This window comes from Rhodococcus sp. OS5 (genome assembly GCF_056837585.1).
On sequence record NZ_JBWWRK010000002.1, the window covers coordinates 1 to 230,686 of the forward strand.

Here is a 230,686-nt window from a genome sequence, read left to right on the forward strand (position 1 = left end):
GTGCAGCACAACGGTTCCTGTCGGTATTCAGCGCGATCTCGCCACACTTTCGGCCCGGCCGACACAAGCTCACCGCGAGCGATTACCGTTCCGAAATGACCGACCGATTCGCCGCCTGGTGGTCTCAGCGCACCGCGCTCACGGACACGGATACCGACCTGCTCTCGGCGTTGGCCGAAGCGTTCACTCGCGCTGCCGGTGGAGATTCGCTACGACGAATACGGGCGAAGACCAGCTGCTGCTCGCGGCCACCCTCGTATTGCTCGGTTCCGCGGTGGCGCCAGCCTCGTCTGCAGACGAGGCCGACGTCACGCCACCGCCGACGTCACATCGCCGACGCCGGGCGCAGAACCGTCGCCAGCGCGAATGAGAGTGAAGGAGCGCTACCACTGGGCACTGCAGTTGGCGGGGCCGGTTCTGTCGCACCGCTCGATCGAGCATCGAATAAGGAAGGTGCTCGTGCGAGGTTTCGTCCTGGACACGTGGAGGGTGTTCGAGGATTTTCTGATGACCACCACCGCTGCTGCGATCGCCCGCCACGGGCACACCGTCACGATCGAACCTGACCTGACCTGACCTGGTAGGACAGCGACGACAAACCTGTGGCGGGCATCGACGCCAAGTACAAAACATCCGCCGCCGGCACGAGCGGACCGAACACGACATGTACCAACTGACCGCGTACAGCACAGCACTCGGACTCCGCGAAGGTCATCTGATCTACGCGAAATGCGACGCAACTTCTCATGCGGTCGACATCGTCGGTGCCGACATCACCATCTACTGCCACGCCCTCGACCTGACCGCGCCACCGGACGTGTTGCAGGCCTCGATCGACATGCTCGTCGAGGCTATGAGGACCCGGCACGGCGATGAATTCTCGATGGTCGGAGTCGGAGACTCGTAGTCGTTGCAGTTCGATGACGGCACCGAACGGACCCCGTAGACCGTATCTGGTTCGCGGACCCCTATGTATGGGAGCACACCGTAGCTGCGCTCGATATCGCCCGTATCTCTGCGATTTCGCCGTGTCGAAGGCTGACGGACTGAGAGGGCCACGATCGTGCCGCGAGTCCTGCCATACTCGATCCGATCATTCGGCGTGGGTCCGTAGAGCCGCACCGAATGATCAGGGCTTTATGTGATTCGGTTTCGGATCATGCTTTGATGTCGCGCAGCCACTGCACTACGGTGCGGGGTGTGATCCCGAGGAGCTTTTGGGCCGAACGTTGCTCGTCGATCACTTCGTCGGGCATCGTCCAACGCGCGTGATAGGAATCGATTACGGGACGGCCCGCGTCGGCGCCGAACAGCGGAATGATCTGCCTACCGTAGCTCTCAGGCTCCTGCCCCTCGAAGGTGACAGGGGTATCCAGGTAGTGCGCGAAGCCCTGGGCGAGGCTCTGACCGCGCAGTGCAGGAAGGGCGCCTGCAGTGACGATGCCTGTCACCGAGTGGTCCGTTAGCAGGCGGACCGCGATGTCGGCCATGTCCAGGTGCGAGATCCATGACACCGCGTAGTCGTCCCGTATCGGGTACCGCAGGATCCCTTCCTCACGGGCGGGTCCGAGCGTGACGGGAAGTAGGAGGTTCTCCAGGAAGATCTTTGGTGTGATGACCGCGTACGAAACTCCGGAGGTTTTCAGCGCTTCCTGAAGGGTGCCGTGCGCTGTGAGCGTGCCATCCGGCATCGTGGTGGGGTAGCCGCTGGTGGAGAACACCACCCGTCCAGGTCGGGCTTGGGTGACTGCTTCTGCGATTACCCGGGCGAACGTGGCCTGCTGATCAGGGCTTCCCAGTGGAAGATGCACGAACACGCTTTGCGCGCCGGTGTACGCGGCGACGAGGGATGCTGCTGAGGTGTTGTCGATGGGAATCGCGGGCCCTGACACCTTGGAGATGTCGCGGACGGCGGCGATGGCATCGTGGCCAGCGGACCGAAGAGCAGACAAAACGGGAGAACCTTGAGCGCCCGTGGCGCCGTGCACAATCTGTGTCATAGCACCCATTAGTGCATGCGATGCATCGGTTACGTCAACTGCACCGATGACCACCTGCGGTTAAGCGTACTTACCGCTCGAGGAGTATCAGCGTGGGAGCGACAAGGCTTGTGGTTTACGCGGCGCGTTGGCCTACTGCCTGCTTAGTGGTGGCGTCGTGAAGTTTCCGTTCGATGATTCGGTCTCTGCCTGCGGAGTTGCGTTGGTAGATGATGCGATCGGCGCTGGTGGGATGCGATGAAAGGTTATCCATGAGGTGTCTGGGTTCATGTGACTCGGACTGGCGCAATGAGTTAGATACCTTCAAACCATTGCATTGTTGAGGTCCTTGCGTTTGCCCGATGACGATGGACGGCGACGGTATAGCCGCAGCGCGCGCTGCATACGCCCGCCTCCAGTCACGACTGGTGCCGACGTACACATGAGTGCAGTTTGTACGGGAGCACACGCCGAGTCGCTGACCATTGGTCTCGCCTGGCATGACCCCCGTCAAGTGACCCGCATGATGTGTGCCCCCAATAGTGCACCAGTGTCATGAGAGCTGAGGGTACGGTTGGATGTCTGCCCAGAGCTTCTCATACTCGATCGGGCTGATGTTGCCGAGATAGCTGTGGCGCCGTTCAGCATTGTGAAAATTGTCGATATGATCGGCCATGGCTGCCGTCAACTCCAGCGTGGTCGACCACTTCTTCGTGTTCAGCAATTCCGTCTGCAACCGCCCCCAGAATGCCTCCATGACAGCATTATCGAAGCAATCGCCGACCGTCCCGAAGGACTCGAGCAACCCCCACCTCCGCAGATTCTCACCAAACCCCCACGACGTGAACTGGGGACCGTGATCGGCATGCAAGATCGTTGCCTCCCAACGGATCCGTTCCTGCGCGGCCATGTTCACCGCATTGTTGACCAGTGCCGTATCAGCAGTCGTGGAAAAGGAACGACCCACGATCATCTTGCTGAAACAGTCCAAAATGGCACAGCAGTAAACCTTCCCGTCACGAGCGGGATGCTCTGTAATATCGGTGAACCACAATTCGTTCGGCCGGCTTGCGGTGAATCCGCGATTGACTCGGTCAGAGAGGGTTTCGACGCCCAGCAGGTTCGGTTTCCGTTTGCCCGGACGAGGTAACCCAGCGATACCGAGTTCGGTCATGATCGCCGACACCAGCTTGTGATTGACGTTCATTTCGTACGTATCGAGGAGTTCGGCCCGGATACGTCGCTTCCCGTAGGTTCCGCGTGATCGTTGATGGATTTTTTCGATCGTGTCGGCCACGATGATGCGCCGTACTCGCTGATTGGAGACCGGTCGGCGGCGGTGCGCATGAAATGTTGATCTACTCAAACCCGTTATGCGACATGCTGATCTACCGGAATGTCCTCGTGTGATCAGTCCTTCGACGATCGCGATCTTCCTTTTGGGGGCACCACCGACTGATCGTCGAACAATGCGCACGCATCGCGAGTCAAGGCGAGTTCGGCTTCGAGTGCAGCGATGCGGGCGCGGGCAGATGCGAGCTCGTCGGACTCGATACTCGGTACACCGCCGCGCACTCCCGCATCGATCAGGGCTTGGTCTTTCCACCGGAACAACGCCGCCGGCGATATGCCGGTTTCCGCAGCAATATCGGCGACTGCGTCACCGCTTCGAAGACGGTGCGAGATCTGTCGACGGACTGAGTTGGGATACGACTTGGGCACTGTGACCTCCTGTGGATCACTCTGCCTCATCTCTCGTATAGATGGTTCACTTTGAGGGGCACGGATCATGCGGGCCACTTGACGGGGGTCATGCCACTACATCTTGCGGTCACTGATCCACTCGGGTCAGCTCCGGGAATCAATCAATGCACTCTAAAACTGGATGAGCCATGAATATTTCAGTTGCTGAGTTTGTTCTCGACTATCAGCAAGGTACACGGTTTCGATCCGATGTTCGTAACCCTGTGGGCCGTATTGCATGGATTGAATCCGACACTGCCCGCCGTTCTTGATACTTCCCAGACCTCGCCACTGGGAGACTCGACAGAGAACTCACAATCGGTCACCGCGTAGTTCGTGAGGTTGTTCTTGTGAATATGCCATTGGTCACTCGCCCCAGGTATCCACGTTGCGAGCATTACCCGAAAGGTATGATCCTCGCCGACGATCTTGTAGATGTCAGGGGAGACCTGGTGTGCCATGGAAAGGCTCGCGACGCTAGCATCGTGAGGTCTTTGTGTTCGCTGCGAATCTGATTCCATTAGTTAGATCCCTCGGTGGGATGCCCACAGAAAATTTCTTCTTTCATATTTTCTCATCCATTCTTTGGTTCGGCAATTCATCATTCTGACCATCAAAGTTGTGGCATTGCGCAACAGGCTGTGACGGCTTGAAGTCTGCAGAAACATGATGAACCGACCTCTATATCAGCGTTTGCGACAGCGATCGCCTTCTGCAGTTCAATCGCTTTAGCTTCCTCGACCCGATCCAGACGGGTAAGACATTCATAGAGGCCGTGCAGGCTCCACATGTTGTTCACTCTTGCTCTTCTGCGAGGTAACACGTCAGGCGCCAGGCCGAGGTCCGCGCGGTAGACCTCGGCGGCTTCGGCGACATGGCCCTGCTCTAGTAGTAGGGCTCCGTAGGCATGACGCACCGGTTGAATCAATGCTGGTGGATCTGCATATGGAAGGCTATCCTCAAGTGCGATCGCCCTTCTGAATTCGGACCATGCTGTCGCGTAGTTCTCCAAACGGTACTCGAGTTCAGCATTAAGCATTGCATCAGCTACTTCCAAGGCTTGCACATGGCGAACGGGCAGGCTAGCGAGGCGAGACGCCGGTACTTTCTGCTTCGCAATCCGAAATTCTTGTTGGGCGCTTGCAGCGTCATCGGTGCGACCCAGCGCAGCCAGAGCGATTCCCTTTGCATAGAGAATTGTAGCCACCGTGCAAGAATAGAGTTCGCGATCCTCTGGAATGTCTAGTTCGAGGATTTCTTCCCATCGGCCAAATCGAATGAGAACGTGCGGTCGCAGTGCGATGTAACTCTCAGCCCAATCCGCCATGTTCGGCACCGAAATGCGGAGGACTTCCTCTGGAAGAGCCGCCTCTAAACGCTCAACAGCCTCCATGGCATCTGCTGAACGGCCGAGCATCATCGCCCCGTACGCCATCGTATGCAAGTTGTGCGCCCGGTACCCGTGGTACATCGGGGAGCGCGCGGCGTCGGTGTCTGCGAAGTATCGATCATCAACGTCAGCAGCTTGTCGGTTCGAATCAATTACGCGGCGCCAATCGCCACAGGCATGATCGATATGGGTCGCCATATGCACTGTGTGTGAGGCGTCCGGGGCCATGCCCCTTAATCGATCCGCAGACGGTTGCGCCAGTTCAGGAAAGGGCGACATCTCCATCAGATGCACATACAGGTGCGGTAGCGCCGGATTCTTCAGTCCCTGGGGTGTTTTCATCACGTTCTCAAGAATCTGCCGTGCCTCGATTGCGCCGTAGCCGATTACCTCTCCTGTCTCAACATTCCATAGTGCACGAGGTGAAACACACATCAGGGCATCGACGTACAACGTAGCCACATCAATGTCCTGATCACCGTGTCGTTCATAGACGGTCCGCATTGCTTCGGCGTATGCCATGTTCAGGCTCGCGAAGTTAACTGTTTCTAGGTTGTCCGTGGGTCGCGGGAATCGCTCACGGATGGCATTGATTAAGTCAAGTTCACACTTTGAAGTTTTGTGCGCTAGGTGATCGACTGTCTCGAAAACGGAATGTACTTCGCGGATTACTCGTCTGGCTTGTTCAGCGTCCATCAGTTGCCATGAGGAGTTGTAGTTGGGTCCAGATGCATACACCATTCCCCAGTACGCCATCACGCATTCGGGGTCATGTTGGGTAGCTATCTCGAAGCACCGAACCGCTTCCTCGAAGTTGAAACAGTACGCCCACCTCAAGCCTATATCGAACCAGCGCTGCGCTTCAGGCGACGATGTAACGATCTGGCGGCGGTAGTCTCCCAGGTCGTAGGCCAGTCCCGAAGTGTCATCTGGGACGGACGCGACGGTTGCCGCATGTTCGTTCACTGTTTCTCCTGTCTCGTGAATGAGCGCATTTGTCTGGATCGTCGTTCGCCTCGTGGCCAAAGTGGAAGAAAAGGGCAATTTGTAGCGGTCACTCTGGGACCTACAGCATGACCTAAGGTGAACCACTTTGGAACTGGATCCTTCAATATGGCCATATATCAAAACAGCATCGCATGGTGGATTTGGGCAGTGTTTGTTACCCCGTTCCTTCGGCGATCCCCGAGTAGTCCTCAGCACTTGCTCGTCCGCAAACTGTGCAACACCGCATTGTTGATGCCGACTGAAGTGGACGGGCTGGCCCATTGCGGCAGGATGGGAATTGCGAAACAGACCATAAAGCGCAAGAAGTCAACAATTCTGTTATTGGAACCGCGCGGGGTCTGATGCCGCTTCTTTCTTGCCAAGGATTCAGATCATGCCCAAGCGTTACCCGCTCGAGGCTCATGCCCCGGTTGATAGCCTGCGTCGCGAGTGTGTACCGCAGCTGATGAAGGTGGACGTGAGCTGGCCGAGGACGGCATTCCCGTCACGGTGACGTGCCGGGTGCTCGAGATCGCTCGCCAGCCCTACTATCGGTGGCTGGCTGACCCGGTGACCGATGCCGACCTCGCGGAGGCCTACCGGGCGAACGCTCTGTTCAGGGCCCATAAGGACGACCCGGAGTTCGGCTACCGGTTCCTGTTCTACGAGGCTCGCGACGCTGGCCAGGTGATGTCCGAGCGCACTGCGTGGCGGATCTGCTCAAGCAACGGCTGGTGGAGTGTGTTCGGCAAGAAACGCGGAAAAGCCAAGCGCCCGGGGCCTGCGGTCCACGACGACCACGTCCAACGCAGCTTCACCGCCGATGCTGCGAATCAGCTTTGGCTGGGCGACATCACAGAGCATTGGACGAGCGAAGGCAAGCTCTACATGTGCGCGTTCAAAGACGTATTCTCCAACCGGATCGTTGGCTACTCCATCAGCGATCGGATGAAGTCCCGGCTCGCGGTCGATGCGCTCGACAACGCCGTCGCCCGCCGAAATGACGTCGCCGGCTGCGTGGTCCACACCGACAGAGGATCGCAATTTCAATCAAAAAAATTCGTCCACGCTCTGGGCCGCCATCACATGGTCGGCTCGATGGGCCGCGTCGCTGCGGCAGGCGACAACGCCGCCATGGAGAGCTTCTTCTCTCTACTTCAAAAGAACGTCCTGGACCGCCGCCCCTGGCGCACCCGCGACGATCTCAGGATCGCGATCGTCACTTGGATCGAAAGGACCTACCACCGCCGACGCCGCCAAGTCGGACTCGGCCGATTGACCCCCATAGAATGCGAGACCATCATGACCACACCAGCCACTCAGGCTGCGTGACTCAACCTGTCACCTGATCGTGCAGCAGACCCAGCTGAGAACTCGCATCAACTCACCAGGCAGCGAGAACGGGCTATGAAACGGTTCACATCGCCTGGGCATGCGCAACGATTCCTGTCCACCTTCTCGGGCATCTCACCGCATTTCCGGCCCAAACGGCATAGACTCTCGGCGCCCGAATGGCGTACCGAGATGGCCGGCCGCTTCACTGTCTGGCAAGAAGTCACCTAGACCGACGCCGCCGCCTGAAAGTGAACGGCAGGGCGGTGTCCTGTAACAGACTGTCCCAAACTAGCTGCGCTGCTGAACTTTTCGATTAACGTGACAGTGCCAACGGGAAAGCTTTGAAGATCTCGCCGCGAACGTCTGATATTTCAGGTCGAGCTATCTCTGTCTTGCCGGGGTTGTACCCAGCCGCACAGTTCGCTTTACCGAATGGTGTTTGGGTCGAATTGGCGCAATTGAGGGCGGGTCGTCACGATGTGCGCGGTGACTTTGTCACACAAACATTCGTAGACGTAGGGTACGTCACCGGGAAAACGCACGAAGTCACCCACACCGAGGATCACCGGATCGGTGACTGGGCCGATTCGCAACCGGCCCGTGATGATGTACACGTGATGGAGGGTACCTGGCGGCTCGCCAGCGCCAGGCCCTGAGAACGCGACCCCCTTGGTGAGCCGCAATAGATTACTCCGAACGTAACCAGATCCGTAGACTTCGTCGAAAAGCCGTTCTGCCCGGCCCTCCGCTGTGGTCCACACATCCTCGTCGCGACGCTGGACGAAGACAGGCGACCCCCACTCGGTGAGTAGGCGCCTCGCCGGCATACCAAGTGCCGCGCCCAGCAGCGCGAGCGTTTCTACGGTGGGGTTGCCCACACCTTGCTCCATCTTCGATAGTGTCTGCTTTGAGAGGCCGGCGCGGCGGGCGAGTTCGGCGAGCGTCAGGCCACGCTCTTGCCGATAGCGACGCACATTCCGAGCCACGAGTTGATTGCTGTCGGACATCCTCACCGTCACTTATAAGTTGCTGTTGTCCATCTTGACGGACAAGGTCCGCTTCCGCAATTCTTATTGTCACGTAAAAGGTTCACTTAGTCCACTAAAATAGTCGTTCATTGCGCGATTATGTGGACACGATCCAGCAAGGTGTCGAAATGACGATGAGCGCTGCAGCAGGGCGTGACAATCGGGCCGCCATCGACAAAGCCGTCAGCCTCCTGACATGCTTCGGCGAAGAGGGTCCCACCGGTGTGGGGGTCAGCGAACTCGCACGTCGCGCAGAATTAAGCAAATCGACAGCCCACCGAGTGCTGGCCATGCTGGAACGTAACCAGATGATAGAACGAGTGGGCACCAATTATCGGCTCAGCACCCGGCTACACGAACTCGGTCGGACAGTATACGCCCCTGGCCAGGAGGAACTGCGGGATCTGCTGATTCCGTTTCTAGTCGATCTGTACGCTGCGACGCAGAAGACCGTCCATCTGGCCGGCCTGTACGGTACAGATGTGGTGTACCTGGCCAAGCTGTATGGACACCGTCAACTCTCCACTCCTGCGCGTATCGGGCACCGCATTCCTGCGCACTGCACCGCAGTCGGCAAGGCGATGCTCGCGCACGACCCAGATGCGACCGACGCAGCAATGGCCCGAGCACTGCGCCGGTACACCAACGACACCATCACTGAACCGATAGCCCTAGCTACCGAACTCGCAACGATCAGGCGAATAGGAATAGCAGTGGAAAACGGCGAGGTCCACCGTGGACTCAGTTGCGTGGCCGTCCCCATCATCGACTCGTCGGGACGTCCGGTCGCGGCACTGTCAGTATCCGGGCCCACCGGCCGCCTCGACGTACGGTCTCACGCTGCAACGCTACGCCGGGTAGCCAGTGATGCAGCGCAGGTCCTGCCAGGTGGACACAGGCGGCTGAGACCCGCACTCCACTTCCACGCTGTCGCCGGCTGATTCCGTCGTCATGTGTTGTCTCAGGTTCCTGGCACGTGGTCAAGATCCAAGTCAACCGCAGTGACCCATTCCGGCTCCTCCACAAGCAGACTCAACTCGGCGTCTGCGATGTCGACATCGACGACGTAGCGGAATCCGGCCGTCTCCGCGGCCGCGATCTCGGCAAGAGCACTCATGGTTCCGTGGCCGGATCCACTGTGGTCAACCACAAACACAACTTTGCGGCACTGGGGATCCGCCTCCCTCACCACGGGAACCATCGCTTGGAGCACCGCGGTGAGATCCTCGGAGCTGGTCACGTCAGCTACCCGGACTTCGACGTCATGGGTAGCGACAGGATAAGCCAGGCGAATCCGTCCCATTGCGCACCGCGCCAGCTCGATCGTCGCTACGGGTTCACCGTCGCGGTGCAAGCAGATCCTCCCTCCGGTGGCGGACCATGACAGTAACTCCGCTGACCAAGGCTGGGAGAAGCACGGACGCTCGAACGACGCGGTCATTGTTACCCCTCTTTCAGGATCGAGCGGATCGTCACCTTCTCGAGCTTGCCAGAGGCATTGCGGGGCACTCTGTCGATGATCTGCAGACGCTGTGGAAGCTTGTACCGGGCCAGCTGGGGGGCGGCGAAGTCGCGCACATCGTCGAGGGTGATCGCAGTGTCGCTGTCGAGTGAGACGACGGCGACGACGATCTCGCCCCATTTCTCGTCCGGGACACCGACGACAGCTACGTCGTCGATACCGGGCATGGCAACCAGGACGCGTTCGACCTCTGCGGGGTAGACGTTCTCACCACCGCTGATGACCATGTCTTTGAGGCGATCGACGATGAACAAGTAGCCCTCGTCGTCAAGATAGCCGATATCACCGGAGTGGAACCAGCCTTCATGGTCGAACGCAGCTTCCGTCGCGTCCGGATTCTCCCAGTACCCAGGGGTGACATTGGGTCCGCGCACGACGATTTCCCCAATGACGCCCGCGTCGACAGGCGTATTAGAGACCGTATCAACCACTCGAACCTGGGTGTACGGCATGGAGATCCCTGCCGAACCGAGCTTGTCGAGTGTGCGCTCGGCAGGGAGATGTGTGGCAAACGGAGCGGTCTCGGTCAGTCCCCATGCCTGCTGCAGCCTGATCCCGTGTTCTGCGTACTCGCGGATCAAGGACGGCGGTACCGGCGCAGCCGCAACGACTACCGACCGCAATTGTGACAGGTCCGTGTCGAACACTCCCGGGACGCGGCGCAGCGCCGCCAGCATGGCAGGCACCACGAAGGTCGAATTCACCCGGTACTGCACCAGATCCGCGAGGAACTCGGTCGGGTCGAATGTCCGCCGAAGGACCACCGTTCCGCCCCGCACGATGGTCCGGATGACGAAGCTGTTCAGTGCACCGATGTGGAACAGCGGTGCACTCGCGTAGGTGATATCCCCCCGTCGGGCGTCTAGACGGGTGTCGACGTTTACCGAGTTCCACCAGATGTTTCCGTAGGTCAGGACGACTCCCTTGGGTGTACCGGTGGTGCCAGAGGTAAACATCAAGAGGGCTGGGTCATCGAATCGTCCGCCGGCGATCTGGTCGCTCTGCGTCGCCTCTGCGAGCAGCGATGACCACGGTTCCCATCCGTGGGTGGCCTCCCCGATAATCGGCACAGCAGGGTCGTCGTCGACGAGCAGGAACCGTTTGGCTGGCACGCTATCGCGGATGGTGTCGACCACCGCTCTGTGCCCAGGTTCCGCGATCAGGGCGACGGCACCGCTGCGTTCGAGTACTGTCTGCAACTCGGGTCCGGCGAGACGGAAGTTCACCGGCACGAATATCGCGCCGATCCGAAAGGCGGCGAACAGGGCGGTCAGGAAGGCGGGGCTGTTCAGGCCCACGTACGCGACTCGGTCGCCTGACCCGACACCACCTTCAATGAGTACTGCAGTGAGCCGACAGACTTTGTCCTCCAAGTCGGCATAGGTCAGGTCCGCGCCCGGATACCGCAGGGCGACGCCGGCACGATTCCAGGCGGCGTTGCGCTGCAAGGCTGTTGCGGGGTTCACGTCAACAGTGAATCCCGAGTTGGCGGGATGTCCGAATGTCATGTCAGGCCTTTCGCTCTCAGAGATGGTCGCCGCCCGCGTCGGAGCTGAATCCACGCACACCCATACCACCGTCAATCGAGATTGCTTCGCCAGTAATCGGTCCGCTCTGCTGACGTGAGGCGAGGAGAACGTACGGTCCGGTGAAGTCCATCGGGTCGGTGCTCGAGTCGTGCAGCGGAATCGGGGGGGGCGGGCTGTCCGGGCCGCGTCTGGCGAACGACGCCGAGATGGACCGCTCGTTCATTGACAGCGACTCAGGTCCGCGCAGATCAGTGTTCATGCCGCCGCAGGCGACACCGTTGACCCGTACCTTCGGCGCGAGTTCGTACGCGAGTTCGCGCATCAGCCCGAGGCACGCGTGCTTGCTGGCTGTGTACACCGGTCCGCCGCCGTTGACGTAGAACGAGGCGTTGGACAGGGTCATCACGATGCTGCCGCGAGTCTTGACCAATTCCCGCCACGCCGCTTCCGCGGCGAGGAAGTAGCCTTTGACGTTAACTGCGAACACCTCGTCAAAGGTCGCGGCGATCTCCGACCCGGACAGCCTGGTGAGCTGGCGCTGGTAGTCCCACACCCCGGCGTTTGCGACGAGTGTGTCGAGTTTGCCGAAGCGAACGACGCTCTCTGCGACCGCGGCATGCAGCTGATCCGAGTCGCGGACGTCCGCCACGACAGCGTGCATACGTGTCGGGTCCTCCGATTCGGTGACGACCTTCTCAAGTTGCTCGAGGCTTCGACCGAGGATAGTGACGGACGCTCCCTCCGCGAGGTAGCGGTGGGCCACCGCGCGGCCGATCCCGGTTCCACCGCCGGTGATCAACGCAGAGTAACCATCCAGCCAGCCGCTCATCTAAGATCTCCCAAGAAGTTCGTTACCAGACGCTCGAACTCTGCGGCGCGTTCGAGCTGGACCCAGTGCCCGCACTTGCCGAATACGTGCATTTGGACGTTCGGGATCTGTTTGAGCATGATCTGGGCGCCCTCGAGAGTGATGGTGCGGTCGTCGCGGCCCCACAGCAACAGCGTCGGGGCCTTGATCTTGTTTAGGTCCTTCCACAGGGCGTCCATGCCGTGTCGCTGGGCGAAGGCGGCGTTGTAGAGGTGGTAGAACGCGATGTGGCTCTCGTCGAGGGAGGCCTCGTACCGTGCCCGAACGACGTCCTCACCGAATTGCTTGTGGTCGAAGACCATCGTCCGGATGAACGCAGCCATCTTCTTCTCGCTCGGTCCGCCACCGTTGAAGTACTTGAACATCTCCTTCTGTCCCTCGGTGGGGGTTGGGCCAGAGGGCAACCAGCCACCGCCGGGCGCCATCAGCACGAGGCCGGTGACGCGGTCGCGCTGAGTCTGAGCCATGGCGATGGCGGCAGCGCCACCGAGGCTGTTGCCGAGCAGGTGGAACGACTCGATCCCAAGGGCGTCGAGGGATTGGAAGAGGGCATCGACAGTGACCTGGGTGATGGACCGCTCGTCGAGGTCGGCCTTGGTGGGCCGATAGCTGTTACCGAATCCGGGTTGGTCAGGTAGCAGGATCCGGAAACGCTTCGACAGCGCGGCCAGGTTCTGGTGGTAGTTACTCATACCGGAGGCACCAGGGCCTCCTCCGTGAAGCATCACGAGGACGGGTCCGTCGCCTGATACCTCGGATACGGCGATCTCTCCGAGAGTGGTCTGCACCTTGTGGTGGAGAAGTTCGATGTCGGTGGTGGTCGCGGAAGTCACTGGAAATCCCATCGGTGTGGATCGAGCCGGTCCGGCTCTCGGTATCAGAAGAAAGTGGAGATGTTCTTCGCCTGCAGGATGTTCTGGTCGAGCAGGATGGTTCGTCGCGCGACTTTCAGTCCCGTGTCGGTGCGGCGCAGCACGTCGGTGCGACCGCCAGCAAAGATGTTCTCTTCGCGCTCGAGCCGGTTGCGGTACATGAGGAATGCCGACCGAACAACTAGATCATCGGCGGTGAACTCGGCGTGTTCAGTAGGGGTGACGTGCCGGGCAACGACATTGGTGACGAGATGACGCGTCCGTGACGGTGGGTCCTCCGCCCATGCCATTCCGGAGTCGAAGCGGCGGATGCGCCAGGCGAGACTGTCCTTGGTCTCGTCGTAGAACGCGGCCTCGCCGCGCGCCGCTATCGACAAGGCCTGCTGGCGACGTAGCCGGTTGGTGCGGGTGGGCATCCAGTAGTCGAGGTCATCGGCCAGCAGGTCTAGCCAGTCGGTAAACCGTCCGTCGTCGAGGAGTTCGGCCTCCTCGTAGTAGAACTGTTCGACCTCGAAATGGGTGTCGCGGTCCGCACGGCGACCGGCTAGTGGCTCGGTGGGCGGTGTTGATTCGGTGGTGGTACTCACGGTGTTCGATTCCTTCTACTGGGCACTGCTGCCGATAGTCGGTCAGCTCAGCCGCGCAACAACTTTCGGAGGTCGGTGGCGGTGTCGGCGAGACTTTGCGGGGCGATCACGAGGCCGCGGTCAATCATCCGTCGTGCCGCGCGGACGGCGTTCGAGTCGTCGACGGCGACGGCCCCCACGACAACGCCCTCGCGCAGTCCGAACACAGAGAAGGCGTCCGCACCGAGTTCGCCCCGGAGGACGGTGGTGTCGGCGTCGGCGATGTAGCCAACACCCTCCACATGGCGGTGGTGACGGTCGGTCCAGAACCAGGGAGCCATCGAGTCCGGCGCGGCGGCGGCGAGGATTGTCGCCGCCGCCCGGCTACCGTCGCGTTTGGCTGCATCCCAGTGCTCGGCGCGCGACGCGAGGACGCCGTCTCGGCGGATCCGGGTGGGATCACCGACGGCAAGCACAGCAGAGTTCGAGGTCACCTGCCGCGGGTCGACCACGATGCCACGGTTGACCTCAAGGCCGGCCGCCTGTGCGAGAAGAGTCTCCGGCATCATGCCGACGCCGAGAAGCACCACGTCGAAGGAGCGAGGTTCGGTCTCGCCAGTCAGGACGGCGTCGACGCCCGAACCTGTGTCGGCGAAGGACTCGATTCCAGCGGTAAGTGTAGTGATGCCGCGGCCGGCGTGCAGGCCATGGAGCCACTCCGCGACCTCGTGGCCGACCGCAGCAGCGATCGGCACGGCAACTGGGTCGACGAGGGTCACGTCGCATCCGAGATCCACGGCTGTGGATGCCACCTCGGAACCGATAAGGCCCGCCCCGACGACCAGAACACGCGCGTCCGGTACCAGGGCAGCACCGAGCCGGTCGGCGTCCTCACTGGTGCGCAGCACGAACACTCGGGGGCTGTCGACGCCTCGGATCGGGGGACGGGCGGCCTGCCCGCCGGTGGCGAGGACGACCCGATCTGCATTCAGCAGTGTGCCGTCGGCCAGCTCGACCCCTCCCTCGGATGGACGTAACGCTACGACCGCAGTATTGGTGCGTAAATCGATCGTGTTGTCGTCGTACCACTGCGCCGGTTGCAGGGAGATCTGCTTCAGATCCTTCACACCGGCCAGGAAGTCCTTGGACAGCGGGGGCCGATCGTACGGGAAGTCGCCCGCGTCCACGAGGGTCAGCTCACCGACGTAGCCTCCGGCACGGAGAGCGCCGACGGTACTGACGCCGGCGATACCACCCCCGACGACCACAATCCGGGTGACGCCGGTCGACATCATGGGGCCTCGTTCGGGAACAGGAAAATCTCGCCGTCCCGCACCTCGACCCGGTGCGGGCACGCGTCCTTGGTGGCCGGAAGCCCGTCCACCGCCCCGGTCTTGAGGCAGAACTTGCTCGAGTGCAGGGGGCACTCGACGTGCCCGTCCTCGACCCACCCCTCGGCGAGGGAGGCGTCGGCGTGGGTGCAGGTGTCGTCGAGCGCCCATACGCTGCCGTCGTCGTCTCGGAGTAACGCGATATGGTCGGCGGTCCCGGTGACGGACTTGTCGATGGCGACGCCCTCGCCCTCGGGGATGTCGTCGAGCGTTGCGACGCGGATTCCCATGGTCATCGTGCCTCCTCGTGCCAGGCGGGGGTATTCATCAGGTCGCGCCAGCGGGCGTAAAATGCGCGACCGGCGGCGTCGCTGTAGAGCTCGCTGGTCATGCCGGGGTGCCGACCGTCCTCCCGCTCCGATCCCATGCCCATCTGGTAGTTCAGCGCGACACCGTTGGTGATGAAGCCATGGGAGATGGCCTGCACCTCGCTCCAGTTCTCTCCGTCGTCCTGCTCGAAGATGCCGCTGGGTCCGAACGTACGAAGGTTGTACAGGCGCTGGGCTTCGCGCACCTCTTCCGGCATGGACCTATCGACAATGGTCCAGGCCCAGACCTCCATCTGGTTCGGCCCCTTCGGGTGCCAGATGCGGATGGAGCCGTTGACCGGCAGATAGGAAAAGTTCGGGAACACCGTCGCGTGGCCGGTGGTGAGCGGGCCCTCCACTCGGGCATCACCGAGCCGCTCCCTCAATGCGTCGTAGTCCATCCAATCGTGCACCGTGCGGGCGTCGAAGCGGTTCTTCGGGTGCACCGGGAACCCGGCGCCGTGCCCGTTCGGGTCGACGTACTGCCGGCCGGTGCGGTGCACGATTTCGTCCTTGGGGGTCTTGCCTGTCGGGGACAACACCATCAGAGCCGACGCGTGGCTCATGTTGACGTGGTACCAGTCGGTGGCGAACTGCTCCGCCGACAGTTTCCAGTTCCCCTCGAGAACCCACTTGTGCACGCCGCCCACGACGACCGTGCCCTCTTCGTCGTGGTCGAGCATGGCGTCCATGTACCACGCCATGTCGCCCAACGATTCCCGCAAGGGAACTGGTTCAGGATTCCAGGTTCCGAAGATCAGCCCGCAGTAGGTCTCGATGTGCGGGACCTCAACCAGTCCCCAGTCCTTCGCATCGAACGACTCAGGGTAGCCCTCCTTGTTGGGAACGCTGATCAACTTGCCCTCAAGGTCGTAGGCCCATCCGTGGTAAGTGCAGGTGAAGTTCCGGGTGACACCGAAATCGGCTCGGCACACCCGCGCGCCGCGGTGCCGGCACGAGTTCAAGTACGCGCGGATCTTGCGACTCTTGTCCATGGTGACTATGACGGGGTCCTCACCCATGTAGGTGGTGAAGAAGTCGCCGGGCTTGTGGAACTGGTCGGTGTGGGCGAGGAACAGCCAACTCGGCGCGAAGATGCGTCGCATCTCCTGTCGATAGAGATGCTCGTCGGTGAAGATCACGCGGTCGAGCAGCCCGCCCTCGGCGTCGACGAGGCCAGAGACGTCGATGTTCCGGGTCATCGTCGCCGGACGATGCAGTGCCCCGCGGGGAGCAGCGGTCGCGGCACCGCGAGGCAGTTCGCAGGCACCGCCGCATGCGCTGGCTTCAGTCGCGGGCCGGATGGTGGAAGTCATGTCCACCACACAACCCCGTCCGATCACAGGTTTCCAGGGATCGTTGCCTACAACGGAACAGTTGCCGAGGGCGTTCCGCAGGTCGGCACACGCACTCGATGGTTCGGCACGCCGTGGGTCAGCATCGTGGTCATGCTCGCTGCAATCGCTGTCTCCCAGAGCCCCACCGACCCCCTATCCGGTCTCGTCGTCGCAGACGTCCCGAAGCCCGAACCGAAGCCCGGTTGGTCCGTTGTCCACGTGGTCGCGTCCTCGCTGAACATGCACGACCTGTGGACTCTGCGTGGAGTCGGTCACCCGCCCGAGCGGCTACCGATCATCCTCGGCTGCGATGCGGCTGGTTACGACGAGGACGGCAATCCCGTAATCGTCTATCCGGTAATCGCCGACGCCGACGCCGGTATGGGCGACGAAACCCTCGACCCGAACCGGGCGCTGCTGTCCGAACAACACAACGGCGCCTTCGCCGAGTACATCACCGTCCCCACCCGCAACCTCGTCCCGAAGCCGGACTGGCTTTCTTTCGACGAGGCCGCCTGCCTGCCCGTCGCCTGGACCACCGCCTACCGAATGCTATTCACCCAGGCCAAGATCACCGCCGGAGACCGAGTGTTGGTTCAGGGCGCAGGGGGTGGTGTCGCCTCGGCTGCGATCAAACTGGCCGCCGCGGCCGGTGCAGTCGTCTATGCCACCAGCCGCCGCGAGGACAAGCGCGCCGAAGCCCTCTCCTGGGGTGCACGTGCCGCAGTCGGGACTGGTGAACGGCTACCTGAACGCGTCGACGTCGTCATCGAGACCGTCGGTGAGGCCACCTGGGCGCACTCGATGAAGTGTCTGCGTCCAGGTGGCACCATCGTTGTCGCCGGCGCCACCAGCGGCGCCAACCCACCGGCCGACCTCAATCGGATTTTCTATCAACAGCAGCGCATTCTCGGCTCCACCGGCTGCACCCGCAGTGAACTCGTCGCGATGCTCAAGATGATGGACGCCACCGCCCTGCGCCCAATTATCGACCGCGCTCTGCCGCTGTCCGAAATTCACAAGGGTTTCCAGCTCATGATCGATGAAAACCTGACTGGCAAGCTCGTCATCCACCCGAACCCTGTGCAGCAGTGAGGAATACAGCAATGACCGCAGCACTCGTGGGCCTCTCCCACTCTCCATTGATCGGCAAGAACGACCCAGCACCCGAGGTCTTGGCCCGTGTCGATGCCGCGGTCGAAGATGCCCGCGCATTCGTTCGCGACTTCGATCCCGAACTTGTCGTCTTGTACGCACCGGACCACTACAACGGCTTCTTTTACAAGGAGATGCCCCCGTTCTGCCTCGCTACCGAGGCCCGCGCAATCGGTGACTTCGGCTCCCAAGCCGGTCTGCTCTCCGTCGACGCCCCCGCAGCGAAGGCAATCGCCCAGGCCGTGCTTGACCGCGGCATCGACTTGACCGTCTCCGCCCGGATGGTCGTCGACCACGGCTTCGTGCAACCACTCGAGATACTCTTCGGCGGCATCGACCGCGTCCCGGTGGTGCCGATCTTCGTCAACGGTGTCGCCACTCCCCTCGGTCCGTTAAGCCGCATCCGCGCACTCGGCACCGCCGTCGGCGAAGCAGCAGCAACTCTGGACAAACGAGTGCTGTTTCTCGCGTCCGGTGGCCTTTCCCACGACCCGCCCGTCCCCACCCTCGACGGCGCACCGCCCCGGGTTGCGGACGCCCTCATCGAAGGCAACCCGCCCACCCCCGAGCAACGGGCCAAGGGCGAGGAGCGAGTGATCCAGTCAGGACGCGACTACGCCGCCGGGACGGCCACGATGATCCCGATCAACCCCACCTGGGACAACCTTGTACTCAATACCTTCGAAAGCGGCCCCCTCACCGACATCGACAACTGGACCGTCGACTGGATGGGCGCCGAAGGCGGAGGATCGTCTCACGAGGTCCGAACCTGGATCGCGGCCTACGCCTCCCTCGCCGCCACCGGCACATACACGATGAATTCCCGCTTCTACGAACCGATTCCCGAGTGGATCGCTGGATTCTCCGTCACCACCGCAAGCCTAATGTGACAATTAGGTTTGTATGAGGCACGGACGTTAGTTACGCGATGCCGGGCGATAAGCGGCGGGCGGTCTTCCTCCGCGTGCCGAATGCGGACGGTGGTAATTGTAGTGAACATTCCAGACTTCGATGCCCTGTCGGCGCGGGTTCATCCAGTGGCACTACAGACTCACGGAGCCAGTGGTGACGGTGGGCAGTCGCGGTCTGCGCTCGTAATGCTTGCGCCGCCTTCGGCGACTCGCTCACAGCAGATATCTCGACCGTTGCTACAGGAAAGCTGGGAGGGCCATAAGAGGAATCGAGTGAAACCCACATCGACGACACCTAGTTCTGCGCGCGGGTGCAGAAGTTCTTCGGAATAGAGACGCCTGCGAGGCGCCGGTGCACGATCAACGACACATTAGGCGTTCCGGCAGGGGTGATGTTCCGCACGGGGAGGAACACCTACTGCAGATGGGTTGCTACGTGCGACACAATGAAGTTACTACTCCCAGAGGCTCAACGTCGCGTACGGGCGACTTTTGGTTTCCAGCAGCAGCATTCAAGTAATCTGCACCGATTGACTATTCGAATCTATGCACTTGTACGGATTCCTCAATTGAGGTTAGAAGGTGAAAGTTCAGTGACACGAATTACCATTGGGTCAGCCAGTCAATGGTCCGATGCGATCGCCTCGGAGATAGTGCCTCTTGGTGTGCTCGAGACGTCCACATCGTTCACGGCCTCGATTGACCGCCGCGACCTTGCCGCTGACGTTCGAATCACGCGTGTCTCGTCAGGGGCCAATTCCATCGCACGATCGTCACGCCACATCACCTCATCCGACGACGGATTCGCAATCTTTCATCTGAATATCCGTGGGGCGGGGAAGGTCTCGCAGCACGGGCGCGACTGCGAAATACACGGTCTGAGCTCGACACTCTATACCACCGATCTGCCTTCTCGTTTTCTTTTCTCCGCAGATTACGAGTGCCTACTGGTGCAGTTACCCCGAGAGCTTCTTCCCATCAGCGGGACGGAACTTCAAGGTTTTTCAGTACGTCCCATTGTCGGTGAGCCCCTGCTTCGGATCCTTCTGAGCGTCGTTGACGAATCCCATCATGAGCTCCCACACATGGGCTGTACCCATCGGCGTGTCCTGTCTTCGACTGTCCTGGACCTCATCACCTCACTGCTCGTTGCGGACCGCGCTCAAGAAGACAAAATGCCTGATGCTCTTCTTCTTGAAATGCGTCACTGTGTTGAACGCAATCTTGACGATCCCGAGTTCAATCTTTCCGCGCTTGCGAAAAATTTCCATGTCTCCACACGGATGGTGCATAAGATCTTTGCGCAGTCCGGCGAAACTCCAGGACATTCGATCTTGGCGGCCCGATTATCGAAAGCTAAGCAGATTTTGCGTCAAACGAGTTTGCCGATTCAGGCAATAGCTGCGCAGTGTGGATTCAGAGAATATTCAACATTCACGCGCGCATTCAGGCGTGATTCAGGTATGTCTCCGAGTGAATGGCGCGCGGATCAGCGGACGGTTTCCCATTTACACAATCGTCTACACAATAGTGAATCCCTCTGACTTTGCCTTAATCGCATGGATGTCCGCCAGAGGGATTCGTCACCTATGCTATTTGATCAGAATACTGCTTCCACCGAGGCTAAGGTCTCCTCGGCGGTCGGGGCCTCAGTGTCGATGTAGGTTTCGTTCGACTCCCCACACTGATTAACAGCGCGTCGCTTCGTTACATCGATCGTGAAGCTGTAAACGTCGGGGCGACTGTAGTGGCCTGCCGGATCAGTAAGATAGTTTGCCAGTTCGATGATGCCCATCTCAAGATCGGCGTATACGATACCCTCCATTTCCGACGACAGCGGTTCAGTCAGGCGACTGCCGTCCGGCCCGAAGATGCAGGCACCCCCGCCGCCATTGAACTCCGGAAACCGCACGCCGTACCGATTGAACGCGGCCCTGCCGTGATCGGTAAGCGTCTGCGTCGCCATCAGAACAAAGGCACCTGCTTCAAGAGCATAGGTACGGTTGGCGGATTGGATGACGTCCGACGTCATAGTGTTGCCGCCGAAAAGGTCCAACTGCGGCCAGGATGCGATGTGAATCTGCTCCCCTGCACCGATCATCGCCATCTTGTTGAAAGGCTGCAGGTGCTCCCAGCACATCAATGCGCCAACCTTCCCAACTGCAGTATCGACCACCTGGAGATCGCTGCCGTCGCCCTGGCCGAAGAGCGTCCGTTCGCGATGGGTGGGCTTGAGTTTGCGTCGCGCGATTTGGAGCTCTCCGGTGTTGGAGATGAGGGCCTGCGCCATGTAAGTGGAGCGTCCCCCGCGTTCCGAGAAGCCAACTCCGACAATGATGTTGTTGTCTGCGGCAGCCTTGCGCAACCTGCTCATTTCCGGACCGTCAACAGCGATGGAACTCGCGCGGTACTCCGCGACGAACGGCATTTCCTCGTCGATGCTGGTGTACATCAGGAAAGCCGGATAGCCCGGTATCCAGGTTTCAGGGAATGCGATGATCTCAGCGCCCTGTGCCGCTGCCTCTTCGATTAGGGTGACCGTCTTGTCGACAGTAGCCGCTGCATCGAACCAAATTGGCTCTGCCTGAACAGCGGCGGCGCGAACCACATCTTTCATTTTGAGCTCCTCATTACTGGTATTTGTGGTGGTTTCACGATGCTAGAAGCCCTTTAGCTGGGGGTCTGTGCATTTCGTGCACATCTTCAGTGCATTTCCCGCTTGATTCTCAGCACACGCCCAATGGAGCAATCGGCCGCGCCAATCGCTCGGTCAGCGACCTGACGTTGCAACAGCGCGGCGAGGTATTCCTCGTGGGACCAGTTCTCGTCCCGCGCCTGGGCGGCGAGGTCTTCCCAGGTCGCTCCGATGGTCGGGGTTTTCAGTACGCGGGTGAGGTAGGCGATCATCGACGGCAACCCATCGGATGGCCCTGCCGGCTTGGTTGGGGTTGTGGTCTTCGAATTGGTGGAGGTAGCCACTTACGTTCTCGCTTTCGCTGTGGGAGTGGAGAAATCGACCCCGAACAGGGCGTCGTAGTCAGGCAGGGCACGCAAGGCGACTCGGTGCCCGTCGAGATGGTGACGGTCGGCGTCACGGCGGCGTCGCTGGTCGGCGGTGAACTGTTGCCGCAACTGTGCGGCCGCCTGGACGTGTGCCGGATCGGTGACCACGGCATGTTTCGCCCAGGACCGCCGGTGGGACGCGACGACCTGTCCCTCACAGGTGACCACCACCTCGTTCGGTGATGCAGCGACGTCGACGAACCTGCCGATCACTCGCGGGTCGACGGAGTAGTCGACCGCGTCCATCCTGACGTAATAGTCACGGGCCAAACGGATTCGGTGGTGCAGTCCGACCGGCGGGTTCACGGGTGGCAGCGGAAGCATCGCCGAATAGTCTGTGTCGAGCAGATCGATCGGGCGTCCCCCGGTCGAGCGAACCGTCCGAGAGTTCGCACGTTCGAGCCAGTCGCCGAGCTGGTCGTTGAAGTCGTCGGGTGATGCGAACCGGCGGCCAGGCAGAAACGAGGTCTCGAGGTAACCGTTGTGCCGTTCTACCATGCCCTTGTACTCGGGGTCCCGCGGTGGAGCGAGTTTGATCTGCGTGGCCAGCGTTCCCGCGAATGCCACCGCCGCAGTGGTCACCTTTCCGGTACCACCGATCGCCGACTCCCTATCCCACAGCAGTGTTTTGGTCACTCGACCGACCTGTGAGATGGAGGTCCACATGCCCGAGAGGATGTCTCCGCCCTGCCTCGACGGAATCATCGATGCGGTCGTGAACCGCGAGAACGCCAACGTCATCACCAACACAGGCAGGATTCGTTCCTGCCCGGCTGCGACCGGGATTCTCGTCTCCGGGAACCAGAGATCGCATTGGGTGAGTTGACCCGGCTCGTAGGTGATTCGGTCGGCGGGATCGATTCCCTGGTACTCCGGCCGGATCTGTCGCACCCGATCCTTGAGTGTGGTCAGCGAGTGTTCCCAGCCGATCCGTTCGGCGATCACCGTCGCCGGCATCCGCGGATACTCGGACAGCAATTGCCGGATCTATAGCTCGACTCCATCGGCGAGTGAGCCGCGTTCCCGACTCGGCGGGCCCTGCGCACGTAGCGCGGTGCACACGGTGTTCCGGGCGAAACGACGAATTCAGGGCATTGTTTCTCCGAGGATTCGCTCGATTTCTCGTATCGATTCTCCGCGGCGGTGGAGATCCCAGATCAGGTTCGCTTGCTCCACTGTGAATCCCGATGCCTTGCTGCCCATCCACGCCTCCACGGTCACGCATCATCTCACCAGTAGTGATGCGTTGACGTGTTGAGACCAAGCCCGATTCCGCGAGCGCACGCTCACACACACCAGCTTTCCGTACAGTTTTCGACATCTGGTCGGTGCAGGAGAATCCTGCTAGCTTCCACGCCGGACCGGCAAGGATGGGATCCGCGCAGGATATCGGGCTCTTCCGGATCTGGAGTGCATGAGATTGATCTGACTGTGATCGAGTGAGGCACAAGATGTAGAGGGCCCTGTGCTGCGAGGATGAAGGTTCTCTACGCCTTCCTCGACCACCACAGGACCCATATTGCAGACTACCGACCTTGTCGCCGATACCATCTGCCGAACCGTCGAACTCGGTGTCACCATTACCGGCGCCGCCATCGGCGAAAAATTCACTCACATCGACTGTCGGCCTGTCACCGAAGATCCGACGTGCCCGAAGTGCCAGCAACCCGGGCGGCTGCGTGACCACGTCACCCGTGTCCTCACCGACTTGCCGATCGTCGGTCATCCCACCCGCCTGCACCTGCGACTGTCGCGGTTCACCTGCAACGATCCCGGCTGTGACGTGTCGGTGTTTCGCCAGCGCATCGACCGGGTTGCGGCGCCGAAGGCTGCCATCACCCGGCGGACCACCAGGTGGATCCTGCACTGCCTCGCGGTCGACAAGATGTCGGTCTCGGCGGTGGCCAAGGCGTTGGGTGTGGGTTGGGACGTGGTCAATGCCCTGGCCGTCTCCGCTGTGAAGCATCTTGTCCACGAGCAGTCCGGGCATCTCGACGGGGTGCGGATCCTCGGAGTGGACGAGCACAAATGGAAACACGTTCGCGGACAAGGTGACCCGAGTTTCGTCACCGTGATCGTCGACCTCACCCCGGTCATCGACGGCACCGGTCCCGCCCGGTTGCTCGACATGGTCGCAGGTCGTTCCAGTGCCGCGCTGAGCACCTGGCTCGGTGCACGCGATCAGGCATTTCGAGACCGGGTGAAGATCGTCTCGATGGATGGGTTCTCCGGCTACCACTCGGCAGCGAAGGACGTATTGCCGCAGGCACGGACGGTGATGGACCCATTTCATGTCGTGCACTTGGCTGCCGAGAAGCTCACCGTGTGCCGTCAACGCGTCCAACAGGAGACCCTCGGCCACCGCGGTCGGTCCGGTGACCCGCTCTACGGCATCAAGCGAGTTCTGCTGACCCGCAAGAAGTTGCGCACCGACACGCAGAACGAGCGGCTCGCAGCTGCGTTCGCGGACGAGAACCACATCGATGTCGAGGTCACCGAACACATCTACCAGGACCTGGTCGCTGCCTACGCCACCTCGGATAAGCAAGCCGGGAAACTCGCCATGTTCAAGACATTGAAACGCATCAAATCCGGTGTCCCGAAGGAACTTGCAGAGCTGGCTCAGCTCGGTCGCAGCCTCTGGAAACACAGGAAGGAGATCCTGGCCTCTTTCGACACCGGCGCATCCAACGGTCCTGTCGAGGCGATCAACGGACGCCTCGAACACCTCCGCGGTATCGCGTTAGGTTTCCGCAACCTCGACCACTACATCTTGCGGTCACTGATCCACTCCGGCCAACTCAGGGAACGAATCAACGCACTCTAAAACCGGAAGGGCCGGATATCGATTGCAGGGCAGGGAATTTCGGATTCGCTTCCACGATCTCGGCCGCAGCGCGATCAAAGGACCGGCGCCCTCGTATTTCGCCCCCCCAACGACGCCGTTCCCACAAACCCCTTCACCTCATAGCCCTCGGTGAACGTAAATAGAGCCGGGACCGTGAAACCACGATCGGTCAAAACGTCCTCCACCTCCGAACCGTCGACAGAGACAGATTTCCCTTCGTCACTGCCACAGGCGCCCGATCCGAGCGCCACTGCTACCGCAGCGACAATGCCTGAATCGCACCGAGTTCAGCGGAGGCTCGACTATCTGGTTCCAGCCTCAGCGAGGACCGGTACCTCACGGTAGTCGACCGCCGGGTGGTTCGACCAGTAGGCGGCCTCATACTCGACAGGTGGGACGTGGTCGATCTCGCCATGCAAGCGGCGGTGACTGAACCAGTCGATGTACTCCGCGACTGCCAACTCGACATCTCCCACACCCCGCCAACCCCCACGCGGGCGAATCACAGGATTGCGAATGCACTCGGCCTTGAACAACGAGTTCAACGCCTCCGCCATCGCATTGTCATACGAATCACTCTTGGAGCCAACAGAAGCACTCGCTGGCAGGGCGCATCCGCACAGAGCTGACGACCGAGGCCCGATTCAGGCCCATTTCGGCTCAGTCGGCGGAGAGGAAGGCAGTAACCGCGCCGCGAAATGCGTTGGGCGCCGCCCCGAAGGCGGTGGAACGCCCTTTCCGCGGCGGGGAACCACGGCGACGATCGATGGCGCTCGAAGGCTGCCTGCAGGACTGCTTCGTGCAGTGGCCCGAATCGTGCCAGTGTGTTGGCCAGCACGAGGTGGTCGACACGATCGGGATGCGACGCCGCGTAGGAGGCCGCGACGATCCCACCGTACGAGTGGCCGAGCACGTCGCAGCGCTCGACGCCCAGATCTGCCCGCACCGCATCGAGATCGGCGACATAGTCCTCGATCGTGTAACCCCGCCCAGTGGTGGCCGGCGACGAAACGCCTGCACCTCGGGGGTCGAGCAACACCAACGTGGCGTCCTGATCGAGTCCTGCCAGATCTCCGAAATAGGTGTTGTCAAGTTGTTTTGGGGTGCAGCTGTTTTCGCGCGCAGCAGGCCATCACGCGGAGCGGTGTTCAGGCAGCAGAGGTCAGCTCAGTGACCTGATCCCACACCTGGAATCGAGCGGCAATTTCGGTGCGATGATCGGTGGCAGTCATCCGGTGCCTCGACGGGCGGAAGTGCGTGGAGATACGACTGAACGAGGCCAGAAACCTCTGGGCTGAGCCGACGGACCTGAACCCTTTCATAGCGCGTTCTCGTTGCCGGGTCGGTTGATGGGAGTTCTCGCACCGATTATTCAAATATTTGTTTTGTCGGTGCTCAGTTGTCGACATCATCTGCCGGTCCGCAACCCGATACGAAGTGAGCTTGTCGGTGATCAGCGCCCGCGGACGACGACCTTGTTTCTTCAGAATTTTCTTGAAGAACCTGGTTGCGGCCTTACCGTCCCGCTTACCTTGGATCAAAATGTCGAGGACATTACCGTGCTGATCCACCGCCCGCCACAAATATTTTCGGACTCCGCGGATTTTGACGAAGACTTCGTCGAGGTGCCACTTGTTGCCAGGTCGGGGTGCTCTCTGCCGCAGCCGGCGAGCGTACTCAGGCCCGAACCTCGCACACCAGGTGCGGATCGTCTCGTACGACACCACTATTCCACGGGCGGCCGTGAGTAACTCGATTTCGCGGAACGAGAGGGTGAATCGGTGGTAGAGCCACACGCAGTGGGAGATGATCTCCCGTGGGAATCGGTAGCCCTTGTACGTCGACGACACCACCGCATCATCCCAGATCAGGTAACCTCAACAACGTGACAGTGCCGTCAGGCGACCACCCGACGAAGCGAATGCCGTAGCGGACGGATTTCTTTCATCCATCGTATGGACTACAGCATTGTGAACGACTAGATCCACATGGTCCATGACCGACCTCCTTTGGTTGAACGTAACTTCACTAATTCACACGCGCTGCGCCTCGCGTTCATCCTGCGTCATCGGCACCCGCGTCCTGCTGTCTTCGGTGGCGCACGACGGAACGCCGAGCCGGACTTGGCGAGAACCGCCCGGATCGCGACGGTTATTCTCCTTGAGGGTTGCCGGCGTCGATGACGGTGTGGATGACGAAGGCAACATCGCCCGCCGAATCTGTCACCGGCACGTTCTCCGGATGCCAGTACCGTTCTTCGAACGCATCACCGTCGTGGGCGGGCGGCGCATCGTAGCGCTGACGGGGAAGCTTCTCCGAAGCACCGGTGGCGAACGCCCGCTCAAGGGAGGCACGCATGACCGCTGAACCGTCCGCATTTGGATCGTCCGGATTATCCGGAAAAGTCTCGAACACATCCTGACCGACCACCTCGTCCCGCGAACGGTGAATCGCGTCGAGCAGTCGTTCGGTCACGGCAACGATCCGCCAGTCGCGCGCAACCACATACCCGATGATCGGCATCTTCTCGAACAGGGATCGGTAGTCGAGGTCGCTCTCAAGTTTTTCATGCATCTGGGTGAAACTCCTCAGGTTCTGGGCGAACGCAGCTTCGCTTCGCCATTTGTTCGATATCGCGGCAAGAACGCCGTGAAACGTCAGACAGAAATCGACTCGCCCGGCGACAGCGCGAAGAACCGATCCCCCACGCCCTTCGAATCCGCGACAGCTTTGGTGCTCCTCGTGGTCTGGGTGAAGTGCTCCCACGAGTCCGCGTGGATGGGAACAATGACCGCCGCCCCGAGCACCGCGGCCACCTCGGACGTGGTGTCCTCAGAAAGCGCGATGAAGTCGCTACCGAAGAGTTCGAACTTTGGTCCGCCCGCGTTCAGAATCGCCAGCCCAATGTCCGGGAATCGGGCCGCGATAGTCCGTACAACCTCGAGAGAAGAATTGTCGCCGGAGAAGTACACAGTCCGCTCACCCGGACAGGTCAGCACGAAACCGAGAACCGGTCCCAACATCTCCCACACCCCGTCGGGCCCGTGGTGCGCCGGGACCGCCGTCACGGTGACGGTACGCGAATCCGGGGTGGGGACTTCCCGCGATTCCCACTCCTGGAGCACCTCAGTGTTCGGGACCGCGGTCGCCACAATGTCCGGCCCGAATACCTTCGGGACACCCGCAGCGAACTCACGTCCCGCCTGGTCGAGATTGTCCCAGTGCTCGTGAGACGCCAGCACGATGTCCACCGTTCCGAGATCCTCCGGAGTGAGCGCGGGAGGAGCGGTCTTCACGAGTGTGATGCCCTCGACTCCGTGCCGCTCGGGGCCGTACGTCGAGGGCTGATCGAATGTCGGGTCGGTAACGACGCGCAGGCCCGCGTAGTCGATTACCGCGGTCGGTCCGCCCACCAGGGTCACAGCAATGGATGAAGAAGACAGTTGTTCCATGCCTTCATCGCAACGCACCTGCCACGGCATCGAATAGTCCGAGATTCGAACCAATCACGATCCGTCGACGAAACCATCCACAACCGACGGGTCCGCAGCTGTCGACAGGTTGATGCGCCCACACCAGTCAGCGCGACACATTGCTCGTGGACCTACAGCATTTGGGGTCGAAAGCTAAATCGGTGGTTTACCGTCCCCTTTTAATCGACCGTTCGTCCTTCTTGACGAACCTTCGTGCAGAATCGCATGATGTCACTTATAGCGATCGATTCGTCCACTCCAGATGACTTTCGCGGCGCGGATCCGGCGGGCAATCAGCATCCGAGGTGACAAGATGACGACGGTCGTTGATGGGACCCAGACACCCATCGTCGGCTACGTGGTAGCCACCCAGTGGCGACTAGTGGCCGCCATCGACCTTCTCCTTGACGAGATCCACAGCTCCCGTGACTCGATCATCGGGCAAGACGTGTTCGCGGTCTTCCCTGACAACCCCGACGATCCGAACACAAATGGAACACAGGTGCTCCGGGCATCGCTCGAATATGCAGTGGCGACCGGACACAGCGAGAAACTCCTGCGGCAACGCTACGATGCGCCGCTCGCCGAAGAAGGCGGGCAGTTCCAGAAACGCTACTGGCTTCCCGAGAACGTGCCCGTGCAGGACAACGACGGAAACGTCATCTACGTCATCCATACCGTCTATCCCCGCCGGCAACTAGCCGTTCCGGATTTACGAACGTTCGTATCGCGACCACTGCCGGTACCGCCGCCAAGACGGGCTGAAGCAGCAGACCCGTGACCGTCAATGCATGCCGAAACCGAGCACATCAGTAGCAGTTTCGTCGTGACACCTGTGTAAGCACCGAACGATGCGCGGCGGTGCTGCCCGGGCAACGGCGACGTTGTGGAGGTATAATCTGGAGTCAACCCCGAGGTCAGATCGTATCGGAGGCTCGATGAGTTCTACAGTTTCCGTGCCCGCGGCGCGGTCCTCTGCGAGCCCACCGATTGATGCGGATCGCTACTCGGTTTCGATCGCCATGAGGCTGGTCGGGGACCGGTGGTCGTTGCTGCTCGTGCGGGAGCTGGCGATCGGCAACAATCGCTTCAGCGAGATTCAGTCAGCCCTGCCCGATCTCTCCCGTAGCCTCCTGGCTACCCGATTGCGGTATCTTGAGCGGATCGGCCTCATCACACGCGAGCCCGTCCCCGGAGACGGACGGTCGCCTCACCAGTACGCGCTTACTGAGGCCGGATGGGGCCTAAAGCCCGTTTTGGCGACCCTCGGCCAATGGTCACAGGACTGGTTCTCGCCGGCGCAGACCGATGATCGCGACGACGTGCACCTTCTGCTCTCCCACGTCCAAGAGAGCGTCGAGCGGTCGGTTCTCCCGGACGGCCGTATCAGCATCCGATTCCTCCTCGAGAACGGTGAGGACGCCGTCGGATGGATGCAGGTCGACCAACTCGGCTCACGCTGGTCCGTTGGGTACTCGGACACGAAATTCGACCTCACGGTGAAGGCCTCGACGGGGGTGCTGAGCGATCTGTGGTGGCGGCGGCGCAGATGCGCTGATGCGCTCACCTGTCATGACATCATGTTCGACGGCCCGACTGCCTATGCGCAGGCGTTCAGCACGTGGTTCCCCCATCGTCCCGTCGGCCCCGTGGCCGACAACGCCAGCAACCCTCCAGGAAAGATCTGAGATAAGTCTCCCACCTCCGTCATCTACGAAGGACTTCGTGCGGATCTCCCGCTTCTGGAAACTCCGCTTGCCGACTGCACCGCACCCCCGACAGATCACGGGCCGAGACTTGAAACGATCCGGGCCGTACAGCTCGTGAAACAGAGCCCGAGACCTTCGAGGGGCGCAGGATCACGTGATACCTGGCTCCGATAGATGCGTCGAAACCGTAGATCCGAGTGTCCCGATGGATCGGGTTGGCCGGTTCGCTCCACCGTTGTTTCGCCTCCGTGGCTTATGTCAGTTTTGCGGCTGGCCGACACCACAAGGACCGGCCGACCTGGCTTGAAAGGAGCATGGCGTCGCCCCTACTGGGATATGCCGATGGGATTGCACCCACTTCAGTTGACACGTTCAGTTCCGCGTCAGCAACGTCCATACCCACAACAACTAGTTCGGTTCGCACGGCCTACGGCGTTTCACCAAGGCTGGGGTTTAAAGTGACATCAACTGTCGGAGCCGGCGCGGATGCCGCCCTGTCAAAGTGAAACTCGCATCTGTTACCCCCGGTCGCCAGTGTTAACGAACGACGAGTAGCGACAGGCCGATCGGAGGAATCGATGGCGCCCAACCAGTTCCTGTCCATGGAGCACATCACACGTGTGAGTTGCGGTGCACCTTCCTTTTCGAAGAAGTTATGGAATCCGCACTGAGAAATGATTAGTGTGTAGTTCTCCCCTGGGCGTTCATCTTCGAATGTGAACCATCCTCCGAAGACTGCTTTGAAGAAGGGGACCGCTGAGTTCTTTCGCAACGCGCTCACTGGATCTGAAACGAATGCGAGCCAGATCTTGGTCGCACCATACATTTGGGCACCATAAGTGCTAGAGTAAGCTCGCCGAACAGATTCGAGAGCCTCGTCCTCTAAAATCCCATTACGCCTCAGTTCCTGGTAAGAAGCAAGGACAAGCGCCGCAAGGGTGAGGGTGAAAAATCCTTTGGAGTCAGGAATTTCTCGCAAATGGGCTCGGTAATATCCGCGCGCTTCGATTTTCACCCGGTCCATGGTTTGTTCCGTTGCTGGCGACGTTAGCAATCGAGCTTCCAGTCGAAAATATTTCAAGTACCTTCTGCGCCATAGAATCTCAGTAACTCTGCCGGTCAAACGCGCAAATAGAGGCATTCTCGAACTTTTCATCATCCAACTCCTTAGGCTCATTGTCATGTCAATGTTTAAAGTAAATTTTGTCGATGAAAATTTTCTGACGAGGGAATTTCAGCTCAGTTAACAAGAACATGATTCTGCTTCGGCGGTTGCCTCAACTCGATTGCGCTATAACTGCCGATAGTGAATTCAACAAAAATATAGGATAGCGCCCCTTCCGTCCAGACGTCGTGCCCCGACGGAAGCTTGTCGCAGCAGACCGCCACCGCCGGGCCTTCGTGGCTCTTGCACGCCATCACGAAAAGGGTGCCAGCCACAGAAACACGTAACCATCCTGGGTGATCGCATAGCCGTTGGCCATGCGATCAGTGATGACCATTGACATCCCCGCGTGACCGTCGTCCAGCTCGATTCCAAGCGTCTACGACGCCTCATCGACGGCGGACATCTCGCGCGACCCGGTTCTTGACTATTGCCGCGTTTCTTCCTGCACGAACATGGTTATCCCGCCGGTTGCGAAGTTTCGCACGTCCTTGCCCGCTGCCCTCATTTCCGGGGACGCCAGACCGGCCTGCAGCGACGCCTCATCGGCGAAGTACAGGTTGGCAACCGCATAGTAAGGCGGCTCCGCCCCGTCGAGTGAGCTCGCCTTACCCCACGTGAAGTCGGTCAGACCTGGCACGGCCTTGGCCAACGGAACGTGTGTGGACGTGTAGTAGGCGTCGAACGCGGCGGGGTCTTCGGGCTTGCCGTAACAGACGGCAACGCGGAAGCTCATTGCTCGTCGTCCGGCTTCGCGACGAGGGTGAGCACGTCGTACGTGGCGACGGGATCACCCTCTTGATTGACGACCGCTGCGTCCCAACGCACTTCACCGTAGTTGGCGCTCTGACGCGGGGTGATCAACTTGGCCGTTAGCGTCACCGTCAGCGAATCCTCGGCCTTGACCGGTGTCAGGAAGCGCAGGTTGTCGACACCGAAGTTGGCGAGAACGGGGCCCGGCGCGGGATCGACGAATAATCCTGCTGCGAGTGAGACGACGAGGTAGCCGTGGGCGACGATGCCGCCGAACAGCGGATTGGCTGCTGCCGCTTCGGGATCGGTGTGAGCGTAGAACGTGTCGCCGGTGAACTCTGCGAAGTGGTCGATGTCCGCGCGGGTCACCTGACGGGGTCCGCCGACGATGGTGTCACCGAGCTTGAGCTCGCCGAGGTTCTTCCGGAACGGATGCACGTCTCCGGTGGTCTGAGCAGAACCCGTCACCCACTTGTTTCCGACGGCGGTGAGTACGTCGGGTGTTCCCTGAATTGCGGTGCGCTGCATGTGGTGCAGCACGCCGCGCATACCGCCGAGCTCCTCGCCGCCACCTGCGCGCCCAGGCCCGCCGTGGACGAGAACAGGGAGGGGTGAACCGTGCCCGGTCGACTCCTTCGCGTCCTCGTTGTTGAGCACGAGGATGCGGCCGTGGTATGGCGCTGAGCCCAGGACGATCTCGCGGGCGATCGCGGAATCTGCGGTGACGAGCGAGGCGACCAACGAGCCTTTGCCGCGGGCGACGAGGTCGAGCAGGTCTGCGGTGTCGTCGTAGCCGATAACCGTGGAGACCGGTCCGAATGCCTCGATCTCGTGCGGCTCGGGAGCTGTCTTGCCCCCTGCCTTGAGCAGCACAGGTGCCATGAACGCGCCTGGTCGCGAGTCGACGTTCTCCGGATCGCCGTACACGACGGTTGCGGACTTGGTCAGGCCGCGAATGGATTTCAGGACCTCATCGCGCTGGTCGATGCTGGCGAGCGCACCCATCGTGACGCCTTCGTCGCGGGGATCGCCGACGACGACCTTGTCTAGCCGCGTCTTCAACGCGTCGATGACGGGCTCGACCATCGCCTGCGGTACGAGGACACGACGGATGGCTGTGCACTTCTGGCCGGCCTTGACCGTCATCTCGGCGAAGACACTCTTGACGAACAGGTCGAACTCGGGGTCGTCCTGCGCAACGTCGGAAGCGAGGATCGACGCGTTGAGCGAGTCGGCCTCGGCGGTGAAGTGCACGCCGTCTCCGACGACGTGCGCGTGGCTGCGCAACGACGCGGCGGTGTCGGCCGATCCGGTGAAGGCAACCGAGTCCTGACCGCCGAGGTGGTCGATGATGCCGCGGGCGCTTCCGCACAGGAGCTGCACGGAACCTTCGGGAAGCAGGCCGCTCTCGATGATGCGGCGGAACACCAGCTCGGTGAGGTAGGCCGTTTGGCTTGCCGGCTTGACGATGGTCGGGACGCCGGCGATGAAGGCAGGCGCGAGCTTTTCGAGGAAACCCCACACCGGGAAGTTGAAGGCGTTGATCTGCACGGCGACGCCGCGGCGCGAGGTGTAGATGTGTTGGCCGAGGAACGTGCCTTTCTTGCCGAGCTGCTCCACTGCGCCGTCGAGGTAGACGGTGTCGTTGGGGAGTTCGCGTCGGGCCTTGCTCGCATAGCTCAGGATGGTGCCGAAGCCGCCGTCGATGTCGACGCCGGAGTCACGCTTGGTGGCGCCGGTATGAACACCGAGCTCGTAGAACTCTTCCTTGCCTGCCATCAGTGTCAGTCCAAGCTGCTTGAGCAGCGCGGCGCGTTCGTGGAACGTCAGCGCAGCCAGCGCGGGGCCGCCGACGTTGCGGGCATAGTGGATCATTGCGGCGACGTCGAGTCCAGTCGAGGAGATTCTGGCGACCTCGCTGCCGTCGATCGCACTGAGCAACGGAGTTCCCTCCTCACTCGCCGCAAACCATTGTCCTTGGGCGTAGCTTTCCAGCAGTCTGCTCACAGCATCTCCATATCACCGTACGTTCGGTTGGTAAATACCATGGCGTGGAACATGCCCGATTGTCAAGGACAGTCAGCTGGGTTGGCGTCTCAGACCGTCAAACGTCAGAGCCATCACGGCGTCGGCGAGCGCGTCGGCAGAGCCACCGGTGCGGGGCTTGTACCACTCGATAAGCGAGTTGACGGTGCCGAACAACAGACGCGAGACGAGCGCGGGGTCGATATCGTCTCGCAGGTCCCCCTCATCCACAGCAGCGACGACGAGCGCCGAGACGAAGGCATCGAACTCGCGGCGCCGCGCGAGGGCACTCCGCTCGACCTCGGTGTTGCCGCGAACCCGAAGCAACAGGGTGACGTACGGCAACTCGGCGACGAGGATTTCCACACTTCGTCGGGTGAGGTATTCCAATCGGTCTATGTAGCGCCCCTCGGCTGCCTGCCTCTCGACAGTGACCGCAAACAAGGCGTTCAACGCCCGCGCGAGCGCAAGCTCGAGCAGTTCGGACTTGCCGGACACGTGATGGTAAATCGACGACTTGGTAATGCCGAGCCGCTTTGCGAGAACCTCCATCGACGTGCCGTCGTACCCCTTGTCATTGAAGACCTTGACCGCGACGGCCAACAGTGAATCGAGGTCGTACCCCGGGCGTCCCGGGAGTCCTGTTCTGCGCGGAACACGTGCGGTTGTCATGACGACATCTTCTCAGGTGCACTCCGATTCCACAGCACCGTATCGATCAGCCCTTGCGCATCGACCGAATATTCGGTTATTAATTAACGTATCAAACCCGGCGGAGGAGCAAGCAGTGGGCGAAGTTTTCTTGGTAGCAGGCGCACGAACCCCCCAGGGGCGATACGGCGGCGCGCTGTCGAGCGTGCGGCCCGACAATCTCGCCGGAATCGTCGTCGCGGAAGCTGCCCGACGCGCCGGCATCCCGGCGGATCAGATCGACGAAGTCATTCTCGGTGCCGCCAACCAGGCCGGCGAAGACAATCGCGACGTGGCACGGATGGCGGTTCTCCTCGCAGGCCTGCCCGATTCCGTCCCCGGATACACCGTCAACAGACTCTGCGCGAGCGGCCTCACCGCCGTGGCCAACGCGGCGTCGACCATCCGTAGCGGCGAAGCCGACATCATCATCGCGGGCGGTGTCGAGTCGATGACACGTGCGCCATGGGTTCTGTCCAAACCCGGCACCGCGTGGGCCAAGCCCGGTGAAATCTTCGACACCTCGCTCGGCTGGCGATTCACCAACCCGACGTTCACTGCCCACGATGCCGCGGTCCCAGCCGGCTCCGGACCGGACGTACGCAAGATCACGCTGTCCATGGGCGAAACGGCCGAAGAGGTTGCGCTCAGCGAGGGCATTACGCGCGAGGAAAGCGACGCTTTCGCGCTGCGCAGCCAGGAGCGCGCCATCGCTGCCATCGACGCAGGCCGCTTCGCCGACGAAATAGTGTCGGTACCGACCGGAGACGGGGAGGCCACCGAGGACGAAACTCCACGCCGTGGATCCACACTCGAGAAGCTGGGCAAACTGAAGTCCGTCTTCAAGAAGGACGGCATCGTCACCGCCGGCTCGGCATCGCCTTTCACCGACGGTGCTGCCGCGCTCGTCGTGGCGAGCGAACAGGCAGTGAAGAAATACGGTCTCGAGGTCCGCGGACGCATTGTCACCAGTGCGAGCGCCGGCATCGCCCCCAACATCATGGGCCTCGGGCCCGTCCCGTCGACGCAGAAAGCGCTCGCCCGTGCCGGGTGGAGCATCGACGACCTCGGGGCCGTCGAACTCAACGAAGCATTCGCCGCGCAGTCACTTGGCGTCATCCGTCAGTTGAAGCTCGACGACTCCATCGTCAACGCCGACGGCGGTGCCATCGCCCTCGGACACCCTCTCGGCGCCTCGGGCGCACGAATACTGCTCACACTCCTCGGGCGTATGGAACGCGAAAAAGCACAACGCGGCCTGGCAACCCTGTGTGTCGGCGTCGGGCAGGGTGTTTCGATGCTGATCGAGGCGCCGTGAACACGCTCGTCGTAGAGGAACTCGCGGATCGCGTCGTCGTGACGCTGGCCCGTACGAAGCAGCGCAACGCTATCAACGCGGAGATGATCTCCGAACTGCACGAGGTGTGCGCACTCGTCGAACACAATCCCAAGCTTCTCCTCCTCGCCGGTCAGGGCGATCACTTCGCCGGCGGCGCTGACATCAACGAGCTTCGGGCACGGACGCGCGAGGACGCCCTGCGCGGGATCAATCGGAACCTGTTCGACCGTATCGCCGCGCTCCCCTTACCGACCGTCGCGGCAGTCTGCGGCTATGCCCTCGGCGGAGGTGCAGAACTGTCCTACGCCTGCGACATTCGAATCGCTTCCCCCACCGCCCTTTTCGGAAACCCTGAGCCGGGACTAGGGATCATGGCAGCCGCGGGAGCGAGTTACCGCCTTCCCACCCTCGTCGGCGCATCCGTCGCCAAGCAAGTCCTGCTCGGTGGCCGCACGCTCGACGCGGATGCCGCGCTGCGGTCCGGTCTGGTGGCAGAGATCGCCGAAGACCCACTAGCTGCTGCGCACGCATTGCTCGACCGTGTCGCCAAGCAGGCGCCCCTGGCGTTGACGCTGACCAAGAAGATCCTCGACGCCCCGGGCTCGCACCCGTGGGCCGACGACATTGCCCAAGCTGTCCTGTTCGAGACCGAAGACAAACAACGCCGCATGACGGCATTTCTGGAGAAGAAGAAATGACAGTTCCACAGAAGGTCGGTGTCGTCGGCGGAGGACGGATGGGCGCGGGCATCGCACAGGTGTTCGCGGCACTGGGTTCGACGATCGTCATCGCCGAATCCTCCGATCAGAAGGCCGCACTGGGACGAGTCGAGACCGGTCTCGCTCGCGCGCACGAACGCGGGAAGCTCACTGTCGACCCAGCAGAAATTCTCTCGCGAGTCACCACCGTCGCCGGACCGGCCGACCTGCCGCCCGATCTGGACCTCGTTGTCGAGGCCGTTCCGGAGATCCCGACGCTCAAGGTCGAGGTGCTCTCACTGATCGACAAGACGGTTTCTGCGGAGACGATCATCGCGTCGAATACGAGTTCCATATCGATCACCGAACTCGGGGTCGCACTCCACGACCCGGCCCGGTTCATCGGAATGCACTTCTTCAACCCGGTTCCGGCGTCGACGCTGGTGGAAATCGTCCGAGCGCCGACGACGTCAGACGATGTCGTCGAGCGAGTGCGTGTATGGGTATCACTGCTCGGCAAAACCGAGATACTCGTCAATGACTCCCCCGGATTCGCCACCAGTCGCCTCGGCGTCTGCCTTGGACTCGAAGCCATCCGTATGCTCGAGGAAGGCGTCGCCGACGCCGAATCGATCGACCGTGCAATGGAACTCGGATACAAGCACCCGATGGGCCCGCTACGGAGCACCGATCTCGTCGGACTCGACGTCCGGCTGGCCATCGCGGAGCATTTGGCGTCGACGCTCGGTGAGCGGTTCACCCCGCCACAGCTCCTTCGCGACAAGGTCGCACGCGGTGAGCTCGGGCGCAAGTCAGGCAGAGGGTTCCACGAATGGGAGAGCAAATGACAGTACGACTGGATGTATCGGACACGCTCGCGACCATCACGCTGGCTCGGCCCGAAGCGCATAATGCTCTCGACACGGCGACCAAAGTCGCCTTTCAGGAGGCGATCGACGCCGCGGCTGGAGATTCGGCCGTGCGTGCAGTGCTCATCACCGCCGAGGGTAAGAACTTCTGCGTCGGGCAGGATCTCAGCGAGCACGTTACTGCGCTCGAGACCGACCCGGCGGCGGCCATGGACACAGTCGGAATCCACTACAACCCGCTGATTCGATCGCTGCAGAATCTCTCAGTACCGGTGGTGGTGGCTCTACCTGGCGCATGTGTCGGCGCGGGACTCGGGATCGCCTTGGCCGGCGATGTCCGCGTCGCCGGGACGAAGTCGTCTTTCGCAACTGCATTCACGGGCATCGGCCTTGCCAGCGACTCCGGCTTGAGCTATTCGCTGGTGGAATCGCTCGGGTCCAGTCGTGCTTGCGCACTCATGCTGCTGGGCGACAAAATCACGGCCTCGCAGGCACTGGACTGGGGTCTGGTACACCGAGTCGTCGCCGACGAGGAGGTCCTCGCGACCGCGTCGGGTATCGCCCGCGAGTTGGCTGCAGGCCCCACTGAGGCGTACCGACAGGTGAAGTCACTGGTCCAGGCCTCGGCATCCGGGTTGTCGGAGGCTTTGGATCGCGAACTCGTTGCGCAAAGACACCTGGGACAGACCGCGGACCATCAAGCTGCTGTCGACGCATTTCTGGGCAAGACGAAGCCTGTTTTCATCGGCGCCTAAGTGCGGGCCGAATGCCGTGGACCGCTTCATCGGCACCACTGGCGTCCTGCCCTCTTGTGCTTCGAGTCACTCTCACGCATACTATTAACTACCGATCATTCGGTAATGAAAGTAGGACTAATGACCACGTCAGAAACCCTAGATCGGCAGTTACAGGAAACCTTCGACGAGACCATTGCCCACGAGCTGCGTGTCGAACCTCGCGACTGGATGCCGGAGGGCTACCGCAAGTCGCTCATCCGCCAGATCGCGCAACACGCACACTCCGAGATCATCGGCATGCAACCGGAGGGCAACTGGCTCACCCGTGCGCCGTCGCTGCGCCGCAAGGCCATTCTGATGGCCAAGGTTCAGGACGAGGCCGGCCACGGCCTGTATCTGTACTCCGCCGCCGAGACGCTCGGAGCCGACCGCGCAGACCTGACGGTCAAGCTCATCGAAGGTCAACAGAAGTACTCTTCGATCTTCAACTATCCGACCCTGACGTACGCGGACGTCGGCACCATCGGCTGGCTCGTCGACGGGGCGGCGATCTGCAATCAGGTTCCCCTGTGCCGAAGCTCCTTCGGACCGTACGCGCGCGCGATGATTCGCGTGTGCAAGGAAGAATCCTTCCACCAGCGTCAGGGCTACGAGCTGCTCGCGACAATGATGCGCGGCACCGACGAGCAGCGCCGGATGGTCCAGGAGTCGGTGAACCGCTGGTGGTGGCCGGCACTGATGATGTTCGGCCCGCCCGACGACGAATCTCCCAACACCGAGCAGTCGATGAAGTGGGGCATCAAACGCCACACCAACGACGAATTGCGTCAGCGCTTCGTCGACATGTCCATCCCCCAGGCGCAGGCACTGGGCGTCACGTTTCCGGACCCCGACCTGAGATGGAACGACGAGCGCAAGTCGCACGACTTCGGTGAACCTGACTGGTCCGAATTCATGCAGGTGATCAAGGGCAACGGCAGCTCGAACATCGAGCGCATCGCGAACCGTCGAGCGGCACACGAAAACGGCGCGTGGGTGCGCGAGGCAGCAACCGCTTTCGCTGAGAGGAACGCAGCATCATGACAGAACTTACGGCCGAAGGCGGTCACGGCGCCGTTCCTATCGAGAATGTGCCCGTAGAGCCGAAAAGTGAACCTGTCAAGGCTGATTGGCCCCTGTACGAGGTCTTTCTACGCGGCAAGCGTGGACTCAATCATGTCCATGTCGGTTCGCTGCACGCTGCCGATGACCACATGGCACTGCGGCATGCACGCGACGTCTACACACGTCGAAACGAAGGCGTCAGTATCTGGGTGGTTCAGTCCAATTCAATCGTCGCGTCGTCGCCGTCGGAGAAAGATCCGTTCTTCGCGCCGAGTGGCGACAAGGTGTACCGCCACCCGACGTTCTACGAGATCCCCGACAACGTCCCCCACATGTAGCACCATCTCTTCAAAGAGGACACTCATGACTGATCACGACAACGCCTACGAGGGTCTCGTAGACGAGGACACACACGGGCAGTGGGCGTTCGGGACGAGTTTCGACGACCCGCTGGCCGGCGTCGACACCACCGTTCCCGGTGATGTCGACCTACAGGCGCTTGCTACGTACTGCCTCATGCTCGGTGACGACGCGCTGATCAGTTCCCAGCGTCTCGCCGAATGGAGCACGCGCGCACCGGAACTCGAAGAAGAGGTGGCGTTGGCCAATGTCGGCCTCGACCTTCTCGGGCAGGCACGATTGCTTCTCGCTCGCGCAGCAGCTGCGGACTCGGCGGTGGTGCCGTTCATTTCGGACACCACCCCCGTTCCGGACGAGGATGCGTTGGCGTTCTTCCGGGATGACTCAGAGTTCAAATGTGTTCGACTGACCGAATTGGAAAACGGTGATTTCGCGAAGTCTCAAGTCCGACTGCTGATCTTCGCGACATGGCGTTTGGCCGTGTTCACCCGGCTCCGCACCTCACGCGACCCCGTCCTTGCAGCTGTCGCCGACAAGGGTGTCAAAGAACTCACCTACCACCGTGATTACGCGGCACGGTGGGTCGTGACGCTCGGCTGCGGTACGGACGAATCGAAACGCCGCGTCCGCGCCGCACTCGCTCATCTCTGGCCGTACGTCTCGGAGCTCTTCGTCCCCACCGACGAGGAGATCGCGCTTGCGCGGGTCGGCGTCGCCGTCGACCCGCGCGATGTGCGTGAGGAATTTGATTCCGTGCTCGCGCAGGTCTTTCACGCCGCGGAACTGCAAGCGCCCGAAGGCAAAGCGGTCGGCACCGTCGGTGGCTGCGGTGGCAGGCGCGGAATCCACACCGAAGCATTCGGCCCGCTGATCGCACAAATGCAGGTCGTGGCACGCGCGCATCCGGAGGGAGTCTGGTGACCACAGTCGAAAGGACTTCAGTCGAAGGAACTGCCCGAGAAATCGCTGCGTCCGTCATGGACCCCGAAATGCCGCTGCTCACCCTCGACGACCTCGGCGTCCTGCGCGACGTCGAAGTACGCGCCGACGGGAGCGTCCTTGTCACCATCACCCCGACGTACTCGGGATGCCCCGCGATGGCGACGATGCGCGACGATATCGAGTACAAGCTTCGCGACAACGGCTACACCGCCATCGAAATCATCACGAGCTTGACACCTGCCTGGAGCTCCGATTGGATCTCCGAAGAAGGTCGACGCAAGCTGCGCGACACTGGATACTCCGTGCCCGGACCGGCACCAGCTCGCACGTCGGGTCCGGTACCACTGACCCTCACCGTCAAGCCTCGGCAGCTCGCCTGCCCGCAGTGCGGTTCGATGAGCACTCGGCTTACCTCCGAGTTCGGCGCGACACTGTGCAAAGCCCAATATCGGTGCGACGACTGCCTCGAGCCCTTCGACCACGTGAAGGAAATCTGATGACCGTCACCGACGAGCCCGTCGTCACCCCCAATCGTAAGAAGGCCTTTCACACGCTGACCGTCGCCAATGTCGAATCCCTGTGTGACGACGCAGTCGCCGTCACGTTCGATGTGCCCGACGACTTGCGCGACGAGTTCGACTTCCGCCCGGGCCAATCCCTGATGCTCTCCCGCACGGTCGACGGCGTCGAGCATCGTCGTTCCTACTCCATCTGCGCGCCTGCCGGTGCACGCCCTCGCGTAGGTGTCCGCGAAGTCACCGAGGGCCTCTTCTCGTCGTGGCTCGTCCACGATGTCAAAGCGGGTGACCGGATCGACGTCCAAGGTCCGACCGGCACATTTCACGCCGATCCCGCTGCCGCCGGTCGACATGTCCTCATCGCGGCCGGCTCCGGCATCACGCCAATGCTGTCGATCGCTGCGTCCGTTCTCGCCAACCCCGACTCCGAAGTGGTTCTGCTGTACGGCAATCGGCGCACGCGCTCGGTGATGTTTGCCGAGGAAATCGCAGATCTCAAGGACCAGTACGGTAGCCGGTTCGAAGTCATTCATGTTCTGTCGAGAGAGCCTCGTGAGGTCGAACTATTCAGCGGCAGGCTCGACGCCGAGCGACTTCGCGACATTTTCGACTCCGTAGTCCCGACCCCTGACATCGACCACTTCTGGCTGTGCGGCCCCTTCGGTATGGTGAACGACGCCCAAGACGTACTCACCGAACTCGGCGTGGCGAAAAGCAGCGTCCACCACGAACTTTTCTACGTCGACGACGTTCCACCACCCCAGGAACGACACCGCGAACCCGGCGTCACCGGCCCCAGCAGCGAGGTCACCATCGTCCTCGACGGCCGAAGCGTCACCGGCACACTCCCCCAGGACGAGTCGATTCTCGACTCTGCAGAGCAGTTGCGTTCCGATCTGCCCTTCGCCTGCAAGGGCGGCGTGTGCGGCACCTGCCGCGCCAAGGTCACTAGCGGCGATGTCGACATGCGCCGGAACTACGCACTCGAAGACAACGAAGTCGCAGCCGGCTTCGTCCTCACCTGCCAGACATTCCCCCTCAGCGACACCGTGACCGTCGACTTCGACGCCTGAACTTCACGCACTCAAAACCTCGGAGATCATCATGACCAGCGTCCTACCCAGCCCGACCGACACACCCGACATCGAGAACGCGAGCCGCGACCGCATCTCGACGCTTCAGCTCGAGCGGTTGCAATGGTCTCTGAAGCACGCCTACGACAACGTCCCGCACTATCGACGCGCGTTCGACGACGCGGGAGTGCACCCCACCGATCTGAAAGACCTGTCGGACCTGGCGAAGTTCCCGTTCACGGCCAAGAACGATCTGCGCGATAACTACCCGTTCGGAATGTTCGCAGTTCCGCAGGACCAGGTGTCCCGTATCCATGCATCGTCCGGCACCACCGGACGTCCGACGGTTGTCGGTTACACCGCCAACGACCTCAACAACTGGGCAGATCTCATCGCCCGCAGTCTGCGTGCCGGCGGGGTCAAGCCGTCGGACAAAGTACACGTCGCGTACGGGTACGGACTGTTCACCGGCGGACTCGGAGCTCACTACGGCGCAGAACGCCTCGGCTGCACGGTGATTCCGATGTCCGGCGGCATGACCGACCGCCAGATCCAGCTCATCGAAGACTTCGAGCCCGACGCGATCATGGTGACGCCGTCGTACATGCTCACGATCGTCGACGCGATGATCAAAAAGGGCATCGACCCGGCAAAGACTTCACTGAAGACCGGCGTTTTCGGTGCTGAGCCGTGGACCGAGGAGATGCGCAAGGAGATCGAAAAAACCCTAAGTATGGACGCTGTCGACATCTATGGCCTCTCCGAGGTCATGGGACCCGGTGTCGCGATGGAATGTGTCGAAACCAAAGACGGACTCCATATCTGGGAGGATCATTTCTACCCGGAGGTCATCGACCCGGTCACCGGCAAAGTTCTGCCCGACGGCGAGGAGGGTGAATTGGTGTTCACCTCCCTGTCCAAGGAAGCCATGCCGATCATCCGCTACCGCACCCGCGACCTGACACGTTTGCTGCCGGGCACCGCCCGCACGATGCGCCGCATGCAGAAAGTCACCGGCCGTACCGACGACATGATCATCCTCCGCGGAGTCAATCTCTTTCCCACCCAGATCGAAGAACTCATCCTCACCGTCCCCGCCCTGGCACCGCAGTTCCAATGTGTACTCGAAAAGTCAGGTCGGATGGACTCGATGACGGTGCTCGTCGAGGCCCGCCCCGACGCCGGAGTCGACACACATCTGGTTGCGGAATCAGCGCTCAAGAAGCTTGTCAAGGATCGCATCGGTGTCACCGTCACCGTCACCGTCCTCCCGCCGGCCGCCCTCGAACGCTCCATCGGCAAAGCCCGCCGACTGATCGACAACCGGCCACAAGTCTGAGGTGACAAAGGTGGCGACGGAGGACTTCGAGCACTGGCGGGAATCCGTGTCGACGGCATTCGTGCCGCTCGACGCCGTGTCCAGCGGTACCACGAGCTTTCAGGGGCGCGTTGCGTCCGCGACCCTCAGGTCCTTGCAACTAAGCGAAGTCGCTGGATGTCAGGTCGACGTCCGGCGCACCCGCGCCACCATTAGACGCAGCGATCCTGGCCTCATGAAGGTAGGAATGCAGCTCAACGGACACGGTGTAATCACACAGAACGAGCGCCAAGCAACGCTGGCGCCCGGCGATTTCGCGATTTACGATACCAGCGAACCGTACGACCTGAGCTTCGACGGCAACTTCTCCATGTTCGTCCTGATGTTTCCCCGGGAAAGGTTGCGCATCGGCGCACGCGAATTGACGTCAGTCACCGCACGCAGGATCCAGGGCAACCATGGTGTCGGCGCCCTGGTGTCGCCCTTCCTGGCCGGGCTTCGCCAGAATCTCGCCGACGACGTGTTCCCGGAGACGCCGATGCTCGAAGACGCGATTCTCGATCTTCTCGGCGCAGCCCTGGACGAGGAAGCTCCGCGGACGGCTCCAGGATCGGTGTTGTTGATCGAGGCCAAGTCCGTCATCGAAGCTCATCTGGCCGATCCGTCTCTGTCCACAGCAGCAGTCGCCGCACGCCTGCACGTCTCGACTCGCCATCTGCAGAAGCTCTTCGAGGCAGACGGCCACACAGTGGCCGGGTGGATTCGCTCACGCCGGCTCGAACGGTGTCGTCGCGACCTGGCAGATCCTCGACTGCGCGCAGACAGCATCGGCTCGATCTGCGCTCGACACGGACTCCTGGATCCCTCGTCGTTCTCCAAGCTCTTCCGCGAAGCGTACGGATTGTTACCCCGCGATTTCCGCGCTCTGTGACAGCCGGGTCACCAGGCCAACGGCAGCATCCCAACCATCATCGCGCCTGTTCCCGCCATCGATCGTGCATCGTGAAATTGTCTGCGGCGATGAAGATCTACGGTGAGTGCACACCAGCCGACCAGCACAGTGGCGATCGCCAGCCGCGGGTCCGATGAGCTCTGGTGGTTGTGGGCGGGCGCAGAGCCTATGGCGCCGACCGGAGTCGAGGGCACCGACGCCATCAGGAAAAGCACGCCCATAGCGGTGAGATCCAACGCGCATGGCAGTGCAACACGCCGGTCCACCCTCTCTCCCGTGACTATCCACGCCGTCGCGACGAGAACCATGCCCGACGCCAGGAGCATCATGGGACTCATACCGGCCACGAGCATTGCGACCATCACCACGACCATGACCAGATGCGCCCACCGGATTCGGCCGGTAGGCGCACCTTCTCCGAGCAACCCTGCTCCGGCGCCGATGGCACCGATCAACATCAGGGCGTTCATAACCGTCATCGCCTCATACCTCTTGGTGGACCGCACTTAACTGCGGCGCAGGTAGCGGTCGGCACAGTTTTCTTCGGGTTCCGTGTCTCCTCGCCGTAGATCGCAGTCGCCTCGAAACCGATGAACGACGCGATTGCGAACATGAGCGCGATCGCGGGCGAGCCGGAGAAGAACGACGATGGTGTGAACGATACGACGTCGATCCCCGCGGCTCCGCCGTGCACGAGCACTGCGGCGAACAGCACCAGGATGATCCCGATCTCGAGCACCAGCAGAACCGCGAGCACTTTGGCGCCGAGGTCCATACAGCGATACCCGAGCGCCGACACGATGGCGACGAGCCCGAGCGCCCAGACCCACCAGGTGATGTCCGCGCCTCCGCACTTGATCACCAGGTCGTGGATAGTCGAAGCCGCCGTTCCGTAGATCGCCGCCTGAATAGCGGTGTAGGTCAACAAAGCCAAGGCTGCGGCACTCAGAACCATGTGCCTACCGAGACCCTTCTGCACATAAGCAGAGAACGCGCCGGTGTCGACCATGTGGCCACTCATGGCCGCGTACCCCACACTGAAGACGAGCAAGGACCACTGCGGCGACGATGTAGGCCATCGGCGCCCCGGCCCCGTTGCCGGCCGCGATCATCACCGGCAGCCCGCCACCGATGGCCGTCAGCGGTGCGGCCGCGGCGATCACCAGGAAGACGATGCCCGCAACACCGATGGAACCGGGTAACGCACCGGCCTGCTGTGCGTTCGTGTCGGAGCGTCGGTCACGAATCGTCACCGGCATCGTGGCACGTGGTGGCACAGTGGGCCGACGCCGACTTGGGAACGTCGAGAGTCGGATTCCGGTCGAAGAACCCCGAGGGCTTGAGTGTGAATCCGGTGTAGTCCACGGGCATGATCGGCCAGTCCTCCGGACGCGGGAAATGTGTCAGACCGAACGTGTGCCACACCACGATGTCGTCGTTCTCGACGTTGCGATCCGCCGCCGCATACATCGGCAGTCCCGCTCCCCCCAGATGCTGATTGACGAAATCGCCTGCAGCGTAACGCTCGTCGGGATGATACTGGGTGACCCACAGGTGCTTCGTCGCGAAGGCTGCGCGCCGGGCGATAGGCGACTGATCATCCGCCAGCAACAGCGGTTGTCCTTCTGGATGCAGCGAGTATCCAACGGGGCGCCCGAGCTTGTTCAGTGAGCCCGGGTTGCTGATGTGCCATGTCCGACCGACTGATCCGTCGGCAACCCGCTGAGCGTCGGACTCACGAGTGAGAGGCGTACGGCGTCGCGTGAAGGCGTTGCCGTGCGGGTTCTCGGGGCCCATCTGTATCCGCTGGGTGTCGATCTCCTCGACCGAGTTCGCGATTCCGTCGATCATCATGTCGAGTCGGGCGCTGAAGAGGTGCTGGTGAAATGGTGCGCCGAGTCCTGGTGCGATCTCGGTCGCGTACGGGTAGTCACCGCCGGGATGTCCCGAGGTGAACACGATTCCTGTTGCCTTGACTTCGAATTCGATGGTGCCGTCGAGGTAGAGGTACCAGAAGAATCCGTAGTCGTAGTTTCCGATGGTGGTGAAGAAGGAGATGACCAGCCGTCGTTGGCGTCGTGTCTCCTGAGATCCGCTCCAGATGTCGGTGTGCTTCCACAGAACTCCGAAGTCTTCCTCGTGCATGCACACCGCGTTGGACAACGTTTTCGGGTTGCCCAGCTCGTCGGCGATGACGGCGTCGAAGTAGGTGATGTCCCCGACGCAATCGCAACCGAGTTCGAGGGAGTTGGCGTAGCGCCCGACGAGGTACTCCCCGGTGTCGAAGTAGTTCTGCCACGACCTGACCGGAGACGGGTCTCCGTACGGAACCACCATCTCGGCAATGGAGGCGCGGTGAACGATAGGCCGAGTAGTGCCGTGGTCCTCGAACCCGATCTGGTGTAGTACCAAGCCTTCTCGGGCGTCGAAACCGACGCGCAACGACCACTTCTCCCAGTTGACGAGGTTTCCGTCGACGGTGAAGCTGGGGCCCTCGGGTTGGGTGATCTCGATGGGCTTCTGGGTGGTGCGCATCGGACCGGTGACGGAGGGGTCGTCGAAGTTGCCCGACTGGTCGGGCACCGGCACTGTGCCGAAGTCGTGCACTGCGTGGACGGTCTTGTTCATGACATCGACGAACGCGAGGAGACCGTCGATGGGGTGAGCCCAGGCGCTGTCGGCAGGGTGATCCTGCCGGAAAGCGAGACCACGGAGAATGCGACGGCCAGCCTCGTCGGGGTAATCGAAGGTACCGGCCGACAGTGGCGCGACCCGCACCTGAGCAACGTCGAGCCCTCGTCGATCGAGAGCAGCAAGCCACTGTGGATCGGTGGACAAAACCGTTTCGACGAGCTCGAATTCCTCGTCGAGAACCGGCATCTGACCGTCCTGCTCGGCATCGAGCGTCACCGACGACAGCACTGCACGGTTAGAGACGGAGACGATGACGTCACGCGCGTTCGGAGACGACGCGTCGTGCAGCAACACTCGGAATCGTCGGTCGATCACCGGGTTGGCTGTATACAGGGCGTCTTTGGGCGGCTCCTCCAGTCCGGTGTAGACGAACCTGGTATCCGACGTGATCAGGCCGGCCTCTGCCAGGATTTGTCGAACGTCGTCGACTTCGCCCGTTGTGGCGAGTGAGAGCGGGTGATCGATGTGAGTGGGGGAAAGAGAAGGCATGGTCGTCCTCGGGGTTCTTCTACCGATGTCGAATAACGTGGATGGTCGAGCACCGTCCGTCTACGACGACGAACTGGTTACTTATTGAATCGAAAACCATTGGGGTACATAGTGATTACGGCACAGAGCGATCAGCTGCGCAAGCGGTCGATGAAATCGTCAACCATGCCGATCTGACGAGCGGGAGACGTCTGTTCCGGCGTGAGGACGCCGAGAACCTGCATTCCCATCATCATGTTCAGCAGCTGTTCGACGGTTAGTGCGACATCGACGTCACCGATCTCGTCGAGTTCGCGAGCATCATCGAGATGCATAGCCAACGAAAGCCGCCACTGATCGAGAGTACGGCGATTAGCGTCCTCGAGATGCTGGTCGTACATCGCGCGTTGCCACAGCGATACCGCGATACGCGCTTCGAGTACCGTCTCGGCAGTCATCGGCATGACCTCCAGACAGAATATCCGCAGAGCGGCCAAACCCCGCCCCTCTCCGACGACCGACGCGACGCGCTGGTTGGTAGCCTCGAACACCAACTCGAACGCGGCCCGCACGATCTCGTCCTTGCCCGAGAAATAGTGGCTCAGAGCGCCGTTCGTGTATCCGGCTGCCGCCGCTATGTCGCGCATATTCGCTGCGTCGATTCCCTTCGACGCGATCAATCTCCATGTTGCGGCAGCAATCGCGCGGCGGCGTTCGTCGTGATCGACCAGCTTCGGCATGAGTGAAACATATCGCGTCTCCCTCAGGTCGAGCCGATCGATCAGAGGTATGCCACGAGCGCTGCAGCATCATCGACGGCCGCTTTCTGGTGTGGCTGCAATTCCTTGCCGCCGAATCCGCCGACAACCACGTAATACGGGTCTTCGCTCGGCTCGACGCCGGCCAGTGCTTCGACGCAGGCTAGCGCACAGAATGGCACGTAGAGCGGGCTGTAACCGCCCTCCTGAACGATCACGACTCTGCCGCCGCTTACCTCGTCCGCCACCGCCATCACACGTTCGGTCATCGCGCGGAATCCCCGCGACGTAACGAGCATGCGGGCAAGGGGATCCATGGCGTTCGGATCCATTCCCGACGCGATGACAATCAGGTCCGGCGCGAATGCGCGTAATGCCGGCACCACTACGTTGTCGATGGCGTAAAGATAGCCGTCGTCCCCGGTTCCTGGGGGTAGTGGAGTGTTGATGTTGTACCCGAAGCCGGCACCCTCGCCACGCTCCGTGATGAATCCGGAATTGGGCGGGAAACACCGATCCTGGTGAACCGACACGGTCAGCACCGATGGATCCGCCGCAAAGATAGCTTGTGCACCATTACCGTGATGCACGTCCCAATCGATGATCGCAATCTTGTCCACGCCCAGCACTTCTCGTGCGTGCGCCACGGCAACGGCACCGTTGTTGAACATGCAGAATCCCATGCCTGTCCCCGATGGGGCGTGATGCCCGCAGGGGTGCACCAGGGCGTATCCGTTGTCGACCTTGCCGGCCACAACGGCTTCCACCATCTCGATGACGCCCCCGGCCGCGAGCGTCGCGATCTCGTAGCCACCCTTACCGAAGGGTGAGATGCCGTCACCGGCGTCGCCGCCCTTGGGAAGAGTGCTTTCGTGCCGGATTCTGTCCACGTGCTCGCGGGTGTGCACGCGAAGTAGCTCGGCTTCCGTGGCGTGACGAGGCGTAAGTCGCTCGAGGCTGTCCACGAGACCGGACACCACGATGAGTTCATGGATACGTCGCTTGGTGTCGGAATGGGCGACGTGATGTGAGATCGGCTGCAGACCGACACCCGAATCTGCGGGAAAGAGCCCGCCGCTACCGGTATCGCCCCATCCGTACAACTCGTGCCAAATGTATCCCGTGGTCATCGTTACCCCTTGGATCGTTGTTTCTACATTCGTTGAATAAAGAATCCGCGTGTCGAATTACCGTTCGTCTGTCCGCCCGTGACGATTGTGTGAACGATCCATCCGTACGCGCCCCAGACAACATTCGTCGGGCGCACACAGTGAGGAGATCACAGGACGATCGTGACCACCTTTTCCTCGGTGTTGGCCTCGATACCTGCCCACCCGAGTTCACGGCCGGTTCCGCTGGACTTCATGCCACCCCACGGGAGCGCGGGATCGATTGCAGCCCATCCGTTGACCCATACCGCGCCGGACTTGACGCGGGCGGCGATTCGGTGCGCGTAGGAGACGTCACGGGTCCAGATGCTCGCAGCAAGGCCGTAGGCGGTCCCGTTCGCGATGGCGATGGCTTCGTCCGTCGTGTCGAACGGGATGACCGTTCCGACCGGTCCGAAGATCTCCTCCTGGGCGATTTTCATGTCGTTGTTCGCGTCGGCGAAGATGGTCGGCTCGACGAAGAACCCATCCCCGTCGGGCCGCCCGCCACCGGCAGCTACGCGTGCGCCTCCATCGCGGCCCGCCTGAATGTAGGCGAGCACCGAGTCGCGCTGCTTGGCGTTCACCAGAGCGCCCATGGTGGTGTTCGGATCGAACGGGTCACCGAGGACCTGTGCCGCGGCCGCTGCCGAGAGGCCGTCGACGACCTTCGAGTACAAGGACCGGTGAACGAGCACTCGCGTTCCTGCCGCGCAAACCTCCCCCTGGTTGAAGAACAGCCCCATAGCTGTGCCGTTGATCGCGGCGTCGAGATCGGCATCTTCCATGATGATCTGCGGAGACTTTCCACCGAGCTCGAGAGTCGTTCGCTTGAAGGTGTCCGCTGCTCGCTTCGCGATGATCCGTCCGACTCGCGGGCTACCGGTGAAGCTGATCTTGTCGACGCCAGGGTGGCCCACGAGCGCATCTCCGGTGACCTCGCCGAGTCCAGGCACCACGTTGACGACACCTGCGGGAACTCCGGCTTCGTCGATCAAACGCGCCAGATGCAGAATCGACAGCGGTGCATCCTCCGGCGGCTTGACGACGAGCGTGTTACCGGCCGCCAGGGCGGGAGCCAATTTCCACCCGGCAATCATCAGCGGCGTGTTCCACGGCACGATCGCGCCGATGACTCCGACCGGCTCTCGGACGGTGTACGAGTGAGTCGGTTGTCCGAAGTAACCGGCAGTCGCAATGGTCGCGCCGTGAATCTTGTCGGCCCATCCCGCGAAGTGGCGGAACGTCGCCACTGCATTGGGGATGTCAAGCATCGCCGGCTGACCGACCGGCTTCCCCACATCGTGAGCTTCGAGGCGGGCCAACAGGTCGCCGTCACGCTCGATGAGGTCGGCGATTCGATTGAGGAATCTGCCACGAACAGCGCCGGGGGTGCTTCCCCACTCGCCGTCCAGCTGTGCGCGGGCGGCACGCACAGCGGCATCGATGTCGTCCGCAGTGCCGGACGCGATGTCGACCAACGGTTTTCCGGTCGACGGATTCAGGTCGACGAATGTACCTCCGTCCGACGCATCCTGCCATCGGCCGGCGATGAACAGACGGGTGGCAGTGCCCTCTGGGAGGGCGGAATCTAGACGTTCGTTCACAGCGGTCATCGTGATACTCCTAGAATGAGATCGGATGCGCGCTCGCCGATCATGATCGACGGCGCATTGGTGTTCCCGGTGGGAACGGTGGGCATAATGGAAGCGTCGGCGACCCGAAGACCCTCGACTGCTCGAACTCGGAGGTCCGGTCCGACGACGGCATGGTCGTCAGTACCCATACGGCACGTACCGACTTGGTGGTGATAGGTACCGGCGGTCTGACGGACGAACTCCCGCAGGTGATCTCGCGTCGTGGCCGCGGGTCCCGGAGCGATCTCGGCCTTACGCCACGAGGCGAAAGCATCAGACGATCCAATCTCACGGCACATCTCGACGGCGTCGACCATGGCCTCGAGATCGTACGGATCCGCGAGAATATTCGGATCTGCGAGCGGCGGTGTGGTCGGATCGGAAGACGCCAACCGCAGCGTCCCGCGCGACTTCGGCGCTACCAGTCCAGGTGCGATGGTGTATCCGTTCTCGGGGACCGGGTACCCGTCCGCGGGATACGGAATGTGCATGAATAAAGGTTGCAGGTCGGGAGCAGCACCGGTCCAGCCGTTGCTGCGTGCGAACAGTTGAGCCTCAAGAAGGTTGTTCGTTCCGGCAACGAGTGGGTCGAGTGATTCGTAGATGTTGCTCAACAGAAGGTGATCGTGCAGGTTTTCACCAACACCAGGCAGATCCACCAGTGCATCCACTCCCACCGATCGGAGGTGATCAGCAGGTCCGATTCCACTGAGCAGCAACGCCTTCGGTGAACCGAGTGCGCCGCCACTGAGGATGATCTCGGCATCGGCGTAGGCGCGTGCGGGAGCGCCGGAACCCACCGAGTACTCGACGCCGACGGCGCGGGATCCGTCGAGAACAATGCGGTGAACGAGAGCGCAGGTGGTGACCGTCAGCTTCGGGTGGTTCAAGACCGGTCCGACGAAGCCCTTCCATGCACTGACCCGTTCGCCCTTCGAGGTGGTGGTGTGGTTGTAGCCGGCCCCGATCATCTCCTCGGCATTGAAATCGTCGATGCGCTTGTGCCCTTTCTCCACTGCGGCGTCGACGAACGCGGCGGACAGTGGATGGGGAACTCCCATCAGCGAGACGGGTAGTGGTCCGTCGCCGCCGTGGTACTCGTTCTGTCCGAGTTCGTGCGACTCCGAGCGCTTGAACAGCGGGAGCACGTTGGTCCACGCCCAACCAGCATCACCGGTGCCACGTGCCCAGTCGTCGTAGTCGGCAGCATGGCCGCGCACGTAGATCATTCCGTTGAGCGAGCTGCTGCCGCCGAGGACCTTGCCTCGCGGCCAAAAGATTCGCCGGTTGTTCGCATGCCTCTGCGGCGTGGTGAACAGTCCCCAGTCCTGTGCACCACCGAGAAGGCTCGGCCACCCCTGCGGGGAATGGATGGCCGGATCGGTGTCCACCGGACCAGCCTCGAGGACGTGCACGCTGTGTCCCGCATCGAGGAGGCGCCGCACCACGACACTTCCGCTTGACCCTGCACCGACGACGACATAATCCGCGGAGGTTCTCCCATATGACATGAAGCCTCTTACTCGGTAGGTGTGATTGCTAACACAACCATGTCAAGCGGAGGGATGCGCGGTCTAGGTCATGGGCGCACGATCGTGCGGCAATTGCGCACGACTTGCGAGACCGCCGATGGAGTGCGACGAATCGCTCGCTCCGGGCGGTCCAGCACTCAGGCCCGGACTCGCCTCGCGCCCAAAGGGGCCGTTCCACGAGGCGACGACACGTCGAGCACGGAGAAATTGCGTCGACGACTAGAAGGAGCGCCGTTGTGACGTTTCCTGCCTCATCGGTAATCGGCGCGTTCCCTGGGCACCAGTAGAGTTCTCGGAGTAACACCACCCGCACGGCGGCATATGGAGCGTCGCATCGCTGCCGCGGGAGCCTTTTCGTGCGGACCGCTGGTGAAAGCTCTCGCCAAGGAGACTCACATCACCGTCAAGCCGTCTGCCTCGGGGCTTTCCGGGAGCATCGCGAACAGGTTGACCACGACGACTCCGTCACGGGAACGACCGACCTCGTCGAGCAGTCCATAGGCGACAGCGACGATCTTCCATCTACACATTGGGAATGCACTAGTTGGTTCCCCGGCGCCTAGCGGCCGGGTGACGGCGTGCTCGGCCACTGAATCGCGATCACGCCCAGACCAGGTTCGAACTCCACATCGATAGTCCAACAAAGGGTTTGAAGAGCCACCAACGTCACTACGGTGAGGCGTCCCGTAAAATGACCGCGCGTACACTCAGGAACCAGATCCTTACAACCCTACGACGGGACCGGAGCGACCCGCCATGGAATGTCTTGCCGGTGAAACATTCTGACTCTTTACACGCCGAGCGTCTATCTGTAGATTTTGCAGGACATCGCGTTCAACGCTCGTAGAACCAAGAGTTCATCGTGCAAGGCCATCACTGTCTGCCACCTCGGCGATCCCGACTTGGTCGCGTCGCCACGTCGTCCCCACCACTACAGGACAGCCCGTCTCGCCGGGCGGCTCAACATTGCCGCCGTTCGCGTCGAGTTAAGTGCCACGCCGTCGACCAGAAGACCGTGCATCCACCCCGCCGCGAAGCTCACGGTGATCGAGGATCGTCACCGAGCGAGCACGCCATGTCCGCCGACACACGTCGAACATTCCGAATTTCGGCCGGCTATGGACATCGATCCGAAATGCTCCAAACCTCCCGATCTACGACGAGTTTCTCAGCGCATGCCTCTGCCGAGCGGGCAGTGGCCCCGATGACAACCCGTGCATGCCACCCATACCTGCTCTACGACAGAAAGGCACAACCATGACGAACGTAGATCTTGTCGTTCACAATGCCGTTGTCCACACCATGGACGAGACAGCTTCTTCTGCTTCAGCATTCGCGTCGTACCAAGGAAAGGTGGTCGCGGTTGGAAATGATCGAGACATGCTCGCTCTCGCAGCCGAGACCACACGTGTCGTCGATGCGTACGGACGGACCGTGGTGCCAGGAATGGTCGACACACACACGCACCACAATATGGCCGGTGAGAACTTTCTGTTCAAGTTGAATGTCGGCGCCACCGATTCGATCGACGAGATCTGTCGAGCAGTCAGCGAATGGATAACGTCCAAGGAATTGTCAGCAGGCGACTGGGTGACCGGCGGAGGATGGGGTGCCACCCTCTTGAACGAGCTGATGAAGCCTGAATCTCTGGCAAAGCTCGATGCCGCCGCACCACGGAACCCTGTGCTGCTCCGAGACGACTCACACCATCAGAAATGGGCCAACTCGAAGGCCTTGGAAAGAGCTGGAATCACGGCGGACACTCCAGACCCCGAGGGCGGAACCATCCACCGGGACAAGGCCGGCGCAGCAACCGGGGTTCTCTTGGAGTCGGCCGGAGGAGAAGTCGACAAGATCAGGATCGCAGATTCGCCGCTGAGTGGGTCGGAGTACGCGGCGCGCTGCTCGAAGATCGCGATCGAGATGCTGCACGCGGTAGGAATCACAGCCTTTCAAGACGCATCGTCTACCAAGGAAGTTCTCGAGGGACTCAAACAGCTGGATGACGCGGGTGAGCTCCAGGCATGGGTAGTTACCTCCATGCCCGCCCACGACGCATTCTTCGGCTTCGAACTGGTCGGCGAACCCCTGATGGCACTGGGTGAGCAGTACCGAACCGAGCATCACCGGCCGGACTACACGAAGATCTGGCTCGACGGGGTCCCGATGAATCAATCGACAGCATTGCTCGATCCGTATCTACCGAGCGAAGAGTTCGGCTGTGATCACCGCGGGCAGACGAACATGACCTTCGACGAATTCGAACATTGGCTTCGCTACATCGGAGCTCAGGGGCTCGGCGTCAAGGTCCATGCAACCGGTGACGGTGCAGTTCGTATGGTTCTCGATTCCGTGGAAAAAGTGCGTGCAGACGGAATCGATGTGAAAGTTCAGGCCGCCCACGTCACATTCATCGATCCCCAGGACGTTCCTCGGTTCGCCGAATTGAACGTCGTGGCAGAAATCTCGCCCGCACTCTGGAACCCTGGCATTCTGACCGAAGCGATCCGTGCTGTCGTACCGTCGTCGCTTGTCGACCAGAACATGTACCCGAATCGTGATCTAGTGGATTCCGGCGCTCATGTTGCCATCGGGACGGATTGGCCAGTACCTCCGACACCCGACCCGTGGGGCCCGATCTACAGCCTGGTCACTCGTAAAGATCCCACCGGTAGTTTCTCCGGCCAGCTCAATATCGCTCAGGCACTGACAGTGTCGGAAGCGCTGCATCTCTACACATCAGCTTCGGCGCACGCCGCCGGACTCGGCGACGTCGCGGGTCGGATCGCGCCGGGTATGTCGACCGATTTCGTCGTACTGAACAAAGATCCGTTCGAAATCGATGTCGAAGAACTCAAGAATGTTCATCCCCTCGAAACGTGGTTTGCCGGTAACCGAGTCTATTCACGTGAAGAATCGCATCTCCCGACATCGTGACCGTGTCGACCGGTTGAGGCAGCAATCCCTCGACCGGTCTCACCACAGAGGCAGTGGGGTTTCCCGTGCACAAGTAGCGCAGTACGTCGGCTGTTGTTCCAATGCATCAACAAACGCCGACCCCAAGGCATTGTTCAAGACGAGTTAAAACAGGACGCAACCATGATCCGTAGGGCAATGGAAGAAGGCACTTGCGTCACCAGCGGTGCGATCACGATACGCACAGTGAGGGTGGACGATGCATCGATCTCCCGTGTGACATTCGGTGTGGGTGCTTGTTGGTCCGAGGACATCGGGAGAGCAACGGGGGCCGTGCTGTGCCCGCGCCCGCATTTGGCGCTCATCACGCACGGCCGACTCAGGGTTCGTATGTACGACGGCAAAGAAGATTCATTCAGTGTCGGGGACGTGATGCAGCTTCCCCCCGGCCATGACGTGTGGACAGAAGGCGAGGAGCCTTGCGTTTTCGTCGAATTCGCTATCCAAGGTGAAACCACAGCCTGAGGTCGGCGTCTCGGGCACCGGGGTCACCCAATCCCGATATGAAGTGGTGCCCGAAATTGTTGGGCTCTGAGCACCAGCCCAAGGATATGGTACTGAGCCCCGCATGACGAATACTGTCATTCGCAAGTGAACGATAGGCAAAATCGCTATAAGCCACATAGCGCCAAAGACTCTCAAAGACAACGCCTTACGCATCAAGGACTGAGTAAGGAGAACACAAGGAAGCAATATCATCCACCGTTCTGCTTACGAGACGATCTATCAAGCGATCTACGTCCATGCCCGAGATGAACTCACACGTGCACTCGGAAAGCAACTGCGCCGCGGCCGAATTGCTCGCAAGACACATAAGCAGCCCGATGCCCGCCGGCCGTGGTTCGTAGACCCGATGAACGCCATATCATCATCAACGTCGCTATCACACTGATCGTGTGGAACGCGGCACGAGAAGTGTTGCTGTGCCTTGCCGAACTCGAAGAGCACACGGACGATCGATCGAATTTTTCGAGCGAGTAGGCGATCAAGAAGTGGTATGCCGACAGCGCGATACTGAACTCGATGCTTCTCGTGTTCTTCGCCGGCGCGATAGTCGCGACGATCTCGATCGGCCGGCCTGGCCGGGTCCCGCGGTGATTCTCGTGTGCGCAGTGTTGATGCGCCCACGCCCGCGAACTGCCAGATTGGTCAAGCGCCGGTGGAGCACGTACCGCATAGCGCGATGAGAGTAGGCGGGCACTGAAACTGATCAGAGGGCTTTCAGTGCCCGCCGCTCCTTGGGCAAGGGTCCGGCCCGGAGTCAGACCAACAGGAGCCGTTACAGACGGCGACAAGCCAATGCGCCATCCGTCCGATGCTGCTTGCCTGCAACGACTACGAGCCGTGTCCGGCCACTGAGAATTCATCGCCGTGCCGAGCCCTCATAGTCTCGACGAGCGTCGATTGAGGCTAGCAACTCGGCCGGTGGTGCGGTCAGGTCGAAGGCGTGGCAGTAGATAACGATGTCGACCACCTCAGAAGCGACATCGCCTTTCGCATCGAGCTATGCGAGTACTTCAACTGCGTTCCATGGCGGCTCACATCTCGCCAGCTCGACATGTACTTCGCCGTGCTCTCACCTCGCGGCGCCGCACCGGGTCGGGGTGTTGTTGTCCTATCACCCGCATCATCAACGCTCCGGGGCTCTGCTGTGCGCCGCCGACCGCGATGTACACCGACGACCCGAAGCTCGCGATCCGCGAAGCCCCTGGCCTCAACGTCGCCATCGACAAGGGACGATCGGTGGCCATCCCCGACCATCTCAGCCCGCCGCGCGCCTACGGGGCTGCCAAGCTCGGCGGACAGATCACCCTCGACGGCATCCGCGCCGCGCAACGATTCGACGCGCTCGGCCTCGGCGCGAGCCCCGTCGGGATGGCTGGCTACTCCGGCGGCGGAATGGCGACGGCAATGGCCGCGGCGATCGCCCCGACCTACGCTCCGGAACTCGACCTCGCGGGCAGCGCCTACGGCGGCGCTCCCATGAACATCGACAAAATGGCCAAGGCCCTGGGCCAGCAAAAACACCCGGCATTCGGACTGGCTATGGCCGCCGCGCTCGGCCTCGAACGTGAATACCCAGACCGTATGCCGATCACGAGTCAGCTCAATAGTGCCGGACAGCAGCTGCGTGATCAGATCGCCAATGCCGCCGCCAACGAGACCATGTTGTGTGTTGTTCTCCATCATCGCCGACTTGTTCCGAGATCATGAGATGTCGGGTTGGGTCAAGGCGATCTGGTTGTTCTTCCTGTTCGTCATTCCCTTCCTGTCGGCGATGATTTACGTCATCGTCAGGAACGACGGAATGACCCGGCGCTCGTTCGAGGCCGCTCGCGGGCATACGCAGGCTCAGAACGCCTACATTCGGAATGTCGCCGGAAAGTCTGCTACCCAACAGATCACGGACGCCAAGACACTCCTCGACTCCGGCGCGATCAGTGAAGAAGAATTCCAAGCGATCAAGGCGAAGGCGCTGGCGTAGTTTTCACGTCGTCGTTCATGCCAGGGCCGCTATTGTCAGGCCCGGTGTCGTCAGGCCCGATGTCCTGTGCGGCAGCGCGGGCAGGACGAACCAGCACTTCCAGTGCGACGAGTGCGACCAAGGCAATGACGACGATCCAACCCACGACCAATCCTGTGGGGTAGCGCCAGAAAAGCAGCAACAGTGCGGCGATGCCGATGATTGTGCAGCGCAGCGGAACACGAAGCTGATTGGCCCATCGCTCGATCTGATTCGGCGTACGGCCGCTTGCAGAATAACGGACGAAGTCCAACGCCTGCCCATAGCCGCGGCGAACCGCGATCGCCGACGACGACCCGCCCACGAGGTACGCGCCGAGCCCCGCCACTATCCCGAGGACCGCAACCGCGCGCAGACTCGTCCGCAGTGGCACCAGAACAGTGTCGATGACCGCCGTCGCAGCATCAGGCGACAAGATATCGGAGGGGACACTGTCGAGGTAGATTGCACGCCCGACGAGAATTCCGATGGCCAGGACTAGCATTCCCAACGCAATCGACAGGCCGACCAGGGACAGTGCACGGAGCCTGCGACCCCGCGGGGCAACGGCGACAGCGGCCGCAGCACACGCAATTCCCAGCCACGGCAACACCACCGATACTTTGTCGAGGGCTGCGACAGCTCGTTGCGCCTTCACCAGTTCTGGGGACTGGAAGAGCACGAATTCCTTGTCCACGGAGGGGATTTTGTCCGCGAACGCGAAGCCGCGCTCGGTCAGCGCAGCCTTGACCCTGTCGATGATCGTGCTCAGCGAAATGCTCACGGTTCCGCTCTGATCGACTTCAACGGCATTGGGACCGTAATTCCCGGTCATCACCGCGACAAGAGCGGTGTGCGCCGATCGGTTCGCCTGAATCCAAAGGTCTTCGAACTGCTGTGATTGCACGAGGGTGCCTACCGTGTCGTGGACGAAGCCCTTCGCCTGGCCGGCGATCACCGGCGCCAACCCCACCACGGCCCGATCCAGGCGAGGAGCGTTCGCGGCGAGATTCGAAACGTCCGTCAGCGCGGTCAGGGCGTCGGCGGTGAGCCCTTCGACGTCGACGCGAGTGAAAATCTCGTCCGTGATCTGATTCGTGATCTCCGCCTGCACGGCCGGATTCTCACCCAGCGGCGCTACCGTACTGACGTAGCGGTCCGTGTCGAAGATCTGACTTCGGACGAAGCGGGTGGTTACCGACAAGACTGCGAGTAGTGCGACCAGCACCAGCAGGATCGTCACCGCAGCCCACCGCAGCCCGTGTCGAGGTGGACGGGAGACCTGCTCGACGGTCGTTTCGCGGGCGATGGGAGTCTGCTCGCGAAGTGTCGCTACTTCTTCGCGCAACCGCACCAGTTCGGCGCGTTCGTCCTTGCCGAGCGGATCGGCGCTTGCTGGATCGGTGCTTGCGTCGTTGTCCATCGGTTTCCTCTCTAGATGGAAAACACGCGTGACCCAGTAGAAGCGGACACGGTGTTGCGGCTCAGATGATCTCAGGGTTCCAGGTCATGACTGCCCAGATCACGAACACGTTGAGCGCAATGATCGTCATCGCCCACCACGGGTAATACGGCAGCCACAAGAAATTGACAATAATCGATACAGCGCACACCACCACGGCACCTACCCGCGCCCATATCGACCCCGTGAACAACATGACGCCGACCGCCGCGACCATCACACCGAGCACGAGGTGGATCCATCCCCACACCGTGAGATCGAACTGGTAGGTGTACTCAGGGCCAACGACGAACACGCCGCCCTTGGCTATCGCGGAGATACCCTGCAACAATTCGAGCAGCCCGACCGTGACGAGAAGGACCGCCCCCGCCCAACGTCGCAGCCTTCGCCAGACCCTGCTTGACCAGTATGTCCTCGGACATAACCGCCCCTCGTGGTGTCACAGACGAATCTGACAGGCACACGCATTCGCGCCGGTCAGGCGCATGGTGTTCGAGTACCCGCCGATCCGCGCACCAACCGGTCCGCCCGAACTGTGTTCCGCGTTGCCCGCTCACCATCACCGACGATCAACCAATCCCGGACATTCTGCGCTCGTGTGATCGAGGGTTTCGACACCCACCCGATCGGCTATGACATCGCTGCGGGACATCGTTGAACAGAGGCAACATTGCCGCGCACGGCCCACCCACCGGCTGCTTGGGTTTCAGTGGTCGTTGCAACATTGAACACCCCTCGATAGAGATGTTGGTGCTGCGGCTACAACTTCGACATTCGCGGCGTTGCTCGCGCGATCCAGCGGGGTAGCCGCAGCGCCCACCGACCTGATACATCGAAATAGGTTGGCAGAGCAGCCAATTAGCCACGACTTTTGCGATCGACCCCTTCAGTGGCCTCAGAATTCGCCCGCCCGGCCATGCATCGGAGCCGTTCATGAATGCAGCGTCGACTTGGCACGTACATGCAATCGCCACAAGGGTGCGTCACACCGGGCTGGCGAACCAGCCGATGCGATTTTCGGCGAAGGACAAACCGAACCCATACATGGGCAACAATACTCAACGGCCCGAAAAGCCCCACCTGTAGACAAACCTCAAAACGTTTGCAGAGAGAACCTTCCGACTGCTGCGACCGGGAATGATCAGTCGTCTTCTGAACTCACGCGTGGGAACGCCGTCGCCAGGCCCTCCAGAAGAATTGCCAGACCCCGCTCGAGTTCGTCTCGCCCGTCGTAGTGAGCCATGATCGTAGCCATCGATCGCAGTCTGGGGAACTCGGCAAGCGGAAGCCGATGCAGGCCGAGTCGCAGGAGATCGTCGGTCTCCTCCGGATTTTCGACTATTTCCTGAAGCTCGTTGAGAATGTGCCCATTGAGGAACCCGAACACCGCCCGGTAGATGTGCAATGCGTCTTCAGAGGTGAAACCGGCGCGTATCAGCAGTTCGAGTATCGCCTCGAGGTAGCGCAGCGTTCCCGGGGGACGCAATCCGAGCGGCGTCGACAACGGCCGAGTGACCAGCAAAGGAACCGCGTTAGGGTGCTCGAGTGCGAGTCGGCGATACCCGTAGGCAACCGCGTGCAGTTGCCCTCTCCAGTCGCGATCGGACGGATCGACGGCCAGTTGTTCGAGCACGGTCTCTACGACCCCGTCCAACAGCGCCGCCTTGTTTGCCGCATATCTGTAGAGGGTCATCGGATTTCTGTCGAGCGCTTTCCCCAGCCGCCGCATGGAAAGGCCTTCCACACCTTCGCCGTCGATGATCGCCAACGCCGCCGACAGAACCACGGCACGATTGATCGGCGTTTCACGACCTGCAACTGGAAACGGTTCCACTCTGACGTGCTTCGAGGGGCTTTCGATCATCCCTGGAAGATACACCGTATGCCTACTGATTGACAGAACGGGGCAATTGGTTTATCTTTCAAATACGTCTTGCGTGTACAACGTATACACACATCGTATAGCCGGAATGTCCGGCTTTACGTGGGCGCTCATCGATACGTCCCTGGCGCCGAAGCCGGCGCGGATCGTACGGACTCACTTTCGTCGCATGAGTCCCTTCTTCAAAGGATCGAAGATGAACAGAACATGACAGCACCCACCGCAACACGACGCTCGCGGTTCTTTCAATTTTCCGGCATTGCAACGATTTCCGTATTCTCAGTCGGCATTCTCGTCCTGCCGGCCGGCACTGCGGGCGCCGAAGCGACTGCCGTCGGACTCGGTACCGCTGAGCCCTTTGCAGTCCTTGCCGGAGCAGGAATCACCAACACTGGGCCGACGACGCTCGGCGGCGACATCGGCACATATCCGACGCCTACCATCACCGGTGTATCGGATCTGACGATTACCGGCACCAACCATGGCGGCGACGCGGTATCGCAGGGAGCGAAGCCCGATGTGTTGACTGCGTACAACACTCTCGCCGGTCAGGGACCCACACAACCGACCGGAGCCGACTTGACCGGTCGGACACTGGTTTCGGGTGTCTACAACTCCGGTTCGTCGATCGCACTGTCGGGAACCGTCACCCTCGACGCGCAAGGTGACCCCGATGCAGTCTTCGTCTTCCAAGCGGGATCAACGCTGATCACATCGTCTTCGAGCACCGTCGCACTGATCAACGGAACGCAGGCATGCAATGTTTTCTGGCAGGTTGGAAGTTCCGCCACCCTGGGCACCAACTCCGTCTTCCGAGGAAACCTGTTGGCGCTGACAGACATTACTGCCACAACCGAGGCAACCGTCGAGGGTCGACTGTTGGCGATCAATGGCGCGGTCACTCTAGATACGAACACCGTTACGATCCCGACCTGTGCGCCTCCTGTCACGACCACGACTCCGACCACTACGACGACTACAGTCCCGCCTGACACCGCGATAACTACCACCACGACTGTGGTCCCGCCGGTGGTGACTACAACCACGACGGTCGTCCCGCCGGAGGTGACTACAACCACGACGGTCGTCCCGCCGGAGGTGACTACAACCACGACTGGTACACCGGTGGAAGCGACGACCACCACACCAGGGCCGAACGGCACGACTACAACCACTGCGGGCGTACCGCCGATCATCACGACCAGCCGAAACATTCCGTCCATACCCGAGATTCCTGGTCTCCCACCACTGCCGGGAATACCTCCCACCGTTCCCGGGACGGTAACCGTCCCGTCTCGGGTGCCGACGACGTCAGCTTCTCGAACGGGTACCCCGACCACTCAACCGGTAGGCCCGGAATCCCCGAATGTTCGAGCCCCTCAGGTGCAGCAGGTACCACGAGGGTCGGTCGACACCGGTGACGGAAGCACACAATCCCAACGCGACGGACAGTCCAGTGGAGGGTGGATCGCCCTGCTCGTCGGCTTCTTCAGCGTCGTGGCTATGTCGGCCCTCGTCATCCGTCGGACAAGTCGATAGATGAAAGACGAAAACTCCGTGATGGCTCCGCGAACTCGCCGAGCCATCACGGCTCTCGCCCTTACTGTTTCAGTACTCGTAACGGTGGTCGGATGCGCCGGTGGACAATCCGACAGCGGAAATTCACAACCACACTCGTCGCCTCGACAAGACACCACATCCGCGCCACGCGCCACTGACTCTGCACTGCCCGAAAGGGCGCCGGTAACTGCTGAACACCGCCCCGCGCGCCTCGAAATCCCGTCCATCGGCGTCGACACCGACATCATCGATCTCGGACTCGATACCGATGGAGCACTCGAGGTCCCACCGGATGGGAAGGACGCAGGGTGGTACACCGGCGCTCCCGCACCCGGTGAGGTCGGACCGGCAATCATCGCCGGCCACGTCGACTGGCAAGGCACCGACGGGGTCTTCTTCGATCTGCGGAATCTCGAAACAGGAGCCGACATCATCGTCACCCGCGAAGACGGAAGTCGCGCAGTGTTCACCGCTACCAGTGTCGAACACTTCCCCAAAGAGGACTTTCCCACCGACGTCGTATACGGCGACATCGACCACCCCGGACTCCGGATCATCACGTGCGGTGGATCCTTCGACGAAACCGCACGCAGTTACAACGACAACATCATCGCATTCGCCGACCTGGCCTAACCGCCTGAGACGCCGCAGCACACCACTTCGAAAGTCCGCACGAACCGTTGGAGAGCAATGACCGTATCGAGGCCGCAAACTACCTCGAACACTACGGATCGCTCCGTGCGCGAAGACGAGACGGCAGCTTTGCCAAAGCCCGGCCCGAAGACAGTTGGAACAGTGATCATCTCGTGTCCAATTTGTTCCTGTACCAATTACAACGACACAGTGACCATCACGCGAATCCGCGTCTGCGCTACCAATCTCTGCGCAGCGCTCCAACCGCTCCGCAACTCCCTGCCGGATACGCGGTGATGATCGTCTGCGCTGCCGTACCACCACTGTGGCGGCGGATCATGGCTCACCGTGTCCTCCGCTACTACAACGGCAACGTCGAGCTCATTCACACCAAGGCCATCAGATGAATAGCACTGCCCGAAATGACGATCGCAACGACGGGCGCTACACAGCCATCGGACCGGCCCAGCACACCAGAACCGAGTACCAGCCGGCGCATACTCGACTCATGCGAGCTGCACCGAGCCTGGACGTCGTCGCCGCCGCGGAGTACCTTTTGACCCAGCCCGACGCATACCTCTATCGCCGCCGATACCTCGATCTGATCACCCAGACCCCCGGGCCCGACGGCACACCGATCACCGACTACGCCGCAGCTGAACGCTACCTACTTGTCACCGCTGCAGCCAAACTTCGGTCGAACACCGGCGCTCGAAGTACCTGAACAATCGCGCGGAAAACTCGCACCACCCACCAGTTAGCGTGAACGGGCCATGAAGTTCTTCCGTTCACCCGTTGCGGCACAACGGTTCCTGGCGGTGTTCAGAGTGATCTCGCCGCACCGCCGGCCCGGCCGATACAAGCTCGCCGCGAGCGATTACCGCTCCAAAATGACCGACCGATTCGCCATGTGAAACGACGTCGCCGGCGGACCCGCCGCTGTATCCCGCAGTCTTCGCCGCAATGATCGACCAAATCGTCTATTACGCAGTTGTTTTCACATTGAAAGCGGCGAGTTACCTACTCAGAAACACCGGGATCGACACGTCGCCGTCCGTGAGAGCAGACAACGCGGCACGATGAAAACATCGCAGACAACGCGGCACGAAGAATACATCGCAGACAACGGGCCTAGGCGCGAGGGAGCGCCGCAACCACTGTTGTTCTCGTGGGTGCCTGGGTCCGGTTTCATCGAGGTCGGTATCCGTCCCGGCGCGAGGTCGGTATTCGTCCAGGCTTTCAGAGATGCAGCATCAGTGGCATGGTCACGGTAGCGAGGAGCGTTTGGATCCCTGTGATCGACGCCATGAGCCGTGTATCGCCACCCAACCTGCTCGCCAGGATGTAGGCAGAGGGAGCGGTTGGGACAGCGCTGATCAGGAGCACGCTGGTCAACAGGACGCCATGGATTCCTGTGGCGGCAGCCAGGGAACCGACGAACAGTGGCAGAGCCACCAGCCTGAGAGTCGACGAGAGTCCGACATCGGCCACATCCCGAAGGCTCAAGCGCAGTGTCAGTCCCGCCCCCACCGCGAGAGTCCCCGTTACCAGAGCGGGCGAGGACAAGAGGCCGAATATCGCACCGGCGAAGGCGGGAAGCGAGACACCGGTCACGCTCAGGACGAGGCCGATCAGGCAAGCCAAGATGAGCGGGTTGGTTGCAAGCTCTCGGGCGACACTGCCGACCGTGACAGTCTTTTCGGAGGCGCCGTAGAATACCAAGACGGTAATGCACAGTACGTTCACGGTGGGCACCACGATGGCCGAACAGAGCGCGAAGGTCGCGATCCCCTCTGCGCCATGGAGGGCGGAGGCGACGACCAGGCCGATGTACGTGTTGATACGAATGCTGCCCTGCACCACCGATGTCAAGCGCGGGCCGTCCGTCTTCAGCATGCGCCGGAGCGCGACCAGCATTACTGCCGTGAGGACGAGCGGCGCTACCAGGGCCAAGAGCATCGCCCCCACCGGCATCGTCCGCACCTCGGTGACGGCAATCGAACTGATGAACAGCGCTGGAGTAAAGACGTGGTAGTTCAGCCATTCCATGCTGCGCCAGAAACTCGGGTCCGTGACGAATCTTCTTCGGAGGACAGTGCCCAGAGCGAGCGTGATGACGATGGGCACGATGGCGGAGGTCACGAGATGCACCCGGCTACGATGCTTCAATGGGTTAATGCAGTTCAACCATGACAACATGACCGGGGTCGCCCTCGCTGCAGACCTGGCCAATTTCGCGACAGCGGGCACACCGACCTGCGACGATGTGCAGCAATTGCTCGTGGCACACCAGATCAGACGGCCCGACGTAACCAATATCAGTCGAGCAAAGATCCTGGCCTGGGGGCTACGCCTGCACGCAGTCTTCGCTCAAGCGGACACCGTTCGACGATGCGAGGAACTCAACGAGCTCCTGACGTGCTCCGCCACCCGCCTATACCTGACATCACACGATGGACTGCGCCCGCACTTGCATTTCATGCGGGACGACGACAATCTCGTTCGTCGGCTGATGGCCGTGACCGCAGGGAGCCTTGCGCTCTTCCTCGTTGACTCCGAGGGACTCCGACTGGGGCAGTGTGCCCGCGAGACATGCTCGAAGGTTTTTGTGGACACGAGTCGCAATGGCCGACGCGCGTACTGCTCCCCCCGGTGCGGTAATCATGACGCCGTGGAGCGGCACCGGAACAAGCACCATCGACCACGACATTGCTAGAAGCATGAGATCTTACTTTGTCTCACCACGCCCCAACCAGTGCCGCGCAACGCGCCAAAGAGAGGGTCTGCTGCACGGGTAGGTGACAACTGATCTGTCTGGTCGAGAGACCGGGCTGAAAGGATGTTGCAGTGCCCAAGCCGTTCCCCAAGGAGTTCCGCGAAGATGTAGTCCGAGTCGCGCGGGCCAGAGATCCGAAGACCACGCTGGAGCAGATCGCGAAGGACTTCGGGATCCACGCCACCACCCTCACTGGGTGGATGCGCAAGGCCGATGTCGAAGACGGTGTGAAGCCCGGGACGACCGAAGACCAGAACACCGAGCTTCGCGAGTTGAAGCGCCGCAACCGGCTGCTCGAGCAGGAAGTCGAGATCCTGCGCCGGGCAGCCGCGTATCTGTCACAGGCAAACTTGCCGGGAAAATGATGTGCCCACTCGTCCGCGAGCTGGCCGAGGACGGGATCCCCGTCACGGTGGCGTGTCGGGTCCTCAAGATCGCCCGCCAGCCCTACTACCGCTGGCTCGCGCACCCGGTCACCGACGCCGAGCGCGTCGAGGCCTATCGCGCCGACGCGCTGTTCGATGCCCACCGCGACGACCCGGAATTCGGGTACCGATTCCTGGTCGACGAAGCCAGAGAGGCTGGCGAGTCGATGGCCGAACGGACCGCATGGCGGATCTGCTCCGACCTGGGCTGGTGGTCAGTGTTCGGGAAGACGCGAGGCAAGAACGGCAAGAAGCCCGGTCCACCGGTCCACGACGACCTCTGTGCTGTCGTCGATGCCAAGGGTCGGGTCCGGCACGAGTTCGCCGCCGATGCTCCAAACCGACTGTGGCTCAGTGACATCACGGAGCATTGGACCGAGGAAGGCAAGCTCTACGTGTGCGCGATCAAAGATGTCTACTCCAACCGGATCGTGGGCTACTCCATCGACTCACGGATGAAGTCCCGGATCGCCGTCACAGCGCTGGGCAACGCGGTCGCCAGGCGCAATGACGTGGCCGGCTGTGTTCTACACACCGACCGGGGCAGTCAATTTCGGAGCCGGAAACTCGTCCACGCGCTGGGCCGGCACGCCATGGTCGGGTCGATGGGACGGGTCGGCGCGGCCGGCGACAACGCCGCCATGGAGAGCTTCTTCTCCCTGCTGCAGAAGAACGTGCTCGACCCACGTTCCTGGGCAACCCGCGAGGAGTTGCGGATCGCGATCGTGACCTGGATCGAGCGGACCTACCACCGCCGCCGTCGCCAAGCCGCCCTCGGCCGATTGACTCCCGTCGAATACGAGGCAATCATGACCACGACAGCCAGTCAGGCTGCGTGACCGAACCTCTCACCTAATCGTGCAGCAAACCCATCTCAACGAAAGACGTGCGCAGGCGCGGGAAGTCAACATCATCCTGCTCGACGACTACGGCATGGACGAGACTGCAACCCCTGTCCGCAAGCAGACCATCGCCCCGGTCCTCGCAGCACTCACCCGATCCGTCGACGGCACAGCCGCGACTTTCCGCAACGGGCATGCGCCGAGGTCATCACGGAATTTGGTCTACTCTCGACGAGTTCGGCCCCGCAGCCCAGGCGGACATCGGTCGCCACCTCGGCCTCGATTCGAGCGATATGGTCGCCATACTCAACGATTTGGAGAGCCTGGGGTAGGTGAGCCCATTCGTCCAGAATCCAAGGCTCAAAGTTAAAGTTAGGCCACCTACCAAGGTGGAATGGGCACTCTCCATGGAAGACTGGTCATCGATCGGATACCTCTATCAGCAAAAAGCTGGCGAAACGTGCCATCGCTACCAGCTCGGCATTGCGCGTGACGCTGTCACCAACACCCTGACCAGCGACGAAATATGAGCGACCACAAGTGGACTCCGCGATAAGTGCCGTGGAACCCGAAGATCCGGGCGATTCCGGGCGATTCCGGGCAATCCGACCCGAATACGCCACCTCCGACCCGGCAGACCGCCTCCGGCACGATCCGGGTCAGGTTGTGCAGTGCGACCTACGGTTTCCGCCAGCGTCAATTCCGCTTGCCGGAGACCCGTCCGGTGCTCCGCCGGTCCTCGTCATGGTTGCAGCGCTCTCCCGGTTCATCACCGCGACGATGCTGCCCAGTCGGGTCACCACGGGCCTGGCCCGGGATGTGGCAGAGCTGCTCTCACGGGCTCTCGGTGCGATCCCACTCTGGTGGGACAACGAGTCCGGTATCGGTCGCGGCGGCACGCTGACGGACCCGGTGACCGCATTCGTCGGAACGGTTGCCACGACACTGATCCAGCTCAAACCGTACGACCCAGAATACAAAGGAAACGTCTAGCGTGCCAACCGGTTCCGCAAACCTCGTTGATGCCGGGTCGAACATTTCTCTCACCCGCCGACTTCAACACCCAACTGGCTGGCTTCCGATCGCAAATTCTCGTTCTTAACGCAGATCGACTGCCATACAATGGATTTGGATACCGTCGATGCGGCGGCAATGTTGTCACTGCCGCCGGCACCACCACTCACGGCACATACGCTTGATTCGGGGACTGGGCGTCTACGACCGAGCATTCGGAGTTGAATTCTCTTGTATTGCATCATGCAATGATGCTTGGGCCCAGCAATGGACGCTGCGGATTCCCTGAACGCCATCGAGGACTACTCGCAGGTAATGAAGCCGCGCATACGGGAATCGGCAGCACGGCTAGCCGAGCAGGCCCGAGCGATGTACGGAGTCACGGGCACTACCTTGCCCCGCGCTGCCGCGAGTAAGTCACAGCGGGTCAATCGTCCGGCACTCAGAACCGGATCCCATTGGCCGGACTTCCGACACGAAAATTGTTGGAGGATTCTAACTTCGGCCATCAACCGTCACCCAGTCGAGAAATGGTGGCGCATCTGAGAACTGGAGTCTTCTTGACGCAGGCCCGCAATGTGGCGCTTCTGGGGCCGCCGGGCACCGGCAAAACGCATCTTGCGACGGGGTGGGGATCAAGGCCGCTCCGTCCGGACATCGGGTTGCATTTGCGACGGCGGTCGATTGGGTGGCCAGACTCAAAGCCGCGCACGCCGGAGGCAAACTATCTGGAGAGTTGGCGCGACTACGGCAAATCGGGTGGTTCTAGCACCCTCGTTTCATTGAGGTGAGACAGATATCCCGGAGGGATCACACCAGACCCATCACATGCTGCTGACCGTGCGGTATGCGCGATCGTGGAACGCACCGACGCCGAGATGAAGGAACGCTGGAGACGTCTACGTCGAATCCGACTGCGCCCAAGTATGGTCAGTTCGGTCATCACCACGGCCATTGTTCTGTCGGCGCTCCAGCGAGGCCGCTACCGAAAACCTCAATGGCCAAAGTCCACCGCTCCCCGCAACATCGGCTCCACCGACGTCCGCCGAACATCGACGGCCAGTGCGTGCGCATCTGAGAGCGGACCTCGCTGCGAAAAGGGCAATCGCGGCGAATTGCATCAGTTGAACTCCCCTGTCCCGCCTCATCCACACATTCGAGGTTGCCTTTCATTCCGTGCCGACTCCGATTACCGTTGCCGGACAAACAGTTGCAGCGAAATACAGGATAACAATCAAGACCCAACGTCGACCGCTTCGCCAAGCTCGGTCCATTGCCGAACCGACTGCACAGTCAGGACCAGGAACGGGACATAGCCTATTTCCCTGCTACTCAACAGCTTCAGGCAATGCCTGATATGGAACAAACCTCCCATGTGAGGGGACATGAGAGCACCCATGCCGTTCTCCAGTCGTGACGTTCGAACCGTCCTCGCTTCAACGCGGGTGAGCATTCGCGGTGAAGCGATGATCGCGCCAGGTCCCTCCGGTGGCAGATCGCCGAGGTAACGCTGATCGGCTGCGCTTGAAGTTCTTGTCACGCATCGCGTCCCAGTGTCAAACGATCTCGTTCTGACGATCTTTGGGAGCGTGCAGGACCTTTGCTGCCTTGCCCTGCGCGGCGTTCCCGGTTCCCCGGGCCGCAGACCCATTGACGATGTTGCCCTCGATGGCGTCCTATTCGTTTTGCACACCAATGTGAGCTGGCGTGATGTGCCGGCCGAGAATATCGGGTGCAGTGGTATCACCTGCTTGCGCAGGCATCGCGAGTGGACCCAGGTCGGAGTGTGGCTGCGATTGCATGCCGCCCGGAAAACCTGAGCAATTCTGTTCGCGTCACGTCAGGGGTTCCACCGCAGGGCTAATCAAGTTCCCCTCAGCTCGCTCGACTGCATTGCATGCAACTCCTGCCCATCGGCGTGGTGGCTGTGGCCCAGAGGGATGGCACGGCCGTCAGGAGCATCAGCGGCAGGGTTGCTCTTGCCGAAGGAGCAGCTAACGGCCGGATCGATCTTGTTCAACAATAAGATCGAGAAAGTGGCCACAATGCCCATGTAAACCGATTTGATGCAGGGCATCCGCCAAAATAACAAAGGCTATCCCCTTGTATTGTTGAACAATAATCACTTACAGTGAGGATGTGGTCGGCGTCACGTTCGAAGAGGCGTAGGACGCCGGTTGGAAGTTCGCCGAGGTGCGACGAGGGACAAGACTTACGAGAGCAGAGGCAGCCAAAGTGAATGAAAATCTTTCGGACGGCGACGCTCAGGCACCGTTAGCGGCACTCAATCTGTCGGGTGCGACGGCGGTGATCTCGGGTGCGGCGTCAGGTATCGGACGGGCGTCAGCAGAGCTTTTGGCCCTGCGCGGCGCACACGTCGTGATCGCTGACGTCAACGAGGACCTCGCACGGATATGGGTAGAACAGAGCCCAGTCGCCGAGCGTATGCAAGTCGCGCGGGTGGACGTGGCTAACGAGGCTGAAGTATCACGGTTCGTTGCTTCCGTAGCAGGAAGCCGTGGTTCCATCGACATCCTGGTGAATTGTGCGGGCGTTCAGGTGTCAGCTGCCGTTGAGGAGATGTCCGAATATGTATGGGACAGGGTGATGGGTGTTAATCCCAAATCGTGTTTCCTGATGACGAAGCATACGTCGCCGCATATGAATTCAGGCGGGGCGGTTGTCAACCTTGCTTCGATCGCGGCGTTACATGGCGACCCCAATCAGTCGGCGTACTCAGCATCGAAAGGCGCGATCGTAGCTTTCTCCAAAGCCGTCGCTGCGGAGCTGGCTGGACGGGGTATTCGAGTTAACTGCGTCGCCCCGGGTTGGGTCGACACGCCATTCAATGATGAGGCGATCGAATCCCTCGGAGGGATAGACGCGCATCGTCGAATGATCGCGCAGACGGTGCCGTTAGGGCGCCAGGGCAGCGTTGGTGAGATTGCCGAGGTCATCGCATTCCTGGTCTCCGGCGCGGCGTCATATGTGACCGGACAGACGATAGTTATTGATGGAGGACAGATCTGATGGATATGACGTTCGAATTGGCTCGACGTGTAGTTGACGCGATGCGTGCCGCTGCGCTCGAACGCGGATCGTCGAGTGCATACGCGGTGGTCGATAAAGGTGGCAATCTCGTCATCTTCGAAGTCGACGACAACGTGATTCTTGCGGCACGAGAAATCGCGATCAACAAGGCCTGGACGGCACTGACGATCGGAGAGTCGACGTTGAGTCTGAGTACGCAGGTTCAGCCGGGACAGGACTTCTACGGACTCACCGTGGGCTCGCCTGGTCAGCGTGTCGTTGCCTTCGCCGGCGGCCATCCTCTGGCACCACATGGGCAATCACCCGTCGGTGGATGTGGCGCGTCCGGAGGCGAACTCGACGACGACGAATTCATTTCCCTGGCCGGACAGCGCGCATACCTCGCCGCGATCAGTGATCAGGAGGCCGCTGAATGCGCCGGATGAGGAGAGCAGCTGGGGTGGCCATGCCAGTTGCAGGGAGGAGTCGATGAGTGAACCAGTGGATGTACTTGTTATCGGAGCCGGGCCATCCGGGGCGGTCGCGGCAGGAGAGCTCGCGCTGCACGGCTTCTCCGTGATGTGTCTTGAGCAAGGCGACTGGGTCAATCGCGCCGAATTCCTGGGTGCGACACCCTCATGGGAAATGGGCGCTCAGCGCGTCTGGAACCCCGACCCCAATGTCCGACAACTCTCAGCTGATTACCCAGTCGATGTTGCAGACTCCGACGTGGACCCCCTGATCTTCTCCGGTGTGGGCGGCAGCACCGTCTTGTACGGTGCGCATTGGGTCCGGATGCTGCCGTCAGACTTTCGTGTTCGAACGATGGACGGTGTGGCCGATGATTGGCCATTAACCTATGAGGACCTCGCTCCCTACTACGATCGAACGGATCAGCTCGTCGGTGTGTCCGGTCTCGCCGGCGATCCAGGCCAGCCTGGGCCGGAAAACTATCCCATGGGCCCTCTCCCGATCGGCAAGGTCGGCCTGAAGGCAGCTGAAGGCATGAACGCCTTGGGCTGGCACTGGTGGCCTGGGCCTAACGCTATCGCGTCCAGGCGCTACGGTGATCTCAGCCCATGCGTGCGCCGTGGCGTATGCGAGACCGGATGCCCAGAGGGAGCGAAAGCTTCTGCAGACTTGGCACTTTGGCCGCGAGCGCTGAACAAGGGCGTGCAACTGGTTACCGGAGCGCGAGTCTCTGAAATAACGACAGACGACCGAGGTATTGCTACGGGCGCTGTATTCGTCGACCGAAAAGGCGTCCACCACCACCAGCGCGCTGGCGTGGTGGTACTCGCTGCCAATGGCATCGGCACTCCGCGACTGCTCCTACTTTCGGCATCGACGGCACACCCGAACGGGCTCGCGAACTCGTCAGGTCTAGTTGGTCGTCGATTGATGATGCATCCGCTCGCTGCGGTGCGTGGAATCTATACGGACCCGCTCGAGAGTTGGTTGGGTCCAGCCGGGCAGGCGCTGATCTCGACACAGTTCTACGAGACTGACATCGCCCGTGGATTCGTGCGGGGCGCGAAGTGGCAAGCGATGCCTACGGGCGGGCCCTTGCGCAACGGAACCGGGCACGACGGGTGGCGCCCGCGGAGCTCCGATTCAGAAAACCCGGAAGGCGTACGGCCCTGGGGCAGTACGTTCCACGAAGAAATCGAGCGGGCTTTCGGGCACTCCTTTGAGTGGAGCATCGTCGCGGAGGATCTACCGGAGGAGGGCAACCGAGTCACATTGTCGAACTCGCTGATTGACAGTGATGGCCTTGCCGCGCCGAAGCTGACTTACCGGACCTCGGGCAACACACACGCGCTCCTCAAGTTCCACGTTGCACGTGCTGCCGAAGCTCACCGTGCGAGTGGTGCTGTCGAGGTGTACGAGGTCCCGCTGGTTCGCGAGTCCGGTTGGCACTTGATGGGAACGGCCTGTATGGGGACCGATCCGGAGACAAGTGTGACCGATCCGTATGGCCGGACGCACGATGTGCCTAATCTCGTCATCGTGGACGGCAGTACGTTCGTGACCTCCTCGGGCATGAATCCGACGTCGACCATCGTCGCGCTAGCGCTTCGCAGTGTCGAGCACCTCATCGCGAATCGCCGAGAGCAGGTGACAGCGTGAGCTGGGACCAATGGACTCCGGAGGAGCGAGAGGCATTTCTGGCACTGGCTGACGTCCTTCTGCCGGGGAGTCAGAGGCTCCCGTGTGCCTCGGATGCCGGCATTGCAGATTGTATGAGGGAAGCACTGGAACTGCGTTCGGACCTGGAGGGGTCCGTGAGAGAAAAGCTTCCTCGTGTAGTCGCAGGCGAGTCCGCGGACCAGGTTGTCCGCGGACTGGACAGCGCTGGTGAACTTGAAGCGCTGCTATCGCTTTCGACCGGTGCGTACTGCATGTCGCCAATCGTGTGGTCGGTTCTGGGCTATTCAGGGCAAGAAGCCCGCGAGGCGCATGACGACCTTGACTCGTATATCGAACTGCTCAGTCCGGTCGTCGACCGAGGACATACCTATCGACGAACCCCACCAGTCAATAGCTCGACGACGCCGCATTCGGCGGTCGCGCGGTCCCATGAGGAGCGGCTCTGATGTCAAAAGACGTCATTACATCGACTAACGAGATCGCCGAGCGACGAAGTATCGAGTACATCCCGTTGGATGAGAGAGTCGGCAAGCCCCGCAGCCTTTTCGGTATCTGGTTCGGGTTCAACATGGTGCCCCTGGCGTGTGTCGTCGGCGCCGTGGGGACCACTCTCGGGTTGCCCCTGCTGTGGACGATTCTGGCCGTCCTTCTCGGGAATCTATTGGGGGGACTCACCATGGGGCTCCATGCGACACAGGGACCGCGACTGGGCGTGCCTCAGATGCTGCAGGCAAGGGGGCAATTCGGACGACGCGGAGCCAGCATCCTTGCGGCGGCGGTCGTCATCGTTGGTATCGGCTTCTTCTCCTTTAACATCATCGTCGCGACGCAGGCGATTCAGCTTGTATTTCACGATGTGCCCACTGTGGTCGCGGTGACCATTTCCTCTTTTGTCAGCCTGGCAATCTCAATCGTCGGTTACCGGTTAATCCGAGTTACGTCTGCGATGGTTGCCTTGGGAACAGGGCTGATAGTTGCTTTGGTCATCGTGCTACTGCTCACTGGGCAAGGTCCAACAGGGGTATACTCCGTCGATCCAGAGCTGACTGTCGGTGCGTTCTTTGCAGCCGTAACTGTTGCCGGCTCATGGCAAGTAGGGTTCGCGCCGTTCGTTTCCGACTATTCGCGTTACATGCCGCAGCGTGGTGAACGGGCTGCTTTCTGGGGTACCTATTTGGGGGCGACCTGTGGCGGCAGCCTCATGATGATCCTCGGTGCATATTTGGCGAGCCGCTCGGCTATCGGCGAGCCGTTGGCAGCTCTTGCCGAAGGCTTCGGCGGATTCGGCAACTTCGTTCTGGTGGCCTTCTTCGTGTCGGTGGCGCTAGCCAACACGATCAATTCATATACGGCTGGTCTGTGCGTGCTGACGCTTCTTGAGACGTTTCGTCCGGGGATCTCGATCCCAGTGTCATGGCGCAACGCGACACTCGTGCTGGTGCATGCCGCAGGGTTCACGCTGGCGCTCGCAGCGGCAGGGAGTTTCACCGAGAACTTCCTGAACTTCGTCACACTCCTGCTGTACCTGCTCATTCCATGGTCGGCCATTAACCTCGCCGACTACTTCTTGGTTCGCCACGGCGAGTACGACATCAACTCCTTCTTCGCGCAAGATGGTGGCGAATACGGTTTGTGGAATTCTCGTGCGGTCATCGCATATGCAGGGGGCATACTCGCTCAGCTGCCATTTCTGCAAACCGCTTTCTACACGGGGCCTCTCGTGGACCCCCTTGGAGGCGTCGATTTGGCCTGGATCGTCGGTTTCATTGTTCCTGGAGTTCTGTTCATTGCCTTGAATCGCCCCTCCACTGCAGACCATTAGAGGCGGCCATCCAACGACTGGCGGAGGTTTCGTCTCGGGAGTGATCAACAAGGCACGAGGACCCCGAATGTGTCGCGGCTCCAGTCTGTCGCTTCGGCTATTTGTGAGCGAAATGCGCGACCCGACATGGTCCCTGACACCCCTCTGCATGAAGTCGCTCCGGCGAAGGATATCGAAGCATCGGGGAACACCGCGAGACCGACTTGCCTTAGGCAGTTGCCTTGGATGGCCAGTGGGAATCTCCCCGACATTCGCCCGAATCGGACGCCCTTTGCCAATATTGTTCATCAAAATAATCAACTCTCGGACGTTGAACTGGGAAAATGCTGAGTTTAGTCTTGTTTTGTTGGACAATTATTGATAGATTGATTGCCATGACGGAGAACACATCGGCGGTAGGGCAGACCGGAGCAACCGCCCTGCAATGGGCGGTTGAGACGCTGCGCAATCGCTTTGTCGAAGGGAGACTGCTCCCCGGAACGCCGCTACGGGAGGTGTCTCTGGCAGAAGATCTCAAGATCTCGCGCAACACGTTGCGTGAAGCCCTTCGCCAACTTGCGGCCGAAAACCTGATCGAGGTGCAGGCATACCGCGGTGCGGTTGTCCGTACCATCACCGCCGACGACGTCCGTGACCTCTATCTGGTGCGTCGGACCCTCGAACTCCGCGCTGTGGAACAATCTGCGACGGCGGCGCCGTCCTCCCTGATTGCGCTCGCGACCGCATGTCAGATCAGCGAAGCCGCTGTGTCAGCGGGTGATTGGCGGGAGGCAGCCACGTCGAGCCTCCGCTTCCACCAGGCGCTCGTCGCCACTCTCGACAGTCCTCGACTAGATGGCTTTTTCCGCACGGTGATCGCGCAGATCAGACTCGCCTTCGCTCAAGGCCCCGATGAAGCCGCATTTCAGAGTTCGTTCGTTCCACGCGACCGTGAAGTCTGCGATCTCATGGCCGCCGGATCGATCGGCACCGCAGCCGCTGAGCTGCGCCGCTATCTCGACGACGCGGAAGCCGTCCTACTCAAGGTCGTCCTCGCCTCCTCCCACCACAACTGATCTACAGCTACCTGACCGCATGACGATGCGGTACCGACAAGTAAAGGAACACATCGTGGGCAACTACCCGGCCGCATACCAGGCCACCGCCGGCGGCGCACTCGACGTCGACCGCGCCTTCTACGACTCCGTCGCTGATCCCGACGGACGCGAACTCGTCGAGAAGTTCACCATCCCGATCCGAACCGGCACGGCGTGGGAGGTGCCGGCCGGATACGTCTGCCGCATCACCACGCCCGAGGGCCCGCAGGTCGGCGACTTCAACGTTTGGAACCGACACGACCCGCGTGAGCGCCTGTGGGCGTCGCGCACCCGCCAGCTGCAGGCAGCCCACGTCACGACTTACGACCGGCTGTGGTCGAACCTACCGTTTCTGCGCCCGCTGTTGACGGTGACCGCCGACTCTCTCGCCGACTTCGGTCCCGATGAAGACGGCGGCCGTGTACACGATCTACTCGGCACGCGCTGCGATCCGTACGTCAACAGAATGCTCACCGGCGAGGATTTCGACTTCCACTGCCACTCCAACCTCACCCGTGCGGTGCTTCCCTACGGACTGACCGAGTTCGATGTCCACGACGTACTCAACGTCTTCCAGAACACCGGCCTCAACGATGACGACAAGTACTTCATGAAGGCGTGCCCGGCCAAGGCCGGCGACTACTTCGAGTTCTTCGCCGAGATCGACCTGCTGTGTGCACTGTCGACCTGCCCCGGCGGCGATCTCTCTGTCCACCTCTGGGGGCCGGACGCCAAGGATCCACTGGAGGTGTGCCGCCCGCTCGGCGTCGAGGTCTACAAGCTTCCCGAGGACCGCCTCGAGGGCTGGGAGCAGCCGCAGCGCGCGGAATACCGCAATCAGCACGGACTGGTCGCGCCGAAATGGGAGGAGCAGGCATGAGCTCTGCACGCAGCACAGTGCCTGGCCCCGGCGGACTACCGTCTGTGTGGATGCAGGACCTCACCTGGGAAGAGGTCCAGCAGTACCTGAACGCGGAGAAGATCGCGATCGTCCCGATCGGCAGCACTGAGCAGCATGGTCCGGCCGGAGTACTCGGCGTCGACGCCTATGTGGCGATCACCCTTGCCGAAGACGCCGCCGCGCGCAGCGGCGTACTCTGCACTCCGCCAGTCTGGTTCGGCGACTCCTGTCATCACGCCGGGTTCCCCGGGACGCTGAGCATCCGCGCAGAGACCCTGACGCTGCTCGTCCAGGACATCTGTCGCGGACTGGCCCGACACGGCTTCGAGAAAGTGATTCTGATCAACGGGCACAAGGGGTCCAACCTACCCGCGCTGGTCACCGCTGTTCGAGAACTCCACGACCGTGAACTGCCCGACGTGCTGTTCGCCGTGGCGGATCCCCTGCACCTGGCGAAGTCGGCGGCTCCGACCATCAAGGAGACCAACGAGCACCACGCCGGCGAACTCGAACTCTCGCACGTGCACTACCGGTTCCCGGGCAGCGTGCGGATGGACCGCCTCACCGATGCGGGTGTCGATTTCCAGCAGGTCTTCGGAGGATTCGCCGGCGACGATTTGTTCGGCCCGGCGCCGGACGGCGTCGAGATCGTGTTCTCCGGCGACGAAGAACGCCGATTCACTCCCACCGGCAGCTTCAGCTCTTCACTCGGAGTCACCGAGGACAAAGGCCGCGCCTACCACGACCACATCGTCGCCCGGCTGTGTGAGCTCGTCGACTGGCTGCGCAGCTACCGTGGTCCAATCGGAGTAAGCGGATCGGATCAGTGACGGCTCCCGACGAGATTGACCTCAATCGGTACGACGCCGATCATCGCCACTGGGTAGCCGAGGCCGTACGCAAGATTAACGCCGAGATGAAACGCTCGGCGGACACGCACCTGGTGGCGTTGCCGCTGCCTCCGGAATGGAAAGTCGATCTCTACCTCAAAGACGAATCGACACACCCGACCGGTTCGCTCAAGCATCGCCTTGCCCGTTCCCTGTTCCTCTACGGCTTGTGCAACGGATGGATCAAGCAGGGCCGACCGGTGATCGAGGCGTCGAGCGGTTCCACCGCGGTCTCGGAGGCGTACTTCGCAAAAATGATCGGAGTCCCGTTCATCGCGGTGATCGCCTCAAGCACCAGCCGGAACAAGATCGACCTGATCGAACGCGAGGGTGGGCGCTGTCACCTGGTCGATCGGCCTGACCTCGTATACGACGTCGCGCAGGATCTGGCCCGTGAGACCGGTGGCCACTACATGGACCAATTCACCTTCGCCGAGCGGGCGACGGACTGGCGCGGCAACAACAACATCGCCGAGTCGATCTTTCAGCAGCTATCCCGGGAGCGTCACCCCGAACCGACGTGGATCGTCGCGACCGCGGGGACCGGTGGGACGTCGGCCACCATCGCCCGATACCTCGCCTACACCGGCCGCACCACCGGAGTGTGCGTCGCGGACCCGGAAAACTCAGCGTTCTTCCCCGGATGGCGTGACCATGACAGCACTATCACCACCGAGACGGGCTCACGCATCGAGGGCATCGGCCGTCAGCGGGTGGAGCCGAGTTTCATGGGAACGGCGATCGACCGGATGATGTCGGTTCCCGACGCAGCGGCGATCGCGGTCGTGCGACACCTCGAAACGGTGATAGGACGCAAAGTCGGCGCTTCCACCGGCACGGGCCTGTGGGCGGCATACCGGATCGTGTCTCAGATGGTCGCGGAGCGTCGCTCCGGGAGCGTCGTCGCTTTGCTCTGCGATCCCGGTGACCGCTATCTGGATAAGTACTACTCCTCGGAGTGGCTCTCCGCGGCCGACCTCGACATCGAGCCGTACCTGGACCGACTGCGCGAGTTCTGGCTGACCGGGAAATTCGCCTCGCCCATCTGAAAGGACAACCTGAACCATGCATACCCGCTCCTCCGCCATCGAGGCTTCTCTGGCCCGCCTCGGACTCACTCTGCCTGTTCCCGCGGCCCCGATCGGGGTTTATCTTCCTGCGGTGACTTCGGGAAAGCACATCTACACCTCCGGGCAATTGCCGCTCGCAGAGGGTGCTCTGATCGCGACGGGACGACTAGGAGCCGAGGTGAGCGTCGCCGAAGGCGCAGTAGCGGCGCGGCAATGCGCGCTTAACGCTCTCGGCGCGATAGCGGCCGAGCTCGGCGACCTCGCCCGAGTGACCCGAGTGGTCAAGGTAGTCGGATTCGTCGCATCGACATCCGAATTCCGCGACCAAGCTGCCGTGATCAACGGCGCCAGCGAGTTCCTCGGAGAGGTGCTGCCCGGCGACGTCGGTCGCCACGCGCGAAGCGCTGTGGGAGTGGCGGCACTACCACTCGGAGCGCCGGTAGAGATCGAAATGGTGGTGGAGTTCGACTGAACGGTCGGTGGTCCGTCGATGCGCCGGTCACACCCCACAACGGGGACGTACTTGAACTGCCGCTCCTCGCGCAGCCGCCTACTGTCGGCCTCCACACGGGAATCTCTCTTCACCTTGCGTCTCTCCGCTGCAGGGTCCCACCAGATCATTGGCGACAGATTAGACTCGACTCTCGGTCAGGTAATCGACATGAGGTTTCATTGAGGGACTGTCTGACATTCGGTGCAAGTGGCGCATGGTGAAATTTGGCGTAAGCCTCCTGCGTGGCGAGCGACTCCGGGCGCCCCGCACGTAGGCCCACGACACCTAGTCGTTCCGGCTCGGTCGCCTCACGCTATCGCAATGTCGCGCTGGCCAACGATGTTGGTGTGTCCTCATCGTTGGGTGTGTCCTCGCCGCTGCGGGTCAGGACCTCGAACCGAATCGCTTCGTCGGCCCCAGGTCGAGCGCGCGAGGACATCACGCTGTCCGCGCGGAGATGAAGCATCTCGTGGATGGCCAGATCGGTCACTTCGATGTCACTGAGGTCGGCGCCGAATATATCGTGCAGGCCTATATCATTCGACTGTTCGGCACTAAGAATGCCCTTTTCCTCCAAGTCATCCAGCGTACGTTCACACATCTCATCGACGGAACGAGCCGCAGACACTACAGGACCCGAACTTGTTTCCGTGATGGGCGAGCACTACAACAACAGCACCCCGTCCAACTGCACTGAGTTGCTGATACAACGGCAAGCCTTCGCCGCATGCGGTGACCGCGAGGTTCGCGATGCGGTGCGCAATCACATCGCCGAAATGTGGTCAGCGACAGCCGCTCACACGGGTATACCTCCGATGGCCGTGAAAAGCTTGCTCGCCTACGGCACGCTGCTCAACGTCACTGCAGCTCTGGATATCGATATCGATACCGATACCGTGTGGGCGCAGCATCCCTCGCCGAACCCTCTTCCCCACCAACTCGGACTCCTCGACCGCAGCGGGACCGCATGCGTCTTAACGCTACTCACCATCGTGCTTGCAGCTGCAACCAACGCCTCGGCCAAGATTCCGAAATGACTCGATGGCACCATCTTTCGATCTCGGAGTGGTGGTGCTTCGACTGGTCTTGGCTGCGCGGGCCGCGTCGATGACATCGAGATCGTCGTCTTTACCCTTACGATGGCGGTCCGAGCGATCGGGGGTCCACCTCGCGCAGTCGGATCCGCTTCTTCACTTCGCTCAGCCCTGCGGATTCTCCTCGGTCATTAGTTCGACCACAAGCCCCAATGCACCCCACTCTACGACAGGTCAGTTCGATCAGTGGAGACGCGTGCGCTGGCTACTGGCTACCTGAGAACAGACACCATCTGCCGTCATTCGAAGTAAAGTGATCGACGTCGACTCGCCACTGCCTGCGTGTCGGTGCGAAATACTCGAAGAAGTAATGTTGCGTTTCGCTCGGCAGGTATTGCTGTCAGTGATCTTAGTTCGTCCCACCTGTGCTGAAGATCGGTATAGCGGTGCGGGGCCAGATAGTGCAGGTGTTCGGGCTCCGTTGCGTATAACGACAGCGGAGTGACTGGATGGATGGCATACCCGAGCTGCTGTGCTCGAATCCAGAACTCTTCGGCAATTGCTCCCGCTCGCATGTAATCAGACGCGCGATTCCCCGTCTGGGAAACAACGGCGATGGCACTACTCGAAGTGATCCGCTTCCTCGTGTCGGCTCCTAGCGCCGTCCCCGCTTCCCAACGAGAAAGGTCCGCCATGACCTCAGGGCGACGGAGTATTTCCAGTGCCACCAGTTCCGCCTCTGGGATTCCCAGGCTGGTCACGTCGATACCTGTGTCGAGGTCTGGCGAATGCGGCCAGCGCAGCTCGGAGATCATTTCTCGATGCAGCGCATCAGTGAGAAATCGGATCCGATCGGTGGCGCTGATGTTCTCGGCAAGTCCGGCGATCGTGTCACGGTCCTCGATCACCTCTACGCGTGTGTAGTCGGACGAGACGGTCGAAGCTAGATCATGCAGGGTTGCGAGGTTGTCGTTGACCGCGCCCTCCACCGGGATGCCGCGATGGGTAACTCGTCTGAGCATCGCGGGTAGCTGTTCGGCGAGAGCGTGATCTGTGCCCCGCATGAACGTCACCCGTGCGAATGTTTTGACGCCAGCTTCGTTGATTTTGGTGCTACCGAGCAGGTTTCGGTGTGCGGCCCCGACGCGCGCATTGTGCAATGCTGCGCCGAGGGCTACGAAACTGCCTCGGCTGTCGATATCCACGATCGAGGAGCGCTTTTCATCGATGCGAAACAAGATTTCGTGCTGGTCGACGTCGAGGATCCAGGGCTGTGCGTTGCCTCCGGAAGGAGCGCGTGTGGCGGCGAACGCCACGGCGTCGCGAGCAGGCAACTGATCGTACAATTCGTACACGTCGCGGTGATGCTCGTCCGCGATAGGAGGGCTTGTTTTCGATACGTGCAGCAATGGGTCTGAGTCTGCGAGGTGGTCGAGGCGGTCTGCGATGTCGATCCGCAATCGTCCCGACGGGAGATGATTGCCCAGTCCGAAACGTCGAACCGCCGCGACGACCGATGCTCCCCCGAGAAGGACGTCGCCACCGAGTTGTGGCCATGTCGACAGTGTCACACCGACTTCCAGTACAGACGCGGCCATCCGAGAGGACAGGTCCGCGCCGCCGAGGATGCGTAATCCGAAGGGAATCTTTTCGCGAACGGTCAAGTCTGCGACTGCGGTGGCGCTGATATCTCCGATAAGACCGTGAAAGAGTGGCCGATCGGGTTGCAGGTCATACCGCTCGACATCGAGGAGCCCTCGATCGCTGGTTTCCATAATGACCGGAATGCCCCGATGTCTGGCTCGCTCCCGGATGAGAACTTTGATGTCGAAAGAATCGCACACCTCGACGACGAGATCGAGACTGTCGAGGAACTCGTCGATCGTCTCGACACCGACTCCTTTCGCCCACACATCGACGGCGAGATAGGGGTCGAGCTCTGCGATCCTCCGCTGCGCGAGTATCGCCTTGTTCACTCCCAGGTCGAGAATCGATGCGGAGAGGCGATTGAGATTCGACAGGTCGAGATCGTCGAAATCTGCCACCCGTAGATAGCCCGCTGCTCCTTCGAGGGCGAGTGTGTGAGCTATGGCGCCCCCGACGCTGAGTCCGACAATCCCGATACGCAATTGCGAGAGTTTTTGTTGCTCGTCACGAGTGATCTTGTTCCGATTGCGATCGAGTCGCACGCGACGAAAACCGTTCGGGCCGAGGACCCTCACGAGAGCTTGTCGCCACGGGAAATACACCCAACGGGGCGATTCGGAAAGTTCCGCGGCTTCGGGTTGAGGGGTCAAGGATCGAAGTGACTCCCTTTGTGCGGCAAGGGTATCTACTGTACGAATGTCCGAATCTCGTAACTCGGCGAGGAGCCGCGCCTCGGACGGGACGGATTCGTCGAGGATCTCACTTCTCCCGCACACATCCGATTCCGTTGCTACCAAGTGACTCTCCTTCATAGATTCGTGGCCAGCGGTCACTGGACACGGTCACCGCTGGCCACGCCTGCGGGTGTATTCAAACACTCCGACTCGCAGAGCGCTGCTCGATCTCGCCCCCAACGGGGCATTCGGGGGCACTCGAAAACAAGTTGAGAAGCAACGAGACACTAGCGAAGTAAGCAACAACATCGATTGATTCCTATCGTTAGCCGAGCGGCAGAGCGCCGCCGAGGACCCGCTCGAAGGACATGACGTTGACAATCCCATCACCCGGCAATGACGGCCGTTACGGCGAAACCGCAGACAGCGAAAGAGTGCTCATATCGGGCACCGACGGTGTCCAGTTGATCGTCTCCACACCGGCCGCGGACGAAAACTTATGGGAGAAATACTTGGATGGAGCATTGCGATCGTATCGCCACTACGGCGCCGAGACCGCTTTGGACTATTCAGCAATACGGGATGGAGCGTCGACCTCCCTCTACTACGCGCTCGTCGACAACGGCGTCGTCGTCGGCGGCGTTCGAGCACAAGGACCCTACCGTCACGCCCTCGAATCACACGCAGTCATCGAATGGAGCGGTAATGCTCCGAGCCAATGGCAGATTCACGACGATATCGCCACACGCATCCCGTACGGGGTGGTGGAAATGAAATCGGCATGGGTAGCACCCTCATCACCCTACGCGGGGAAACTGTCGGCTGCCCTGGCGAGAGTTGCTCTGCCAACCATGGAACGACTTAACATCCGGTACGTGATGGCAACCGCCGCTGACCACGTGTTGCAGCGGTGGGAATCGTCCGGCGGACGAGTCAACATGGATATTCCCGCCGCTCCCTATCCGGATGCGCGGTATCGCACCCGGATTATGTGGTGGGATCGCCACACCCTTGCTACCGACGCCGATCCGGCTCTCTATCGAAAGATGTCGGAAGAGCATCAACACCTGTATCACCGCACCAGTTGTGAGGCACGTCGGGCACGTCACGAGGAGTCACCAACGACGACGCTCTCCCAACCCGACACAGGGAAAGATACACAGATGGTCTGATCTCGACATCCGTGACGTCGGGGGCGTTGATCTGCTCGGGCAGTAGCAGATCAACGCACATGTCCGGACTCTGTTCGCACCGAATTGTGTTCCGACCCGCGTCTTTTGCCTCGTACATGAGTGCGTCCGCTCGTCTGGTCAGTACATCGATTAGCTCGCTCAACGTCATGGCGACAGCACCGGAGCGGTTGATCACGACGCACCACGCTGCACCGATACTGACGGTGACGTCGCACGCCGCTGCGACAGCCGCTCGAATCCGTTCCGCCACCACACTTACCTCGTGCTGTTGGGAGGCAGGAAAGAACGCAACGAATTCTTCACCCCCGAACCGTCCCACCAGGACCCGCGGGTCCACAGTCTCACAGACTGCAGCGACGACACTGCGCAAGACCTCGTCCCCGACGGCGTGACCGAACTGGTCGTTGACCTGTTTGAAATGGTCGACATCGATGACCAGAAAGCCCACCCCAGCCTCGTGCTGTGGATTGCCTTGGATATGCGCAGTAACCCGATCGAGAAATCCTCGCCGGTTGGGCAGCCTCGTCAAAGGATCAGTATTTGCCAGCTCACGATATCGCGCCCGAGAAATATCCAGCGATCGTCGCAACGTACCCACTATGAACACCGGCAACCCGATCACCGACACCGAGGCTGCACAATTGACCAGAGCCGAGGCAATTCCGGCACTGACTGCGATGGACACCACACACGCACATGCCACAGCAACCGCGGTATGTGCCAGAACAACTCTCGAACTCGATGCCATCGCCGCAATGGCAGGGATTACCGACAGCAGGGTGATAATGCCCCGAGCTGCGGCCGGATCCGTCACCAGATACGCCGCCATCGCAATACCGACGATACCCAAAAATCCCAAAACCGTGAACAACCGATCCGACAGTCGTCCCACAACCAGCGTGATCAGAAAGACCGTAGTCGTCATCACCCAGATGCAAAGAAGATGCCCAGCGCTTCCCTCCCGTACGAACGAAGTTGACAACAGCGCGATCGCCGGCAAAGGGATGGCCCCGGCCGTGCTGAACAACACTGCCAACGACCGAGTATCCGTTCGATCGCGGAAGCTGGCATACCTCACATACAGCCAAAGTGGCTTCATTAGTCACATTATAGGCCCACTCACCAAAATATACGTGTCCCAGACACCCATCAGCAGTTTCAATTGTAAAAGTAGAGCAATCCCGAAACTCTTTACTTAGAACAACTTTCGCCGACTCCGTGGACCGATATAGTCGGCAATCAGGATCACAGCATCCTTGCGGCTACCATGACCTTGCCGGACAAGGCCCGCCACCCACGAGTGGAACTCCACGTCCCATTTTCGAGGCGCGGCCATATTTATGAGACAGCTCAACGCATGGTGTTCGCGACCTGCCGATGTATCACCAAAGCGACACTCGTCCAGTCTCTGGCGATCGCGATCGCCCGGTACCCAACCCGCAGCTGTCCCCGCGGCGGAGAGGCGTACGAACGCGACCGTCAGCGCAGCTCCAAGAGAAACCGAAAAGGGCGGATTCCAGCGATCGCTGAGGTTTTGCGCTATGCCTTTCGGCACGAAATCAGAGCGTATTCAAGTCGACGAATCGAGAGACTACCGCGAGGGCCCAGTTACGACGTTGACCGATGTGAACCGAGGCGGACCGATGTGGGCGGCAGGCTCCGGCGGGGACTGTTCATCCCTCTCCGCACGTGGGTCTCGGAGCCGATTTTAATGGCTTGGCCCACCAGTGGCTCGAGTGCCGCAAAAACAACCTCTCCCCCTAGTGCGAGAAGGGCGGACACTTCGAAAGAAGTTGCCCGCCCTTCGATTCCATCGATGCAAAGCCTGAAACAACATCATCGAGGATGCCGTTCACGAATCAAGCTGCATTAGTGAACGTTTATACTGAATCGCGGCAGACTATGATCCACCGCCTGTGCCAAAAAACGTTGCAAGGCCAGCAATTCCGGCAACACCACCTAATATAGCCGCTAGCGCTCCTGTTACTGTGATGACATTGTCGAGCGCGTTAAGATCGTTCTCAGATGAACCCATCGTAGTCTCCTGAAAGATACTTGTCAGATGCCGAAATGCTGGATGTTCTTCGTTTCATAGATCACATTATCGTTAAACTCGTTTTACAGCAACAGCTTTCACGAATTCTATGCACCGAAGTATGTAACAATTAGTCGAGTACGGGTCAGAATTTCAAGAGTGGGATGCCTGCCAGTTCTCGAGAAAACGCACTACTGTGCTCGGGCCTCAACCTCTCTCGCCGTAGGCACCGGTAGTGATATCGCAACAGCCCCCTAAATCCCGTGCTTCCAAATCCAGGTAGGTCAGGTTCGGGTGGCCGTACCCGGCACCGGGCAGGCATCGACGGCCTCGGCGACGACCTGGGGAACCGTCGGGGGCGAAGGACGCACGCCCGCTTCCCAATCAGCGCCTACGAGAATGCTCGACGCGTCGAGTGCTTCGTTTTCGTCCGGTGTGAATGCCCTTGCTCGACTGAGGAATCTGAATCCTTCAGGAGACTCCAGGCTGAATCCGCTGCCGCGGCCGGGCACGACGTCCAGCACCAACTGGGTGTGCTTCCAGGCTTCGAACTGTGATCCGGAAATCCAGACCTGTACAGCGTCGGTTCCGGTGGGAAGGTCTTCGGGAATCTCTCCGACAGCAAGTCGGAGATCGACGATTCCGAGTAGTACGTCACGGTCCCCGACGATGAATTCGCCTGAGGGATAACACATCGGGGCCGAGCCGTCGCAGCATCCGCCGGATTGATGCATCATCAGTTCGCCGTGAGTCCCGCTGAGGCGGCGTAGCAGGTCAGCCGCCCCAGCGGTGGTCACCAACCGGGGTGGAACGGCGCCGGTATCGGGTGTGTCCGTGGCGCTCATTCCAACCTCCGTGTGTTTGTGCAGGTTTCGCGTGTTGCAGTCTTGCGCACCGGCACCCGCAGCGAGGGGCTCACGGGTGCCGGTGGGTCGATCAGAAGAAGCCCTGAGCCTTCTGGGCGTAGCTGACCAGGAGGTTCTTGGTCTGCTGGTAGTGCGAGAGCATCATCAGGTGGTTCTCGCGGCCGATGCCGGACTGCTTGTATCCACCGAAAGCGGCGTGTGCCGGGTACTGGTGGTACGTGTTGGTCCAGACGCGACCGGCCTGGATGTCGCGGCCTGCGCGGTACGCGACTCCGCCGTCGCGGGACCAGACACCGGCGCCCAAACCGTAGAGCGTGTCGTTGGCGATTTCGATGGCCTCGTCGTAGTCCTTGAACGAGGTGACCGAGACGACGGGTCCGAAGATCTCTTCCTGGAAGATGCGCATCTTGTTATTGCCGGTGAACACCGTCGGCTGGACGTAGTAGCCGCCGGACAGGTCTCCGCCGAGTTCGGCCCGCTCACCACCGGTGATGACCTTGGCGCCTTCGGCCTTGCCGATCTCGATGTACGAGAGGATCTTCTCGAGCTGATCGTTGCTGGCCTGGGCACCGATCATGGTGTCGGTGTCGAGCGGATCCCCTTGGCGCACAGCCTTGGTGCGAATGGCGGCCATCGCGAGGAACTCGTCGAAGATGTCTTCCTGGATCAGCGCCCGCGACGGCGCTGTGCAAACCTCGCCCTGGTTGAGGGCGAACATCGTGAAGCCCTCGAGTGCCTTGTCCTGGTAGTCGTCATTGGAGGCGAGGACGTCGGAGAAGAAGACGTTGGGGCTCTTGCCACCGAGTTCGAGGGTCACGGGGATGAGGTTCTGCGACGCGTACTGCATGATCAGGCGACCTGTGGTGGTTTCACCGGTGAACGCGATCTTCTTGATACGCGGGCTCGACGCGAGCGGCTTTCCGGCCTCGACGCCGAAGCCGTTGACGATGTTGAGCACACCGGCAGGCAGCAGGTCACCGATGATGCCGATGAGGTGCAGGATCGAGACGGGTGTCTGCTCGGCAGGCTTGAGCACGATGGCATTGCCGGCAGCAAGGGCGGGAGCGAGCTTCCACACGGCCATGAGGATCGGGAAGTTCCACGGAATGATCTGGCCGACTACGCCGAGCGGCTCGTGGAAGTGGTACGCCACGGTGTCGGAGTTGATCTCCGAAAGCGAACCTTCCTGTGCGCGAATAGCTCCCGCGAAGTAGCGGAAGTGATCGATGGCGAGCGGAATGTCGGCGTTGAGGGTCTCGCGGATCGGCTTGCCGTTGTCCCACGACTCGGCGAGTGCGATGGATTCGAGGTTCTCCTCCATACGATCAGCGATCTTGTTCAAGATTATCGCGCGCTCGGCGACCGAGGTCTTGCCCCAGGCCGGAGCTGCTGCGTGCGCTGCGTCGAGAGCGAGCTCGATGTCTTCTGCGGTGGAACGAGCCACATCACAGAAATTCTGTCCGGTCACCGGTGTCGGGTTCTCGAAGTACTGACCCTTGACCGGAGCAACCCATTCGTTGCCGATCCAGTTGTCGTATCGAGATTGGAAGGACATGATCGCGTCGGCGGTACCTGGACGGGCGTATACGGTCATTGTCTGACTCCTAAAGTTCGAAAGGTTTGTGTCTAGCTTCATTTGGATAGGGGCTACCGTGCCCGGACTCTACGGATCAAAGGCGTTTCTACGCGCCGGGCAGCGAGCGTCCATGATTCGGCTCACCCTGCAGCCAGCGGCCCTACTGCTTGCTGGCGCAGCTTGAATTTTTGGATCTTGCCAGTGGCAGTGCGAGCCAGTTCATCTCGGAACTCGACCGTAGTGGGTGCCTTGTAACGGGCCAGCCGTTCCTTGCAGTACGCGATCAACTCTTCCGCGGTGGTGGCCTGCGCTTGCGGCCTCAGCACCACGAGAGCTCTGATCGTCTCGCCCCACTTCTCGTCGGGGACACCGATCACGGCAACCTCGGCCACCGCGGAATGGCTGAACAGCACGTCTTCGACCTCAACGGAGGAGACGTTTTCGCCGCCGGTGATGATCACGTCCTTGAGACGATCACTGATGGTGAGGTACCCGTCATCGCTGACCGCACCGATGTCACCGGTGTGAAACCAACCGTCCGAAAGCTTGTCTGCTGTCTCATTTGGTTGGTTCCAGTAGCTTTTCAGCACGGTGTTCGAGCGGGCAAGCACTTCTCCGTCGGACGCAATCCTCACTGCCGCACCCAAAGCGGGCGCGCCTGCACGCACGAGCCTCGTGGCGCGAGCATGCGGATCTAGATCGTCCCATTCGGACCGGGTGCGGTTGATCGTCAGAAGGGGGGAAGTCTCGGTGAGACCGTATATCTGGATGAATTCCCAACCCAGTTCGGTCTCGATGCGGGCGACCGTGCTGGTCGGCGGGGGTGCGCCACCACTGATGATGCGCACCAGTCCCCGGCCGGGGATCTCGCCTTCCCAGTCTTGCGCCGCGTCGAGTATGGCGTTCACTACGGTTGGGGCAGCACACATCACGGTGACGCCGTGTTCGGCTACCCGGCGCAGGATCTCCGTACCATCGATCTTGCGAAGCACTACCTGTTTGACGCCCATGCCCGCCATCGCGAACGGCATACCCCAACCGTTCACATGAAACATCGGCAGCGTATGTAGGTACACGTCTCGGTCTGTAACTCCCGCGTGTAGTGCGAAGGTCGTCGCATTCATCCAAATGTTGCGGTGGGTGATCTCCACTCCTTTGGGACGTGAAGTAGTACCGCTGGTGTAATTGATCGTCGCGGTCGCATTTTCGTCCGCGCCCCACGGGTCCGGCTCCACGTCGCGCGCATAAATCTGAAGGTCGCTCTCTGCCCCGAGGACAATTTTTCGCCGGCACGAGATTCCGGCCACGGCGGCCTCCAACTCCGGGTCCACCAGCAATGCGCTCGCTCCCGAGTCCTGGACGATATAGTCGATCTCCGCCGGGGAAAGCCGGAAATTCACCGGCACCAGTACCCGGCCGTAGCCGCACACCCCGAAGAACGACGTCAGTAACCGTGCGCTGTTGTGGGACACGATCGCGATCCGTTCCCCCGGCCCGATGCCGAGGGCGTCCAGACCCGCAGCCTGTGCCCGCGCCAGCTCACCTACGCGGGCATATGTCAAGTCGTCCAACAGCTTTGCAGGCTGATCGGGTTCGTCGATGATCCCAGTGCGTTCGCCGTAGACCGCCGCGGCCCTGTCGAGGAAATCCCGCGCACTGAAGGGGACAATCATGATAAGCCTCCTGAACATACTGAGTCTTGCAAGTAGCCCCAGTACTTTTGCCGTGAAAGATGGTTAGAACTCGCGAAAAGATTTCTGAAATCGAACGTTTGGACCCCAGGGCGAAGTCTCGTGGGCACTGATCCGAGTCTGGTAAAAAAGAACTGTCACTGCGAGAACCGCTTCGACGGCGGCAGTTACGAGTGCTGTCACCATCAAGGGCGGCATCGAATGATCCATCGACACTGAGACCGCCGTTACCGGGTGTTCATGGTGGTTGGTACCAACAGATTCGGGCCTCATCATCATCGCGTGTACCGCGATCATGCCGACGTTCATTATCGCAACGAGTCCCCAATCGCGATGCGAACCACGCACCCACAGATGTCGTGCACAAAACAGGCAACCGACGATCATCGCCGCGATCACCAGGCGTGGCGTCAGCGATGTGGCATGCCCGCCCAGCGAGGCTGCATGCAGTCCTGCCGAGATAAGTGCGAGGGCCGCGGCCGCTCGCCGCAACCACCGACTGGCGCGGCGAGCGATCGGCGAAACTACGGAGGACATGACACTAGCCTTCGCAGCAGTGCTTCGCGGTACTTGCCGGTACATCGAGTGCGGGGTTGCGATCGAAGAATCCGACGGGGGTGAGCTTGAATCCGGCATAGTCGACAGGCATGACCGGCCAGTCCTCGGGCCGGGGAAAATGGGTCAGTCCGAACGTGTGCCAGAGCACGAGATCTTCAGCCTCGATGCCACGGTTGTCGGCCACGAAGCTTGGCAAGCCTGCCTCGCCCGGATGCTGGTTGACGAAGTCCCCCGCGGGATAACGCTCGGACTCCTCGTACGGTGTTACCCACAGATGCTTGGTCGCGAACGCGGCACGCGAAGCGATCGAGCTCAACGGGTCAGCCAAAAGCGTCGGCTGTCCTTCTGGGTGCAGGGCGTATGCGACATCCTGTCCTAGGCGGTTCTGCTTCGTAGGATTCGTGATATGCCACACTCGCCCCTTGAGGTTGTCAGCGGTGCGTTGCCCCTCGGATTCGGTGGTCAGCTTGGTCTTTTGGTAGCGGAAGGCGTTGCCCCACGGGTTGTCCGGGCCTATCGGAACGGGTACGGCATCGACTTCCTCGACGGTGTTGATATTGCCATCGACAGCCATGTCCAGCCTTGCGGAGAAGAGATGCTGATGGAATGGGGCGCCGAGCCCGGGTGCTATCTGTGTGGAGAACCCCTCCGGCCCGCGGTAGGCGGATGTGAAAACGATCCCAGTGGCCTTCGCCTCGAGTTCGATGGTGCCGTCGAGGTAGAGGTACCAGTAGAAGCCGTAGTCGTAGTTGCCGATCGTGGTGAAGAACGAGATGACGAGACGGCGTGAGCGGCGAGTCTCGGTCATCCCGTTGAACATGTCGGTGTGCTTCCACAGGACGCCGTAATCCTCCTCGTGGAGGCAGATCGCGTTCTTCATCACCCGCGGGTCACCGGCCCCGTCCGCAATCGTGACGTCGAAATACTGGATCTCACCGAGGCAGTCGCAGCCAAGTTCAAGGGCATTGGTGTACCGCCCGAACAGGTACTCGCCCTGGTCGAAGTAGTTCTGCCAGTACCGGACCGGTGACGGATCCCCGTAGGGAACCACCATCTCGGCGATCGAGGCGCGGTAGATCACGGGCCGTTCGACTCCCCCGTCATTGAACGAGAGCTGGTGCAACGTCAAACCTTCACGCATGTCGAAACCGAAGCGAAACTTCCAGTCGGCCCAGGTGATCTCGTTGCCGTCGACCGAGAAACTGGCGCCCTCAGGCTGGGTGATCTCGATCGGCTTGAGATCTGTGCGGGTGGGTGTCGCATGCGGTTCAGCGTCCCATTCGCCCCGCTCTGCGGGGACGGGAAGCACGATCTCGTCGACTACCTTCATCACGCGACGTTCGGTGGGATTGATATAGGCCACGACCCCGTCAATCGGGTGTGCCCATGGCAGGTCTGCCTTGTCTTCCTGAAAGAACGCCAGCACTCGGATGATGCGGTGGCCGAGCTCGTCCTCGTGGCCGAACATGCCCGCAGACAAGGGAACTGCGCGGACCTTCGATGGTTCGATATCGCGTTTTGCCATTGCTGCGAGCCATTCGGGGCTGTCGAGGAGAAACGATTCGATGTCCTCGAACTCCTCGTCGAGGATGGGTACGTGGCCGTCGACGGTCTTCGAACTGATTATCCGGTTCTCTGTCACAGACACGACGAGATCGGTGCCGATTCCAGAGGATTGATCGAGCAGCAAGATCTGGGCGCGTCGCTCGATCGGGTCGCCCTGCGTGAACTCCAGGACTGCGGACTTGTTCGGTTCGGCGAGTGCGACGAAAACGAAACGCACGCTCTCGCCGACTAGGCCTTCATCAGTGAGTAGCGTTTTTGCGGAGCGGATTTCGTCTGCCGACAACGGAGTGAGCGGATGGATGGGAGCAGCGGAACCGAGGGCCGAAGCTGTCTCGGTGGTGGTGGTACTCATCGTGAATTCTCCTTATCGATGATGTTGTCGATCGTGTTGTGCCGAGGTTGAGCAGTGCCATGACGAGCGGCGTGGGGTCGCAGCACGGCAACGGTGATTCCGCTGGCGAACGTACCGACGAGCAGGACCCCGATGAGGACGGCGAGTCTGCCTGACCCGCCAACGAGTAGAGGGAGGTTGACGACAGTCATGACGAGAAGCCCCGACAGACCGGCAAGGCCGAGCGATGGAGCGATCATTGTGTTCCACACTCGCCGGTCCACCTTTGTTCTGCCGAAGTAGACAAGGACGGCCACGGAGGTCAGCGCCATCAGTGCGACTATGCCGACCGAGGACACACCGGCGAACCAAGCGAACACTTCGCTCACCGGATCGAGCCCTGCAACGGCGGACGCAATGATCAGGACGAGCGCGGATACCGTCTGCACGACCGAAGCGATATACGGCGAGGCATGCTTGAGGTGCGAGCGTCCACATCCCGCAGGCAGGGCCGCACTGTTCGCCAGGGAGAAGATGTACCGGGAGAGCACATTATGGAAGGACAGCACCGACGCAAATAGGCTCGTGATGAGGAAGACTTGGACGAGGTCACCGGCGAGCACGCCCACATAGCGGGTTGCAGTCTCGGTGATCATTCCCTCTGGATTCGCGGTGGCCATGGCTACAGAACCTTCGTCTCCCCATGCACTGACCATCGCCCAGCTCGACAGTGCGTAGAAACCGCCGATGAAAAGTAGCCCCAAATAAGTTGCTCGAGGAATCGTGCGGCCGGGGTCGCGTGCCTCGTCGCGGAAGATAGCCGTGGCCTCGAATCCGATATATCCCGCGATGGCGAAGATCAACGCGATACCGGGAGCTCCGGAGAAGAATTCGGCGGGGCGGAACGCTGCCGTCGAGAATCCCTCATCTCCGCCGCCCTGGATGATGACTGCAACGTCGATGACGAGGACGATGCCGACTTCGCAGACGAGGAGCACACCGAGCACTTTGCCGGACAGGTCGATGTGCCGGTATCCGAGGACCGCGACTATGCATGTGACGGCTAAGGCCCATACGTACCACGGAGTATCGGGACCGCCGTGAGTCGTTATGAAGTCGTTGATGGCGGCGCCGATGTATCCGTACACCGCGCCCTGGACTGCGGTGTAGGACAGCAGTGCCAGGAATGCAGAGCCGAGCCCAGCATGCCTACCCAGGCCGTGGGTGATGTAGGTGTAAAACGCACCGGCGCCAGGTAGATGCTTTGCCATCGCGGTGAATCCGACGGCAAAAAATAGCAGCACTACCGTACAGGCGAAATATGATGCGGGGTAAGCGCCACCATTACCGGCGGCGATCCCCAGAGGTACGGTCCCGGCGATGACCGTCAACGGGGCGGCCGCAGCCACGACCATGAACACAATGGCACCCGGGCCCAGAGTACCTGCAAGTCTGTGCGGGGTATCGCCCCTCACCGCACCTGCATGCGTAGGAATGTTGGTTGTCATGGCTTCCTTCGTCTTTCACGAGGGTGTTCAGAATGGAGGCTCCGATCGAGCCTTGGGATCGGCCCGCGACCGGATTGTCGAACTGGTGCCAGTGCGCCCGCCCTCTGGCACCAAATAGGAACGTATTCAGGCCAAGTCGAGTCGAGCGACCTACGAGAAGCTAGGTTGCGACGTCGACCAGTGCTCTACAGTTCTCGCCTGTCCTGCCAGCAGGTTGCCAACGGAAGCACTGCGTGGAAACGATTTCGGCGAACGACACTACGAGCAATTACGCTCGGCCGACGGTCTATCCGTTACGGATTCCGGAACGGTACGACAGCCAGGTTCGTTCCGAGGTACAGCTGATTCGATTCCACGCAACGTAAGTCGCTTGCGAGTCGACAGGTTTTCAACACGTTTCAGACTTCTTGGAGCGTCACAGCTGAGGTTCTGCTCGAAACTGTATCCCTCATTTGTGACTGGGAGCACACGGCAGCGTGAAGAAGACCGAGAACTTCCCATCGAAAATTTCTCGTTCCAGTTAACGTGGACGAAACATTGCGGTCACTTATCGGCAACAGATAGATCCAACGCTGAGTACGACATCCTTCTCCACATCCGGCCGTAGCACTGCCTGATATCAGGTTACTTCGGCGCTTCTTTCAGAGGGGCACACAATGACCGCTTCGCCGGACGACCGAGCGCTAGTAGCGGCGCAGTCCCCCGTTCAGGGATTGCCTCGACGTCGACTGTCCTTCATTCCCGTGTTCGCCCAGTCAGTAGCCGCAGTAGCTCCCTCCGGTGCTGCGGCGGTGGTGCCCGTGCTGGTTATCAGCACTGCTGGTGGCGGCGGGGCGCTCGTGGCTTTCCTGTGCGCTGCGGTAGTCATCTTGCTCGTGTCCGCTTGCTTACGCCCGATGGCGCAGCGGATGGCCTCGGTCGGCGGTATTTACAGCTATACGGCCCACGGATTGGGTCCCGCTGCTGCCGTGCCAACCGGGTGGTCCGTGATTACCGGGTACGCGACAGTCGCCATGGCAGGCCTACTTGCCGTCGGAACCTATCTCACGCATATAGCTGCCACCGCCGGTCTGGTGCGAAGTAACTCTACCGGCGTCATCGTTGCTGTGATGGTGGCGGCGGCCGCAGTGGCGACTCTGGTCATGATCCGCGGAATCCGGATCTCATCTTGGATCACCCTGCTCGTTGAATGCGTCTCGATCGGGCTCGTCGGAGCACTGTTGATCCTGCTATTTGCAACCAGCACCAGCAACGGCGCCCCGGTAGCCGCCGCCATGAGCTTGGACGGTAACGCGCAAAGTATGGCGCTGAGCGTCGTCGTCGCCGTCAGTGCGTTCGTCGGATTCGAAAGTTCGACGACTCTCAGCGGCGAGGCTCGCCAACCCCTGCTGTCGGTTCCGCGTGCTATTCGGTGGACTCCCGTAGCGGCCGCCGCGCTGTATCTAGTCGCTGTGCCCGTGCAGGCAATCGCTCTCGCTAGTGCTCCAGAATCGGTGCGCGGTAGTGCAACCCCTCTGGTGGCGTTGCTGGGATCCGAAGGCTCGACCGGGTTGACAGCGATACTTGATTTGGGAATCGCCGCTTCGTTCTTCGCCTGCACGTTGGCGTCGGTCAACGCACTCGTGCGGGTGCTGTTCTGCATGGGCCGCGAAGGTGTCGCCCCCGCCGCGCTCGGGCTCGCCCACCATCGCTTTCAGACCCCTGCTTTTGCCATTGCCGTGTCGATGGTCGTGGCGACGGCCGTACCGATCGTCGTTCTGCTCGTCGATGTTTCGCCCGACCAGGGCTTGCGCATGTTCCTCACTCTTGGCGCCTGTGGATATATCGGCAGCTACTGCGCAGGCTGCCTTTCTGCTCCAATCTTACTGCGGCGCATAGGGGAATCGACACCTGCGATCTGGATACTCGGTATCCTGACAACTGCCGTTCTGGCATTTCTCGTGGTCACCGCCGTCGTCTTCGCCGTTCAAGATCGCTTAGCGCCAATCGCCGTCTACGGCGCAATCATGGCCGGCGCCGGACTGTACACCCTCGTCTTGCGATGCCTGGCTCCGCAGAGGCTGGAGTCGGTCGGCATCTACGACGAAACGCAACGCACCGATTTACTGCCCACGGTTCCGTTCCGATGAGCCCACGGCCGGACCCGTCCCGACACCATCCCAGCACCGTCTCGAATTCCCTTCACATCCTTGAGGTCGTCGCTACCCTCGGCCTCGGTGTCACAGCCAAAGAAATTGCCGCCACGTTGCACCTACCGCACGCCACTGCTTACCGGCTCATTAACTCGCTCGTCGCCGAGGAGTTCCTGGTGAGAACTTCGGACCTGCGTGGATTCGGTCTGGGCGCCCGCCTAGACGGGTTGGTAACGGCCGCCTCGACCCCAATCGTCTCTACCGCCGCACGACGACAGCTCGATGACCTTCGCGCCACCGTCCGTTTCGCGGTCCACGTTGTCGCTTTCCATCACAGGACGTTGCGGGTCCTCGATGCTGACCCCGATCATCCCGTACGCGCCGATCGGGAACTCGTGCGCTACCTTCATGCCTCGGCTGCCGGCAAACTTCTACTCGCCAACCGCACCCAGTGGCAGACAGCACTACCCTCCACACCCCTCAGACAATTGACCCCTGTCACTGTCACTGATCTCGCCGCCCTCGACGCCGAACTGTCCACCATCCGCAATCAGCAGCTCGCCGTACAGATCGATCAGCTTGAGAAAAACCTGGCTTGCCTGGCAGTGCCTTTGCGCAATGTTCATGACGACGTCACCGGCGCTCTTTGCCTCGCCGGACCTTCCAGCAGGATCAACGTATTGCTCGAACACACCGACTCTCTGCATCGCTGCGCATATGAACTCGCACCATTACTCTTCTGAACTATTTCTCCGAGATCGCCTGTAATTGCACGCGCTCCATGCCACTCGTAGAGGAACAGATGTTCTGAGCGCTGAACCCTGGCGTGTCTGCACTGTGTCTCTCCCAACCACTGCGTCTCCCCTCAACAAGGCGCCGTACACGAAGCTGAAGGAGAGTAATCAATGACTGCACCTCGCCGAGCCCTCATTGTCGTCGATGTCCAACAGGAGCACTTCGCCGGGCCGCTCGAGATCCAGTATCCGTCGCGGGCACAGTCCTTCGTCAACATCATCGACGCTATCGAGTCGGCTAACGCGCGGGACCTGCCTGTTGCCGTAGTTCAACACCAGATGCCGCAAGGAGCTCCCGTTTTCGTGGAGGGAACCGTGGGATGGTCATTGCATCCAGCGATGGAACGGCATATCGACCCTGCTTCCAAGCGGGTATGTAAGCAGTACGGGAGCGTGTTCGCCGGTACGGATGTAGCGCAATGGTTGCATGCAAACAATGTCGACACCATCACGATCGTCGGATACACGACCAACAATTGCAATCTCGCCACGGCAGTGGAGGCCGAGGGGCTCGGGTTCGTCACCGAAATCCTCTCCGATGCAACGGGTACCACGACACTCGCCAACGCAGCTGGCGTGGTCTCCGCCGAGTCTCTTCACACTGCACTGATGGTCCTACTGCACTCGAACTTCGCCGCGGTCTCAACCACCGCCCAGTGGATCGAAGCTCTGCAGACAGGCTCGACTCTGCCGAAGAGTAACCTAGCCCAATCAGCAATCGATGGACGCTCGGCGGCCGCCCGTTTGACGTGAGCGAGACAAGACGGCAATCGTACGACAAGCCCCCGATGACGCAAACCGACCCGCCCGATAGGACCAGCTAGACCGATGCACAACATTTCCACTTCCAGTATTGCGTCAGGAGAGCCGATCCAGATTTGGTCAAGCTGATTCGGGCGGTCAACTTCGACGCACGGGCTCTTCCAAACCGTTCGGGCGCCGGTATCCGCAGTGCGCCGGCCACGGATCCTCAGGCATCTGTAAGCGGCTGGGCAGGAGCCCGGCTCGACTAGCTGCCTTCTTCCAACGGAATCAATTCGCTGAGCCATGGCCGCAAACACGGCGGTGAATACGGCCGAGCCTCAGCTGTCTCGCTGTGCCCCAGATAAAGAAGCGCAAACATTCCACGGCTGCTGGGCATCTAAACAAAGTGTTCAATGTGCTGTCGAGCAGCGATGACCCCACGCCTCAAAAATTTGTCGCACAGTTTGGCCTAGCGCGAGACTGACAACGTACTGCTACGAGTGGATGCTCGCTACGACGGAACTAACTCATCGCCAATGTTTGTTGAACGGCCTGCCGTTTCCCGAACCATGTGCTGAACTGTCGTGCGTAGTCCGCTGGTCCGTCGAAGATAATCTTGCGGTCCGCGATAGTTCTCTCGCAAGCCCGGCGTCCCCACCACAGATCACTCATCACCTCTGTGGTCGTCCGAACGGTCAGGTCGACTTCGCGTTCCGTCGTTCCAACGCACGTAGACGTGGATTCCGCCCCAACGCGCAGCCAACCGCATGCCGTGTCGGAACTTTCAAACACGAACTGAATCACCACTCGCCCATTGGGCAGAGTCGAGCGATCAATGCTCTGCTGCATCCGCCACAAGAGCAGAGCGGCGTTCGCAGTGTCGTCCTCCTCCGAGGACATCCGCCAAGCGATCGTCCAGGCACCCAGCGCCGCTAGCACAGGTTCAAGGGCTTGTCCCGACGCAGTTAACGCGTAAGGCGCACTTCGATTGCGAGCGCCTTGCGGATCAACGGACGCCGTGACGATGCCGATGTGTTGGAGATACCGCAGCCGCGACGCGAGAAGACTTCTGGACAACCCTGGCAACGCGCGATACAGCTCGTTAAAATGTACCGTGCCAACTAGCATTTCGCGCACAATTAAGAGCGACCAACGATCCCCAACAAGATGCGTCCCTGCGGATACCGGACCATATTCTGTTGCCGGAATCCAGGCCTCCGAGACAAGGTCCGACGTAGTTGTTGCCCGATCAGGCATACAGGCCTCCTGTCAGCCAAGCTCGGCCTCGCCGGTAAACCCGGCACAATGACGAGCAATCATCAAGCACACACTGTTCGTACCAGAGCGCTGGAGCGGCCACGCGATCTCAGCGTGCCACCTTCTTCCGCGCAACAACCGCTCCGCTCCGCCGCCCAAGCCCCTGATTCGAACGATCCGGGAGCCATTTTGGTGATCTGCTCCCTTCGACCAGTTCCGCACGTTTTTGGAACGGATTCGACAATGTCGTATTAAGAGCGTGCGGTCGAGTTTCGAGCGTGCACTATCCGGAATCCGACAACACGTGTTCATCGGCCTGAATCCACCAGTGGCATACGGCTACCGGCCCTCACATCCAACGATAGTACTCGGCAACGCCATGGTACGGGGCAAAAAGCGCGCGGGATATCACCGCTGAGCGGCAACACCGCTACCGTAGCCAGCAGTGTGCAGGTGGTACAAAATTAGTACTATCAGAGGCAACTGATACGTGCAAACCTTCGCTTATGCACACAAAAATCACCCTCGTCGGGGGGCCCACTGCCCTCATCGATATTGCAGGCCTTCGGATCGTCACAGACCCGACGTTCGATCCTCCTCGTGAGTACCCCCATCCACTAGTCACGACGCTGACCAAAACTCGCGGCCCAGCGTTTACACCGGAACAAATCGGTGTAGTCGATGTCGTTCTCGCCTCGCACGAGCACGAGGACAACCTCGATTACTCCGGCCGCGAGTACCTAAAGAGAGTGCCACTCGTCTATACAACCCACGAGGTTGCCGCCAAGTTCGGCCAAAACGTAGTGGGCATGGGCGAGTACGAGACCAAGAAGGTCCGGTTACCGTCAGGAGACGAACTCACTATCACGGCAGTGCCTGCTCAGCACGGTCCGGAGGGTGTATGGCAGCTGATTGGGCCCGTCCTGGGTTTCGTTCTGTCCGGCGAAGGACTTCCCACGATCTACATCAGCGGAGACAACTCATCCCTCGACGTCATCAAGGACGTGAAAACACGATTCGGCACTATCGACATCGCAGTCTTGTTCGTGGGTGGACCGTCATTCGAAGTCCTCGCTGACGGTGCGTTCATCACGCTGAGCAACGAACTGGCGCTCGAGGCAGCCGAATCGATACTCACCGAATCTACGATTGTTCCCGTCCACGAGGATTCATGGGGGCATCTCACGCAGGACGCCGCCGGCATTCGGAAGGTATTCGAGGAAGCAGGACTGAGTTCACGAATTGTAATCCTCGAACCCGGGCAGTCCGCAGACATCCCCATACAATGAGCAATACGGCCCTCTTAGCTCGATCATATATCGATACAGCGACGAGAACCTGATTGCCTAACTTTCCCATCACAGATCAGCATTTCCGAACTTTTCAAACAATGAGGGGAATCCAAAAAATGACCACACACGAATCTGAAGTCCCAAACTTCGAGCAAATCTTCAACAGCGCCCCTGTATCGTACATCGTGGTGAATCGCGAATTTCAAATCGTGGCCGCAACGGATTTATTCCTCGAAAGTTCAGGCCGTAAGCGCAATGATATTTTAGGTAAGATAATCACCGACGAATTCGGCGACAACCCGGATAACCCGGACGCGAATGGCACAGAAGTGTTGCGCCGTGCACTACAGCGCGTCCTGGATGAGAAAACAGGGCACGTGCTACCCATTCAGCGTTACGATATCCAACTGGATGGTGAGTTCGTGGAGCGACACTTCAAGCCTTTGAACGAGCCTGTGTTCGGAGACGACGGAGAGGTCCAATACGTGATTCACGGAGTCGAGGATGTCACCTCGTCGGTGAAGCCGAACTGACCTACACCCCGCCACTCCCTTCCCCCATACCTGAGGAGTGACCAGGGTTCCGTGATTCAGACCCGACTGGTCGGCGTTCCCGCGCTGCGCCGCATCGAGGGACATCGTTCCGGCTGGAGAAAACGTCAGAATTACCCTTACCTTGAACCGCACGGGTTTCTTGCCGCTCCTATGCTGGCGACATCCCCGGTTGGAGAATCGATAATTGAGAGTAATAGACGGCCTCGAACTCGTCCGGAGTGACATAGTCCAAGGTGCTGTGCAGACGGCGGGTATTGAACCAATCCACCCACTCCATCGTCACGAATTCGATGTCGTCGATCGTCTTGATCGCCCCTTGCAGAAACGGACTGCTCTTGGAAACCGCTTCTGTCTTGAACAGTCCGATCGTCGACCCTGCGAGGGCATTGTCGTAGGCGTCGCCGACACTTCCAATTGAAGCTGCAATCCCTTCCAACACAAGCGTTTCCGCGAAGGAAATAGATGTATATTGGCTACCGGCATCGCTGTGATGGATCAACCCATCACCGACCCGATATCCACCGTGATCGCGTCGCCACAACGCCATCTTCAACGCCGTGGTGACCATCGCCGTGTCCTTCACTGTCGAGGCATGCCAGCCGACGGTTGCCCGGGAGAAGCAGTCGATCACGAAAGCGACGTAGACGAACCCCGCCCACGTTCGGCAATAAGTGAAATCGGTAACCCATGTGCGGTTCGGAGCTTCAGCGGTGAAATCGCGATCGAGCAGGTCTGGTGCCCGGCGACTGTCCTTGCCGCCTGGAATCGTGGTTCGGTGCTGCCTGCCTCTGACCACCCCGTTCAGTCCTTCGTCGCGCATCAAACGGTCGACGGTGCAGGCAGCGACGTGGTGGCCTTTGCGGCGCAGACAAGCCGTCATCTTTCGGCGACCGTAGAGCCCTTCCACGGTGCCGATTGTTGCTCGCAGTTCCTCGGTGAGGTGGGCGTCGGTGATCGTCCTTGCAGATGGTGATGCGGTTTTCCAGTTGCGATACGTGCGTGGGGCGACCTGAATTCCTTGTGCGGTGAGCACTTTGCAGATCGACTCGACCCTGAAATCTTGTGCACGCATATCGTCGATGAACTGGACTATCAGCGGCGGCGAGGGTCGAGTTCCCTCGCGAAGAAAATCGATGCCAACTTCAGAATTTCGTTGGCTTCCTTGAGTTCTCGGTTCTCACGCTCGAGATCTTTGATGCCTTGCTGTTCCACAGAAGTGACACCGGGAACTTGGTTGGCATCAATCTGGGCCTGCTTGGTCCAGTTCCGCAGCGATTCGGCGCCGATACCGAGTTTCGGGCCTATCACCTGACATGCGGAGTAAACGGACCGATATTCGTCGAGATGATCGAGGACCATCCTGACGGCTCGCTCACGTTGCTCGGGTGGGTAACGCTTGGGCATGATTTGCATCCTTCACAAAAACGGATGCGGCATCAAACCCGGCACGGTTCAGGGTGCCGTGGGGTCGGTCGCAGTTGTAGTGTTTTTACATTGTTGGAGGCGTTCGGCGAAGAGTTTCGTATCGTGGATGACTTCACCTTCGAGCAGTCGGTGGGACTCGTCCGAATCGATGCGGTGGGAGCGCTCGACTTTGCCGTTCAGACGTGGGGTTCGGGGTCGGATCTTGACGTGTCCGATGCCCGTGTCGAGTAGGTGCCAGTGGAATGCCGAGCCGAATTCCTGGCGATCATCCCTTGCCCGATTCCACATCCCGTTCGAACGGCGCACCGGTGAGCCGTCACGGAAAGCGGCCAGAATCACTTTTCAACGTCGTTCGCAGTTGGTCCGCGATCGACACTCTGGTTGAGCGGACTGGCAGGCTGCCCGCCATTTCTCCTGATTGTGCTGTCGGGTTCCGAATGCTGCGTAGCAGGTGTCAGTCCGACATGCCCTCGATGTTCACGATCACGCGTCCGCGCACTCCGCCGACCAAAATCTTGGCGGCAAGTTCAGTGATGTCTTCGTAGCCAGCGTCGGTCACCATCTCTCGGAGATCCTCCCTGCCGAACACCTCGTAAAGGGTCTTCCATGCTTCGCGACGAAGATCCATGGGTGCGTTCACCGAGTCCACACCCAAAAGCGACACATTTCGCAAAATGAAAGGCATGACCGTTGCAGGCAACGACGGGCCACCGGCGAGACCGCAGGCTGCCACGGCGCCGGAATATCCGATATGGCTCAATGCGTTCGCAAGCGTCGCACCGCCGACACAATCCACGGCCCCGGCCCACTTCTGTTTCCCGAGCGCCTTGGGCTCGCCGCTGAGGCTGTTGCGCGAAATAATCTCGGCAGCGCCGAGGTTTTCGAGATACTTCGCCTCCGACTCCTTGCCCGTGGCAGCGTGAACCTCATAACCGAGACGTCAGAGCAGCGACACGGCGAAGCTACCCACCCCGCCGGTGGCTCCGGTGACTAGCACAGCGCCGGACTTCGGCTCGACGCCAGCACCTTTCAGCCGGAGCACGCACAGCATCGCCGTCAGTCCGGCGGTGCCCACGGCCATCGCGCCCCACGATCCCAGTGCCTTGGGTACCGGCATCGCCCAACTGGAGTCGACTCGCTGATAGCCGGAGTATCCGCCGGGGCGTGTCTCGGACAGTCCGGCGCCGGTGAGCACCACCTCGTCGCCGGGCGAGAAGCCCGCCTCAGTTCCACCCCCAACGACAACTCCAGCTAAGTCGATTCCGCAGGTCATGGGATAGGAGCGCACGACGCCCGGCTTCCCGAGCATGGCGAGTCCGTCCTTGTAGTTCAAGGACGAGTGCGTGACGCGAACAAGGAGATCACCCTTCGGCAGATCTGCGTCGGTCAACGAGACGAACTCGGCTTGCTGGTTCGGCGCGGCCACCTGATAAGCGCGATAGGTCAAGCTGTTCATAGTTCTCCTCCGGTGCGGGATTTCACTTGTTCGTGTGTTCACTTCATCGGTGATCTATCAGCGTTCAACGGCCGGCGGGTGCCGATGATCCTACTGCGAAGAGGATCAGCCGAAGGCTCCGTGTGCTGCCGTTCGCCTCGTACGAGCTGTTTGCCGCGGCGGGGATCATGGGCGAGATGGCAATGAAGAAGGTGCTCGGCGGCCTTTCCACCCGCCGTTGTCGGTCGGTGAACGGATGACCGAATATCCTCGCTACAAGTAAGTCCGCGGCATCCCGGAAGTTCGTACCGGTGACCAAAACCGTCCTGAGCCAGATGCTATCGCGGGAACTGTAGGGGCTGGATCTGGTGGCGCTGACGGTCGATGGCGTGCACTTCGCTGAGTCGCGCTGCATCGTGGCCCTCGGGATCGACCTCAAGGGAACAAGCACCCGCAGCGTCCGGGAGGACCTATGGCGGGCTGCCGATCGGGAAGAGACCGGTCTCGACATCCTGATCCAGCCACGACGCGAACGCGAACGCGAAGAAATGCTTCTTCGGCAAACTGATGCGCAAGTAAGGTCGGATACCGAAGGTACTAGCGCCCGACATGATCACGAGTTACCTTGTGGCGCGTCTAGATTGATGCCATCGGTCGAACACTGACACTCGAAGCACCTCGACCACCAAGCCAAAAAACTCGCATCGCCCACCAGACAGCGGAGAACGCCGGGAGGTTCTTCCGCTCACCCGTTGCAGCACAACAGTTCCTGGGGTGTTGAGGCAATCGCGCCGCACTTTCTGACTCTGCCAACACAAGACCACCGCGAGCGACTACCACTTTCGAAATAATCCCCCGATCCCCCGATGCGCCATCTTGAACGAGATCACTGGCGCACCCGCCTGAACTCGGCTTCCCAACAACAGAATCCGCCCTAATATCACCGAATCCTGTGGGTTCCAGTCGTATACCGCGACTGGAACCCGGCCGCTCCTCCGACAGCGCACCCGATCGATGGACCGGCAACCACATTCGCGAAGCGCATCGCGGGGACCTCGCCGACGTTCCGCCTATCCCTTTTTGTCGTTTGCATCGCGACCCAAAGAATAGAATTGGGGATTCGGTCGCATATTCGTCACGTTGGCCATGCGGTTGGAGAGACCAAAAAACGAAGAGATCGCGGCGATATCCCAGACGTCTTCGTCGGTGAATTCGTGCGATGCCAAGGTTGCGAAATCGGTTTCGGAAACCTCGTAGGCTTCGCTTGCCACCTTGATCGCAAAGTCCAGCATCGCCTTCTGCCTCTTGGTGATGTCGGCCTTGCGGTAGTTTGCTGCAACCTGGTCGGCGATGAAAGAGTCCTTGGCGCGGATCCGCAGGATGGCGCCATGGGCAACGACGCAGTACTGGCACTGGTTGTGACTGGACGTGGCGACCACGATCATCTCGCGTTCGGCCTTCGTCAGGTTGCCCGGCCTGTCCATCAATGCATCGTGATAAGCGTAAAATGCGCGGAATTCGTCTGGGCGGCGGGCCATCACGAGGAAAGAGTTAGGGACGAAGCCAGATTTCTCCTGGACGGCGAGAATGCGGTTTCGCACATCTTCAGGCAGGTCGTTGAGCGAGGGGATCGGGAAACGACTGACGGTGGTCGTCTCTGTCACAGATAGTTCCTGTGGATGGTTCCGGCAATCAGGCATGTGCTTCCTTTCACTGGATGAGTGAGCGTGACGATTGAGCACTGCAGAACGCACAGGCGTCGCTTCCGAGGACGGGCCTCCAGTCGCACGCACGCTGCCGACAAATGTGCTGCAGTCGATTTGCGTTGAGACCAATAAACTAAATGTTCGGTCATTTCGTTTCATAATATACGTACATATGGATAGACCATCAAGTCTGCGACGAAATCGGTCAGCGAGCCGAGCGATTGGACCGAAGTGCAGGGGCTCATGTACGTCGTGATGGTGGTCTTGAAAGTTGCACGATCTTGGTCAGATAGACGATGTAGGAGCCGTTTCTTCCTCCCATGCGGTGTAACCGCCGATTAGGTCGATGGCTTCCTGGTGCCCTCGAGTCCGAAGGAAGCTGGCGGCCACGCTCGAACGCCATCCGCTTCGGCAGTAGACGACAAGTGGCTTGTCCTGCGGAATACTGGCATGACGATGAGCCAGTTCCGGAAGCGGGATGTGCAAAGAGCTTTTGATAAACCCGATTTCCCGTTCTCCAGGATTTCGAACATCGAGCAATGTGATAGTGCCCTTCTCGAGTAGCGAGATCAGTTCAGAGACTTTGATTCGATCAGTGTCTTCGACGAGATCGGACAGTCCAGGGAACGGGTCGCCCGCAACAGATGTGTTGAAGAATCCAATGACATCGTCATAGCCGATGCGCGACAGCCGGATCATGGCTTCCTGTTCGTCGCCCGGTGCGGTAACAAAGATGATGGAGTCATTGATATCGGCCACCATCCCGCAAGTCTCGGCGAACCGGCCGAGGGCACCGACGTTGACCGACCTTGCCAGGTGACCGCGGGCAAACTCCTCGGGGTCGCGGGTGTCGATCACCCGTATAGCGGGGTCAGAGATGCGCGCTCGGACCTCCTCGACAGCCATTTCGGGCATCGTGCGAGAGCTATCGAGGACGGTTCGAACACGTCGGTTGAGGTCTGCGTCAGTATTGAAATAGCCGGGGATTGGCGGCTGGCCGGAGGTGATGATGTCGACGAACTCGTTCTCTGTCATCGGCTGGATGGACTGATTGGTCAGGCGTTGCTCACCGATGGTGGAGATGAGATCGGTGGACATGTTCTTTCCACACGAGGAACCTGCACCGTGAGCTGGCATCACCAGTACATTGTCGGGCAAGGTCAGGAGGTGCTGGTGGATCGTCTTGTACATGGCTCGCGCGAGATCGGTATTGGTGCCGTCTCCCAAGTTGGCCAGGTCGGGGCGCCCGACGTCTCCGATGAACAGGGAATCGCCGGTGAGCACTGCGGCAGGTTGGTCGGCGGCGTCCTCGCGAATCAACAAGCTGATGGATTCCCAGGTATGTCCCGGGGTGGAGAGAATTTCGATATCGACCGCGCCGAGCGAGAGATGTTCACCATGGCGCAGTCGGCGAATGGGGTAGTCCGTCTTCGCGGTCTCCCCGAACCCGATCCACGCTCCGGTGGCTGCGACGAGTTCGAGGTGGCCAGATACGAAGTCCGCATGGAAGTGGGTGTTGATCACGGCTTCGATCTGGAGGTCGTGGAGCCGTGCTTCCTCAAGATAGTCACTGATGTCGCGGCGGGGGTCGACGACGATCGCCCTTTTGGTTGCTTCGTCCGCGATCAGGTAGGAGGCGTGTGAGAGACACTCGAGATAGAACTGCTTCAGTATCATGGGATACTCCGTTTCTCTGTGACATGTGGTGGGTCGTTGCGCGCGTTCCGCTTATTTGCCGTGAGGTGGTCGGCTGCGAGCTGTTGGCCTACTGCGGCAGCAGCCCGAGACTTCTGGCTCCGACGTAGACGGCCACGACGAGAAGCATCGCTGCGAATACTCGGGTCAATGTCTTTTCTGAAACCCTTTGAGTTGCATACTTTCCGGCAATCGATCCGATGATCGCGGCGATGGCGACCGGTAAGACGATGGACCAGTCGAGAACATCGTGACCAGCTCGGGCGGTCAATGCGACAACCGAGTTCACAGTGATCACCAGAAGTGAGGTTCCTACTGCGACGGGCATCGAGTATCCGAGAATGATGACTAGGGCCGGCACGATGACGAACCCGCCCCCCACACCGAAGAATCCAGTGAGCAAGCCGATGAGGATCCCGGCGAGCAGGATCTTGATCGCGATCACGAGTCGACTCGGCGAAGCGGTTTCCAAGGGAAGGGCGTCTACATCGACTTCAGTTGTCGGGGATCCGTTGTGAGCACCGACCGCGAGGCTTTGGTGGAACTTGTTCTGCGGTTCCTTCTTCTGTGCACGAGGCGATCGCATCAGCAGTGATCCCGCAACCACGATCATCAGACATGCGAATGTCGCCATGGCGATATCGACGGTGACCAGTCGACCGAGGGCTGTCCCCGCCCAGGCTGCAGCGCCGCCGATCGCGCCGAGGCAGACACCAGTTCGCCAGCGGACGTGTCTTTCCCTCGCGTGTGCGGCCATGGCGACGACTGATGAGATACCCACGATGACCAGGCTTTGGGTGATCGCCATCGAGAGCGGCTGGTGCAGGAGGTACATCAGAGCGGGGACTGTGATGATCGATCCCCCGCCACCGAGGGCGCCGAGACAGAGCCCGATACATACGCCCAGGATGACTGCTATGAGAGTCATCGGATCTCGTGTCGTTCATTCAACGCCATCGCATCAGGCCTAGATGGTAGGCGAAAGCTGTTGTTGTGCAGGGACATAGGCAGGAAGGGCGGAGATGCGAGCTCGTTTCCCCGTCGGCCGTCACGGCGACGACTGGTCGTCGATATCAGCATCAACCGTGGTCGAGGCGCAGAGCCGCCTGACGGAGAACGGAGATTGATCGGGCGGGTATGGCTGCGTACATCATCAAGGGTCTGGTATGCCACGCACCCCGAGGCCGAGGAGGAAAGTCGTTTCATCCGTGCCCCTATGATGCTTGCGTCGGGTTGACGGGCGCTGCGAGGTTGAGCATGTACCCGGATCGGGCATTGAAATCGGCGAGAACGCTGAATCGGTCGCCGCGAATTAGCGTGGTGCGCCACTCGATCGGGTTGCCGCTAATAGTGCCGGTGCGCTCTACTCGCATTATGGCGATATCGGGGCCGATCTCGAGCAAGCTTCGCTGAGCAGAGGTAGGGATCTCTGCCTTGATTTGTTCGTGGCCTCCGGTCAACCGCACCCCGCAGCGTGCGGCGAGTTCGTCGTAGAGCGCGGTGTGCGAGAAGTCCGCCTCCAGCAGCGGACGCGCGATCGAGGCGGGCAGCCAAGTGCAGTCGAAGGCCAGGGGTTGCTCATCGGCCAAACGGAGCCGTTCGAGATAGATCAGCGGTGTCGATTCCTCGAGTCCGAGGCGCACCGCCACATGAGCGTCGGCCCGCACCTCCAGCCTGCGGACGACACTGCGCTGCCGTAGATGTGCCGACTCGACGGATTCGAACAGACTGTAAAGCGCCCCGAGAGGTTGGGTGATCTCTGCTTCTCCTCCGACTCGGGGGGGTCGGCCACGGTTGGCCGTAACGAGCCCTTCTTCGCGCAGCGCCCGCAATGCCTCCCGCACGGTATGCCGACTCACCCCGTACTCGTCGCGCAACTCCAGTTCCCCAGGAAAGGCCTCGGTGAACTCTCCCTCCTGCAGCCGGAGCTGCAGGTCCGCCTGCAACTGTTGCCACAACGGGACTCCGGTCGCACGCTGCAACAAACGCACTGGGGCCTTGTCCAACCTCGGGGGTAACACTTCAGCTCTCCTCAGCGTTGACATATTTCCACCCATTAGGCTAATGTACGTACATTCAAAAGTCAATAGTCCGGACATTCTCCTCTGGCATTTAGAAAGGCAACTCGCACGGCGCCCGCACCGCCACATTAAGTCGACAGCCCTTGCAGGTTGCAGCGCGGCCGGTCGCCAGCACAGGCGGGGAAACAGCTGTGCCATCGACCCCTCCGTCACGAATCACCACCCGGTGCGACACATCTTCGGCGACAGACGCGCCGGACGTAGACCTGAGTCGGTCGGCGGGGCGCCACGGGCGTTGTCGGCAACGACGCAACGACGCAACGACGCAACGACGCAACGACGATGATGTCAGCCCTCCGCGGCAGGTGCAGCCGAACCTCGGGCGATTTATCCCCATTCTGTAGGTTCAGTCCACGGGACCTTCGAACACGCTCAGCCACCCTTGCCGTAAATGGATCGAATTCGACACACCACTTGACGCCGTCCCCACCGCCCAGCTCGCCAAAGAACTACTGCCGCAACGAGATTCCTCCCATCCGTTTCAACCGACTCGGTGCGGCCTTGTCTAATCTCGGAGTTGGCACTTCAATTTTGCAAAATCGTTGACATATCTTCACCCGAGAGATTAATGTACGGACATTGAGAAGCTCAATGCCCGTACATTTATCTCATGCGCTAAATCTATCAATGTGTATTGACATATAGATGGGCCTATGCGGCACATTGTCGTTTCGATCAACAGCACCTCAGGCCTACAGGAGGACCATATGTTTGTCCCTTTCAGCGTCAACGACTTCCTCGATCGTGCCGTAGCGGCCTTCGGCGATCGCGTTGGTGTCGTCGACGAGCCGGAACAACCGGCGCCGACACAGGGCGGGCTGACCTACGCGCAGGTCGGCGACCTGGCACGTCGTCAGGCTGCGAAGTTGGACGAGCTCGGGATCGGCGTGGGCGACAGAGTCGCAGTTGTGAGCCACAACAGCAGTCGGCTACTGACCTCATTCTTCGGCGTGAGCGGTTGGGGCAGAGTGTTGGTGCCGGTGAACTTCCGGCTCAGCCCGGATGAAGTGCAGTACATCGTCGATCACTCGGGCGCCCGGGTGCTCTACATCGACCCGGAGCTGGAGGAATCGCTGGCGGGCGTGAGGTGCGAGCAGAAGTACCTGCTCGGCGACGACGCAACGCTCTACGCCGCGCCCGGGACAGAGCCCGAGGCATGGGAGTATGACGAGGGCGCAACCGCCACCATCAACTACACGTCCGGCACGACGGCACGGCCCAAGGGCGTGCAGATCACCCACCGCAACATCTGGGTCAACGCGGTGACACTCGGGCTGCATGTGCAGCTCGGCGACCGCGACGTCTATTTGCACACACTGCCGATGTTCCATGCCAACGGTTGGGGTATGCCGTTCATCGCGTCTGCCGTCGGTGCGCAACATGTCGTGCTCCGCAAGGTTGACGGAGCGGAGATCCTGCGCCGGGTCCGCGACCACGGCGTCACGGTCATGTGCGCAGCCCCCGCGGTCGTTTCCGCGGTGCTGGAGGCGGCGCAGAACTGGGAGGGCGAGATCCCTGGTCACAACCGGGTACGGATCATCATGGGCGGCGCGCCGCCGCCAACGAAGGTCGTCGTCCAGGTTCAGGAGGAGCTGGGCTGGGAATTCCTCCAACTCTACGGTCTCACCGAGACCTCACCGGTGTTGACAATCAATCGGGCCCGAGCCGAATGGGATGCTCTCACCCCTGAGGAGCTTGCGCACAAGCTCGTCCGAGCCGGGACACCCGCACTCGGCAGGCGACTGAAGATCGATCAGTCAGAAGAGGGGGCCGGCGAGGTGCTGGCGCGCTCGAACGTGGTGTTCGCAGGCTACTGGGACCAGCCCGCGGAGACCGCGAAGGCACTAGATGGCGGCTGGTTCCACACTGGCGACGGCGGCTACCTAGGCGAGGACGGCTATCTTACGATAGCCGACCGCAAGAAAGACATGGTGGTCACCGGCGGCGAGAACGTCGCCTCTGTCGAGGTCGAAGACACCCTCTTCTCCCACCCAGCGGTGGTCGAAGTCGCGGTCATCGGCGTTCCGAGCGAGAAATGGGGCGAGACGGTAAAGGCGCTCGTCGTACTTAACACCGACGCGACTCCAGGCCCGGATATGGAGGCCGAGTTGATCGAATGGTGCAAGGGCCGCCTTGCCCGCTACAAGGCGCCGACATCGGTGGAATTCCGTGCCGCACTGACTCGCACGGCAACTGGCAAGTTGCAGAAATTCAAACTCCGCGAACCATTCTGGAATGCCACCGAGCGTTCGGGTAACTGAGTAGTTAAGTCCTCAACTGAAAGGTGTACTAAATCATGATGAACGAGACAGAAGTAAGCCAGTGGATTACCGAATTTCTCGACTGCTTCGCAGCGGCAGGACGAGGCGAGCGAGACGCTGCATCGATGCTGGAATATTACGGTGTGCCACTGATGCTCACGACAGACGAGAGCTTCTCACCCCTGACGGACGACGAGCAGGTCACCGGGTTGATTCAGTCGCTACTTGATGGCGCCGGGGAAGACTATGACCACAGCGCAGTCCTCGAGTCCAAGGCGACCGCCTTGAACGCGACATCAGCCTTGTACCGTGCGGCCTATTCACGCCAGCGACGCGACGGATCTGAAATCAACAAACTCACCGTCACCTATCTCGTCACCGACGGAGCAGTTGGACGCCGCATCACGGCGCTAGCAGTCGAGAGCCAATAACCCAAACCCAGATAGGCCGGAGGGACACGAAAATGCCCAGGCTCACCGTCGACACCGAGAACTTGACCCCGATCGACCTGCATTACACCGATCAAGGCGCCGGTCGCGCCATCCTGCTCATCCACGGCTGGCTGCTGTCCGGCAAGGCGTGGGAAAGGCAAATTCCGGCGCTCGTCGATGCCGGCTACCGCGTCGTCACCTACGACCGCCGCGGGTTCGGCCAGTCCTCGCAGCCCTGGACCGGTTACGACTACGACACCCTTGTCTCGGATCTAGACGCCCTGCTCGAGCACCTCGACCTGCGGGATGTCGTGCTCGTCGGCTTCTCGATGGGAGGCGGCGAGGTCGTCCGATACCTGGCCCGGCACGGTACGAAGGGCCGCATCGCCGGCATTGTGCTCGCAGCGGCTGTCACGCCCTACCTTTACAAGGCCGACGACAACCCCGACGGTGGCCTCGATGACGCCACGATTGAGCAGTTTCAGAACGGCGTGCGCGGCGACCGGCTGGACTTCCTGGACAATTTCATGAATGATTTCTTCTCCTCAGGCACTGGTCTGCTGGCGGAGAAGGCGCTTATCAGCGAGCCTAACCGTCAGTACCACGTGGCAATCGCCGCCCACGCCTCGCCGAAAGGCGCGCTGGATTGCATCACCGAGTGGGGCTGCACGGACTTTCGTGCCGATCTCGCGAAGGTCACCGTTCCAACACTCGTCATCCACGGCGACACTGACCAACTCGTGCCGATCGAGATCAGCGGCCGGCGCAGCCACGAGGCGATCCTCGGCTCCAAACTCGTAGTGATCGAGGGCGGGCCGCACGGCCTCAACGTCACGCACGCCGAGCAGTTCAACGCCGCGCTGCTGGACTTCTTAGGCCGGTAGGCTGTCGCCTCCCCCGCCCTATCAGCTTTGGTCGTATCGTCCTCAGATGCCACTGAGGACGATACGACCAAGACTTCTGCCGCATCTGTGGCGGTCCGCAGCGCTGGACCGCGCGGCAACAGGCAAGCTGCAAAAAATTCAAACTCCAGCCTAGCCGTGCAAGGCGCCTAGGGTCTAAAACTGATGGAGGTTGTTGACAGTTGGGTCTTCCGATGAGGAAGATTCCCATGTCACCACGAGAGCTCGAACGTCGGGCAAAACACAAACTCGCAGTGCTGCGCCACGTTACCCAAACAAACGGGTCCCCGGAATCAAAGGTATTCGAAGTGTGACGACTTCTTCTGCGCGGCCGTCCCTCAAGCAGACCGGCTCGACCATGACCTGATATCGCCAGCCGAGACCATGAACATCGGGAAACGAGAGCACCAGATAGCCATAGACGTGGCCGCTCTTGCTGCGCGACGCATCGCCAACGGCGATGAACGAGTAGACGGTTTCCCTCGTCGTCTTCGAAGGACTCGCGCCCGCGGGCCTGTTTCGGTTGCCCTACAAATCCGAGGTCGGCGGAGATGGACTGTCACATCCAGCCCAACCGCCGAGCAGCGGTAGGGGCACAGGAACCCATTCCAGAGACTCAATATGGCCGCGGTTCGGCGGCCGTGGCTCGACACACTAAAAATCGGGCATGACACTGCGTCCTGCCCCGAGTGCGCGCGCCGTCGGAGCCCGGTTCGCCGCGCGCACCTGTCGGCGGTAGTCGAGATGATCCGCCCGGCGATGCTGAAAGCAGGCGAGCATCACGGCGGGTTCACCCTGTTCACGGTCGACTCCTGACCTTTTAAGCCGTTCGGCGGGGTGAGCGCGTACAGCCGTGTGGGAGAACGCACTGAAGCGCTCGGGGCTTTCGGGGTGGCAATACAGCATCGCCGGCGCTCCACAACGGCCACATTGACGACGGCTGCTCGCATCGGGCGAAGCGCTGAACTGGCATCACGATTGGGGGCTGGGTGACCCCCTCGCGGTTGCCACTAATTTCGCTCGAAGCGGCTCCGGTTCAGGATACTTCAGCCGGCCATGTCACTGCCGTGGCGCTACACAATCGGTGGCGATCAGCTGGTGACGGGGTTACCCAGGTCGTAGCAGTCGACCGCGGCGGTGTGGAACTGCGTCCGAACAATTGGATCGTGCCCGGCGACGACAGTCGCGCCTTGCTGCTGCAGGGTCCGCAACAAGTCGTACCCGCGGTAGACTCCCTCGAGATCCGTGAACAGGTGGTACGGCCGGTTCAGTTCGACTTCTTCGTAGAAGTGCAAGGCATCAGACGCCAGCACCAGAGCGCCTCGATGACCAGCGGCCGAAACAATGAGCTGACCCGGTGTGTGCCCCCCGACCTGAGTGACCGTGATCCCCGGTGCGATCTCCCAACCGACGGGTGAGTCGAGGAGACAAACGCGCCCTTGTTCGAAGAGTCGCTGTACGATCTGGACTTCTTCGGGATAGACAGCATCGGATAACGTGCTGCGGTCGCCGCCGTCGTTTGTCCAGTACTCGAATTCGTCCCGTGCAAGGATGAAGGTCGCATTGGGGAACAGCTCGGCGTTGCCGACGTGGTCGTAGTGCATGTGCGTGATGACGACATGATCGACATCTGACGGGGCGATATCAAGTCGCTGCAGTAGCGAGGCAGGACTGGTTTCCTGAATTCTGTTGCGAGCGGCGGCTCGATCCTTGTCGAATCCACAATCCACGAGCACTGTTCGGTCGCCGTTGCGGATCGCCCAGAAGTAGTAGTCCATGCTGAGCGGCGCGCCCGTCTCACTCTCCCCATTGCCCTCATAGCGAAAGAACTCGCGCCGCCGCTCGGCTGGCCTAGAGAAGTACCGGAGGGCGTAGACCTCGTAGAGGTGGGTCATAGACTTCCTACTGTGGTCGGGAGCGGCGTGGGCCTGATTGGACTACGTGGTGACCCACTCGCCATCAGCGATTGATGGCACCGGAAAACCGCTGGCTGCTCTATGCGTTCGGAGTACGGTAAGTCAGCGATAAATGACCGTGTCGTAGCGCACTCCTGTTACTCCTCGATTTCGAGGAGGTTCGGTATCTGTTATGCAGGCATTGGTCACGGACGCTGATCGTTGAACGAGCCGATTCACCCGTTCTCCCACCGAGAGGTCAATCTACTTCCGTGGTCATGGGCAGTGTCGGGTCAGCTGCCCACTCATTCAGCGATCCGTCGTAAACGGCGACGTTGGAGATTCCCAGCAGGCCGAGCGCGAACGCTGCCGAAGATCCGGCAACACCCGCACCGCAGTAGGTGATCACGCGCTCAGCACTATCCGCGGAGGTCTGCTCGAAGCGTTCACGGAGACCCTCGAGAGGAAGATACTGGTGAGTGTTTCGATCCACGAGGTGAAGAGCCGATACATTTTGGGCACCAGGGATATGACCGGGCCGCTGGTAATCCTGACGCTCACCACGAAACACCTTGGGATGCAGGGCATCGATCAAGCAGATGGACTCGTTGCCGAGCTGATCGAGAACATCCTCCTTCGTAACGAAGGATCCAGGCCTCGGAGTAAGCGTCAACGCGCCGCTCGCCTCGGGTTGCTGATCCCCGGTCTCGACCGGGCGGCCCTCCCGAGTCCAGGTCCGCCATCCACCGTCGAGCACCGCGGCGTCAATCGACACAGCTCGCAGCATCCACCACACTCTGGCAGCCCACATACTGAAGTTGTTGTCGTACAACACAATTTGTCGCCCATCGGCAGCACCGACCGCCTCGAGTGCGGACCGCAACTGATCGAGCGACGGCATCATGAGGGGAATATCAGCATTCTTGTCCGACAGGTCACCCACCAGATCCACATGTCGAGATCCCGGAATGTGTCCTTCCGCCCACCCGGAACGACCGCTCCCATAATCCGGTTTGCCGTCCTCATCCGTCATGTGGGTGATCGAGCAATGCAAAATGCACAGGTCCTCACGCCCCAGACGGGCCTCCAACCAAGCACCATCGACAAGCTGCTGCATATCAGTCTCCGTCCCGGCAATCATTCAAATGTCCGTTCATTTAGAATCTTTAACGTACGTATATTTTGACCGATAAGCAAGTGCTGACAAGGCCGGATGTCACATTGCGCTAATCCGCTGCCACCCCACTTTGCCCGGCCACGAGACGTGACCCGCGGCCCCTCTGCGCGGTCTCCCCGGGGCCCTACGCGTCACCGACTGAACGAGTTCGCTCCCCAGCTTCGCCCGTGGACTCGATAGCTAGCCACAAAGCAGTCGACACTCGATTGTCTAGCCGAAAATGACGACAAATCGGTGCGTATTCGCGACATAGATCCTGCGTGCGAGCTTCTGGCTATGCCAGTTGTGGACGGTTGCTCGGCGACATCGGGACCCTGATGCAACTTCGGCGACCGTGCGGCCAGACTTCAACAGAGCGAGGATTATTCGGCGGAACTCGGGCACCAATCTCTGAAGCAAACAAACGAACTCCAGAAAATTCGGGGTACATCATCAAAGTCTCGGTACTCGCCGGTGCGATTCGTCGTTGAACCGCGGTTATCCTCAGCGCGCGGAGAGTGCTGGGTGGATACTCGACCGATCATAAAAGACTCGTTCCGCTCGCCCTGGGCGTAGTGGACACCCATCCGTAGTTCAGTTGCTGACTGCCGTTCGTCCTATATGACTGGTTCGCCGGAAGACGTATCGAGGGTGCGGCCTTCATGACACGCCGTTGGGAGTTGCGAGCGTGTGTGCGGGTGCCGTCGAGCGGCTGTGGGTTGCTACCCGTGGTGGAGGCAAAACTGCGCACGACAGGCTCATGCCGATGGCCAAGACGCGTAGAACCCTCCGCGTCGGAGCCACGGCCTGGTCCACCGGCTCACACACCGTCCCGAAAGGAAGGTTTGCGTGCCCTCGTCGTCCAGAGTCGCCGAACTTGAATCCCGTGAAGGCGCTGAGCATTCGGCATTTGTGGGCTCTGGGTATCGCAGCTCATCGGGCCGACAGTTCGACGAGCGTATTCAATCGCTGCGATTCATCCGTCACCCGCACCTCCATCCCAAGTTTAGTTTCCGCGCCATTCGGGCTTTCGCTTGTCCACGAAAGCTTGCATACCTTCTTGAGCGTCGCAGGTCACGGCATTGGTTGCCATCGTTTCCGCCATCGCCTCGTACGCCTGGGCTTGCGGCAGATCGATCTGGTGATAAAACGCTTGCTTACCGATCTTCACCGTCAGGGGGCTGGCCGTCGTGATCTTGCCGGCCAGTTCGCGCACCTCTCGGTCCAGGCCTTCGGACGCGACGACGAAGTTCACCAGACCCCAGTCCGCAGCGGTGTCGGCGTCGATCGTCTGCCCGGTGAGCAACATCTGCATCGAGCGCTTGCGCCCTACTGCCCTGCTCAGGGCCACCATGGGCGTCGAGCAGAACAGTCCGATCTTGACGCCGGGAGCACCGAAGACAGCGTTCGACGCAGCAACAACCAGATCACACGACGCGGCCAGTTGGCAGCCCGCCGCGATAGCCGGGCCCTGTACTGCGGCAATCACCGGCTGCGGAATCCGCTGTACGGTCTCCATCATCTCGGTACAGCCGTCGAAGATCGCCCGCTCGTCTTCGAGGGTTCTCCCGATCATCTCCGTCAGATCGTGGCCGGCGGAGAACACCGGGCCTTCGGCGCGCACGACGACAACCCGCACGCGCTCGTCTGCAGACAATTCGAGAAGGGCAGCCGTCACCTCGCGCATGGTCTCCGCCGAGAGCGGATTGCGCCGCGCCGGCCGATCGAGCGTCAGGAATCCGAGTCCCACCGACTCCTCGACGGAAATCTTCACTGCAGTGTTTTCTACCTGTGTCTGCGACATGTGTTCTCTCTACCAATCGAATTCGCCCCGGTCAATGATCAGATCACACACACGGCCTCCCTTCTGAATCACATGTCAGTGTTTGTGGTGGCCGGCCCAGGGCTGGCTGACAGAGTAGGTGTCGTTGCCACAACGCCGCGTGACTCATGAATCGCTTGGCTCTTTCGGGATGCAGTGGCCGGGGTTTGTCCACCTCTAGCGGTGGACTCCATCACGCGGTAGTGAAGCGTCCTGGGACTGGTGGAGACCGTGATCTCACCCGGAGAATGCAGATATGGGTGCACCTAGCCTCGCGCTTTCACGGTGAGTGCCTCGAAACCCGGAGTCGGACATAAAGAAGGGCGACCCGACCTGGAAGAATACGGATTGTCGAGGCCCGTATTCATCCGAACAGAAGGATCACCTTTCAGGTGCACAAGTCTACTTCCCGCTACCCGAAACTCTCCGTCGATACCACCGGCAACACTCTCGTGTCCCACGGTGGAATCGTCACGCTGATCCGCACCGCCGAAAAAACCGGACTGACCACTGCTTTGTCCGACGCGCTGGCGCTGTGGCGTAAACCCACCGCGCACCACGATCCGGGCAAGATCCTGCTCGATCTTGCGTTGTCCCTCGCCGTCGGCGCCGCGATCCTCGCGAACATCCTCCGCACCGACCGCGACGCACACTGCGTACTCCCCGCGACGACCGAGCACGCGCGGTGAAAGCCCTCACCCGCCAGCACCAGGAAGCGCTGTGGGCATTGCATCAAACCTTGTGCCGACTACGTCCGGTGTTCTTGAATTCTATCCCGCTGCGCTGCAGTCCTTTCCGAATCAAAAGCACAAGGCGGCATTAGTGGTCCTCGCAGCGGCACCCACCCCATCGCGGGCAGGGTGCTCACCCGACGCCGCCTCGTGTCGCTACTGCACCGCGCCGGACGACGCAACGACGACAAGCTGGTCGAGCAGATCCTCGCCGACCTGAACGCACCGGCCCTGACGCAACCGGTGGAGGTTGAGGAAGCACTCGGACACGCCGTCACCGGGTTGCTAGGGATCGTCGCGGCAATGCACACTTCGGTCGAACGTCTCGAACGTGAACTCGGAATCGCGTTCGAGTCACACCCGCTTACGCCGATCCTGCACTCCGTTCCGTGCCTGGGAACAGTGCTCGGAGGTAGCGTTCGTCGTCGATGTGTTTTCCCGCCGGATTCTCAGATGGCGGGCGATGATGACGACCAAGGCGACACCGCTGGCCTCCGGGGCGCTCGAGCGAGCATTATTCACCAGACGCAGGAGCGATTTCGCTTTTACTGCAACGGGTTTGGTGCATCACTCCGATGCCGGCTCGCAATATACATCACTCGTCTTCACTGAAGCATTAATCGAGTCCGGGCTCGCCGGCTCGATCGGCGGCGTCGGCGACGCACTCGATAATGCGTTGATGGAATCAACGATCGGCCTGTACAAGACCGAGCTGATCGACCGACAAAAATCATGGATCGGTCGCGCAGAAGTCGAACGAGAAACTGCGTCCTTGGTGCACTGGTTCAACACCAACCGGCTGCACTCCTCGATCAGCTACAACTCGCCCGTCGACTACGAATTCACCGGGCCGGACGATTTCAACCGGCAACTGGCGGCGTGATTGACGGTCGCGAACGGCCGTCGCAAACGGTCCCTCGGCTGCGCCCCGGCAGATCGCAGCGATGCCGACCGCGCCCGGATGCTCGAGTTGCCGCCGGTGGCCGGATGGCAGTACTCGACCAGGCTGGCCCGCGATCACCTATCCGACTCGATTCGAACGACTACTCGGGGCACCCGTCGGTGATCGGACGGCGCATCGAGGTCACCGCCGATCTGGCCCGGGTGCGAGTGTGGTGCTCGGGTCAATGCGCCGCCGATCATGTTCGGGCGTGGGCGAAACATCAGACGATCTCCGATTCCGATCGTGGGAAAGTTGCTGTCGCACTGCACCATAACCGCATCGCAGTGGTTCGCCGGGCGGCTGAACCGGAGGTTCAGATTCAATCGCTGAGCGATTACAACGCCAGGTTCGACGTCCCGGACTACGACGGAACGGAAGCACTATGACCAGCAACAACACCTGAACCCGGCGGCCCCAGCATGATCTGTCCGACGAGTTGAATTTCCTGTCCCGCGCCCTCAAAGCACCGACCGTGCGTGATGTCGCCGGACGACTGACCGGGCGGGCACGAGAGGAGGGTTGGACCCACGAAGAATTTCTGCGTGCCTGCATCGGGAAGTCTCCACGCGGGAAAGACATGGCGGCGAATCCAGGATCCGCGCCGCCAGCTTTCCTGCCCGTAAATCGTTGGAGGAGTTCGACTTCGACCACGCTCGCAGTCTGCAGCGTAATGCCACCGCCCATCTAGGTGTTGTGGGTATGGACGTTGCTGACGCTGGATTGAAGTAGACGGGCTGGCCCTTCGCGGCAGGATGGAAGTTGCGAAACAGACCATCAACAGCAAAGGGACCAGCCCTGTGACACACCGTAATGCTCCGCTGACTGTCGAGGGAAGACGACGACTCGTCGAGCGGTGCCAGAGTCGTCCGATCACCCACGTCGCCGCCGAGATGGGCATCTCCCGACAATGCGCCTCCAAATGGGTCAACCGGTACCGAAAATACGGTGACCTGGGATTACAGGATCGATCCAGCACACCACACCATCAACCGGCCGCCACGGCGGCAGGGCTTGTGGCCGAGATCGAAGCGATGCGGCGAACCCGGAAATGGTCGGCCGCGCGCATCACGTTCGAACTCCGAATGGATGGAACGGTCATCGCACGCCGGACAGTCACGAAAATTCTGCGGAACCTGGGATTGCACCGTCGCCGGTTCATCGACCCGAACGGCGAGAACAATCGCAAACCGCAGGTCATCGTCGCGAAACGACCAGGCCAGATGGTGCACGTCGACGTCAAGAAAGTCGGCCGAATCCCGGACGGTGGTGGTTGGCGCGTTCACGGCCGCGGCTCCGCACAGGCCAAACAATCCCAGCGACGCAAGGCGCGAGCGAAGCAACCCCGGATCGGTTACACATACCTGCATTCCGCGATCGACGGCAACACCCGTTTGGCATACACCGAGGCACGCGATAACGAAACCGCCGCAACAGCCATCGATTTCATGAACAACGCCCGACACTTCTTCGCTGCACATGGCATCACCCGTATCGAACGGGTGATCACCGACAACGGATCATGCTATCGCGCAGCAGATTTCACCGCTTCACTCCGCGAGGCTCGGCATTACCGGATCAGGCCGTACACACCGAAACACAACGGGAAGGTCGAACGCTACAACCGCATCCTCGCCGAAGAACTGCTGTACTCCCGTGAGTACATCAGCGAAGCCCAGCGGCGCATTGCCGTCGAGGTATGGAACGTTCACTATAATTATCACCGACCGCATTCAGCACGCGGAGGACGACCGCCCGCCGCTTACCGCCGGCACCGCGTCACCAACGTCCGTTCCTCCTACATCTAGGCGCCCTCGATTTCGTCACAGCGAAGCGCCCAGCCTGGCCGAATCCGCTCCGCAGGAGTTGGTTGCACGTGTGAACCATCTATTGTACGGACATTAATGGTCACCAAAACGAACATTTCCTTGACATTTGAATGTGCCAAACCGTTGAATGTGTCCTGGGACACTCGCAATGGCGGTGTCCGGCCGTTGAACGAAAGACCTCGTATGAGGAATGAACAGGAGAAAACTGTGAGTAGCAGTAACGACGGCGTCCAGACGTCGACGCTCGCCGCGACGCGTGAAGTAACTGGCACCTACGTCGCTCGTAATGATTGCGGTGGGGAGGTGCGAATCGGGAGGCCCGGCACCGAAGGCTGCTTCACACCTGGCGAGCTAATGCGTCTGGCTGCCGCGGCTTGTGTGGCACTGTCGGCCGATTTCACTCTTTCCGACCGTCTCGGAGACGACTTCGACGCTGCTGTCTTCGTGAGCGCAACATTGAACGATGCAGAGGCGCGCTACACAGATGTGCACGTTCGACTGGCTGCGGATCTGTCGATCATCGAGGCGGGTCGCCGCGATGCGCTTCGCGAACGTGCCAGCAAGTCCATCGATCGCCTATGCACGGTCGGCCACACGCTGAAAGCGAGCGCGTGTGTGCAGGTTGATCTCGAGGAACTCGACACGAGCTCGTCCGTGGCGTGAGCCCTCAACAATCGCTTTGACTCACCATAAAAACGCTCGCATTAACATCACCATGAACTTGGCCGGGTAGGGGTAACCAGGGAACGGCTGAGTCGTGACGAGTGCACGTTTCTCCGGTCCGCGCGCGGCCGGTGTTGGCGTCGGTAAAAGTGCTTCCCGGTCGCGCTCGTACGGCGCGATGCCGGTGCTGCGCAAAATCATGCCAGCGCTCTTCGGTCCTGATTGCCTGGGCAGGCAAGTGCCTGGCTGAACGATTGAAGAGCTTTCAGCGGCGACCCGCCACTACTGCGGCTCTACTCCGTAGAAATCACCTAACCGATGGCGTCGCCCTGAGTCGTTGCGTCGGTTTGAGCGGGCCGCGCGCGGTTCCTCATCGCTTCCTCAAAAGCCCTATAGGCACTTCCGTCTCGTCCTCTACAAGGAACACCTATCCCCGAAGGAGCAGCCATGTCCATGGGCAAAGTAGCCAGTCCTCGCCCCGCACTAATCTCGTCCGCCGGTGAGTCCCGCGCGAAGGCATGGGGTTTCACGGGCCTGTTGATGTTGCTGTACATCGTGAACTGGGGCGACAAGGCAGTGTTCGGCCTGGTGGCTCAGCCGTTAGCCGAGGAGTTTGACCTCACCTCCTCGCAGATCGGCCTGATCGGCAGCGGGTTCTTCATGTTGTTCACCGTCGGCAATTTGATGGCGGGTCTGCTGAATCGGTGGATGACCCTGAAGTGGTCGCTCGCGCTTCTCGCAATAGGCTGGTCGTTCGCCATGCTCCCTGTGGTCGTGTCGGCCACTTTCGGTGTTCTTCTCGTGAGCCGCATGCTCCTCGGGCTCCTTGAGGGTCCGGCGGGTCCGACCATTCAAACGGCGCTCTACTCCTGGCATCCGTACGAGAAACGCGGCCTTCCCTCGGCATGCATTACGGCTTCCGCCTCGATCGCCAAGATCGCCGTCGCCCCCCCTCCTTGCGGTCGTGACCGCCGCGTACGGCTGGCGGGCTGCCTTCGTGGTCCTTGGCGTCGCAGGCCTGGCCTGGTTGCTGATCTGGCTGCCGACGTGGACTCCCGGGCCGTACGGTGAGGACAAGGTCGCCCGAAAGGTCGACACCTATGACGAGCCCGCCGTCCCGTGGGCCAAGGTGATCTTGTCACCCACATTCCTCGGGGGTGCACTCGCGGTGATGTCTACGTACGCGCTGGTCACTGTGGTACTGACATGGCTGCCGTCTTACTTCGAGAAAGGGCTGGGGTATAGCCGGGTGCAGGCTGGCGCCATGTTCGCCTTGCCGAGCATCGCGGCCCTCGTGGTCTCTCTCGGGGTTACCTGGATCAGTGATCGGCTGATCAGCCGCGGCGCCGCCTCGCGGTTGCTGCGGGGCGTAGTTCCCGCAGTGCTCCTACTGGTCTGCGGAGGCGCGATGGCTTTGGTGCCAAGCATCAGTGCACCTGCTGTGGCAGTGGCCGTGGTCTCGATCGGCTACGGCTTGGGCCAGAGTATCTTCCCGCAGTCATACTCCGCCCTGTCGGAGATCGTCCCGCCGCGCCAAATAGCTGGCACCTTCGGCCTGTACATGGGTTTGATGTCGCTTGGCGGCATTTATGGTCCGTACCTCGCGGGATGGATCGTCGATCAGGCCGATAGTCCCGTCGAGGGTTACGGTCTTGCGTTCCAGGTTTTCGGGATCATGGTCCTCATAGGCGGGTTGGCCGCGCTCTTCGGTATCAACCCTGAGCGGGACGCGGCACGGCTGCGCAGCGCTCGCACCCCCCGCACTGACTGACCCGCGCGATCGTTCCGGCGCCGCTCGCCGCATAATTCGCCACTCCTGCAGAGGAATTCACGTGACGCTCTTCCGAGCTTCCGAGCTTCCGAGCTTCCGAGCTTCCGAGCTTCCGAGCACCTGAGCCCCCGAGTCCCGTGCACCGGGCCGCTCTGAACCGCCCTGGGATGTCCTGAGTCTCTTGATGCACGTCAGCAACTCGGGCGTGGTGCGTAACGAGGCCGTGCCTGGCCGATGACCACAGTGAGCCGAGTGTTGTATTTCCAGCTTCAGCGCAGCCATGACCAGAAGTGTCGATGTCCTCGACGAACCGGCGCAGCTGTGCCACGGACCATCCGAGCAATCGCTCGGTTGTTCGACGACGAAACGAAAGGTATGCCAATGACCGAAGTTCCTACAATGACCGAACTCCTGCGCGATGCCCCTAACAACTGGGACAAATGGGGCGCGAAGGATGAGGTGGGGGCGCTGAACTATCTGACGGAGCGCGAAGTGCTCCACGGAGTGACCCACGTCAGATCGGGTTCTGTCTTCACCCTTCAGCGACTGATTGGCGACCCGCAAGGCGATCCCGTGTGGCCGGGCCGGCAGGCAGCCGAGCGGACCATGGTCCTGGACGAGTCGAGCTGGGACGTCGAAGGAGCCCCATCCTTCCCCGGCGGTCTTCACTACGCCGATGACAAGATCAACGCGTTTCTCCAGGGGTCCACGCAGTACGACGCACTGGGACACGTCTGGTACGACGGCAAGATATGGAACGGCTACGACGCGCGCACCACGGTCGGCGGACTCGACAAGGCCAGCGTGGCGCCCATCGCCGAGCGCGGTGTGGTCGGCCGCGGAGTGCTACTCGACATGGCCCGATTCCGCGGCAAGGACAACTTTGACAAGGGCGAGACCTTCACGCACGAAGACCTAGAGGCGTGCGCCGCCGCGCAGGGCCACACCATCGAACCGCACGATGTGCTCATCATCCGCACAAACTTCCTCAAACTCTTCGTCGACCAGGGCGATACCTTCTACGAGGATTTCTGCGAGCCTGGCCTGACATACTCACCCGAGCTTGTGCGCTGGTTCCACAACAAGGAGATCCCCAACATCGTCACGGACACGATCGCCAACGAGGTGACCATCGATCCGGTGTCCGGGGTGGCACTCCCGCTGCACTGCGCACTGATGCGCAATCTGGGCATCGCATTCACCGAGCTCTGCGATCTGGAGAAACTTGCCGGCAGTTGCGCACAGGACAGGCAATACACCTTCCTCTATGTCGCCGCCCCACTGAAGGTGCACCGGGCAGCCGGCTCGCCGGTCAATCCGGTGGCGATCAAGTGAGTGCCTGCAGCGAGTACTCCTGGCTCGATATTGAGGCGGAATTCTCGCTGCTACCAGTCCGGAGCACGATACGACAGGGCGGCGAGGGGAGAACGGTCGTAATGCTAGTGTTGCCGGCGACCATCTGGACGGACAGGTTGGGTGGGTTGGGACATTCGGAAAGGTCGTAATCATGGCCGCGCCAAGGCTCGAGCGACACGGGTCGGCTCCGTTATGGCAACAACTGCAGCGGGAGCTGGTGGGCCGTATGGAGGCCGGCGACTTCGATGAGCGCTTTCCGGGCGAACTGGAAATTACCGAGGAATACACTGTCAGTCGCCACACGGTCCGTCGAGCGTTAGCGCAGCTGCGCGACGACGGTGTCATTGTCGCTGGACGCGGACGTCAGTCCCGCGTTGCGCCGACTGCCGAGATCCGCCAGCCGATGGGCGCCCTTTACAGTCTGTTCGCCTCCGTGGAGGCAGCGGGCCTGACGCAGGCCAGTGTGGTTCGCCACCTGGACCTCCGCGCGGACGGCGTGGTAGCTGAGCACCTCGGCCTTGAGGCTTCGGTGCCGTTAGTCTTCCTCGATCGCTTGCGCATGGCTGGTGACGAGCCGCTCGCGCTCGACCGTGTATGGCTTGATGCCGAATACGCTCGACCCGTACTAGAAGCCGACTTCACGCACACGGGCCTCTATCGAGAGCTGGCCAACCGCGCCGGAATCCGCCTCAACCAGGGGACGGAGGAGATCCGAGCGCTCGTCCCCGGAGCGTCCGAGGCTATGCAGCTCCGCTGCCCATCCGGCACCGCAGCCTTCGCGATCAATCGCCTCGGATGGCATCGCGGCCGGCGCATCGAGTGGCGCCAGACGCTCGTCCGCGCTGACCGGTTCTCGCTGACGGCCGAGTTCACGGCAAAAGCGGGCTATCAACTTGTTCAACCTGCTGACTAAAAGCACTCGGATCACAGACGCAATATTTGGGCGCGATTGACGTTTGTCGAGTTGTCGACTCTTCTGCTCGACGAGGACGCGAACTCGACTTCGTACCCCCTTTGCCGCAGATCCCGAGGACACTCGCCAAGACACAGTACACGGTTTTCTTCGTGTAATGCCGCCGGGCAATCGGGAATTACGTCCACTCCGGACCAAGGTCCTGCCGCCACAGCGACCGGCATTCGCAGATCGTCAGATGACGATTCGACCCGAATCTCATGACGCAGACGATCCGGAACCCTACTCGCGCAATACTTCCACGAAGTGGGCACCACAATCCTCAGCCCACTCGAAAGGGTGACCGCCGCCCCACGACGCTGCGATGAAGGCGTGATCACAGCGCTACGACGCAATCAAATCTGGAGTACACCTCAGAGTATCGGGAGTCTGCACTGCCTCGGACATTATTGCCGCTGTGGTTTGTTCAGGCAGTTATCTGCTGAGGCAAGGCCTGCGTGATAATTTGCTGTGCCTCAACGAGTATCGTGGACACGACTTCCTCGCAGCTGGCGACTTCATTGATCAGACCTTGTGCCTGGCTGGCCCACCAGAGACCGCCGTCGAGATCACCTTGACCGTAGACCTGTTCTCGACCACGTGCACCGCTAGCCAGGTGGGCAACGTCATCGAAGGTTGCACCGGGCGCCCGGGAGATCGCAGCGATCTCTTCGGAGATCGAGTTGCGAGCGACGCGTGCGGTGTTGTGGAACTCGCGGAAAACGAGGACGGTGTCGCGTTCGGTGTGGTTCACAATTTGCTGTTTGACGTTGTCGTGAATGGGTGCCTCGGTGGTTGCCATGAATCGGGTGCCCATGTTGACGGCGGACGCACCGAGTGCGAGTGCGGCGACAAGACCTGCGCCGGTGGCGATTCCGCCACTGGCGATGACGGGTATCGACAATGCCCTGGCGGCAGCCGGAATCAGAACCAGCCCAGAAACGTCATCCTCGCCCGGGTGCCCGGCACACTCGAAGCCGTCGATACTTACCGCGTCCACGCCAAGCCGCTCAGCCTTGACCGCGTGACGGACGGTCACAGCCTTGTGGATCACCTTCACCCCGGCCACCTTGAACGCCTCCATATGGGGCTCGGGATTTCCACCGGCAGTTTCAACGATTCTGATGCCGTTGTCGATGATGGCATCCCGGTACTCGTCGTACGGCACAGGGTTGATGGTGGGAAGGATGGTCAGGTTGACTCCGAAGGGTTTGTCGGTGAGATCCCGGCAGCGAGCGATCTCTTTGACCAGCGCTTCGGGGGTGGATTGTGTAAGGGCGGTGAGGAATCCGAGTGCGCCGGCGTTGGCTACCGCACTGATCAGATCGGCGGTGCCCACCGCGGTCATGCCGCCACACACGATGGGGTGCTCGATCCCGAAGATTTGGGTGAAGGCGTTGGTGAACATGTAGTTCCTTAATCTCGGCGCTGCATTGTGCCAGGGGTCAGAACGGGAGTTTGAATGCGCGAATTGCGTTGTCACGCAAGAGCGTGGCACGGGTTGTCTCGTCGAGTTCGAGCGCGTTGAGCCCGACGAGACAACCCAGCGCGGGCCATGCCGGATGATTCGATCCGAAAAGCACTTTGCCTCGGCCGTGACTGACCACGGAGATAGTCGACGATCTCATTCGGGTAGCGCATTGTCTTGCGGCAGAGGAGTCGATGTAGACGTTCGAGCATTTGTCCCAGAGAAATCTTCATTCGTTCAGACGGCCGCCAGCAGTAAACGCCCGGTGAAATCTGAATCGAAATAGGTCCTGCCGAATCGAGAAGTTGATTCGGGGTTGTTTGTCCGATCGTGATGGAACCGTCAGCCGAAGTGTTTGCCACCTGATTACTTCCGGAGGACGCCCGCGCAAGTTAACCGGTGATTTCCTTACCGAAGATATTGCGGGCGATAATCCACTTCTGAATTTCGTTGGTGCCTTCGTAGATCTCGCCGATTTTGCTGTCGCGGTAGATCGCCTCGACTGGGCCTGCAGTTCCGTCGGCGCTGAGTTCGCGCGCGAATCCAAGCCCGCCGAAGGCTTGGACCGCGTCGCGGGCGAGATCGACCGAAAGGCGAGTGGCGTAGTGTTTCGCCATCGCAGCTTCGGGTTCGGGAAAAAGTTCACCGGCGTCTCGTCGCAGCGCCGCCTTGAGATACAAAGTGCGCGCGTTCTCGATTTCTGTGGCCCGGTCCGCCATCAGGAACTGCCAGTGCTGGTTCGCCGCGATCGGACGTCCGAACGCGCGACGCTCCGAGAGGTGGACAATAGCATGGTCGAAGGCTGCCTGGGCCATGCCTACTCCGGCCGCTGCGATGCCGATCCGCCCGAGTGTGAGTGTTGCGAGAGCGTGACGCAAACCCTGTCCCTCGACCCCTCCGAGGAGAGCGTCGTCACCGAGCTGGACGTTGTCGTAGCGTACGTCGGCGGTTAGCTGGCCACGGTTACCCATCTTTTGGTCAGGCATGCCCACCGAGACGCCGGGCAGGGTCGTGTCGACGATGAACATGGACAACCGGTCGCCGGTCCTGGCCAATGTGACAATGAAATCTGCGACCGGCGAGTTGGAGATCCAACGCTTGTGACCGTTGAGTACCCAGCCTTGGTCCGTCCGATTGGCTACGGTCTGGATGGCCTGCGGGCTCAGGTCCGATGACGCCTCCGGTTCGGTAGTCGCGAATGCGCCGATCATCGAGCCGTCTGCTACATGGGTGAGCCAGGCCTGTTGCTGTTCCTCAGTGCCGTGGGCGAGAGCGTTTCCGGCGAGAATGCAGTGGACATCGAAGATCGCTGCGACGCTGCTCGAACAGTAGGCGAGCTCCTCGATGGCCACCGCAGTAGCGGTGACGGGATGTGACAATCCATCACCGCCGACCTCAGATTTGTAGGGCAACCGAAACAGGCCGGCAGCCGCGAGTCCTTCGAAAACGTCGCGGGGGAAACCGTCTACTCGTTCATCACCGTTGGCGATGCGTCTCGCAGCAGGAGCGACGACATCTGCCGCTATCTGACGCACTCTTTTCCTGACGCCGGTGGTTTCGGCTGGCGAAAGAAGGTCATGGTAGAGCCGGTCTGCTTGACGGATGGGCTGCACAACGGAAGTAGTCATGCCATCAGTATTACAGATTCTCCGCGATCGTGAAACTTTCGTAATCAACAGTTATGTTGCAGTTGACCTCATCGCGTAACATCGTCGTTGATGCCTGCAGCGACCTCGACGACCTCAACCACGGCAGATTTGCGACCCGTTTCCGCGCGCTCAGCGCTACTTGGGCTATTACTCGGGGCGGAGGTCCCCACTCTCACCGCCAGCGAACTCGTCGCGGGTGGGCAGATCGTCGGCTTTGCCGAACCCACCGTTCGGGTCGCATTGTCCCGGATGACCTCCGCGGGCGATCTCGAACGCAGCGAAAGGGGTGGATATCAACTCTCCGAACGACTGCTGCACCGTCAACGACGACAAGTGGAAGCTATTCACACGATTCCGAAGGACTGGAACGGCGACTGGGACATGTTCCTTGTCACTGCGTCGGGACGTTCGGCGTCGGATCGAGCTGCATTGCGTGACGTCCTCAGTAACTTGCGCCTGGCGGAGATCCGTGAAGGCGTCTGGCTCCGACCTGCAAATTTGGACATCGATTGGCCGGCAGACATCGGCACCCTCGGTGAACGACTTACCGCGAGACCAGCCACAGATCCTGCTAGCTTGGCCGCCCGTCTGTGGGATCTCACTGGGTGGGCCGACCACGCGCGGGCACTGTTGGCCGCGATCGATACGTCCGATCCTGTCCTCCGATTCACCGCGTGCGCCACATCGGTGCGCCACCTTTTGGATGACCCGCTTCTGCCTGAGGAGCTGCTGCCCTCCGACTGGCCAGGCGGCGAACTGCGGCAAACGCACCTCGCGTACAACGACTGGCTCATCGAAACCCGCCGCTCTCTCACAAATACCGAGAAATAACATAGAGCCCTGCGGATGAATGTCGTCCACCCCTGACTCACGACTAGCCATCCTGCACGCAGGCGTTCAACGGGGAATCGACCGAGATGGTTTGCGCCGAAAAAACATGCGAATTGTTTCGGGTGGATGGGCGATCTTCCTGTTTTCGTATAGCAATTTTTCGTGTGCAGGATTGATGATGACCGAAAACACGTGGCAGGAAGAACGATCGAGCGCGCAAAGATGCGCCCATCCGTGACGCCCGTCCTGCCGCATTCCAGTCACTGCCTGCCGGTTCCATCATTTTGATGACGTTGCTTCCCCCGTGTAACCGTTCAGTGAGAGGAAATCGTCATGGGCAGTGTCGGGTCAGCTGCCCACTCATTCAGCGATCCGTCGTAAACGGCGACGTTGGAGATTCCCAGCAGGCCGAGCGCGAACGCTGCCGAAGATCCGGCAACACCCGCACCGCAGTAGGTGATCACGCGCTCAGCACTATCCGCGGAGGTCTGCTCGAAGCGTTCACGGAGACCCTCGAGAGGAAGATACTGGTGAGTGTTTCGATCCACGAGGTGAAGAGCCGATACATTTTGGGCACCAGGGATATGACCGGGCCGCTGGTAATCCTGACGCTCACCACGAAACACCTTGGGATGCAGGGCATCGATCAAGCAGATGGACTCGTTGCCGAGCTGATCGAGAACATCCTCCTTCGTAACGAAGGATCCAGGCCTCGGAGTAAGCGTCAACGCGCCGCTCGCCTCGGGTTGCTGATCCCCGGTCTCGACCGGGCGGCCCTCCCGAGTCCAGGTCCGCCATCCACCGTCGAGCACCGCGGCGTCAATCGACACAGCTCGCAGCATCCACCACACTCTGGCAGCCCACATACTGAAGTTGTTGTCGTACAACACAATTTGTCGCCCATCGGCAGCACCGACCGCCTCGAGTGCGGACCGCAACTGATCGAGCGACGGCATCATGAGGGGAATATCAGCATTCTTGTCCGACAGGTCACCCACCAGATCCACATGTCGAGATCCCGGAATGTGTCCTTCCGCCCACCCGGAACGACCGCTCCCATAATCCGGTTTGCCGTCCTCATCCGTCATGTGGGTGATCGAGCAATGCAAAATGCACAGGTCCTCACGCCCCAGACGGGCCTCCAACCAAGCACCATCGACAAGCTGCTGCATACCAGTCCTTTCTGTGTGCGGATCGGTGAGATTTGCCCGCTCTCGCCCCTGTCGGATCACCCACCCGACCGCAGTTTCGGGGGAAGTGGAACATCGCGAAAAAGAAGGAAGGACGCTTGTCGTAGACCAGATGGCGTCGATGATGCACTCAGGGCGGGTTGTAGTGGCTAATTCACCTGACGAGCAGCGGAATCCCAATACTGCGCGCGGAGTTTGAATTTCTGCAGCTTGCCCGTGGTTGTGCGTGCAAGTACATCTCTGAACTCCACCGATGTCGGCGCCTTGTAGCTCGCGAGCCGAGTTTTGCACCAGCGGATCAATTCAACTTCCAGGTCGGTGGTCGGTACCGTGTCAGGAGCCAGCACGACAAGCGCTTTGATCGTCTCACCCCACTTCTCGCTCGGCACCCCGATGACGCAGACTTCGTCGACCGCGGGGTGCGAGAAAAGTGCGTCCTCTACCTCGATGGAGGAGACGTTCTCACCGCCGGTGACAATGACATCTTTCTTGCGGTCAGAGATCGTGAGGTAGCCGTCGTTGGAAATAAAGCCCCCGTCACCGGTATGAAACCATCCGCCGGCCAAAGCCGCCCCGGTCTCCGAAGGTTTCTCCCAGTAACTCTCGAAAACAACATTGGACCGGGCCAACACCTCCCCTGCTGTTTCGGGCGATTCGTCGATCTTCAACCGGACACCGAGGGCAGGCACACCAGCGCGAGTAAGCTTCTGCGCCAAGGCCTCGGGGGGAAGATCATCCCATTCTGCTCGGCTCCGGTTAAGAGTCAGAAGCGGTGACGTCTCGGTCAAGCCATAGACCTGAATGAACTCCCACCCGAGTTCTTCGTACAAGCGAACGACTGTCTTGGTCGGTGGCGGCGCACCACCACCGATCATTCGAACACGGCCGCGGCCCGGCAATTCGCCATCCCAGGTACGGGCAGCCTCGAGAACAGCAGCTGCAACCGCTGGGGCGCCGCACAAGACGGTGACGCCATGGTCTCGGACCCGCCGCAGGATCTCCATCCCGTCGACTTTCCGTAGCACGATGTGCTTGGCGCCGACCCCGGTCATTGCGAAGGGCATGCCCCAGCCGTTCGCGTGAAACATAGGCAAAGTGTGCAGGTATACATCACGGTCGCTGACCTGGATATGGAGGCCGAATGTCATTGCGTTCACCCAGATGTTCCGGTGTGTGATCTGAACACCCTTGGGTCGCGCGGTGGTCCCCGAGGTGTAATTGATCGTCGCGGTGGCCCCCTCATCGGGCTCCCATGCAACTGGTTGGATGCTCGGGTCGGCATACAGATCTTCGTCGTCATCCAGCACGAACGTGTGCTCGCATCTGACGTCGGCCAGGGACTCCTTCAGTTCCGCATCCATGTAGAGCACGCGAGCCCCGGACTGATCGACGATGTACTGCACTTCGTCGGCACTCAATCTGAAGTTGACGGGGACCAGCACGCGCCCCCAGCCGCTGACGCCGAAGTACGAGATAAGCAAGCGGCTGCTGTTCTGGCTGATAATCGCGACTCGTTCGCCGACCGCGATTCCGAGTTCGTCGAGTTTGGCGGCCTGTCGCTGTGCAAGATCCCGAACCTGGGCATAGGTCACTCCGCCGAGGCCGGACTCGCGCGGCTCGTCTACTACTCCGATGCGCTGGCCGTATGCAGTATCCGCACGGTCGAGAAAATCGTTGACACTGAACGGAACGAACACTGAAGCCTCCCGATGAACCAACCTGCTGCTGACTGTGAAACTCTCTCCCAGGATGGTGGTCATGTCAATACACAATGACTCATTGGCGGATGAGGTAGACTGTTTGGTATTCCTAACTGCTGCCCTCGATCCAAATATGGAGGTATTCATCGTGATAGGCGGTGACGCTTCTGCCGTTCTCGATGCACTCGGGGATCCGACGCGGCGCGAAATCTTACTCGTGCTCGGTGAGGGCGAAAAGTCGGTGAACGATATCGCTGAGCGCATCACCCATGTCGGACGCACGGCTGTCTCGAGTCATCTAAGAGTGTTAAGACTGGCGGGCGTTGTTTCCGAACGGCGCGAAGGTCGTTTTCGCTACTACAGCGTCGACCCGGCACCGGCGTCGCAAGTTGTGGATTTCGTGGCCTCGATTTACCGGTCTGCTGTTGCCGATCTGAGCAATCAAGCGTCCGAGGCGGGCGCTTCCCGCGATTCGGATCCCACTATCATCTCAGCCTGAGAGGCAATACATGGGTGAGATCGTGATCGCAGAACAAGTAGATCTTCCGTGCTCACCCGGGGATGCATTCCATCTGATTTCAGAGCGCGGGATTCCGTCGTGGCGTTTGCCAGTCGGCAGCCGCATCGAGGTGGGGGTCCCTATCAGGGTCTCGATGACGCTGCCGCCCAGTCTCGGCGGCCAAGAGACCGACATTCTCGGACGAATCGTGCAACTCGAATACCCGGGACTTCTCGTCATCGCGCATGAGCTTCCTTGGCAGGGGCGTATTACCATACGAGTTCGCTCGCGACCTGACGGAACCTGCCGCGTCCGACTGACCAGCAGCATCGACGAAGACGTCATGAATTGGGCCACTCGGCTGTACATGCCCGTCATCACTTCAGCACAGCCGACTTCCAGCTGGAAGGTGGGCATGCTTGCGAGCGGTAGTGGTGCGGCAAGTGTATTTTCGGTCGCGACCAGGAATATGGCGACATTGGCGGTCGAAGAACTCAATCACAGCGGAGGGGTCCTGGGACGCGATATCGAGCTTCTTCACGGCGACGACGGCTCTCATCCCGGGCTTGGGGCTGCCGAACTCGTGCGTCTCAAAGCGTCCGGATGTGACGTCGTGCTTGCCAACGTCACATCGGCGACGTTCCGCAAGCTGCTGCCGGTAGCACGCAAGCATCGTGTACTTCTGCTCCATACCCTGATGAATGAAGGTGGGGCAGCCGGCGAGGAAAGTTTCCGGCTCGGTGAGCGTCCGATGGCACAGGCTTCTGCTGCCATCCCCGCGGTGATGCATGCAACGGGTGGTGAACGCTTCTTCCTGGCGGGAAACGACTACTGCTGGCCACGTTCAATGCTGCGGTCCGCGAGAAAAGTCATCACTCGGGCCGGAGGTGTGGCCGGCGACGAACACTACTTGCCTCTGGGCACGATCGATTTTTCCAGTCTGATCGATTCGATCGAGCGCTCTCGCGCTGAGCTCGTGGTGTCGACATTCGTCGGAGCGGACGAGGTCGCTTTCGAACAGCAGATGTATGCCGCCGGAATGGCCACGAAAACCAGGACAGTGTCTTTCACCCTCGACGAGTCGACTCATGAGTACATCGGCCCGATCGCAAGTGCCGGCCTGTGGACGGTGTTCTCCTACTTCGAGGCACTGCAGTCCGCCGAGAATGTCGCGTTCCTCGCGACATACAGGGCCCGATTCGGAGCCGATGCACCGCCGGTATCGAGCTTGACCGAATGTGTATACGAGGCACTTCATTTGGTCGCGAGGGCGGCAACCGCTGCCGGAGATATCGACCCGTCTGCTGTCGGTCGCCAACTACGCGATGGGGTCACCTTCACCGGTCCGCGTGGTCATGTAGAGGTGTCCTCGCGCGGCCTGAGACAACCGATATACGTTGCACACTCGGTCGATGGCAAGCTAGAAGCTATTGACCCCTTCGGCTCGTGCGCCGGCTGAACCAGCCTGACTCCAACTTCCAACTCGAGAAGTAATCTGCCCGATGATTCAAAGAATCATCTCGGCATGCTCTCCACACAACAGTCGAGTCATCTCCTCGACGGTGCGGGGGCGGGAATTTGCCGGAACCATGCCACGCTCGGAAAGGGCATTCGCCAAACGAAGCGACCACGGTTGCTTTAATCTCGCGGACGAGAGCAGGGCCTCGTTTCCGAGTAGGTTCCGCGGATCTCCCGTGGTGACGGCCCCATCGCACATTACCGCAGCGTCGTCGGCCCATTCCAGAGCGAATGCCACGTCGTGCGTGGCAATGACGATTGTGGTGTCGTGTCGTTCGAGACTGATCACAGCCTCCACCATTTCATCAACGCCCTGTGGATCCAGTCCGGCGGTCGGCTCGTCGAGCAGTAATACACAGGGTTGCATCGCAAGAGCGCCCGCTATCGCAACACGTTTCTTCTCCCCGTAGGACAGGTGGTGGGTCGGTTTGCGCCGCAAATGTTCGAGCCCGAGTAGATCCAGCGCTTCAGAAACGCGCTCTCTCACCTCCGTGGGAGGCAGACCCAGATTCGTCGGACCGAACGAAACATCTTGTGCCACATCAGCAGAAAACAATTGATCGTTCGGATCCTGAAGAACGAGCTGGACCGCCTGCCGGTGATCTCTGAGGCCACGGCGTGTGTAGCGCAGTGGTTCACCGTCCACCAGTACCGTCCCGGATTTGGGCTGCGTACTTCCGGCGAGACAGGACAACAGTGTGGACTTACCGGAACCGTTGGCGCCGAGCAATGCAAGCCGTCGGGCCGGTCGGATCTGCAGTGACGCCCCCTTCAGCACCGGGGTGTCCACGGAGTAGTAGGCGACAAGGTTGTCGGCTCGTAGAGTTCGATGACTCACACCGCGCTCCTGACGGTTGCAGTCAGGGTGACTATTACGAGGAGTAGCCCCGCTGTGGCGGCCACGAAGACTCGTTTCGTAGGAGGAGGATCGTCGAGAGTAGTGAGTTGATTTGTGTAACCGCGGCCAGCCAGTCCCTGTTCGAGTCGGCGCGCCTGATCCCAGGATCTGATCAGAATTACCGCCATGAGATCAGCACTGGATTTGATTGTCTGCTTGACCGACACGTTTCCCAGACGTGCGACCTGGCTGCGCCGGACCGTTCGCGTGGTGTCGAGAAGCACGAACAGCATCCGATACATCAGGGAAGCTACCTCGACGCATCCCGCGGGTACTCGCGCCCTTCGAAGCCCACTCATCAGATCTGTCATGGGAGTAGTCAGAGAAAGCAGGAGAACGGCCAGCGTTCCGGCTGCGGCACGTCCTGCGACTTCAAGAGCGCGCAACAGTGATGTTTCGCTGACCTGGATCGACAATGAGGGATCGACATGCACCGTGACGGCTACGGCAATCGAGCTCAATACGATGAATCCCAGTGGCGCCGTACACGCCCGCCGAAACACGCGGACATCCGTCCCGGCAGGTCCCAGGATCAGACAGGTCACAGCAATCGCGACCGTCAGTGATGTAGGCCAGACGGGCAAGACCAGGGTCAGCGCCAATAGCCCGACGCTTAAGAAGGCTTTGCCGCCGAGTCCATGATCACGCCACCTGCTTGACCAGGCCGCGTCGTCGATGGCTAGGCCTTTCACGGGGTCAGTCCTTTCCTGGCTGCGTGCCGGTGAACTCGTCGCGTCGTCTATGCCGCAGTGCGCCGACGCAGTAACCAAGTGCTATACCGCCAATCGCCGCTTGCAGCGCGAAGAGTCCGGACTCGACTTCACCGGAGGTTGGAGCGAAGACGGCCGAGAACCAGGGCACGTAGTTCGGATCCTGTTCCTCGATGAGCGAGGTAGCGGCCGAGTCGGAACCTACGAACCGTTCCTGTTCACCGGGCCTGCGCGCATCCATCATGAGGGCAGCGACGATGATCAGAACAATTGCGGCGACGAGAGCAAGATTGACGATCACCGATTTGCGCATGTCAGAATCCTCGCTGCGATGATGGTGGAGCACCGGTACGTCCGCCGGAGCTGTTGTCGACGGGCATCGGTAGTACCCCCAGTCGTACGAGTTCTGGGCTTGCGACCGTCCGCAAGACCCGGAAGACCAGCACTCCGAGCAGGCCTTCTGCGACAGCCAATGGCACCTGGGTCAAGGCGAAGACGCCGAGAAACTTTCCTAGTGCTCCGCCTACCCCTGATACGGGGTCGGGGAAGGCGAGTGCCAGCTGCATCGAGGTGACGCAATACGTCGAGAGGTCTGCCAAGAACATGGCGGCGAAGATGGCAGGGGATGTGTTCGTCGTGAACCGAGAAACAAGTCGATACCCGCCGTACCCGACCCAGGGACCGACGACAGCCATCGAGAAGGTGTTGGCTCCGAGTGTCGTGATGCCGCCGTGCGCCAGAAGCAAGGCTTGGAAGAGCAGCACCACGACACCAAGGAAGGCCATCACCGGCGGTCTGAACAGCACCGCACCCAATCCCGTCCCGGTCGGATGACTCGAGCTTCCCGTCACGGACGGGAGCTTGATGGCCGAAAGAACGAAAGTGAATGCGCCCGCCGCGCCCAGGAGAAGCTTCGTCTCGGGATGTTCCCGCACCTGACGAATGATGCAGCGGGCCCCGTGGATAACGAAGGGCGCTGATGCGACCGTCCACGCGACCGCTTGAACAGGGGGAAGAAAACCCTCTGCGATGTGCATGTCTTCTCCTGGGGTTTCCGCATACTGTGATGCTGCAGCCGTAATCCAACGTGATCGCGGGACTCGATCTTCGATGCGCTATTTCTTTCAGAGAGGCGACGAAAGTTGCAACGTCAAAGAACGAAGTCGGCTTCTTCTCATCGGACTGTCGTGCTCATCTGAGTTCAGGATCGAGTTCCCGGATCGATAGCGATCGGGTCCAGACGCGCTTCATGGTGACCACGATTCGGCGGAACTGCCAGCACCTCGCGAGTCCTGAGATTCAAGGCATCGCTATCCAACTTCCCGACACTGTCGAGGACCACCTCGAGAGCTCGCACCCAATGCTCGTAATACGACCAGCCCGAATCGGACGTGCCGGCGTCCTGCTCTTCCCAACTGCGGATCGATTCGATCAGAGCGCTCTGGAACGCTGGCCATTCGAACTCGCCCGCCTCGTGCGCTCCCACGGCGAGGGCGAAAGCTCTTATCTGCCACGGTTCGTCGAATGCTTGATCACCGTCACGGGGTGCCGGCAATCCGCACACCAGGGCGTCAATTTCAGCGCGGCGAGATTCGAGTGACGCTCCCGCTGCCGACGGGCTCACGACACAGCCTCGACTGGGGCGACACCGATCATCGAGTCACGGGTCACAAGAGCTGCCAGTTGCTCTTCCGACCACCCTTCAGTTCCCTCGGGGCGCTGCGGAAGCACCCAGTACCGCACCTCGGAACTGGAGTCCCACACTCGTATCTCCGTGGACTCGGGAACGATATAGTCGAATTCCTCAGCTAGTACGCTTCGAGGTTCACGAATCATTCGCGACCGATACTGGGGTTCCTTGTACCAGTTCGGGGGAAGCCCCAGGACCGGCCACGGATAGCATGAGCACAGCGTGCACACCACTGCGTGATGGACGTCATCAGTGTCCTCGAGAGCGACCATGTGCTCGCCCTGCAGCCCGCTGATGCCCAGTTCCTTGCACGCTTCTGTGGCATCGTCGATCAGACGCGTTCGGAAGTCCGAGTCCGTCCACGCCTTGGCAATCACCTTGGCACCCAACTGTGGTCCCACTTCGTTCTCGTAGATCTCGACCATCCGGTCGACCATCTCCGTTGTGACGAGCCCCTTTTCGATGAGCATCGATTCGAGAGCCTTCACACGCGCGGTGATCTCGGCGGGTGTGCGGGAGATGCTGTTCATGCGTTCGCTCCTACTGCTTGTTCTACGTGCTCGATGTACGGATCCCAGACATCGAAGGTGGTGGTGGTGTTGGGCTCGGCTTGCTCACCCCAGAGCTCGGCAGAGTCGAACAGAATCGTGTAAACATGCTGAGGGTCGTCACCGAGGCCGTTGCCTGCTGCGTCGGGATACACGAACGAGCCGCGGTGGACCGAGACGGTGCCGACCTTGCCCCGCACGTAGCGCGCCAGCCGGGTGTGTCCGTGCGGGGCATCGTGTGACAGTCGCACCTTGTCGCCGACTGCAAAACGGATGGGGTTGTCCGTGGGACGCTGCGGAGGAACACCGCCGGCACTGGCGGCGTCGATGAAATCCACTAGCTCTTTGTTCGATGCGTGCTCGGGAAGCGGCGCGTCTGGATTTGCCAGAAAATGGGCTGTCCGGCGATCGAGTTCGTCCATGTCGAGTTCACCGTTTCGCTGACCATGCGTCTCGAACGTGTGTAGCCAATGTTCGTAGTACGGCGAGGTGAGGTAGACGACCGGGTCCATGGTCTCGATTCCGTGGCGGAACGAGTCCAGTCCGAACCAACCGGCACGAAAAAGTGCCGGGAACAACGTCAGGACGACTTTCTCCCATTCTGCGTGGAAGGCTGGTTCTTGCTTCGACGCGTTGATCGGTCCGAGTCCGTCGACACCGCCCAGGTCGAAAAGTCCATTCATGCGATACTCCTTGTCATTTCGAGGGTCGGGAAGCCGCCCACTGCAGTCTCGAACGCTTTCGCGACGCGAAGCACGGTTGCATCGTCGAATCGTCGGCCGATGATCATCAGTCCGACTGGAAGGTCCTCACTCATCCCTGCCGGCACCGTGCATGCGGGATGTCCGGTGACATCGAACGGACAGGTATTGCCGATCATCTCGAGGCCGCGTCCGAGAACTTCGTCGATTGGGGCGCCGTCGGCGGGGAGCAGTGTCGGTAGAAGCGGCATCGTCGGCATGACCAGTACGTCATATCGTTGGAGAGCTTCGTCGTAGGCTGCCGCCAAGTGTGCTTCGAGGTTACGTGCCATGGCGTAATGGCGCCCGTATTCGGTGTCGATGGCATGACGGCCCGCGAGTGTGACCAACTTGACGGTTTCCGAGAATTGACTCGCATCACGCCGTGATTGAGCTCCGTAGTAGGCGATGAGTTCGGGGTCGTATCGCCCTTTCCAGTTCATTCCGTAACCGTTGCCGTCGACCATTTGCCAGGTCGCGCCTTCGGTCGCGATGACGTCCCACACCGCAGTGCCGTCGAGGTGCCAGGGTATGGACACATCCTCGGTCTGCAAGCCTGCGGTCCTCAGCTCTTCGATTGCTCGACGGACCACTTCGTCTGATCCGGAGTCGGAATTACCTCGGCCGAAGCCTTCGACTACGACACCGACACTCAATCCATCGGCCGACTCCTGCAGAGCAGCAACGTAATCCACTGCTTCGATCGATGTGGGCTGACGGGGGTCCTTGCCATCGACACCTGCCATGACCGACAGCATCAAGGCTGTGTCCGTGACCGTTCTCGCAATCGGGCCGAGGTGGTCGATCGACTGCTCGATGGGGAATGCGCCCGTGTACGGCACCAGACCGAAAGTGGGTTTGTGGCCCACCACACCGCACCACGCTGCGGGCATGCGAACCGACCCGCCTTGATCTCCACCAACTGCCATATCGACTTCACCCGTCGCCACGAGCACCGCACTTCCGCTGGACGATCCCGCCGCAGAGCGGTTGTGGTCCCACGGATTCCGAACTGCGTGTGGCTTACTGGTGTGCGAACCTCCAGAAAAACAGAGATCCTCGCATGTTGCTTTTCCGGCGATCACTGCTCCGGCATCGAGGAGCCGACGAACGACCGTGGCGTCTTCAGCAGGGACGAATCCTTCGAGCGTTCGAGATCCGTTCATCATCGGGATTCCGGCGACAGCGGTGTTGTCCTTGACTGCGATGCGGCGTCCGGCGAGTGAGCCTTGCATTGATTCGCGAATTTCGGACGTGACATACCAGGCATTGTTCGCATTTGCGGCCGCTGCAGGGGTTTCCCACTGCCTCACCGGCGGTACGGGTGCGATTTCGGTGTACAGCTCCTCGACTCTGTTCCACGACTGCAACAAGCCCCCGGCAGCTGCTTCGTAGATCTCCATATCATTGGAGTTGATCTGGAGACCGTAGCCATCCGATATTCGGGTGAGTGATGCAACATCGGGTAATTCCACTGACATGCGTTCCTCCTTCTGTAGACACGAGGCGTGTCCCGAGATGCGTCAATTAACCGGCATCCCCGCCTATATGTCAATAGATAGGCACATGAATACGCAGCCGCCTTGGCTGATCGCTGCCGTTGCCCAAAAAACCGGACCGAGGGCTAGGGCCCGGGTCTCGATGTTTCATGGCCACGAGCCAGGCGCTTCCGTGCCTGTTCCTGGCGAGAGGAGGCTCCCGGTGCAATTTCCCATCCTTCGACGCCGCCTGGCGTAGACCAGATCTGGCGGGCGCGATTGCGCCGACGGAGCACTTTGGTGGATCCCTCTTGTAGCAACCGCTTGATGCCGTTGAGACACAACGACTATCCGGTCTGACAACAACTAGTCGACGCCAGCGTGGGTCGTGTGAGTCCCGTCGCGACGTGGCGGTTCCGAGCGTAGCGGCTTCGACCTGGACAACCCGAGCAAAGATATCCCGCACTTTTCCTTGGCGCGGAACCTCGCAAACCACCGATTCAGGGGCAAACAAAGGAGATGGTTACAAAACAACATCCGTCGAACCGATCTACTCCCTGATCAGAGAAACTGGAGTGAGGGACCATGAAACCTACACCCACATCACGGCTACTCCCATCGAGGCACCAGATTCACACGCGCCATACGAACCCCCTGACACCACCGACTTCCTGACCCCAGAGACGTCGCCACACTTTTTCAACATGACCAACTCGACGGTCGAACGCTTGGCCAACGCAGGAAAGATTGACCCCCTCTGGGTGCACAGTCACTAACAAGCAGTCGACATCCACGCCGTCCTCGACCGGCACCCGACAAACTTGATGACGGCTGACGCACCGCCAGGGCGCAATACCGTAGTCAGCGAGCGCACATTCCTCGAGTTTCAGCCTTCGGCGGGACGGTACTGCGGTAGTGTCGTTGGCCTACAATGCCTCTCGTAGGCGCGCGGTCTATCCGACATCCTCCCCCGGGCCAGCGGATGGGCCCATCCGAAGCCCAGGGGCGTCAGAGCGAACAATCAATTCTCTCTCGACGAGGGCTCAAAATCTACGCGCCCACCAAGTACTGTCAGCAGAAAACGATTCGCCGCAACCGAGCCCGAGCAAACCGAGACTACAGCCGCGTCGGCCACTCTTGAGCACTCCAATTCTCAATGCCTCGAACGTCTTTCAACAGCAATAGCCACATATAGTGATCATTCACCCTGGACCCAAATCCTTTTCGATAAACCGAATACGCATTATTCCAAGCTTCCCGTTACAGACAACGCATGGGAATCGAGGGCAGTATCGAGATTCGGCCCAGCTTTGCAGGTGCGACGTTGCTTGGGGATGTGTCAAATGGATCCCTCTGTCCCCAATGACACGTCGAGATCGGCATAAGCACGCGAAGCGTGTGGGATCCTGACCGACTGGATCAAGGCGTGCTTGAGGGCAACGCTAGAGCGTGGCGGCGCACAGGGCGGCCACCAGGTCGACAGTCCAAGCGCCCTGACATCGTCTCGCGTCGAGACCAGGGTGACCACTCGAATCCATAGCTCGCCAATCGTTCGAGCGCGTCGCGCGTCCAGGGTGCGGCCGCGGTAGCAAACCGGAACACGGATCTTCCCCTGTCCGATGTCGTTGCGTAGCAGCACGTGCCGGACGGACGACTCGGATTGATCGGATTCCACGATCGGGGTACCCGTGCAAGAAATACCCCCCACGGGTATATGCCGATAATCGAATCGCGGAACGGGAACGGTCCACTCCACAGGTAGCGAAGGAGAACGGCCTCTCGATCGAGCAATCCGGATACCGGCTCGGCCCCATCCACGCACCCTCACAGATCGGAGACGACGACCAGCCGTCGTTCCAGATCCTCGCTCCCGAAGGGCAGCCGGTGACCGAGTACGCAGCATCGCACGAGCGCGACCTGCACCTGATGGTCATCCGCGCCGACGGCGCGAGCGCTGGCCCGAAGTCGCTGGTGGAAATCCCATGGAGGTACAGCAGTGGCAGGACTTCGATCATCTGCGGGGACTTGCGTACCCAGGCCGGCAGAATCGCCGACGAAAACCTTTGGCGTTCTCCGGTTTCAGGGTCGATGCGCTTGTCGTCGACCCGAGGAGCTTTTACGTTGACCGCGCCCGCTGCGGTCAGGACGTCACGTTCTGCGTGGTAGCCATTGCAGACCACCAGGAGATGCCCCTTCTCGTCGAGATGGTCAGCGAACTGGTCGATGTAGGCGGCAACCTCGGCCTGCAGTGCTGCTGCGAGCATCTTCCGGGCACCGTCGCGGACGATCTCGTCGAGTAGCGACCGCCCGCCGTTGTATTTGGATTCGTTGTCGTCGTTGTGTATTACCGTGAGCACGGGCGTACCTTCCCGCCAGCGCGCCAACGCTGGTCGTGATCAGAATTTCGATTCCTTGCAGATCATCATCCGGGAAGGTACGTCCTCCCGGGATCCACAAATTCTGATCATTTCTCACGTCCTGTTCCGGCACATCACTGTGCCAGAACAGGATGAAAGCACAAAGGATTAGGCAGACTGCACGTGCGCCGCTCCGCCCTGCAGTGCTGAGGATCCTAAGTCGCTCTTGGGAAGGGCGGTGCCCGCCTCGACCGCTCGCGCCCAGTCATTCGTGGTTGCCACGGCAGCGAAATTGGAGTGCAGCAGTACCATCGAAGTTTCGTGGAGTTGCTGCGCGCTTACCTCGCCCACCTCGTTCGCCAGGTGGATCGCCCCGCTGGCATCAGAGAGCACCTCGACCCCAAAGCCAGCGGTTCGGCAGCTGAGGTGATGTGCGCCGAGTTTCCCGGAGTTCGTTTGTTTACTTCAGGCATTGATGCACCCGAGAGAGGTCCACGATGCCCCGACGCTATCCACCCGAGTTCCGCCGCCTGTTGAAGTCAGGACGTACCGTCGCCGAGGTCGCCGCAGCTCTCGATGTCACCGAGCAGACCATCTACAACTGGCGAAACCAGGAGCTCATCGATACCGGACAGAAGCCGGGGCTGAGCTCGATCGAGAGCGCTGATCTCGCCGCCGCCCGTCGTCGTATCGCCGAACTGGAGACCGAGCTCGCTATAGCCCGGCGTTCCACCGAATTGCTGAAGTCGGTGGCGGCCGCAAAGGCGGTTCGAAGCGATCGAAGTGATGGCCAAGGAAGGGCTACCCGTTCAGACGGCATGCCGGGTCCCGGAGGTGTCGGAGTCCTGCTTCTACGAGTGGCGAAACCGGCCACCCTCGGAACGCGCACTGAGACATGCCTGGTTGACGCAGCTGATCATCGAGGTTCACACCGCCTCGCATGGCACCTACGGTGCGCGGCGTGTCCACGCTGAACTCACTCTTGGTCACGGTATTGCTGTTGGACACGGCTGTATCGAATTGTTGATGAGAGCTGCTGGTGTGAAAGGACTCCCGGGGAAACAAACGTGCACGTTCCAAACATCAGACTCCGACCGCAAGCGATCTCGTCGACCGTAAGTTCACCCGCGACGAGCCGAACAAGCTGTGGGTCACGGATATCACCGAACATCCCACGCGCGAAGGTAAAATTTACTGCGCTGTTGTCCTGGATACGTTTTCGAGGTGAGTCGTCGGGTGGTCTATCGACAGTTCTCAGACGGCGACGTTGGTGACGAACGCTCTGGGAATGGCCATTTCCAATCGAGGCCCGACACCCGGCACACTCATTCACTCGGACCACGGAGTGCAATTTACGTCCTGGGCGTTCACCCGCCGGGCGCACGACTCGGGACTGGTCCCGTCGATGGGATCGATCGGCGATTGCTATGACAACGCCGTGATCGAATCTTTCTGGTGCAGAATGCAAACCGAGTTTTTGAATCGGAAACGATGGAAAACGAGGATCGAATTGGCCAATGCCATGTTCGAGTACCTCGAGATCTTCCACAATCGCCAGCGTCGGCACAGTGCCCTCGGGATGCTGACACCGATCGAGTTCGAGTACGTACACTTCACACGTCAACCCGTAGCCTGAAGTCAAATATGACGACTCCACGAAACTCGGGGCACATCAAAGTCCCCGGAAACTCCGGTCCGATTCAGACCGACAGACTGAGCTCAAAGAAGCCATTCGTGAGACCTTCGACGATTCGAAGGACGCCTACGGGCACCGACGGATCCTCGCCGTCCTTGACGTCGACCCGTTGATGATCGTCGCCGCGATCGAGCAGATACTCGACGGCGAGCTGTTGACCGCCATCTTCGCCACCTCCGGAGCCTTGGACCCCGTCGCAATGCGCAGGACGGAGGATTCGGCGAAGCGCCTGCTCGACCCGGCTCCGGCGAAGGCCACACACGTGACCAAGACCGGAGCCGAAGAACAGGTTTTACAACAACTTTGGCGATCGGCGACATCATCGTCATCCGGCCCGGCGAGCGAATCGGTGCGGACCGGATCGCCCTGGGTGGTTTGAGCGACGTGGTCAGGCTTCGATCACTGAACCATTGCCAGCCGCCAAATCCGTCGGCGACGAAGTGTTCGCCGGTACCCCACAGCGGAGCGGTGTCCTTCCATCAGCCATCGGATGAAGTCTCGACTCGCGGCCTAGGCGCTCGACCACGCCGTCGCCCGTCGAGATGATATCGCCGGCGGCGTTTGGTCCACACCGACAGAGGATCGCAATTTCGATCAACAGAATTCGTCCGCATTCTGGGACGCCATCACACGGGCTGGCTCGGCGGGCCGCGTCGCTTCGGCCGGTGACAATGCCGCCACGGAACTTGTCAAGGCGGTGTTAAGCCGCAACGGTTTCGGAGTCCTGTGCGTCCTTGGATTCGGCGGCTGGTCGATTGATCCAGACATTGTCGGGCAGGTCGAGGATCTTCGGCGCAACTGTGGTGCCGAAACGGTGTGGGTGTTGCTCGCGGGCCGCGGCGAGGACACTTCTGCAGTCAGCGGCCTTGTCTGCCGCGAGTCCGAGTGAACATCAGCGGGAGTATGCAAGCCGATTCCGGTGTGCCGATGCTCGCGGTTGTACCAGTTGGTGAAGCTGTCCATGAATTCCCTTGCTGCAAATAGTGATCCGAACCGCTCAGGAATCTCCGGCCCGCACTTCAGCGCCTTGAACAACGACTCCGAGAATGTATTGTCATTCGATACTCGCGGACGTGAGTGTGAGCGTGTCACGTCGAGATCTGCGAGGAGCGTCGCGACGGTCTTGCTGGCCGTCGATGTTCCGCGGTCGGCGTGGACCACGTTCGGAATGCCATGCACCGCGAAGATCTGTTCCATCAATTCTCTTGCCAGCACACCGGATTCGTGCGTGTGAACATGGACGCCGACAATGTAGCGCGAGTAGATGTCGATCATCACGTACGCATCGAAGTACTGACCTTTCCCCGGACCGGCGAGCTTGGTGATGTCCTACGAATGCACCTGCCTGGCCGCAGTCGCGACCAGTTCCGGACACGCCATCGCCGGTTGCCGCGCGAGCCGCCTGCGCTCGGTGACCTGCGCATTCTCACGCAGGACTCGGTACATCGTGGACACCGAACACAGGTGCGTCCCTTCGTCGAGGAGTTGAGCGAATATCTCCCGCGGAGCCTGGTCGACGAATCGATCGCAAATTAAGGACGTCGAGGACGCGACGTCGTTCGAGGTCGCTGAGTTTGTTGACCGGTGCCGGGCGGGGCGCCGTCGGCGGTGTGGGCAATCATGCTCCGGTGCGGCGTCTGGTTGCTGTCGAGCGGACGAGATGGGTCAGTGTGCTCGCCGTTCGGGTGCCGACACCGGCAGCGGTGAGTTCGGACCAGACAGCGGTCAGCGTTTGTTGTTCGTCTCGCCCGAATCCGCTCCCTCGGAGAGACTTTCCAAGAGAGCGTGTGCTTTTCCCATGATGTCCAGTGCGGCTTCGGTGTGTGGTCAGCCGCTTGTTTACCCGGGCAAGTTCGCGGGTAAGTCTCGCGATTTCGGCTTGTTCGGAAGTCAGTTTGCCGACCTCTTCACCAAGTTTCTTACCTTGGAGTACTCCGGCATCGCGTTGCTTACGCCATTCGCTGATCAGCGATGAGTACAGACCCTCCCGTCGCAGATACGCTCCGCCGGCGTGTTCGCAGGCCAGTTCGTACGCCGTGAGGTGCGCGACCTTGTCCGCGGTGGTGAAGGTGCGGCGCCGGCGAGGGCTGTCGGCTCTGGGATGTGCTGGATCCATCGGTTCATTGTGGTCTGTGATCGCTGGAGCGGTCATGTTCGGTCGATCCGTATCTCGCCCTGCATCAGGTGAGGTTGCTGTGAATCGGTGGACTCAACTCACCCTGACACGCAGGGCCATGGAGAGCTTCTTCTCTCTACTGCAAAGAATGTCCTGGACCGCCGCCGCTGGCGCAGACGTGACAATCTCAGGATCGCTTTCGTCACCTGGATTGAAAGGACCTACCACCGCCGACGCCAAGTCGGACTCTGCCGATTGACCTCCGTAGACCAAAGACCATCATGACCACATCAACCGCTGACGCCGCGTGACTCAACCTGTCACCTGATCGTTCAGCAAACCCCTCGGGGATGATCGCGTCGTTCACTGTAAGAGTCTCATCTGATCGCGACAGAAGGGAGCCTGTTGATCGTCCAGTGATGCTGGTCATCTCTCGGTGATTTGCGCGAACGTCGATGGAGTATAGATCCGAAGTGGGCCCGTACGCCCTGACCAGCCTTTTTGTTCCAGACAGTGAAACAACGTTTGTGGGTGTCCCAGTCCGAGGTGAAGTCTCGTCCGGGTGTAGTGCTGGCATGTCAGACGCAGGTGTCATTATGTGCCGCCAATTTCTTGAAAAGTTCGCGGCGGCTCGGCGAAGCAAACGTGCAGACAAGGGCCGCTCGCTACGAATGCAACCTCGAAAATCGTTGTCGCACGGAGACCGAGTCTCGCCCGATACTTCAGATGGAGAAAAGGTGACCAGCATAATCGATCTGAACGAACTCCGGCTTACCCGGCAGATATGGGCCGCTGCATCGCCGACCGAGGTCTACGACTTGATCAGCGATGTGAGCGCTATGCCCAAGTGGAGTCCCAACCTGGTTCATGCCGAATACGACAACGGCTATCGGCCTACTGTCGGGGCCTGGTTTTCCGGCCGCAACAAGGCTGATGGGATCGAATGGGACACCCGCTTGAAGATCGTGTCGGCCGATCCCGGTGCTTGTTTCGCGTGGTCTGTCGTCTCGGACGGATCTGAAATTGTTACCTGGAGTTACACATTCCGTTCCGAGAACGCCGGGACAACAATTGAAGAGTCCTGGCAGGTAAAGAAATTGATACCGCCTTTAGGCACCACCCGAGAAGAACTACTGCAGTTACGGACGAACACTGCACGAAGTATGGAAGCCACGCTCAGTTCGCTGGCGGAAAGTATCGGCAACGGGAACCGCTGAGCCGGAAATCCGGTTCACTTTCGCCTCACACGGGCATAGGGACCTGGCCTCGGCCCTTTCTCGAGGTGATGGACACACCGCCGGTTCGAGATTGTGTTTTCGGAGTCCGGTTTCCGGGGCGCGACAGGGTGGCCGATGCGTTCGGTTTTCGCGGGGTATCACGTCCCAGTCGATATTTCCCTGTGGGTGGTGTGCGGTCAGTAAGTGCTGCGGCAGGAGCGTCAGCCATCCCGAATCGGATCGAGTAGAGCACCCGCTGGCAGTGAAGGTAGTAGTGGATGGCGCCGGCCTCATCGGTAACGCACTGATACCTTGATGACGGGCAACCAACTGATGGTGAAAGATGTTGTGTCAGAATCGTTCGGGTCACGTCGATCCGAATCGGGGCAGTGGTGGATCCGATGTCGTTCGAGCGCCGGAGGGCTGTATCGACCGCGGTCGACGCAACCGGAGCATCAGCTACAAAAAATCTGGTCAGCCTGGCTGGGAAGCACCTCGGAAGACCGCGCTTCGGCCGGCAGCTCGCCCGATTTCCTTAGCGGCAGTACGCAGTGCGCTTCGTCCGGTCCGGCGCTGACTGAAAGTGCCGCAATTGCGGGATCACCATTGATCCGAATGGGTGTTGCCGCGCACTCTATTCCGGGCCCGGACTCTTCCCGTTCGTGAGCGATGCCGGTGTTCCGAATGGCCAGCAGTTCGGCCCGAAGTCCAGCACGGTCGGCGATGGGCCGCGGCCCAAGGCGCTGCAGCTCGGTCGCAAGAAGTCCATCGACGACGTGTGTGGGAGGCAAATGCGAGCATCACCTTCCCGACCGCCGTCGCATGCGCCGGCAATCTACCCCTACACGAGACGCCAAGGGAGGGGCGGTTTTTCCGTACAGAATCGCTATGTACACCACCTCGGTTCCGTCCAGAATGGCCAAGTGAATCGTTCGTTTGGTCGAATTGCGAAGATCGTTCATGCGAGTCAATGACAACCGCCGCAACTCCTGCGGGCGGATCGCACTCTCGCCCAGTTCGAAGAATCAAATGCCCAACCCTGATCCCAGCACCGGAATGTTCCAGGAGGTGCTGATCGACCAGCTCTGCGACAATGCGGGAGACGGTAGCCTTCGGCAAACCTGACCGACGCGCGATGTCGGTGATACGTTGTTCGCCGAATGGGGTGTCGAGAAATCCGTACAGCACGCGAGAAACTTGGCCGATCATCGTTGCGGGACTGACTGATTCGCCAAGTTGACTCACCAGTTCGAGTAACATGTTTCGTACGTCTCCGTGCGAGCGCCACGAATTCCTGCAGCCGTGGAGTTCCGGTCGACATGGTTGATTGCAGCCCGAAGAGTCCCACTCCAATCAGTTTTTCTCACTTTCACCTTTATGTTCAAAAGTTGATTGATTTTCAATCCCCGTGATCGATTGCTCACAGACCGCCATGACGCCGACGGCGGAAACTGCCCCACAAGGAAGCTTGCCTGTGGCGATCTGGCCCCAAAACTGCCGTTCCTTCGACCGAAGGTGACCCGGAGCTCCAGGATTTCTGTCCGTCAACCGCTAAGCGGTGATCGACCGCTCCACGATGTTCAGCACCGACACGTCCGTGTTCATTCACCATCGATCATTGAAGCGATCTTCACTGCTTTGCCATCGACGGTAGAGTCGAACTGAAAGTCGAGTGCCCATACAATTTCGGAGCACCAGCTTCTACCTTTGGCCAAGGCGGTCACCCCTCTGTCGAAAACCCTCCGTCTGTGACACGGGATCGAGGTAAGGAACTCTCAGCTCACGCCCTCTCCACCGAACAGACCGGTGTCCAAGTATATTTCGCTGACGTCAAGAGGCCGTGGCGCCGGGCAGCAATGAGCGTCTCAACGGCTTCCTGCGCCAGTGATTTCCGAAGGGGACCGAACCTTACCCGATGGAGTTCCGTGGAGGTAGCTTACGAGGCAGGAACAGGCACAGTGAGTGCCCAATCGTTCATCGCCGCCAGGACAGGCCTGAGTTGTTGGCCGATATCGGTCAGTTCATAGACGACACGAGGTGGAATTTCGGAGTACACGGTGCGCGTCACGATTCCGTGTGTTTCGAAACCGCGGAGTCGATTCGTCAAGGTGTGCGCGCTAATCCCATCGAGTGCCTTGATCAGTTCGCCGAATCGGCGAGGGCCCGTGAGCAGTTCACGAACGATGAGTGTTGCCCAGGGACCGTCGAGAAGGCTGAGGAAACGCACAATTCCGCAATCGTCGATGGAGCATTCCGCAAACTTCACAGGCCTCATTCCCGAAGTATAGTTCCGCTGCAATCATTGCAGCCTATGCAGTTTGTGCACTGCATACTCAGAAGGGGCATCCGGCCATGCGCACCCTGCCTCACGAACTGAGAGACGAGGATGCCGGGACTCAACCTTGCTGGTTCCGGCGATCTGCGGAGTGCGGCAAAGCGATGGCACAGCGCGTGATGACGCGCGAGTCGGCCTAAAGAATCTCGGACGCTGAATGCACTTCGCTGCAGGTCGTCATTGGTGCAGTTGACGTAACCGATGCAGCGCATGCACTAATGGGTGCTATGACACAGATTGTGCACGGCGCCACTGGCGCTCAAGGTTCTCCCGTTCTCTCTGCTCTTCTGTCCGCTGGCCACGATGCCACCGCCGCCGTCCGCGACATCTCCAAGGTGCCCGGGCCCGCGATTCCCATCGACATCACCTCAGTAGAATCCCTCGCCGTCGCATACACCGGCGCGAAAAGCGTGTTCGTGCATCTTCCACTGGGAAGCCCTGATCAGCAGTCCACATACGCCCGGGTAATCGCAGAAGCAGTCGCCCGGGCCCGACCGAGCCGGGTGGTTTTCTCCACCAGCGGCTACCCCACCACGATGCCGGACGGCACGCTCACAGCGCACGGCACCCTTCAGGAAGCCCTGAAAACCTCCGGAGTTTCGTACGCGGTCATCGCACCAAAAATTTTTCTGGAGAACCTCCTACTCCCTGTCACCCTCGAACCCGCACAGGAGGAAGGGATCCTGCGGTACCCCATACGGGACGACTACGCGGTGTCATGGATCTCGCACCTGGACATGGCTGACATCGCGGTCCGTCTGCTAACGGATTACTCGGTCACAGGAATCGTCACCGCGGGCGCACTTCCTGCACTGCGCGGTCAGAGTCTCGCCCAGGGCTTCGCGCACTACCTGGACACTCCCGTCACCTTCGAGGTCCAAGAGCCTGAAAGCTACGGGAAGCAGATCATTCCGCTGTACGGCGCCGACGCGAGCCGCCCCGTCATCGACTCCTATCACGCGCGTTGGACCATGCCCGACGAAGTGATCGACGAGCAACGCTCGGCCCAAAAGCTCCTCGGGATCACACCCCGCACCGTCGTGCAGTGGCTGCGCGACATCAAAGCATGATCCGAAATCGAACCACATAAAGCCCCGATCATTCGGCAAGGGTCTCTACTGACCTAAGCCGAATGATCGGATCGAATATTGCAGGACTCGCGGCACGATCGTGGCCCTCTCAATCCGTCGGCCTTCGATGTGGCGAAATCGAAGAGATTCAGGCGATATCGAGCGCAACTCCAGTACGCTCCAAATATGTAGGGGCCGGCACATAGGGGTCGGCGAACCAGATACGGTCTATCTAAATGGTGCATTTAGGTGCCGTCACCGAAATGCAACGACGACTACTAGCCGTCTCCTACTCCGATCTTCGAGAATTCATCACCGTGCCGGGTCCTCATAGCCTCGACGAACATGTCGATCGAGCGAGCAACCGGTCCGGTGCCGTCAGGTCGGGTCCGTATCCGTGAGCGCGATGTTCTGTGACCACCAGGGCGAGGTCACTGACGTAGCCATCTTCGAAGATCACACGACTAATCGGCGTTACGGTTCCGCCCTCAAATGAGACCTGCGCGGGATAACATACCGTCTACGGAGGCGTATGCGCCCAACATGAGCACATCGAGGGCAGGTTCACCATCAACCCGTGCGTTAGGCAAACCGCCTGCAATTGTAATGTCTCAAACACTTGTAGCCACAGGAAGCGGCATCAACACCCCTCCCCTGCGCTCCACACGCCCGTCAGAATCCGAACATTCGCGCACACCGCAGTCCTTCACCATCTCCGTCGGAACCTCTGGTTGGGCCCCCGTTAGCAGTCCAGCGCCTATGCGATAGCTAATCGGTTTTCTTGAGTCCAGTTTTCCCAGTAGCGGTTTGGCGTCATGTCGTCCAGGGATCCGTGGGGCCGTTCATGATTGTAGATAGCTTCCATTCCTCGGCCAGATAGGTCGCTTCACCCATGGTGTCCATGATTTCTCCGGAGAGTTGTTCCCTTCTGAACTGGGCGTTGAACGATTCGATGAAACCGTTCTGCCACGGTGAACCTGGGTCGATGAAGGCGGTGCCCACGCCGATGGTGTTGCACCAGTTGATCAGTGCGGCGGCGGTGAATTCGGGACCGTTGTCGCAGCGGACGTAGGTCGGGGCGGTGCCGGTTTCGGCGATGATGTTCTCCAATGCGGCGCCCACGTCGGAGGCTGTGAACGACCGGCGCGCGATGATGGCCAGCGCAATGCGGGTGTATTCGTCGACGACATTGAATTAGCGGATGTGCCGCCCGCAGGAAGTCACGTCGGATTAGAAGTCGAAACTGACCACGCCCTTCTCGACCACGAAGGACCAGCCCGCCCTGTGCCACACCGTTATGCTTCGCTGACAGTGGAGGGAAGACTGCGGCCCGTCGCATGATGTCGAACTCGTCGGGTAGCCATACCGCTGCCTGAGATAGACATCTCCCGCCTGTGCCTCGAAGTGAGTCAACCGAACTCTCCCGGGTGGGCTACATCCCGCAGACCTTCCCCCACCGCACCCCGACGGTGACATCGATGTCGACGCCTTCATACCGCCGAGCACGCCGACGGTCGCAGCTATCGTGACCACGTCAGCTCTCGCATTGCCGGCGGCAGTGGGGCTCGGTCGTCTAGTTGACGGCCGAGAGCACCACCCCCTCCGGGAAGCTTTGAGTTGCGACATCGGAGAAGCCAGCGCGACGGAACAAGTGCTCGAATCCGGCGGGAGGACCGCCGGAGGGCGGCGTGAACGCCGCTACCATCACGGCGCCATCGTGCAGAACTCGACGTAGTTCAGACAACCCGGCTCCTGGATCCGGCCAGAAATGCAGATTGTCCACCGTCAGCGCCGCATCGTAAGAGTTATCGTCGAATGGTAAGTGGGCGACGGTTCCCCGTACGAGGGTCATCCGGCCGTCTTCGATTGCTGCCGCATTGCGTTCCGTGGCCCGCCGATGCATCAGCTCCGATGGGTCCACGCCGGTAACATGGCCGTCGGGGACCTCCCGGGCGAGAAGCTCGAGCGCCAATCCCGGGCCGAAACCGATCTCGACTATTCGATTGTGCCGGCGCGGAGCTAGCACCTCGACAACGCGGCGAGCCATCTTTCCACCCGCCCGGACCATGAGGTCGGCGCCTCGCTCACCCGCTTTGCCTGCGGGGATCACGAACATGTCTTCCATGGAAATATTGTCTCCTCTGTAGCCGGCCACGGTCGGATTAGAGTTTCATCGACGATGTCCGAGTCCTCCTCAGGAATCGGTTCCGCATCGACGGCGGCGCTCATGGACGCGCTTCGTCCGTTCACAACCGGCACAGCTATTTGATACGTGAAGGGGCACTGTCACGTTAATCGAAACGTATAGCGGCACAGCTAGTTTGGGACAGGTCGCTGCGGGCAACCGTCGGGAAGTTCACTTTCAGGCGGCAACATCGGTCGCGGTGACTGACGAAGAGCCAATATCCGGACAACTCCATGCAGTCCCACTCCGACCATTATGCCGTCCCGTCTGTTTACCTGACCGGCCGTTTCGCCAATCAACCGGGAAGAACCTCGACCGTCCGTCGACAATGGCTAGGCGACATAGTTAGGCGTCAGCCTCGATCCGAGCGATCAGAGCCGCGTTCGTGAGTGCGCTATCAGGCGTTGGCGGCCTTGTACTCGCGGCGGCGGCGATGCAGGATCGGCTCCGTGTATCCGCTGGGCTGCTTCGCGCCTTCGAGGATGAGTTCCTTGGCAGCCTGGAACGCGATGTTGGAATCGAAATCAGGTGCCATGTTGCGGTACTCGGCGTCGCCCTCGTTCTGACGGTCGACAACCGGGGCCATGCGCTCGAGTGCACTGACAACGTCGCTCTCGCTGACGATGCCGTGACGCAGCCAGTTGGCGAGCAGCTGGCTCGAGATGCGCAGGGTGGCGCGGTCCTCCATGAGCGCGACATCGTGGATGTCGGGAACCTTGGAGCAGCCGACACCCGCGTCGATCCAGCGGACGACGTAGCCGAGGATGGACTGGCAGTTGTTGTCGAGCTCTTCCTTCTTCTCCGCGTCCGTCCAGTCGGTGCTGGGAGCGAGCGGGATGGTCAGGATGTCGTCGACGCTCGCACGCGGCTTGCCCTTCAGGCCGTCCTGAACTGCGAACACATCGACGCGATGGTAGTGCGTCGCGTGCAGCGTTGCGCCGGTCGGCGAAGGAACCCACGCGGTGTTGGCGCCGGCCTTGGGGTGACCGATCTTCTGCTCGAGCATGTCTGCCATCAACTCGGTCATGGCCCACATGCCCTTGCCGATCTGCGCCTTGCCCTGCAGACCGCAGGCCAGACCGGTGTCGACGTTCCAGTCCTCGTAGGCGCCGATCCACTTCTGCTTCTTCATCTCGGCCTTGCGCACCATCGCGCCGGCTTCCATGGAGGTGTGGATCTCGTCGCCGGTGCGGTCGAGGAAGCCGGTGTTGATGAACACCACGCGGTCGACGGCTTCCTTGATGCAGGCAGCGAGGTTGACCGTCGTACGACGCTCCTCGTCCATGATGCCGACCTTGAGCGTGTTCTCGGCAAGCCCGAGGACCTGCTCGACACGGCCGAACAGTTCGGTGGTGAAGGCAACTTCCTCGGGACCGTGCTGCTTGGGCTTGACGATGTAGATCGAGCCGGTGCGGCTGTTGTCGAGCGGGCCGTTGGCGTCACTGATCGAGAGGCCATGCACTGCACAGGCACTGGTGATCAAAGCGTCGAGAATGCCCTCGGGGACCTCGTTGCCGTCGGCATCGAGGATCGCGGGATTGGTCATGAGGTGACCGACGTTGCGGACGAACAGGAGCGAACGACCGTGCAGGCTGAGTTCGCTGCCGTCGACGGCGGTGTACTTACGGTCGCCGTTGAGCGTACGAGTGAAGGACTTGGCGCCCTTCTTGATCTCCTCGGACAGATCACCGCGATTGAGGCCCAACCAGTTCCGGTAACCGACAACCTTGTCGTCGGCGTCGACAGCGGCGACCGAGTCCTCGAAGTCCATGATCGTGGTGACGGCCGATTCGAGAACGACGTCCTTGACACCGGCGGCGTCGGTGCTGCCGATCGGGGAGGACGCGTCGATCTGGATCTCGGCGTGCAATCCGTTGTTGAGCAGCAGGATGCTCGTCGGTGCGTCCTTCTCGCCGAGGTAGCCGACGAACTTCTCCGGCTGGGCGAGGGTGGTGACCGTACCGTCTGCCAACGTGATCTTCAGTTCACTGCCGTCGATCACGTACTTGGTCGAATCTGCATGCGACCCCGACGCGAGAGGTGCTGCCGCGTCGAGGAATTCACGCGCCCAGGCGATGACCTTGTCGCCTCGGACCTTGTTGTAGCCGGAACCCTTCTCGGCGCCGTTCTCCTCCGAGATGGCATTGGTGCCGTACAGCGCGTCGTACAACGAACCCCAGCGGGCGTTGGACGCGTTGAGAGCGAAGCGCGCGTTGAGGATCGGCACGACCAACTGCGGGCCGGCCGTCGAGGTGATCTCAGTGTCGACGTTCGCGGTGGTGACCGAGAACTCGGCAGGCGTCGGCAGGAGGTAGCCGATCTCCTGCAGGAACGCCTTGTATGCGGCAGCGTCGATGGGAGCGCCGGCATGATCGCGATGCCACTGATCGATCTGAGCCTGCAGATCGTCACGCTTGGCAAGCAAATCGCGGTTCTTCGGTGCGAGCTCGGTGATGACCTTGTCGGCGCCGGCCCAGAACGTCTCGGCGTCTACACCGGTGCCGGGAAGAGCCTCCTCGACCACGAAGTCGTAGAGAACCTTGGCAACCTGCAGACTGCCGACCTGATGATGACTGGTCATGAGATACCTCTCTTGTTTCTTCTCTGCACCCCGCATTGGTGTGCAGAGAACAGCGTCGAAACCCTTGCGCCAAAAGGTTTTTCGAATCGTGGACCAAATTGCGATGTGGATACTCACCTTCAGTTCCGCGAGTGGAACCGGCTCTGCCGCTTCTCGGATGAGATCGCGAACCAGGGTCCCCCAGTTCATTCCTCCCCGCCATATCTCGCAAGCGCCGCACACGAACATACATACGATGAACTCGCCGCCGAGACCATGCACTTCCGGCAATTCGGGAACCCGAAGCTGTTCGAAATCAGGGCATCCTTCAAGGCTCGCCGGCAGGAGAGCCGACACGGCCAGCTGCAACCGTCAGCACGTTTGCGAGCGTCTTCCATAATGCGGAAAATATATTTCGGATGTTGATATTAGAATTGCATCGTCCGTTAGGATTTGTCAACAGGAACGTGCCTTGCATCGGAATCTTCGCAGCAAAAATAGACATTTCGCATTGTGGAATGATGGGTAAGCGACTACGGAACGATGGGAGATCAGGCATGAGCAGAGAGACCGGTTCCCCTTCCGTGAGTGGCGTGCAGTCCGTCGAGCGCGCCTTCGACATTCTTGAGATCATGGCCTCGACTGGGGAATCGATTGGAGTGAGCGAGCTCGCAGCGAAGTCGGCATTGCCGTTGCCGACGATCCATCGACTCGTCCGTACACTCGTCCTCCGCGGCTACGTGCGACAGCTGCCGACACGGCAGTATGTGCTGGGGCCCAAACTCATGCGGCTCGGTGACAGTGCAACCCAGGTCGTCAGCACCTGGTCGCGTCCGCACCTTTCCCGACTTGTCGAACTCACTGGTGAGACTGCCAACATGGCAGTTCTCGACGGCAACATGGTTGTATACGTAGATCAAGTGCCCTCCGAACATGCAATGAGGATGTTCACCGAAGTGGGCCGGCGGGTGCACTTGCACTGCACCGGAGTCGGAAAAGCGCTGCTGCTACATCTATCCGACGACACCGTGAGGAATTTGGTCAGCCAAACCGGTATGCCCTCGTATACCGAAAATTCGATCACCAGCCTTGACGCGCTCATCGCCGACCTCGACAAAAGTCGCCTACGTGAATACGCCATCGACGAGGGCGAGCAGGAAATCGGCGTGCGATGTTTCTCTGTACCAGTTCTGAATGCTCCCACGCCAACAGCGATCTCGATTTCTGGACCAGCTGCTCGCGTCACGGTCGAGTCAGCGGCTCATATTGCTCCTATGTTGCAACAGGCGGCCCGCGAGCTGTCTACAGAGTTCACCAAGGGCGCTCAGCTGTAAGGCAGTGAAACGCGTTGGTTCCGTATTCGCGTCCACGATATCGAGACTCAAGTGGCTGAAACAGCAGGTGGTGTCGTAATTCATTAGCTAGCAGGTACGGAGCCACTGAACGCCGAAGTGCTTCTCGGCCTGGGGACTGCCCCACTTCGGCTGACTTATAGGATCGATAGTATTCGGACCGCATATGCGGCCTTGTTGATTTCTTACACCAACTGGTGTGAACTTTCCGCACCGTTGCCGACGTGTGCGACGGTAGGTCTTCTCGATACGGGTCAGGATCGCCAGCCGTATCGTTGCGTCGGCCAACCACTCACGCGTTTCCTCGTAGGGCTGGGGCGGACCAGCCCCATAGGTGACGACCTTTGTCGACGCTATCGCCCTGAGGAAGACCGACGATCCACCCAACTGCCACGCAAACGAGAGCCGAAGGCACCTTTCACACGGCACTGTCACGCTAGTCGAAAAGTGAAGCAGCGAAGCATGTTTGGTACACATCGTTACAGGGTTCCGCTGGGCCGTTCACTTTCACGCGGCAACATCGATCGCGGTGACTTCCTGCTAGACCGCGAACCGGTCGGCCATCTCAGCACGCCATTCGGGCGCCGAGAGTCTGTGTCGCCAGGATCGGAAATGCGGTGAGATACCCGAGAAAGCGGACAGGAATCGTTGCGCGTACCCAGGCGATGTGAACCGTTTCATCGCCCGCTCCCGCTGTCGGGCGGCTGATGAGAATTCTCGACCCGGTTGTTCAAATACTTCGACCGGCGATGCTCGACCGAGGCCAGCATCTCGCGGCGCGCCACCTGGTAGGTGGCGAGCTTGTCGGTGACGATCACCCGCGGCGCATACCGCAGCCCTTGAGTAGCCGTCGGAAGAACTTCTTGGCTGCCTTGCCGCTTCGGCGTGACTTGACAAGCACGTCGAGCACGTTGCCTTCCTGGTCGACCGCCCCGGGTTGTGGGCGTCGTCGGCGCAGCTGGTTGGCGTACGTTTGCCCGAACTTGGCGCACTGGTAGGACCCCATTTGGTGAGCCACTCGCTATCAGAGAATCAATGCGTGTGAATACAGCTGGCAGCGTACTCATTTGGAGTTCGATAAGCCAGCGATGAATGACTGTGCCGGTTGTTGTAATCCTCCTTCCAGTCCTCGATGACCACCCGAGCTTCGAGGAGGCTGTGGAATTCGTTCATGTTCAACCATTCGTCCCGAACACGGTTGTTGAAGGATTCGATGTACCCGTTCTCCCACGGCTGACCAGGTGGAACGTAGCCGATACCGACCTGATTCTCGCAGAACGTCCTCAGCGACTCGGAGATGAACTCGGGCCCGTTGTCGCACCGAAGCACCTGCGGTGGGCCACCCCCGAGCGCAAATGCTTTCTCCAAAGCTGCGACGAGAGCCTCTGCCTGGCACCCCATCATCATTGCCTACGAACGGCAGAGACTGAGAGTGCACCTTCGATCGATCGCACCGCGTCTCAGCAATTGAGCGTGGCCGCCGAACCTGTGCACGCCACTCGCCAGGAGAGTTCGATACTCGCCGTCAACACGAAACTGCGATTCGAGGCGGTCACAACCCTCATGATCGAAGGCATGTGAATCAGAACAATCGTCCAAGTCTGAGTGGCTACATATTCATCGGCGAGCACAGATCCTCCTCGGCCAGCACTGTGACAAAGCGCCCGATCCGCAGGGGATGTTGACGGTCGGACCTCCAGCGCCGGTGATTGCCACGCATCGAAAGCTGACTTCGCGAGGAGTCAGCGAGGGTATCGCGTTCGACACTCCAGCCCGAGATTCCCCGAGATTCAATGGCTGACGCGGCTTGAAGTGTTCTTTCTGCGTTACCCGGTGGGGTTCTACGAGAAACATTGCATCCCACTCCGGAATCGGCATTTCGGGAAGTCCTTTCCCTGGCCGAAGAAGACGACCGTCACCGGTTTGGACGCTGGTCAGCAAACAGGGCAGCATTTGGAACATGTTCACAGCGGGAGCATCCCAGCTGACCAGGCATGCGACCCGACCTTTTGTATTCGAATCGATACCTTTGGTTGCACGACGATCCACCTATTGACGCAGGTCAATGGATTGACGAGCAACCAATAAGACGTCCGTCCAACGCAAAGGGTTGTGAACGGTCGCAGGGGAGGTTACTCTGTGACTGGAGTCACGTGCGCGAGCAGAACGCACACAGGGCGTCCATACCAACCTTGGAAATACTTGAGTGGAGACAAACATGTGCATGGCGTGCGACATCGCAAATACTGCCGGCTCGGACGGAAGTCCCGATTTGACACCCTTTGCCAACACAGGGGAATCTCGGTACGACGGGACCGGTAAGCGAAGTCCTCAGTGGTGGCCGTCACGCTATGGCGCAGACGACGAACTCGGCGCGGGAAACGAACTGACTCCCGAGCGGACGCTGGAGGCCATTCAATTGGTGCGTGAGGGCCGCATCATCGAACTAGCACGTGTTCTCGACTTCGAGTCCCCCACGTGGTCCCCGCCAGGGAAGGAAGGTGCTCGTTGGTTCCGGCAAGTCGTGGCTGCTCACGGACAGATGGACTCCATGACTATCGGGCCGACGAACAACCTCAACTACATGGAAGAACATGTGTCGCAGATCTATCACATCGGCACACACCTGGACGGGTTCGGCCACATCGGTATCGAAGGTCGCTATTACAACGGAACACACTACCCGGAGTTCTACGCACCCGCCGGCCTGAACAAATTCGGTATCCACAACGTCAAGCCGTGGGTGACCAGGGGCGTTCTCCTCAACATCGCAGCGGTCGTGGGTGTCGAGATGTTGACCGAGGGTTTCGTCATTACCCCGGAACACCTCGAGCGCGCGTGTGAGTTGCAGAACGTCGAGGTACGTCATGGTGACGCGGTACTCTTGCACACCGGTTACGGTGCGCTCTGGATGGTCGACAACGAGCGGTACAACAACGACGAGCCCGGAATTGGTTGGGATGCCGCTCACTGGCTCACCGATCGTCGCGTGAGTCTTATCGGTGCCGATACGTGGGCTGTGGAAGTTCTGCCGGGCGAGGTGGAGGGCGCACCTTTCGTTGTGCACCAACACACGCTCACCGAGACGGGCACGCACCTCCTCGAGAACGTTAAGACAGAGGCGTTGGTGGAAACCGGCAGGTCGGAATTCCTGTTCATTCTGTCGCCGGTCAAGACTCGAGGGTCCACAGCCTCGATGGTCAACCCGCTCGTAGTGCTCTGACAACTGAAACGCTCTGCGCCCCGACATTCAAATAAGACATGTTGGGGCGCAGCGTTTTACGATCTTCACAACTTCGAACGTATTTCGCGAATCGTCGTCGAGCGACGACCTTGAACGTCCTTATCCATCCGTCGTCAACAGGCCGGAGAGTGCGCGTCGTAGCTCCCGGACGTCAAGATTTTTCCGGAAGACTGGTTGTCTCGAATCCAAGGTTTGCAGGTTCCCGACAGTAGTACTGGTCACGAACGCGGTTAGGCGCAGACCATCGTGGTAGATTGCGCGCAGTGTCGCGCCAGGGTGAGGTCGTTCTTTACGGACAATGGGGTACATCCCAGCAGGCCAGCCCGACAGCCGGAGGAGTCCGGTCAGTTCCGTGCCCCAGGCACCGCCGCGGATGTCGTGGCTCGAACTTAATGCCAGGATCCACAGAACTTCGAGAATGCCGTCGGCTGCTGCGGTCACCGTGTCAGTCGAAGTGAATCCAACCGACTACGACAATCACCGGGCGATCAAACAAGCGAGGAAGGCATGGGCGCCACCGGCACCGTCACTACGAATCAGCACCTACTGCACCGAGGATTCGAAACATAAACTGTGCCAATTTTTTTCGGATCATCAAAAAAGCGTCAACAGCGGCATTGGATCTGGAGTTTCGAGGTCACCGCATGAAACCTGAGAATTCTCCGATGCCGTGTTCGCCCGATCTACGGTTGCCTACATTGGATGCAAACCGAAGCCCCGCCATACGCTCAGCGCAGCGTGTTCTTTCTCCGAATGTGCGGTTAACAATGTCGCATCGAGATCTACGACATATGGTTGCGGTGCATCGATCTGGTGGCCAGCTTCATGAATTCCGGCCTGCGAACACGCAGTTCTTGGGGCTGCGGCGCGGGGCGAAATTGATCTCGGACCATGCCGGCGGTCCGCCTACCGCAAGCCCCGTGATCAGCCAGAATACCGTTGCAACAGATACAATCTGGCCGAATACAGGGTTGTTGTTGTTGTTTTACGCAAGGTCGCTTGCGGCAGATCATCTTTCGAGACCCCGGGTATCCACGCGTTCAATTGTGCGCCCAGTCGTTTGTGGGCATCTCCTCGAACCACATGACGCGCCCTTCAGTGGCCCTCGAAATGCCCATAGCTTGCAAGAACCTGCTTGAGTTGGATCTGCTCGTCATCGGCCCGAGCAATGCAAACCCACGAAGTGATCCGCCGAACCTTCGATAGCCGATTTCTCGCTGGTGCAATTTCGACGGCACATAGCGGACCCACCCAGTCCCGGACTGTTCCGTAGCTGCCGAGATATCCCAATGCGCGAAGTTCTTCGTAGAGAACGCCAGCGGAGGGCCCCTCAGTGGAAACGCTCATGCGCGTGCGCCGTGAAATCGGCCAACAGCGTGGGCCGCCCAGTAGGAGGCGGTGCGCCCAATAATTCATCGACACTGCTGACGTAATACAAGCGACGAACAGTCCCCCGTGCCAGCCCGAGTTACCGCTCAATCTTTCTGATCTCCACACCCTCGTTCGTGAGCGTCGATACTGGGTCGAATCGACTCTTCGAACGGACTGTGAGCACAAAATCTCCCAGCGAATGTCCTGCACCTGGAAGGCAACCTGCCTCAGCAGTTCCGATGCGATACGTGTCGTCGTAGCTTCGGACCCTGCCACCGCCTGACGCAAGGCAATGATGATGAGCTCCAACGGCTTTCTCCACTGCTTGGCAACTCTATGACGAGATAGTGCCATAGATGCCAGCAGTCGGCGACCTCGATCGCTTCGGTGGGTCACCTACGCTGCTCGTCATGCGCCGGCGCCGTAGACTACCTCGGTAGCAGGGCGTGCTATCAACCGTTCGGCGACGGTGTCCGCCGTTCGGTCTGCGAGGACATCGACTGTTCAGTGGGTGCATAAAGCCCATTCAGACCGAATCATCCAGTGGCACATCGCAGTTCACATAGTTTCCGTCAAGCAGCGGCAGGCTCTGAGGATTAATGAGACGGTTTAGTTTTAAGTATGCCGAACAGGAAGCGTGATCGTTGAGTTTATGGCTTCCTGACCGTGCAGGTGCTCGCCGCGAGTCGATGTCCCGGAGCGGTGGGTCGCCGGTGCGATGTCTGCATACGCTGTCAGGTGTGCTGCTGATTGAATGCTGATCCGTCGCCAATTCGAGAAGGATTCATGCTGCTGTCCTGATTCCGATGCCGGGCAACTAGATCAGGATCTTGGAGAGAGACCGGACATCAATCACCTCTCTGCAGTCCTGCGATCGCTTTTCTTTGCTGCAGCGTCTCTTTTGGAGGTTCTGCCAGTTCGGGGAGGACAACCTCGGCGGCTGTGGCCCCTGGTACGACGACTCCATGTGCTTCGAATACGGAGATGATGTCGTCGACAAGTCTTGGGCCCATACGCGGCGTGTTCGTCGACGCAATGCTCGCATTGATCCTCGAAGCGCTCTACGCAGCCAATAGTGGTACCGAGCGGCATATCATGGAGAGTGCATCCCTCTTGACAGTGGCCCGCCGGCTCTCCACGCGAGGGTCCGCCGGTTCTCCGGCCAGGGGGAGGAAAGCAAGGTAGCTCATGAGTAACAACGACCCTTTCCCAACTCAACGCGATGTGTCTCCCCTCATTGCAGAGGATTTGAGTGCCTCTGGATTCGATGACCCCGAAGAAATCGGCCGCGGCGGGTTCGGAATCGTCTATCGGTGTACTCAGACTGGCTTGGACCGGACTGTGGCGGTGAAAGTCCTGACCACATATATGGACCAAGAGAACTGGACGCGGTTCCTCCGAGAGCAACGGGCGATGGGTCGACTGACAGGGCACCCGAACATCGTGACCGTTCTCGCTGTCGGCGTCACCGACAGCGGACGGCCTTACCTGGTGATGACCTACCACCCACAGGGTTCGCTCGACACTCGCATCCGTCGGCACGGTCCGCTCACTGTGGAGGAAGTACTGCGACTGGGAGTGAAAACGGCGGGCGGGCTTGAGACCACGCATCGAGCTGGCATAGTGCACCGAGACGTCAAACCGGCCAACATTTTACTCTCCGACTACGGCGAACCAGTCCTGGCGGATTTCGGCATCGCGCACCTCGCCGATGCGTTCAAGACCGCTACGGGAACCGTCACCGGCTCCCTCGCCTTCACTGCTCCAGAAATTCTCAGCGGAGATCCCCCGACCGCCGCCTCCGACGTCTACGGACTCGGCGCCACCTTGTTCACCGCACTTACAGGGCACGCAGCATTTGAACGACACAGCGACGAGGAGGTAATAGCCCAGTTCCTGCGGATCACGACCCAGCCACTCCCGGACCTGCGTAGACGCGGTTTTGCCGACGAGGTGAGCGCGGTTGTCGAGCACTCAATGGCTCGCAATGCGGCGGACCGACCGTCCGCGGGGTCGTTAGGCGAAAATTTGCGACATGTCCAATTGCAATATGGGTTCGCGGTCGACGCAATGGCGGTGCCTGCCGAACCAGTCCGTCAAGAGGGGGATATCAACCAGAAGCTACCGCTGACTACTGCCGCCCGCCTCCTCCGACCCCGCCGTTCATCGGTGAGAATGCCCTCGGTTTCGGGGCGGACGGGCAATCTTCCGCTGGATCTGACCAGTTTCATCGGTCGCAGAGCCGAGTTGGCTGAGGGTAGGAGACTTCTGACGGAGTCGCGGCTGGTGACCCTGACCGGTATCGGAGGGGTAGGTAAGACACGCCTCGCGCTCCGTGTGGCAGATAAGGTGCGCCGCGCCTTCCGCGACGGCGTGTGGCTCGTTGAGCTCGGCAATCTACGAGACCAGGAATTGCTACCACACATAGTTGCCACCGCATTCGGCATACGTCACGAAGGAACCGATCCACTGCAAATTCTTGCAGACTACCTCGCGACCCGAGAATTGCTACTGGTACTTGACAACTGCGAACAAGTGATCGACGCGACGGCGGACATGAGCGTTGCGCTCCTACGCTCCTGCCCACATCTACGTATCCTTACTACCAGCCGTGAGCCTCTCAGCATCGGAGGAGAGGCAGTCATGAGGGTGCCCCCTTTGACGGTGCCCGATCCGAATCGAAATCCCACGCTTCGGAAACAACCGAAGAATGACGCGCTCGCCTTGTTTACCGAACGAGCAATTGGCGCCGTACCCGACTTCAAACTCACCGAGAGCAACCGCACAACCGCTGCTCGAATTTGCTATCGCCTCGAGGGATTACCTCTAGCGATCGAATTGGCCGCCGCCCGACTGCGGACGATGACACTCGAGCATCTTCTGCAACGACTCGCCGACCGGTACGCATTGCTCACCCGCGGCAGTCGTGGAGCACCGTCCCGTCAGCAAACTCTGCGGTGGAGCATCGATTGGAGCTACGATCTGTGTACCGCAGCAGAACAACAACTGTGGGCCAGGCTGTCAGTCTTCGCCGGCACATTCGATCTTGAGGACGCATCGCTCGTCGTCCCAGGAAGCCTAGAGCGCATTGAACTGCTCGAACAGGTGACATCGCTCGTGGACAAGTCGATCTTGATCCGTGAAGAGTCGGGTGCGAGCGTTTGCTTCCGCATGCTTGAGACACTGCGCGAGTATGGGCAGAACAAGTTGCAGCAGTCCGGGGAGCAACGAGAATTGCAGTCCCGACACCGAGACTGGTACCAACAGCTTGCATTCGATGCGGAAAACGAATGGACCACTCCGCGTCAACTCGACTGGCTCGCACGTATGCACCGGGAGCAGCCAAATCTTCGAGAAGCGATGGAGTTCAGCCTCTCGTCCCCGGAGGGTACCCAGGCAGGGCTGGAAATGGCCACCTCGCTCTTTCCGTTCTGGTACGCACGAGGTCTGTTCACGGAAGGTCGACGTTGGATCGAACGAGCGCTTGCCAGCAAAGCCGAACAACCAACGACGCTGCGCATCAAGGGCATCTACGCCGCAAGTGTCCTCGCAACAAGGCAAGATGATCTGGAGCGAGCAAAAACACTGCTCGGGGAGGGACGTCGGATCGCTACCGATTTGGGATCAAATCGAGATCGTGCCCTCATGCAGCGGGCCGAAGGGTACCTTGCGCTCCACCAGAGTGATCCGGAAAGCGCAGTAGCCTGTCTGTCCGAGGCAATGGAAGAATTCCGACGAGGCGACGACTTGACACTGCAGATCATGACTTTGCAGGGGCTCGGGTTAGCGCACCAACTCCTGGGGCAGCCGCAACAGGCCATCGTCTGTCTCGAAGAGGCGATACGCATCGCACGAACGCATGGCGAAACTGCCTCGCTGGGTCGTTCTTCGTGGAACCTGGGTCTTGTAGTTTGGCAGGAAGGCAACCGTGATCGCGCAGTGGGGTTACTGCAGGAAGGGCTTCAACTAGCGCTTCGTTCAGACGATCCCACCGGCGCGACTTGGTGTTTTGAAGTACTTGCATGGATCGCGGCGAGTGAGAGCCGGTTCCACCGTGCGGCAGTTCTCATGGCAGCCGCATGGTCTTTGCGTCGGCAGGGAGGAGTTCCCGGGGTCCAAGTAGCAAACTTCGTCGATTCCCATAACGAATGCGAACGGGTCACACGTCAAGGACTGGGCTCTCGGCCCTTCTCCATGGCTCACCGGGAAGGCGACACAATGAGTTTCGAAACTGCAGTCTCGTTTGCCCTGGAGAAACCACCGATCACGCCGGCACGCGTCGGCGCGCCTACAGACCTGACCAACCGGGAGCAGCAAGTCGCCAATCTTGTCGCCAAAGGTATGACCAACAAGGAAATCGCTGCCCAACTCGTCATCTCGCCACGCACCGCTCAAGGGCATGTGGAACATATCCTCGCGAAACTCGGATTCACGTCGCGGGCGCAAATTGCGGCCTGGGTGGTCGAAGTAGAACAGGGCTAGTTGTTGTGGGTATGGACGTTGCTGACGCTGGATTGAAGTAGACGGGCTGGCCCTTCGCGGCAGGATGGAAGTTGCGAAACAGACCATCAACAGCAAAGGGACCAGCCCTGTGACACACCGTAATGCTCCGCTGACTGTCGAGGGAAGACGACGACTCGTCGAGCGGTGCCAGAGTCGTCCGATCACCCACGTCGCCGCCGAGATGGGCATCTCCCGACAATGCGCCTCCAAATGGGTCAACCGGTACCGAAAATACGGTGACCTGGGATTACAGGATCGATCCAGCACACCACACCATCAACCGGCCGCCACGGCGGCAGGGCTTGTGGCCGAGATCGAAGCGATGCGGCGAACCCGGAAATGGTCGGCCGCGCGCATCACGTTCGAACTCCGAATGGATGGAACGGTCATCGCACGCCGGACAGTCACGAAAATTCTGCGGAACCTGGGATTGCACCGTCGCCGGTTCATCGACCCGAACGGCGAGAACAATCGCAAACCGCAGGTCATCGTCGCGAAACGACCAGGCCAGATGGTGCACGTCGACGTCAAGAAAGTCGGCCGAATCCCGGACGGTGGTGGTTGGCGCGTTCACGGCCGCGGCTCCGCACAGGCCAAACAATCCCAGCGACGCAAGGCGCGAGCGAAGCAACCCCGGATCGGTTACACATACCTGCATTCCGCGATCGACGGCAACACCCGTTTGGCATACACCGAGGCACGCGATAACGAAACCGCCGCAACAGCCATCGATTTCATGAACAACGCCCGACACTTCTTCGCTGCACATGGCATCACCCGTATCGAACGGGTGATCACCGACAACGGATCATGCTATCGCGCAGCAGATTTCACCGCTTCACTCCGCGAGGCTCGGCATTACCGGATCAGGCCGTACACACCGAAACACAACGGGAAGGTCGAACGCTACAACCGCATCCTCGCCGAAGAACTGCTGTACTCCCGTGAGTACATCAGCGAAGCCCAGCGGCGCATTGCCGTCGAGGTATGGAACGTTCACTATAATTATCACCGACCGCATTCAGCACGCGGAGGACGACCGCCCGCCGCTTACCGCCGGCACCGCGTCACCAACGTCCGTTCCTCCTACAGCTAGTTGCTGCGTGGGAATATTTCACCGGATAGTTGGCCGAGCGGGACGCAGCAGCGCTGCCGAACATCAGTTTCGTCACCGATCGGGACAAGACTGGCCGCGCCCCACCACGGCAGGTAGTCGCCGGGTATTCGAACGACCACGCACCACTATCCAGATTCCCTTGCACCCTAGCGCTTCGTAACCCTCACTTACCTCGCGCCCACGGCTCCGGCGACCAACTCTTTCCCCCACGGCACGATGACATTGACCGATGCATTAAAGGTCCGAAAACCGTTTCCTTGCAGCCGATTTCGTGATCAACATCGGAGAAATCTGCGGCTGGTCTCGTCCTAATTCCCGACGAGTGCACAAAGAATCTCATGGCAGCCCTCGCCTCCCCCTCCTCCCGACTGGAAGAATCTCGCGCGCTGCCCCGCAAGACCCATCAGGTCGATCCTCTGAAGGAACCCCTCGATCCGCCCTGTGGGTGTTGCGAGTGAATCAACACTTCTTCCACCGCTGTCAGGTACACAACCCAGACTTTGCCACCGGCTTCTGCAGGCCTGGTGACTCCCCTGCTCTGTCAACTTCTGCAGCGCAAACACACGGGCGAGAGTCATCGGCCCTGGAAACCTGCTCCAGAAGCCACAGAACCTGGCCCTCGTCACTCCACTACGAGACGGATTTCCCGAACCCAACAATTTATGTGACGGTAGATGCAGGCCTCACGATCCGAAGTCGACAACCAGCAATACTCGAAAAGTTTGGTCGCACAGCAACTGGACCCCGCCGGGTTACTTGATCACTCTGAGGACGGACCGTCTACCGACGTCTAATATGCCGCGTCGAAAGCACTGATCACATCCGATTTGATTCGCCCGCTCGGGGAGACATCGAAGCCGTTCCTGGCTGCCCACTCCCGCATCGCAATTCGATCCGGGGGTGTCGTGAAGATCTACCAAACGGATGGCAATAGCCGCCGAACTTTCGGGGAACATTGCAGTTCATAGAAAAGCCTCCCGACACCCAAAAGTAGCGAACGGACTGACCCCGTGTGCCCTCTCTGGACAAGAGCGCACAGTTCAGGTGGACCATCAGTGCACGTCGCAAGGAATTTCTCGACGATCGGCCCAGAGAGCCGTACTGACTGTTAGCTAGAGGGTTGCATCAAAATGACTGGCTATGAGTTCGGCGGTCTCGTGGGGGCGGACGAGACCAGGAAAGTGATGCGCGCCTTGGACGACCGAAAGTCGCGAGTTCGGCAATGCGGCTACTAACTCCGTCGCGCAGGGATCTACCGGTGTACCCGGGTCCGCGTCACACTGGATGACTAACGTAGGGACCTCGATGCGCGAATAATCACTGGTGCAGTCAGTTTGCAGCATTGCGTGGATATTCGTTTGCACGGCATAGAGGGGCCATTTTGCGGCTTCGAGTGACTGCTCCGCGCACAAACCGAGTTCACAGAAGAAATCGACGCGCCGCTGAGGAGTGCTGACCGCCGAGTTTACCGCCGCATATGTTAACCCGAGATCGAGTAGTTGTGGACCCGAAAAATAGCTTCCCGTGTACACGATTCCTGTTACGGCACCAGGATTGTTGATCGAGTAGGTGGTGGCTATGGACCCACCCATGGAGTGGGTGATGAGCCCGATGGGTTCACAGATATTCGCCGCCTCTACAACGCATTCCATGTCCTCAGCGTGCTGCGCGATTCCTGACGCAGCGCTGGGCAGTGGCTTATCGGAAAGGCCGTATCCGCGGTTGTCATATACGACGCATCGATATTTATCTTTCAACAGCGCGACCTGTTGACGCCATATGGTGTGGATACCGAAGAATCCCGATACGAAGACCAGAGGCGGCCCACTGCCCTCTACTTCGAAGTAGATGTGGTTTCCATCCCGCGCTTGGGTCCAGGGCATAGTTCCGCCTTCTATCGTGGTCATGTGGTGAGTGCGCGGTTACGACTTTTAGTGGGTCCGTTGGCTCTGCAGTACCTTTGCCGTGAGTCGGTACTCGGTTGGTTACATGCGAAGGGCGCTTGTGAGGGGTACGTCCTTGACCTCCGAACCGCACCAAGCTGCATCGAGACACATCGCTATCGACTCATTTGGTTGGCGTTTGGTTATCATATGGTCGCCTTCTTGTCCTGGCAAGTGCACCTGCGCTGGAGCTGTCTACTCGCGCGATCGCCTCATCGTCGCTGTGCAGACACCAAGATTGTCACTTCACCACACCAACCTGAGTGATCTCCTACAAGTGCGAGGTGAAGCAGGCGACTGTCAGACGATCGTTCCACCTCTTGTGGGACTACATCAGGTGCCGGTGGCAGCCGAGTGGCCATCGATTGCCGATTGCACGAGATTGCTCTTGGGCAGCTTCGCGCCCGTCCTCAAAGCGTCCATCCACCGCGCGGTGGTCGAGACCGTAGCGAGGTTCGACTGCAACAGCACCATCAGGATAGTGTGCAATGCCTCAGCGGAAATCGTGCCGGCCTCGTTGGTGAGGCTGACGGCGCCTGTGGCGTCGGAGAGAACCTCCACGGCGAATCCGAGCCCTTCGGCCTCCACTGCTGTGGCGAGATCGCAATTGTTTGTCATGTATCCGACGATCGTGACCGTGTCGACATTGTTTGCATGCAACCACTGCGACACATCCGTACCTGCAAACACACTCCCATGCTGCTTGTGTACACGCTTCGATGCCGGATCGATGTGCCGTTCAATCCCCGGAAGCAACGACCACCCCGCGGTGCCCTCCACGAAAACGGGAGAACCCTGCGGTATCTGGTGTTGGACAACGAGAACGGGGATATCCCGCGCATTCGCCGTCGCGATCGCGTCGATGATGTTGACGAACGACTTCGCGCGCGGGGGGAACTGAATCTCAAGGGGTCCTTCGAAATACTCCTGCTGCACATCGACGACAATAAGGGCGCGGCGGGGTGCAATCATAAGGCGTCTTCCTTCAAGTCGGATTGCAATGGTTGGTTCGTGGCGCTGCACGGCAGCGCAAAAACGATCCAGCGTTGCTGCGTAGGCCGTCGCTTTGTCGTCGACAGTGCGCAGTTTTACAGTGTGCCTTAGAACCACCGAACGCTGTATCTCCGCAGTCTGCCTTGAGATCACTGAGAAATGTGGCGCCAGCCGGATCTACTGATTCAGGAGACAAGTGGCGCGATCACATCGATGCAAAAAAGCCCGCGGACCCCAGCCCTGCGTCCATTTCAGCGAGATGGGTCCGCGATTCAGCGAGATGGGTCCGCGACGCAAAGGCCGGTGGTATCGCCAATGGTGGTTGTGCAGCGACACTGCGGAACGGCGGATTTCTTCCAACCTACTAGATCTCGCCTCGCCTAGCCTCGCCGGATGTCAAAGCAGTGAAAGCTTTGAGTCGGCCATCTGCGTTGCGAGGTCATGTACGTGCCACACGTCATGGGCGGCCTCAATCCATACCCGGGCGGGATCGCCGGTTTTGCTGATGCAACCGGACGATGACTCTCCTCCACCTACTGATCGAGATAGACGCCGGCGCCGTCCAAAAGCTAGCCTCGATTGGGCGTCTGACGGTCGGCCTCTTCGCTTCGGTGCCGGTAGAGGGCGGTAATCCCGACGCCGATGATTTCAGTTTGCCGTTCAAGCGCAATCATTCCCGCATCTGTTGCGCCTGGGCAAGTTTCGTCGCCGTCAGTTTCTCTGCGGACAGGCGCCGGTCCGGCCACGTGCTCATGCTGCAGCGAGACCGATCTGAGTTCGTTCGCGGATGAGATTTCGTCGATTCTGCGAACGGCCCGACTGCAAAAAGGAGCTCGCGACCGGACGTCGTCGCGACGGATTTGGTCAGTCATTTGAATCCGACGCCGCGGGCACAGCTTGAAAGTCGCGACCGAAGCCACCAAAAAATCTGAAGCCCTTCCATCCACGACTAGTCTCCATGTACGTTGTACACCGTTTGTAGGCGAAACTCACCATTGCTTTCACTGTGCATGCCGCCGAGCGACGATGACCCGCACGCCGCAGGTATTTGGTGTGAAACACTTCAAAAGGTCGGCTTTGGTCATTGAGTGGGCAGCCATTTGCTAGCCTGACACGAAGGAGGAATTCTGTGACCAACGGATCCAAACTTGACCAGCCAGAACAATCAAGTCTCAACGCGGAAGAGCTCGAAGGCGCGATACGTGCCATCGTCGTAGAGCGCGATCTCCAGCCTGGAGATCGCATCGGCGCCGAACGAGAACTGGCCACGAACTTCGGCGTGAGCCGATGGTCGATTCGACGCGCACTCGAAAAACTTGAGGACCACAACGAAATCCTACGGACACACGGTCGCAGTGGGGGCATTTTTGTCGCGCCCAAAAGGCTGATGCGAGCCACCCCTGTGGTTGGCCTGCCTCAGTATCTTCGTACTCAAGGTGTCGAATCCGGGACAACAGTTCTCGGTACCCGAACAGCGCCGCCAAACGAAGAGGCAGCAAGACAACTCGAATTGGAGGCAGACGCGTGGATCTTTCATATCGACCGCCTTCGATTGGCAGACGGACTGCCGCTCGCACTGGAATCCGCGCATTTCCCTTGTGACCTCTTTCCCGGGCTTTTAGAGAAACCATTGGGCGGATCGCTATACGAGATATTAGAAACACAGTATGGCGTCCGCAAAGGCGCAGCAGTAGAAAAAATCACAGCCATAGTTGCTAATCGAGAAGTTGCAGGACTGTTGCAAGTATCAGTTGGCACACCTTTAATATCAATCACGCGCACGACGACGCTAGATACTGGCCGACCATTCGAGTACTCCAACGAACTTTACCGAGCTGACCGCACGACGATCACTGTGCGAAGCGACGGCGAGACGGCACATACTTCTATCGACGCTTAACAGGTTAATTGCATCATTATATCGCAACACTCGAAAGCCCCGTAGACGTTATCAAGTGGACAGTCCAAGTTTTCCGACAAGTCGAGTCATTGCCGAAATAGACGGGAGATCCTTGCAGCCTCAGCGAACAAAGGATCTCCACAGAGGCGACCGGATACTTTCCGCAAGGCCTCACCTTCAGCTTTGAATTTCGCGAACTTGCAGTACGGGGAAGATATTCCGATTTTATCTTCGCGACTGCTCCTGTCGTACTGGCGAAGGTAACCCCTGGCGAGCACACCATCGGTTACCCACATTTCTCCGAGTTTGAGCCTGCCCAAAGACAATATAGGAATTTAAATAGAACTAACCTGATGGGTGGATCAACCTTAAATGACGACCACCGCATCTATGATCGGATCGCCGGACGAATGGACCACGTCGCCGGAAAGCGCTGACACCGGTTAAGGATGCGCGCAGCTGACCGTAGATGTAATCAGGTACATAGAATAATCAGATCCGCGGCAACCTTCGCAGGTACGTTAAATTAGCGCATCGGCATCTGGATGATGAATAGGTGTCGTCAGTACATTCATATAATGTTGCATGCACAGACATGAACAATTGCCATTGATGTTTTGCGAAGTGATTCCGTAAGAGATTTTAGGTTCCCGAGAAGAATAAGTGGTTACTGTCAATCACTTCTCTGAAGCAGTGAAATCATCGCGGTACATACAGCAGACTTGGATACCAAGAATCCACTCCAAGCCAAGATTTCAGCGGTAATCCCAATCGGACCGGAGATCCAAATACACCATCCTTCTGAAGAGGATAGTGCTATCTCGGCAGCAACGAATAGAGTTTTTCGGGCCAAGATGTGTGGGCATCCGGTGCGGTGTGGTCGTAGGAGTCGGGCCCGAGTATCCACTACGCGGCTGGCTGTCGAATACGCCGTTAACGAACTCGGAACGGAACAACACCGGCGCCGCTCAACTGGATGCCGAGGCGCAGGCTGCCGATGCAGCAGAAGTGCGTCCTGGTGTGGGTTACGGTGACCTGCAACTTCGAGCTGAATCGCGAACTCAAGTTTGCCACCGAGATCCAGAGTTCGATATTGATTCTTCCGCTACAAAACTCAACAGTAACAACAAGCGATCATCGACTACATCAACCGAAGCCACAACGAGTCCGTGCCGTGGCAATCATTCAGCGTGCCAAACAAGCTCGTCGCGCGATTGCACTATTCATGCGCTTCGGCGCTCTTAGTCGTTTTTCATCTCTATAGGCCGTTCGCGACGAGAACCTCAAGCAAGTAGAAGTCAGCCCCATGAGTATGTCGAGAATTACGCGGTCTGCCGGCGTGTGCAAGGCATTCCGGGAATGCGCAGCCCGTGCATCGATGTCGCACAGTTCAAATTCGGACACGATTAATGAGCGTCTCCAGTCTCGCTGAGGGAAGAGTTGACGGGTGCAGACCCAACGGATCGCCACGAGAAACAAGACACCGCCGCAACCGTAAGTTGACCCAAATTCAGTGAGCCTCTCGGTCAAGGCGGACAGAAGGAGCGATACTACCAATACGGCGTTGATAGCCGCACCCGACTGAGGATCTGCGGGTCAACTTCCGCAACGTCAAGAAAACCGCGATCCAATTCATCGAGAACGGCCTCTCAAATCTGCCGCTCCCACTTGAGTCTGCCGATTCCACTCAAGAAGGTCCAACGGACAGATCCATCCCCAACCCGGCTCCGGAACGGCAAGGCTAAATCTACGCACCTTCGACTTCGCACATTGCATCAATTTCGAGTTCTGCCATCTGCTCGACGTTGAAGTGATGAACTATACGACGCTCTTCGCTGAACGTCTCCAACGAGGGGAAGAGCACCACAAATACGATCGATCCCACGCGCACTATCGGAGTAACACTCTTCGAACATCTCAAAAAGCGCAAGATCCGCTGTCACAAGCCTCGTTCAGAGGCACGCCTAATGGCGCATCAGTTACCCAGCTAGAGCCCGCCTCGCCCACCTGCATGGCAACTCTGAATTGGTCGAAGGTGGACGTAGCACGTCACGCGAACGGCGTTCCAATTTGGTTAATCTGCACTACTATCGGAGTTCCTGCTGTGCTTTGGCGAGCGCAGCGAATTCTTCCTCTGACGACGCGGCAACGAGACGATGGCGACTGTAGACCGCGAAATACAGCATGAATGCTCCGAACACCCCGAGGCAGCACAACGCAGCAACTATGTCCACCAAGAACGTGGCAACCACGGCAACGATAGCGATCAACATCGCGACACCGGTGGTAACCACACCACCAGGGGTCTTGTACGGGCGCTCCATATCTGGTTCACGACGCCGCAAGAGTATGTGACTGAGAGTGATCAAAACATAGCTCAACGCCGCACCGAAGACGGTAATGTTGATAAGCAGTGCCCCTTTACCGGTCAGAGACAACACGAATCCCAGTACTCCTGGCACCAACAACGCCAATGTCGGAGCTTTCCGGGAATTCGTGACCGACAGAATGGTTGGTAGGTAGCCGGCTCGAGACAGGGCGAATAGTTGACGCGAATATGCATAGATTAAGGAGAAGAAGCTAGCTACCAAACCAGCTAACCCGATGTAGTTTACGACGGTCCCCCACATCGATCCCCCGAGCGCTGAAACAAGGGGATTACCGGATTCGGAAATTGCCGAAGCCCCACCCGCTCCCGTGGCTAGAAAAAGCACAGCAACGCAGGTTACGAGCAAAACCGACATCGCTGCGATGATGCCGCGTGGAACATTACGTTTTGGATCGGTTGCTTCTTCAGCGGCAAGAGGCACGCCCTCCACCGCTATGAAGAACCAGATGGCAAACGGAAATGCGGCCCACACGCCGATGTAGCCAAACGGTAAGAATTCTGATGCGCCAGTAGCGCTGGTTGGTTCAATATCGAAGAGATGACTGGTCTCGAAGTGTGGCAGCGCGGCAATCGAGAAGATCAACAGCCCGATGAGCGCGACTGCAGTGATCACGAACATCAATTTGAGAGCCTCGCCCACCCCGCAGAGATGAATACCTATGAATAGAGCATAAACTGCCAGATATACCCACCAACCGTCAGTGATGCCGAACAGATGCAATGAATCGACGTAGGCTCCGATAAACGTCGCAATCGCGGCAGGGCCGGCGGCATACTCGATCAGAATTGCTGTACCCGTTGCGAAACCACCCCACGGTCCCATCGCTCTCCGCGCAAACGTATAACCACCCCCGGCAATGGGGAGGGCAGAGGAGAGCTCAGCCATTCCGAGAACCACGCCGAGATACATGACCGCGACGACAACAACGGCAATAGCAAGTCCACCGAAACCACCCTCTGCTAGGCCGAAGTTCCATCCAGAGTAGTCACCGGAAATGACATAACTAACCCCAAGTCCGGCCAAGAGTATCCAGCCTGCGCTGCCACGCCTCAGCTGCCTCTTCTCGAAGTACTCGTCCGAGATCGACCGGTCCCCGATGTCATTTGAGAGTTTTGTAGGCTTTTCTGCTACCACGATTTTTCGCTCCTGATCGTCCACTACCAATATTCGGCCCGCGCTACTATGCGCGTTGAGTCCAGACATGTCGCATATCGCTTGAGTCCCTTTTGGAGCAACCACAGAGTCGCCCAACTGGTCGCAACAGTGGTTAGCACGTCTCGTTTGGTCTATCGAGCATTCTCACTCCGAATCGGTATGAGAAACAGCGTCACCACAACTACACGTCGGTCACAGCAGAACTGTGCTGGTGACTCTGACCGTTCCACCAGCAGGCATAGCCTGCCGGCATGGTCCCGACAATCTCGCCGAGTTGCATTTCGCCGAAAACCATTCGGCTCAAATTGGAAGGCGCTAAAACATCTATCCCGAGAATATTGAATCTCAATTGCATCTCGTATCTTTCGAAACGAAGATTGAAGTCCACATTTTCATGGATAGTATCCGATCACGCCTAACTGTAAGGTTAGGCCACCGTGTTGCAGGCTGCTGTTCCAGCACGAAAGGGGCTTTCGAGCTATAGGCCAGGCCGAAGATCAGATCTCACTAACTCCACGCAAAACTTCACTGATAGTCTCAGCTACAGCCACGGCGTTGGGTCCGTCTGAATGAAACAGCAGGGCCTCTGTTTCGGGTGCCTGCAACACCGTGCCGTCACTGATCACGATCTCCCGCCGTGTATACACGCTTGTTGTCTGCTCGCGCGTGTAAGCAAGATCCGTAACTCGCTTGCGGCCACGCTCCAACATGACCGATCCATCGGAGTTGTATTGCATGTCAGCCAAAACCATAGGTACGACGTGGTGGCCGAGCAATTTAACTTCCTCGGCAAACACCGAGCCTGCGATTGGAGCAGGCCACGGGACATCAACCCCGGGAGCGACACCATGGATAGCACGTGCCGCTGCTACCGCGATTGCATCATTCTTTGAAAGATAGGCATACATAGCCCCGTGGGGGAAGACGTGGTTCAGTTCCAATCCCTTTGCACGCATAAACCCTTGTAATGCACCGATCTGATAGATGAGCATCGCGGCAATCTCGTCAGGTCCGAGGGGTAAGGGAATGCGCCCGAAGTTCATTTTGTCGGGAAATCCAGGGTGAGCTCCAATCTTGACACCTGCTGCTGCCGCCATATCGATAGTACGGCTCATCACCATTGGATCGCCCGCATGTCCCCCACATGCGATGTTGGCCATGGTTATGTGCTCCATCAGCGCAGCATCGAATCCGAATTCCCAAATTCCGAATCCTTCACCCATATCACAGATGACTTCTGGTTTTTTCAGCATCATGTGGTCCTTAAACTGTGTGTCGATGGCTTTCTGTCTCTCGGTTGAACCTCTAAGTCTCGATCTTTACTCTGTGCCGCGGATCGAACCGAGTACTGCACGAACTCAAAAAATCCCGATAAATCAAAAGCTTTTGCGAATGCGAAATGAACATCGCAACAGAAGCGATCGGCACAAGGACCACCGCGATTCCGATCCGTGACTGCGCTACCCGACGCCCAGACAATAGTGGCCCGATCATTCACGGCAGCAGGCCAACTAGTCACCACAGGCTAACCCTACCTACCTCACACTGCAACCTTTTAGGCAAATTGGTTGCAGCTCAGGCTGCGGCCTTCCGTGTTGATCATGTGGCGAGCTGGACGTTCTTTCACATACTGGAGACTGCACAAAGTCGTGACACAAGGCCTGGTTGCGGCCGGAACGCGCAAACTTCAAGCTCGCCCGTTCGAGTCCCGAACCGTCGTTCTTCGTTCGAGTCTGACGTTGGTTTGCTCGCGAGATCATCGGCTTGCCAGCAACCGAATAGGCGCTTTCGGGAGCAAAGGGTTGTGAAAGGTTGTGGATAGCGCTAGCCTGTGACCGGAGTCACCTGCGTGTGCGGATTGCGCACGGAGACACCGCACGGTCTTGAGGTTGGGAGCGGCGACAGACATGTCCGTGTCTTGCGACATCGCGAACATCGACAACCCAAATCAAGCTTCCGATCTGCAGCTCCGTCCGCACACCGGCGACTCCATTCCTAGTGAGGGTGGCAGACAGGCAGGCACGACACGACGGGACGGCCACAAAATGACAGGACGGGCGCGGATGACGAACCTGCCACAGGTAACGATCTGTATCCCGAACGAAGGTTCGAGGCAATCCGAGAACCTACGTCGAACAACGAGCCTTGGAACACTGCTCTCCCCGTATGGGATACACGTCTTGTCGCAGCACCCGGAGGTCACGATCGTTCGCAAGATCTCGTTACATCGAAGATTCCAATGTTAAAGGTTGGTTTCAGGCACCGGAACGGGTCGTTCAATGTGCTGAAGGTAGGTATGGTTGGTAATTGTCGCAACTCTGCATGCAAATGGTAAGTAACGGTTGCCTCAATCTGAATTGGGTCGACTTTCTGTCCCGTAGTGATCTGAGCGGCAGTTCGGTCCATCAACCGGCTACAGTCGCCGCTCCCCGAGTATTTTGCGAGGAATAAAACAATGTCATCCGAGAGCAGTGCCGGAAAACTTTATATCAGGGAAAGCTTGGCCACAGGACAACTTCTGCCGAGAAGAGTTCAATTGGTGATGGCCGAAAATGCTCATAACCTGGTTCGGTTACGTGGCACACGACTTGTTCGTTCAACGCCATGCATGGCAGGTTGACCTGCCATGCTGCAACGCGAAACATTCATGACCACTCGATACACGCCTGGTGGAGACGAATTCATACTCGTCGAATTCGACGAAAGCATGAGCCTTGAGGTTAATCTGCTTGTCCAGCGGGTGGTGACTCAAGTCCAGGAAGCAGCGCTCGAGGGAATAATCGACGTATGCCCGGCCAATGTGTCCTATCTTGTGAGATACGACCCTGACGTCATTAAGTTTGACGAAATTGAAAGATTCCTCAAAAATGTTGAGTCGCAATCACTCTCAGATCGAGGAAAACCCTTCCCCACTCGCATCATTGACATACCCATCCTATTCAATGATCCCTGGACTCACGAAGTCCTGATGAAGTTCAGAGACCGAGTACAGGACCCCGACGCTACCGACATCGAGTATCTGACTCGAATCAATGGTTTGCCCAGCATTGACGCCTTCATCGACGCCATCACCTCGGCTCCACATATGGCAACTTTGACAGGTTTCAGTCTCGGGGTGGTTTGGTCTTACCAACTTGTGCCACGAGCGAAACAGTTACAGGGACCGAAGTACCTGCAACCACGCACTGAAACACCTGCACGCGCATTCGCGCTGGGTGGAGCCTTCACCGCGGTGTATCCAAGCGAGAGCCCGGGCGGTTACCCCATGCTCGGACGAGCGGCAGCACCCGCATACGACCCAGCACAGCGCTTACCGGATTTCCAAGAACGACCCGAACTTGTCGGAATCGGAGACATCTGCAATTACCGACCAGTCGACCGCGACGAGTACGACTCGATCGGAAAAGCGGTGGACGCCGGCACATTCCGCTTTGCTATTAAAAACGTCGAGTTCGATCCGCAGTCGCTCATCGACGAACCCGTAGGTTACTGCTCCAGTCTCACGGAGGCTCTTTACTCATGATCGAAGTCGTACACCCCGGCATCATGACCACCGTGCAAGACCTTGGCAGACCAGGCCAATACCGGCGCGGCATTCCACCCTCAGGCGCACTGGATCTGGAGTCTCATCGGCTCGCAAACGCCCTGGTGCATAACCGAGAAGACGCCGCGTCTCTGGAATTCACCTTCATGGGACCGACTTTGAAGTTCTCTTCACCCGTTGCCTTCGCAGTAACTGGTGGTGAGATTCCGGTCATGCTCAACGGTGAAGCGATCGAACCGTGGCAGTCACATCAGGCCAACACCGACGATATTCTGTCCTTCGGGTTTCTCCAGAGCGGAGTCCGTGGCTATCTCAGTTTCTCCGGCGGACTCGCAGTCCCCCTCTACCTCGGTTCCGCCTCCACGCTTGTCAATGCCGGACTCGGCGGTATCGAGGGTCGAAAGCTCATCACGGGCGACATACTGCTCACCGGTGAACAAACCTGTCGATTTGTTTCGACACGACTCGACAGCCGATACCGACCACAGTTCCCACGCGATGTAGAGCTTCGGTATGTGCCTGGCCTGTTCGACTATCGGTTGACGCCCGAAGGACGCCGCGACTTTAGTGAACGAATATGGACAGTGACACCCAACGCCGACCGCACCGGTGTGCGCGTTTCATCTCCAACCAAGACACCGTTGGAATTCGTTTCTCGCTCAACACCCTTCGGCACCGGCAACAATCCCTCCAACGTCGTCGACACAGGTTATCCACTAGGAGCCATTCAGCTTCCTGCGGGTATCGAACCTATCGTTCTGTCCCGCGACGCAGTCACGGCAGGGGGATATTGCACCGCCGGTGCCGTTATTTCGGCTGACCTCGACCGTCTCGGTCAGGCAGTTACGCACGGCAAGGTCAAGTTTGTACCTGTGTCGCTAGAGGAGGCAGCCATCGCACGGAACGAGCGCCGTAACCGAATCGCCGAGGCCGTTCACACGCTTTCTTAGAATCCGAGCTCGCATCAATACGAGGACCTGTACGAAAGGCCAACAATATGTCCACTCACACCATCAAAACGCCTATTCCAGGTGTCTTCTACCGACGCTCATCGCCGGACGCACCGGCGTACGTTGAACAAGGGTCGAGCGTAAAGGTCGGGGACACGATCGGTCTCGTGGAACTTATGAAGAGCTTCCATCCCGTGACCAGCGATGTCAACGGAATCGTAACTTCTGTTCTCGTAGAGGATAACGCTGAAGTGTCGCCAGGACAAAACATCATCGAGATCACAATAAGTGATTAGTTCCAGCATCTTTCACTGTCGCATCACATTCTGCCTTATGAGGTTTTTGCCATGAAAAAACTGTTCATCGCTAACCGCGGCGAGATCGCAATCCGCATTCTCCGCGCCGCCCACGAACTTGGAATCGAAACCGTACTTGCGGTCAGCGAGGAAGACTGTGAGGGTCTACCCGCAAAGTTGAGCGACGAAGTCGCCAATGTCGGTCCTGCACCCGCGACCAAAAGCTATCTATCACGTCAATCTATGCTTGACGCTGCCCTCCTTTCGGGTGCCGATGCCGTGCACCCTGGATACGGCTTCCTCTCGGAGGACGCCAAATTCGCGCAGGCTGTAATCGATGCTGGACTCACGTGGGTGGGGCCGGCACCGAAGTCCATTCGACTGATGGGTGACAAGGCGGCTGCACGCGAGGCTGCTCGTGCTGCCGGTGTTCCGATTATGAATGGTAGCGATGGAATCATCAGTGACATCGATGATCTTAAGGTCACCGCAGAACAGATCGGGTACCCCCTCTTGATCAAAGCGGCGGCAGGCGGCGGTGGCCGCGGAATTCGAGTCGTACGAGATTCCGCAGATCTCGAGCAAGAATACAAGGTGGCCTCTGCCGAAGCATCGGCAGCTTTCGGCGACGGCAGTGTATACCTTGAGCGATATATTACCCGGGCAAGGCATGTAGAGGTCCAGATTCTTGCAGACGGACACAACGCCATTCACCTGTTCGATCGCGATTGTTCGATGCAGCGCAAGCAGCAAAAAGTCGTGGAAGAAGCGCCTGCCCCAAACATCCCTGAGCATATCCGCGAACAGATGCTCGACGCCTCAGTCCGCCTGGCCGAGGCGTGCGAGTACAGCGGCGCCGGGACCGTCGAATTCTTGTACGACGTCGACAAAGGCGAGGTCTGCTTCATCGAGATGAACACGCGACTCCAGGTGGAACATCCGGTAACCGAGATGGTCACCGGCGTTGACCTAGTGCGCGAGCAATTGAAGATTGCAGCAGGGGAGAAACTTGGCCTGATACAGGACGATATCCTTGTGCGTGGCCATGCCATCGAGGTCAGACTGTGCGCCGAGGATCCCAGCCAGAACTTCATGCCCTCTCCTGGGGTAATTCAAGCTGTTACTTGGCCCACCGGCCCCGGCGTGCGTATCGACAGCGGTGTTACCACGGGATCCAGGGTTTCACCTTACTACGACTCGATGTTAGCCAAATTGATCGTCTGCGACTCAGACAGAGATGCAGCGATCACACGACTCGAGCGAGCACTGAACGAGCTGGAATTGGTCGGGCTCTCCACCACACAGCAGTTCTTACAGTCACTAATCCGCACGGCCGAGTTCTCAGAAATTTCGCATCACACGAAATTCATCGAAGAATCGTTCTTCGCGAAGTAGGAGGGGTTTAGTCCGAATACGAGGGAGTGCGACGCCGGGCTCCCTCGTATTACCCTATCCGCAGATTGATCGAGCGTTTGAGGTGCTTAGATTTACATGCATCACAAGCTGAAAAACGGAAAATGAAGTTGACCCTAAGCCGACAGCTTGAATTACGCACCGGCGGACTCGAAACCTCCCGTTTTGAGGCGCCCGGATGCAGGTACAGTGGCTTTTCAACTTTGATCGGGCAACCACGGCGGAGTCCCAATTCTTCAGTCTTCGTCACTGCCCCACTTCATGGTTCTACAGGGTTCAGCGAATGAGCCAGCAAAGAGCACTCGGGGCACGCCGCAGCAAGAATCCAACCGCAGCCTTTCCAGATGGCGCGACGACCGCCGCGTGGATTGTTCGTCGATAAGCGTTCGGCGACACCCCGGAGGAAGTGAGCAGGTGCTGCCGAATCGAGCCCGCAGAGCCGAACGCCGCCTCCTCGGTAACCCTGTCGATCGGCAAATCCGTACTCTTGAGCAGCTGTCGGGCGCGTTCGACCCGCTGCTGGGTCAGCCACGTCATCGGGCTCAACCCGACCTCATCTCGGAACTGACTGGATCCCCGTGAACAGGTCCAGTGGTTGTGAGGGTTCTGATGCACCAAGATGGGTGCAGGAGGACGAAACACAACATGGCACGTCGACACACACCCGAACAGATCATCCGCAAGCTCCGAGAAGGCGAAAAGCTCCTCGGCGAGAAGTTCACGATCGAGGACGTCTGCAAACACCTCGAAGTGTCCGAAGCGACCTGGCATCGCTGGCAGAGCCAGTACGGCGGCATGAAATCCGACGACGCCAAACGCCTCAAGGAACTCGAAAAAGAGAATGTGCGACTGAAGAAGATGGTGGCCGATCAGGCTTTGGACCTTGACATGCTCAAGGAGTTGAACCGGGGAAACTGGTAAGCCCGGACCGCCGCCGCAGGGCCGTGGAAGTACAGCGGGAACGGTTCGGGATATCCGAACGCAGAGCATGTGCTGTGGTGGGTCAATCTCGGTCGGTCCAACGCCGTCGGCGAAGCGTCGACGAGACCGAGAAGGTCCTTCGGGAGAAGCTGCGAGAGATCTCTCGCAAGCATCCGCGTTGGGGATGGCGCAAAGCGCACGCCCTCTGCCACGCCGACGGTTTGGTGACCAACCGTAAACGCACGCAACGATTGTGGCGTGAGGAAGGGTTGAAGCGGCCGCTGCGGGTGCGGAAGAAGCGCCGCATCGGCGAGGGCCGCAATCAGCGGTCGGCAGCCGCGCATCCGGACCATATGTGAGCGCTGGATTTCCAGGTTGATGTCACGGTGGACGGCCGGCAGGTGCGGTTTCTCAATATTGTCGACGAGTTCACGAGGGAAGCTCTTGCCACACAGGCATTTCGGTCGTGCACCTCGGACCGGATGACTCAGGAGTTGGATCGGATTATTGCCCGTACTGGGCGAAGGCCCGCCCATATTCGGATGGACAACGGTACCGAAATGACGGCGCACGCGATGCGCGATTGGTGTCGGTTCGCCGGAGTGGATGCCTCGTTCATCGACCCGGGGTCGCCGTGGCAGAACGGGATCTGCGAGTCGTTCAACGGCCGTTTCCGGGACGAGTTCCTCAAACTTGCGAGGTGTTCCATTCGCTGACCGAGGTTCAGGTTCTTGCCGACGATTGGAGAATGTACAACAGTTATCGACCACACGGATCGCTCGGATTCAGAACACCTGAAGCATTCCGTGCGCAATGGTTAGTGGCCGAGTTCGTTCAGGAATTGCAACCCGCATAGGGTAAGTCCCCTGGGGTGGTGGACATTCGGTGAGACAGCGTAGCCGCAGGTCGGGCGTGTCGTTCCGGTTCTGTGAGTGGGCCATCGCGTAGTGATGAACGAGTTACCTGACCAGTGACTCGACCAAAGGATCCACGCGATGACCCACGACCATTCTGCCCTGATCGCTCAGCTAGATGTCCTCAAGGGTGCCGATCCAGCGAACGTGTTCGCCGAACTGATCCGCGCCGGACTGCAAGCCTTGATCGATGCCGAAGCCACCGAGGTCCTCGGCGCCGGCCGCTACGAACGCACCGCCGAGCGCACGAACTACCGCAACGGAAACCGGCCGAAGACCGTCGCAACCACCAGCGGCGACATCGAGGTACAGATCCCGAAACTGCGCTCCGGGTCGTTCTTCCCGTCTCTGCTCGAACGCCGCCGGCGCATCGATCAGGCCCTGTACGCGGTGATCATGGAGGCCTACGTCCACGGCGTATCCACCCGCAACGTCGACGACCTCGTCGCCGCGTTGGGTGTGGAGTCAGGGATCTCGAAGTCGCAGGTCTCGCGGATCTGCGCAGGTCTCGACACCGAGATCGCGAGGTTCCGCGAACGCACCCTGACGCACACCAGCTTTCCGTACATCTTTCTCGACGCCACGTACTGCAAGGTTCGAATCGGTGCTCACGTGGTCTCTCACGCCCTCGTCGTCGCGACTGGGGTGTCGATCGACGGCACCAGAGAAGTGCTGGGTACTGCGGTCGGCGATAGTGAGTCGTTCGATTTCTGGCGGGAGTTCCTGGTCGGGTTGAAAGTGCGCGGCCTGTCGGGGGCGCATTTGGTGATCTCCGATGCGCATTCCGGTTTGAAAGCAGCTGTGGCACAGCAGTTCGCAGGGGCGTCGTGGCAGCGATGCAGAGTGCATTTCATGCGGAATGTCGGCTCGGCCGTGTCGTCGAAGCATGTGCCACCGGTGATGGCGGCAATCAAGACGATCTTCGCGCACACCGAACCCGATGCAGTTGCGCAGCAATGGGATCAAGTTGCCGACACGTTGTACGAGTCGTTTCCGAAAGTCGCCACGATGATGCGCGGCGCCAAAGAAGACGTGCTTGCGTTCCGAGTGTTCCCGAAGGCGCATTGGCAGAAGATCTGGTCGAACAATCCGATAGAGCGGCTGAACAAGGAGATCAAGCGCAGAGCTGATGTGGTGGAGATATTTCCGAACCCGGCGGCGTTCCTGCGTTTGGCGACGGCGGTGGTCATCGAATCCCATGACGAATGGCAGGTCACCCGCCGCTACGTCTCTGACGTCAGCATGGACGAACTACGAGACGTCATCGACGCGAAGAAACGAGCCGCGACCCACGAAGCAACGACCGAATCTTTGACACCAGAGCTCGAAACCGCATAACCTACAACACGACTCGTTGATCACGAACCTGATGGTTCACCGATCCGAAGTACACCACTCCATGGGACGCTATCCCCGCATAATCAGTGAACCCGCGGTCGGGGCCCAGTCACCTCACGTAGCGCCAAGCTGGAGTATCGGGCTTCGGTCGCACAGTGGAAGGCCGAAATGGTGGCCAGACAGCCGAAAAATGCGAAGCTGGTGTCCAATCCGCGGTTGCAAGACTACGTTCAAGACCGACGGAGCCGCATCATTCGCCGCCCGAACGGCCCGATCATGGCAGGTCCGGCGGTGCCGGAATGCAAGGGCGAAGCAAGCCCCACCGCCAGGACTGGTTGTGGTCGACGCTAATCGAGTTCGAGACAATCAACCAGGACGCATACGCGGTCCACGGGCCGAGACTTTCGCTTGGACGAAATCCGCCTTGTAGGTACTCGCGAACACTAAAGGACGAAAAACTTCAAGAACACCGCATTGGTGGCCGCTGCGGCAAACTCCAATATTTCGATTGTCGCAAAACACAAAAAAACTTCGCTGTATCGACATCGGCGTGCATATGTTCAGACACACACGGCAGTGAACGAATCTTCACAGCAGTCGAACGGCAAATGGCGTCCTGAAGCTCGGCAAAACTCGATGAAGGGCGATCCCGACCCCCGAGTTGTGTGAGACCGGATGGGAAGCAACACAGAACGTAGCTGCTTCCCATCCGGCACCGACCGTTGAGAAGTAGAGATACTCTAGACGGCATGATGGCCTGATCAACGGCGAGCGTAGCTTCCCGACTCTACCGCTCCGAACAGCCAGCCACCCGGCCCCAATCAACTTTCAGCGATGCGGACCCACCGGGGGAAGAGGGAATCACGACTGCTCACAGTCCCTTCCAAGCGAGATGAATCCGATACCACCCGTTCGCCGGCACATCTTCTCTGTCGTCATCGCTGAGCAATGCGCACACGGAATGCGGATGGCAGCGGAATTCTGGACATCGATCCTCCGCGGACCTGAGGCCTTCCCTACTCGCAAATTACCCCTTGTCGTTGATCATGAAGTGCTTAGAGAGATCAGAATGGGGGCGAGGAATGACGTGAACGGAAACGAGTTCTCCGATAGTGGAGGCAGTTTCTGCACCCGCCTCGGTTGCTGCTTTCACCGCACCGACATCACCCTTGATGATGACAGCGATGAGTCCGCTTCCGACCTCTGCGCGACCGACGAGGGTAACGTTGGCTGCTTTGACCATAGCGTCAGCAGCAGCGAGAGAGGCTACGTAGCCGCGGGTTTCGATCATTCCGATTGCATCACTCATTGGAGGTTCCTTCTCGTAGGATGTTGGTTGTGTTCGGGGTCGAAGGCTGGTCGAGGACTCCCACGACCAGAGCATCAGTGGGCGGGCTTCCAGACAGGTGCTGGGAGACACTGCTGCCCAACGCAACTAGCACGTGGTCGCCGATTCCGCTGCCCAGATAATCCAACGCGACATACCGCTGCTCGGTACCGTGACGTTGAACTTCCAGCAGCGCCCCGGAGGGAAAGCCGTCGAGTCGTTTGGTCGCCCATACCGGACCGATGACGGTTGCTTTGATCATGACCGGTACACCACTGTCACACCGGATTTGCGGATTCGTTCGCGAGCCAATGGCGTGATGACGACAGCACCGCCGAGCACGAGCCTGGCACCATCGGAGATGGCACGCTCGACAGTACGTTCGGTCAACGCTCCGCGCTCGATTTCGATGTCTGCCGCACCAGTGGCGGCCTCGCTCACCGCGCGAGCAGTTTCCGACGGAGTGACAACTTCGGTCTCAAGGCAGAAACGGAGTTGTCCCGAACGCACGAGCGGGCCGGTTGTCGGATCGTCGAGCATAGCGATCAGAGTGGCAACGAAACCGTTGAGTTGATCATCGTTCGAAACGACCACCGTCTGAGGTTGGGGTGAGAGCCCCAACTCCGGCAGCACATCCCTGATGACCTCGCGGATCAGGCTACGCAATCCCTCGCGGTCATCGGCAGTCATCGCCGCAACTCCAACGCAGCCGTTGCAGCCTCTGCAGCTGTGCGCACCGAATCTTCGTCCCCAGCAAGATAAACCCGGCCCGAAGCACCCATCATGCGGTAATCGACCACCTTGATCGAACTCGCTTTCTCGGCTTCGTTGGTCGCCAGAATTGCGTAGGACGCGGGTTGCATCTCCATCACGAACAACGAATCACCAGGCAACAACATCGATCCGGACTTGTTGCGGTTGATCAAAAACGCATGTTCGTCGTCAACGTTGGAAATGATCTTCGACGCAATCACCTCCGGCGGCCGGGCGTCGGCGGCCGAGGCACCCAACGCATCGAGCACTGCATCGGCCGCCAACCGCACCGCATCAGCCGAGTGTGAATGAATCTCGAGATAGCCGAACTGACGTTCGACGACCAACATCCCCGCGCGAACCTGCGAATGCTTCAAAGCCACATCGGTGAGAGCTTCGATATCAAGACCAGGTGCGATTTCGATCACCTGGGCTGACATATTCATCCGGGGCAAACTACCGCGCACGAACGTCCCGAGATAGCACATCGTCTGAGGCTGCAGTTTGTCGATGAAAATGAATGATCGGAGATCAGCCATGACTTTGACCAATCAACCCGCGCAACTCTTCGACAATCAGCCGACGCAACTCCTCACGCATCCCACCATCACCCAACACGGCACCAGAATCAATGCGCGGCATATGTGTCTGGCGTGTTGAACCGTCCGGAACTCGTTGGGATCGTAGTCCTTTCGCGACGCCGTCGAATTCCGTCAGTAGGCGGTCGGTGTCCGACTGGCTCATTACCAACGGCGGGCGGACCTTGATGACACTGCCATAGCTACCCGCAGCGCTTACCAATACTCGATGCTGTCGGAGGCCGTTGACGAAGGCTGAGGTTGTCGCCTGATCGGGTACCTTTGATTCGAGGTCGGAAACGAATTCGACCCCGATGTACAGACCAGCGCCACGAACATCGGATGCAAATCCGTTTCGGGCGAGTATTTCACGGAGACCGGTCACCAGTTGCTGCCCCTTGTCTTGGGCATTTGCCAACAAGTTTTCATCGCGTATGACATCAAGGACTGCCTGGCCAGCCGCTATCGGCACGTTCTCACCACCGTAGGTATTGAAGTACGCCGCGTTCTGCGCAAACGTCTCCAAATGTGAGCTCTTCGCCACTACACCCGCGATAGGCATTCCGTTGCCCATGGGCTTGCCCATGGTCACAAGGTCTGGCACCACACCGCTACGCTGATACCCCCACATAGCTGTTCCCGTGCGCGAAAAACCAGATTGAACCTCGTCGCTAATGAACAGACCACCCGCCCGATGGACCAAGTCTGCCGCGGAGCGGAGAACACCAGGATCGGGGTAAATCCCGTCCGAAGAGAACAGGCTGTCGACTATCAGTGCTGCCAGCCCGACACCTCGGCGGTTCAGGTCATCGATCTGGTTTTGCAGATTGCTTAGAAATTGAGTCTCAAGTTCAGAACGATCGATCCTGAATGTATCGGGTGGGGGCACCAGCCGTACGTCCGACCCCAAAATGGTTCCTCTACCAGAAGAAGGAGACCATGACGCAACGTCTCGAGTACAGCCGTGGTAAGCGAACTCGGACACGATCACACCGCTGCCGCCACTGACCTCGCGCGCTATTCGTACCGCAAGATCGTTGGCTTCCGATCCGGTGCACGTGAACATCACATTGCTCAACGCATCGTCGTGAGTATCTACAAGATTCTCTGCGTAATCGACGATGTCGCGCTGTAGGTAACGCGTATTCGTGTTCATCAGCCGCAACTGTCGTGACACTGCTTCCACTACGCGCGGATGGTTGTGACCGACGCTTGCGACGTTGTTGTAGGCGTCGAGGTATTCGTCACCGTGAATATCGATAATTTTTGTGCCTTGGGCACGTGCCGGCTGGAAGGGGTCCGAATAGGCAAGTCGGTACGCAGGACCCATTACGCGACTGCGCCGTTCGACGAGTTCTCGCGTCTCAGGGTCGAGGGAGGAGAGCCCTTCTGCGCTAAGCGAATTGAGCGCCACAATTTCGACCTTCTCAGGCCCTGCGCTAGGTACTTCCTGCATTATGTGAGATTCCTTCAACATTCGAGCGACTGAACTATCGCCGCAGAGACTGGGACGGTAGTGCGTGAGAAGTCCTGGTGATTAGCGACCGATTACGTTCTCCAGGACACGCGTGATCTCATCACGGGCTGCGGTGACGCTTTCCAGGTCACCCGAAATGAACAAGCGTCCCGCAGCTCCGATCATCTGAACATCGACAAGCGTTAGATTCGGGGCGACGCGTTCGGCACTGTTGGCTGCAACGGCAGCGAAGAGAGCAGGCGCCATCTCGTAGACCAGCAATGCCGAACCTGGTAGCAACATCGACGCGTCACGGGTGCGGTTAAGAATGACCGCGTGCTGGTCGCCTATTTCTTCAATGATGTCGCTGTACAGAATCTTTGGTTTGAGCTGATCTTCAGCCTTGGCGTCAAGGATCTCAAGGATCGCCTTACCCGCCTGATCCACAACCTCAGCGCTAGAGCTATGCACCTCAAGGATGCCGTACTGCCGCTCGACGTACAACAATCCCGGCTCGACCTCTGGAGTCGCTTTCAGCGCCGCGTCGATCACCCGTTGAATGGCCAACGCGGGTGCAACTTCTACGATCAGTGAATGGTCGCCGGCCTTCGGCGGATATCCCCGGGCACGTGTCGGCGTTGCCATAGTGGCCGCGAACTGCCGCTGCATTCCTTCGATTCGAAGATAGACGCGAAGTTCGGTGGATGGCTTCGCATTTTCGGACGCGACCGGCGAAGACACACGCTTCACGCCGGCTGCAGGCTTCGCAGTTTCGGACTCGACCGGCGAAGCCTCACGCTTCGGGCTTGCTGCAGGCTTCGTTGTCGGCCTCGTCATCACTGATCCCCGTTGATCATGAAGTGCTTAGAGAGATCAGAATGGGGGCGAGGAATGACGTGAACGGAAACGAGTTCTCCGATAGTGGAGGCAGTTTCTGCACCCGCCTCGGTTGCTGCTTTCACCGCACCGACATCACCCTTGATGATGACAGCGATGAGTCCGCTTCCGACCTCTGCGCGACCGACGAGGGTAACGTTGGCTGCTTTGACCATAGCGTCAGCAGCAGCGAGAGAGGCTACGTAGCCGCGGGTTTCGATCATTCCGATTGCATCACTCATTGGAGGTTCCTTCTCGTAGGATGTTGGTTGTGTTCGGGGTCGAAGGCTGGTCGAGGACTCCCACGACCAGAGCATCAGTGGGCGGGCTTCCAGACAGGTGCTGGGAGACACTGCTGCCCAACGCAACTAGCACGTGGTCGCCGATTCCGCTGCCCAGATAATCCAACGCGACATACCGCTGCTCGGTACCGTGACGTTGAACTTCCAGCAGCGCCCCGGAGGGAAAGCCGTCGAGTCGTTTGGTCGCCCATACCGGACCGATGACGGTTGCTTTGATCATGACCGGTACACCACTGTCACACCGGATTTGCGGATTCGTTCGCGAGCCAATGGCGTGATGACGACAGCACCGCCGAGCACGAGCCTGGCACCATCGGAGATGGCACGCTCGACAGTACGTTCGGTCAACGCTCCGCGCTCGATTTCGATGTCTGCCGCACCAGTGGCGGCCTCGCTCACCGCGCGAGCAGTTTCCGACGGAGTGACAACTTCGGTCTCAAGGCAGAAACGGAGTTGTCCCGAACGCACGAGCGGGCCGGTTGTCGGATCGTCGAGCATAGCGATCAGAGTGGCAACGAAACCGTTGAGTTGATCATCGTTCGAAACGACCACCGTCTGAGGTTGGGGTGAGAGCCCCAACTCCGGCAGCACATCCCTGATGACCTCGCGGATCAGGCTACGCAATCCCTCGCGGTCATCGGCAGTCATCGCCGCAACTCCAACGCAGCCGTTGCAGCCTCTGCAGCTGTGCGCACCGAATCTTCGTCCCCAGCAAGATAAACCCGGCCCGAAGCACCCATCATGCGGTAATCGACCACCTTGATCGAACTCGCTTTCTCGGCTTCGTTGGTCGCCAGAATTGCGTAGGACGCGGGTTGCATCTCCATCACGAACAACGAATCACCAGGCAACAACATCGATCCGGACTTGTTGCGGTTGATCAAAAACGCATGTTCGTCGTCAACGTTGGAAATGATCTTCGACGCAATCACCTCCGGCGGCCGGGCGTCGGCGGCCGAGGCACCCAACGCATCGAGCACTGCATCGGCCGCCAACCGCACCGCATCAGCCGAGTGTGAATGAATCTCGAGATAGCCGAACTGACGTTCGACGACCAACATCCCCGCGCGAACCTGCGAATGCTTCAAAGCCACATCGGTGAGAGCTTCGATATCAAGACCAGGTGCGATTTCGATCACCTGGGCTGACATATTCATCCGGGGCAAACTACCGCGCACGAACGTCCCGAGATAGCACATCGTCTGAGGCTGCAGTTTGTCGATGAAAATGAATGATCGGAGATCAGCCATGACTTTGACCAATCAACCCGCGCAACTCTTCGACAATCAGCCGACGCAACTCCTCACGCATCCCACCATCACCCAACACGGCACCAGAATCAATGCGCGACTTACCCACAACCGAAGGTCGCATGGATCCGAAATCGGGGAAGTTATCGGACAGGGGGTAAGCAGTTCGCTTCCACTGTACGAGGTGCTCAGGCGCGAGGTTCTCTCCGAGAGAACTCCCACCCACAAAGCCTGTGCCGATGGACATAGTCACCGCAAGTCCCGTCCCGATACCTGCGTTGCCGAGGCTCCCACCGATATTTGCAGCAATTCGGTGGACAGGGAGGCGCTTCGAGTAATCGAGCACATTTTGAGGATTCTCGCTGTGAATCACGCCTGAGTGCCCGATTCCGACGTTCTCGACGAGCGCTACGGCTGCTGCCGTAGCGTCCTCGAATGACGAAACTTTCAGGACAGCTAGCACCGGACTCAGTTTTTCATGTGTCAGGGGTTCAGCGTCCACGATTTCGTCAATCGGGGTAAGAAGGAGCTTGGTATCACGAGGGACGTGTACACCGGCATTTTTGGCAATTTCATATGCCGGTCTACCGACAACTTTGGTGTTGAATTTTCCGCCGGGGTACATGTATTGGCGAATAGATCGGGTCTCGGACGGGCTGCAGAGATGAGCACCTTGGTGGACCAGTTGCTCCGTCATACGGTCGGCAATCGAATCGACCATGATCAACACAGACTCCGCCGTGCACAGGATGCCGTTGTCGAACGACTTGGACTCGACAATGGCCCTGGCCGCTTTGGTCACATCTGCGCTTTCATCGACCACGACTGGAGCGTTTCCTGGCCCCACCCCGATAGCTGGGGTGCCCGAACGGTACGCCGCCTTGACAACTGCTGATCCACCAGTCGCGAGGATCAGCTTCACTCGTTCATCGGCCATTACCGATTCTATTAGTGGCACGGATGGGTGTTCCAAAATTTGGACGACGCCATCGGGCGCACCAGCCTCTGTCGCTGCTTGGCTGAGGATGCGTGCAGCTTCGATGCTCGTTTGTACAGCAGCGGGATGTGGGCTGATCACGATGGCATTGCGCGTCAGCAAGCAAGACAGCACCTTGAAATACAGGTTTGCAACTGGGCTCGTTGACGGAGTGACAGCGAAGATCACGCCAGCTGGAACTGGATACAGCAGCGTCTTGCGATTGGGATCTGCCTGATGCCCCACTAGATCCAAATCGCCGTATTCGCGGATGAACCCAGATGACAACGCGTCATTCTTGGCGACTTTGTGCTCGAAAACCCCGAAACCTGTCTCGATAGCTGCCTTTTCGGCGAGCTGACGACCGTTTCGTTCTGCGACGTTGGCCACAGCCCTCACAATGCGATCGACCTGCGATCGGTCGAAAGTGGCAAACGCTTTCGCTGCATCCTGTGCACGCTCCAGAATGGCATCAACTTCAGCGGAGAGATCAGATCCTGTTGTCTTCACTTCGACCTTCCATAGATTGCTCCGCGGGCCCCGGCTAACCGACCAGCCGAATCAGCCTGTTGAACCCGTGATTTGAAATGGTTGTAAAAGGTTGCCTCTACGGTCTCATGACATCGGCGGTGTGTCAAGAAACACTGATGTACTGGTGGAGACCCCAAGTCGCCCTCAGATGGCAGGGCACGAGGAGCACGCTCACCCTGCCCAGCATTGCGGTTGTGGTTTGCATATGGTCGCTATAAGGTGTTCCAATACTGTGACTGGGCTCACCACACATCGAAGTGGCAGTCCTTGCGGGCAGCGTTGGCCTGCTTTCATTCCAAGGAGATTCACACATGTCGGAGAACGCTGCTGCCTACGAACCATTCGCCCGCGCGGCACTTGCGGAGTACGGATTGAAAGGTGCTGCTCTCACACTCATCAGCTTTTCTGAGAACGGCACTTACCTCGCTCAGCAAGGCAACGAGCGCGTCGTAATTCGCGTTCACAGACCGGGGTACAACAGCCTGGCGGAGATCGAGTCGGAACTCTCCTGGATGGCGAGCTTGCGTGCCGCGTCGTCAATTCAAACGCCTCAAATTCGGCTTACGAATAGCGGTCGTTCGGTCTCTACGGTTCAAATCGAGGAAGAAACCCGCTTTGTCGATGCGTTCGAGTTCGTTCCGGGCATCAGCGCTGAAGACGAGGAATCCGGGATTCGTTACCGGGATCTGGGAGTCATCACGGCGACATTGCATCAGCATGTCCAGCAGTGGGCACTGCCGGAGGGGTTCACTCGATTTCGGTGGGATCTGAGCACAATGCTTGGAAAAGACGGGCGCTGGGGTGACTGGAGAAGCGCTCCAAATTTGGCCTCGGACGATCGCGACGCGATCGAAATCGCCGAAAACCTCGTGCGAGACAGGCTCGATAAATTCGGAACCGGTCCGGACCGTTTCGGACTCGTCCATGCAGACTTGCGGATGTCAAACCTTATCGTGCAGAACGGCGACATCGTCGTAATCGACTTTGACGATTGCGGATGGTCCTGGTTCCTAACCGACCTAGCAGCGGTGATCACATGGAACGAAGCGCACGCAGAATCTCACGAGGTAGTGCAAGACTGGTTGCGCGGGTACGTCAGCGTCGCTGAGCTGAGCTCTGAAGCTGTAGCCGAAATTCCGACCTTCGTGATGCTTCGGCGGTTGATGATCACTGCGTGGATCTCTTCCCACCCCGAATCCGAGCCGGCCCGAACCTTAGGCGGGCACTTAGCTGCTGAAACCGCGACCCTCGCGCGACGCTACGTGAATGATCCAAGCTGGTTTGCGTTCGATCTCCCCTCGCTAACCGCTAGCGAGTCTATTGAACCAAACCTGGAACACACTGATGTCTGAGTTGTTGGAGGCTCTAGGCGATCCACTCGCTGATGCCTTCTTCGGCGTCGGCGTTTTGATCGCGCTCATGCTCGCTTTGATGGGCATGGCGCGAGCACGTTGGGGTTCGCAGTGGGATCGCTGGCTGACCCGATTTCCCCAAGCTGGGCCGGCGGTAGCCGCGCTGCTATCGCTTCCACCCGGATGCAGCGGGGTGATAGTGACCGTCGCTCTATACGCCGAACGCCGCGTCACCTACGGAACAGTTGTCGCCGCGTTGCTCGCGACGATGGGCGATTCTGCGTGGGTCCTGATTGCGTTCGATCCTTTACTCGCACTGCAACTCAAGGCGGTGTTCTTAGTTGTGGGCGCAGTCGGCGGCTACCTTGTGGACCTCGCTCGCATCGAGCCACGTGCACATTCCGGTGCCACGACGTGGAGATCGGATAACACGACAACCGTCGGCGTTGTATCGACCCCCTCTCGGAACGAAGCTGGAAAACGCTCGGATGTGCGCGTTCTTCCCGTTACCTCAGCGCCGCCCACGTTCCCCGCTATGTCGCAGCCACCTCCCGTGAGCGGTCCGGGCCGCAGTTGGTGGGAAATGGCGGAGCCATGCTGTATCAATCCGGCTGACACATCGTCACGCGATGTAGACCGACGATCCGATGGTTTCGTCCTCGCATTTTGGATCGCGATCATAGTGGGAATCGTGTTCGCAATTCCCACTGAATTCCTCGGTGTTCAAGAGGACACCATTTCCGGCTTCGCTGGATCGCATACATTCTTGGGAGTGGGTGTCGCCGGTTTTGTGGTGGCGGCGGCCGTAGCTGTCCGCGGCAGACTCCATCGACGCAACTGTCACTGCGTCGATACAGCCAGTATCCGAGTTATATTGCGACACACTGCTTTCAGAGCTGCCACGATGGTTAGCATTGTCGGTGTTGTGTCTATGCTGTTGGCGATTATCACCGAACTCACGGGTTTCGAGCCGGGCTCTTTGCCCTTCTACGGGATTCTGGGCATTGTCGTCGGCGCCGCTCTCGGCCTATTGCCATCGTGTGGACTTGAGGTTGTCATGGCCAGCCTCTTCGTCGCCGGCGGGTTGCCCCTGGCCGCCTTGTTGGCATACTTAGTCAGCCACGATGGAGCAGGGCTCATCCCCCTTTACGCTGTCCACCGGCGGTCAGCTCTGATCTCGACTGTCTTGACGACCGTTCCAGCAATACTTGTCGGTCTCGTCGCACTAACGCTCACCTAAGATCGACACTACGTCCAGCAAACACGAAAGGACTCACACAATGACGCTATCGAATCGTGACCTTGAGGCCATATTCGAGCAGTCCCCCGCGAATTTGGTCGTAGTCGACAATGACCTTCGAATCGTTGCGGCGACTGACGGCTATCTGAAGATGGCAATGCGTACTCGCGACGGCTTGATCGGGCAGATGTTTCTCGAAGCATTCCCTGACGACCCGAACGATCCGGAAGCCAAGGGAAACAGCGTGTTCATTTCCGCTATCGACCAGGTGCGGCGGAGCAAGAAGACCGAATGGATCCCAGGCGCTGTTCGTTATCCCGTCGAGCGTCCAGCCAACGAAGGCGGCGGGTACGAAGAGCGTTGGTTTACAGCCGTAAATGCACCCGTCCTAGACGACAATGGAGAAGTTATTTACGTCATTCACGGAAACGAAGATGTGACGGATTCCATGTCCAAGGACTAAACACCTAGTCCGATCAAAACTGGTTGATTCTCAGCATATTGGCGGTGTCTACGGTCTATTCGACGCAGACATCGCCATGTTGTTTCCTGGGTGACGCATCAGACTGTCTACTGAGACTGCCCCACAATGCAGGGTCATCCTAGACAACAGAAAGTCTTTCTACCTATCATTTTCTATAACAAGAAGGCCTTCAGCCTGACGCACAAGAGCTAATTTCAGGCATTCAGACCAAGACCAGCCTCGCCAATCTCCATTGACTCGCTTGCATGGCGAAAACTTTCAATTCATTTCCAGGTTGAATCGATTTGTCACGATAGAGTCGAAACTAAACAACCACCACTAGATCCTGAATTCAGGAGTCAGTTCTCATTCGCGCGAATTCCCGCAAAACCATCACGCAGGTCAGTCGAGCATTCTAACGGAACATTGAGCGCATCAGCACTCCAATTTTACGACAAAAGGAAAATATGAATGCCGCAGCTAGAAAAATTGACATTGAATACGCTTCCCCAAAAAAGTTGAATACCATTTCTAGCCGAACAAATCATTGCCCTGATTGTTTCCACATAATTAGTCGTGGAACTACACGATGTTTCCATAACGCGAATAGCTGGGCAGTAAGATCATCCGGCGCTCTCGTAGTGCTTGACGGCGACAACCGTGTCATCCGGTCATATAGCCAAGGCATGTGGGAACTGGATGAGCAGAATTCACTCTCATCCGAGGACGAAGAGATTGTACTGTCCGGCAACAAGATCGATAAGAGCAGCTTTTCTCAATCGAAATCGACACCCGGCCCGCGGTCATTGGAAATGTCAGTTTTGATGACCCCAGACATGAGTAATTTTTCTGGCAATGTCCATGGCGGCGCCCTTCTCAAACTACTTGATCAAGTCGCATATGCCTGTGCCACCCAATATTCCCGGTCATATGTAGTTACCCTTTCCGTCGATCGGGTTATTTTTCGAGAACCAATTCACGTAGGTGAACTGGTAACATTTTCGGCAACTGTCAACTACACAGGCCGAACTTCAATGGAAGTCGGCGTTAGGATAGTGGCGGAACGTATCGAGACAGGAGAGCGACGGCATACAAATAGTTGTTACTTCACAATGGTGTCGGTGGACGAATCGGGGAGCCCAAAACCCATCTGTCCGGCAACCCCAAGAAACGAAATTGAACGTGAACGTCATACCGCTGCGCGCAATCGACGTCTGACTCTAGAAGCTGTGCGCAACGCACAGTCCTCTGATTTGACCTGAGATTCAGACACCAAACAGGATCGATAGCAAAAATACACTGCTGTCTCTTCCTCCGCGTGCTGAATGCGGTCGGTGATAATTTTAGCGAACTTTCCAAACTTCGACGACAGTGCGCCGGTGCGGCTCGCTGGTGTACTCACGGGAGTAGAACGGTTCTTCGGCGAGGGTGCGCCCCAAACTGCTCCACCCTTCCGTTGTGTTTGAGAGGTGTACGGCTTGATGCGGTAACGCCACGCTTCTTGCGATGAAGCGGTGAAATCTGGTGCCGGTAGCATGGTCCGTCCAATCGACCACGCCGATGCAGAAACCGGTATCCCCCGCTAATGCGCCTCCAAGTGAATCGGTAGGTATCGTCAGTACGAAGGTCTGGGATTACATGCCCATCCAGCGCACCCCACGATCCCCGACCGCCACAGGGTCGGGGATCGTGGGCTCGATCGAATCCATGCGACGACCCCGGACTGGTCGGCCCCACGCTCTCGATCAGAGTTCGTCTACCTTCGACAGTCAGTGGAGCTTTGCGATGTGGCAAAGGGCTGGTCCTCCTTGGTCGAGAACGGTTGTGACGCAACTCCCCTTCTCACCCCGAGGACCAGCCACCCATCTCAGTCCCACGTCAACAACGACCATTCCCGCAACCTCTAGACCCGGTGTTGGAATGCTTCGCCTCTGTACAAGTTGTTCGGAGGACACGGCACGGCTGCCAACTCGTGTCAGGCAGCTGCCGGGTGACCGAACCCCTCCGAATAGACCGCCAGCTTTTGCACCCGTCCGGATCTCCCGTCGAAACGGAAGTACTCGCACTCCCTGATAAGCGTTACCGAGACCTTGTCTTCACTTCGATCGAGAATTTCGCGGAACGGCCTTCGGCTTCGCGGTTGCCAGGCAGATACGCGAGTGCGACGCAGCGGGTGGTGCGTTCGACAAGAGTTCCGATGGCGGAGTTGTGGTTCTCACCAGTGATGAGGTCGCCTTCCCAATGACCGGGCAGGGCTCTGTCTTCGATCTAAGTCGCTGATCATGACCACGGAGTCGTGTTAGCGGGATTGCCCGCTGCTGCAGCTTGCCGGCGCGACCTTTCGACGGGCACGGCCCGCGCGCAGCGACTCTATGCAACTCACGTCACAGCGCGTTCCGACACTGGTTTGTAAAGGTAAAGTAGATTTTCGTCGGCCACGTGCATCCCCTGATTAACAGGGAAATCGCAGCAAGGTCCGACCAATCTGCTTCAGGCACCACCGCAGAACAAGTTTTGCCTGGATGCAGGCACGCAGTTCGTCGAGCTGAGCGACTTGCCCGGCTTCGGTCGAGGTCTACGGTCCGGTTGATGGCATCGTACGGCGGTGGGTGCCGATTTCCGCGTACGGTTGCGGCGCACTTCACCGTGAATGTCGGTGGATTCTGCAAGGTTTCGCGAGCGACCGACTATCTCGCCCCTCGCCGGCAAGTCGGTCGGCGTTGGTCACACGATCGCCCTCATTCAAACAGCGCGCAGACACAAGAGGCCGGTACGGCCGCAGCTGCGAAATGTGGTCGTACCGGCCTTTGTCTCGTTCGGTCCCCACCAGATTCCAGCGCACCAAGACTTCGTCATTTGATAGTTCACGCCGACGATTCTCACTGCTCCACTTGCAGCCGATCTCAGCGTCACGAGTTCCAAGAACTACTCTCGTACCTCGTTCGATCGTCGCCGCCCCTGCGGGATTTCACGGTTTGCGCAAATCTCGAACGTACAACTGCAGATCTCGAACGTACAGCTCCTGATGAAGTCAGGTGCAACGATCCTTGGAACTCAAGCCAGAAGTTGACGCCACAGTGCTGTAGCCGGATTACGACTCTCTCTGTGACGTCACTTCCGGACTGGCTCCTATTCGGTAACGCTTTCTCGTGACGTGTCTTCCGACTCAGAGATGTTCTGTCCTGACCTGTTCCCGTGCGAAGGGGAACGCCTCTGCAAAGCAAATGGAACGTATAGAATAACCGTCAGAATTACTGTGAGGATAGGTGCCAGCAACGACAACTTCAATGAGCTCTCTTGCTCGACCAATATAATCCCCGCGACAGACGATATGATCCATGCAGCGAGCGGCCAGCTTAGTACCTTCCCCGGAACCTTGCCGTTTAGTTCCGCTTCAGTCTTTCGACCGTTGATGATCAACCAGAACACCACGATAATCACCCAAGAAGTGATAAATACACCCTGCCAAGCGAGGGCTGTATTCAGGTAGCTAACAACATCGGTCAACATGAAGACATAAACACCAATTCCGACCAAAACCACCCATAGTACACGCGGCGTAGCCCGCCCTGTGATCTGTTCAACGAAACGCTCAAGGTTTCCGGACGCCGAGAAAAAATTGGCACTCTGAATACGGATTTGCGAAACAAGGAAAATAAAGAGACCGACACCACCCAATGCGCTCAAGATTGCGCTAATTATGGCCCCTTGACTGTTTCCTTGATTCCATGCAGAGGTTAGATAGATTCCACACAAACCTGCAATGGGGAAACAAACGACGTAGAAGACCCATCCGAAGGTGATGTTAGCGTGGAACTTCGAATCCTCTTTTCGTCCATGCCGTGCGAAATCAAATGTGTACATCATCATGACCCAAGTGCCCATGAACATGAGATATGCCATCAGCCAACCGGGAAGTGGAAGGTCGGCAGGAGCAGGCGATGTGAGCCAGCCGTCTGGGTAGCCTTGCTTAACCGTTGTTGCGATGATAATCGCTATCAATCCGAAGACATAAAATGGAAGCAAAATCCCGTTAAGACGATCCAGCCAATTCTGGATCCCTCCTGCTACCAAGGGTACGGAAACCAAAATGATGACCAGATACCAGATCTTGATGTTCCCGCCAAAATACTGATGCAAGGCGATCGACATCAAAGATCCTTCAAAGGTGGCAAAATACAGCGCCGTAACGCCGAAGAGAAGAGCTGCCACCGCAGATCCGCTGGCACCAAACACTCGATTAGAGAATAGGCTAACAGTCTCGCCAGTCTTGATTGCGCGCCGCGCCAGCATCGCTGTAATGACACCGTATGTCATTACAGTGAGAACCATCGCCACGATTGCATTCATGGGACCCACTGCAGTGCTGGCAGCCTGCCCAATAAATAGCCAGATCATTGCCGATGTCATTCCCCAGAAGGCCATGAAAAGCGACCACCGCGGTACCCGATCGCCCTCCGGTAGCGCTGCCACTCCTGGACTTTCTTCGCCCTTACTTATGTTGGACTGCATGTGTATTCCGATCTCTTTTCTTCAGGCTTCGCTGAGGTTCGCCGACGATGGCGATTGAATGGGGAGCAGCAGAGATTAAGAGTGACTTATCGCCACGGGGCAGCCGGATAATTTTGGACGCTCAGAAGTCGTCGCAAACATCCCTGGGGTGCTGAACATTGACAACCCGAAAACGGACGCAGCCCGATTTGTCGATGCCCGGTCAGCTTCGGAGCACGTATTCAGAAAAGATCACGTCTACCTCGGTCCAAATAGATGGTGGGGCTACCTAAAATTGATCAGGCACGCTTGGGCAGGCATTGACAAACGCCATGGGTTCACATCCCGTAGCCCCTCGAATCGGCGTGCTCCACAAATGACGGCTGTCCGGTGTGTTGACCGTCACAACAGAGTAGATCCCTGCTGCAACCATTGCAACCCATTGGGCGGATTTTTTGGTTGTCTCCTGGTTACATTCGCGTTACTGAAGTACGCTCCGTACTCACTCTCGGATCCGTACATTGCGTTCGAACGGAACCTTCGAACGGTGAGACACTCCGCGAACTCTTGCCCAGCACGACGCGACAACCTAGGCTCTCGGCCGGGCCCTGAGCACCCCGTCGGCATGACGATCGATGAGTTCCATTGCAGTGGAGGCATTTTGAAGTTCGTCCAGCACTCAGCGCGGACACGGAAGGTTTAGAAGCAGGTGGTTGTCATGAGATTCTCGTCAAACAGAACTGGTGGATCGCGATGCCCTCACTCACTGTCAGAATTGGTCGCACGACTCGAAATAATCTCGAACATCTTGCCAAGTCCAGGGGACAGACAGTCAGCCAGTTCGTCCGCGCCTTGATTGAGCAGTCAATCGCATGTGAAGGTGGTCCGAGCGACACGGACGTCTCTCGTCCGGTCGCCCCAGCAAGCGAGTAGCCCGATTCATTTCAATGGCTTTGCAATTGTGGCCAATCACCGAGGTGGAACTGATTCATATTCAGGCAGTCGTCACGACCACGACTGTTGAACGACTCGATGCACCGGTTCCGCACTTGACCAGGCCGAACGCAGCCTATAAAAGGCTGACCCGCGGAACGTTAGCAGCACTTCGAAATGCACTCCGCCTCGTTGTCGCACCGCAGCACCTGCGTTGGGTCCCCCAGGGCGCAAACGACGTCTCCCAGCTGCGACGAGACCCTCAGCGGAAATGGATCTCTCGACCACGATGAGCACCGTCCGACGAAGATGTTCGACGACGATCAATGCAAACCAGAAAGCGGCGGCCGCTGATGGCAGAATCGAACTGACAGTCGTTTGCCCACAACACTTTCGGTGCGTCCACCTCGGCCATCGGAGTCGCCGAAGAGCTGACCCGCTTCCGGATCTTGTGGACCGTCACCCACAGCACTTCCTCACGCCAAACACACCGCACGTTCTTCCTGCGGATCACCCAGCCAGCGACACGCGAATCTGCCCACGCCCGCCGGAGCCCCTTCGCTGGTCGGCTTTGGCGCAGTCCCGCAACCACTTCCAAAGATCGGCAACCGGATCGCCGGGGGTTCCTCGCTACTTTTCTGTCTTGGGTCGATCGCGGTTGACCAGCAAACTTGCACGCGAACCTCTCGGACGATCCGCGCCGCCCAGCGGCCGTCACCGAGTGCTGCGGTCACCGCGGCGAGAACACCAAGTCTGTTGAAGCACGACGACAGTGGTCGAGCGCAGAATCTTCCCGAGCGATCTCCTTGAGCGCAACCTTTTTCGAGCTCGTCCTCGGCGTGGATTTTCTGGAGTAAGGCATTTCGTTCTTGAGTTCTTCGAACCCTGTGGCGTCTCGGTCTCCACGCCGCCATACCGCTTACGCCAGTTGTAACGGGCGGGCACTGAACGACGTCGAGTGTCGGGCATATCCACGCTGTCAGTGTCTTGGGGGGCGAGTTCGCCGCCGTGACACAGTTTGCGGTGAATCCGTTCGGGCATGTGCCGTCGACTCCAGGCATGGGACAACACCTTTCATGCCCTTGATCAAGGCCAAAGGATTCGCACAACCGCCTTGACGTGGCAACGATTGAGTCGAAAACTGCTTGAATCAACACTATTCGACAATTTGTCAAACAGTGTCCGTTCGCGCCATCTCGGATGCCGTCCCTGCTTGGTGTCTCCACAAGCGGCATGAGCATCGACGACGAGTCGACCGAGCCGACGTCGCTACAGGGTACTCTTGCTACCCCTTAGACGAAAGTCGGTTTCCTTCGGGTCATCGAACCGCTGTAGTTCCGGAGAACCTACTGTCCCCGATCACGGTGCAGCCGGTCCCTGTGGAGGGCACAACGACGCCCGCAGATACCGGCATGCGAGGCGATCCGCCTGTCACGACTGGCGTGCTTCCGGATGAGTGAAGACAGACGCCGGCCCTGTCGCGTTCGATACAATCGTGCTCTGCCACTGTCGGAGTTCGCCCCGTAGAAGCAAACTTCTCCATCACGAACACAGTCGGCTTCGACATCGGTGGCGCGTATCGACCGTACGCCTCAAATCATGCATTAGTTCACCTGATCACCAGCCTCCCAATACTGCGCTCGAAGCTTGAACTTTTGCAGCTTGCCCGTGGCCGTGCGCGCAAGTTCATCTCTGAACTCCACCGACGTCGGCGCCTTGTAGCCCGCGAGCCGCGTTTTGCACCAGCGGATCAATTCAGCTTCCAGATCGGTGGTCGGTGCCGCATCTGTAGTAAGCACGACAAGCGCTTTGATTGTCTCACCCCATTTCTCGCTCGGTACCCCGATGACACACACTTCGGCGATCGCGGGATGTGAGAAGAGTGCGTCCTCCACCTCGATGGAGGAGACGTTCTCGCCGCCGGTGACGATGACATCTTTCTTGCGGTCGGAGATCGTGAGGTAGCCGTCCTCGGAAATATATCCACCATCCCCGGTGTGGAACCATCCGCCGGCCAACGCAGCCTCGGTCTCGAGTGGTTTCTCCCAATATCCCTCGAGAATCACGTTGGACTGGGCCAGCACCTCCCCCGCAGTCTCTGTCGATTCGTCGATCTTCAACCGGACGCCAAGGGCGGGTGCGCCTGCACGAGTGAGCTTCTGGGCACGGGCTTCCGCCGGAAGATCGTCCCATTCTGCTCGGCTCCGGTTGATCGTCAGAAGCGGTGAGGTCTCGGTCAAGCCATAGATTTGGATGAACTCCCACCCAAGCTCTTCCTGCAGGCGGACGACCGTTTTGGTTGGCGGTGGTGCCCCGCCGCCAACCATTCGGACCCGGTCACGTCCCGGTAGCTCGCCATCCCACGTGCGGGCCGCCTCGAGAACAGCAGCCGCAACCGCCGGGGCGCCGCACAAGATAGTGACGCCATGGTCTCGGACCCGTCGCAGTATCTCCGTTCCATCGATCTTCCGTAGCACGACGTGTTGAGCACCGACGCCGGTCATCGCGAACGGCATGCCCCAACCGTTCGCATGAAACATCGGCAGAGTGTGCAGATACACATCGCGGTCACTGATCTGCACATGCAGGCCGAGAGTCAGCGCGTTCACCCAGATGTTCCGGTGTGTGATCTGGACCCCTTTGGGTCGAGCGGTCGTCCCGGAGGTGTAGTTGATGGTCGCCGTAGCCCGCTCATCGTGCTCCCACGCCTGTGGCTCAATACCCGGACCCGCATAGAGGTCTTCGTCGTTTCCCAGAACGAACTTGTGCTCACATCGGACGCCGACCAAAGAATCCGCGAGTTCCGGATCCACGTAGAGCACGCGGGCCCCCGACTGATCGACAATGTATTGCACTTCGTCAGCGCTCAATCTGAAGTTGACAGGCACCAGCACCCGTCCCCAGCCGCTGACACCGTAATACGAGATGAGGAGACGACTGCTGTTCTTGCTGACGATCGCTACGCGTTCTCCCACCTCGATACCTAGTTCGTCGAGCTTGGCGGCCTGACGCTGCGCCAGACCCCTGACCTCCACGTAGGTCAGTCCACCAAGATCGGATTGGTGTGGCTCATCCACCACACCAATCCTCTCCCCGTACACAGAGACCGCACGGTCTAGAAAATCGTTGACACTGAACGGAACGAACATTGAAACCTCCCGATGACCGACCTGCTGCCTGACGGTTGAAACTCTCTCCCTCAACAGTTTCCTCGTCAATACATTTCAAACTCCTGAGGGTCCGAGCTCGCGATGGGTAAAAGCAAGGGCGGCAACGAATTAGCGAACTACGATTGCGAAACGCCATAGCCGCGGGACAGTTGGCGCCTCAGTTCGCCACAAACGACATCGAAGGAATCTCGAGCTCGGGTGGCAGGCTACATAAGTCTCGTCGACAAACAACCGAGATGGCTGCCGGACGAAACATCGTGTGACGCCCAGCAGTGTCCATCGATCCTTTGCACCCTGCCAAACGACCTTCGAGAACGGGGTTGCGGAAGGGTTCATCTCCACTCTGCTTCGATTGTCGATGCCGCGAGACGCGGGAATACTTGCCGGCGAGATTTCCTCTGCAAATTCTTATGCCGTCCACGTTAGTGCTTGCCCCAGCAAACTCAGTCCAGGAACCGGTTCCTGACGTGTGTACGGCCTAGCGCATTGCGTCGAGTGCGTGAGTGAGATCAGCTATAAGATCTACCGTGTCTTCCAAGCCCACTGATAGTCGAATCATAGAATCTGTAATGCCTCGCCGACCCAATTCCTCTGCGCTGAGCCCATGGTGTGACGTTGCAGTCGGCTGTGAAACCAAACTTTCCACTCCACCGAGGCTGGGGGCGAGTGAAAAGATCGATAGACGGTCGACGACCTGAGCGGCCGCGTGAGCGTCTCCGGCGACTTCGATGGTTAGCATGCCGCCGAAGCCACTCATCTGAGCGGACGCAAGTTCATGTCCCGGAAACGATTTCAGGCCCGGATAAAAGACCCGTGTCACGCGACGATCGGATTCAAGTTCGTCCGCGATCGCTTGGGCTGAGACGGTTTGAGCATTTACTCGAACTGCGAGAGTCCGCAGGCTTCTTGATAGCAGTGCAGCAGGTTCTGGCGCAATCGAAGTTCCGAAATTCTTTCGCCACGGCCAGATCGGATCTATCAGCTCCGCGTCACCGAGCAATAGACCTCCGGTAACGTCCGAGTGTCCACCAAGAGACTTCGTCGCAGAATACAACACAATATCAGCACCGAGAGCGTGGGGGAGCTGATTAACTGGTGAAGCAAATGTATTGTCGATGGCAACCAGAGCTCCAAAGCTGTGAGCGAGTGCAGACAACTTTGCGACGTCGAAGATTTCCAAACGGGGGTTGGTGGGTGTTTCAAAAAAGACTAGCCGCGTACCGCTCTCGAGAAGCCCCTCGAGCCGTTCAATCTCACTGCCCAACAAGAAATGTGCCGAAATTCCGAGAAGTGGAAGTTGATCGGTAAGCAATTCAAGCGTGCCTCCGTAAGCATCACCGATACATACGATCCCGGAACGACCATATGCAGCAAAAAGTGCGGTAATAGCTGCCATACCAGAGGAGAAGGCTAGCGCTTTTTCGACTCCCTCGATCGAGGCCATCGTTTCTTCCAGAGCGACGACGTTGGGATTTAGCCCCAACCTACTGTAGAGGCTTCCTTTCGTTCGACCTTCTACGACGTCAAGAAGTGCTGCAGTATTTTGGAAAGTAAAGGTAGTCGTATTGTAGATCGGTAAGTGCGGCGCTCCCAACCCATCCCGGGTGGTCGATGCGTGTATCGCTCGTGTAGATTGACCTCCAGTGGAGCTATCCATATTGTTCTCCGTTACGAATCATTGAAATTGCGGATCGGGCGACATCCCAAGGACAAACTCATCGTCATCGCCACCACCTCATCTGATGATATTCATATCAATCCCTAGAAACAGAGTATAGATTTATCAGGCGGATCTGACGAAGCCAATATAGAGTGTACATTCTCTCCAGCACTGTGCGAAGAAGATCTACTGTTTCTCCGAAAGTTGTTACGCCGAAAGGCTGCCACCCAACCGTAGTGCAGTTGTTACCGAATCGAACATTGTAGCCTTGATAGCCCCGAATGTACCGTTGTCCTTGTGAGATATATTTGAGACATATTCGAGGCTTGTAGGCAATAAATCGCCCTCAGATGCGGTCCCGTCGACCATTGCGATAGCCGCCGCGTCGGCCCCGCCGAATCGTCGGCCGGTCGTCATGGCTGTGATCGCAGCTTGAGGTGACAGCTTCGCCTGAATCAAAGCTGCCATACCGGTTGTGAACGGAATATTGATATCAACCTCTGGAAAACAGAAGTAGCCACGGTCTTCGCGCATGAAGCGGTAATCGTGTGCGATAGCAAACATGGAACCTGCGCCGAACGCGTGTCCATTCACTGCGGCAATGGTTGGCATAGGGAAAGTCAGAATCCTGCTAAACAGTCCCTGAATTTGTTCAACGTACCACTCGCCGCGGCCCTCGTTAGATTCGAGCCACTCTAGGTCGAGGCCGTTGGAATAGAATTTCCCACTGCCCACCGTCAGCAACGCCTTTGCGTTTGCTTCGACTTGGTCTAGGTTCGCGTTGACTGAGTCCAACCACTCCGGGGAAAAGCGATTCTCTCCGCCACCTAGGTTAAGCATTGCGACATTGTCTCGGAATTCAAGCGTTACAGTCACGTTTTCCTTCTTATCTTGATTTGAAATAGCGGTCATCGATCATCTCGCGTCCAAAGCCCCCGAACTCACCACATCCGCTTTCGAGAAGCTGCAGGCTTCCTATCAGGTTTCTATTTTCTCCTGAACAGAGCATTAACCGAGATAGAAATCATGCAACGGATTTACATCGATCGATCTTTAGAATCCCCGCCGGCTGAGATAATTTCAGAGATACGTTTACGATACTCCATTATCGATATGCCGAACTCTACAAAAATATCTTCTGGATCTGGCCCATCGAATGGCATCCATTTTTTATGAAAGTCGAGCAGAATCCTCTCCTGTTTGTTCAATTGCCTCTCCACCGTCAGGGCTCGTCGTATGAGAATACTACGAACTTACAATTATATTTCATTCGATTCAAAAGTCGATCGGCAGTACAACGTCAGACTTGCCAGGCTCGAATATCGGTTCTCTGTTCGGTAGTGTCTCTCACTGCCGCAGATTCAGTCGATGTCCTACCGTTCATTCGCCTCTCATTAGAAAACTGAGATATCAGTCTACCCTGCAATTTCGTAGCTCTTCATATCCGCCATCCAAATATCTGAGCGATCATTTATTCCATAGCATACAATCCACTAAAGTCCAATTTGTGTGGCACAGATTCATGAAAATAATCTGCCAAGCGCCATAGATCGCGTTGCCTTAATAGCGCCCTGAGAATAGATTTAGAGAACTGCGAGCGGATTCACCATCGAAGATGTTGACCCTCGCGTCTTGACAGGAGACATAATGAATAGGAATTCAGATCGCCCTATCACGACCAGTTCTTCAGTCTTGACATTTTCCAAGAGATGAGTTCCTGTCTCGGCGAGCATATGTTGGTGAATCAAGAAGGGCGCACCCTCCTTCTCTCCCGGCAAGACCTCGATGGCCCAGTTATCGGCTCCGACAACGGTCACTCGACGATCAGTGAGCCAGTGCGCGGCATCCCATCCAATGCCAGGGGAATCGTAGTTATAGCGATCGTTGTCAACGTTCCACAGCGCTCCGTACCCGGTGTGCAAAATTACGGCGTCTCCAGGACGCACCTCGACTTGCTGCCGTCCACACGCTTGTTCAAGATGCTCGGGAGTGATCACAAATCCTTCCGTGAGCCTCTCCGCGCCCACTACTCCTGCAATATCGAGGAGGACTCCACGCGAAACCCATGGTCGCACATTGTGAATTCCGAATTTGTTCAATCCCGCAGGCGCATAGAAATCCTTGTAGTGCACACCATTGTAATATCGTCCGCCGATACCGATGTGCCCAAACCCATCCAGATGGGTACCGATGTGATAGATCTGCGATACATGCTCTTCCATGTAGTTGAAATCATTAACCGGCCCGATGGTCATCGAGTCCATCTGCCCGTGCGCTGCCACCACCTGGCGGTACCAGCGCGCTCCTTCTTTGCCTGGCGGGGACCAGGTTGGCGATCGGAAGTCGAGGACGCGCGCCAACTCGACAACTCGCCCTTCCCTCACCAACTGAAGCGCGTCCAGCGTGCGCTCTGGAGTCAGTTCATTTCCGGTTCCAAGCTCATCGCCCACTCCGTAGCGTGAGGGCCACCATTGTGGGCTGTTCTCCCCTGTGCCGTCATAGACAGATGTACCAGTATTGACGAAGGGTTCAACATCGGCGCTTCCCTCGTCCGAAGAGTCGTTGTTGTCTACCACATCACAGGCCATGCACATGTTGCCTCCACTCAGAACCCTCGCGGTTCGCGCTACTTGGCATTGAACCCGTCCGCTCGAACGCAGCGGCGCCGTGCATGATGCTATCGGTCCTACTAACCATTGACAACCATTAATTTTTTGGCTGGATGATAGGTTGGCAGCCCACCGCACGGAACGCCCCGGGCTCAGTCCTTGCCGAAATCGACAACTAATCGGACAGTTGCTCCAGAGCACGCGCGTCGTGCGATGCCGGCACGGGAACGCACCAAAGTCCCATGCGGTTCCGGCCTGCGGGACCTGTCCGCAACTCGTGAGCTGCACTGATTGACCAAGTTCGGCCGCGTCTTCACACGCCTCTCATGCCCGCCAGCTTCCACCGCTGACAGGTGTCGGAGCACATGCGGCAGACTACTCGCCATTCTTTCGACAACTGCGCATTTCTTGGACGCAGCGGCGATCAACACTCGCAGCCCGACGAAAGATCGATGGGATCCCAGATGACAACCCAGCTCAAGCATCGCCCATCTGTTGCGCAATGCTCGACCTAAAGTAAACGGTTGGTTTCTGGTTGATTCTTGTGCATCCATCGCCGAGTGGAGGGTTCCAAGTCCGGAAATTGTACCCCGCGTGCGTGATTACCCTCAACGACACGAGCAAGACGTCGCCAATCGCGACGCGTCGGATGTATTGGTAGAGTAAATGGTTGCATGATCTTGAAGGGGCGGGCGCTTTCGCCGTAGCAACGAGCCCCAGAGGCGACTTGTCCCGCCGGAAGGCCTGCTCGATTCGGTCCTGAAAGCCCACTCTTGGAGAGAATTCCACAAGGAGTATCAATGTCCATCGATTTTAGCGCCGATGCCGGTGAAAGTTTCGGACGATGGATACTGGGCGATGACGATGAACTGATGAAGCACGTCACTTCGGTCAACGTCGCATGCGGGTTTCACGGTGGCGCCCCTAGTTGGATGCGCAATTCGGTGGAGCTGGCGAAAAGGTATGGTGTTGATCTGGGGGCACACCCAGGTTTCCTAGATTTCCTTGGATTCGGGCGGCAGAACCTTGCTGTGTCAGCCGAGGAAGTTATCGACATGTGCGTGTACCAGGTAGGTGCACTGATGGCTTTCGCCAAAAGCGCGGGCGTCCACCTCACACATGTCAAACCACACGGATCACTCAACATGATGATGAATCAAAACGCTGACTTGCTAGCGAAATTCGCCGACGCGATGCTCGCACTTCAGAGTGATCTGGACATTGTTGCCCTCGCGGGTCCCTCCGCGGAGATGTTGCGGGATCGCGGAGTTAGCGTTCGCGTCGAGGTTGTCGCAGACATGGAATATGACGACAACGGCGTGTGCATCAATGAACGCACGCCGTTGTGGAAAGATCCCCAGCACGTCGCCGCCCGCGCCATCGAGCTGGCCAGCGGTGTTTTGAAGACAGTCGGCGGCAACGAATTTGAGATCCAAGCGGACTCACTGTGCATTCATGGCAATCGCCCCAACGCGGTCGAAGTCGCGTTCGCGGTACGTGCTGGGCTGTCATCTGCTGGTCTCGAAGTCGTCGCTCCTCCGTTACAGTCGAATCCCACCAAGAATGCTCGACGGTGATCCTCAAACGCGACATACAACTCAGGTCGAGTCTGTCACGGATAAGCTTCGACCCGACCGGAGGTTCCGACTACACCGTTCGAGCGGGATAATCGTGTGAGTCGAGCAGTTCTGCGCGCTTCCTTTCGGTTCAATGACGTTTCCGGCCTCTGCACTAAGCGCTCGCTGGGGGGCTGGCAACAGGCGCTACTACTTCGACGCCGAAACGAGGCTTGATCCGCAGACCGAACGCGTCAAGAGTGAGCGCCGCGTAGCGAACGTCACGCCTCATATGCTTGCCGAACGCGGTCCGACCTGACTGGTGACCGATCGCCACAATCGCCGCGCAACTCAGTACCCCTTCCTCGTGTGAGTGCCCGGCGATGACGGGCCGAATCAGACCTTCCGGATACAACGACGACGTCCAGATACCGAAGGTCGCGTCGACCGCATCCGGAAACAACTCGCCACGGCGCTCACACACCACATGGCAACTTCGCCAGGTCCTTCGGTGATCGGCAGATAGTCGCCGCAGGGAGCACAGAAAACGGATATTGAAGGGACGACGACTGGTGTGCCGGAGACCACATAGTGAGGGCAAGCGAATCGGTCGTATCTAGGGCGCGCGCGGCGCATCATCCCCTCCGTATTCGCCCTCCTGAACCAACCGACGTCGCGGTTTCTCCGACGCGATCGTTGTGGGAGTGGTCAGCGAACTGCTTCCGGTAGGCGGAAGGTGCGGTCGCAAACGCGGATGTGAAGTTCTGTCGAAAGGTCACCGTGCTTCCGAACCCACACGCCAGCGCAATTGCGTCAATGCTCCAACCGGTCGTCTCCAGGAGAACTCGCGCCTCGCTCAGTCGTTGCTGGAGAATCCAGCGTGCCGGAGTGGTTCCCGTGACAAGACGGAACTGCCGTATGAAGTTTCGTCGACTCATCCGCGCCTGACCTGCGAGGCGGTCGACAGACAGCGGCTCGTCCAGGCGTCCGAGCGCCCATTCCAGCACGTCTGCAACAGCTGTGTCGCCCGCAGGTTCCGCAAGCGGTCTCTCGATGTACTGGGCCTGACCACCCTCTCGATGCGGCGCGACGACCAGGTTTCTCGCCACGCGGGTGGCAACTGCGGATCCGAGGTGCTTGCGCACAAGGTGCAGACAAGCATCGACCGACGACACCGTCCCCGCGGACGTCATCACGTCGCCGTGGTCGATATAGAGCACCGACTCGTCCAAGCGGATACTTGGATGGTTTTTGGCGAGCGCGGGCATCATCTCCCAGTGCGTGACGGCCGAGCGACCATGGAGGAGTCCGGCGTCGGCGACGGCAAAAGCGCCGAGACACAACCCCACGATCGGGGTGCCGCGAGCGTGCGCCCGGCACAGCTTGGCTCGCAATGACTCGCTGATCGGTGAAAGTGGTAGCGGCCAGGAAGGGATGATCACGATGTCGGCCCAATCGAGTGTCCGCGGTCCCGCCACATCGCCGACCGAGTATCCCTCGACGGTCCGAACCGCGCCCGAGCGATCGGACCACAACCTGGTTTCCCAGTCAGGTGCGAGCCCGAGCCTGCCCACCTCACCGAACACCATCAACGGCGCTGCGAGATGAAACATCGTGATGCTGTCGAACGCATAGACGGCGATTCGCATTTGGTCTCTTCCACATCATGGCGCAAAGTCATCGAAAGTATGCACCCGTGCCACTCACGGATGCATAGACACCTACCGAACAATGGAAGACGACCGTCAGGATCGCCGATACGAAACCGAACCCGACCGACCTTCCAGGAGTGATGAAAGTGCCTACACCTCGCCGTGCCCTTATCGTCGTCGACGTACAGCAGGAATACTTCGACGGTCCACTGCAGATCCAGTACCCGCCGCGTGAGGAGTCATTGGCCAACATCCTCAGCGCCGTCAAGGTCGCTCGCGCGAATGACCTTCCCGTCGTCGTCGTGCAACATCGGATGCCCGAGGGCGCCCCGGTCTTTGTCGAAGGTACGCCCGGATGGTCACTTCACCCAGCGCTCGAGGATCACCTCGATCCGAAAACCAAGCGCATCCACAAGCAGTACGCGAGCGTCTTCGCCGGCACCGATACAGCCGATTGGCTGCACGCGAAAGACATCGACACCATCACGATCGTCGGGTACATGACCAACAATTGCGACCTCGGCACCGCCGTGGAAGCGGAAGCTCTCGGGTTCGCCGCCGAGATTTTGTCAGATGCCAGCGGTGCGATCCATCTGGCCAACGAAGCAGGTCAGGTATCGGCGCAGTCCCTGCACGAGACCCTCATGATTCTTTTGCATTCGAACTTCGCTGCCGTCGCAACAACAAGCGCATGGGTCGACGCCGTAGATTCCGGAACGAGTTTGCCCAAGAGCAATCTTGTCGTCTCAGCCATCCAAGGACGCGAATCAACCTCCAACTGACTGCTCAACACCACCACGAAGACAATAGATTCGAACATTCCAGATCTGCGCCGGTGCCGACCAAATCGATCGGCACCGGCCAGTATTACGACGCCCATCGGATGCTTAACGCACAATTCGTCGCGGAACCGATCGATACTCGAGACTTACAGACCGCCTCCCGTCGTGATCAACCTCGTCAACGGACGCCGCCAGGAGGTCTCCGATGCCGTTTTCGCCCATCCTCGCCAGGGAGGCATCCCCCTTCACGGGCTCCATCGCCACCCCTCCAGACCAGGAATTATCACCGCACGGGCGAGGACAATAGCCGCTTCGGTCGCGGCCTCGGCGCTGAACCTCATGTACTGCGAGGGCTGCGAAACTCGGCCCGTCGACGAACAACAGTGCGACCTCAATTCTTGGAAATCGCATTGCAATCTCTCGCACAACATCGACGTCGGAATTGTCGCCGGAGATACAGACTTTCTCCCAGTTACCGTTTAGGTGGTCCTGAACGACGGGCCGCTAGCGTGCCAGATGCCGTCCGAGTCGTGATGAGCGGAGACTGCGGTGAACGAGACGATCGGACGGTTGAGAGCGCGCACAGTTCACGACTCTCGCTCAAGGAGCAGCTCGCCACCTGGAACTATCTGGCCCACGACATCAGTTGTACAGACGCATTCGGGGCAGACATTCGTCGCGTAGTCACCACCGCGAAGTCCCTGCAAAAGTCTGTAGGGGCACATGCGCGTTCGATACGACAACATGTTTACCGGGCAGGGCGCCGAAACGCGCCCAATTCAAGGTCTTGGAACACGTCTTCGGACAGGCTAGTCCTGCCCAGCCTGAGACCCCACGCAATGCCCGCACCTGAAAACCGCTGCCTCGAGACACCTTGACCCGTCTTATGCGGATTCAGCCGGGAGTCGTCCGGTCATTCCGCGGCGGTTTTGTCCTGCTTGCGGGTATACGCACGATTGGCCCGCTGCCTTGCACCACATCGTTCGGAGCACCACTGGCGCCTCGCGTGCGTTCGTATCATGAATCGATCGCACGGTGGGGATGCGCAGCGTGCGATGCGATGCGCAACCGGACCGGTCAACAGTGCCGCGGCGTCCTCGGCTATCTGCGCCATTGCGTGATCGACGAGCTGGGTGATGGGATGCCTCGGGACCCGGGACAACCCTTCATCAGATGTGTATCGCAACAGTGCCGCACTGGGCACTGCAGTCAAGGCACGGTTGAGGCCCTCCAATGACCCGGGATTCGGCGCGATGCCTTCAGTATGCGCCGCCAACGCACTCCGAAGGTGCTCTCTCAGACCAGTCAGCTGTAGCTGGCAATAGGCCAGCAGCCCCGCTCCTTCGGGTGCGAGATCGTGGCTGACAAGCCATGCGGTGGCGCCTTCCGGACTGTTGAGCTCGTCCATCCGTTGTCCACCCGGGAGCGTGACGATGCTGTTGGCCAGCGCCAAGCACGGATGTTCGGCGGCGCCGGGAGCTGAGGGCAGTGGGACCGTCATCATATCACTCACGGTATCAGTTGCGATTTGCCGTGATAAGCCTTACGGTGGGATATCACGCTAAAATGTAGATTATTCCGTGACCAATGAGGTAGTTCATGAAAAGTCCACACGGTTCCGGCACCGCCCCCTTCGTTCTGTCAGTGCTCGACAATGCATTCACCGGGGTCGGCCACTCGGTACAAGAAACCTTCCAAGAAATGATTGCACTCGCGCAGTTGGCAGACCGGCGTGGTTTCCAGCGGTTCTGGATGTCCGAACATCACGCAATGCCCGGTGCCGCCATCCCTTCCCCGCAGCTCATGGTGGCGCGGCTCATCGGCGAGACGAAGCACATCAGGCTCGGAGCAGGCGGGATCATGCTGCCCAACCACGTACCCCTGGTTGTTGCCGAGCAAATCGGCATGCTCGACGCGCTCGCCCCGGGACGGATCGATCTCGGCCTGGGGCGAGCTCCGGGTACCGATGCAGCAACCGCAGCGGCCCTCCGCCGTCATCCCACCGCGAACGACGAATTTCCCGCACAAGTCGCAGAATTACTGGGATTCCTGGGAAACAACTTCCCGCAGGATCATCCTTATCGGGATGTGCCTGCGGTGCCGGGCCCTTGGCAAGCGGAGCGGAACAGGGTCCCACAGTCGACGACCACCGCCGATATCTGGATTCTCGGATCATCAACTTACTCCGCGCAACTTGCCGCCCGACTAGGCCGACCATATGCCTTCGCTCTACAGTTCGGCAGCGCCGACATCCTGAGTGCTATGCAGATCTACCGCCAGAACTTCCGACCCTCACAATTCCTGAACGAACCCTACAGCCTGGTCAGCATCGGGGCGATTGCCGATGAGGATCCCGCCGAAGCGCGGCGTCAGGCCACTTCCGGCGCCATGGCAATGCTGAGAATGTTCCAGCGCAAGTCCTTCTCCCTGCTCGCTCCCGAGGAAGTGGAAGCCTTCCAGGCCAACGCCCACGAGCGAGCCGTGATCGAGGAATATACCGATCGGACACTCCACGGAACCGCCGCCGAGGTCGCGGGCAGCTTGGAGAACCTTCACAAACAAACCGATGTCGACGAGGTGATGTTGGTCGTTGGGGGATATTCGCGCCGTGCCCAAGCACACACAGTAGAACTGATCGCGGATCACTACGGCATGCCCACCAACTGAGGAGTGCAGTAACTTGCCGGCACACGCCCTATCACCACCGACCGTCTTTTGAGATCGCCACCGCGGAGTCACAATTCGTGCCGCATGCATGTCCGGCTGCCCGGAGCTTAGAGAGGGCGTCGGTGACCGTTTCAATGGTCCGACTATCGAGCACCCCGCCGATGTGCTGCTCAAGTTCGCGGTCAAAAACGGTCGCGGCTGATCGAGGATTCGTTGTCCGGGTAGTAGCGGGCGGCCTCGATGCGATCGACCACCTTGCTGGCGCCGCCGACGGTGATAGCGAACTCCGCAGCGACATCCTGGCCGCGAATGCTGTCGTGTCGGGCCAAAAACTGTGAGGTCTCAAACCCGGTCAACTGGAGGCCGCATTCAGCGCGCAAGGCGATGGCGCTCCACAGTTCAATCTCGTAGCGGATCAGGTTGTCGTACAGCGACTTCAGTCGATCGTCATCACTATTTCCGTTAGTCCGTTGGTGGTGGCGCTGGCGGATAGCAGTGCTTGGCTGGTGCCGAAGCATTCTGTTCAAAACCAGTCGGCGACGCCGTTGGCTGAAACGATCCTGTCAATTCGACCGAGAAATTTACAAATATTAGAGCGACCGCTGCGGACGCCCCGTCGGCGTGATCTTCGCCCACTTTTCGAGTCCCTGAGTGCGCACGGCCCAGTATTGCACCTGTCCGCGGGATGTCCGTGGAGTACGTCGAATGCGGAGACTGTGGATGGTAGTGGCCAATCGTCAACACGTAGCGAAGGTCCCGGGTCAGGTTGCGGCATTTGACCGAGTACTTTCGGCTTGGAACACCAAACTCCCGCTGTCGAAGGCAAACCTAGTGGCACGACGTGCGGGCTGGTATCGGTACGCGACAGTGGCAAGCATGCCGGGCCGGTCGCCTTGAGAGATCGACGTATGCCATTCTTCGTCAGACACCCCCGATCCCGGCGATACTTAATCCTTCGAGATCCGAGATGCTTCAGCGTGTTGAATGTTTCTGACCCCAAAAAAGAGATCTTCGGCTTCCGGATCCGCCGAGAACAGCCACATTTCGACCATCTCCCCTTCGACGATGCGCAGCAAGTCGAGCTCGGAAGTAGCCGTGGACAATTTGAATATTTCTCTCGGTCAAGGAATTTCAGCCATCGTAGATTCCTTGCATTCAAGCGACGGCATCCGAACAGCCCCGCAGGGGATTGCGGATGTTCGTGGCAAGAGTTCGCTGATCGACAACCGCGGTCGACGCGTGGTCCTCACCGCTCGCAAGTCGTCGCCGAGATGGACGTTCGCACCGACGTGCCAAGCTAGAGAAAACCCTGCCCACGGACATGCGACAGATGGCGCGCAATCTCGTCGACAAACTCCTCTACATGACTCGCCGGCTGCTCGATCTGGAATTGGGATACCTGAGTCTGGACCGAGCGAGCTCGACACTGTCTACCGGTGAACGCCAACGGGTCCAGCTAGCCCGCGCAGTGCGAAATCAAACCACCGGGGTGCTCTATGTCCTCGACGAACCGTCTATAGGTCTGCACCCGTCCAACGTGGAAGGTCTGCTCTCAGTCATGCGAGATCTATTGCGCGACGGCAATTCTGTGGTCTGCGTCGATCAAGAGGTCCAGGTCTTGCGCGAAGCCGAGTGGCTCATCGACATGGGACCAGGCTCCGGCAGTGATGGCGGTCGCGTACTGGCCACAGGCACTCCTACTGACCTCGGAGATAACCCCGCGTCGCTGCTCGGTGGATTTCTCGCTGGCCACGAATCCGCTGTCGTTCGCGACCGCGCATCCGCGGCAGACATGTTCGACCTGGCCGCATCCGCTTATCGACCCGACCACTCCACACCGTCCATGCTGTGGAGACTGGCATCCCGAAGGGTCGAGTGACCGTCGTGACCGTCGTGACCGGTGTCTCCGGTTCGGGCAAGACCACCCTCATCCTGGAGAGCCTCGTTCCCGCACTCGCCGCGTACGCCTCCGGTCGACCGTTACCTACCCATGTGTCCGTCTTGGACGCGGCGGAGATCGCCCGCGTCGACTTGGTAGATGCCGCCCCTATCGGTGTCAATGTCCGCTCCACCGTCGCTACCTACAGCGGCGTCCTCGACAATCTGCGCCGCGCCTACGCCGCAACGCCAGCTGCGATCGAACGCAAGCTGACCGCCGGGGACTTTTCCTACAACACCGGCTCGCTGCGCTGCCCCCGCTGCGAGGGCACCGGCCAGGTCTCTCTCGACATGCAGTTCTTACCCGACATCGATATCGACTGCACCGACTACGCGGGCACCCGATACGGCACCTGCCGCTGGCGATATTCTGCGTCCCACTTCGGGCGCAGCGGCCGACGACGAAATCTCCCTGCCTGACCTCCTCACCCGCACCGTAGCCGAAGCCCTCGAACTCACCGCCGATATCCGTAGCGTCTACACCCGCCTGCAGACCATCATCGACCTCGGCCTCGGCTACCTCACTCTTGGAGAGGCCACCCCCGCACTCTCCGGAGGCGAAGCTCAACGACTAAAACTCGCCACAGAACTCAGCCGCAACCACACCGACACCCTGTTCATCTTCGACGAACCCAGCGTCGGCCCGCACCCCCTCGATATCCGCACCCTGCTCCGAGTAATCGAACGCCTCAACAGCAACGGCGCCACCGTCATCATCATCGAACACGACCTCGACATGATCGCCAACGCCGACTACATCGTCGACATGGGGCCCGGCGGCGGCAGCGCAGGTGGCCGCATCGTCGCCACTGGAACCCCGAACGACATTGCCCACAACCCCGATAGCATCACCGGTCGCTACCTAGCCAAGCATCTGACGAGTTCGACGGCGTAAGCGCGACAGCGGTCACCCGGGCTTCCTGGTGAATCGCTCGGTCCGAGCTATCGTTAGCCGTGATGAGGCGAGACGATCCGATCGGAGACATCGAACGGTAAGAACAAAACATCACTGACCGGCAACGCCTCCTTCGCACTCATCGACGGCGGCCATCTCGGGCGAAACCGACTGATGTGGCTACAACGCGGATGGTCGGCACTGTTCGAGAAACTCGCCGCATCCGCTTTATCTCCTGCAGATGACCTGACACCACCAAATCCCGTAACACCTCTGCAGGATGAGACATCGATGACGACCGAGTCCGTTACAAGGCGGACACAGCTAACAGTTCTTCGAACCGGCTAGCACCTCACGTAGAGTAATCACGACAAGACGACCTCAAGTCATTCATGAACACCGTTGGGCAAGTGAGCATCTGGGCACCAGGAGGATGCGCGCGGTAGCGAATTCGAACTAAAACTCGCGATCCAATCCTTTTGACAGGTATCCTCCTCGTACGCACAACCAGGCCTTGTTTCATCGCACACCAGCGGATTCTGCAGGGACTGTTCAATAATCGGTGGTTCGGTCGGCAAGCTGAGTGAATGCTCGACGAATAGGTGCCAAGATGACGACGCTGGAAGATGTGACGAATAAGAGGCCCGAGCTGCCCTCCTCAAACGCGTCAGCGGCCGACTTCCAATTCGGGGCACCAGCTGAATTGAATACACCGCTCGAAGCAGCAATTGGAGAGGAGTGAGAGTGTCGTCAATCGAACTTGTTCAACCGGCTGAAAAAATCCGAAAGAACCTGGATGAAGCTCGGCGAGAAGGTCAACGTCTACTAGAAGCACGCCTCCAAGAAGATCTGATTGAGTTCAGAGAGCGTTACCTGACGTGGGAGCGCAGGACTATCGCAGTCCTGGATGCGGGTTTCAGATCCACAGGGTTAATGACGACTAGTCCCAAAGACGAATTTACCGGGACTACGGTATCACTGTGGGACTTGAAGGTCTCAATGACTGTCATTCCGCGAGATCGCCTCCCTGAAGTAATGGAGGATATTCGTGAGAAGATCCGCGTTCTTCAGGCTGTTCACGAACAGCTGGACATCTGTGACGGTCCCAGCATTGCCACCGAAATGCTCTCTCCCTCCGATACTGCGCCGATCTTCCTCGTATATGGCCGTGGTAAAGAGCGCCATGAAATCGTTCGCAGGTTTCTGCAGAAAACTACGGATCGCTCCGTCATTGTTCTGGCAGAGCAACCCGATCATGGGCGTTACCTGCTCGAAAAGTTGCTCTCTAACGGACAAGAGGTAGGCTTTGTGGTCCTCCTCCTTACGCCCGACGATGCAGGCGGACTATCCGGCGAAGACCCTCGGCCGCGCGCACGGCAAAACGTAGTTTTCGAACTTGGGTTCTTCATTGCTCTTCTCGGCCGCGATCGGGTCGCCGCTTTGAATGATCCGAGCGTCGAACTACCTACTGCTGTTTCGGGCGTTACGTACATCCCCTTGCAAGGCGATTCCTGGCAGATCGAACTAGCGCGAGATTTGAAGGCAGCCGGAATCGCTGTCTCGCGCGATCCTGCTCTGTGGATTACAGAAACGCGTAGATGAGATTGCTATGTTCGGAAACTCTCTCCCGGTCCCGTCTGCTCGTTTACCCAGTCACCTCCCTGAGCAATCTGCGGAGATACATGACTGGTCTCGGCATGATAAACGTCGGTGGCGAACTGCTCGGAGGGAAACTTCCAGTTGCAATCGTAGACCCTTTGCCTGAGCGCCCTTTCCGGCAGGAAGAAGTCTCGTTGTCTGCGGCGGATTCGACCGCAGCCACTCCGACAGGTACTCGTGTGCGGCTTCCAACAACCACCCGCATCACACTTTCCCGCAATCCCTGGCATATTCTTCCTGTTCGCCCCTGACCGCTTCACTTCGTCGATTCCGGCCATGGTGGAACGCGAAACCCATTGGATGTTGATCCAGGACAGGCGGATTGAAACGGCCGGGGAAGACCTCGCCGCCCAGGCAAGGGATGAGATCTGGTCCAACGAAGAATATCTTGCAGCGCTGTTACAACGTCAGGTCGCTGACCGCGACGAATCCGACGGTGCCATCCCGCGGATCCGCACCGCCCTTTTCCGGCGGTGACATCTCTCAATCTGATCTGGAGACCGTAGCTACCGGTATGCGGGCAAGCGATGCATCATCCCGCAATCCGATCGACATGCGTTCCTCCTTATCAGGACACAAGGCGTGTCCCGAAATGCGTTAGTTGACTGGCCAATTCCGTCGACAGATCGATATTTAGGCATATACGGACGTTCAATCTCGATGCGTATCAACGGAAACGAAGTCGGCGTTCCACTGACCGCCTGCGCGGGAAATCACGGAACGATGGACGGTCCCACGGCCACCGCCTCCCTATGGCTACATTGATGCGAATCGAGAATCAGTAGCCGAGAAACTAGGGGTGCGGGCGGCAACGCTGATGAACAGAACCCACCTCCGCCGACCTCGTCTCAATAGAATTTGCTTGTGCAATCATCCGTCACACGGCGATTGTGACGATGTCTGGCCGCCGGACGTGCCCGGAACCTCGTCAAATCTCCGATGCCGTCAGCACGACTGCGGTCACGATTGAGTTCGGGACCACAATGCTTGAAGGACGCTTCTCAGTCCGCTATTTCGTGCTGATACGCAAGGAACTTGCCGTCGAAGGTGACAACAACACGATCGCCCTCGTCGTGGAACCGACGCTCGACAGTGAGATTGAAGTTGATGGCGCTCATGATTCCATCTCCGAAGTCCTCATGGATCATTTCCTTGATAGCGGGTCCGTACAGGTTGAGCGCTTCATAGAAGCGGTAGATCGTGGGATCACTCGGAAGCGAGTTCGTGCGGACGCCACGGTAGGGGTGGGTCTGCAAGGACTCGACCACGGCATCATCGAGGTCAAGCGATCCGCCGATCGTTTCGGCGTCGGATGCGGTCATCGGGTGCTGTCCTTGGAGGGCCGCGATTGTCCACGCTGTCGGCTTGCCGATCTCCTCGGCAAGCGATCTCCACGTTCTACCCTTCCTCACTCGTTGAGAGGCCACCTCCTGTGCGGCTTGCTCTTTGCTCAGAATGATTGGCATGTGCACCCTTTCCGGGACGTGGTGGTCAGAACTGCTTGGTTAAGTCGATTGTTCTAGGCCGAGCCGTAATAGTCGTTCCCGCGCGAGAATTCGACAAATGTGCACGCCACATCGCCGACGCTCCATGCGTCATGGCCGGGAGGCAGCAGCATCGCGCTGCCCGCCGGGAATTCGAGGTACGCGCCATCGGTCATCTGAACGCCGAGTGTTCCGGCAGTGACGAACGCGACGTGCGGGAGTTCACATAGATCCGTACCGGCGTAGCTTTTGAGATCCTCGGACCACTTTGCGCCGATATCGAAAGTCACTTCGGTAACAGTGACTCCGTCGAGTTCTGCGCTGCGCTTACTGATCCGACCGTGAGCATCGGAGGCAAGGACGGTAAGGTCCGCAGCTTGCATATCGGGGTTGTAGGCCATGAGAGCTCCTTGTTGTGAACAGTTGGGGGGGTTCACAGTTCAGCACAGGCGAGTCAACGATGGGAGTCGAGAACGCGCACGATGACCGCGTAAAACGCGCACATTCATCAGAGAATGCATCGTTGACCGGTCTGTAACAGAACTGGCACAACACATTAACGTCGTCTGCGTACGCTCATTGCCTACTCTGACGGGAGAACGATGAAATGCAGTGAATCGATTGCAGTGCAACGGATTATCCACTCCATCGATCAACCGGCGTGGATTATGGATGGACTCGGCCGAATCACAACGATCAACGCGGCGGCATTGTCGGCGATGGGCTACGCCGGTGACGCCAGCGTAATCGGACAAAACAGTCATAGGTTGTTCCACCACTCCCATGTGGACGGGTCCGACTACCAGCAGACCGACTGCCCACTGTTCCATCGATCCCCAATCGGGAATACTCGGCGTGGTACCGAGTGGTTCATCAACAGGGCGGGTTCCATCATCCCGGTTCAGTGGTCGACGACCACTTTGGATGCAGATTCGACAGAGTCGAGGATGATCACGTTAAGCATTCTCGCGCGTCACACCCCGACGGCGATCACGCACGCGGGACGCCGATCGATCTTGCACAAGAAGCAGGTCTACGGCAACGCATGTCGGATAATCGCAGTCACGTCAGACAACCCAGAGTTGACGCCTGCAAAGATCGCCGCTCAACTACACGTCTCGCTCCGCTACCTACAGGCCGCCTTCACTGAAGCAGGGGAATCTCCGGCACAACGGATCCGAATCGCTCGCCTCGAACGGGCACTGAACCTGCTCGAATCCGGATTCGGAGTCAGGGAGGCTGGAGAACAGGCCGGATTCTCCGAGCCTTCAACCTTTCGCCGGCTTTTCCATCAGCATTTCGGCGTTACCCCGGTAGAGCGACGGCGACCCTGAATCTCCGCTGCCGACTCCATAAGGCGCGAAAACGGACATCGCGGACGTCCCCTGCCCACAGACCAGACATCCCCGAGCGGTTTATTTCATGTCAGGGCAGGCTATTCGGTCGTGGTTTCCTGCTGGGTCCTTGCGACGGCCGAAACAGGGTTTGAGACTCCTGAGGCTGCACCGTTGGAGCGGACACACCTGATGATGGTTCCAGTGAAGATCCAGGAAGGCTGTCGAGGGGACAACAGTCTCGGCACCCGGAGGAGTTTCCGGAAAGATGTGGTCGCGCTGTACCGCGCGGGTCGACGGTAAACGCACCTACCGGCAATGACTGCATCGCCGGGCATAAATGGTGAGATGCTGCGGATGTGGGTCCGTAAGGATGCTGCCCGCGAGACGCCCGAAGGACGACGGCACAGCCAGTGGGAGACCGAATCGGACGAGCTCGCACGGCTGCGGCAGAGAACGCCCAGCTGCGAGGTGCGGAAAACCAATTCTGGGCCGGGCAACCGCGTATTTCACAACCGGAGGTGAAGGTGAAGAAAGAAGACTTCGCAGCTGCATTGTCACCGCACGATCTACCGACCTCGAATCGACCGGATCCCCACCGGGGCGGCAGACCTCGGCGAAAGCTGCTGCGCTGTACTGCGCGGTTTGTCGCCGGCGGCTCTCACGTCGTCGAGGTGCCTATCGCTTTCGCGGGCTTCGACGTCAAAGCTGCTCCGCAGTGGTCGTCGTAGTCGAAGCGAAAAACCGACACGGGTTCGGTGACGATGGGCACCACGTGACCGACCCACAGGCAGCTGCTGATTCGGGCGGCTTCCACTTGCGCCGCCGAAGACGCTGAGAAGCAGGACCAGCTCACGCGCCTAGCCGAGGCGGCGACCAGTGACGATTCGGCTTTCGTCTTCACTATCGATGCTCCGTTACGCGAAGTGTGCGCGACGGGCAAGAAAGTTGGTTGTCGTGACGGAGTACGTCGATCTCTTCACCATTCCGATGTGCATATCACTGGAGGAGTTTCCAGAGACGATGGATGCGAACTCGATGGTCCAGTCGGGCTCGACGATCTTCATACGCCAAAACAGTGCAGTGCCGACCATAGTGTCGCACTGGTGGGAAATCGGCGATCGGGCGACCATCTCGATCTCCCCGACCCGGCTCGCACTCACCGCGCACCCTCATCCTTGGCGGAGGGTGTTCACACCCCCGCCGACTGCACCTTCGACCATCCCTGGCGGTGCCTGTTGAAAGTCCTCCGTCCACTCCCCGATGACTGATCCGTGCCCGGGGAGGCCGTCGAATTTCGTTCATGTTCAGACATTCATCACGGACACGGTTGTTGAATGGCTCTGCGTAGCCGTTCAACGGCGGAACAGGTGCCTGCTTTCCAGATCGAATCCCAATTATCTGGGCGGACATAGTATCTCCCTACATTAGTCGCTTCGACAGCGTAGAAAGTTCCCGCACTACGACGTGAAAACAGTTCGCAGCCTGGAGGTGTATTTTCGACTACATCTGGTAGTAGCCTGATCTCAACGACCCTGTTTACGTAGCCGATAGTCGACGCGCGTCGCAGGCACCGGATGCACCCGGAATAATGGAGACTAAGTGAACAAGTTGAAACGCGCCGCGCAGGACCGCGCACCGAAGTACGCCGGGGTTCGGCGGTATGTTTCGGCTTCAGTCCTCATTTCCTGCATAGTTGTTTCGACAGTCGCGATTCTTGTCGGTTCCGAATCCTATTTCGCTGCAGGAGTATCCGATCCGGGACGCGCCGCCACGCTTCTCTACGCGTTGCTTCGTTTGGCGGCGATGACGGCGGGCAGTTTGACCCTTGGATCCCTCTTTTTCGCCGTTTTTGTCACTCCCCCAACCTCTCAGTGGAAGGTCAACACAGACGGATACGCAGGACTCCTCGTCGCCGAACGTGCGTCCGCGATTTGGTTCATTGCAGCCGTTGCGTTGGTGCCGGTATCGTCAGCAGATTCAGCCGGGATCACGGTAGGCGAAGCTTTTCGTCGCGGCGCCGTATGGACATTGGTGGAAGCCACCGAGAAACCCAAAGCCTGGGTTGTCGTCGCAGTCCTCGCTGCCATTGTGGCTCTGGGAACCCGCGTGGCCCTTTCATGGAACTCACTGCTAGGGCTAGCAGGATTGTCTTCGATCGCAGTCTTGCCGCCAGCGCTGGTAGGTAACGCGGGAGAAGGACCGAACCACGATCTGGCGACCGGTGCCGTGATGGTGTTTACCGTTGCCATCTCACTAATGACGGGCCTAAGTTGGTCTACGTTCGCACACGTCAGGCGAAGCGGCGACCATAGATCTCTAATTCTCAAGAGATATTGGATAGCAATGACTGTCGCAGTTGTTGCTTCAGCACTCACCGCAATAGTACTGGGTTGGATTCTGATTCCGCGGTCCCTCATCTTCACCACGCTGTACGGCCAACTTGCTGTCGCATCCGCAGTCATACTTTTCCTGGTCGGTGTGTCAGTGCAGTCGTTCAGTCGGCCCAAATCTCCGTTCTTACAATCAACAGAGCAGATCAGCCGAATTCTGGGCATGCTGTTCGTATCGGTCATTAGCCTATCGACAATCCTTCTTGCGATGTCGATCCAGCCCGCAGCAGCTTTTGGTACACGCCCTTTCACTGCAACGGATATATTGCTTGGATTCGACCTTCCCGAGTCGCCAAACATGTGGCGATTTTTGACTTTGTGGCGGTTCGATTTCGTGCTGGGAACCGCATCCATAGTGCTCGTCATCCTGTATCTCTGGGGGTACATCCGCTTACGCAGGCGTGGCGATCAGTGGTCGTCGTGGCGCACCGTCGCATGGATATTGGGGTGCGTAGTGCTGCTGTTGACCACATCGTCGGGTTTTGCTGCCTATGGGTACGGCATGTTTAGCGTACACATGGCTACGCACATGGCTTTTAATATGTTCATCCCGGTTTTGCTAGTGCTAGGGGCCCCAGTCACACTCGCCCTTCGTGCCATCCCTGCCGTCGGTCGGAACAAACCGCCAGGCATGCGCGAATGGATCCTGACACTGATGCAATCCAAGTTTACGCGAACACTCAGCAGCCCGGGCGTAGCGATCGGTATATTTGTCGCCTCGCTGTATGGTCTCTACTTTTCCTCCCTGTTCGATCAACTGGTGAGATTTCACTGGGGACATGTTCTCATGAACATTCATTTTCTCATTACCGGCTATCTATTCTACTGGGCGGTCATTGGAATTGATCCCGGCTCAAAGAAGCTCCCCTATCTAGGTCGCCTGGGTATGTTGTTTGCTATTATGCCGTTTCACGCATTTTTCGGAATCGCGGTAATGTCAATGAACCAGATCATAGGCGGCGAATTTTATAGTCAACTATATATTGAACTGGAGTGGATGACCGATCCTGAGCGAGATCAGTGGATTGGAGGAGCTATTGCATGGGGATCGAGCGAAATCCCTATCCTTATCGTCGTTGGCGCACTGCTGTCCCAATGGTCCAAGCAGGACCGGCTGACAGCGAAACGAACTGACCGCCACAACGACGAATATGACGACTCCGATTTTGATGCCTACAACGCAATGCTGAAACAGCTTTCGCAAGATCGGCGATGACTTCAGCCTCTTTCATCAGAGGACACTGCCGGATTCCACTTCTCCGGATTCGTTTTCTTTCCTTTCCTGGCACCAGGATTCATCATTAATAGCTCGGTAAGGGCAACGCATCCAGCCCTACCAACGCTGCCGTGCCCGGTCCGGAGCACGGTGCCCGGTCCGATGCGCGCAGGCGTGTTTTCCGAGCGTGGCGGGTGGTGCACCGGCAATCGAAAACACTCGCAGGCGAAGGGCTGGCCACCCCGAGCTCGGATGTAAAGCGAGAGATACATCGTTTCCTGGGACACGCGCATCTTCGATTCACCAGAATACTGTGAGCGAGAAGGATCTTCCGGAATGCGGTGTATCACGTTTCCTGCTATTGTTCGACGGCCCGTGGGCAACGCTCATCGTTCGTGAGCTGATGCACGGCCCGCTACGCTTCGGCGAATTACGGAATGCACTCACGGGCATCAGTGCGCACACGCTGACCAACCGACTGCGATTGTTCGAACAGCGCGGCATCGTCACCCGTACCGCTTTCCCCGAGATCCCACCGCGGGTGATCTACGAACTGACCCCCCTCGGACAACAACTCCGCCCCGTCCTGGATGCGATGTACGACTGGGGCATGACCGCCCCAGCAACAACATTCACCGAACACCACACGTCAGGAGACAACGAAAACATGAATCCGCGGTAGCGGATATCTTCGAAGGGTTCGTTGGCCCGGCCCCCACCCGCCGAAGGGCCACCGACACCGGAACGATCGCCGAATCTTTTGCACAAACGTGGACTGCGCGGCAGAATTGTCGAAGGAACCACTAGCAAAGCACGTGCGCCTAGAAGTGCGGTGCAAGCACGGCGAACAGGCCATAGTGGTCGGATCCAGGCAATGTAACGCGTTCGAGTTTTTGCACGAGAACCTGTTTCGTAACAACGTGATCGATTCCGAGTATTGCCGGAAATGCGCGATCGGCTGGATACGTCCGGATATCGCCGGCACCGACTTGATCGGCAGCGTCCTGGAATCCGTCCGTGAGCATCGCACGGTAACGACTGTGCGAATAGGTGGAGTTGAAATCTCCGCTCACGATCACGGGGTCCCCATCTTCCGATCTTTCACGTATGGCAGTGCGTAGCCGGTCCATCTCCGATGCCCACATCCACGCTGGTGACGGGTAGGGAGCCATGGGATGGACCGCCGCAATTGTCACGGTACGCCCCTCTCCTACTTCTAGTTTCGCAGATAGGTTGGCCATAGCGAAGAATCCCAGAGGCCGTTGATCGCTGATCGCTGATCGACTGTAAATACCTGTTCCGCCTCCGCCTGATGGCTTCGGCATCAGGTACTGATGCGGCAATAGACCATCGATGCCCGCGCGTTCCAAATCTGCAACGGCCCCGTCGGTCAGTTCCTCGACGGTCAGTACATCTATCCGCCTGTCGCGGATCTGTTGGACGAGGTCAGGAAGATCGGCCTCTCCGAGTCGGATGTTCGCTTGCAGTAGCCGGATCTCGCCACCTGCATCGAGGCTGCTCAGATCAGGAGGGTTTCGAAGGTATAACGGTATTTGTGTCGAAGTAGCAACTCCGACAACCACGATACCGACAGCGAGTGTTCGCCAGGCATGTGCGCCGGCGAGTGATACGAGTCCGATGATGCCGATGCAAATGAAAATCGATGTGAATGAAGTGAGAATGATGAGCATGTTGCTCTGAGGTCCGATGTGATGGAGAACGAAACCCACTGCGCTCGCGGCGATGCATGTTATACCACCGAACAGTAGGGTTTTCCTCCGCACGCAGCCATGCTCTGCCTCTGTTGACACCCTTCCGGCCTGGTCCGGGTCTGGTATTTCCATTGAATCCCTACTGAACACGGCTCGCCCTATCTTCAAGACCCCTTCGAAGAAGAGAACTTAAATCCATTACACGACATACTCTTTCGAACAGCTTCGTACAATCGACGAGTAACTCGAACACAAGGAAAGAACACTATGAGTGAGTTCACAATTCGTATTGCTGGTCTGCACTGCCAGGGGGGGCGTCAATACGGTCACCGAGGAAATCTCGGAGTTGGATGGCGTCAATTCGGTGACGATCAAACTGGCCACTGATGGCGTATCCCAGGTTCATGTCGTTGCCGAAAGCCCGATCGCCGATGACGTCGTCCAATCCATGCTCGATGAGGTAGGTAATTTTCGAGTCACTCGTTGACCAGAGTGGACTTGGACGTGGCCGAACATCCGTTCTCAGAACGGTGTTCGGCCATTTACCTTTCGTAGCATGGACAGAATTCGGAATTCCTCCCCTCTGAGGCTGGACGACAGGGGCATCCGATGCGGTCACCACCTCGCCCCGCTGTCGGCCAGTAGTCGTCTCATCAGTGGGGGCTCCACTTCTGGAGTCAGGACACGGTACTCCGATGTAGCATCGCTGACGTCTACGCTCTTCACAACCTCACGCTCGGGAGCACCCTCGACTGCACACGCCCACGCCGAGAGCAAAGACTTCTTTTCCTGAGTGAGGTACTGCGAATCAGCGACTTTCGACATCCAG

Annotated in this window: 183 protein-coding genes and 37 pseudogenes (1 of these 220 cut by a window edge); 101 read left to right on the forward strand and 119 right to left on the reverse strand. The window is 59.5% G+C overall.

The window, feature by feature from the left end; all coding sequences use genetic code 11:
* Positions 1–2: 2 nt before the first annotated feature.
* From ACVZUB_RS29945 to ACVZUB_RS29955, 3 genes and pseudogenes are all read left to right on the forward strand, one after another.
* Positions 3–119: pseudogene (locus ACVZUB_RS29945) on the forward strand (IS6 family transposase); the annotation flags it as partial.
* A 247-nt stretch (positions 120–366) separates the two neighbouring features.
* A complete protein-coding gene (locus tag ACVZUB_RS29950; RefSeq protein WP_482628972.1) occupies positions 367–576 on the forward strand; it encodes a hypothetical protein in 210 nt (69 codons plus the stop codon).
* 88 nt (positions 577–664) lie between these two features.
* Complete coding sequence (locus ACVZUB_RS29955) at positions 665–907, forward strand: hypothetical protein (protein ID WP_482628738.1); 243 nt, start codon at positions 665–667, stop codon at positions 905–907.
* A 250-nt stretch (positions 908–1,157) separates the two neighbouring features.
* Here the strand turns inward: ACVZUB_RS29955 and ACVZUB_RS29960 are convergent, their stop codons facing one another.
* The 5 genes from ACVZUB_RS29960 to ACVZUB_RS29980 form a co-directional block, all read right to left on the reverse strand.
* The gene (locus ACVZUB_RS29960; protein WP_482628739.1) at positions 1,158–2,000 is read right to left on the reverse strand and encodes an SDR family oxidoreductase; all 843 of its coding nucleotides are present in this window, start codon (positions 1,998–2,000) and stop codon (positions 1,158–1,160) included.
* A 532-nt stretch (positions 2,001–2,532) separates the two neighbouring features.
* Positions 2,533–3,456, reverse strand: a complete 924-nt coding sequence (locus ACVZUB_RS29965; RefSeq protein ID WP_482628740.1) for an IS3 family transposase — start codon at positions 3,454–3,456, stop codon at positions 2,533–2,535.
* Entirely contained in the window at positions 3,390–3,701 is a 312-nt protein-coding gene (locus ACVZUB_RS29970; RefSeq protein ID WP_482628741.1) for a transposase, read from the reverse strand. Before ACVZUB_RS29970 ends, ACVZUB_RS29965 begins: the two co-directional genes overlap by 67 nt.
* A gap of 179 nt (positions 3,702–3,880) precedes the next feature.
* Positions 3,881–4,243 carry a cupin domain-containing protein gene (locus tag ACVZUB_RS29975; protein ID WP_482628742.1) on the reverse strand — a complete coding sequence of 121 codons (363 nt, stop codon included), beginning with the start codon at positions 4,241–4,243 and terminating at the stop codon, positions 3,881–3,883.
* Between the two features lie 92 nt (positions 4,244–4,335).
* Positions 4,336–6,078: a hypothetical protein gene (locus tag ACVZUB_RS29980; RefSeq protein ID WP_482628743.1), complete on the reverse strand. Its 1,743-nt coding sequence runs from the start codon at positions 6,076–6,078 to the stop codon at positions 4,336–4,338.
* Positions 6,079–6,579: 501 nt separating this feature from the next.
* On the opposite strand from ACVZUB_RS29980, the pseudogene ACVZUB_RS29985 reads away from it, so the two are divergent.
* Together ACVZUB_RS29985 and ACVZUB_RS29990 are read left to right on the forward strand one after the other, a co-directional pair.
* A pseudogene (locus ACVZUB_RS29985) lies at positions 6,580–7,431 on the forward strand (IS3 family transposase); the annotation flags it as partial.
* Between the two features lie 33 nt (positions 7,432–7,464).
* Positions 7,465–7,662 (forward strand): annotated as a pseudogene (locus ACVZUB_RS29990) (IS6 family transposase); the annotation flags it as partial.
* Positions 7,663–7,859: 197 nt separating this feature from the next.
* On the opposite strand, the gene ACVZUB_RS29995 reads toward ACVZUB_RS29990, so the two are convergent.
* Positions 7,860–8,441: a helix-turn-helix domain-containing protein gene (locus ACVZUB_RS29995; protein ID WP_482628744.1), complete on the reverse strand. Its 582-nt coding sequence runs from the start codon at positions 8,439–8,441 to the stop codon at positions 7,860–7,862.
* 149 nt (positions 8,442–8,590) lie between these two features.
* Between ACVZUB_RS29995 and ACVZUB_RS30000 the strand changes: the two genes are divergently transcribed.
* Together ACVZUB_RS30000 and ACVZUB_RS30005 are read left to right on the forward strand one after the other, a co-directional pair.
* Positions 8,591–9,403 carry an IclR family transcriptional regulator gene (locus ACVZUB_RS30000; protein WP_482628745.1) on the forward strand — a complete coding sequence of 271 codons (813 nt, stop codon included), beginning with the start codon at positions 8,591–8,593 and terminating at the stop codon, positions 9,401–9,403.
* A gap of 35 nt (positions 9,404–9,438) precedes the next feature.
* Positions 9,439–9,846: a hypothetical protein gene (locus tag ACVZUB_RS30005; RefSeq protein WP_482628746.1), complete on the forward strand. Its 408-nt coding sequence runs from the start codon at positions 9,439–9,441 to the stop codon at positions 9,844–9,846.
* A 59-nt stretch (positions 9,847–9,905) separates the two neighbouring features.
* Here the strand turns inward: ACVZUB_RS30005 and ACVZUB_RS30010 are convergent, their stop codons facing one another.
* Genes ACVZUB_RS30010 through ACVZUB_RS30040 form a run of 7 tightly spaced genes read right to left on the reverse strand, consistent with a single transcriptional unit; the run spans position 9,906 to position 16,615 of the window.
* Positions 9,906–11,492 carry an acyl-CoA synthetase gene (locus ACVZUB_RS30010; protein WP_482628747.1) on the reverse strand — a complete coding sequence of 529 codons (1,587 nt, stop codon included), beginning with the start codon at positions 11,490–11,492 and terminating at the stop codon, positions 9,906–9,908.
* A 16-nt stretch (positions 11,493–11,508) separates the two neighbouring features.
* The gene (locus ACVZUB_RS30015) at positions 11,509–12,342 is read right to left on the reverse strand and encodes an SDR family NAD(P)-dependent oxidoreductase (protein ID WP_482628748.1); all 834 of its coding nucleotides are present in this window, start codon (positions 12,340–12,342) and stop codon (positions 11,509–11,511) included.
* Positions 12,339–13,226 carry an alpha/beta fold hydrolase gene (locus ACVZUB_RS30020; RefSeq protein WP_482628749.1) on the reverse strand — a complete coding sequence of 296 codons (888 nt, stop codon included), beginning with the start codon at positions 13,224–13,226 and terminating at the stop codon, positions 12,339–12,341. Before ACVZUB_RS30020 ends, ACVZUB_RS30015 begins: the two co-directional genes overlap by 4 nt.
* 32 nt (positions 13,227–13,258) lie before the next feature.
* Positions 13,259–13,840 (reverse strand): 3-phenylpropionate/cinnamic acid dioxygenase subunit beta, encoded by a 582-nt coding sequence (locus ACVZUB_RS30025; protein ID WP_482628750.1) that lies wholly within the window; start codon positions 13,838–13,840, stop codon positions 13,259–13,261.
* A 47-nt stretch (positions 13,841–13,887) separates the two neighbouring features.
* Positions 13,888–15,111, reverse strand: coding sequence for an NAD(P)/FAD-dependent oxidoreductase (locus ACVZUB_RS30030; RefSeq protein WP_482628941.1), 1,224 nt, complete (start codon positions 15,109–15,111; stop codon positions 13,888–13,890).
* On the reverse strand, positions 15,111–15,446 hold the full coding sequence (locus ACVZUB_RS30035) for a non-heme iron oxygenase ferredoxin subunit (RefSeq protein ID WP_482628751.1): 336 nt from the start codon (positions 15,444–15,446) through the stop codon (positions 15,111–15,113). The genes ACVZUB_RS30030 and ACVZUB_RS30035 overlap by 1 nt, the downstream gene beginning before the upstream one ends.
* Complete coding sequence (locus tag ACVZUB_RS30040) at positions 15,443–16,615, reverse strand: aromatic ring-hydroxylating dioxygenase subunit alpha (protein WP_482628942.1); 1,173 nt, start codon at positions 16,613–16,615, stop codon at positions 15,443–15,445. Before ACVZUB_RS30040 ends, ACVZUB_RS30035 begins: the two co-directional genes overlap by 4 nt.
* Before the next feature lie 351 nt (positions 16,616–16,966).
* On the opposite strand from ACVZUB_RS30040, the gene ACVZUB_RS30045 reads away from it, so the two are divergent.
* Positions 16,967–17,950 carry a zinc-binding dehydrogenase gene (locus tag ACVZUB_RS30045; protein ID WP_482628752.1) on the forward strand — a complete coding sequence of 328 codons (984 nt, stop codon included), beginning with the start codon at positions 16,967–16,969 and terminating at the stop codon, positions 17,948–17,950.
* Between the two features lie 11 nt (positions 17,951–17,961).
* Positions 17,962–18,900 carry a 3-carboxyethylcatechol 2,3-dioxygenase gene (locus ACVZUB_RS30050; protein ID WP_482628753.1) on the forward strand — a complete coding sequence of 313 codons (939 nt, stop codon included), beginning with the start codon at positions 17,962–17,964 and terminating at the stop codon, positions 18,898–18,900.
* Positions 18,901–18,908: 8 nt separating this feature from the next.
* Here ACVZUB_RS30050 and ACVZUB_RS30055 read toward each other — a convergent pair.
* Positions 18,909–19,020 (reverse strand): annotated as a pseudogene (locus tag ACVZUB_RS30055) (IS481 family transposase); the annotation flags it as partial.
* Between the two features lie 347 nt (positions 19,021–19,367).
* On the opposite strand from ACVZUB_RS30055, the pseudogene ACVZUB_RS30060 reads away from it, so the two are divergent.
* A pseudogene (locus ACVZUB_RS30060) lies at positions 19,368–20,009 on the forward strand (AraC-like ligand-binding domain-containing protein); the annotation flags it as partial.
* Between the two features lie 51 nt (positions 20,010–20,060).
* On the opposite strand, the gene ACVZUB_RS30065 reads toward ACVZUB_RS30060, so the two are convergent.
* Complete coding sequence (locus ACVZUB_RS30065; protein ID WP_482628973.1) at positions 20,061–20,192, reverse strand: hypothetical protein; 132 nt, start codon at positions 20,190–20,192, stop codon at positions 20,061–20,063.
* A gap of 12 nt (positions 20,193–20,204) precedes the next feature.
* Here ACVZUB_RS30065 and ACVZUB_RS30070 point away from each other — a divergent pair, with 12 nt between their 5' ends.
* The gene (locus tag ACVZUB_RS30070) at positions 20,205–20,465 is read left to right on the forward strand and encodes a helix-turn-helix transcriptional regulator (protein ID WP_482628943.1); all 261 of its coding nucleotides are present in this window, start codon (positions 20,205–20,207) and stop codon (positions 20,463–20,465) included.
* Between the two features lie 56 nt (positions 20,466–20,521).
* On the opposite strand, the gene ACVZUB_RS30075 is transcribed toward ACVZUB_RS30070, so the two are convergent.
* The 3 genes and pseudogenes from ACVZUB_RS30075 to istA form a co-directional block, all read right to left on the reverse strand.
* Positions 20,522–21,538, reverse strand: coding sequence for a carbon-nitrogen hydrolase family protein (locus ACVZUB_RS30075; RefSeq protein WP_482628754.1), 1,017 nt, complete (start codon positions 21,536–21,538; stop codon positions 20,522–20,524).
* A gap of 101 nt (positions 21,539–21,639) precedes the next feature.
* Positions 21,640–21,828, reverse strand: a pseudogene (locus ACVZUB_RS30080) (hypothetical protein); the annotation flags it as partial.
* 72 nt (positions 21,829–21,900) lie between these two features.
* Positions 21,901–23,058: pseudogene (gene istA, locus ACVZUB_RS30085) on the reverse strand (IS21 family transposase); the annotation flags it as partial.
* Between the two features lie 442 nt (positions 23,059–23,500).
* On the opposite strand from istA, the gene ACVZUB_RS30090 reads away from it, so the two are divergent.
* A complete protein-coding gene (locus tag ACVZUB_RS30090; protein WP_482628944.1) occupies positions 23,501–24,811 on the forward strand; it encodes an ISL3 family transposase in 1,311 nt (436 codons plus the stop codon).
* Positions 24,812–25,134: 323 nt separating this feature from the next.
* Here the strand turns inward: ACVZUB_RS30090 and ACVZUB_RS30095 are convergent, their stop codons facing one another.
* From ACVZUB_RS30095 to ACVZUB_RS30115, 5 genes are all read right to left on the reverse strand, one after another.
* Complete coding sequence (locus ACVZUB_RS30095; RefSeq protein ID WP_482628755.1) at positions 25,135–25,389, reverse strand: IS3 family transposase; 255 nt, start codon at positions 25,387–25,389, stop codon at positions 25,135–25,137.
* Positions 25,374–25,901 (reverse strand): alpha/beta fold hydrolase, encoded by a 528-nt coding sequence (locus ACVZUB_RS30100; protein ID WP_482628945.1) that lies wholly within the window; start codon positions 25,899–25,901, stop codon positions 25,374–25,376. Before ACVZUB_RS30100 ends, ACVZUB_RS30095 begins: the two co-directional genes overlap by 16 nt.
* A gap of 79 nt (positions 25,902–25,980) precedes the next feature.
* Positions 25,981–26,685, reverse strand: a complete 705-nt coding sequence (locus ACVZUB_RS30105) for an IS6 family transposase (RefSeq protein WP_482628756.1) — start codon at positions 26,683–26,685, stop codon at positions 25,981–25,983.
* 298 nt (positions 26,686–26,983) lie between these two features.
* Complete coding sequence (locus ACVZUB_RS30110) at positions 26,984–27,406, reverse strand: PAS domain-containing protein (RefSeq protein WP_482628757.1); 423 nt, start codon at positions 27,404–27,406, stop codon at positions 26,984–26,986.
* Positions 27,407–27,489: 83 nt separating this feature from the next.
* On the reverse strand, positions 27,490–28,284 hold the full coding sequence (locus ACVZUB_RS30115; RefSeq protein ID WP_482628758.1) for an MBL fold metallo-hydrolase: 795 nt from the start codon (positions 28,282–28,284) through the stop codon (positions 27,490–27,492).
* A 334-nt stretch (positions 28,285–28,618) separates the two neighbouring features.
* Between ACVZUB_RS30115 and ACVZUB_RS30120 the strand changes: the two genes are divergently transcribed.
* A complete protein-coding gene (locus ACVZUB_RS30120) occupies positions 28,619–29,086 on the forward strand; it encodes a PAS domain-containing protein (protein ID WP_482628759.1) in 468 nt (155 codons plus the stop codon).
* Between the two features lie 157 nt (positions 29,087–29,243).
* Positions 29,244–29,993 (forward strand): winged helix-turn-helix transcriptional regulator, encoded by a 750-nt coding sequence (locus ACVZUB_RS30125; protein WP_482628760.1) that lies wholly within the window; start codon positions 29,244–29,246, stop codon positions 29,991–29,993.
* 448 nt (positions 29,994–30,441) lie between these two features.
* On the opposite strand, the gene ACVZUB_RS30130 is transcribed toward ACVZUB_RS30125, so the two are convergent.
* The 4 genes from ACVZUB_RS30130 to ACVZUB_RS30145 all read right to left on the reverse strand — a co-directional run bounded on the left by ACVZUB_RS30130 (position 30,442) and on the right by ACVZUB_RS30145 (position 34,629).
* A complete protein-coding gene (locus ACVZUB_RS30130; protein ID WP_482628761.1) occupies positions 30,442–31,029 on the reverse strand; it encodes an L-2-amino-thiazoline-4-carboxylic acid hydrolase in 588 nt (195 codons plus the stop codon).
* A gap of 577 nt (positions 31,030–31,606) precedes the next feature.
* Positions 31,607–31,915, reverse strand: coding sequence for an EthD family reductase (locus ACVZUB_RS30135; protein ID WP_482628762.1), 309 nt, complete (start codon positions 31,913–31,915; stop codon positions 31,607–31,609).
* On the reverse strand, positions 31,912–33,939 hold the full coding sequence (gene paaZ / locus ACVZUB_RS30140; protein ID WP_482628763.1) for a phenylacetic acid degradation bifunctional protein PaaZ: 2,028 nt from the start codon (positions 33,937–33,939) through the stop codon (positions 31,912–31,914). The genes ACVZUB_RS30135 and paaZ overlap by 4 nt, the downstream gene beginning before the upstream one ends.
* A 72-nt stretch (positions 33,940–34,011) precedes the next feature.
* Complete coding sequence (locus ACVZUB_RS30145; protein WP_482628764.1) at positions 34,012–34,629, reverse strand: TetR/AcrR family transcriptional regulator; 618 nt, start codon at positions 34,627–34,629, stop codon at positions 34,012–34,014.
* A gap of 115 nt (positions 34,630–34,744) precedes the next feature.
* On the opposite strand from ACVZUB_RS30145, the gene ACVZUB_RS30150 reads away from it, so the two are divergent.
* The 11 genes from ACVZUB_RS30150 to ACVZUB_RS30200 all read left to right on the forward strand — a co-directional run bounded on the left by ACVZUB_RS30150 (position 34,745) and on the right by ACVZUB_RS30200 (position 44,536).
* Positions 34,745–35,965: a thiolase family protein gene (locus ACVZUB_RS30150; protein WP_482628765.1), complete on the forward strand. Its 1,221-nt coding sequence runs from the start codon at positions 34,745–34,747 to the stop codon at positions 35,963–35,965.
* Entirely contained in the window at positions 35,962–36,684 is a 723-nt protein-coding gene (locus ACVZUB_RS30155) for an enoyl-CoA hydratase/isomerase family protein (RefSeq protein WP_482628766.1), read from the forward strand. Before ACVZUB_RS30150 ends, ACVZUB_RS30155 begins: the two co-directional genes overlap by 4 nt.
* Positions 36,681–37,532 (forward strand): 3-hydroxyacyl-CoA dehydrogenase family protein, encoded by an 852-nt coding sequence (locus tag ACVZUB_RS30160; RefSeq protein ID WP_482628767.1) that lies wholly within the window; start codon positions 36,681–36,683, stop codon positions 37,530–37,532. Before ACVZUB_RS30155 ends, ACVZUB_RS30160 begins: the two co-directional genes overlap by 4 nt.
* Complete coding sequence (locus tag ACVZUB_RS30165; RefSeq protein ID WP_482628768.1) at positions 37,529–38,308, forward strand: enoyl-CoA hydratase/isomerase family protein; 780 nt, start codon at positions 37,529–37,531, stop codon at positions 38,306–38,308. The genes ACVZUB_RS30160 and ACVZUB_RS30165 overlap by 4 nt, the downstream gene beginning before the upstream one ends.
* Before the next feature lie 120 nt (positions 38,309–38,428).
* The gene (gene paaA / locus ACVZUB_RS30170; RefSeq protein WP_482628769.1) at positions 38,429–39,373 is read left to right on the forward strand and encodes a 1,2-phenylacetyl-CoA epoxidase subunit PaaA; all 945 of its coding nucleotides are present in this window, start codon (positions 38,429–38,431) and stop codon (positions 39,371–39,373) included.
* The gene (gene paaB, locus ACVZUB_RS30175) at positions 39,370–39,732 is read left to right on the forward strand and encodes a 1,2-phenylacetyl-CoA epoxidase subunit PaaB (RefSeq protein ID WP_482628770.1); all 363 of its coding nucleotides are present in this window, start codon (positions 39,370–39,372) and stop codon (positions 39,730–39,732) included. Before paaA ends, paaB begins: the two co-directional genes overlap by 4 nt.
* Before the next feature lie 25 nt (positions 39,733–39,757).
* Positions 39,758–40,675: a 1,2-phenylacetyl-CoA epoxidase subunit PaaC gene (paaC, locus tag ACVZUB_RS30180; protein WP_482628771.1), complete on the forward strand. Its 918-nt coding sequence runs from the start codon at positions 39,758–39,760 to the stop codon at positions 40,673–40,675.
* A 56-nt stretch (positions 40,676–40,731) separates the two neighbouring features.
* The gene (gene paaD, locus ACVZUB_RS30185) at positions 40,732–41,193 is read left to right on the forward strand and encodes a 1,2-phenylacetyl-CoA epoxidase subunit PaaD (RefSeq protein ID WP_482628946.1); all 462 of its coding nucleotides are present in this window, start codon (positions 40,732–40,734) and stop codon (positions 41,191–41,193) included.
* Positions 41,193–42,287, forward strand: a complete 1,095-nt coding sequence (gene paaE, locus ACVZUB_RS30190) for a 1,2-phenylacetyl-CoA epoxidase subunit PaaE (protein ID WP_482628772.1) — start codon at positions 41,193–41,195, stop codon at positions 42,285–42,287. Before paaD ends, paaE begins: the two co-directional genes overlap by 1 nt.
* 31 nt (positions 42,288–42,318) lie before the next feature.
* A complete protein-coding gene (gene paaK / locus ACVZUB_RS30195) occupies positions 42,319–43,626 on the forward strand; it encodes a phenylacetate--CoA ligase PaaK (protein WP_482628773.1) in 1,308 nt (435 codons plus the stop codon).
* Position 43,627: 1 nt separating this feature from the next.
* A complete protein-coding gene (locus ACVZUB_RS30200; protein ID WP_482628774.1) occupies positions 43,628–44,536 on the forward strand; it encodes an AraC-like ligand-binding domain-containing protein in 909 nt (302 codons plus the stop codon).
* An 8-nt stretch (positions 44,537–44,544) separates the two neighbouring features.
* On the opposite strand, the gene ACVZUB_RS30205 is transcribed toward ACVZUB_RS30200, so the two are convergent.
* From ACVZUB_RS30205 to ACVZUB_RS30240, 8 genes and pseudogenes are all read right to left on the reverse strand, one after another.
* Positions 44,545–45,036, reverse strand: a complete 492-nt coding sequence (locus ACVZUB_RS30205) for a hypothetical protein (protein ID WP_482628775.1) — start codon at positions 45,034–45,036, stop codon at positions 44,545–44,547.
* Positions 45,037–45,065: 29 nt separating this feature from the next.
* Positions 45,066–45,816, reverse strand: a pseudogene (locus ACVZUB_RS30210) (APC family permease); the annotation flags it as partial.
* Positions 45,797–47,740: a primary-amine oxidase gene (locus ACVZUB_RS30215; RefSeq protein WP_482628776.1), complete on the reverse strand. Its 1,944-nt coding sequence runs from the start codon at positions 47,738–47,740 to the stop codon at positions 45,797–45,799. The gene ACVZUB_RS30215 and the pseudogene ACVZUB_RS30210, both read right to left, overlap by 20 nt.
* A 131-nt stretch (positions 47,741–47,871) precedes the next feature.
* Positions 47,872–48,459 (reverse strand): TetR/AcrR family transcriptional regulator, encoded by a 588-nt coding sequence (locus tag ACVZUB_RS30220; RefSeq protein ID WP_482628777.1) that lies wholly within the window; start codon positions 48,457–48,459, stop codon positions 47,872–47,874.
* 41 nt (positions 48,460–48,500) lie between these two features.
* On the reverse strand, positions 48,501–49,607 hold the full coding sequence (locus ACVZUB_RS30225) for a class II histone deacetylase (protein WP_482628778.1): 1,107 nt from the start codon (positions 49,605–49,607) through the stop codon (positions 48,501–48,503).
* Between the two features lie 149 nt (positions 49,608–49,756).
* Entirely contained in the window at positions 49,757–51,241 is a 1,485-nt protein-coding gene (gene styD / locus ACVZUB_RS30230) for a phenylacetaldehyde dehydrogenase StyD (RefSeq protein ID WP_482628779.1), read from the reverse strand.
* Positions 51,238–52,773: a GMC family oxidoreductase gene (locus ACVZUB_RS30235; protein ID WP_482628780.1), complete on the reverse strand. Its 1,536-nt coding sequence runs from the start codon at positions 52,771–52,773 to the stop codon at positions 51,238–51,240. Before ACVZUB_RS30235 ends, styD begins: the two co-directional genes overlap by 4 nt.
* Before the next feature lie 413 nt (positions 52,774–53,186).
* Positions 53,187–53,324: a hypothetical protein gene (locus tag ACVZUB_RS30240; protein ID WP_482628781.1), complete on the reverse strand. Its 138-nt coding sequence runs from the start codon at positions 53,322–53,324 to the stop codon at positions 53,187–53,189.
* Positions 53,325–54,051: 727 nt separating this feature from the next.
* Here ACVZUB_RS30240 and ACVZUB_RS30245 point away from each other — a divergent pair.
* From ACVZUB_RS30245 to ACVZUB_RS30260, 4 genes and pseudogenes are all read left to right on the forward strand, one after another.
* Positions 54,052–55,731 (forward strand): amidohydrolase, encoded by a 1,680-nt coding sequence (locus tag ACVZUB_RS30245; RefSeq protein WP_482628782.1) that lies wholly within the window; start codon positions 54,052–54,054, stop codon positions 55,729–55,731.
* A 742-nt stretch (positions 55,732–56,473) separates the two neighbouring features.
* Positions 56,474–56,638 (forward strand): annotated as a pseudogene (locus ACVZUB_RS30250) (IS30 family transposase); the annotation flags it as partial.
* An 800-nt stretch (positions 56,639–57,438) separates the two neighbouring features.
* Positions 57,439–57,984: a lipase family protein gene (locus tag ACVZUB_RS30255; RefSeq protein ID WP_482628783.1), complete on the forward strand. Its 546-nt coding sequence runs from the start codon at positions 57,439–57,441 to the stop codon at positions 57,982–57,984.
* A complete protein-coding gene (locus ACVZUB_RS30260; protein WP_482628784.1) occupies positions 57,917–58,255 on the forward strand; it encodes an SHOCT domain-containing protein in 339 nt (112 codons plus the stop codon). The genes ACVZUB_RS30255 and ACVZUB_RS30260 overlap by 68 nt, the downstream gene beginning before the upstream one ends.
* On the opposite strand, the gene ACVZUB_RS30265 is transcribed toward ACVZUB_RS30260, so the two are convergent.
* From ACVZUB_RS30265 to ACVZUB_RS30275, 3 genes and pseudogenes are all read right to left on the reverse strand, one after another.
* On the reverse strand, positions 58,233–59,696 hold the full coding sequence (locus ACVZUB_RS30265) for a hypothetical protein (RefSeq protein ID WP_482628785.1): 1,464 nt from the start codon (positions 59,694–59,696) through the stop codon (positions 58,233–58,235). The genes ACVZUB_RS30260 and ACVZUB_RS30265 overlap by 23 nt on opposite strands.
* Before the next feature lie 61 nt (positions 59,697–59,757).
* A pseudogene (locus tag ACVZUB_RS30270) lies at positions 59,758–60,157 on the reverse strand (DUF7144 family membrane protein).
* Between the two features lie 719 nt (positions 60,158–60,876).
* Positions 60,877–61,599, reverse strand: a complete 723-nt coding sequence (locus tag ACVZUB_RS30275) for a TetR/AcrR family transcriptional regulator C-terminal domain-containing protein (protein ID WP_482628786.1) — start codon at positions 61,597–61,599, stop codon at positions 60,877–60,879.
* A 225-nt stretch (positions 61,600–61,824) separates the two neighbouring features.
* Here ACVZUB_RS30275 and ACVZUB_RS30280 point away from each other — a divergent pair, with 225 nt between their 5' ends.
* From ACVZUB_RS30280 to ACVZUB_RS30300, 5 genes and pseudogenes are all read left to right on the forward strand, one after another.
* Entirely contained in the window at positions 61,825–63,156 is a 1,332-nt protein-coding gene (locus ACVZUB_RS30280; RefSeq protein ID WP_482628787.1) for an ice-binding family protein, read from the forward strand.
* Positions 63,157–63,810: a class F sortase gene (locus ACVZUB_RS30285; protein ID WP_003943710.1), complete on the forward strand. Its 654-nt coding sequence runs from the start codon at positions 63,157–63,159 to the stop codon at positions 63,808–63,810. It abuts the gene before it with no gap.
* Between the two features lie 65 nt (positions 63,811–63,875).
* Positions 63,876–64,217, forward strand: a pseudogene (locus ACVZUB_RS30290) (fatty acid desaturase); the annotation flags it as partial.
* On the forward strand, positions 64,214–64,534 hold the full coding sequence (locus tag ACVZUB_RS30295) for a hypothetical protein (protein ID WP_482628788.1): 321 nt from the start codon (positions 64,214–64,216) through the stop codon (positions 64,532–64,534). The pseudogene ACVZUB_RS30290 and the gene ACVZUB_RS30295, both read left to right, overlap by 4 nt.
* A pseudogene (locus tag ACVZUB_RS30300) lies at positions 64,486–64,724 on the forward strand (DDE-type integrase/transposase/recombinase); the annotation flags it as partial. The gene ACVZUB_RS30295 and the pseudogene ACVZUB_RS30300, both read left to right, overlap by 49 nt.
* Positions 64,725–65,049: 325 nt before the next feature.
* On the opposite strand, the gene ACVZUB_RS30305 reads toward ACVZUB_RS30300, so the two are convergent.
* Positions 65,050–65,961 carry an AEC family transporter gene (locus ACVZUB_RS30305; protein ID WP_482628789.1) on the reverse strand — a complete coding sequence of 304 codons (912 nt, stop codon included), beginning with the start codon at positions 65,959–65,961 and terminating at the stop codon, positions 65,050–65,052.
* Positions 65,962–66,322: 361 nt separating this feature from the next.
* Between ACVZUB_RS30305 and ACVZUB_RS30310 the strand changes: the two genes are divergently transcribed.
* The 14 genes from ACVZUB_RS30310 to ACVZUB_RS30375 all read left to right on the forward strand — a co-directional run bounded on the left by ACVZUB_RS30310 (position 66,323) and on the right by ACVZUB_RS30375 (position 80,279).
* Positions 66,323–66,526, forward strand: a complete 204-nt coding sequence (locus ACVZUB_RS30310; protein WP_482628947.1) for a CGNR zinc finger domain-containing protein — start codon at positions 66,323–66,325, stop codon at positions 66,524–66,526.
* 131 nt (positions 66,527–66,657) lie between these two features.
* A protein-coding gene (locus ACVZUB_RS30315) for an IS3 family transposase (RefSeq protein WP_482628790.1) occupies positions 66,658–67,850 on the forward strand; the annotation gives its coding sequence in 2 pieces (ribosomal slippage) (positions 66,658–66,942 and positions 66,945–67,850; 1,191 coding nt in all).
* A gap of 543 nt (positions 67,851–68,393) precedes the next feature.
* Positions 68,394–68,846 (forward strand): IS21 family transposase, encoded by a 453-nt coding sequence (locus ACVZUB_RS30320; RefSeq protein ID WP_482628791.1) that lies wholly within the window; start codon positions 68,394–68,396, stop codon positions 68,844–68,846.
* Between the two features lie 506 nt (positions 68,847–69,352).
* Positions 69,353–69,658 carry an ATP-binding protein gene (locus ACVZUB_RS30325; RefSeq protein WP_482628792.1) on the forward strand — a complete coding sequence of 102 codons (306 nt, stop codon included), beginning with the start codon at positions 69,353–69,355 and terminating at the stop codon, positions 69,656–69,658.
* A gap of 798 nt (positions 69,659–70,456) precedes the next feature.
* A complete protein-coding gene (locus ACVZUB_RS30330; protein WP_482628948.1) occupies positions 70,457–70,687 on the forward strand; it encodes a transposase in 231 nt (76 codons plus the stop codon).
* 415 nt (positions 70,688–71,102) lie between these two features.
* Positions 71,103–71,897, forward strand: a complete 795-nt coding sequence (locus ACVZUB_RS30335; protein WP_482628793.1) for an SDR family NAD(P)-dependent oxidoreductase — start codon at positions 71,103–71,105, stop codon at positions 71,895–71,897.
* Positions 71,897–72,343 carry a GlcG/HbpS family heme-binding protein gene (locus ACVZUB_RS30340; RefSeq protein WP_482628794.1) on the forward strand — a complete coding sequence of 149 codons (447 nt, stop codon included), beginning with the start codon at positions 71,897–71,899 and terminating at the stop codon, positions 72,341–72,343. Before ACVZUB_RS30335 ends, ACVZUB_RS30340 begins: the two co-directional genes overlap by 1 nt.
* A 43-nt stretch (positions 72,344–72,386) precedes the next feature.
* On the forward strand, positions 72,387–74,027 hold the full coding sequence (locus tag ACVZUB_RS30345) for a GMC family oxidoreductase (RefSeq protein WP_482628795.1): 1,641 nt from the start codon (positions 72,387–72,389) through the stop codon (positions 74,025–74,027).
* A gap of 466 nt (positions 74,028–74,493) precedes the next feature.
* Complete coding sequence (locus tag ACVZUB_RS30350) at positions 74,494–75,870, forward strand: purine-cytosine permease family protein (protein ID WP_482628796.1); 1,377 nt, start codon at positions 74,494–74,496, stop codon at positions 75,868–75,870.
* Between the two features lie 374 nt (positions 75,871–76,244).
* Entirely contained in the window at positions 76,245–76,925 is a 681-nt protein-coding gene (locus tag ACVZUB_RS30355; protein WP_482628797.1) for a GntR family transcriptional regulator, read from the forward strand.
* 52 nt (positions 76,926–76,977) lie between these two features.
* Positions 76,978–77,826: an urea carboxylase-associated family protein gene (locus tag ACVZUB_RS30360; RefSeq protein ID WP_482628949.1), complete on the forward strand. Its 849-nt coding sequence runs from the start codon at positions 76,978–76,980 to the stop codon at positions 77,824–77,826.
* The gene (locus tag ACVZUB_RS30365) at positions 77,823–78,677 is read left to right on the forward strand and encodes a creatininase family protein (protein WP_482628798.1); all 855 of its coding nucleotides are present in this window, start codon (positions 77,823–77,825) and stop codon (positions 78,675–78,677) included. Before ACVZUB_RS30360 ends, ACVZUB_RS30365 begins: the two co-directional genes overlap by 4 nt.
* Entirely contained in the window at positions 78,674–79,786 is a 1,113-nt protein-coding gene (locus ACVZUB_RS30370; protein ID WP_482628799.1) for a PLP-dependent cysteine synthase family protein, read from the forward strand. The genes ACVZUB_RS30365 and ACVZUB_RS30370 overlap by 4 nt, the downstream gene beginning before the upstream one ends.
* Before the next feature lie 16 nt (positions 79,787–79,802).
* Entirely contained in the window at positions 79,803–80,279 is a 477-nt protein-coding gene (locus ACVZUB_RS30375) for a RidA family protein (RefSeq protein WP_482628800.1), read from the forward strand.
* Positions 80,280–80,613: 334 nt separating this feature from the next.
* Here ACVZUB_RS30375 and ACVZUB_RS30380 read toward each other — a convergent pair whose 3' ends face one another.
* A complete protein-coding gene (locus tag ACVZUB_RS30380) occupies positions 80,614–80,928 on the reverse strand; it encodes a hypothetical protein (protein WP_482628801.1) in 315 nt (104 codons plus the stop codon).
* A gap of 22 nt (positions 80,929–80,950) precedes the next feature.
* Between ACVZUB_RS30380 and ACVZUB_RS30385 the strand changes: the two genes are divergently transcribed.
* Positions 80,951–81,337, forward strand: coding sequence for a hypothetical protein (locus ACVZUB_RS30385; RefSeq protein ID WP_482628802.1), 387 nt, complete (start codon positions 80,951–80,953; stop codon positions 81,335–81,337).
* Here the strand turns inward: ACVZUB_RS30385 and ACVZUB_RS30390 are convergent.
* The 8 genes and pseudogenes from ACVZUB_RS30390 to ACVZUB_RS30425 form a co-directional block, all read right to left on the reverse strand.
* Positions 81,323–81,473: pseudogene (locus ACVZUB_RS30390) on the reverse strand (IS110 family transposase); the annotation flags it as partial. The gene ACVZUB_RS30385 and the pseudogene ACVZUB_RS30390 sit on opposite strands and share 15 nt — an antisense overlap.
* A 160-nt stretch (positions 81,474–81,633) precedes the next feature.
* Complete coding sequence (locus ACVZUB_RS30395; RefSeq protein WP_482628803.1) at positions 81,634–83,793, reverse strand: Rv1355c family protein; 2,160 nt, start codon at positions 83,791–83,793, stop codon at positions 81,634–81,636.
* A gap of 876 nt (positions 83,794–84,669) precedes the next feature.
* On the reverse strand, positions 84,670–85,773 hold the full coding sequence (locus ACVZUB_RS30400) for a GGDEF domain-containing protein (RefSeq protein ID WP_482628804.1): 1,104 nt from the start codon (positions 85,771–85,773) through the stop codon (positions 84,670–84,672).
* Positions 85,774–87,167: 1,394 nt separating this feature from the next.
* Positions 87,168–87,728: a DUF779 domain-containing protein gene (locus ACVZUB_RS30405; protein ID WP_482628805.1), complete on the reverse strand. Its 561-nt coding sequence runs from the start codon at positions 87,726–87,728 to the stop codon at positions 87,168–87,170.
* Between the two features lie 91 nt (positions 87,729–87,819).
* Positions 87,820–89,343 carry an aldehyde dehydrogenase gene (gene adh, locus ACVZUB_RS30410; RefSeq protein WP_482628806.1) on the reverse strand — a complete coding sequence of 508 codons (1,524 nt, stop codon included), beginning with the start codon at positions 89,341–89,343 and terminating at the stop codon, positions 87,820–87,822.
* 122 nt (positions 89,344–89,465) lie between these two features.
* Entirely contained in the window at positions 89,466–90,998 is a 1,533-nt protein-coding gene (locus tag ACVZUB_RS30415; protein ID WP_482628807.1) for an AMP-binding protein, read from the reverse strand.
* Positions 90,999–91,557: 559 nt separating this feature from the next.
* The gene (locus tag ACVZUB_RS30420) at positions 91,558–93,492 is read right to left on the reverse strand and encodes a primary-amine oxidase (RefSeq protein ID WP_482628808.1); all 1,935 of its coding nucleotides are present in this window, start codon (positions 93,490–93,492) and stop codon (positions 91,558–91,560) included.
* Positions 93,489–94,979 carry an APC family permease gene (locus ACVZUB_RS30425; protein WP_482628809.1) on the reverse strand — a complete coding sequence of 497 codons (1,491 nt, stop codon included), beginning with the start codon at positions 94,977–94,979 and terminating at the stop codon, positions 93,489–93,491. The genes ACVZUB_RS30420 and ACVZUB_RS30425 overlap by 4 nt, the downstream gene beginning before the upstream one ends.
* 656 nt (positions 94,980–95,635) lie before the next feature.
* Here ACVZUB_RS30425 and ACVZUB_RS30430 point away from each other — a divergent pair.
* From ACVZUB_RS30430 to ACVZUB_RS30445, 4 genes and pseudogenes are all read left to right on the forward strand, one after another.
* Positions 95,636–97,108, forward strand: a complete 1,473-nt coding sequence (locus tag ACVZUB_RS30430; RefSeq protein WP_482628810.1) for an APC family permease — start codon at positions 95,636–95,638, stop codon at positions 97,106–97,108.
* Positions 97,105–97,281 (forward strand): annotated as a pseudogene (locus ACVZUB_RS30435) (helix-turn-helix domain-containing protein); the annotation flags it as partial. The gene ACVZUB_RS30430 and the pseudogene ACVZUB_RS30435, both read left to right, overlap by 4 nt.
* A gap of 6 nt (positions 97,282–97,287) precedes the next feature.
* Positions 97,288–97,854: an IclR family transcriptional regulator domain-containing protein gene (locus ACVZUB_RS30440; protein WP_482628950.1), complete on the forward strand. Its 567-nt coding sequence runs from the start codon at positions 97,288–97,290 to the stop codon at positions 97,852–97,854.
* A 162-nt stretch (positions 97,855–98,016) separates the two neighbouring features.
* Positions 98,017–98,658, forward strand: coding sequence for an isochorismatase family protein (locus tag ACVZUB_RS30445; protein ID WP_482628811.1), 642 nt, complete (start codon positions 98,017–98,019; stop codon positions 98,656–98,658).
* A 513-nt stretch (positions 98,659–99,171) separates the two neighbouring features.
* Here ACVZUB_RS30445 and ACVZUB_RS30450 read toward each other — a convergent pair.
* Complete coding sequence (locus ACVZUB_RS30450) at positions 99,172–99,906, reverse strand: winged helix-turn-helix transcriptional regulator (RefSeq protein WP_482628812.1); 735 nt, start codon at positions 99,904–99,906, stop codon at positions 99,172–99,174.
* A gap of 506 nt (positions 99,907–100,412) precedes the next feature.
* On the opposite strand from ACVZUB_RS30450, the gene ACVZUB_RS30455 reads away from it, so the two are divergent.
* Positions 100,413–101,195, forward strand: a complete 783-nt coding sequence (locus ACVZUB_RS30455) for an MBL fold metallo-hydrolase (protein ID WP_482628813.1) — start codon at positions 100,413–100,415, stop codon at positions 101,193–101,195.
* Between the two features lie 119 nt (positions 101,196–101,314).
* Complete coding sequence (locus ACVZUB_RS30460) at positions 101,315–101,731, forward strand: PAS domain-containing protein (RefSeq protein WP_482628814.1); 417 nt, start codon at positions 101,315–101,317, stop codon at positions 101,729–101,731.
* A 169-nt stretch (positions 101,732–101,900) separates the two neighbouring features.
* Here the strand turns inward: ACVZUB_RS30460 and ACVZUB_RS30465 are convergent.
* The 9 genes and pseudogenes from ACVZUB_RS30465 to ACVZUB_RS30505 all read right to left on the reverse strand — a co-directional run bounded on the left by ACVZUB_RS30465 (position 101,901) and on the right by ACVZUB_RS30505 (position 110,034).
* Positions 101,901–103,156, reverse strand: a protein-coding gene (locus tag ACVZUB_RS30465) for an IS3 family transposase (RefSeq protein WP_482628815.1) whose coding sequence is annotated in 2 segments (ribosomal slippage) — positions 101,901–102,883 and positions 102,883–103,156 — 1,257 coding nt in all. Because the reading frame shifts where the segments join, the coding sequence is not laid out codon by codon here.
* Positions 103,125–103,402, reverse strand: a pseudogene (locus tag ACVZUB_RS30470) (integrase core domain-containing protein); the annotation flags it as partial. The gene ACVZUB_RS30465 and the pseudogene ACVZUB_RS30470, both read right to left, overlap by 32 nt.
* Before the next feature lie 229 nt (positions 103,403–103,631).
* Positions 103,632–104,102: pseudogene (locus ACVZUB_RS30475) on the reverse strand (zinc-binding dehydrogenase); the annotation flags it as partial.
* A 15-nt stretch (positions 104,103–104,117) separates the two neighbouring features.
* Complete coding sequence (locus ACVZUB_RS30480; protein WP_482628816.1) at positions 104,118–104,633, reverse strand: alcohol dehydrogenase catalytic domain-containing protein; 516 nt, start codon at positions 104,631–104,633, stop codon at positions 104,118–104,120.
* 449 nt (positions 104,634–105,082) lie between these two features.
* On the reverse strand, positions 105,083–105,223 hold the full coding sequence (locus ACVZUB_RS30485) for a hypothetical protein (RefSeq protein WP_482628817.1): 141 nt from the start codon (positions 105,221–105,223) through the stop codon (positions 105,083–105,085).
* A gap of 459 nt (positions 105,224–105,682) precedes the next feature.
* On the reverse strand, positions 105,683–106,276 hold the full coding sequence (locus ACVZUB_RS30490) for a peroxidase-related enzyme (protein WP_482628818.1): 594 nt from the start codon (positions 106,274–106,276) through the stop codon (positions 105,683–105,685).
* A gap of 327 nt (positions 106,277–106,603) precedes the next feature.
* Positions 106,604–107,995 (reverse strand): rhodanese-like domain-containing protein, encoded by a 1,392-nt coding sequence (locus tag ACVZUB_RS30495; RefSeq protein WP_482628819.1) that lies wholly within the window; start codon positions 107,993–107,995, stop codon positions 106,604–106,606.
* A gap of 88 nt (positions 107,996–108,083) precedes the next feature.
* Positions 108,084–108,941, reverse strand: coding sequence for a sulfite exporter TauE/SafE family protein (locus tag ACVZUB_RS30500; RefSeq protein WP_482628820.1), 858 nt, complete (start codon positions 108,939–108,941; stop codon positions 108,084–108,086).
* Between the two features lie 286 nt (positions 108,942–109,227).
* Entirely contained in the window at positions 109,228–110,034 is an 807-nt protein-coding gene (locus tag ACVZUB_RS30505; protein WP_482628821.1) for a GntR family transcriptional regulator, read from the reverse strand.
* A gap of 767 nt (positions 110,035–110,801) precedes the next feature.
* Here ACVZUB_RS30505 and ACVZUB_RS30510 point away from each other — a divergent pair.
* From ACVZUB_RS30510 to ACVZUB_RS30520, 3 genes are read left to right on the forward strand one after another with little or no spacing between them, the layout of a single operon-like run.
* The gene (locus tag ACVZUB_RS30510) at positions 110,802–112,355 is read left to right on the forward strand and encodes an AMP-binding protein (RefSeq protein WP_482628951.1); all 1,554 of its coding nucleotides are present in this window, start codon (positions 110,802–110,804) and stop codon (positions 112,353–112,355) included.
* Between the two features lie 35 nt (positions 112,356–112,390).
* Positions 112,391–112,786 carry a DUF6841 family protein gene (locus ACVZUB_RS30515; protein ID WP_482628822.1) on the forward strand — a complete coding sequence of 132 codons (396 nt, stop codon included), beginning with the start codon at positions 112,391–112,393 and terminating at the stop codon, positions 112,784–112,786.
* A gap of 32 nt (positions 112,787–112,818) precedes the next feature.
* A complete protein-coding gene (locus ACVZUB_RS30520) occupies positions 112,819–113,670 on the forward strand; it encodes an alpha/beta fold hydrolase (protein WP_482628823.1) in 852 nt (283 codons plus the stop codon).
* Positions 113,671–114,779: 1,109 nt separating this feature from the next.
* Here ACVZUB_RS30520 and ACVZUB_RS30525 read toward each other — a convergent pair.
* The 3 genes from ACVZUB_RS30525 to ACVZUB_RS30535 all read right to left on the reverse strand — a co-directional run bounded on the left by ACVZUB_RS30525 (position 114,780) and on the right by ACVZUB_RS30535 (position 118,543).
* On the reverse strand, positions 114,780–115,583 hold the full coding sequence (locus ACVZUB_RS30525) for an N-acyl homoserine lactonase family protein (protein ID WP_482628824.1): 804 nt from the start codon (positions 115,581–115,583) through the stop codon (positions 114,780–114,782).
* A gap of 259 nt (positions 115,584–115,842) precedes the next feature.
* Positions 115,843–116,700, reverse strand: a complete 858-nt coding sequence (locus tag ACVZUB_RS30530) for a sulfurtransferase (protein WP_482628825.1) — start codon at positions 116,698–116,700, stop codon at positions 115,843–115,845.
* A gap of 1,045 nt (positions 116,701–117,745) precedes the next feature.
* Positions 117,746–118,543 (reverse strand): enoyl-CoA hydratase, encoded by a 798-nt coding sequence (locus ACVZUB_RS30535; RefSeq protein WP_482628826.1) that lies wholly within the window; start codon positions 118,541–118,543, stop codon positions 117,746–117,748.
* Positions 118,544–118,953: 410 nt separating this feature from the next.
* Here ACVZUB_RS30535 and ACVZUB_RS30540 point away from each other — a divergent pair.
* The 9 genes and pseudogenes from ACVZUB_RS30540 to ACVZUB_RS30580 form a co-directional block, all read left to right on the forward strand.
* A pseudogene (locus ACVZUB_RS30540) lies at positions 118,954–119,190 on the forward strand (transposase); the annotation flags it as partial.
* A 517-nt stretch (positions 119,191–119,707) separates the two neighbouring features.
* A pseudogene (locus tag ACVZUB_RS30545) lies at positions 119,708–120,175 on the forward strand (transposase); the annotation flags it as partial.
* A gap of 104 nt (positions 120,176–120,279) precedes the next feature.
* Positions 120,280–120,621 carry a Mu transposase domain-containing protein gene (locus ACVZUB_RS30550; RefSeq protein ID WP_482628827.1) on the forward strand — a complete coding sequence of 114 codons (342 nt, stop codon included), beginning with the start codon at positions 120,280–120,282 and terminating at the stop codon, positions 120,619–120,621.
* A gap of 38 nt (positions 120,622–120,659) precedes the next feature.
* A pseudogene (locus tag ACVZUB_RS30555) lies at positions 120,660–120,931 on the forward strand (ATP-binding protein); the annotation flags it as partial.
* Positions 120,932–121,032: 101 nt separating this feature from the next.
* Positions 121,033–122,040 carry an IS481 family transposase gene (locus ACVZUB_RS30560; protein ID WP_482627628.1) on the forward strand — a complete coding sequence of 336 codons (1,008 nt, stop codon included), beginning with the start codon at positions 121,033–121,035 and terminating at the stop codon, positions 122,038–122,040.
* A gap of 228 nt (positions 122,041–122,268) precedes the next feature.
* On the forward strand, positions 122,269–122,724 hold the full coding sequence (locus ACVZUB_RS30565; protein ID WP_482628828.1) for an OsmC family protein: 456 nt from the start codon (positions 122,269–122,271) through the stop codon (positions 122,722–122,724).
* A 453-nt stretch (positions 122,725–123,177) separates the two neighbouring features.
* Positions 123,178–124,495, forward strand: a pseudogene (locus tag ACVZUB_RS30570) (MFS transporter).
* A gap of 381 nt (positions 124,496–124,876) precedes the next feature.
* Complete coding sequence (locus tag ACVZUB_RS30575) at positions 124,877–125,830, forward strand: cyclase family protein (protein WP_482628829.1); 954 nt, start codon at positions 124,877–124,879, stop codon at positions 125,828–125,830.
* 172 nt (positions 125,831–126,002) lie between these two features.
* The gene (locus ACVZUB_RS30580) at positions 126,003–126,764 is read left to right on the forward strand and encodes a GntR family transcriptional regulator (RefSeq protein ID WP_482628830.1); all 762 of its coding nucleotides are present in this window, start codon (positions 126,003–126,005) and stop codon (positions 126,762–126,764) included.
* A 466-nt stretch (positions 126,765–127,230) separates the two neighbouring features.
* On the opposite strand, the gene ACVZUB_RS30585 is transcribed toward ACVZUB_RS30580, so the two are convergent.
* The 3 genes and pseudogenes from ACVZUB_RS30585 to ACVZUB_RS30595 all read right to left on the reverse strand — a co-directional run bounded on the left by ACVZUB_RS30585 (position 127,231) and on the right by ACVZUB_RS30595 (position 129,899).
* Positions 127,231–128,211, reverse strand: a complete 981-nt coding sequence (locus ACVZUB_RS30585) for an NAD(P)H-dependent flavin oxidoreductase (RefSeq protein ID WP_482628831.1) — start codon at positions 128,209–128,211, stop codon at positions 127,231–127,233.
* Positions 128,212–128,248: 37 nt separating this feature from the next.
* Positions 128,249–128,479: pseudogene (locus tag ACVZUB_RS30590) on the reverse strand (hypothetical protein); the annotation flags it as partial.
* A 184-nt stretch (positions 128,480–128,663) separates the two neighbouring features.
* Entirely contained in the window at positions 128,664–129,899 is a 1,236-nt protein-coding gene (locus ACVZUB_RS30595) for an acyl-CoA dehydrogenase family protein (RefSeq protein WP_482628832.1), read from the reverse strand.
* 90 nt (positions 129,900–129,989) lie between these two features.
* On the opposite strand from ACVZUB_RS30595, the gene ACVZUB_RS30600 reads away from it, so the two are divergent.
* Positions 129,990–130,751, forward strand: coding sequence for a PaaX family transcriptional regulator C-terminal domain-containing protein (locus ACVZUB_RS30600; RefSeq protein ID WP_064444899.1), 762 nt, complete (start codon positions 129,990–129,992; stop codon positions 130,749–130,751).
* Between the two features lie 314 nt (positions 130,752–131,065).
* Here ACVZUB_RS30600 and ACVZUB_RS30605 read toward each other — a convergent pair whose 3' ends face one another.
* Both ACVZUB_RS30605 and ACVZUB_RS30610 read right to left on the reverse strand, forming a co-directional pair.
* A complete protein-coding gene (locus tag ACVZUB_RS30605; RefSeq protein WP_064444898.1) occupies positions 131,066–131,923 on the reverse strand; it encodes a sulfurtransferase in 858 nt (285 codons plus the stop codon).
* A gap of 167 nt (positions 131,924–132,090) precedes the next feature.
* Entirely contained in the window at positions 132,091–133,638 is a 1,548-nt protein-coding gene (locus ACVZUB_RS30610; protein WP_283568367.1) for a class I adenylate-forming enzyme family protein, read from the reverse strand.
* A gap of 61 nt (positions 133,639–133,699) precedes the next feature.
* Here ACVZUB_RS30610 and ACVZUB_RS30615 point away from each other — a divergent pair, with 61 nt between their 5' ends.
* Together ACVZUB_RS30615 and ACVZUB_RS30620 are read left to right on the forward strand one after the other, a co-directional pair.
* Positions 133,700–134,140 carry an ArsR/SmtB family transcription factor gene (locus ACVZUB_RS30615; RefSeq protein WP_283568364.1) on the forward strand — a complete coding sequence of 147 codons (441 nt, stop codon included), beginning with the start codon at positions 133,700–133,702 and terminating at the stop codon, positions 134,138–134,140.
* A gap of 154 nt (positions 134,141–134,294) precedes the next feature.
* A complete protein-coding gene (locus ACVZUB_RS30620; protein WP_283568363.1) occupies positions 134,295–135,599 on the forward strand; it encodes a substrate-binding protein in 1,305 nt (434 codons plus the stop codon).
* 48 nt (positions 135,600–135,647) lie between these two features.
* Here the strand turns inward: ACVZUB_RS30620 and ACVZUB_RS30625 are convergent, their stop codons facing one another.
* The 10 genes and pseudogenes from ACVZUB_RS30625 to ACVZUB_RS30670 all read right to left on the reverse strand — a co-directional run.
* A complete protein-coding gene (locus ACVZUB_RS30625; RefSeq protein WP_283568362.1) occupies positions 135,648–136,496 on the reverse strand; it encodes an energy-coupling factor ABC transporter ATP-binding protein in 849 nt (282 codons plus the stop codon).
* Positions 136,493–137,248, reverse strand: coding sequence for a cobalt ECF transporter T component CbiQ (gene cbiQ, locus ACVZUB_RS30630; protein ID WP_283568361.1), 756 nt, complete (start codon positions 137,246–137,248; stop codon positions 136,493–136,495). Before cbiQ ends, ACVZUB_RS30625 begins: the two co-directional genes overlap by 4 nt.
* A 4-nt stretch (positions 137,249–137,252) precedes the next feature.
* Positions 137,253–137,579, reverse strand: coding sequence for an energy-coupling factor ABC transporter substrate-binding protein (locus ACVZUB_RS30635; RefSeq protein WP_064444894.1), 327 nt, complete (start codon positions 137,577–137,579; stop codon positions 137,253–137,255).
* Position 137,580: 1 nt separating this feature from the next.
* Positions 137,581–138,303 carry an energy-coupling factor ABC transporter permease gene (locus ACVZUB_RS30640; RefSeq protein WP_283568360.1) on the reverse strand — a complete coding sequence of 241 codons (723 nt, stop codon included), beginning with the start codon at positions 138,301–138,303 and terminating at the stop codon, positions 137,581–137,583.
* A 164-nt stretch (positions 138,304–138,467) separates the two neighbouring features.
* Positions 138,468–138,890, reverse strand: a complete 423-nt coding sequence (locus ACVZUB_RS30645) for a nitrile hydratase accessory protein (RefSeq protein WP_082920759.1) — start codon at positions 138,888–138,890, stop codon at positions 138,468–138,470.
* Entirely contained in the window at positions 138,887–139,486 is a 600-nt protein-coding gene (gene nthA, locus ACVZUB_RS30650) for a nitrile hydratase subunit alpha (protein WP_283568359.1), read from the reverse strand. Before nthA ends, ACVZUB_RS30645 begins: the two co-directional genes overlap by 4 nt.
* Entirely contained in the window at positions 139,483–140,187 is a 705-nt protein-coding gene (gene nthB / locus ACVZUB_RS30655; protein ID WP_283568358.1) for a nitrile hydratase subunit beta, read from the reverse strand. Before nthB ends, nthA begins: the two co-directional genes overlap by 4 nt.
* A complete protein-coding gene (locus ACVZUB_RS30660; protein ID WP_283568357.1) occupies positions 140,184–141,725 on the reverse strand; it encodes an amidase in 1,542 nt (513 codons plus the stop codon). The genes nthB and ACVZUB_RS30660 overlap by 4 nt, the downstream gene beginning before the upstream one ends.
* A 1,946-nt stretch (positions 141,726–143,671) precedes the next feature.
* Positions 143,672–144,079, reverse strand: a pseudogene (locus tag ACVZUB_RS30665) (transposase); the annotation flags it as partial.
* Positions 144,080–144,247: 168 nt separating this feature from the next.
* Positions 144,248–144,487, reverse strand: a pseudogene (locus tag ACVZUB_RS30670) (cysteine hydrolase); the annotation flags it as partial.
* Positions 144,488–144,576: 89 nt separating this feature from the next.
* Between ACVZUB_RS30670 and ACVZUB_RS30675 the strand changes: the two are divergent.
* Together ACVZUB_RS30675 and ACVZUB_RS30680 are read left to right on the forward strand one after the other, a co-directional pair.
* Positions 144,577–145,715: pseudogene (locus tag ACVZUB_RS30675) on the forward strand (IS3 family transposase).
* A 154-nt stretch (positions 145,716–145,869) separates the two neighbouring features.
* Positions 145,870–146,251 (forward strand): annotated as a pseudogene (locus ACVZUB_RS30680) (P-type ATPase actuator domain-containing protein); the annotation flags it as partial.
* Between the two features lie 224 nt (positions 146,252–146,475).
* On the opposite strand, the pseudogene ACVZUB_RS30685 reads toward ACVZUB_RS30680, so the two are convergent.
* Positions 146,476–147,891, reverse strand: a pseudogene (locus tag ACVZUB_RS30685) (DDE-type integrase/transposase/recombinase).
* Positions 147,892–148,006: 115 nt separating this feature from the next.
* On the opposite strand from ACVZUB_RS30685, the pseudogene ACVZUB_RS30690 reads away from it, so the two are divergent.
* Together ACVZUB_RS30690 and ACVZUB_RS30695 are read left to right on the forward strand one after the other, a co-directional pair.
* Positions 148,007–148,176, forward strand: a pseudogene (locus ACVZUB_RS30690) (IS3 family transposase); the annotation flags it as partial.
* Between the two features lie 290 nt (positions 148,177–148,466).
* On the forward strand, positions 148,467–149,108 hold the full coding sequence (locus ACVZUB_RS30695; RefSeq protein ID WP_482628833.1) for an SRPBCC family protein: 642 nt from the start codon (positions 148,467–148,469) through the stop codon (positions 149,106–149,108).
* Positions 149,109–149,563: 455 nt separating this feature from the next.
* Here ACVZUB_RS30695 and ACVZUB_RS30700 read toward each other — a convergent pair.
* Positions 149,564–150,124: pseudogene (locus ACVZUB_RS30700) on the reverse strand (IclR family transcriptional regulator domain-containing protein).
* A 52-nt stretch (positions 150,125–150,176) separates the two neighbouring features.
* Positions 150,177–150,368: pseudogene (locus ACVZUB_RS30705) on the reverse strand (helix-turn-helix domain-containing protein); the annotation flags it as partial.
* Positions 150,369–150,853: 485 nt separating this feature from the next.
* On the opposite strand from ACVZUB_RS30705, the pseudogene ACVZUB_RS30710 reads away from it, so the two are divergent.
* A pseudogene (locus ACVZUB_RS30710) lies at positions 150,854–151,045 on the forward strand (IS30 family transposase); the annotation flags it as partial.
* On the opposite strand, the gene ACVZUB_RS30715 reads toward ACVZUB_RS30710, so the two are convergent.
* Complete coding sequence (locus tag ACVZUB_RS30715; protein WP_283568355.1) at positions 151,045–151,383, reverse strand: winged helix-turn-helix transcriptional regulator; 339 nt, start codon at positions 151,381–151,383, stop codon at positions 151,045–151,047. The pseudogene ACVZUB_RS30710 and the gene ACVZUB_RS30715 overlap by 1 nt on opposite strands.
* Before the next feature lie 287 nt (positions 151,384–151,670).
* Here ACVZUB_RS30715 and ACVZUB_RS30720 point away from each other — a divergent pair, with 287 nt between their 5' ends.
* Positions 151,671–152,513 carry an SDR family oxidoreductase gene (locus ACVZUB_RS30720; protein ID WP_283568354.1) on the forward strand — a complete coding sequence of 281 codons (843 nt, stop codon included), beginning with the start codon at positions 151,671–151,673 and terminating at the stop codon, positions 152,511–152,513.
* A gap of 757 nt (positions 152,514–153,270) precedes the next feature.
* On the opposite strand, the pseudogene ACVZUB_RS30725 reads toward ACVZUB_RS30720, so the two are convergent.
* The 3 genes and pseudogenes from ACVZUB_RS30725 to ACVZUB_RS30735 all read right to left on the reverse strand — a co-directional run.
* Positions 153,271–153,764, reverse strand: a pseudogene (locus ACVZUB_RS30725) (integrase core domain-containing protein); the annotation flags it as partial.
* Between the two features lie 322 nt (positions 153,765–154,086).
* A complete protein-coding gene (locus tag ACVZUB_RS30730; RefSeq protein WP_482628834.1) occupies positions 154,087–154,638 on the reverse strand; it encodes a class I SAM-dependent methyltransferase in 552 nt (183 codons plus the stop codon).
* 457 nt (positions 154,639–155,095) lie between these two features.
* A complete protein-coding gene (locus ACVZUB_RS30735; RefSeq protein ID WP_482628835.1) occupies positions 155,096–157,279 on the reverse strand; it encodes a malate synthase G in 2,184 nt (727 codons plus the stop codon).
* A gap of 536 nt (positions 157,280–157,815) precedes the next feature.
* Here ACVZUB_RS30735 and ACVZUB_RS30740 point away from each other — a divergent pair.
* Positions 157,816–158,592 (forward strand): IclR family transcriptional regulator, encoded by a 777-nt coding sequence (locus tag ACVZUB_RS30740; RefSeq protein ID WP_482628836.1) that lies wholly within the window; start codon positions 157,816–157,818, stop codon positions 158,590–158,592.
* Between the two features lie 558 nt (positions 158,593–159,150).
* On the opposite strand, the pseudogene ACVZUB_RS30745 reads toward ACVZUB_RS30740, so the two are convergent.
* Together ACVZUB_RS30745 and ACVZUB_RS30750 are read right to left on the reverse strand one after the other, a co-directional pair.
* Positions 159,151–159,601 (reverse strand): annotated as a pseudogene (locus ACVZUB_RS30745) (IS6 family transposase); the annotation flags it as partial.
* Positions 159,602–159,642: 41 nt separating this feature from the next.
* Positions 159,643–160,011, reverse strand: coding sequence for an integrase core domain-containing protein (locus tag ACVZUB_RS30750; protein WP_482628837.1), 369 nt, complete (start codon positions 160,009–160,011; stop codon positions 159,643–159,645).
* Between the two features lie 823 nt (positions 160,012–160,834).
* On the opposite strand from ACVZUB_RS30750, the gene ACVZUB_RS30755 reads away from it, so the two are divergent.
* Entirely contained in the window at positions 160,835–161,833 is a 999-nt protein-coding gene (locus ACVZUB_RS30755; RefSeq protein WP_482628838.1) for a cyclase family protein, read from the forward strand.
* A 120-nt stretch (positions 161,834–161,953) separates the two neighbouring features.
* On the opposite strand, the gene ACVZUB_RS30760 is transcribed toward ACVZUB_RS30755, so the two are convergent.
* A complete protein-coding gene (locus ACVZUB_RS30760) occupies positions 161,954–162,295 on the reverse strand; it encodes a hypothetical protein (protein WP_482628839.1) in 342 nt (113 codons plus the stop codon).
* 2,118 nt (positions 162,296–164,413) lie between these two features.
* Between ACVZUB_RS30760 and ACVZUB_RS30765 the strand changes: the two genes are divergently transcribed.
* On the forward strand, positions 164,414–167,707 hold the full coding sequence (locus tag ACVZUB_RS30765) for a protein kinase domain-containing protein (protein WP_482628840.1): 3,294 nt from the start codon (positions 164,414–164,416) through the stop codon (positions 167,705–167,707).
* A gap of 109 nt (positions 167,708–167,816) precedes the next feature.
* Positions 167,817–168,824, forward strand: coding sequence for an IS481 family transposase (locus tag ACVZUB_RS30770; protein ID WP_482627798.1), 1,008 nt, complete (start codon positions 167,817–167,819; stop codon positions 168,822–168,824).
* An 811-nt stretch (positions 168,825–169,635) separates the two neighbouring features.
* On the opposite strand, the gene ACVZUB_RS30775 is transcribed toward ACVZUB_RS30770, so the two are convergent.
* The 3 genes from ACVZUB_RS30775 to ACVZUB_RS30785 form a co-directional block, all read right to left on the reverse strand.
* On the reverse strand, positions 169,636–169,758 hold the full coding sequence (locus ACVZUB_RS30775; protein WP_482628952.1) for an Lsr2 family DNA-binding protein: 123 nt from the start codon (positions 169,756–169,758) through the stop codon (positions 169,636–169,638).
* 199 nt (positions 169,759–169,957) lie between these two features.
* Complete coding sequence (locus ACVZUB_RS30780; protein ID WP_482628841.1) at positions 169,958–170,752, reverse strand: alpha/beta fold hydrolase; 795 nt, start codon at positions 170,750–170,752, stop codon at positions 169,958–169,960.
* Between the two features lie 369 nt (positions 170,753–171,121).
* Positions 171,122–171,760, reverse strand: coding sequence for an isochorismatase family protein (locus ACVZUB_RS30785; protein WP_482628953.1), 639 nt, complete (start codon positions 171,758–171,760; stop codon positions 171,122–171,124).
* A gap of 1,150 nt (positions 171,761–172,910) precedes the next feature.
* Here ACVZUB_RS30785 and ACVZUB_RS30790 point away from each other — a divergent pair.
* Complete coding sequence (locus ACVZUB_RS30790; RefSeq protein ID WP_482628842.1) at positions 172,911–173,681, forward strand: GntR family transcriptional regulator; 771 nt, start codon at positions 172,911–172,913, stop codon at positions 173,679–173,681.
* Between the two features lie 1,747 nt (positions 173,682–175,428).
* On the opposite strand, the gene ACVZUB_RS30795 is transcribed toward ACVZUB_RS30790, so the two are convergent.
* The 3 genes from ACVZUB_RS30795 to ACVZUB_RS30805 form a co-directional block, all read right to left on the reverse strand.
* Complete coding sequence (locus ACVZUB_RS30795) at positions 175,429–175,566, reverse strand: hypothetical protein (protein ID WP_482628843.1); 138 nt, start codon at positions 175,564–175,566, stop codon at positions 175,429–175,431.
* 202 nt (positions 175,567–175,768) lie between these two features.
* Positions 175,769–177,169, reverse strand: a complete 1,401-nt coding sequence (gene eat, locus ACVZUB_RS30800; RefSeq protein ID WP_482628954.1) for an ethanolamine permease — start codon at positions 177,167–177,169, stop codon at positions 175,769–175,771.
* A 554-nt stretch (positions 177,170–177,723) separates the two neighbouring features.
* Positions 177,724–178,482 (reverse strand): 5-oxoprolinase subunit PxpA, encoded by a 759-nt coding sequence (locus tag ACVZUB_RS30805; RefSeq protein WP_482628844.1) that lies wholly within the window; start codon positions 178,480–178,482, stop codon positions 177,724–177,726.
* Between the two features lie 1,370 nt (positions 178,483–179,852).
* Between ACVZUB_RS30805 and ACVZUB_RS30810 the strand changes: the two genes are divergently transcribed.
* The 4 genes from ACVZUB_RS30810 to ACVZUB_RS30825 are packed head-to-tail and all read left to right on the forward strand — an operon-like array spanning position 179,853 to position 183,411.
* Positions 179,853–180,749, forward strand: coding sequence for a 5-oxoprolinase subunit B family protein (locus tag ACVZUB_RS30810; protein ID WP_482628845.1), 897 nt, complete (start codon positions 179,853–179,855; stop codon positions 180,747–180,749).
* A complete protein-coding gene (locus tag ACVZUB_RS30815) occupies positions 180,746–181,720 on the forward strand; it encodes a 5-oxoprolinase subunit C family protein (RefSeq protein WP_482628846.1) in 975 nt (324 codons plus the stop codon). Before ACVZUB_RS30810 ends, ACVZUB_RS30815 begins: the two co-directional genes overlap by 4 nt.
* Positions 181,721–181,767: 47 nt before the next feature.
* Positions 181,768–182,016 (forward strand): acetyl-CoA carboxylase, encoded by a 249-nt coding sequence (locus tag ACVZUB_RS30820; protein ID WP_482628847.1) that lies wholly within the window; start codon positions 181,768–181,770, stop codon positions 182,014–182,016.
* 51 nt (positions 182,017–182,067) lie between these two features.
* On the forward strand, positions 182,068–183,411 hold the full coding sequence (locus ACVZUB_RS30825; RefSeq protein ID WP_482628848.1) for an acetyl-CoA carboxylase biotin carboxylase subunit: 1,344 nt from the start codon (positions 182,068–182,070) through the stop codon (positions 183,409–183,411).
* A gap of 294 nt (positions 183,412–183,705) precedes the next feature.
* Here the strand turns inward: ACVZUB_RS30825 and ACVZUB_RS30830 are convergent.
* A pseudogene (locus ACVZUB_RS30830) lies at positions 183,706–183,996 on the reverse strand (helix-turn-helix domain-containing protein); the annotation flags it as partial.
* A gap of 78 nt (positions 183,997–184,074) precedes the next feature.
* Between ACVZUB_RS30830 and ACVZUB_RS30835 the strand changes: the two are divergent.
* Both ACVZUB_RS30835 and ACVZUB_RS30840 read left to right on the forward strand, forming a co-directional pair.
* Positions 184,075–185,206, forward strand: a pseudogene (locus ACVZUB_RS30835) (IS3 family transposase).
* A gap of 139 nt (positions 185,207–185,345) precedes the next feature.
* Positions 185,346–186,602 carry an IS256 family transposase gene (locus ACVZUB_RS30840; protein ID WP_482628849.1) on the forward strand — a complete coding sequence of 419 codons (1,257 nt, stop codon included), beginning with the start codon at positions 185,346–185,348 and terminating at the stop codon, positions 186,600–186,602.
* Between the two features lie 1,027 nt (positions 186,603–187,629).
* Here ACVZUB_RS30840 and ACVZUB_RS30845 read toward each other — a convergent pair.
* The 11 genes from ACVZUB_RS30845 to ACVZUB_RS30895 form a co-directional block, all read right to left on the reverse strand.
* Positions 187,630–187,911 carry a BMC domain-containing protein gene (locus tag ACVZUB_RS30845; protein ID WP_482628850.1) on the reverse strand — a complete coding sequence of 94 codons (282 nt, stop codon included), beginning with the start codon at positions 187,909–187,911 and terminating at the stop codon, positions 187,630–187,632.
* Positions 187,904–188,191 carry a EutN/CcmL family microcompartment protein gene (locus ACVZUB_RS30850; protein ID WP_482628851.1) on the reverse strand — a complete coding sequence of 96 codons (288 nt, stop codon included), beginning with the start codon at positions 188,189–188,191 and terminating at the stop codon, positions 187,904–187,906. The genes ACVZUB_RS30845 and ACVZUB_RS30850 overlap by 8 nt, the downstream gene beginning before the upstream one ends.
* Positions 188,188–188,619 (reverse strand): hypothetical protein, encoded by a 432-nt coding sequence (locus tag ACVZUB_RS30855; protein ID WP_482628852.1) that lies wholly within the window; start codon positions 188,617–188,619, stop codon positions 188,188–188,190. Before ACVZUB_RS30855 ends, ACVZUB_RS30850 begins: the two co-directional genes overlap by 4 nt.
* Positions 188,616–189,221 (reverse strand): BMC domain-containing protein, encoded by a 606-nt coding sequence (locus tag ACVZUB_RS30860; RefSeq protein ID WP_482628853.1) that lies wholly within the window; start codon positions 189,219–189,221, stop codon positions 188,616–188,618. Before ACVZUB_RS30860 ends, ACVZUB_RS30855 begins: the two co-directional genes overlap by 4 nt.
* Complete coding sequence (locus tag ACVZUB_RS30865; protein ID WP_482628854.1) at positions 189,214–190,716, reverse strand: aspartate aminotransferase family protein; 1,503 nt, start codon at positions 190,714–190,716, stop codon at positions 189,214–189,216. Before ACVZUB_RS30865 ends, ACVZUB_RS30860 begins: the two co-directional genes overlap by 8 nt.
* An 81-nt stretch (positions 190,717–190,797) precedes the next feature.
* The gene (locus ACVZUB_RS30870; RefSeq protein WP_482628955.1) at positions 190,798–191,457 is read right to left on the reverse strand and encodes a microcompartment protein; all 660 of its coding nucleotides are present in this window, start codon (positions 191,455–191,457) and stop codon (positions 190,798–190,800) included.
* Between the two features lie 95 nt (positions 191,458–191,552).
* Complete coding sequence (locus ACVZUB_RS30875; RefSeq protein ID WP_482628855.1) at positions 191,553–191,834, reverse strand: BMC domain-containing protein; 282 nt, start codon at positions 191,832–191,834, stop codon at positions 191,553–191,555.
* Positions 191,827–192,114, reverse strand: a complete 288-nt coding sequence (locus ACVZUB_RS30880) for a EutN/CcmL family microcompartment protein (protein WP_482628851.1) — start codon at positions 192,112–192,114, stop codon at positions 191,827–191,829. The genes ACVZUB_RS30875 and ACVZUB_RS30880 overlap by 8 nt, the downstream gene beginning before the upstream one ends.
* Positions 192,111–192,542: a hypothetical protein gene (locus ACVZUB_RS30885; RefSeq protein ID WP_482628852.1), complete on the reverse strand. Its 432-nt coding sequence runs from the start codon at positions 192,540–192,542 to the stop codon at positions 192,111–192,113. Before ACVZUB_RS30885 ends, ACVZUB_RS30880 begins: the two co-directional genes overlap by 4 nt.
* Positions 192,539–193,144: a BMC domain-containing protein gene (locus ACVZUB_RS30890; RefSeq protein ID WP_482628853.1), complete on the reverse strand. Its 606-nt coding sequence runs from the start codon at positions 193,142–193,144 to the stop codon at positions 192,539–192,541. Before ACVZUB_RS30890 ends, ACVZUB_RS30885 begins: the two co-directional genes overlap by 4 nt.
* Entirely contained in the window at positions 193,137–194,630 is a 1,494-nt protein-coding gene (locus ACVZUB_RS30895) for an aldehyde dehydrogenase family protein (RefSeq protein ID WP_482628856.1), read from the reverse strand. The genes ACVZUB_RS30890 and ACVZUB_RS30895 overlap by 8 nt, the downstream gene beginning before the upstream one ends.
* A 332-nt stretch (positions 194,631–194,962) precedes the next feature.
* Between ACVZUB_RS30895 and ACVZUB_RS30900 the strand changes: the two genes are divergently transcribed.
* The 4 genes from ACVZUB_RS30900 (at position 194,963) to ACVZUB_RS30915 (ending at position 198,968) form a co-directional block, all read left to right on the forward strand.
* Positions 194,963–196,003 carry a phosphotransferase enzyme family protein gene (locus ACVZUB_RS30900; protein WP_482628857.1) on the forward strand — a complete coding sequence of 347 codons (1,041 nt, stop codon included), beginning with the start codon at positions 194,963–194,965 and terminating at the stop codon, positions 196,001–196,003.
* The gene (locus tag ACVZUB_RS30905) at positions 195,996–197,243 is read left to right on the forward strand and encodes a putative manganese transporter (protein ID WP_482628858.1); all 1,248 of its coding nucleotides are present in this window, start codon (positions 195,996–195,998) and stop codon (positions 197,241–197,243) included. The genes ACVZUB_RS30900 and ACVZUB_RS30905 overlap by 8 nt, the downstream gene beginning before the upstream one ends.
* Positions 197,244–197,283: 40 nt before the next feature.
* Positions 197,284–197,706, forward strand: a complete 423-nt coding sequence (locus ACVZUB_RS30910) for a PAS domain-containing protein (RefSeq protein WP_482628859.1) — start codon at positions 197,284–197,286, stop codon at positions 197,704–197,706.
* Between the two features lie 812 nt (positions 197,707–198,518).
* Positions 198,519–198,968, forward strand: coding sequence for an acyl-CoA thioesterase (locus ACVZUB_RS30915; protein ID WP_482628956.1), 450 nt, complete (start codon positions 198,519–198,521; stop codon positions 198,966–198,968).
* 883 nt (positions 198,969–199,851) lie between these two features.
* On the opposite strand, the pseudogene ACVZUB_RS30920 reads toward ACVZUB_RS30915, so the two are convergent.
* The 6 genes and pseudogenes from ACVZUB_RS30920 to ACVZUB_RS30945 form a co-directional block, all read right to left on the reverse strand.
* Positions 199,852–199,974: pseudogene (locus tag ACVZUB_RS30920) on the reverse strand (IS30 family transposase); the annotation flags it as partial.
* An 861-nt stretch (positions 199,975–200,835) separates the two neighbouring features.
* Positions 200,836–202,179, reverse strand: a complete 1,344-nt coding sequence (locus tag ACVZUB_RS30925; RefSeq protein WP_482628860.1) for a purine-cytosine permease family protein — start codon at positions 202,177–202,179, stop codon at positions 200,836–200,838.
* Positions 202,180–204,734: 2,555 nt separating this feature from the next.
* On the reverse strand, positions 204,735–206,279 hold the full coding sequence (locus ACVZUB_RS30930) for an AMP-binding protein (protein ID WP_482628861.1): 1,545 nt from the start codon (positions 206,277–206,279) through the stop codon (positions 204,735–204,737).
* 499 nt (positions 206,280–206,778) lie between these two features.
* Positions 206,779–207,957 carry a trans-sulfuration enzyme family protein gene (locus ACVZUB_RS30935; RefSeq protein ID WP_482628862.1) on the reverse strand — a complete coding sequence of 393 codons (1,179 nt, stop codon included), beginning with the start codon at positions 207,955–207,957 and terminating at the stop codon, positions 206,779–206,781.
* Positions 207,958–208,167: 210 nt separating this feature from the next.
* Positions 208,168–208,836 carry an enoyl-CoA hydratase-related protein gene (locus ACVZUB_RS30940; protein ID WP_482628957.1) on the reverse strand — a complete coding sequence of 223 codons (669 nt, stop codon included), beginning with the start codon at positions 208,834–208,836 and terminating at the stop codon, positions 208,168–208,170.
* Between the two features lie 707 nt (positions 208,837–209,543).
* Complete coding sequence (locus ACVZUB_RS30945; protein ID WP_482628863.1) at positions 209,544–210,548, reverse strand: cyclase family protein; 1,005 nt, start codon at positions 210,546–210,548, stop codon at positions 209,544–209,546.
* A gap of 821 nt (positions 210,549–211,369) precedes the next feature.
* On the opposite strand from ACVZUB_RS30945, the gene ACVZUB_RS30950 reads away from it, so the two are divergent.
* A complete protein-coding gene (locus ACVZUB_RS30950; protein WP_482628864.1) occupies positions 211,370–212,146 on the forward strand; it encodes a LamB/YcsF family protein in 777 nt (258 codons plus the stop codon).
* A gap of 154 nt (positions 212,147–212,300) precedes the next feature.
* Here the strand turns inward: ACVZUB_RS30950 and ACVZUB_RS30955 are convergent, their stop codons facing one another.
* Together ACVZUB_RS30955 and ACVZUB_RS30960 are read right to left on the reverse strand one after the other, a co-directional pair.
* Positions 212,301–212,609 carry a hypothetical protein gene (locus ACVZUB_RS30955; RefSeq protein WP_482628865.1) on the reverse strand — a complete coding sequence of 103 codons (309 nt, stop codon included), beginning with the start codon at positions 212,607–212,609 and terminating at the stop codon, positions 212,301–212,303.
* Positions 212,610–212,760: 151 nt separating this feature from the next.
* Positions 212,761–213,774, reverse strand: a complete 1,014-nt coding sequence (locus ACVZUB_RS30960) for a GlxA family transcriptional regulator (protein ID WP_482628866.1) — start codon at positions 213,772–213,774, stop codon at positions 212,761–212,763.
* 149 nt (positions 213,775–213,923) lie between these two features.
* Between ACVZUB_RS30960 and ACVZUB_RS30965 the strand changes: the two genes are divergently transcribed.
* Positions 213,924–214,559 carry an isochorismatase family protein gene (locus tag ACVZUB_RS30965; RefSeq protein WP_482628867.1) on the forward strand — a complete coding sequence of 212 codons (636 nt, stop codon included), beginning with the start codon at positions 213,924–213,926 and terminating at the stop codon, positions 214,557–214,559.
* Positions 214,560–215,472: 913 nt separating this feature from the next.
* Here ACVZUB_RS30965 and ACVZUB_RS30970 read toward each other — a convergent pair.
* The gene (locus ACVZUB_RS30970; protein WP_482628868.1) at positions 215,473–216,063 is read right to left on the reverse strand and encodes an ABATE domain-containing protein; all 591 of its coding nucleotides are present in this window, start codon (positions 216,061–216,063) and stop codon (positions 215,473–215,475) included.
* 95 nt (positions 216,064–216,158) lie between these two features.
* Between ACVZUB_RS30970 and ACVZUB_RS30975 the strand changes: the two genes are divergently transcribed.
* Positions 216,159–217,226 (forward strand): LLM class flavin-dependent oxidoreductase, encoded by a 1,068-nt coding sequence (locus ACVZUB_RS30975; protein ID WP_482628869.1) that lies wholly within the window; start codon positions 216,159–216,161, stop codon positions 217,224–217,226.
* Between the two features lie 182 nt (positions 217,227–217,408).
* On the opposite strand, the gene ACVZUB_RS30980 is transcribed toward ACVZUB_RS30975, so the two are convergent.
* The gene (locus tag ACVZUB_RS30980; protein ID WP_482628870.1) at positions 217,409–217,744 is read right to left on the reverse strand and encodes a hypothetical protein; all 336 of its coding nucleotides are present in this window, start codon (positions 217,742–217,744) and stop codon (positions 217,409–217,411) included.
* A 788-nt stretch (positions 217,745–218,532) separates the two neighbouring features.
* Here ACVZUB_RS30980 and ACVZUB_RS30985 point away from each other — a divergent pair.
* From ACVZUB_RS30985 to ACVZUB_RS30995, 3 genes and pseudogenes are all read left to right on the forward strand, one after another.
* A pseudogene (locus tag ACVZUB_RS30985) lies at positions 218,533–220,059 on the forward strand (excinuclease ABC subunit UvrA); the annotation flags it as partial.
* Between the two features lie 744 nt (positions 220,060–220,803).
* Positions 220,804–221,661 carry a TIR domain-containing protein gene (locus ACVZUB_RS30990; protein ID WP_482628871.1) on the forward strand — a complete coding sequence of 286 codons (858 nt, stop codon included), beginning with the start codon at positions 220,804–220,806 and terminating at the stop codon, positions 221,659–221,661.
* 393 nt (positions 221,662–222,054) lie between these two features.
* Positions 222,055–222,186 (forward strand): annotated as a pseudogene (locus ACVZUB_RS30995) (AAA family ATPase); the annotation flags it as partial.
* 533 nt (positions 222,187–222,719) lie between these two features.
* Here the strand turns inward: ACVZUB_RS30995 and cynS are convergent.
* Both cynS and ACVZUB_RS31005 read right to left on the reverse strand, forming a co-directional pair.
* On the reverse strand, positions 222,720–223,184 hold the full coding sequence (gene cynS / locus ACVZUB_RS31000; RefSeq protein WP_482628872.1) for a cyanase: 465 nt from the start codon (positions 223,182–223,184) through the stop codon (positions 222,720–222,722).
* Between the two features lie 53 nt (positions 223,185–223,237).
* Positions 223,238–223,603, reverse strand: coding sequence for a cupin domain-containing protein (locus tag ACVZUB_RS31005; RefSeq protein WP_482628873.1), 366 nt, complete (start codon positions 223,601–223,603; stop codon positions 223,238–223,240).
* Between the two features lie 201 nt (positions 223,604–223,804).
* Between ACVZUB_RS31005 and ACVZUB_RS31010 the strand changes: the two genes are divergently transcribed.
* The gene (locus tag ACVZUB_RS31010; RefSeq protein WP_482628874.1) at positions 223,805–224,536 is read left to right on the forward strand and encodes a helix-turn-helix transcriptional regulator; all 732 of its coding nucleotides are present in this window, start codon (positions 223,805–223,807) and stop codon (positions 224,534–224,536) included.
* A gap of 661 nt (positions 224,537–225,197) precedes the next feature.
* Here the strand turns inward: ACVZUB_RS31010 and ACVZUB_RS31015 are convergent.
* Complete coding sequence (locus ACVZUB_RS31015) at positions 225,198–225,440, reverse strand: hypothetical protein (protein WP_482628875.1); 243 nt, start codon at positions 225,438–225,440, stop codon at positions 225,198–225,200.
* 698 nt (positions 225,441–226,138) lie between these two features.
* Between ACVZUB_RS31015 and ACVZUB_RS31020 the strand changes: the two genes are divergently transcribed.
* Positions 226,139–228,145, forward strand: a complete 2,007-nt coding sequence (locus ACVZUB_RS31020) for a cytochrome c oxidase assembly protein (protein WP_482628876.1) — start codon at positions 226,139–226,141, stop codon at positions 228,143–228,145.
* A gap of 313 nt (positions 228,146–228,458) precedes the next feature.
* Positions 228,459–228,827: a winged helix-turn-helix transcriptional regulator gene (locus ACVZUB_RS31025; RefSeq protein ID WP_482628877.1), complete on the forward strand. Its 369-nt coding sequence runs from the start codon at positions 228,459–228,461 to the stop codon at positions 228,825–228,827.
* A 139-nt stretch (positions 228,828–228,966) separates the two neighbouring features.
* Here ACVZUB_RS31025 and ACVZUB_RS31030 read toward each other — a convergent pair whose 3' ends face one another.
* Positions 228,967–229,989 (reverse strand): endonuclease/exonuclease/phosphatase family protein, encoded by a 1,023-nt coding sequence (locus ACVZUB_RS31030; RefSeq protein WP_482628878.1) that lies wholly within the window; start codon positions 229,987–229,989, stop codon positions 228,967–228,969.
* A gap of 139 nt (positions 229,990–230,128) precedes the next feature.
* Here ACVZUB_RS31030 and ACVZUB_RS31035 point away from each other — a divergent pair, with 139 nt between their 5' ends.
* Positions 230,129–230,344 carry a hypothetical protein gene (locus ACVZUB_RS31035; RefSeq protein WP_482628879.1) on the forward strand — a complete coding sequence of 72 codons (216 nt, stop codon included), beginning with the start codon at positions 230,129–230,131 and terminating at the stop codon, positions 230,342–230,344.
* A 128-nt stretch (positions 230,345–230,472) separates the two neighbouring features.
* On the opposite strand, the gene ACVZUB_RS31040 is transcribed toward ACVZUB_RS31035, so the two are convergent.
* On the reverse strand, positions 230,473–230,686 hold the 3' portion of the coding sequence (locus ACVZUB_RS31040; protein WP_482628880.1) for an AMP-binding protein. It continues 4,076 nt past the right edge of the window; the window shows 214 of its 4,290 coding nt (coding positions 4,077–4,290); the start codon falls outside the window, past its right edge; it ends in the stop codon at positions 230,473–230,475.

Excerpts from the sequence above, each read along its gene's own strand:
- ACVZUB_RS30535 (WP_482628826.1), bottom strand. The coding sequence starts at position 118,543 with ATGTCGCAGACACAGGTAGAAAACACTGCAGTGAAGATTTCCGTCGAG.
- ACVZUB_RS30445 (WP_482628811.1), top strand. The coding sequence starts at position 98,017 with ATGACTGCACCTCGCCGAGCCCTCATTGTCGTCGATGTCCAACAGGAG.
- ACVZUB_RS30850 (WP_482628851.1), bottom strand. The coding sequence starts at position 188,191 with ATGATCAAAGCAACCGTCATCGGTCCGGTATGGGCGACCAAACGACTC.
- ACVZUB_RS30225 (WP_482628778.1), bottom strand. The coding sequence starts at position 49,607 with ATGACCACGGGATACATTTGGCACGAGTTGTACGGATGGGGCGATACC.
- ACVZUB_RS30500 (WP_482628820.1), bottom strand. The coding sequence starts at position 108,941 with ATGACTCTCATAGCAGTCATCCTGGGCGTATGTATCGGGCTCTGTCTC.
- ACVZUB_RS30135 (WP_482628762.1), bottom strand. The coding sequence starts at position 31,915 with ATGAGCTTCCGCGTTGCCGTCTGTTACGGCAAGCCCGAAGACCCCGCC.
- ACVZUB_RS30510 (WP_482628951.1), top strand. The coding sequence starts at position 110,802 with ATGTTTGTCCCTTTCAGCGTCAACGACTTCCTCGATCGTGCCGTAGCG.
- ACVZUB_RS30065 (WP_482628973.1), bottom strand. The coding sequence starts at position 20,192 with ATGGAAATTTTTCGCAAGCGCGGAAAGATTGAACTCGGGATCGTCAAG.
- ACVZUB_RS30375 (WP_482628800.1), top strand. The coding sequence starts at position 79,803 with ATGCATACCCGCTCCTCCGCCATCGAGGCTTCTCTGGCCCGCCTCGGA.
- ACVZUB_RS30550 (WP_482628827.1), top strand. The coding sequence starts at position 120,280 with ATGGCAGTACTCGACCAGGCTGGCCCGCGATCACCTATCCGACTCGAT.
- ACVZUB_RS30950 (WP_482628864.1), top strand. The coding sequence starts at position 211,370 with ATGTCCATCGATTTTAGCGCCGATGCCGGTGAAAGTTTCGGACGATGG.
- ACVZUB_RS30030 (WP_482628941.1), bottom strand. The coding sequence starts at position 15,111 with ATGTCGACCGGCGTCACCCGGATTGTGGTCGTCGGGGGTGGTATCGCC.
- ACVZUB_RS30935 (WP_482628862.1), bottom strand. The coding sequence starts at position 207,957 with ATGGATAGCTCCACTGGAGGTCAATCTACACGAGCGATACACGCATCG.
- ACVZUB_RS30525 (WP_482628824.1), bottom strand. The coding sequence starts at position 115,583 with ATGACCCACCTCTACGAGGTCTACGCCCTCCGGTACTTCTCTAGGCCA.
- ACVZUB_RS30415 (WP_482628807.1), bottom strand. The coding sequence starts at position 90,998 with ATGATTGTCCCCTTCAGTGCGCGGGATTTCCTCGACAGGGCCGCGGCG.
- ACVZUB_RS30430 (WP_482628810.1), top strand. The coding sequence starts at position 95,636 with ATGACCGCTTCGCCGGACGACCGAGCGCTAGTAGCGGCGCAGTCCCCC.
- ACVZUB_RS30980 (WP_482628870.1), bottom strand. The coding sequence starts at position 217,744 with ATGCTTCGGCACCAGCCAAGCACTGCTATCCGCCAGCGCCACCACCAA.
- ACVZUB_RS30575 (WP_482628829.1), top strand. The coding sequence starts at position 124,877 with ATGACCGAAGTTCCTACAATGACCGAACTCCTGCGCGATGCCCCTAAC.
- ACVZUB_RS30350 (WP_482628796.1), top strand. The coding sequence starts at position 74,494 with ATGTCAAAAGACGTCATTACATCGACTAACGAGATCGCCGAGCGACGA.
- ACVZUB_RS30930 (WP_482628861.1), bottom strand. The coding sequence starts at position 206,279 with ATGTTCGTTCCGTTCAGTGTCAACGATTTTCTAGACCGTGCGGTCTCT.
- ACVZUB_RS30945 (WP_482628863.1), bottom strand. The coding sequence starts at position 210,548 with ATGGCCTGTGATGTGGTAGACAACAACGACTCTTCGGACGAGGGAAGC.
- ACVZUB_RS30070 (WP_482628943.1), top strand. The coding sequence starts at position 20,205 with ATGGTGCATAAGATCTTTGCGCAGTCCGGCGAAACTCCAGGACATTCG.
- ACVZUB_RS30825 (WP_482628848.1), top strand. The coding sequence starts at position 182,068 with ATGAAAAAACTGTTCATCGCTAACCGCGGCGAGATCGCAATCCGCATT.
- ACVZUB_RS30075 (WP_482628754.1), bottom strand. The coding sequence starts at position 21,538 with ATGAAAGATGTGGTTCGCGCCGCCGCTGTTCAGGCAGAGCCAATTTGG.
- ACVZUB_RS30815 (WP_482628846.1), top strand. The coding sequence starts at position 180,746 with ATGATCGAAGTCGTACACCCCGGCATCATGACCACCGTGCAAGACCTT.
- ACVZUB_RS30420 (WP_482628808.1), bottom strand. The coding sequence starts at position 93,492 with ATGAGTACCACCACCACCGAGACAGCTTCGGCCCTCGGTTCCGCTGCT.
- ACVZUB_RS30205 (WP_482628775.1), bottom strand. The coding sequence starts at position 45,036 with ATGACGGTTATGAACGCCCTGATGTTGATCGGTGCCATCGGCGCCGGA.
- ACVZUB_RS30280 (WP_482628787.1), top strand. The coding sequence starts at position 61,825 with ATGACAGCACCCACCGCAACACGACGCTCGCGGTTCTTTCAATTTTCC.
- ACVZUB_RS30515 (WP_482628822.1), top strand. The coding sequence starts at position 112,391 with ATGATGAACGAGACAGAAGTAAGCCAGTGGATTACCGAATTTCTCGAC.
- paaB (WP_482628770.1), top strand. The coding sequence starts at position 39,370 with ATGACAGAACTTACGGCCGAAGGCGGTCACGGCGCCGTTCCTATCGAG.
- ACVZUB_RS30740 (WP_482628836.1), top strand. The coding sequence starts at position 157,816 with ATGAGCAGAGAGACCGGTTCCCCTTCCGTGAGTGGCGTGCAGTCCGTC.
- ACVZUB_RS31005 (WP_482628873.1), bottom strand. The coding sequence starts at position 223,603 with ATGGCCTACAACCCCGATATGCAAGCTGCGGACCTTACCGTCCTTGCC.
- ACVZUB_RS30720 (WP_283568354.1), top strand. The coding sequence starts at position 151,671 with ATGACACAGATTGTGCACGGCGCCACTGGCGCTCAAGGTTCTCCCGTT.
- ACVZUB_RS30355 (WP_482628797.1), top strand. The coding sequence starts at position 76,245 with ATGACGGAGAACACATCGGCGGTAGGGCAGACCGGAGCAACCGCCCTG.
- ACVZUB_RS30405 (WP_482628805.1), bottom strand. The coding sequence starts at position 87,728 with ATGAGCGCCACGGACACACCCGATACCGGCGCCGTTCCACCCCGGTTG.
- paaE (WP_482628772.1), top strand. The coding sequence starts at position 41,193 with ATGACCGTCACCGACGAGCCCGTCGTCACCCCCAATCGTAAGAAGGCC.
- ACVZUB_RS30755 (WP_482628838.1), top strand. The coding sequence starts at position 160,835 with ATGGCGTGCGACATCGCAAATACTGCCGGCTCGGACGGAAGTCCCGAT.
- ACVZUB_RS30860 (WP_482628853.1), bottom strand. The coding sequence starts at position 189,221 with ATGGCTGATCTCCGATCATTCATTTTCATCGACAAACTGCAGCCTCAG.
- paaK (WP_482628773.1), top strand. The coding sequence starts at position 42,319 with ATGACCAGCGTCCTACCCAGCCCGACCGACACACCCGACATCGAGAAC.
- ACVZUB_RS30260 (WP_482628784.1), top strand. The coding sequence starts at position 57,917 with ATGCCGCCGCCAACGAGACCATGTTGTGTGTTGTTCTCCATCATCGCC.
- ACVZUB_RS30845 (WP_482628850.1), bottom strand. The coding sequence starts at position 187,911 with ATGAGTGATGCAATCGGAATGATCGAAACCCGCGGCTACGTAGCCTCT.
- ACVZUB_RS30345 (WP_482628795.1), top strand. The coding sequence starts at position 72,387 with ATGAGTGAACCAGTGGATGTACTTGTTATCGGAGCCGGGCCATCCGGG.
- ACVZUB_RS30425 (WP_482628809.1), bottom strand. The coding sequence starts at position 94,979 with ATGACAACCAACATTCCTACGCATGCAGGTGCGGTGAGGGGCGATACC.
- ACVZUB_RS30480 (WP_482628816.1), bottom strand. The coding sequence starts at position 104,633 with ATGAACAGCTTGACCTATCGCGCTTATCAGGTGGCCGCGCCGAACCAG.
- ACVZUB_RS30900 (WP_482628857.1), top strand. The coding sequence starts at position 194,963 with ATGTCGGAGAACGCTGCTGCCTACGAACCATTCGCCCGCGCGGCACTT.
- ACVZUB_RS30160 (WP_482628767.1), top strand. The coding sequence starts at position 36,681 with ATGACAGTTCCACAGAAGGTCGGTGTCGTCGGCGGAGGACGGATGGGC.
- ACVZUB_RS30215 (WP_482628776.1), bottom strand. The coding sequence starts at position 47,740 with ATGCCTTCTCTTTCCCCCACTCACATCGATCACCCGCTCTCACTCGCC.
- paaC (WP_482628771.1), top strand. The coding sequence starts at position 39,758 with ATGACTGATCACGACAACGCCTACGAGGGTCTCGTAGACGAGGACACA.
- ACVZUB_RS30890 (WP_482628853.1), bottom strand. The coding sequence starts at position 193,144 with ATGGCTGATCTCCGATCATTCATTTTCATCGACAAACTGCAGCCTCAG.
- ACVZUB_RS30970 (WP_482628868.1), bottom strand. The coding sequence starts at position 216,063 with ATGATGACGGTCCCACTGCCCTCAGCTCCCGGCGCCGCCGAACATCCG.
- ACVZUB_RS30855 (WP_482628852.1), bottom strand. The coding sequence starts at position 188,619 with ATGACTGCCGATGACCGCGAGGGATTGCGTAGCCTGATCCGCGAGGTC.
- ACVZUB_RS30485 (WP_482628817.1), bottom strand. The coding sequence starts at position 105,223 with ATGTCGGGCGCTAGTACCTTCGGTATCCGACCTTACTTGCGCATCAGT.
- paaD (WP_482628946.1), top strand. The coding sequence starts at position 40,732 with ATGGACCCCGAAATGCCGCTGCTCACCCTCGACGACCTCGGCGTCCTG.
- ACVZUB_RS30240 (WP_482628781.1), bottom strand. The coding sequence starts at position 53,324 with ATGTGTAGATGGAAGATCGTCGCTGTCGCCTATGGACTGCTCGACGAG.
- ACVZUB_RS30495 (WP_482628819.1), bottom strand. The coding sequence starts at position 107,995 with ATGATACTGAAGCAGTTCTATCTCGAGTGTCTCTCACACGCCTCCTAC.
- ACVZUB_RS31030 (WP_482628878.1), bottom strand. The coding sequence starts at position 229,989 with ATGGAAATACCAGACCCGGACCAGGCCGGAAGGGTGTCAACAGAGGCA.
- ACVZUB_RS30015 (WP_482628748.1), bottom strand. The coding sequence starts at position 12,342 with ATGAGCGGCTGGCTGGATGGTTACTCTGCGTTGATCACCGGCGGTGGA.
- ACVZUB_RS29995 (WP_482628744.1), bottom strand. The coding sequence starts at position 8,441 with ATGTCCGACAGCAATCAACTCGTGGCTCGGAATGTGCGTCGCTATCGG.
- nthA (WP_283568359.1), bottom strand. The coding sequence starts at position 139,486 with ATGAACAGCATCTCCCGCACACCCGCCGAGATCACCGCGCGTGTGAAG.
- ACVZUB_RS30520 (WP_482628823.1), top strand. The coding sequence starts at position 112,819 with ATGCCCAGGCTCACCGTCGACACCGAGAACTTGACCCCGATCGACCTG.
- paaA (WP_482628769.1), top strand. The coding sequence starts at position 38,429 with ATGACCACGTCAGAAACCCTAGATCGGCAGTTACAGGAAACCTTCGAC.
- ACVZUB_RS30400 (WP_482628804.1), bottom strand. The coding sequence starts at position 85,773 with ATGACGACTACGGTCTTTCTGATCACGCTGGTTGTGGGACGACTGTCG.
- styD (WP_482628779.1), bottom strand. The coding sequence starts at position 51,241 with ATGACCGCTGTGAACGAACGTCTAGATTCCGCCCTCCCAGAGGGCACT.
- nthB (WP_283568358.1), bottom strand. The coding sequence starts at position 140,187 with ATGAATGGACTTTTCGACCTGGGCGGTGTCGACGGACTCGGACCGATC.
- cynS (WP_482628872.1), bottom strand. The coding sequence starts at position 223,184 with ATGCCAATCATTCTGAGCAAAGAGCAAGCCGCACAGGAGGTGGCCTCT.
- ACVZUB_RS30095 (WP_482628755.1), bottom strand. The coding sequence starts at position 25,389 with ATGGCGGAGGCGTTGAACTCGTTGTTCAAGGCCGAGTGCATTCGCAAT.
- ACVZUB_RS30785 (WP_482628953.1), bottom strand. The coding sequence starts at position 171,760 with ATGATTGCACCCCGCCGCGCCCTTATTGTCGTCGATGTGCAGCAGGAG.
- ACVZUB_RS30660 (WP_283568357.1), bottom strand. The coding sequence starts at position 141,725 with ATGTCAGTGGAATTACCCGATGTTGCATCACTCACCCGAATATCGGAT.
- ACVZUB_RS30805 (WP_482628844.1), bottom strand. The coding sequence starts at position 178,482 with ATGATGCTGAAAAAACCAGAAGTCATCTGTGATATGGGTGAAGGATTC.
- ACVZUB_RS30975 (WP_482628869.1), top strand. The coding sequence starts at position 216,159 with ATGAAAAGTCCACACGGTTCCGGCACCGCCCCCTTCGTTCTGTCAGTG.
- ACVZUB_RS30245 (WP_482628782.1), top strand. The coding sequence starts at position 54,052 with ATGACGAACGTAGATCTTGTCGTTCACAATGCCGTTGTCCACACCATG.
- ACVZUB_RS30715 (WP_283568355.1), bottom strand. The coding sequence starts at position 151,383 with ATGAGGCCTGTGAAGTTTGCGGAATGCTCCATCGACGATTGCGGAATT.
- ACVZUB_RS30455 (WP_482628813.1), top strand. The coding sequence starts at position 100,413 with ATGCACACAAAAATCACCCTCGTCGGGGGGCCCACTGCCCTCATCGAT.
- ACVZUB_RS30050 (WP_482628753.1), top strand. The coding sequence starts at position 17,962 with ATGACCGCAGCACTCGTGGGCCTCTCCCACTCTCCATTGATCGGCAAG.
- ACVZUB_RS30820 (WP_482628847.1), top strand. The coding sequence starts at position 181,768 with ATGTCCACTCACACCATCAAAACGCCTATTCCAGGTGTCTTCTACCGA.
- ACVZUB_RS30255 (WP_482628783.1), top strand. The coding sequence starts at position 57,439 with ATGTACACCGACGACCCGAAGCTCGCGATCCGCGAAGCCCCTGGCCTC.
- ACVZUB_RS30035 (WP_482628751.1), bottom strand. The coding sequence starts at position 15,446 with ATGACCATGGGAATCCGCGTCGCAACGCTCGACGACATCCCCGAGGGC.
- ACVZUB_RS30750 (WP_482628837.1), bottom strand. The coding sequence starts at position 160,011 with ATGGGGTGCCAGGCAGAGGCTCTCGTCGCAGCTTTGGAGAAAGCATTT.
- ACVZUB_RS30810 (WP_482628845.1), top strand. The coding sequence starts at position 179,853 with ATGCTGCAACGCGAAACATTCATGACCACTCGATACACGCCTGGTGGA.
- ACVZUB_RS30000 (WP_482628745.1), top strand. The coding sequence starts at position 8,591 with ATGACGATGAGCGCTGCAGCAGGGCGTGACAATCGGGCCGCCATCGAC.
- ACVZUB_RS30010 (WP_482628747.1), bottom strand. The coding sequence starts at position 11,492 with ATGACATTCGGACATCCCGCCAACTCGGGATTCACTGTTGACGTGAAC.
- ACVZUB_RS30585 (WP_482628831.1), bottom strand. The coding sequence starts at position 128,211 with ATGTTCACCAACGCCTTCACCCAAATCTTCGGGATCGAGCACCCCATC.
- ACVZUB_RS30780 (WP_482628841.1), bottom strand. The coding sequence starts at position 170,752 with ATGACCACGATAGAAGGCGGAACTATGCCCTGGACCCAAGCGCGGGAT.
- ACVZUB_RS30915 (WP_482628956.1), top strand. The coding sequence starts at position 198,519 with ATGTCAGTTTTGATGACCCCAGACATGAGTAATTTTTCTGGCAATGTC.
- ACVZUB_RS29955 (WP_482628738.1), top strand. The coding sequence starts at position 665 with ATGTACCAACTGACCGCGTACAGCACAGCACTCGGACTCCGCGAAGGT.
- ACVZUB_RS30595 (WP_482628832.1), bottom strand. The coding sequence starts at position 129,899 with ATGACTACTTCCGTTGTGCAGCCCATCCGTCAAGCAGACCGGCTCTAC.
- ACVZUB_RS30310 (WP_482628947.1), top strand. The coding sequence starts at position 66,323 with ATGGCCGTGACCGCAGGGAGCCTTGCGCTCTTCCTCGTTGACTCCGAG.
- ACVZUB_RS30045 (WP_482628752.1), top strand. The coding sequence starts at position 16,967 with ATGCTCGCTGCAATCGCTGTCTCCCAGAGCCCCACCGACCCCCTATCC.
- ACVZUB_RS30885 (WP_482628852.1), bottom strand. The coding sequence starts at position 192,542 with ATGACTGCCGATGACCGCGAGGGATTGCGTAGCCTGATCCGCGAGGTC.
- ACVZUB_RS30905 (WP_482628858.1), top strand. The coding sequence starts at position 195,996 with ATGTCTGAGTTGTTGGAGGCTCTAGGCGATCCACTCGCTGATGCCTTC.
- ACVZUB_RS30125 (WP_482628760.1), top strand. The coding sequence starts at position 29,244 with ATGAGTTCTACAGTTTCCGTGCCCGCGGCGCGGTCCTCTGCGAGCCCA.
- ACVZUB_RS30695 (WP_482628833.1), top strand. The coding sequence starts at position 148,467 with ATGTCAGACGCAGGTGTCATTATGTGCCGCCAATTTCTTGAAAAGTTC.
- ACVZUB_RS30165 (WP_482628768.1), top strand. The coding sequence starts at position 37,529 with ATGACAGTACGACTGGATGTATCGGACACGCTCGCGACCATCACGCTG.
- ACVZUB_RS30875 (WP_482628855.1), bottom strand. The coding sequence starts at position 191,834 with ATGAGTGATGCAATCGGAATGATCGAAACCCGCGGCTACGTAGCCTCT.
- ACVZUB_RS30580 (WP_482628830.1), top strand. The coding sequence starts at position 126,003 with ATGGCCGCGCCAAGGCTCGAGCGACACGGGTCGGCTCCGTTATGGCAA.
- ACVZUB_RS30865 (WP_482628854.1), bottom strand. The coding sequence starts at position 190,716 with ATGCAGGAAGTACCTAGCGCAGGGCCTGAGAAGGTCGAAATTGTGGCG.
- ACVZUB_RS30235 (WP_482628780.1), bottom strand. The coding sequence starts at position 52,773 with ATGTCATATGGGAGAACCTCCGCGGATTATGTCGTCGTCGGTGCAGGG.
- ACVZUB_RS30120 (WP_482628759.1), top strand. The coding sequence starts at position 28,619 with ATGACGACGGTCGTTGATGGGACCCAGACACCCATCGTCGGCTACGTG.
- ACVZUB_RS30910 (WP_482628859.1), top strand. The coding sequence starts at position 197,284 with ATGACGCTATCGAATCGTGACCTTGAGGCCATATTCGAGCAGTCCCCC.
- ACVZUB_RS30110 (WP_482628757.1), bottom strand. The coding sequence starts at position 27,406 with ATGCATGAAAAACTTGAGAGCGACCTCGACTACCGATCCCTGTTCGAG.
- ACVZUB_RS30640 (WP_283568360.1), bottom strand. The coding sequence starts at position 138,303 with ATGCACATCGCAGAGGGTTTTCTTCCCCCTGTTCAAGCGGTCGCGTGG.
- ACVZUB_RS30600 (WP_064444899.1), top strand. The coding sequence starts at position 129,990 with ATGCCTGCAGCGACCTCGACGACCTCAACCACGGCAGATTTGCGACCC.
- ACVZUB_RS30020 (WP_482628749.1), bottom strand. The coding sequence starts at position 13,226 with ATGGGATTTCCAGTGACTTCCGCGACCACCACCGACATCGAACTTCTC.
- ACVZUB_RS30285 (WP_003943710.1), top strand. The coding sequence starts at position 63,157 with ATGAAAGACGAAAACTCCGTGATGGCTCCGCGAACTCGCCGAGCCATC.
- ACVZUB_RS30880 (WP_482628851.1), bottom strand. The coding sequence starts at position 192,114 with ATGATCAAAGCAACCGTCATCGGTCCGGTATGGGCGACCAAACGACTC.
- ACVZUB_RS30450 (WP_482628812.1), bottom strand. The coding sequence starts at position 99,906 with ATGCCTGATCGGGCAACAACTACGTCGGACCTTGTCTCGGAGGCCTGG.
- ACVZUB_RS30840 (WP_482628849.1), top strand. The coding sequence starts at position 185,346 with ATGACCCACGACCATTCTGCCCTGATCGCTCAGCTAGATGTCCTCAAG.
- ACVZUB_RS30395 (WP_482628803.1), bottom strand. The coding sequence starts at position 83,793 with ATGAAGGAGAGTCACTTGGTAGCAACGGAATCGGATGTGTGCGGGAGA.
- ACVZUB_RS30765 (WP_482628840.1), top strand. The coding sequence starts at position 164,414 with ATGAGTAACAACGACCCTTTCCCAACTCAACGCGATGTGTCTCCCCTC.
- ACVZUB_RS30295 (WP_482628788.1), top strand. The coding sequence starts at position 64,214 with ATGAATAGCACTGCCCGAAATGACGATCGCAACGACGGGCGCTACACA.
- ACVZUB_RS30275 (WP_482628786.1), bottom strand. The coding sequence starts at position 61,599 with ATGATCGAAAGCCCCTCGAAGCACGTCAGAGTGGAACCGTTTCCAGTT.
- ACVZUB_RS30615 (WP_283568364.1), top strand. The coding sequence starts at position 133,700 with ATGTCAATACACAATGACTCATTGGCGGATGAGGTAGACTGTTTGGTA.
- ACVZUB_RS30605 (WP_064444898.1), bottom strand. The coding sequence starts at position 131,923 with ATGCAGCAGCTTGTCGATGGTGCTTGGTTGGAGGCCCGTCTGGGGCGT.
- ACVZUB_RS30340 (WP_482628794.1), top strand. The coding sequence starts at position 71,897 with ATGGATATGACGTTCGAATTGGCTCGACGTGTAGTTGACGCGATGCGT.
- ACVZUB_RS30620 (WP_283568363.1), top strand. The coding sequence starts at position 134,295 with ATGACGCTGCCGCCCAGTCTCGGCGGCCAAGAGACCGACATTCTCGGA.
- ACVZUB_RS30730 (WP_482628834.1), bottom strand. The coding sequence starts at position 154,638 with ATGGAAGACATGTTCGTGATCCCCGCAGGCAAAGCGGGTGAGCGAGGC.
- ACVZUB_RS30365 (WP_482628798.1), top strand. The coding sequence starts at position 77,823 with ATGAGCTCTGCACGCAGCACAGTGCCTGGCCCCGGCGGACTACCGTCT.
- ACVZUB_RS30960 (WP_482628866.1), bottom strand. The coding sequence starts at position 213,774 with ATGCGAATCGCCGTCTATGCGTTCGACAGCATCACGATGTTTCATCTC.
- ACVZUB_RS29975 (WP_482628742.1), bottom strand. The coding sequence starts at position 4,243 with ATGGAATCAGATTCGCAGCGAACACAAAGACCTCACGATGCTAGCGTC.
- ACVZUB_RS30635 (WP_064444894.1), bottom strand. The coding sequence starts at position 137,579 with ATGCGCAAATCGGTGATCGTCAATCTTGCTCTCGTCGCCGCAATTGTT.
- ACVZUB_RS30460 (WP_482628814.1), top strand. The coding sequence starts at position 101,315 with ATGACCACACACGAATCTGAAGTCCCAAACTTCGAGCAAATCTTCAAC.
- ACVZUB_RS30145 (WP_482628764.1), bottom strand. The coding sequence starts at position 34,629 with ATGACAACCGCACGTGTTCCGCGCAGAACAGGACTCCCGGGACGCCCG.
- ACVZUB_RS30220 (WP_482628777.1), bottom strand. The coding sequence starts at position 48,459 with ATGCCGAAGCTGGTCGATCACGACGAACGCCGCCGCGCGATTGCTGCC.
- ACVZUB_RS30265 (WP_482628785.1), bottom strand. The coding sequence starts at position 59,696 with ATGGACAACGACGCAAGCACCGATCCAGCAAGCGCCGATCCGCTCGGC.
- ACVZUB_RS29950 (WP_482628972.1), top strand. The coding sequence starts at position 367 with ATGAGAGTGAAGGAGCGCTACCACTGGGCACTGCAGTTGGCGGGGCCG.
- ACVZUB_RS30735 (WP_482628835.1), bottom strand. The coding sequence starts at position 157,279 with ATGACCAGTCATCATCAGGTCGGCAGTCTGCAGGTTGCCAAGGTTCTC.
- ACVZUB_RS29960 (WP_482628739.1), bottom strand. The coding sequence starts at position 2,000 with ATGACACAGATTGTGCACGGCGCCACGGGCGCTCAAGGTTCTCCCGTT.
- ACVZUB_RS30530 (WP_482628825.1), bottom strand. The coding sequence starts at position 116,700 with ATGCAGCAGCTTGTCGATGGTGCTTGGTTGGAGGCCCGTCTGGGGCGT.
- ACVZUB_RS30115 (WP_482628758.1), bottom strand. The coding sequence starts at position 28,284 with ATGGAACAACTGTCTTCTTCATCCATTGCTGTGACCCTGGTGGGCGGA.
- ACVZUB_RS31010 (WP_482628874.1), top strand. The coding sequence starts at position 223,805 with ATGAAATGCAGTGAATCGATTGCAGTGCAACGGATTATCCACTCCATC.
- adh (WP_482628806.1), bottom strand. The coding sequence starts at position 89,343 with ATGACCGTATACGCCCGTCCAGGTACCGCCGACGCGATCATGTCCTTC.